Source organism: Streptomyces sp. NPDC001406 (assembly GCF_042895285.1).
In the GTDB taxonomy this organism is placed as follows: domain Bacteria; phylum Actinomycetota; class Actinomycetes; order Streptomycetales; family Streptomycetaceae; genus Streptomyces.
This window is the reverse complement of record NZ_JBIAWG010000011.1, coordinates 56,049-286,211: the sequence shown is the minus strand read 5'-3', so window position 1 is coordinate 286,211 and position 230,163 is coordinate 56,049. Positions and strand designations below refer to the sequence as shown.

General features: G+C 70.6%; 188 protein-coding genes, 1 tRNA gene and 4 pseudogenes (2 of these 193 running past the window's edge). 107 read left to right on the top strand and 86 right to left on the bottom strand.

The features are described 5' to 3' along the window. From ACFY1J_RS27195 to ACFY1J_RS27185, 3 genes are all read left to right on the top strand, one after another. Positions 1 to 423, top strand: the final stretch of a protein-coding gene (locus ACFY1J_RS27195) for a GNAT family N-acetyltransferase (protein ID WP_390709580.1). It extends 678 nt beyond the left edge of the window; the window shows 423 of its 1,101 coding nt (coding positions 679–1,101); its start codon lies beyond the left edge, outside the window; it ends in the stop codon at positions 421 to 423. A gap of 159 nt (positions 424 to 582) precedes the next feature. Then, on the top strand, positions 583 to 1,413 hold the full coding sequence (locus ACFY1J_RS27190; RefSeq protein WP_390709579.1) for a PP2C family protein-serine/threonine phosphatase: 831 nt from the start codon (positions 583 to 585) through the stop codon (positions 1,411 to 1,413). A 50-nt stretch (positions 1,414 to 1,463) separates the two neighbouring features. Then, complete coding sequence (locus ACFY1J_RS27185; RefSeq protein ID WP_390732140.1) at positions 1,464 to 2,513, top strand: MASE1 domain-containing protein; 1,050 nt, start codon at positions 1,464 to 1,466, stop codon at positions 2,511 to 2,513. A 45-nt stretch (positions 2,514 to 2,558) separates the two neighbouring features. On the opposite strand, the gene ACFY1J_RS27180 is transcribed toward ACFY1J_RS27185, so the two are convergent. Then, positions 2,559 to 4,046 carry a long-chain fatty acid--CoA ligase gene (locus tag ACFY1J_RS27180; protein WP_390709577.1) on the bottom strand — a complete coding sequence of 496 codons (1,488 nt, stop codon included), beginning with the start codon at positions 4,044 to 4,046 and terminating at the stop codon, positions 2,559 to 2,561. 150 nt (positions 4,047 to 4,196) lie between these two features. Between ACFY1J_RS27180 and ACFY1J_RS27175 the strand changes: the two genes are divergently transcribed. From ACFY1J_RS27175 to ACFY1J_RS27140, 8 genes are all read left to right on the top strand, one after another. Beyond that, positions 4,197 to 5,474, top strand: coding sequence for a PucR family transcriptional regulator (locus tag ACFY1J_RS27175; protein ID WP_390732139.1), 1,278 nt, complete (start codon positions 4,197 to 4,199; stop codon positions 5,472 to 5,474). A gap of 128 nt (positions 5,475 to 5,602) precedes the next feature. Further along, positions 5,603 to 7,243, top strand: a complete 1,641-nt coding sequence (gene pgm / locus ACFY1J_RS27170; RefSeq protein ID WP_390732138.1) for a phosphoglucomutase (alpha-D-glucose-1,6-bisphosphate-dependent) — start codon at positions 5,603 to 5,605, stop codon at positions 7,241 to 7,243. Between the two features lie 96 nt (positions 7,244 to 7,339). Beyond that, a complete protein-coding gene (locus ACFY1J_RS27165; protein ID WP_390732137.1) occupies positions 7,340 to 8,071 on the top strand; it encodes a ferritin-like domain-containing protein in 732 nt (243 codons plus the stop codon). A gap of 88 nt (positions 8,072 to 8,159) precedes the next feature. Further along, complete coding sequence (locus ACFY1J_RS27160) at positions 8,160 to 9,725, top strand: hypothetical protein (RefSeq protein ID WP_390732136.1); 1,566 nt, start codon at positions 8,160 to 8,162, stop codon at positions 9,723 to 9,725. A gap of 161 nt (positions 9,726 to 9,886) precedes the next feature. Then, the gene (locus ACFY1J_RS27155; protein ID WP_390732135.1) at positions 9,887 to 11,377 is read left to right on the top strand and encodes an APC family permease; all 1,491 of its coding nucleotides are present in this window, start codon (positions 9,887 to 9,889) and stop codon (positions 11,375 to 11,377) included. Between the two features lie 29 nt (positions 11,378 to 11,406). After that, positions 11,407 to 12,621: an arginine deiminase gene (locus tag ACFY1J_RS27150; RefSeq protein WP_390732134.1), complete on the top strand. Its 1,215-nt coding sequence runs from the start codon at positions 11,407 to 11,409 to the stop codon at positions 12,619 to 12,621. 30 nt (positions 12,622 to 12,651) lie between these two features. Further along, positions 12,652 to 13,653 (top strand): ornithine carbamoyltransferase, encoded by a 1,002-nt coding sequence (gene argF / locus ACFY1J_RS27145; RefSeq protein ID WP_390732133.1) that lies wholly within the window; start codon positions 12,652 to 12,654, stop codon positions 13,651 to 13,653. 4 nt (positions 13,654 to 13,657) lie between these two features. Further along, entirely contained in the window at positions 13,658 to 14,581 is a 924-nt protein-coding gene (locus tag ACFY1J_RS27140) for a carbamate kinase (RefSeq protein ID WP_390709569.1), read from the top strand. Positions 14,582 to 14,617: 36 nt separating this feature from the next. Here the strand turns inward: ACFY1J_RS27140 and ACFY1J_RS27135 are convergent, their stop codons facing one another. The 3 genes from ACFY1J_RS27135 to ACFY1J_RS27125 all read right to left on the bottom strand — a co-directional run bounded on the left by ACFY1J_RS27135 (position 14,618) and on the right by ACFY1J_RS27125 (position 17,391). After that, positions 14,618 to 15,277, bottom strand: coding sequence for a universal stress protein (locus ACFY1J_RS27135; protein WP_390732132.1), 660 nt, complete (start codon positions 15,275 to 15,277; stop codon positions 14,618 to 14,620). Positions 15,278 to 15,418: 141 nt separating this feature from the next. Beyond that, positions 15,419 to 16,720, bottom strand: coding sequence for a phosphoribosyltransferase family protein (locus ACFY1J_RS27130; protein WP_390732131.1), 1,302 nt, complete (start codon positions 16,718 to 16,720; stop codon positions 15,419 to 15,421). An 83-nt stretch (positions 16,721 to 16,803) separates the two neighbouring features. Further along, entirely contained in the window at positions 16,804 to 17,391 is a 588-nt protein-coding gene (locus ACFY1J_RS27125; RefSeq protein WP_390732130.1) for a hypothetical protein, read from the bottom strand. A gap of 229 nt (positions 17,392 to 17,620) precedes the next feature. Here ACFY1J_RS27125 and ACFY1J_RS27120 point away from each other — a divergent pair, with 229 nt between their 5' ends. The 4 genes from ACFY1J_RS27120 to ACFY1J_RS27105 all read left to right on the top strand — a co-directional run bounded on the left by ACFY1J_RS27120 (position 17,621) and on the right by ACFY1J_RS27105 (position 22,998). Then, positions 17,621 to 18,688, top strand: coding sequence for a zinc-dependent alcohol dehydrogenase family protein (locus tag ACFY1J_RS27120; RefSeq protein ID WP_390709565.1), 1,068 nt, complete (start codon positions 17,621 to 17,623; stop codon positions 18,686 to 18,688). Positions 18,689 to 18,718: 30 nt separating this feature from the next. After that, the gene (locus tag ACFY1J_RS27115) at positions 18,719 to 19,393 is read left to right on the top strand and encodes a helix-turn-helix domain-containing protein (RefSeq protein WP_390709564.1); all 675 of its coding nucleotides are present in this window, start codon (positions 18,719 to 18,721) and stop codon (positions 19,391 to 19,393) included. 208 nt (positions 19,394 to 19,601) lie between these two features. Next, entirely contained in the window at positions 19,602 to 22,013 is a 2,412-nt protein-coding gene (locus tag ACFY1J_RS27110) for a glycoside hydrolase family 65 protein (protein WP_390732129.1), read from the top strand. Positions 22,014 to 22,095: 82 nt separating this feature from the next. After that, positions 22,096 to 22,998 (top strand): universal stress protein, encoded by a 903-nt coding sequence (locus ACFY1J_RS27105; RefSeq protein WP_390732170.1) that lies wholly within the window; start codon positions 22,096 to 22,098, stop codon positions 22,996 to 22,998. Between the two features lie 91 nt (positions 22,999 to 23,089). Here ACFY1J_RS27105 and ACFY1J_RS27100 read toward each other — a convergent pair whose 3' ends face one another. Both ACFY1J_RS27100 and ACFY1J_RS27095 read right to left on the bottom strand, forming a co-directional pair. Next, positions 23,090 to 23,356, bottom strand: coding sequence for a DUF1876 domain-containing protein (locus ACFY1J_RS27100; RefSeq protein ID WP_390709562.1), 267 nt, complete (start codon positions 23,354 to 23,356; stop codon positions 23,090 to 23,092). A gap of 29 nt (positions 23,357 to 23,385) precedes the next feature. Further along, positions 23,386 to 24,540: a CapA family protein gene (locus ACFY1J_RS27095; RefSeq protein ID WP_390732128.1), complete on the bottom strand. Its 1,155-nt coding sequence runs from the start codon at positions 24,538 to 24,540 to the stop codon at positions 23,386 to 23,388. Between the two features lie 37 nt (positions 24,541 to 24,577). On the opposite strand from ACFY1J_RS27095, the gene polX reads away from it, so the two are divergent. Then, on the top strand, positions 24,578 to 26,377 hold the full coding sequence (gene polX / locus ACFY1J_RS27090) for a DNA polymerase/3'-5' exonuclease PolX (RefSeq protein WP_390732127.1): 1,800 nt from the start codon (positions 24,578 to 24,580) through the stop codon (positions 26,375 to 26,377). On the opposite strand, the gene ACFY1J_RS27085 is transcribed toward polX, so the two are convergent. The 3 genes from ACFY1J_RS27085 to ACFY1J_RS27075 form a co-directional block, all read right to left on the bottom strand. After that, complete coding sequence (locus tag ACFY1J_RS27085; protein ID WP_390732126.1) at positions 26,321 to 27,121, bottom strand: hypothetical protein; 801 nt, start codon at positions 27,119 to 27,121, stop codon at positions 26,321 to 26,323. The genes polX and ACFY1J_RS27085 overlap by 57 nt on opposite strands. 203 nt (positions 27,122 to 27,324) lie before the next feature. Further along, complete coding sequence (locus tag ACFY1J_RS27080; RefSeq protein ID WP_390732125.1) at positions 27,325 to 29,523, bottom strand: RICIN domain-containing protein; 2,199 nt, start codon at positions 29,521 to 29,523, stop codon at positions 27,325 to 27,327. Positions 29,524 to 29,568: 45 nt separating this feature from the next. After that, entirely contained in the window at positions 29,569 to 30,939 is a 1,371-nt protein-coding gene (locus tag ACFY1J_RS27075; protein WP_390732124.1) for a lectin, read from the bottom strand. 218 nt (positions 30,940 to 31,157) lie between these two features. On the opposite strand from ACFY1J_RS27075, the gene ACFY1J_RS27070 reads away from it, so the two are divergent. Next, positions 31,158 to 31,688, top strand: coding sequence for an MOSC domain-containing protein (locus tag ACFY1J_RS27070; RefSeq protein WP_390709691.1), 531 nt, complete (start codon positions 31,158 to 31,160; stop codon positions 31,686 to 31,688). 44 nt (positions 31,689 to 31,732) lie between these two features. Here ACFY1J_RS27070 and ACFY1J_RS27065 read toward each other — a convergent pair whose 3' ends face one another. Together ACFY1J_RS27065 and ACFY1J_RS27060 are read right to left on the bottom strand one after the other, a co-directional pair. Further along, the gene (locus ACFY1J_RS27065) at positions 31,733 to 32,080 is read right to left on the bottom strand and encodes a DUF1330 domain-containing protein (protein WP_390732123.1); all 348 of its coding nucleotides are present in this window, start codon (positions 32,078 to 32,080) and stop codon (positions 31,733 to 31,735) included. Between the two features lie 117 nt (positions 32,081 to 32,197). Next, the gene (locus ACFY1J_RS27060; RefSeq protein WP_390732169.1) at positions 32,198 to 32,965 is read right to left on the bottom strand and encodes a class I SAM-dependent methyltransferase; all 768 of its coding nucleotides are present in this window, start codon (positions 32,963 to 32,965) and stop codon (positions 32,198 to 32,200) included. 215 nt (positions 32,966 to 33,180) lie between these two features. Between ACFY1J_RS27060 and ACFY1J_RS27055 the strand changes: the two genes are divergently transcribed. The 5 genes from ACFY1J_RS27055 (at position 33,181) to ACFY1J_RS27035 (ending at position 37,839) form a co-directional block, all read left to right on the top strand. Beyond that, positions 33,181 to 34,266 (top strand): S-(hydroxymethyl)mycothiol dehydrogenase, encoded by a 1,086-nt coding sequence (locus ACFY1J_RS27055; RefSeq protein WP_390709555.1) that lies wholly within the window; start codon positions 33,181 to 33,183, stop codon positions 34,264 to 34,266. Continuing rightward, the gene (locus ACFY1J_RS27050; RefSeq protein WP_390709554.1) at positions 34,266 to 34,898 is read left to right on the top strand and encodes an MBL fold metallo-hydrolase; all 633 of its coding nucleotides are present in this window, start codon (positions 34,266 to 34,268) and stop codon (positions 34,896 to 34,898) included. Before ACFY1J_RS27055 ends, ACFY1J_RS27050 begins: the two co-directional genes overlap by 1 nt. A gap of 194 nt (positions 34,899 to 35,092) precedes the next feature. After that, complete coding sequence (locus ACFY1J_RS27045; protein WP_390709553.1) at positions 35,093 to 35,455, top strand: bifunctional 3-phenylpropionate/cinnamic acid dioxygenase ferredoxin subunit; 363 nt, start codon at positions 35,093 to 35,095, stop codon at positions 35,453 to 35,455. Further along, positions 35,452 to 36,615, top strand: coding sequence for an NAD(P)/FAD-dependent oxidoreductase (locus tag ACFY1J_RS27040; protein WP_390732122.1), 1,164 nt, complete (start codon positions 35,452 to 35,454; stop codon positions 36,613 to 36,615). Before ACFY1J_RS27045 ends, ACFY1J_RS27040 begins: the two co-directional genes overlap by 4 nt. Before the next feature lie 90 nt (positions 36,616 to 36,705). After that, positions 36,706 to 37,839: an aromatic ring-hydroxylating dioxygenase subunit alpha gene (locus tag ACFY1J_RS27035; protein WP_390709551.1), complete on the top strand. Its 1,134-nt coding sequence runs from the start codon at positions 36,706 to 36,708 to the stop codon at positions 37,837 to 37,839. A gap of 62 nt (positions 37,840 to 37,901) precedes the next feature. On the opposite strand, the gene ACFY1J_RS27030 is transcribed toward ACFY1J_RS27035, so the two are convergent. Beyond that, a complete protein-coding gene (locus ACFY1J_RS27030; protein WP_390709550.1) occupies positions 37,902 to 38,699 on the bottom strand; it encodes an IclR family transcriptional regulator in 798 nt (265 codons plus the stop codon). Positions 38,700 to 38,854: 155 nt separating this feature from the next. Between ACFY1J_RS27030 and betA the strand changes: the two genes are divergently transcribed. Both betA and ACFY1J_RS27020 read left to right on the top strand, forming a co-directional pair. Beyond that, positions 38,855 to 40,525 carry a choline dehydrogenase gene (gene betA, locus ACFY1J_RS27025; protein ID WP_390709549.1) on the top strand — a complete coding sequence of 557 codons (1,671 nt, stop codon included), beginning with the start codon at positions 38,855 to 38,857 and terminating at the stop codon, positions 40,523 to 40,525. 3 nt (positions 40,526 to 40,528) lie between these two features. Further along, complete coding sequence (locus ACFY1J_RS27020; RefSeq protein WP_390732121.1) at positions 40,529 to 41,362, top strand: 5,10-methylenetetrahydrofolate reductase; 834 nt, start codon at positions 40,529 to 40,531, stop codon at positions 41,360 to 41,362. A 79-nt stretch (positions 41,363 to 41,441) separates the two neighbouring features. Here the strand turns inward: ACFY1J_RS27020 and purU are convergent, their stop codons facing one another. Then, entirely contained in the window at positions 41,442 to 42,314 is an 873-nt protein-coding gene (gene purU, locus ACFY1J_RS27015; protein ID WP_390732120.1) for a formyltetrahydrofolate deformylase, read from the bottom strand. A 208-nt stretch (positions 42,315 to 42,522) separates the two neighbouring features. Here purU and ACFY1J_RS27010 point away from each other — a divergent pair, with 208 nt between their 5' ends. The 12 genes from ACFY1J_RS27010 (at position 42,523) to katG (ending at position 62,274) form a co-directional block, all read left to right on the top strand. Next, the gene (locus ACFY1J_RS27010; protein WP_390732119.1) at positions 42,523 to 43,992 is read left to right on the top strand and encodes an aldehyde dehydrogenase family protein; all 1,470 of its coding nucleotides are present in this window, start codon (positions 42,523 to 42,525) and stop codon (positions 43,990 to 43,992) included. Between the two features lie 20 nt (positions 43,993 to 44,012). Then, positions 44,013 to 45,104: a glycine betaine/L-proline ABC transporter ATP-binding protein gene (locus ACFY1J_RS27005; protein WP_390732118.1), complete on the top strand. Its 1,092-nt coding sequence runs from the start codon at positions 44,013 to 44,015 to the stop codon at positions 45,102 to 45,104. Then, positions 45,104 to 47,080 (top strand): ABC transporter permease, encoded by a 1,977-nt coding sequence (locus ACFY1J_RS27000; protein ID WP_390732117.1) that lies wholly within the window; start codon positions 45,104 to 45,106, stop codon positions 47,078 to 47,080. Before ACFY1J_RS27005 ends, ACFY1J_RS27000 begins: the two co-directional genes overlap by 1 nt. A 13-nt stretch (positions 47,081 to 47,093) precedes the next feature. Beyond that, positions 47,094 to 48,062 (top strand): ABC transporter substrate-binding protein, encoded by a 969-nt coding sequence (locus ACFY1J_RS26995; RefSeq protein WP_390709544.1) that lies wholly within the window; start codon positions 47,094 to 47,096, stop codon positions 48,060 to 48,062. Positions 48,063 to 49,533: 1,471 nt separating this feature from the next. Then, a complete protein-coding gene (locus ACFY1J_RS26990) occupies positions 49,534 to 51,972 on the top strand; it encodes an FAD-dependent oxidoreductase (protein ID WP_390709543.1) in 2,439 nt (812 codons plus the stop codon). Between the two features lie 251 nt (positions 51,973 to 52,223). Continuing rightward, positions 52,224 to 53,084, top strand: coding sequence for a bifunctional methylenetetrahydrofolate dehydrogenase/methenyltetrahydrofolate cyclohydrolase (locus ACFY1J_RS26985; protein WP_390709542.1), 861 nt, complete (start codon positions 52,224 to 52,226; stop codon positions 53,082 to 53,084). After that, complete coding sequence (gene glyA, locus ACFY1J_RS26980) at positions 53,081 to 54,364, top strand: serine hydroxymethyltransferase (RefSeq protein WP_390709541.1); 1,284 nt, start codon at positions 53,081 to 53,083, stop codon at positions 54,362 to 54,364. The genes ACFY1J_RS26985 and glyA overlap by 4 nt, the downstream gene beginning before the upstream one ends. Beyond that, positions 54,361 to 55,593 (top strand): sarcosine oxidase subunit beta family protein, encoded by a 1,233-nt coding sequence (locus tag ACFY1J_RS26975; protein ID WP_390732116.1) that lies wholly within the window; start codon positions 54,361 to 54,363, stop codon positions 55,591 to 55,593. The genes glyA and ACFY1J_RS26975 overlap by 4 nt, the downstream gene beginning before the upstream one ends. A gap of 24 nt (positions 55,594 to 55,617) precedes the next feature. Continuing rightward, on the top strand, positions 55,618 to 58,875 hold the full coding sequence (locus ACFY1J_RS26970; protein WP_390732115.1) for a sarcosine oxidase subunit alpha family protein: 3,258 nt from the start codon (positions 55,618 to 55,620) through the stop codon (positions 58,873 to 58,875). Further along, on the top strand, positions 58,868 to 59,470 hold the full coding sequence (locus ACFY1J_RS26965) for a sarcosine oxidase subunit gamma (protein WP_390732114.1): 603 nt from the start codon (positions 58,868 to 58,870) through the stop codon (positions 59,468 to 59,470). Before ACFY1J_RS26970 ends, ACFY1J_RS26965 begins: the two co-directional genes overlap by 8 nt. A 116-nt stretch (positions 59,471 to 59,586) precedes the next feature. Further along, positions 59,587 to 60,024 (top strand): Fur family transcriptional regulator, encoded by a 438-nt coding sequence (locus ACFY1J_RS26960; protein WP_390709537.1) that lies wholly within the window; start codon positions 59,587 to 59,589, stop codon positions 60,022 to 60,024. A 33-nt stretch (positions 60,025 to 60,057) separates the two neighbouring features. Beyond that, complete coding sequence (gene katG, locus ACFY1J_RS26955; protein WP_390732113.1) at positions 60,058 to 62,274, top strand: catalase/peroxidase HPI; 2,217 nt, start codon at positions 60,058 to 60,060, stop codon at positions 62,272 to 62,274. A gap of 50 nt (positions 62,275 to 62,324) precedes the next feature. Here katG and ACFY1J_RS26950 read toward each other — a convergent pair whose 3' ends face one another. Beyond that, the gene (locus ACFY1J_RS26950) at positions 62,325 to 64,514 is read right to left on the bottom strand and encodes a nitrate- and nitrite sensing domain-containing protein (protein ID WP_390732112.1); all 2,190 of its coding nucleotides are present in this window, start codon (positions 64,512 to 64,514) and stop codon (positions 62,325 to 62,327) included. Positions 64,515 to 64,957: 443 nt separating this feature from the next. Between ACFY1J_RS26950 and ACFY1J_RS26945 the strand changes: the two genes are divergently transcribed. From ACFY1J_RS26945 to ACFY1J_RS26935, 3 genes are all read left to right on the top strand, one after another. Beyond that, entirely contained in the window at positions 64,958 to 66,100 is a 1,143-nt protein-coding gene (locus tag ACFY1J_RS26945; protein ID WP_390732111.1) for an abortive phage infection protein, read from the top strand. A 110-nt stretch (positions 66,101 to 66,210) separates the two neighbouring features. Further along, positions 66,211 to 68,643 carry a SpoIIE family protein phosphatase gene (locus tag ACFY1J_RS26940; RefSeq protein WP_390732110.1) on the top strand — a complete coding sequence of 811 codons (2,433 nt, stop codon included), beginning with the start codon at positions 66,211 to 66,213 and terminating at the stop codon, positions 68,641 to 68,643. 90 nt (positions 68,644 to 68,733) lie between these two features. Beyond that, the gene (locus ACFY1J_RS26935) at positions 68,734 to 68,910 is read left to right on the top strand and encodes a hypothetical protein (RefSeq protein WP_390709532.1); all 177 of its coding nucleotides are present in this window, start codon (positions 68,734 to 68,736) and stop codon (positions 68,908 to 68,910) included. A 66-nt stretch (positions 68,911 to 68,976) separates the two neighbouring features. Here ACFY1J_RS26935 and ACFY1J_RS26930 read toward each other — a convergent pair whose 3' ends face one another. Next, entirely contained in the window at positions 68,977 to 69,666 is a 690-nt protein-coding gene (locus tag ACFY1J_RS26930) for a hypothetical protein (RefSeq protein WP_390732109.1), read from the bottom strand. Between the two features lie 185 nt (positions 69,667 to 69,851). On the opposite strand from ACFY1J_RS26930, the gene ACFY1J_RS26925 reads away from it, so the two are divergent. Beyond that, complete coding sequence (locus ACFY1J_RS26925; protein ID WP_390732108.1) at positions 69,852 to 70,343, top strand: DUF6174 domain-containing protein; 492 nt, start codon at positions 69,852 to 69,854, stop codon at positions 70,341 to 70,343. A 42-nt stretch (positions 70,344 to 70,385) separates the two neighbouring features. Here the strand turns inward: ACFY1J_RS26925 and ACFY1J_RS26920 are convergent, their stop codons facing one another. Together ACFY1J_RS26920 and ACFY1J_RS26915 are read right to left on the bottom strand one after the other, a co-directional pair. Then, the gene (locus tag ACFY1J_RS26920) at positions 70,386 to 71,591 is read right to left on the bottom strand and encodes an AI-2E family transporter (RefSeq protein WP_390732107.1); all 1,206 of its coding nucleotides are present in this window, start codon (positions 71,589 to 71,591) and stop codon (positions 70,386 to 70,388) included. A 151-nt stretch (positions 71,592 to 71,742) separates the two neighbouring features. Further along, on the bottom strand, positions 71,743 to 73,137 hold the full coding sequence (locus ACFY1J_RS26915; protein ID WP_390709528.1) for a Tat pathway signal sequence domain protein: 1,395 nt from the start codon (positions 73,135 to 73,137) through the stop codon (positions 71,743 to 71,745). A 392-nt stretch (positions 73,138 to 73,529) separates the two neighbouring features. Between ACFY1J_RS26915 and ACFY1J_RS26910 the strand changes: the two genes are divergently transcribed. Next, a complete protein-coding gene (locus ACFY1J_RS26910) occupies positions 73,530 to 75,800 on the top strand; it encodes a M4 family metallopeptidase (RefSeq protein WP_390732106.1) in 2,271 nt (756 codons plus the stop codon). A gap of 102 nt (positions 75,801 to 75,902) precedes the next feature. Here ACFY1J_RS26910 and ACFY1J_RS26905 read toward each other — a convergent pair whose 3' ends face one another. The 3 genes from ACFY1J_RS26905 to ACFY1J_RS26895 form a co-directional block, all read right to left on the bottom strand. Further along, positions 75,903 to 76,202, bottom strand: a complete 300-nt coding sequence (locus tag ACFY1J_RS26905; protein ID WP_390709526.1) for an SHOCT domain-containing protein — start codon at positions 76,200 to 76,202, stop codon at positions 75,903 to 75,905. 27 nt (positions 76,203 to 76,229) lie between these two features. Further along, positions 76,230 to 76,688: a DUF6325 family protein gene (locus ACFY1J_RS26900; protein WP_390709525.1), complete on the bottom strand. Its 459-nt coding sequence runs from the start codon at positions 76,686 to 76,688 to the stop codon at positions 76,230 to 76,232. Between the two features lie 138 nt (positions 76,689 to 76,826). Then, positions 76,827 to 77,528: a GAP family protein gene (locus tag ACFY1J_RS26895; RefSeq protein ID WP_390709524.1), complete on the bottom strand. Its 702-nt coding sequence runs from the start codon at positions 77,526 to 77,528 to the stop codon at positions 76,827 to 76,829. A 250-nt stretch (positions 77,529 to 77,778) separates the two neighbouring features. Between ACFY1J_RS26895 and ACFY1J_RS26890 the strand changes: the two genes are divergently transcribed. From ACFY1J_RS26890 to ACFY1J_RS26865, 6 genes are all read left to right on the top strand, one after another. Beyond that, positions 77,779 to 78,675: a serine hydrolase gene (locus ACFY1J_RS26890; RefSeq protein WP_390709523.1), complete on the top strand. Its 897-nt coding sequence runs from the start codon at positions 77,779 to 77,781 to the stop codon at positions 78,673 to 78,675. Between the two features lie 129 nt (positions 78,676 to 78,804). Next, a complete protein-coding gene (locus ACFY1J_RS26885; protein ID WP_390732105.1) occupies positions 78,805 to 79,236 on the top strand; it encodes a 4-oxalocrotonate tautomerase family protein in 432 nt (143 codons plus the stop codon). Continuing rightward, positions 79,229 to 80,239, top strand: a complete 1,011-nt coding sequence (locus ACFY1J_RS26880; RefSeq protein WP_390732104.1) for a zinc-binding dehydrogenase — start codon at positions 79,229 to 79,231, stop codon at positions 80,237 to 80,239. Before ACFY1J_RS26885 ends, ACFY1J_RS26880 begins: the two co-directional genes overlap by 8 nt. 46 nt (positions 80,240 to 80,285) lie before the next feature. Continuing rightward, entirely contained in the window at positions 80,286 to 80,660 is a 375-nt protein-coding gene (locus ACFY1J_RS26875; protein WP_390732103.1) for a hypothetical protein, read from the top strand. Beyond that, on the top strand, positions 80,642 to 80,923 hold the full coding sequence (locus tag ACFY1J_RS26870; RefSeq protein WP_390732102.1) for a PaaI family thioesterase: 282 nt from the start codon (positions 80,642 to 80,644) through the stop codon (positions 80,921 to 80,923). Before ACFY1J_RS26875 ends, ACFY1J_RS26870 begins: the two co-directional genes overlap by 19 nt. A gap of 29 nt (positions 80,924 to 80,952) precedes the next feature. Further along, a complete protein-coding gene (locus ACFY1J_RS26865; protein WP_390709518.1) occupies positions 80,953 to 81,645 on the top strand; it encodes a formylglycine-generating enzyme family protein in 693 nt (230 codons plus the stop codon). A 12-nt stretch (positions 81,646 to 81,657) separates the two neighbouring features. Here the strand turns inward: ACFY1J_RS26865 and ACFY1J_RS26860 are convergent, their stop codons facing one another. The 7 genes from ACFY1J_RS26860 to ACFY1J_RS26830 form a co-directional block, all read right to left on the bottom strand. Further along, complete coding sequence (locus tag ACFY1J_RS26860; protein WP_390732101.1) at positions 81,658 to 82,935, bottom strand: MFS transporter; 1,278 nt, start codon at positions 82,933 to 82,935, stop codon at positions 81,658 to 81,660. A 154-nt stretch (positions 82,936 to 83,089) separates the two neighbouring features. Next, on the bottom strand, positions 83,090 to 83,854 hold the full coding sequence (locus ACFY1J_RS26855) for a polysaccharide deacetylase family protein (RefSeq protein ID WP_390709516.1): 765 nt from the start codon (positions 83,852 to 83,854) through the stop codon (positions 83,090 to 83,092). Between the two features lie 170 nt (positions 83,855 to 84,024). Then, the gene (locus ACFY1J_RS26850; RefSeq protein WP_390709515.1) at positions 84,025 to 84,786 is read right to left on the bottom strand and encodes a TIGR03943 family putative permease subunit; all 762 of its coding nucleotides are present in this window, start codon (positions 84,784 to 84,786) and stop codon (positions 84,025 to 84,027) included. Then, on the bottom strand, positions 84,783 to 85,814 hold the full coding sequence (locus tag ACFY1J_RS26845) for a permease (protein WP_390709514.1): 1,032 nt from the start codon (positions 85,812 to 85,814) through the stop codon (positions 84,783 to 84,785). The genes ACFY1J_RS26850 and ACFY1J_RS26845 overlap by 4 nt, the downstream gene beginning before the upstream one ends. An 84-nt stretch (positions 85,815 to 85,898) precedes the next feature. Further along, the gene (locus ACFY1J_RS26840; protein WP_390709513.1) at positions 85,899 to 86,732 is read right to left on the bottom strand and encodes a CAP domain-containing protein; all 834 of its coding nucleotides are present in this window, start codon (positions 86,730 to 86,732) and stop codon (positions 85,899 to 85,901) included. Between the two features lie 449 nt (positions 86,733 to 87,181). Further along, on the bottom strand, positions 87,182 to 88,387 hold the full coding sequence (locus ACFY1J_RS26835; protein ID WP_390709512.1) for a glycosyltransferase family 39 protein: 1,206 nt from the start codon (positions 88,385 to 88,387) through the stop codon (positions 87,182 to 87,184). Positions 88,388 to 88,577: 190 nt separating this feature from the next. Further along, on the bottom strand, positions 88,578 to 89,240 hold the full coding sequence (locus tag ACFY1J_RS26830; protein WP_390732100.1) for a BlaI/MecI/CopY family transcriptional regulator: 663 nt from the start codon (positions 89,238 to 89,240) through the stop codon (positions 88,578 to 88,580). A 436-nt stretch (positions 89,241 to 89,676) separates the two neighbouring features. Between ACFY1J_RS26830 and ACFY1J_RS26825 the strand changes: the two genes are divergently transcribed. Beyond that, positions 89,677 to 90,684: an aminoglycoside phosphotransferase family protein gene (locus tag ACFY1J_RS26825; protein ID WP_390709510.1), complete on the top strand. Its 1,008-nt coding sequence runs from the start codon at positions 89,677 to 89,679 to the stop codon at positions 90,682 to 90,684. Here the strand turns inward: ACFY1J_RS26825 and ACFY1J_RS26820 are convergent, their stop codons facing one another. From ACFY1J_RS26820 to ACFY1J_RS26810, 3 genes are all read right to left on the bottom strand, one after another. Beyond that, complete coding sequence (locus ACFY1J_RS26820) at positions 90,685 to 92,238, bottom strand: N,N-dimethylformamidase beta subunit family domain-containing protein (protein WP_390732099.1); 1,554 nt, start codon at positions 92,236 to 92,238, stop codon at positions 90,685 to 90,687. A 118-nt stretch (positions 92,239 to 92,356) separates the two neighbouring features. Beyond that, entirely contained in the window at positions 92,357 to 93,583 is a 1,227-nt protein-coding gene (locus ACFY1J_RS26815; RefSeq protein WP_390732098.1) for an esterase/lipase family protein, read from the bottom strand. Between the two features lie 163 nt (positions 93,584 to 93,746). Then, positions 93,747 to 94,166, bottom strand: a complete 420-nt coding sequence (locus tag ACFY1J_RS26810; protein WP_390732097.1) for a hydrolase — start codon at positions 94,164 to 94,166, stop codon at positions 93,747 to 93,749. Positions 94,167 to 94,211: 45 nt separating this feature from the next. On the opposite strand from ACFY1J_RS26810, the gene ACFY1J_RS26805 reads away from it, so the two are divergent. Beyond that, a complete protein-coding gene (locus ACFY1J_RS26805) occupies positions 94,212 to 94,784 on the top strand; it encodes a hypothetical protein (RefSeq protein WP_390709506.1) in 573 nt (190 codons plus the stop codon). Positions 94,785 to 94,853: 69 nt separating this feature from the next. Here ACFY1J_RS26805 and ACFY1J_RS26800 read toward each other — a convergent pair whose 3' ends face one another. Next, positions 94,854 to 95,345, bottom strand: a complete 492-nt coding sequence (locus ACFY1J_RS26800; protein ID WP_363295702.1) for a peptidylprolyl isomerase — start codon at positions 95,343 to 95,345, stop codon at positions 94,854 to 94,856. 162 nt (positions 95,346 to 95,507) lie between these two features. Between ACFY1J_RS26800 and ACFY1J_RS26795 the strand changes: the two genes are divergently transcribed. Beyond that, positions 95,508 to 96,641, top strand: a complete 1,134-nt coding sequence (locus ACFY1J_RS26795) for an acyltransferase family protein (protein WP_390709504.1) — start codon at positions 95,508 to 95,510, stop codon at positions 96,639 to 96,641. Between the two features lie 10 nt (positions 96,642 to 96,651). Here the strand turns inward: ACFY1J_RS26795 and ACFY1J_RS26790 are convergent, their stop codons facing one another. Further along, complete coding sequence (locus tag ACFY1J_RS26790; RefSeq protein WP_390732096.1) at positions 96,652 to 97,584, bottom strand: sulfite exporter TauE/SafE family protein; 933 nt, start codon at positions 97,582 to 97,584, stop codon at positions 96,652 to 96,654. 197 nt (positions 97,585 to 97,781) lie between these two features. On the opposite strand from ACFY1J_RS26790, the gene ACFY1J_RS26785 reads away from it, so the two are divergent. From ACFY1J_RS26785 to ACFY1J_RS26770, 4 genes are all read left to right on the top strand, one after another. Continuing rightward, entirely contained in the window at positions 97,782 to 98,696 is a 915-nt protein-coding gene (locus ACFY1J_RS26785) for a cyclase family protein (protein ID WP_390732095.1), read from the top strand. Between the two features lie 189 nt (positions 98,697 to 98,885). Then, positions 98,886 to 99,725, top strand: a complete 840-nt coding sequence (locus ACFY1J_RS26780; protein WP_390732094.1) for an SDR family oxidoreductase — start codon at positions 98,886 to 98,888, stop codon at positions 99,723 to 99,725. 48 nt (positions 99,726 to 99,773) lie between these two features. Further along, a complete protein-coding gene (locus tag ACFY1J_RS26775) occupies positions 99,774 to 101,237 on the top strand; it encodes a cytochrome ubiquinol oxidase subunit I (RefSeq protein ID WP_390732168.1) in 1,464 nt (487 codons plus the stop codon). Further along, entirely contained in the window at positions 101,234 to 102,277 is a 1,044-nt protein-coding gene (locus ACFY1J_RS26770) for a cytochrome d ubiquinol oxidase subunit II (RefSeq protein ID WP_390709500.1), read from the top strand. Before ACFY1J_RS26775 ends, ACFY1J_RS26770 begins: the two co-directional genes overlap by 4 nt. Before the next feature lie 26 nt (positions 102,278 to 102,303). Here ACFY1J_RS26770 and ACFY1J_RS26765 read toward each other — a convergent pair whose 3' ends face one another. From ACFY1J_RS26765 to ACFY1J_RS26755, 3 genes are all read right to left on the bottom strand, one after another. Further along, positions 102,304 to 104,139, bottom strand: a complete 1,836-nt coding sequence (locus tag ACFY1J_RS26765) for a glycoside hydrolase family 15 protein (RefSeq protein ID WP_390732093.1) — start codon at positions 104,137 to 104,139, stop codon at positions 102,304 to 102,306. A 111-nt stretch (positions 104,140 to 104,250) separates the two neighbouring features. Next, positions 104,251 to 105,219 (bottom strand): CorA family divalent cation transporter, encoded by a 969-nt coding sequence (locus tag ACFY1J_RS26760; RefSeq protein WP_390732092.1) that lies wholly within the window; start codon positions 105,217 to 105,219, stop codon positions 104,251 to 104,253. A 167-nt stretch (positions 105,220 to 105,386) separates the two neighbouring features. After that, positions 105,387 to 106,865 carry a glutamate--cysteine ligase gene (locus ACFY1J_RS26755; protein ID WP_390709497.1) on the bottom strand — a complete coding sequence of 493 codons (1,479 nt, stop codon included), beginning with the start codon at positions 106,863 to 106,865 and terminating at the stop codon, positions 105,387 to 105,389. Positions 106,866 to 107,078: 213 nt separating this feature from the next. On the opposite strand from ACFY1J_RS26755, the gene ACFY1J_RS26750 reads away from it, so the two are divergent. The 5 genes from ACFY1J_RS26750 to ACFY1J_RS26730 all read left to right on the top strand — a co-directional run bounded on the left by ACFY1J_RS26750 (position 107,079) and on the right by ACFY1J_RS26730 (position 112,460). Then, a complete protein-coding gene (locus ACFY1J_RS26750) occupies positions 107,079 to 107,891 on the top strand; it encodes a maleylpyruvate isomerase family mycothiol-dependent enzyme (protein WP_390732091.1) in 813 nt (270 codons plus the stop codon). An 85-nt stretch (positions 107,892 to 107,976) separates the two neighbouring features. Next, positions 107,977 to 108,810: a hypothetical protein gene (locus tag ACFY1J_RS26745; RefSeq protein ID WP_390709495.1), complete on the top strand. Its 834-nt coding sequence runs from the start codon at positions 107,977 to 107,979 to the stop codon at positions 108,808 to 108,810. Between the two features lie 102 nt (positions 108,811 to 108,912). Then, entirely contained in the window at positions 108,913 to 109,374 is a 462-nt protein-coding gene (locus tag ACFY1J_RS26740) for a hypothetical protein (RefSeq protein WP_390709494.1), read from the top strand. A 369-nt stretch (positions 109,375 to 109,743) separates the two neighbouring features. Then, positions 109,744 to 111,618 (top strand): ABC transporter ATP-binding protein, encoded by a 1,875-nt coding sequence (locus ACFY1J_RS26735; protein WP_390732090.1) that lies wholly within the window; start codon positions 109,744 to 109,746, stop codon positions 111,616 to 111,618. After that, entirely contained in the window at positions 111,615 to 112,460 is an 846-nt protein-coding gene (locus tag ACFY1J_RS26730; RefSeq protein WP_390709492.1) for a serine/threonine-protein kinase, read from the top strand. Before ACFY1J_RS26735 ends, ACFY1J_RS26730 begins: the two co-directional genes overlap by 4 nt. A gap of 64 nt (positions 112,461 to 112,524) precedes the next feature. On the opposite strand, the gene ACFY1J_RS26725 is transcribed toward ACFY1J_RS26730, so the two are convergent. Both ACFY1J_RS26725 and ACFY1J_RS26720 read right to left on the bottom strand, forming a co-directional pair. Further along, entirely contained in the window at positions 112,525 to 113,286 is a 762-nt protein-coding gene (locus tag ACFY1J_RS26725) for a hypothetical protein (protein ID WP_390709491.1), read from the bottom strand. Further along, on the bottom strand, positions 113,276 to 113,863 hold the full coding sequence (locus ACFY1J_RS26720) for an RNA polymerase sigma factor (protein ID WP_263205124.1): 588 nt from the start codon (positions 113,861 to 113,863) through the stop codon (positions 113,276 to 113,278). The genes ACFY1J_RS26725 and ACFY1J_RS26720 overlap by 11 nt, the downstream gene beginning before the upstream one ends. 158 nt (positions 113,864 to 114,021) lie before the next feature. Between ACFY1J_RS26720 and ACFY1J_RS26715 the strand changes: the two genes are divergently transcribed. Beyond that, positions 114,022 to 114,798, top strand: coding sequence for a cytochrome P450 (locus ACFY1J_RS26715; RefSeq protein WP_390709490.1), 777 nt, complete (start codon positions 114,022 to 114,024; stop codon positions 114,796 to 114,798). Positions 114,799 to 114,983: 185 nt separating this feature from the next. Beyond that, complete coding sequence (locus ACFY1J_RS26710) at positions 114,984 to 119,936, top strand: NACHT domain-containing protein (RefSeq protein ID WP_390732089.1); 4,953 nt, start codon at positions 114,984 to 114,986, stop codon at positions 119,934 to 119,936. Between the two features lie 19 nt (positions 119,937 to 119,955). Here ACFY1J_RS26710 and ACFY1J_RS26705 read toward each other — a convergent pair whose 3' ends face one another. Then, on the bottom strand, positions 119,956 to 122,622 hold the full coding sequence (locus ACFY1J_RS26705) for a hypothetical protein (RefSeq protein WP_390709488.1): 2,667 nt from the start codon (positions 122,620 to 122,622) through the stop codon (positions 119,956 to 119,958). Between the two features lie 290 nt (positions 122,623 to 122,912). Then, the gene (locus ACFY1J_RS26700) at positions 122,913 to 123,152 is read right to left on the bottom strand and encodes a chaplin (RefSeq protein ID WP_390709487.1); all 240 of its coding nucleotides are present in this window, start codon (positions 123,150 to 123,152) and stop codon (positions 122,913 to 122,915) included. Positions 123,153 to 123,377: 225 nt separating this feature from the next. On the opposite strand from ACFY1J_RS26700, the gene ACFY1J_RS26695 reads away from it, so the two are divergent. Next, the gene (locus ACFY1J_RS26695; RefSeq protein ID WP_390732088.1) at positions 123,378 to 123,950 is read left to right on the top strand and encodes a TetR/AcrR family transcriptional regulator; all 573 of its coding nucleotides are present in this window, start codon (positions 123,378 to 123,380) and stop codon (positions 123,948 to 123,950) included. A 72-nt stretch (positions 123,951 to 124,022) separates the two neighbouring features. Continuing rightward, entirely contained in the window at positions 124,023 to 124,694 is a 672-nt protein-coding gene (locus tag ACFY1J_RS26690; RefSeq protein ID WP_390709485.1) for an enoyl-CoA hydratase-related protein, read from the top strand. 21 nt (positions 124,695 to 124,715) lie between these two features. Here the strand turns inward: ACFY1J_RS26690 and ACFY1J_RS26685 are convergent, their stop codons facing one another. Then, a complete protein-coding gene (locus ACFY1J_RS26685) occupies positions 124,716 to 125,885 on the bottom strand; it encodes an MFS transporter (RefSeq protein WP_390732087.1) in 1,170 nt (389 codons plus the stop codon). Between the two features lie 38 nt (positions 125,886 to 125,923). On the opposite strand from ACFY1J_RS26685, the gene ACFY1J_RS26680 reads away from it, so the two are divergent. Beyond that, positions 125,924 to 126,523, top strand: coding sequence for a CGNR zinc finger domain-containing protein (locus tag ACFY1J_RS26680; protein ID WP_390732086.1), 600 nt, complete (start codon positions 125,924 to 125,926; stop codon positions 126,521 to 126,523). Between the two features lie 237 nt (positions 126,524 to 126,760). After that, positions 126,761 to 127,762 carry a DMT family transporter gene (locus ACFY1J_RS26675; protein ID WP_390732085.1) on the top strand — a complete coding sequence of 334 codons (1,002 nt, stop codon included), beginning with the start codon at positions 126,761 to 126,763 and terminating at the stop codon, positions 127,760 to 127,762. On the opposite strand, the gene ACFY1J_RS26670 is transcribed toward ACFY1J_RS26675, so the two are convergent. After that, positions 127,695 to 128,069, bottom strand: a complete 375-nt coding sequence (locus ACFY1J_RS26670) for a nucleic acid-binding protein (protein WP_390732084.1) — start codon at positions 128,067 to 128,069, stop codon at positions 127,695 to 127,697. The genes ACFY1J_RS26675 and ACFY1J_RS26670 overlap by 68 nt on opposite strands. A gap of 59 nt (positions 128,070 to 128,128) precedes the next feature. Then, positions 128,129 to 128,971 carry a tetratricopeptide repeat protein gene (locus ACFY1J_RS26665; RefSeq protein ID WP_390732083.1) on the bottom strand — a complete coding sequence of 281 codons (843 nt, stop codon included), beginning with the start codon at positions 128,969 to 128,971 and terminating at the stop codon, positions 128,129 to 128,131. Positions 128,972 to 129,122: 151 nt separating this feature from the next. On the opposite strand from ACFY1J_RS26665, the gene ACFY1J_RS26660 reads away from it, so the two are divergent. Next, on the top strand, positions 129,123 to 129,626 hold the full coding sequence (locus tag ACFY1J_RS26660) for a DinB family protein (RefSeq protein WP_390732082.1): 504 nt from the start codon (positions 129,123 to 129,125) through the stop codon (positions 129,624 to 129,626). A gap of 19 nt (positions 129,627 to 129,645) precedes the next feature. On the opposite strand, the gene ACFY1J_RS26655 is transcribed toward ACFY1J_RS26660, so the two are convergent. Further along, entirely contained in the window at positions 129,646 to 130,437 is a 792-nt protein-coding gene (locus tag ACFY1J_RS26655; RefSeq protein WP_390709479.1) for a maleylpyruvate isomerase N-terminal domain-containing protein, read from the bottom strand. Positions 130,438 to 130,778: 341 nt separating this feature from the next. On the opposite strand from ACFY1J_RS26655, the gene ACFY1J_RS26650 reads away from it, so the two are divergent. Together ACFY1J_RS26650 and ACFY1J_RS26645 are read left to right on the top strand one after the other, a co-directional pair. Continuing rightward, on the top strand, positions 130,779 to 131,336 hold the full coding sequence (locus ACFY1J_RS26650; RefSeq protein WP_390709478.1) for a hypothetical protein: 558 nt from the start codon (positions 130,779 to 130,781) through the stop codon (positions 131,334 to 131,336). A 138-nt stretch (positions 131,337 to 131,474) separates the two neighbouring features. Further along, a complete protein-coding gene (locus ACFY1J_RS26645; protein ID WP_390709477.1) occupies positions 131,475 to 132,233 on the top strand; it encodes a hypothetical protein in 759 nt (252 codons plus the stop codon). A gap of 41 nt (positions 132,234 to 132,274) precedes the next feature. Here ACFY1J_RS26645 and ACFY1J_RS26640 read toward each other — a convergent pair whose 3' ends face one another. The 4 genes from ACFY1J_RS26640 to ACFY1J_RS26625 all read right to left on the bottom strand — a co-directional run bounded on the left by ACFY1J_RS26640 (position 132,275) and on the right by ACFY1J_RS26625 (position 137,036). Continuing rightward, the gene (locus ACFY1J_RS26640) at positions 132,275 to 133,732 is read right to left on the bottom strand and encodes an FG-GAP-like repeat-containing protein (protein WP_390709476.1); all 1,458 of its coding nucleotides are present in this window, start codon (positions 133,730 to 133,732) and stop codon (positions 132,275 to 132,277) included. 138 nt (positions 133,733 to 133,870) lie between these two features. Beyond that, positions 133,871 to 135,112 (bottom strand): SpoIIE family protein phosphatase, encoded by a 1,242-nt coding sequence (locus ACFY1J_RS26635; RefSeq protein ID WP_390732081.1) that lies wholly within the window; start codon positions 135,110 to 135,112, stop codon positions 133,871 to 133,873. 156 nt (positions 135,113 to 135,268) lie between these two features. Further along, positions 135,269 to 136,531, bottom strand: a complete 1,263-nt coding sequence (locus ACFY1J_RS26630; protein WP_390709474.1) for an MFS transporter — start codon at positions 136,529 to 136,531, stop codon at positions 135,269 to 135,271. A 205-nt stretch (positions 136,532 to 136,736) separates the two neighbouring features. Further along, the gene (locus tag ACFY1J_RS26625; RefSeq protein WP_390709473.1) at positions 136,737 to 137,036 is read right to left on the bottom strand and encodes a putative quinol monooxygenase; all 300 of its coding nucleotides are present in this window, start codon (positions 137,034 to 137,036) and stop codon (positions 136,737 to 136,739) included. Positions 137,037 to 137,310: 274 nt separating this feature from the next. On the opposite strand from ACFY1J_RS26625, the pseudogene ACFY1J_RS26620 reads away from it, so the two are divergent. Further along, positions 137,311 to 137,836: pseudogene (locus ACFY1J_RS26620) on the top strand (glycoside hydrolase family 11 protein). On the opposite strand, the gene ACFY1J_RS26615 reads toward ACFY1J_RS26620, so the two are convergent. The 5 genes from ACFY1J_RS26615 to ACFY1J_RS26595 all read right to left on the bottom strand — a co-directional run bounded on the left by ACFY1J_RS26615 (position 137,814) and on the right by ACFY1J_RS26595 (position 139,801). Then, positions 137,814 to 138,233 (bottom strand): VOC family protein, encoded by a 420-nt coding sequence (locus ACFY1J_RS26615; protein ID WP_390709472.1) that lies wholly within the window; start codon positions 138,231 to 138,233, stop codon positions 137,814 to 137,816. The pseudogene ACFY1J_RS26620 and the gene ACFY1J_RS26615 sit on opposite strands and share 23 nt — an antisense overlap. After that, positions 138,230 to 138,421 carry a hypothetical protein gene (locus ACFY1J_RS26610; RefSeq protein WP_390709471.1) on the bottom strand — a complete coding sequence of 64 codons (192 nt, stop codon included), beginning with the start codon at positions 138,419 to 138,421 and terminating at the stop codon, positions 138,230 to 138,232. Before ACFY1J_RS26610 ends, ACFY1J_RS26615 begins: the two co-directional genes overlap by 4 nt. 13 nt (positions 138,422 to 138,434) lie before the next feature. After that, positions 138,435 to 138,641: a three-helix bundle dimerization domain-containing protein gene (locus ACFY1J_RS26605; RefSeq protein WP_390732080.1), complete on the bottom strand. Its 207-nt coding sequence runs from the start codon at positions 138,639 to 138,641 to the stop codon at positions 138,435 to 138,437. A 162-nt stretch (positions 138,642 to 138,803) separates the two neighbouring features. Beyond that, positions 138,804 to 139,088, bottom strand: a complete 285-nt coding sequence (locus ACFY1J_RS26600) for a hypothetical protein (protein WP_390709469.1) — start codon at positions 139,086 to 139,088, stop codon at positions 138,804 to 138,806. A gap of 86 nt (positions 139,089 to 139,174) precedes the next feature. Beyond that, positions 139,175 to 139,801, bottom strand: a complete 627-nt coding sequence (locus ACFY1J_RS26595) for a TetR/AcrR family transcriptional regulator (RefSeq protein ID WP_390709468.1) — start codon at positions 139,799 to 139,801, stop codon at positions 139,175 to 139,177. A gap of 128 nt (positions 139,802 to 139,929) precedes the next feature. Here ACFY1J_RS26595 and ACFY1J_RS26590 point away from each other — a divergent pair, with 128 nt between their 5' ends. The 6 genes and pseudogenes from ACFY1J_RS26590 (at position 139,930) to ACFY1J_RS26565 (ending at position 150,450) form a co-directional block, all read left to right on the top strand. After that, positions 139,930 to 140,388, top strand: a complete 459-nt coding sequence (locus ACFY1J_RS26590; RefSeq protein ID WP_390709467.1) for a cupin domain-containing protein — start codon at positions 139,930 to 139,932, stop codon at positions 140,386 to 140,388. A 68-nt stretch (positions 140,389 to 140,456) separates the two neighbouring features. Then, entirely contained in the window at positions 140,457 to 141,266 is an 810-nt protein-coding gene (locus tag ACFY1J_RS26585) for an alpha/beta fold hydrolase (protein ID WP_390732079.1), read from the top strand. A gap of 17 nt (positions 141,267 to 141,283) precedes the next feature. Next, positions 141,284 to 142,767: pseudogene (locus ACFY1J_RS26580) on the top strand (MFS transporter). A 233-nt stretch (positions 142,768 to 143,000) separates the two neighbouring features. Further along, positions 143,001 to 144,632 carry a hypothetical protein gene (locus ACFY1J_RS26575; protein ID WP_390709464.1) on the top strand — a complete coding sequence of 544 codons (1,632 nt, stop codon included), beginning with the start codon at positions 143,001 to 143,003 and terminating at the stop codon, positions 144,630 to 144,632. Further along, on the top strand, positions 144,629 to 149,635 hold the full coding sequence (locus ACFY1J_RS26570) for a hypothetical protein (protein WP_390732078.1): 5,007 nt from the start codon (positions 144,629 to 144,631) through the stop codon (positions 149,633 to 149,635). Before ACFY1J_RS26575 ends, ACFY1J_RS26570 begins: the two co-directional genes overlap by 4 nt. Before the next feature lie 740 nt (positions 149,636 to 150,375). After that, positions 150,376 to 150,450, top strand: a tRNA-Met gene (locus ACFY1J_RS26565). A 50-nt stretch (positions 150,451 to 150,500) separates the two neighbouring features. On the opposite strand, the pseudogene ACFY1J_RS26560 reads toward ACFY1J_RS26565, so the two are convergent. From ACFY1J_RS26560 to ACFY1J_RS26545, 4 genes and pseudogenes are all read right to left on the bottom strand, one after another. Beyond that, positions 150,501 to 150,852, bottom strand: a pseudogene (locus tag ACFY1J_RS26560) (DUF6924 domain-containing protein). Between the two features lie 45 nt (positions 150,853 to 150,897). Further along, positions 150,898 to 151,872, bottom strand: a complete 975-nt coding sequence (locus ACFY1J_RS26555) for an alpha/beta hydrolase (RefSeq protein WP_390709462.1) — start codon at positions 151,870 to 151,872, stop codon at positions 150,898 to 150,900. Positions 151,873 to 151,923: 51 nt separating this feature from the next. Continuing rightward, positions 151,924 to 153,321 carry a dihydrolipoyl dehydrogenase gene (gene lpdA / locus ACFY1J_RS26550; protein WP_390709461.1) on the bottom strand — a complete coding sequence of 466 codons (1,398 nt, stop codon included), beginning with the start codon at positions 153,319 to 153,321 and terminating at the stop codon, positions 151,924 to 151,926. 144 nt (positions 153,322 to 153,465) lie between these two features. Further along, positions 153,466 to 154,695 carry a hypothetical protein gene (locus ACFY1J_RS26545; protein ID WP_390732077.1) on the bottom strand — a complete coding sequence of 410 codons (1,230 nt, stop codon included), beginning with the start codon at positions 154,693 to 154,695 and terminating at the stop codon, positions 153,466 to 153,468. A gap of 383 nt (positions 154,696 to 155,078) precedes the next feature. Here ACFY1J_RS26545 and ACFY1J_RS26540 point away from each other — a divergent pair, with 383 nt between their 5' ends. Next, a complete protein-coding gene (locus tag ACFY1J_RS26540; protein ID WP_390709459.1) occupies positions 155,079 to 155,417 on the top strand; it encodes a hypothetical protein in 339 nt (112 codons plus the stop codon). A 13-nt stretch (positions 155,418 to 155,430) separates the two neighbouring features. On the opposite strand, the gene ACFY1J_RS26535 is transcribed toward ACFY1J_RS26540, so the two are convergent. The 3 genes from ACFY1J_RS26535 to ACFY1J_RS26525 form a co-directional block, all read right to left on the bottom strand. Beyond that, positions 155,431 to 156,849 (bottom strand): FAD-binding oxidoreductase, encoded by a 1,419-nt coding sequence (locus tag ACFY1J_RS26535; protein ID WP_390709458.1) that lies wholly within the window; start codon positions 156,847 to 156,849, stop codon positions 155,431 to 155,433. 95 nt (positions 156,850 to 156,944) lie between these two features. Next, positions 156,945 to 160,172 carry a tetratricopeptide repeat protein gene (locus ACFY1J_RS26530; RefSeq protein WP_390709457.1) on the bottom strand — a complete coding sequence of 1,076 codons (3,228 nt, stop codon included), beginning with the start codon at positions 160,170 to 160,172 and terminating at the stop codon, positions 156,945 to 156,947. 129 nt (positions 160,173 to 160,301) lie between these two features. Then, on the bottom strand, positions 160,302 to 161,063 hold the full coding sequence (locus ACFY1J_RS26525; protein WP_390709456.1) for an SDR family oxidoreductase: 762 nt from the start codon (positions 161,061 to 161,063) through the stop codon (positions 160,302 to 160,304). A 193-nt stretch (positions 161,064 to 161,256) separates the two neighbouring features. Here ACFY1J_RS26525 and ACFY1J_RS26520 point away from each other — a divergent pair, with 193 nt between their 5' ends. After that, positions 161,257 to 161,436 carry a hypothetical protein gene (locus ACFY1J_RS26520; RefSeq protein ID WP_390709455.1) on the top strand — a complete coding sequence of 60 codons (180 nt, stop codon included), beginning with the start codon at positions 161,257 to 161,259 and terminating at the stop codon, positions 161,434 to 161,436. 366 nt (positions 161,437 to 161,802) lie between these two features. Continuing rightward, positions 161,803 to 162,687, top strand: a complete 885-nt coding sequence (locus ACFY1J_RS26515) for an NAD(P)/FAD-dependent oxidoreductase (protein WP_390732076.1) — start codon at positions 161,803 to 161,805, stop codon at positions 162,685 to 162,687. Between the two features lie 45 nt (positions 162,688 to 162,732). Here the strand turns inward: ACFY1J_RS26515 and ACFY1J_RS26510 are convergent, their stop codons facing one another. Beyond that, entirely contained in the window at positions 162,733 to 163,689 is a 957-nt protein-coding gene (locus tag ACFY1J_RS26510) for a hypothetical protein (RefSeq protein WP_390709453.1), read from the bottom strand. Between the two features lie 295 nt (positions 163,690 to 163,984). On the opposite strand from ACFY1J_RS26510, the gene ACFY1J_RS26505 reads away from it, so the two are divergent. Genes ACFY1J_RS26505 through ACFY1J_RS26495 form a run of 3 tightly spaced genes read left to right on the top strand, consistent with a single transcriptional unit; the run spans position 163,985 to position 166,061 of the window. Next, positions 163,985 to 164,500: an SRPBCC family protein gene (locus tag ACFY1J_RS26505; RefSeq protein ID WP_390709452.1), complete on the top strand. Its 516-nt coding sequence runs from the start codon at positions 163,985 to 163,987 to the stop codon at positions 164,498 to 164,500. Beyond that, the gene (locus ACFY1J_RS26500) at positions 164,500 to 165,558 is read left to right on the top strand and encodes an LLM class flavin-dependent oxidoreductase (protein WP_390709451.1); all 1,059 of its coding nucleotides are present in this window, start codon (positions 164,500 to 164,502) and stop codon (positions 165,556 to 165,558) included. Before ACFY1J_RS26505 ends, ACFY1J_RS26500 begins: the two co-directional genes overlap by 1 nt. Continuing rightward, on the top strand, positions 165,555 to 166,061 hold the full coding sequence (locus tag ACFY1J_RS26495; RefSeq protein WP_390709450.1) for a winged helix-turn-helix transcriptional regulator: 507 nt from the start codon (positions 165,555 to 165,557) through the stop codon (positions 166,059 to 166,061). Before ACFY1J_RS26500 ends, ACFY1J_RS26495 begins: the two co-directional genes overlap by 4 nt. A 35-nt stretch (positions 166,062 to 166,096) precedes the next feature. On the opposite strand, the gene ACFY1J_RS26490 is transcribed toward ACFY1J_RS26495, so the two are convergent. The 5 genes from ACFY1J_RS26490 to ACFY1J_RS26470 form a co-directional block, all read right to left on the bottom strand. Next, positions 166,097 to 166,615: a hypothetical protein gene (locus tag ACFY1J_RS26490; protein WP_390732075.1), complete on the bottom strand. Its 519-nt coding sequence runs from the start codon at positions 166,613 to 166,615 to the stop codon at positions 166,097 to 166,099. A gap of 16 nt (positions 166,616 to 166,631) precedes the next feature. Next, positions 166,632 to 167,420 carry an ArsR/SmtB family transcription factor gene (locus ACFY1J_RS26485; RefSeq protein WP_390709688.1) on the bottom strand — a complete coding sequence of 263 codons (789 nt, stop codon included), beginning with the start codon at positions 167,418 to 167,420 and terminating at the stop codon, positions 166,632 to 166,634. A 106-nt stretch (positions 167,421 to 167,526) separates the two neighbouring features. Beyond that, positions 167,527 to 168,306: an SDR family NAD(P)-dependent oxidoreductase gene (locus tag ACFY1J_RS26480; RefSeq protein ID WP_390709448.1), complete on the bottom strand. Its 780-nt coding sequence runs from the start codon at positions 168,304 to 168,306 to the stop codon at positions 167,527 to 167,529. A 40-nt stretch (positions 168,307 to 168,346) separates the two neighbouring features. Beyond that, a complete protein-coding gene (locus ACFY1J_RS26475) occupies positions 168,347 to 169,699 on the bottom strand; it encodes a HEAT repeat domain-containing protein (RefSeq protein ID WP_390732074.1) in 1,353 nt (450 codons plus the stop codon). Positions 169,700 to 170,319: 620 nt separating this feature from the next. After that, entirely contained in the window at positions 170,320 to 171,498 is a 1,179-nt protein-coding gene (locus tag ACFY1J_RS26470) for a phytanoyl-CoA dioxygenase family protein (RefSeq protein WP_390732073.1), read from the bottom strand. Positions 171,499 to 171,606: 108 nt separating this feature from the next. Here ACFY1J_RS26470 and ACFY1J_RS26465 point away from each other — a divergent pair, with 108 nt between their 5' ends. Then, positions 171,607 to 172,665, top strand: coding sequence for a LacI family DNA-binding transcriptional regulator (locus tag ACFY1J_RS26465; RefSeq protein WP_390709445.1), 1,059 nt, complete (start codon positions 171,607 to 171,609; stop codon positions 172,663 to 172,665). On the opposite strand, the gene ACFY1J_RS26460 is transcribed toward ACFY1J_RS26465, so the two are convergent. Continuing rightward, entirely contained in the window at positions 172,610 to 173,551 is a 942-nt protein-coding gene (locus tag ACFY1J_RS26460) for a LysR family transcriptional regulator (RefSeq protein ID WP_390709444.1), read from the bottom strand. The two genes, ACFY1J_RS26465 and ACFY1J_RS26460, sit on opposite strands and share 56 nt — an antisense overlap. A 105-nt stretch (positions 173,552 to 173,656) precedes the next feature. On the opposite strand from ACFY1J_RS26460, the gene ACFY1J_RS26455 reads away from it, so the two are divergent. The 3 genes from ACFY1J_RS26455 (at position 173,657) to ACFY1J_RS26445 (ending at position 177,815) form a co-directional block, all read left to right on the top strand. After that, positions 173,657 to 174,280 (top strand): LysE family translocator, encoded by a 624-nt coding sequence (locus tag ACFY1J_RS26455; protein WP_390709443.1) that lies wholly within the window; start codon positions 173,657 to 173,659, stop codon positions 174,278 to 174,280. Positions 174,281 to 174,356: 76 nt separating this feature from the next. Continuing rightward, a complete protein-coding gene (locus ACFY1J_RS26450; RefSeq protein WP_390709442.1) occupies positions 174,357 to 174,530 on the top strand; it encodes a hypothetical protein in 174 nt (57 codons plus the stop codon). Between the two features lie 249 nt (positions 174,531 to 174,779). Next, positions 174,780 to 177,815, top strand: coding sequence for a SpoIIE family protein phosphatase (locus tag ACFY1J_RS26445; RefSeq protein ID WP_390709441.1), 3,036 nt, complete (start codon positions 174,780 to 174,782; stop codon positions 177,813 to 177,815). A 63-nt stretch (positions 177,816 to 177,878) separates the two neighbouring features. Here the strand turns inward: ACFY1J_RS26445 and ACFY1J_RS26440 are convergent, their stop codons facing one another. Both ACFY1J_RS26440 and ACFY1J_RS26435 read right to left on the bottom strand, forming a co-directional pair. Next, positions 177,879 to 179,594, bottom strand: coding sequence for an MOSC domain-containing protein (locus tag ACFY1J_RS26440; RefSeq protein ID WP_390709440.1), 1,716 nt, complete (start codon positions 179,592 to 179,594; stop codon positions 177,879 to 177,881). Positions 179,595 to 179,700: 106 nt separating this feature from the next. Next, positions 179,701 to 180,225: a CGNR zinc finger domain-containing protein gene (locus ACFY1J_RS26435; RefSeq protein WP_390709439.1), complete on the bottom strand. Its 525-nt coding sequence runs from the start codon at positions 180,223 to 180,225 to the stop codon at positions 179,701 to 179,703. 149 nt (positions 180,226 to 180,374) lie between these two features. Here ACFY1J_RS26435 and ACFY1J_RS26430 point away from each other — a divergent pair, with 149 nt between their 5' ends. Further along, entirely contained in the window at positions 180,375 to 181,244 is an 870-nt protein-coding gene (locus ACFY1J_RS26430; RefSeq protein WP_390709438.1) for an alpha/beta fold hydrolase, read from the top strand. Here ACFY1J_RS26430 and ACFY1J_RS26425 read toward each other — a convergent pair. Then, positions 181,164 to 183,572 carry a glycoside hydrolase family 95-like protein gene (locus ACFY1J_RS26425; RefSeq protein WP_390732072.1) on the bottom strand — a complete coding sequence of 803 codons (2,409 nt, stop codon included), beginning with the start codon at positions 183,570 to 183,572 and terminating at the stop codon, positions 181,164 to 181,166. The genes ACFY1J_RS26430 and ACFY1J_RS26425 overlap by 81 nt on opposite strands. A 219-nt stretch (positions 183,573 to 183,791) precedes the next feature. Here ACFY1J_RS26425 and ACFY1J_RS26420 point away from each other — a divergent pair, with 219 nt between their 5' ends. Further along, complete coding sequence (locus ACFY1J_RS26420; protein WP_390732071.1) at positions 183,792 to 184,277, top strand: cupredoxin domain-containing protein; 486 nt, start codon at positions 183,792 to 183,794, stop codon at positions 184,275 to 184,277. A gap of 25 nt (positions 184,278 to 184,302) precedes the next feature. On the opposite strand, the gene ACFY1J_RS26415 is transcribed toward ACFY1J_RS26420, so the two are convergent. After that, the gene (locus tag ACFY1J_RS26415) at positions 184,303 to 185,352 is read right to left on the bottom strand and encodes a PP2C family protein-serine/threonine phosphatase (RefSeq protein ID WP_390709435.1); all 1,050 of its coding nucleotides are present in this window, start codon (positions 185,350 to 185,352) and stop codon (positions 184,303 to 184,305) included. A gap of 400 nt (positions 185,353 to 185,752) precedes the next feature. Here ACFY1J_RS26415 and ACFY1J_RS26410 point away from each other — a divergent pair, with 400 nt between their 5' ends. Beyond that, complete coding sequence (locus tag ACFY1J_RS26410; RefSeq protein ID WP_390709434.1) at positions 185,753 to 188,137, top strand: ATP-binding cassette domain-containing protein; 2,385 nt, start codon at positions 185,753 to 185,755, stop codon at positions 188,135 to 188,137. A gap of 97 nt (positions 188,138 to 188,234) precedes the next feature. On the opposite strand, the gene ACFY1J_RS26405 is transcribed toward ACFY1J_RS26410, so the two are convergent. From ACFY1J_RS26405 to ACFY1J_RS26385, 5 genes are all read right to left on the bottom strand, one after another. After that, entirely contained in the window at positions 188,235 to 188,600 is a 366-nt protein-coding gene (locus ACFY1J_RS26405; protein WP_390709433.1) for a YciI family protein, read from the bottom strand. Continuing rightward, a complete protein-coding gene (locus ACFY1J_RS26400; protein WP_390732070.1) occupies positions 188,597 to 189,040 on the bottom strand; it encodes a hypothetical protein in 444 nt (147 codons plus the stop codon). Before ACFY1J_RS26400 ends, ACFY1J_RS26405 begins: the two co-directional genes overlap by 4 nt. 95 nt (positions 189,041 to 189,135) lie before the next feature. After that, positions 189,136 to 189,486: a cupin domain-containing protein gene (locus ACFY1J_RS26395; protein ID WP_390709431.1), complete on the bottom strand. Its 351-nt coding sequence runs from the start codon at positions 189,484 to 189,486 to the stop codon at positions 189,136 to 189,138. Positions 189,487 to 189,497: 11 nt separating this feature from the next. Further along, complete coding sequence (locus ACFY1J_RS26390; RefSeq protein WP_390709430.1) at positions 189,498 to 190,385, bottom strand: class I SAM-dependent methyltransferase; 888 nt, start codon at positions 190,383 to 190,385, stop codon at positions 189,498 to 189,500. Between the two features lie 75 nt (positions 190,386 to 190,460). Beyond that, positions 190,461 to 191,066: a vitamin K epoxide reductase family protein gene (locus ACFY1J_RS26385; protein ID WP_390709429.1), complete on the bottom strand. Its 606-nt coding sequence runs from the start codon at positions 191,064 to 191,066 to the stop codon at positions 190,461 to 190,463. Positions 191,067 to 191,779: 713 nt separating this feature from the next. Between ACFY1J_RS26385 and ACFY1J_RS26380 the strand changes: the two genes are divergently transcribed. After that, entirely contained in the window at positions 191,780 to 192,595 is an 816-nt protein-coding gene (locus ACFY1J_RS26380) for a DUF2249 domain-containing protein (RefSeq protein ID WP_390709428.1), read from the top strand. A 70-nt stretch (positions 192,596 to 192,665) separates the two neighbouring features. Here ACFY1J_RS26380 and ACFY1J_RS26375 read toward each other — a convergent pair whose 3' ends face one another. From ACFY1J_RS26375 to epsC, 3 genes are all read right to left on the bottom strand, one after another. After that, positions 192,666 to 193,157 (bottom strand): hypothetical protein, encoded by a 492-nt coding sequence (locus tag ACFY1J_RS26375; protein ID WP_390709427.1) that lies wholly within the window; start codon positions 193,155 to 193,157, stop codon positions 192,666 to 192,668. Between the two features lie 61 nt (positions 193,158 to 193,218). Beyond that, positions 193,219 to 194,145, bottom strand: a complete 927-nt coding sequence (gene cysK, locus ACFY1J_RS26370) for a cysteine synthase A (RefSeq protein WP_390709426.1) — start codon at positions 194,143 to 194,145, stop codon at positions 193,219 to 193,221. Then, on the bottom strand, positions 194,072 to 194,752 hold the full coding sequence (epsC, locus tag ACFY1J_RS26365) for a serine O-acetyltransferase EpsC (RefSeq protein ID WP_390732069.1): 681 nt from the start codon (positions 194,750 to 194,752) through the stop codon (positions 194,072 to 194,074). Before epsC ends, cysK begins: the two co-directional genes overlap by 74 nt. A 768-nt stretch (positions 194,753 to 195,520) precedes the next feature. On the opposite strand from epsC, the gene ACFY1J_RS26360 reads away from it, so the two are divergent. The 4 genes from ACFY1J_RS26360 to ACFY1J_RS26345 all read left to right on the top strand — a co-directional run bounded on the left by ACFY1J_RS26360 (position 195,521) and on the right by ACFY1J_RS26345 (position 199,348). Beyond that, positions 195,521 to 196,330, top strand: a complete 810-nt coding sequence (locus ACFY1J_RS26360; RefSeq protein ID WP_390709424.1) for a DUF2249 domain-containing protein — start codon at positions 195,521 to 195,523, stop codon at positions 196,328 to 196,330. A gap of 151 nt (positions 196,331 to 196,481) precedes the next feature. Beyond that, positions 196,482 to 196,790, top strand: a complete 309-nt coding sequence (locus ACFY1J_RS26355; protein WP_390709423.1) for a ferrous iron transport protein A — start codon at positions 196,482 to 196,484, stop codon at positions 196,788 to 196,790. After that, a complete protein-coding gene (locus ACFY1J_RS26350) occupies positions 196,787 to 198,736 on the top strand; it encodes a ferrous iron transporter B (protein WP_390709422.1) in 1,950 nt (649 codons plus the stop codon). The genes ACFY1J_RS26355 and ACFY1J_RS26350 overlap by 4 nt, the downstream gene beginning before the upstream one ends. Before the next feature lie 6 nt (positions 198,737 to 198,742). Then, the gene (locus ACFY1J_RS26345) at positions 198,743 to 199,348 is read left to right on the top strand and encodes a NifU family protein (RefSeq protein ID WP_390709421.1); all 606 of its coding nucleotides are present in this window, start codon (positions 198,743 to 198,745) and stop codon (positions 199,346 to 199,348) included. Between the two features lie 103 nt (positions 199,349 to 199,451). Here the strand turns inward: ACFY1J_RS26345 and ACFY1J_RS26340 are convergent, their stop codons facing one another. From ACFY1J_RS26340 to ACFY1J_RS26315, 6 genes and pseudogenes are all read right to left on the bottom strand, one after another. Further along, the gene (locus ACFY1J_RS26340) at positions 199,452 to 200,726 is read right to left on the bottom strand and encodes a molybdopterin molybdotransferase MoeA (RefSeq protein ID WP_390709420.1); all 1,275 of its coding nucleotides are present in this window, start codon (positions 200,724 to 200,726) and stop codon (positions 199,452 to 199,454) included. A gap of 5 nt (positions 200,727 to 200,731) precedes the next feature. After that, positions 200,732 to 201,025 (bottom strand): annotated as a pseudogene (locus tag ACFY1J_RS26335) (DUF6457 domain-containing protein); the annotation flags it as partial. Positions 201,026 to 201,041: 16 nt separating this feature from the next. After that, positions 201,042 to 201,800 carry a respiratory nitrate reductase subunit gamma gene (gene narI / locus ACFY1J_RS26330; protein ID WP_390709419.1) on the bottom strand — a complete coding sequence of 253 codons (759 nt, stop codon included), beginning with the start codon at positions 201,798 to 201,800 and terminating at the stop codon, positions 201,042 to 201,044. Further along, on the bottom strand, positions 201,797 to 202,573 hold the full coding sequence (gene narJ / locus ACFY1J_RS26325; protein WP_390732068.1) for a nitrate reductase molybdenum cofactor assembly chaperone: 777 nt from the start codon (positions 202,571 to 202,573) through the stop codon (positions 201,797 to 201,799). Before narJ (ACFY1J_RS26325) ends, narI (ACFY1J_RS26330) begins: the two co-directional genes overlap by 4 nt. Continuing rightward, the gene (narH, locus tag ACFY1J_RS26320; RefSeq protein WP_390709417.1) at positions 202,570 to 204,138 is read right to left on the bottom strand and encodes a nitrate reductase subunit beta; all 1,569 of its coding nucleotides are present in this window, start codon (positions 204,136 to 204,138) and stop codon (positions 202,570 to 202,572) included. The genes narJ (ACFY1J_RS26325) and narH (ACFY1J_RS26320) overlap by 4 nt, the downstream gene beginning before the upstream one ends. 1 nt (position 204,139) lies before the next feature. Continuing rightward, a complete protein-coding gene (locus ACFY1J_RS26315; RefSeq protein ID WP_390732067.1) occupies positions 204,140 to 207,835 on the bottom strand; it encodes a nitrate reductase subunit alpha in 3,696 nt (1,231 codons plus the stop codon). A 391-nt stretch (positions 207,836 to 208,226) separates the two neighbouring features. Here ACFY1J_RS26315 and ACFY1J_RS26310 point away from each other — a divergent pair, with 391 nt between their 5' ends. From ACFY1J_RS26310 to ACFY1J_RS26290, 5 genes are all read left to right on the top strand, one after another. After that, entirely contained in the window at positions 208,227 to 209,435 is a 1,209-nt protein-coding gene (locus ACFY1J_RS26310; protein WP_390709415.1) for a TIGR04053 family radical SAM/SPASM domain-containing protein, read from the top strand. Continuing rightward, positions 209,432 to 212,125 carry a multicopper oxidase domain-containing protein gene (locus ACFY1J_RS26305; RefSeq protein ID WP_390709414.1) on the top strand — a complete coding sequence of 898 codons (2,694 nt, stop codon included), beginning with the start codon at positions 209,432 to 209,434 and terminating at the stop codon, positions 212,123 to 212,125. Before ACFY1J_RS26310 ends, ACFY1J_RS26305 begins: the two co-directional genes overlap by 4 nt. Continuing rightward, on the top strand, positions 212,125 to 212,571 hold the full coding sequence (locus tag ACFY1J_RS26300) for a hypothetical protein (RefSeq protein WP_363295799.1): 447 nt from the start codon (positions 212,125 to 212,127) through the stop codon (positions 212,569 to 212,571). The genes ACFY1J_RS26305 and ACFY1J_RS26300 overlap by 1 nt, the downstream gene beginning before the upstream one ends. 309 nt (positions 212,572 to 212,880) lie before the next feature. Then, a complete protein-coding gene (locus ACFY1J_RS26295) occupies positions 212,881 to 214,119 on the top strand; it encodes an MFS transporter (protein WP_390709412.1) in 1,239 nt (412 codons plus the stop codon). A gap of 63 nt (positions 214,120 to 214,182) precedes the next feature. Continuing rightward, positions 214,183 to 214,656 carry a hemerythrin domain-containing protein gene (locus tag ACFY1J_RS26290; protein ID WP_390709411.1) on the top strand — a complete coding sequence of 158 codons (474 nt, stop codon included), beginning with the start codon at positions 214,183 to 214,185 and terminating at the stop codon, positions 214,654 to 214,656. Positions 214,657 to 214,762: 106 nt separating this feature from the next. Here the strand turns inward: ACFY1J_RS26290 and ACFY1J_RS26285 are convergent, their stop codons facing one another. After that, on the bottom strand, positions 214,763 to 215,209 hold the full coding sequence (locus ACFY1J_RS26285; protein ID WP_390709410.1) for a pyridoxamine 5'-phosphate oxidase family protein: 447 nt from the start codon (positions 215,207 to 215,209) through the stop codon (positions 214,763 to 214,765). 364 nt (positions 215,210 to 215,573) lie between these two features. On the opposite strand from ACFY1J_RS26285, the gene ACFY1J_RS26280 reads away from it, so the two are divergent. From ACFY1J_RS26280 to narI (ACFY1J_RS26240), 9 genes are all read left to right on the top strand, one after another. Beyond that, complete coding sequence (locus ACFY1J_RS26280) at positions 215,574 to 217,265, top strand: GAF domain-containing protein (RefSeq protein WP_390709687.1); 1,692 nt, start codon at positions 215,574 to 215,576, stop codon at positions 217,263 to 217,265. A 191-nt stretch (positions 217,266 to 217,456) separates the two neighbouring features. Further along, positions 217,457 to 218,440, top strand: a complete 984-nt coding sequence (locus tag ACFY1J_RS26275) for an Acg family FMN-binding oxidoreductase (RefSeq protein WP_390732066.1) — start codon at positions 217,457 to 217,459, stop codon at positions 218,438 to 218,440. 263 nt (positions 218,441 to 218,703) lie between these two features. Beyond that, the gene (locus ACFY1J_RS26270) at positions 218,704 to 219,909 is read left to right on the top strand and encodes a globin domain-containing protein (protein WP_390732065.1); all 1,206 of its coding nucleotides are present in this window, start codon (positions 218,704 to 218,706) and stop codon (positions 219,907 to 219,909) included. Positions 219,910 to 220,421: 512 nt separating this feature from the next. After that, positions 220,422 to 221,405 (top strand): Acg family FMN-binding oxidoreductase, encoded by a 984-nt coding sequence (locus ACFY1J_RS26265; RefSeq protein WP_390709407.1) that lies wholly within the window; start codon positions 220,422 to 220,424, stop codon positions 221,403 to 221,405. A gap of 71 nt (positions 221,406 to 221,476) precedes the next feature. Then, a complete protein-coding gene (locus ACFY1J_RS26260; RefSeq protein WP_390709406.1) occupies positions 221,477 to 222,721 on the top strand; it encodes an MFS transporter in 1,245 nt (414 codons plus the stop codon). 180 nt (positions 222,722 to 222,901) lie between these two features. Continuing rightward, positions 222,902 to 226,636 carry a nitrate reductase subunit alpha gene (locus ACFY1J_RS26255; protein WP_390732064.1) on the top strand — a complete coding sequence of 1,245 codons (3,735 nt, stop codon included), beginning with the start codon at positions 222,902 to 222,904 and terminating at the stop codon, positions 226,634 to 226,636. Continuing rightward, on the top strand, positions 226,636 to 228,369 hold the full coding sequence (gene narH / locus ACFY1J_RS26250; protein ID WP_390709404.1) for a nitrate reductase subunit beta: 1,734 nt from the start codon (positions 226,636 to 226,638) through the stop codon (positions 228,367 to 228,369). Before ACFY1J_RS26255 ends, narH (ACFY1J_RS26250) begins: the two co-directional genes overlap by 1 nt. Beyond that, complete coding sequence (narJ, locus tag ACFY1J_RS26245) at positions 228,366 to 229,025, top strand: nitrate reductase molybdenum cofactor assembly chaperone (protein WP_390709403.1); 660 nt, start codon at positions 228,366 to 228,368, stop codon at positions 229,023 to 229,025. The genes narH (ACFY1J_RS26250) and narJ (ACFY1J_RS26245) overlap by 4 nt, the downstream gene beginning before the upstream one ends. Next, positions 229,022 to 229,789 carry a respiratory nitrate reductase subunit gamma gene (narI, locus tag ACFY1J_RS26240; RefSeq protein WP_390709402.1) on the top strand — a complete coding sequence of 256 codons (768 nt, stop codon included), beginning with the start codon at positions 229,022 to 229,024 and terminating at the stop codon, positions 229,787 to 229,789. The genes narJ (ACFY1J_RS26245) and narI (ACFY1J_RS26240) overlap by 4 nt, the downstream gene beginning before the upstream one ends. 26 nt (positions 229,790 to 229,815) lie before the next feature. Here narI (ACFY1J_RS26240) and ACFY1J_RS26235 read toward each other — a convergent pair whose 3' ends face one another. After that, positions 229,816 to 230,163: the 3' end of an MBL fold metallo-hydrolase gene (locus ACFY1J_RS26235; protein ID WP_390709401.1), read on the bottom strand. Its footprint extends 522 nt past the window's final position; only the last 348 of its 870 coding nucleotides appear in the window; its start codon lies beyond the right edge, outside the window; its stop codon occupies positions 229,816 to 229,818.

The following is a 230,163-nucleotide window of genomic DNA, read 5'->3' as shown; positions in this document are numbered from 1 at the left end:
GTGCTGTCCGTGCTGTACGCGGGCGACCGGCCGGTCGCCGCGCACTTCGGGCCGCGTTCGAGCACGGTGCTCGCCGCCTGGTTCACCGCGTACGACCCCGAACTCCACTACTACTCGCCCGGCCTGATGATGCATCTGCGGACGGCGGAGGCGGCGGCCCGCAACGGGGTGACGCTCGTCGACCTGGGGCGCGGCGACAAGGAGTACAAGGACTGGCTCAAGACCCGTGAGCTGCGCGTGGGGGAGGGGTTCGCGGCCCGGCCCCACCCGGTTGCGGCGGGGTACCGACTGTGGCGCAGGCCCGTGCGCGGCCTGCGGAACACGGTGCTGGCCCATCCGCGGCTCCGGCAGCCGGCCGACCGGCTGCTGAAGACGGTCGGCACGCTGCGCACCTCGCACCGCACGGGCTCCGCGCGGACCTGAGCCGGCCAGGGGGCTCCCGGCACCGGGTGTCGATGCCGGGCGCCCCCGAGCTGTGTCGATTTGACCCTTATGTTCGACATGGCCGTATGAAGGTAAAATCTAGGGGTTTATCCGTACGGGACTGCTGTCTCGAGGGACTGGTGTCGCGCCGGAGTGATCATGCCCCGCAAGCGCTCAATGCCCGACGCGGACGAGCTGCTGGAAAGACTCCGGTGGCTCACCGCGCAGGCGCGCGAGCGCGCGGAGCTGCAGCGCTCACAGGTCGAGCTGGCCATCGCCCTGCAGCGCGGCATGCTGCCCAGGGACCTGCCCACCGACCCCCGCTTCCACCTGGCCGTTCAGTACGCCCCCGCCTGCTACGGCCTGAACGTGGGCGGCGACTGGTACGACGCCTTCGCGCTGCCCGACGGCCGCATCGGCCTGTCCATCGGCGACGTCCAGGGCCACAACATCGAGGCGGCCGCCTTCATGGGCCAGGTCCGGGTCGGGCTGCGGGCGCTCGCCTCCGTCACCAGCGAGCCGGGCGAGCTGCTCAGCCGCACCAACGACCTGCTCCTGTCCCTGGGCAGCGACCTCTTCGCCACCTGCACCTTTGTGCGGCTCGACCCGTCCACCGGGCTGCTGGAGAGCGCGCGGGCCGGCCACATCCCCTTCGTGTGGGCCACGGCGGACGGCAGGTCCGGGATCGCCGAGGACGCCGGGGGACCGCCGCTCGGTATCGAGAAGGGCATGGAGTATCCGGTGGCCCGCTTCCGGCTCAGCACGGGCGGAGTCTTCATCCTCCTCACGGACGGCGTCGTGGAGGGACCCCGGCTGAGCGTCGACGAGGGGCTCGACCACGTGGTACGGCTCGCCGGCGACGCGGCCGTCGCGGGTCTGGACGCGGAGTCGCTGGCCGCCGCCGTGATCAAGGGCGCCGAGCTCGTCGGCCACGAGGACGACGCGGCCGTACTCGTCGTGGGCCACGAGGGGCCCGGCCTTCAGCCATAGGGCCCGTCGCCGCGTTTCTCGCCTCGCCGACGGCGCGGCATCGGTGTCTGATGGCAGCTGTGGTGGGTACCCAGGCGCTGCGCCGGACGGCCGTCTACGTCCTCGAGGTGCTGGCCGTCGCTGTCTGCTACTACGCGGCAGGGCGGCTCGGACTCCTGCGCCAGCTCGTCGTCGAAAGAGCCGTGGTCACCCCCATCTGGCCGCCGACCGGCCTCGCGGTGGCCAGTCTGCTGCTCCTCGGGGTGGGCATCTGGCCCGGTATCGCGCTCGGCGCCTTCCTCGTCATCGCCTCCATCAGCCCGCCGGGCCGCGACGCGGCCGGCATCGTCGCGGGAAACACCGCCGCACCCCTGTGCGCGTACCTCATGCTGCGCCACGTCGGCTTCCGGACCGAGCTCAACCGGTTACGGGACGGCCTCGCGCTGGTGTTCCTCGGCGCGCTGGCCGCCATGCTGATCAGCGCGACCGTCGGCGTCGGTCTCCTCGTCATCGTGGGCAAGCTCCCCCTGCATGACTCCGGACTCATCTGGCTGGCGTGGTGGGTGGGCGACGCGATGGGCGTCCTGATCGTCACTCCGATCCTGCTGATGCTGCACAGGATCACCTGGCCGCCGAGGATGTCGCGGTGGAAGGAGGCCCTGGTCGTCACGCTGGTCGCCTGCGGTCTCGTACCCCTGGCCACGCGCAGCTCCGTCAGCCTGTTGTTCCTGGTCTATCCGCTCCTCGTCTGGGCGGCGCTGCGCTTCCGGCTCGCGGGCAGCATCCTGTGCGCCCTCCTCACGTCCGTCCTGGCCACCATCGCGGCGACGGAGCACATCGGGCCGTTCGCGCGGCTGACCCCCGTCGAAGTGATGATGAAGCTCCAGGCCTTCAACGGGACCATGGCCCTGACCGCCCTGCTCCTGTCGGCCGTGATCACCGAGCAGCGCAACACCAGACTGTCCGTGGAACAGGCCTGCCAGGAACTCGTCGAGGTGCTCGAACACCTGACCGCGGGCGACACCCCGCCGAGCCGCGCGCCGACCGACGACGCCACAGGGGAGGCCGACCCGGGGGAGGCCGACGCGAAGCGCCCTGAACGCCGGGAACCCCCGCCCTGATGCTCGGGGCGGGGGTCCCTCCGTTCGGCGTGCGGGGACCGTCGCTCACCCGGCCGGCGCGGTGATCTCCCGCTTGAGGATCTTGCCGCTGGGGCCGGTCGGCAGCGCGTCCACGAGCCAGACCGATCGCGGGTACTTGTACGCCGCCACCCGGTCCTTGACGAACTCCCGCAGCTCGTCGGGCGTCACCTCGGCGCCCTTGCGCAGGACGACCGCGGCCGCGACCTCCTCGCCGAGGTGCTCGTGCGCCAGGCCCACCACGGCGGCCAGCGCGACGGCCGGGTGCTCGTGCAGGATCTCCTCTATCTCGCGCGGGTAGACGTTGTAGCCACCGCGGATGATCATGTCCTTCTTGCGGTCGACGATGTACAGATAGCCGTCCTCGTCCCGCCGGGCGAGATCGCCGCTGCGCAGCCAGCCGTCCGGGATCGCCGTCGCCGTCTCCTCGGGCAGGTTCCAGTAGCCCTTCATCACGTTCGGTCCGCGCACGGCCAGTTCGCCGACCTCGCCGGGGCCCACGTCCTGGCCCTTCTCGTCCAGCAGCCGGACCTCCACATCCAGGATCGGAGTGCCGACCGACCCCGGCTTGCGCGGCCGGTCGGGGTGGTTGAAGGAGACCACCGGGCTCGTCTCGGACATGCCGAAGCCCTCCAGCACCATGCAGCCGAAGCGCCGCTCGAAGCCGTGCAGCACCTCCACGGGCAGCGAGGCTCCGCCCGAGACGCACATCCGCAGCGTCGACACGTCCGCCTCCGACGGATGCTGCAGCAGCGCCGCGTACATCGTCGGCACGCCCTCGAACACCGTGGCCCGGTCGCGGGCGATCGCGTCCAGCACGGCCTGCGGGTCGAAGCGCGGGATCAGGGTGAGCGAGGCCCCGCCGCGGACGGCCACGCTCATCGTGCAGATCTGCCCGAAGATGTGGAACAGCGGCAGACAGCCGACGACCACGTCCTCGGATGTGATGCGCTGCACATGAACGGCGTTGACCTCGGTGTTGTGCCGCAGACTCCCATGGGTGAGCGCAGCGCCCTTGGGGCGTCCCGTGGTGCCGGAGGTGTACAGGAGAACGGCCACGTCGTCGTCGGCCGTCTCCGTCACCTCGGTCAGCGGCTCCTGACCGGCCAGCAGTCCGGCGAAGTGGGAGGGCTCGACCGCGATGTGCCGCACCCCGGCGGCGGCCGCCCCCTGGGTGCCCTCGCCGGGTGCCTGGTGCCACTCGAACAGCAGCGCCGCCCCGGAGTCGTTCAGGTGGTACTCGGTCTCCCGGGTCTTCAGCAGCGGGTTCATCGGCACGACGATCGCTCCGGCGCGCAGCGCGCCGTAGTACAGCACGACGAACTCGGGGACGTTCGGCAGCATCAGGGCCACCCGGTCACCCGGTCGTACGCCCTCGGCCCGCAGCAGCGCCGCGGCCCGGGCGCTGCGCTCGTCCAGTTCGGCGTAGGTGGTGACCTGCGTTCCCAGACGCAGCGCGTCCCGCTCCGGCTGCCGCTCCGCCGTCCGTACCAAGAACTCCGCCAGATTGGGCATGCCCCGCCTCCACGAATGTCACCGTCGAAATCCGCCGTTCACGTTGACGACATGGTGCTGCCGCCGAGGGCGACGACCTATGGGAGGGACGACAGCTTCCCCTTCACCGCGTTGTTCCTGGGAACAAAAACCGGGCGCTACACTGCACCGATGGACTTCTCGGGTGTCGCCGCGGCGATCCACGCACGGCTTCCGGAACTGGGCGAGCGGCTCGCGGAGCGCATACGCTCCGACATCGATGCATACGGGGACGAATCACTCATCCCCTTCGACTCGCTGCGCCGTTCGTGCACGGCCAACGCCGACCTGGTCCTCAGACACTTCCTCCGCGCGGGCGACCCCGACCCCGGCCCCGCCCGCGAGACCGGCCGCATCCGCGCCGAGCACGGCATGCCACTCGCCGACACCCTGCACGCCTACCGGGTCGGCTTCGAGTTCCTGTGGTCGGAGATCGTCAAGGAGGCCGGCACCCATCCGGAGGTCCCGGACGCCGAACTGGTGGCCCGCTCCGCCGAGATCTGGTCGCTGTTCGGCCTCTATGCCGAGGCCGTGGCCGAGGCCCACCGGGAGACCACCGCCGAACTGACCCTGCAACGCCAAGTCCGCCGCTCCGCACTGGTGGAAGCGCTTTTCACCGGTGTCATCGCCGACCGCACCACCCTGTGGGAGGCCGCCAGCGAACTGGGCCTGCCCGAGCGCGGACCCTACGCCGTGGTCGCCGCCGAGTCCACGGCGCCGGGCACGGAGCCGCTGGCCGGAATCGAGACCGCGCTGCGCCAGGCCCAGCTTCCGTCCGCCTGGCGGCTGTTGCCCGACCAGCAGATCGGTCTGGTCGCCCTGGCCACGCCGACGGCGGAGAGCACCGGTCTGCGCATCCTGCGCCGCACACACGCCCGCGTGGGCATCAGCCCCGGCTTCCACTCACTGCGCGACACCCCGCAGGCCCTGCGCTTCGCCCGGTTGGCCCTGGCCGGCCTCCCGGGCACCGGCCCCGGCGTCGCGCGCTTCGACGACAACCCCCTGGCCATGGTCGTCGCGGCCGCCCCGGTGGAAGCCGCTCACCTGGTGACGGTCACCCTCGGAGCGGTCCTCGACCTCCCGGCGCCGGAACGCGCCCGTCTGCTGGAGACCCTGGAGCACTGGTTCGCCGCGGCCGGCTCCGCCGCCGATGCGGCCCGGAGCCTGTTCGTCCATCCCAACACCGTCCGCTACCGGCTGCGCCGTATCGAGGAACTGACGGGCCGTTCCCTCTCGGACCCGCGAACGGCGGCGGACCTCGGCGCGGCGCTCCTCGCGGTCCGCGGTGCCACGCCGAACGGCGCGGGAGCGGAAGGCGTGCCGCGGCCGAGGCCGGCGGAGCCCGCCGCGTGCCCGGTGCGAGCCCGAGTCCAGACGCCGTCCGCCTCGGGCACGCCTGCTCCACGATGAGCAACGGCCGGACACGGTCGTGCCTGCACGCCGGAGCGAGCAGGTCGTGGCCCACTCGCGTTCCCCGGCCGTGAAGGGGAATGATGAGACGTCGAGCGACGGATCAACCGATGCGGAGGAGCGGACCCATGCCGCACGAGCGAGCGGGCAAGCCGGCCGGTCCCGAGGACCTTGTCGACGTGGCCCGGCTGGTCACGGCGTACTACGCACTGCACCCCGACCCGGCCGAGCCCGGACAGCGGGTGGCGTTCGGCACCTCCGGACACCGCGGATCGTCGCTGGCGACCGCGTTCAACGAGGACCACATCGCCGCCACCAGCCAGGCCATCTGCGAGTACCGCGACAGCCAGGGCGTCGACGGCCCCCTCTTCCTCGGAGCCGACACGCATGCGCTGTCGGAGCCCGCGAAGGTCACCGCCCTCGAGGTGTTCGCCGCCAACGACGTGACCGTGCTCATCGACAGCGAGGACGGCTACACCCCCACCCCGGCGGTCTCGCACGCCATCCTCACCCACAACCGGGGCCGTGGCACCGGCCTCGCGGACGGCGTCGTGGTCACCCCGTCGCACAACCCGCCCGCCGACGGCGGCTTCAAGTACAACCCGCCGAACGGCGGTCCGGCCGCCTCCGAGGCGACCTCCTGGATCCAGGACCGGGCCAACCAGATCATCGCCGGCGGTCTCAAGGACGTACGCCGCATCAGCTACCCGCGCGCGCTCGCCGCACCCACGACCGAGCGGTACGACTTCCTCGGCAGCTATGTCTCCGACCTGCCCGGCGTGCTGGACATCGACGCGATCCGCACGGCAGGTGTGCGGATCGGCGCCGACCCGCTGGGCGGGGCGTCCGTCGCCTACTGGGGCCGTATCGCCGAACAGCACGGCCTGGATCTGACGGTGGTCAACCCGCACACCGACCCCACATGGCGGTTCATGACGCTGGACTGGGACGGACAGATCCGCATGGACTGCTCGTCTCCGTACGCCATGGCCTCGCTCATCGAGCGGCGCGACCGCTTCCGCATCGCCACGGGCAACGACGCCGACGCCGACCGCCATGGCATCGTCACACCGGACGCGGGTCTCATGAACCCCAACCACTATCTCGCCGTTGCCATCGCCTATCTCTACAAGCACCGCGAGCGGTGGCCCGCCGGCACGGGGATCGGCAAGACGCTGGTGTCGTCCTCGATGATCGACCGCGTCGCCGCCGACCTCGGCCGTGAACTGGTCGAAGTCCCCGTGGGATTCAAGTGGTTCGTCGACGGGCTGCTCGACGGGTCGCTCGGCTTCGGCGGCGAGGAGTCGGCCGGGGCGTCCTTCCTGCGCCGGGACGGCTCGGTGTGGACGACGGACAAGGACGGCATCCTCCTCGCGCTCCTCGCGTCCGAGATCACGGCCGTCACCGACCGGACGCCGTCCGAGCACTACGCCGGACTCACCGCCCGCTTCGGCCGCCCCGCGTACGCGCGCATCGACGCGCCGGCCTCCCGGGAGGAGAAGGCCCTCCTCGCGAAGCTCTCGCCGGCCCAGGTCACCGCGCGGAGCCTGGCGGGAGAAGAGGTCACCGCCGTCCTCACCGAGGCTCCCGGCAACGGCGCTTCGATCGGCGGCATCAAGGTGACCACCGCCAACGCCTGGTTCGCGGCACGGCCTTCGGGCACCGAGGACGTCTACAAGATCTACGCCGAGTCGTTCCTCGGACCCGACCACCTCGCCCGGGTGCAGGAGGAGGCCAAGTCGGTGGTGCTGACGGCACTGGGCGGCTGACGCCCACCTCCGGTCCCGCGGGAACGGTTCCGTCGACGCATGCGTCCTCCTCGATCCGGGCACGGGAGCCGTGCTCCGGGGACGACGGGAGGCCGCGTGCGTACGGGCGGACATGCCGACTGGACAAGGCGATTCGAGGAGGAGCGCGAGCGCAGGCAGGCGCAGGGCGACCCGGACTGGGCGCGGGGAGCGACGCTGCACCGCGCGCTATGGGCGGGAATCCAGCGTTTCCAGGTCGGCGAGGACGGTGACGGCACCAATCTCATCGCCAAGGCCGAGGCGGCAGGGGACCCCGAATACGCCGACGCGGTACGGCTGTTCGTCGCCGAGGAACAGAACCACGCCCGGCTGCTGGCCGGCCTGCTGGCCGCCGGTGGCATGCCGACGCTCGCGGGCCACTGGAGCGACAAGGTCTTCGTACGGCTCCGGCGGCTGCTGGGGCTGCGCACGGAACTGCTGGTGCTGATGATCGCGGAGGTCGTGGCGCTGCGCTACTACCGGGCCCTGTGCGACGGCACGGACGACGCGCTCGCCTCCGACGTGGCGGGCCGCATCCTGGCCGACGAGGAGCGCCATGTGCCCTTCCACTGCGAGCGGTTGCACGTCTCCTTCCTGGAACTGCCCCGGCTGCTGCGGCACCCCGTGACGGCCCTGTGGCAGCTGCTGCTGCTCGCGGTGGTGCTCGTGGTGGCCGCCGACCACGGCGCCGGTCTCAGTCAACTCCGCGTCGGACGACTGCGTTTCGTGGCCGACGTCATGGCGTCGTCGAAGGGCGTCGTCTCCGCGGTGCTGACGGCCGTACCGCACCCCGCGCCCGTGCCGCGCTGAGGAACCCGGGAGCCCTGTCGAACCCACACCATTGGCCGTACACTGCCAACTCGCAGACATATGGGTCGTGTTGACGGGGGGAGCCCTCATGTCCGGTGATCCGTACGGCCCCAACCATGGCTTTGTCGTGCCGCCCATGCCGTCGAGCCCGCCGCCCGCACCGCCGGACGCCTGGCGGGCGGTGGCGGTCGCACTGCTCAATCTCAGCGGCCTCGGCCTCGGCTACGCCCTCGTGCGTCGCCGGGTCCTGATGGCCGTGTGCTGGGCGGCGACGGCCGTCCTGCTGCTCGTCGCCCTGCCCGCGGACGCGGACGGCGTCCCGGGACTCGCGCTCTCCGTCTACCTCGTGTTCCTCGCTCTGGCCGCCGTCCACGGCGCGTTCGCCGGACTGCGCACCACACTGGCCTGGCCCGGAAGACCGCCCCTCGCGCTGCTGCTGGGCGTGCTTCTCCTTGCCGCACCGGTCGGCGGCGCGGTGCTGTACGACGACGCCCGCGAGGAAGCGATCCAGCAACAGCTCCTCGACCGGCTCGACGAGGCCGACCAGCTGGTGGCAAAGAGCGGCCGGCGGTCCTTCGAGAGCGCGAGGTCCGACTACGGCACGGCCCTGGACGTGTACGAGGACCTCGCGGCCCACCATTCCGGCTCCCGCGCGGCCGACCGTGTCCCCGACAGCATGGAGACCTATTACGCGACGGTCGGTGCGGACTACGGCCGCAAGCGCTACTGCGAGGCGATCGCGCCGCTGAAGTATCTGCGTACGGTGCCGCGCACCATGCCGAAGGAGGAGCTCGGCGCGCTGACCCGGTGGCCCGACGACCGGCTGGCCACCTCGCTGTACGAGTGCGGATCGAGCAGCCTGTCCTCCGGCGAGGCGGACTGGGTCACCCACTTCGGTGAGCTGCTGAGCACATTCCCCCGGTCCGAGCAGACGACGAAGGTCGCGCCCGCCGTCGACCTGGCGGTGGCCGGCGCGGAGAAGAACGTACGCGGCTCCGACCCCTGTGCCGCCGTCGAGCGGTTGCGCGGTCTGAAGACCCGGATCAGCGACCTCTCGGGGAGCGCGGGTGACGCCGCAGCCGATCTGACGAAGAGTGCCGACCGGGCCGGCCGGAGCGCCGACTCGGGGGAGTACGCCTGCGGAGTCGACCAGTACAAGGACGGCGACTTCGAGGCGGCGCAGCAGACCATGGACGAGTTCGTCGCCGACCACAAGAACGACAAGAACCGGGCCCGCGCGAAGAAAATCTCCATCGCAGCCGAGGTCGCCCAGACGCTGCCGGCCGCCGGGAAGCGACTGCCCACCACCGCCTCCGGCGGCAGCATCTCCGTCACGGTCAAGAACGACAGTCCCGACCCCATCACGGTCTACTACACCGGCCCGGTCACCGGCAGCTTCTCGCTCAAGGCCTGCGGCAGCTGCAAGGCCTATTCCTTCGCCGCCTCGATCACGATCGGATTCAAGCCCTGCAGCGACGGCGGCAAGCACTACCCACAGCGCACGATCAGCCTGCCGCCCGGCACCACGTACTTCGTGCACAAGCCGCGGGGCATCAGCACGGCGACCCCCGCCTCCGACACCGCCAAGCTCCGCTCCGGCTACATCTACACGGAGTGCGCCTACACGACGCGGACCCTCGGCAGCAGCTACTGACACCCGGACGACCGCACGCTCACCTGGGCTGAGCGGGCCCGGTACAAGAGGACCATCGGACCCCCTCCGGGCCATCCGGCCGCTGTCCGCACCTCTGCGCGCCACAGAAGCATGGCTGACGGGCCGACCCCTCCGTAACGGACCGCACAAGGAGCACAGCCATGGCCAGTAACACACGCAGAGGAGACCGAGCGGCGCCCACGGCCGCCCTCGGTCTGCCGGCCGCGTCCGCGCTCGTGATCGGCAGCATCATCGGCACCGGAGTGTTCGCCCTCCCCTCCGCGCTCGCCCCCTACGGCCCCATCTCCCTCGTCGCCTTCGTCGTCGTGACCCTCGGCGCCCTCGCGCTGGCACACACCTTCGGCGCCCTGTCGAAGCGCGTCCCGGCGAGCGGCGGACCGTACGTCTATGCCCGCGAGGCCTTCGGTGAGTTCGCCGGGTTCCTCAACGCCTGGTCCTACTGGATCACGGCATGGGCCGGGAACGCGGCGATCGTGGTGGCCTGGGTCGGCTATGTCGAGGTCTTCGTCAACACCGGCCACAAAACCGGCATATCGGTACTCATCGCGCTGGTCGGGCTGTGGATACCGGCCGCGATCAACCTCACCGGTGTGCGCAACATCGGCGCCTTCCAGGTGATCACGACCGTGCTGAAGTTCGTCCCACTGGTCTTCATGGCGACCGTCGGGCTGCTCTTCATCGACGCCGGCAACTTCGGCGCCTTCAACGCCAGCGGCCAGTCGGCGCTCGGCGCGATCTCCGCGGCCGGGGCCATCGCCCTGTTCAGCTACCTCGGCCTGGAAGCGGCCTCGGTGGTCGCCGGGCGGGTCCGCGAGCCGGGACGCAACGTGCCGCGCGCCACCGTGTACGGCACGCTCGCCTGCGCCGTCATCTACATCCTCGGCACCCTCGCGGTGTTCGGCACCGTCTCGCACGCCGACCTGGGCTCCTCCACCGCGCCGTTCACCGACGCCGCGAACAACATCTTCGGCGGCACCTGGGCCGGCGACGCCGTCGCCGCGGCCGCCATCATCTCCGGCATCGGCGCCCTGAACGGCTGGACCATGCTGTGCGCGGAGATGCCGTACGCCGCCGCCCGCGACGGCCTCTTCCCCGGCGTCTTCGCCAAGCTGCGCGGTGAGAGCGGGGTCCCGGCCTTCGGCATCGTCGCCTCCACCGTGCTGGCCTCGCTGATCACGGTATTCAGCTACACACGCTTCGAGGACGTCTTCACGAAGATCGTGCTGCTGAGCGTGCTCACCGCGGTGATCCCCTACCTGTTCTCCGCCGCCGCCCAGCTGTACTGGCTGCTGGTCCGCGGCCGCGACAGCCTCAGCCCCCGCCGGCTGGCCCGCGACATCACCATCGCCTCGCTCGCCCTCGTCTTCTCGTACTGGTCGATCCAGGGCAGCGGCTACCAGACCGTCTACTACGGCCTGTTCGTCCTGCTGCTCGGCATCCCGGTCTACGTCTGGCTCAAGCGGGGCCAGGGCAGCTACGGCGAGCCGACGGCCCCCACGGCCGTGACGATCCCGGCCCAGGAGGACCGGGCACCCGAGACACCCCCGCCCACCCAGCGGATCTCCCGCGGGCTCCGGACCAACCGTATTGGCGGCACCCGCAAGCGCAACGGCCTCGGCCACCACGACTGACCGAACCACAGCACAAAGGAACTCCCACCATGAACACCTTCCACGTCGACTCCGAGGTCGGCCCCCTGCGCCAGGTGATCCTGCACCGCCCCGGCCTCGAACTCTCGCGCCTCACCCCGCGCAACGTCGACGCCCTGCTCTTCGACGACATCCTGTGGGCCAAGCGCGCCCGCGAGGAGCACGACGCCTTCGCCCAGGTCCTCAGGGACTACGGCGCACGCGTCCACTACTTCTCCGACCTGCTGGCCCAGACCCTCGACGTCCCCGAGGCCCGTGACTGGCTGCTCGACCGGGCCATCACTCCGGCCACCGTGGGCCCGGCCCTGATCGACCCGGTGCGCGCGCTCTGCGCCGACCTCGACGGGGAGACCCTGGCCGGCTATCTCATCGGCGGGCTCCTCATGAGCGACCTGCCGATCGCCGCACCGCACAGCCTGGTCTGGAACGCCCTCGACCGGGACGACTTCGCACTCACCCCGCTGCCCAACCATCTCTTCCCGCGCGACAACTCGTGCTGGATGTACGACCGTCTGTCGATCAACCCGATGGCCAAGAGCGCCCGCCGGCGCGAGAGCCTGCATGCCGAGGCCATCTACCGCTTCCACCCCAGGTTCGCCGGCCACATCACCGAACCGATCCTCGACGGCGTGGTGGGCACCCTGGAGGGCGGCGACGTCCACGTCCTCGGCAACGGAGCCGTGATGGTCGGCATGGGCGAGCGCACCACCGCCCAGGCGGTGGAGAACCTGGCGGCACGGCTGTTCGCCGGCGGCACGGCCAGACGACTGATCGCCGTCCAACTGCCGTCCGCACGCGCGTACATGCACCTCGACACGGTCCTCACCATGGTCGACCGCGACGCCTTCACCATCTATCCCGGCCTCGCCGACTCCCTGCGCTCGTGGACGCTCACACCCAGTGACACGCGCGAGGCCGGCTTCGACGTCGCGGCGAACTCCGACCTCGCGACCGCCCTCGCCGAGGCCCTCGACCTGGACAAGGTCCGCATGCTCTGCGCGCCCCAGGACATCCGCAACGCCGAGCGCGAGCAGTGGGACGACGGCAACAACTTCCTCGCGATCGCCCCCGGAGTGATCGTCGGCTACGAGCGCAACGTCACCACCAACACCTATCTGCGCAAGCAGGGCCTCGAGATCGTCACCATCGCCGGCGGTGAACTCGGCCGCGGCCGCGGCGGCCCGCGCTGCATGAGCTGCCCCATCGAACGCGACCCGGCCGTCTGATCGAGCACCGATCAAGCAAGGGGAACCACCATGACCGTCGACCTGCGAGGCCGCTCCTACCTGAGCGAACTCGACTTCACCTCCGCCGAGATCCACCACCTCCTCGACCTCGCGGCCGGCCTCAAGGCGGCCAGGCGCGCGGGCACCGAGCGGCCCCGGCTGACCGGCAAGCACCTCGCGCTGATCTTCGAGAAGACCTCCACCCGCACCCGCTGCGCCTTCGAGGTCGCCGCCGCCGACCAGGGAGCCGCCACCACCTACCTCGGCCCCGGCGACACCCACATCGGCGCCAAGGAGTCCATCGCCGACACCGCCCGCGTCCTCGGCTGCATGTTCGACGCCATCGAGTACCGGGGCTCCGCCCAGTCGATCGTCACCGAACTCGCCGCCCGCTCCGGCGTCCCCGTATACAACGGGCTGACCGACACGGCACACCCCACCCAGAGCCTGTGCGACGTGCTGACCATGCACGAGCACAGCCCCAAGCCGCTGCCGGACATCGCCTACTGCTACCTCGGCGACGCCCGCAACAACATGGGCAACTCCCTGCTGTCCATGGGCGCCCTGCTCGGCATGGACGTACGCATCGCCGCTCCCCGGCAGCTGTGGCCCGACCCGGAACTCGTCACCACCTGCCGCACCCTGGCCGACCGCAGCGGCGCCCGCATCACCCTCACCGAGGACGTCGAGACCGCCGTACGCGGTGCCGACTTCCTCCACACCGACGTCTGGGTCTCCATGGGCGAGCCCGCCGACACCTGGGGCGAGCGCATCGAGCTGCTGCTCCCGTACCAGGTCAGCGACAAGACGCTCGCCCTCACCGGGAACCCGGACGTAAAGTTCATGCACTGCCTCCCCTCGCTGCACGACCGCAGTACCCGCCTCGGCCGGGACCTGTTCGACACCCACGGACTGGACGGCCTGGAGGTCACCGACGAGGTCTTCTCCTCTCCGGCGTCGATCGTCTTCGACCAGGCGGAGAACCGGCTGCACACCATCAAGGCCGTGCTCGTCGCCACCCTGGAGGACTGAAGCCATGCGCATCGTCGTCGCCCTCGGCGGCAACGCCCTGCTCCACCGCGGCGAACGCCCCGACGCCGCGGTCCAGCAGGCCAACATCGACCGGGTCGCCACCGCGCTGGCCGCCCTCGCCCATGAGCACGAGCTGGTCATCACCCACGGCAACGGCCCCCAGATCGGCCTGCTCGCCATGGAGAGCGCCGCCGACCCGGACCTGAGCGCCCCGTACCCGCTGCATCTGCTCGGCGCCCAGACCCAGGGCATGATCGGGTCGCTGCTGGCCTGCACCCTGCACAACGCCCTGCCCGGCCACCGGATCGCCACCCTCGTCACCCACACCCTGGTGCGGGCCGAGGATCCGGCCTTCGACCGGCCCACCAAGTTCGTCGGCCAGGTCTACCCCCGTGAGCTGGCCCGGTCCCTCGCCCGCGAGCGGGGCTGGCACATCGCCGAGGACACGGGGGGCTGGCGGCGGGTCGTGCCCTCACCCGACCCCCGGCGGATCGTCGAGACCGAGACGATCCACGATCTGCTCGGCGGCGGCGCCCTGGTCATCTGCGCCGGCGGAGGAGGGATCCCCGTCACCGCCGACCCCGTCACGGGCGCGCTGACCGGCGTCGAAGCCGTCGTCGACAAGGACCTCTCCGCGGCCCTGCTCGCCGAGCACCTCAAGGCGGACTTCCTGCTCGTCCTCACCGACGTGCCGTACGTCTACGAGGGTTACGGCACCCCCGAGCAGCGGCCCCTCTCGGACGTGACCCCCCTCCAGCTGCGCCGCGGCGGCTTCCCCGAGGGCTCCATGGGGCCCAAGGCGGAGGCGGTCGCCCGGTTCGTCGAGAACACCGGCGCACTGGCGGCGATCGGAGCGCTGGACGCGGCGTACGAGATCGCCCACGGCAGGTCGGGGACCCTGGTCCGACCGGATCTCCTGACCGACTGAGCGAGCGGGCGCGCCGGCAGGCACGCCCGGCAGCGCCTAGGACGGTACGACGGCGACCGGGCACGTGCCGGCCCGCAGCAGGCTCCGCGTGGTGTCCCCCCACGCGGAGCCCCGCCTGTGTCCCACCACGACCAGGGCGGCGTGTGCGCAGTGATGGAGCAGAGCCTCGGACGGGGTGAACGAGACGACGTCCTGGAACACCGGTACGTCCGGGTACTTCGCGCGCCAGGGGCGCAGAGCGTCCGTCAGCAGCTGGACCTCGTGGTCCTCCCAGGTGGCGCGGTCCTCCTCCGGTACGGCGAAGGGCAACTCGGCGGCACTCGGCGGCAGCGCCCAGGCGTGCACGGCGTGCAGCCGCAGGCCACGCAGCCGGGCGCTCTCGAAGGCGAAGTCGATCGCGGCGTCGGCGGGACGGCGGGCGTCGATGCCGAGGGTGACCCCGCCGGTGTGGTTCGAGCGGGCTGGAGCGTCCGGGACCAGGATCAATGGGCAGGTCAGAGTCTCGGCGTCGGCCGCCATGTCCTCCGGGCCGAGGCCCAGACCCGTGACGGTCACCCCGGCCTCGCCCGGGTCCCGCGGCCAGGTGCGGACCACGCGCAGCGGCAGATCGCGCAGTATCGCCTCGTCCTCCGCCCAGTCGGCCGCGGCCCGGCCGCCCGCCGAGGGATCGACTCCGGCAAGGATCACTCGCTGCATGACCGTCCACCTCTCCGCCGCGAGGGAGCGTGTCCCCCCACGCGCCCTCCACCCTGACGCCTGCCGCTGTGCCGGTTCAGGGGCCGAACGGCCCCGAAACGTGGGCACTTGGGGCCAGGGGCCTACGCGAGCCCAGGCGCGTCAGCCGGTTTGGTCGGGGGGTGCCAGATGGGTGGTGAACCAGTCGCTGGCCAGTTTGGCGACGACGGGCAGGGTGCCCGGCTCGGCGAAGAGATGGCTCGCGCCGGGTACGACCGCCAGGCGGTGCTCGCATTGCAGCCGGTCGGCGGCGAGCCGGTTCAGGCTGAGCACCTGGGTGTCGAGACTGCCGACGATGAGCAGCGTCGGTGCCCGCACCCGGGCCAGCGAGGCGGCGGAGGCCAGGTCGGGGCGGCCGCCGCGGGAGACGACCGCGCAGATGCCGGAGTCGTCGGCGGCGGCCTCCAGCGCCGCGCCGGCACCCGTGCTGGCGCCGAAGTAGCCCACGGGCAGGTCGGTCTCCCGGCGCAGCCAGAGGGCCGCGGACTGCAGCCGCCGGGACAGCAGGTCGATGTCGAACACGTTTTGCCGGTCGCGTTCCTCGTCCTCGGTGAGCAGGTCGAGCAGCAGCGTGCCCAGACCGGCCCGGTTGAGCACGGCGGCCACGTACCGGTTGCGCGGGCTGTGCCGGCCGCTGCCGCTGCCGTGCGCGAACGCCACCACGGCCCCGGCCGGTTCCGGAAGCACGAAGCGGGCGGCCAGCCGTACCCGCCCGGCCGGCACCTCGACCTCGCGGTTCGGCGAGGGCGCGTCGGGAGGGGCGGGGGAGCCGGACGCGGGGCGCGCCAGGAGGTCGGTGACCTCGGCGTCGCCGGTCTGGTCGAAGACGCGGTACCAGGCGCCGACGGCGCCGAAGTAGGCCGGGCTGTGCAGACACACGACCTCGTCGGCCACCGCACGCAGCAGTGGGAGCGCCCGCCCCGCCCCGACCGGGACGGCGAGCACGATCCGGGCCGCGCCCCTGCCCCGTACGACACGGCACGCGGCCTGCGCGGTGGCACCGGTGGCCAGTCCGTCGTCCACGACCACGACGGTCCGCCCGGCGAGCGGTACGGGATCGCGGCCGGCCCGGTACTCGCGCACCCGCCGCTCCAGCTCGACCCGCTCGTCCGCCTCCACGGCCGCCAGCTCGGCCGGCTCCAGCCCGGTGTCGCGGATCACATCCTCGTTGAGCACCCGCACGTCCTGCTCGCCGATCGCGCCGAAGCCCAGCTCCGGCTGCCACGGCACACCCAGCTTGCGGACCACCAGCACGTCCAGCGGCGCGCCGAGCGCCCGCGCCACCTCGTACGCCACCGGGACCCCGCCCCGGGGCAGCCCGAGCACCACCACGTCCGCGCCGCGCAGATACTCCAGTCGCCGGGCCAGGCGGCGCCCGGCGTCCGTACGGTCGTCGAATCGCATACGGCACCTCCTCACGCCCGCCGCCGGCGGTGAACCGCCCCCTTCCATTGCAGCGCGATCGGGCCGACTCGGCAGAGGGAAGGTCAGCCCGTCTTGTGCCCCCACCGCGGGCCGACCAGAGCCCACTCCCGGCCCCACTCGTCGATACGCCGCCGGTCGAGCCGCCACCGTACGACGGCGCCGGCGCCGACGACGGCCCCGGTCAGGGCCAACGCGGCCCCGGCCCCGACGAAGCCGGCCTCGAGGGACGCCTCCGTACGACCGGTCGGCCGGTCGGTGAGCCCACCGTGTTGGTCCTGCCAGATCGTGACCGAGGCTCCGGCCGCCAGATCGGTGCCCACCAGGGTCCGGCCGGTACGGGTGGTGCCGTCCGGCGCGGTCCAGCGCACCGTGGCCCAGGCCCGGTCGCCCCTGCCCCAGGTCGCAAGCGTGCTGGCGGGGGTGTCGGCGAGGAGCACGGCCCGGACGGGATGCCGCTCGGCGCGCTGCCGTGCGAACACCTCGTCCGCGGCGTGGGCCGTCACCAGGCCGGCGACCGCGCCGCCCAGCACGACGAGCGTCCATACGCCCAGCACCAGCCAGGCCTCGACGATGTCGTCGTGCCGTCGCAACGGGTTGCTCCGCCAGCGCCACAGCCACCGCCGCCGCCGTGCGGACTTGCCTTCGCGCATCGCCGCGCACCCCCTCGTCGTCTTCGCTCCTGGTGACAGTTCCGAAGGTGACAGCAGGCACCGCGGTACGACATGGGCCGACCAGGGGCCGCAGGGGCCCCGTCCGGCGGGCCCCGGGGGCCGTACGGCCCAAGCGGAACCCGTCAGGGCAGGGCAAGCTGGATCTACGGGGCAAAGAGGCTTTTCCCTGCCCCTGCACCGCCCGACCGGAAAGGAGGGTGAGGGCGACATGAAAGGCTTCGTCTTCCACGGCCCGGGACAGTCCGCCTGGGAGGAGGTCCCCGACCCCGCCATCAAGGAGCCCACCGACGCGATCGTGCAGATCGGCGAGGTCACCATCTGCGGGACGGACCTCCACATCCTCAAGGGCGACGTACCCGAGGTGCAGCCCGGCACCGTGCTGGGGCACGAGGCCGTCGGTGAGATCGTCGAGGTCGGCAGCGACGTACGGACCGTACGGCCCGGAGACCGGGTCCTGGTGTCCTGCATCAGCGCCTGCGGCCGCTGCCGTTACTGCCGTGAGAGCTCGTACGGCCAGTGCCGGGGCGGCGGAGGCTGGATCCTCGGGCACCTGATCGACGGCACCCAGGCCGAGTACGTGCGCGTCCCCTACGCCGACCTGTCCGTGCACGCGCTGCCCGCCGGTGTGGCGAGCAGGGACGCGGTACTGCTCGCGGACATCTACCCGACCGCCTACGAGGTGGGCGTGCTCAACGGGCACGTACGCCCCGGGGACACCGTCGCCGTCGTCGGGGCCGGCCCGATCGGACTCGCGGCGATCACCACGGCGGGCCTGTTCGCGCCCGAACGGATCATTGCCGTGGACCTGGCACCGGCCCGGCTGGAGGCGGCCAGGCGGTTCGGCGCCGATGCCGTCGCGGACGTCCACGAGGCGCCCGGACAGCTGGTCGACGACCTCACCGACGGGCTCGGCGCGGACGTCGTCATCGAGGCGGTCGGCGTGCCGGAGAGCTTCGAGCTGTGCACCCGCATGGTGCGGCCGGGCGGGCACGTGGCCAACATCGGTGTGCACGGCAAGCCCGCGACCCTGCACCTCGAAGAACTGTGGATCAAGAACGTGACCATCACCACCGGGCTGGTCGACACGTTCTCCACCCCCACCCTGCTGCGGATGGCGGCCGCCGGACGGCTGCCGACCGAGCAGATGGTCACCCACATCTTCCCGCTCGACCGCATGGAGGAGGCCTACGAGGTCTTCGCCGGGGCCGCCGAGACCGGCGCGCTCAAGGTGGTCCTCGGCGGGGAGCAGCACGAAGTGGCCGTGCGCACGGACTGAGGCGGGCCCGACGAGAGGATGTGACGGCTGATGGCCGAACGCACGAAGGCGAACGGGCCGGAAGGAGCGCCGGTCGGCGACCTGGGCCGCCGGCTCGTCGCCCGGCGCACCCAACTCGGCCTGACCCGCGCCAAGACGGCCGAACGCGCGGGCGTCGCCCCCAGTTACCTCAGATACTTGGAGGAGCAACCCGGTGCCGCACCGGGCTCGGGCCTCCTGGTCCGGCTGGCCGAGGTGCTGGAGACCACGGTGTCCGAACTCACCGGCGGCGACACCGAGCTGCCTCCCGGTCCCGGACGCGCAGGGCGGGCACCCGAGTTCACCGAACTGGGACCGAGCGAGTGCGGGGAGCTGCTGTCGACGCACGGCGTGGGCCGGCTCGCGGTGTCCACGGAGTCGGGGCCCGTGATCGTGCCCGTCAACTACAGCATCGTCGACGGCGCGGTCGTCTTCAGGACCGGGGCCGGTACGACGCCGTCGCTGGCGGCGGGCCACCAGGTCGCCTTCGAAGTCGACCGTATCGACGACGCGTTCAGCCGCGGCTGGAGCGTCCTCGTGCGCGGACGGGCGCGCACGGTGACGGACCCCGACGAGCGGAGTCGGCTCGATGCGGAGGCCTACAGCACACCGTGGACGGGCGGCCACCGCGACCTGTGGGTGCGCATCGCACCCGACACGGTCACGGGCCGCAGGATCAGGGTCTGAGCCGGGGCTTGCTCCGCTTCGACGGGGCGCACGGGCGGAGCGACACCGCGGGGGATCGGTGCCGCTCCTGTCTCCACTGTCTCGTGGACCGCGGCCCCACGACAGGTGCCAACCGGACGCTTTGCGGGCGCGGAATTCCCGCCGCGCGCCGTAGCGCCGACACCGTCGTACCCGACCTCGCACGACAAGTCGAAGGGGGACCGCCGGCGTGACGGGCTGGACGTGGGAGTACGACGGCTACGAGCCCGCGGACGAGCGTCTCAGGGAGTCGCTGTGCGCACTGGGCAACGGCTATGTCGCCACACGCGGGGCCCTGCCCGAGTGCGCCGCGGACGGCGTGCACTATCCGGGCACCTATGTGGCCGGCTGCTACAACCGGCTCACCTCGGACGTGGCCGGACGCCGCGTCGAGAACGAGGACATGGTCAACCTCCCGGACTGGCTGCCGCTGCGTTTCCGCCCCACCGGGCCACAGCGGCCCACCGGAGCGGACTGGCTGACGCCGGACACCGCCGAGGTCCTCGACCACCGGATGGTCCTCCACCTGGACTCGGGCCTGCTGGAACGCCTGACCCGCTACGGGCTCGGCGACGGGCGGGCCCTGCGCGTGCGCCAGCTGCGCATCGTCCACATGGCCGACCCGCACCTGGCGGCCCTGCGCACCGAGTTCACCGCCGAGGGCCACACCGGCGAGCTGGAGGTCGAGGCCACGCTGGACGGCGGCGTCACCAACGCCGGTGTGGCGCGCTACCGGGACCTGGACGGCCGTCATCTCACCCATGTGGTCACGGGCACGGCCGCGCCCGACACGGTGTGGCTGCGCTGCCGTACCCGCACCTCGGACATCCGGATCGGTATGGCGGCCCGTCTCACCGCCTTCGCACCGGTGTCGGACCGGCACGAACCCCCGCGCGCCGTCCAGCGGCTGACCCTGCCGCTCACCGCGGGCCGCACCGTCACCGTCGACAAGACCGTCGCCCTCCACACCTCGCGCGACCCGGCGATCAGCGACCCGCTGCGCGCCGCCGTCGACCGGGTGGGCGCCGCGCCCGGATTCGACGAACTGCTCGAGTCCCATCTGAGGGCCTGGGACCAGCTGTGGCGCAGGGCCGAACTCGACGTCCCCGAAGAGGCCGGACGCATCCTGCGGCTGCACCTCTTCCATGTGCTCCAGACCCTCTCCCCGCACACGGCCGACCTGGATGTCGGGGTACCGGCCCGGGGGCTCAACGGCGAGGCCTACCGCGGCCATGTCTTCTGGGACGAGCTGTTCGTCCTGCCCTACCTCAACCTGCACTTCCCCGAGGTCTCCCGCGCCCTGCTCCGCTACCGCCACCGCCGCCTGGACCAGGCCTGCTCCGCGGCCCGCGCCCTGGGCCGGCGTGGCGCGCTGTACCCGTGGCAGAGCGGCAGCGACGGGCGCGAGGAGACACAGGCGCTGCATCTCAACCCCCGCTCGGGGCGGTGGCTGCCGGACCACTCGCGGCTCCAGCGGCACGTCGGCTCGGCGGTGGCGTACAACGTCTGGCAGTACTGCGAGGCCAGCGGCGACGCCGAGTTCCGGCACACCAAGGGCGCCGAGATGCTGCTGCAGATCGCCCGCTTCTGGGCCGACTCGGCGATCTACGACGACCGTCTGGGCCGGCACCGCATCCGGGGCGTGATGGGCCCCGACGAGTACCACGACGCCTACCCCGACCGGCCCGAGCCCGGACTCGACGACAACACGTACACCAACGTGACCGCCGCCTGGGTGCTCGCCCGCACCCTGGAACTGCTGCGCACCCTGCCCGAGCCGCGCCGCCTCGAACTCGTCGAGCGCACCGGCCTCGACCATGCCGAGCTCCAGCAGTGGGAGGACGTGTCCCGCACCCTTCACGTGCCCTTCCACGAAGGCGTCATCAGCCAGTTCGACGGCTACGGCGATCTCGCCGAACTCGACTGGGACGGGTACCGGAAGCACTATGGCGACATCCGGCGCCTGGACCGGATCCTGGAGGCGGAGGGCGACACGGTCAACCGCTACCGGGCATCCAAACAGGCCGACGTACTGATGCTCGGCTACCTCTTCTCACCAGCCGAACTCCGTTCCCTCTTCGACCGGTTGGGTTACCGGCTGAACGAGGAGACCTGGCAGCGCACCGTCGACCACTACCTCTGCCGCACCAGCCATGGCTCGACCCTCAGCGGTCTGGTGCACGGCTGGATCCTGGCGCGTGCCCGACGGGCCGAAGCCTGGGCGTACTGCCAGGAGGCCCTGCGCGGCGACATCGCCGATCTGCAGGGCGGCACCACCGGTGAGGGCATCCACCTGGGCGCCATGGCGGGCACCCTCGACCTGGTTCAGCGCGGGCTGACCGGCATGGAGACCCGCGACGGGGCGCTGTGGCTCGACCCCGTGCCGCTGCCCGAGCTGTCGTCGTACGGTTTCGTCCTGCGCTTCCACGGGCACTGGGGCGTACGCCTGCGGCTGGAGCGCGGCCAGCTGGAGGTCACCGTGCCGTCGTCCGACCGCGCCCCGATCGACCTCCGGCTGCCCGGCCGTTCGGTCCGGTTGCAGCCGGGGGAGACATGCTGGCTGCCAACAGAGCCCGGACGTGGGCCGGTTGGTCCCCGGTGAGGCCCTGACAGCCCCTCCCGGTCCGGCGCCGGACGCAGGACGCTGGCATCGGGAAGCAGGCCCAACACCTGGAGGTGGCATGATGCTTCCGCCCGTCGTCGTCGGAGTGGACGGATCCGCCGAGAGCCTTGCCGCCGCGGAATGGGCGGCCCGTGAGGCCGCACGCCGCGAGCGGCCACTGCGTCTGGTCCATGCCTGGAACCCGCCGCCGAGCGCGAAGGAGGACGGCACGGCCGCGGCCGGCCGCCGCTACCTCGCCCAGCGCACACTGCGTCAGGCGGAGGAAGGGGTGCGCGCCGCGTGTCCCGAGGTCCGGCTGCACGACGAGCTGGTCGAGGGCCCCGCGGTCGAGGTGCTGCGGGAGGCGGCCGAGGGGGCCGAACTGCTGGTGCTGGGATCGCGGGGGCTGAGCGGCTTCACCGGGTTCCTGGTGGGTTCGGTCGCCCTCGGCGTGGTGGCGCGGGCGACCGGGCCGGTGGTTCTGGTGCGGGCCGGTGAGGAGACCGCCGACGAGCATCTGCCCGCCCCCGACGGCAGCGCCTCGACCACGACCGGATACCGGGACGTGGTGCTGGGCGTCGACCTGAGCGAGCCGTGCGACGAGGTCATCGAGTTCGCCTTCGAGGCGGCGCGGCTGCGGCGGGCCCGGCTGCGGGCGGTGCACGCCTGGCAGCCGCCGGGGCCGCTGGGCCTGGGCGAGGGGGACATCGGCCTGATCGACGATCCCCGGCGGGCCGAGGAGTGGCTCGGCTTCCTCAAGGCGGTGCTCCAGGTGTGGCGCGACAAGTATCCCGAGGTGGAGGTCCTGGAGACGGTGGTCGAGGACAAGCCCGCCAACGCACTGCTGCGCGCGGCGACCGGGGCGAGCCTCCTGGTCGTGGGACACCACCTCACCCAGCGGCGGATCGGCCCGCGCACCGGGCCCACCACCCACTCCGCCATCCACCACATCTACTGCCCCGTGGCCGTCGTGCCCCACGCGTGACGGCCGCCGGGCCCTCATCCGCGGCGGCCGGTCGCGGATCCCGTACGGCCGACAGCGCCGGGCGGGACCCGCGACGGGACCGAGTGCCCGCTCATGCCTCGATGGGACCGGCCAGCTGGACGATGTCGTCGGCGGCCACGTCGTGCAGCCGGATGGCGAGGTCCTCCAGCGCGCGGCTGGCGGCCAGTTCGTCCCCTATCTCCGGCACCGGCCGGTCGACCGGATTCCGCCGCGCCACACCCCGGCCGGTGACGGTCGACGTGTCGCGAGTGGTCAGCACGGCACGCGCCTGGGTGTCGTCGCCTTCCTCGGTGATGTAGATCTGCACGGTCCACTGCTTCGCTTCCACCGTGATCACCTCCGTGCGCTGATCCCCCCGTCGTTGCCCTACTCTTCAGGCTGCGCCCCGCCGGGCCGCCGGTCCAGAGCGGACCGGCCCGGGAGTTCCAGCGTCAGCGCCCCGTCGGCCGCCACGGCGATGGACACATCCTTGCTGACCCGCTCCAGCGTCTCGCGCAGCCAGTCGCGATCCTCGGCGCAAGCGGGCTCCAGCCGCATCCGACGGGCCCGCAGCGGCACCATGCGCAGTCCGCTGAGGCGTCCGGTGGCCGCCTCGACCGAGACCAGGAACGCCAGCCGGAGGTCGTCGCGGTACGCCTCGTACCCCGTGATGCCTTCGTAGTCGTCGACGAAGTCGCCGCAGCCGTGCAGCACGAGCCGCTCGTGGTACACCTCGACGGGGCGCGGATGGTGCGAGGAGTGACCGTGGATCACGTCCACACCGCCGTCGACCAGGGCATGTGCGAAGCGGATCTGCCGCTCGGGGACGCGGTAGCCCCAGTTGGAGCCCCAGTGCACGGAGACGACGACGATGTCCCCCGGGCGTCTGACCCGGCGTACCCGCTCCACGACTCCGTCGGCCTCGGCCCGGGTGAGGGCGGGGACGAACGCGACGCCCGGCCGGTCGGGGCCCGCCGCCCAGTCGGACGGGATGCCGCTGCACGACGCACCCAGCGCGAACACCAGCACGCGCCCGCCACGGCCCACCGGGACCGCCACGGGAGCGCGCGCCTCCTGCGCGTCCCGCCCGGCGCCCGCCGTACGCAGCCCCGCGCGGGAGAGGGTGTCCAGGGTCTCGGTCAGCCCCGCCCGCCCGAAGTCCAGCACGTGGTTGTTGGCCAGGACACAGACATCGGGCCGGGCCACCAGCAGCGCGGGGATGTTCGCCGGGCTCATGCGGTAGTGGACCCCCTTGCCCGGAGCGAACGCGTCGCTGCGGGTGACGGACGTCTCCAGGTTCACGATCCGGACGTCAGGGGACTCCTCCTCCAGCACCCCGAGCGCCTCGCCCCACGGCCACGCGGGGATGACGGGGGCGGGGATCGGGCCGTTCACGGCCTCCGCGCTCCGGACATAGCCGAGGGCGTCGCCGACGTATCCCTCCTGCAGGGCCGGATCGCCCGGGTGCGGGAGGATCTGGTCCACTCCGCGCCCCAGCATCACGTCGCCGCACAGGAACAGCGTCACCGTGCTGCCGCTCATGTCTCCACGGTAGGACGACCGTGCCTACCCTGGAGGAGTGGCCCGGTCCAATGACGAGGTCGCCGCGCTGCTCCAGGAGTACGCCGACCTGATCTCGATCACCGGAGGAGACGCCTTCAAGGCACGCGTCTACGAGAAGGCTGCCCGCGCGATCGGCGGCCACCACGCCGACGTCCGTGACCTCGACGCCAAGGGCCTGCGGGAGATCCCCGGCGTCGGCAAGTCGATCGCCGAGAAGGTCGTCGAGTACTTCCGCACCGGCCGCATCTCCGCCGTGGACGAGCTACGGGCGCGGATCCCGGCCGGAGTACGGCAGTTGACCGCCATTCCCACCCTCGGACCGAGGAAGGCGCTCCTGCTCTACGAGGAGCTGGGCATCTCGTCGGTCGACGAGCTCACCGAGGCCATCCACGCCGAGCGGCTGCGCGATCTCAAGGGCTTCGGACCGCGAACGGAGGAGAACATCCTCCACGGCATAGAACTGCTGCACTCCACCGGGGACCGTGTCCTGCTCGACGTCGCCATGGACCTCGCCGAGGAGATCACCGGCGCGCTGTCCGAGGTGACCGGCTGCCGGCGCTGCGCCTACGCCGGCTCACTGCGTCGCGTCCGCGAGACCATCGGCGACATCGACATCCTCGCCACGGCCGAGGACTCGGCGCCGCTCATGCGGGCGTTCACCGAGCTGCCGTACGTCACCGAGGTCATCGCGCACGGCGGGACCAAGACGTCGATCCGCACCACCAAGGGCCTCTCCGTCGATCTGCGCGTCGTCCCGCCGGACTCCTGGGGAGCCGCGCTGCAGTACTTCACCGGCTCCAAGGCGCACAACATCCGTACCCGGGAACTGGCCGTGCACCAAGGCCTGAAGCTCTCCGAGTACGGGCTCTTCGACGCCGAGAGCGGAGAGAAGATCGTCTCCGAGACGGAGGAGGACGTCTACGCCCGGCTCGGCCTGCCCTGGATCCCGCCGACACTGCGCGAGGACCGCGGGGAGATCGAGGCCGGACTGCGCGGCGAACTGCCCGACCTGGTGAGCGAGGCGGACATCCGGGGCGACCTGCACACGCACACCGACCTCACCGACGGACTCGCCCCGCTGGAGGAGATGGTCGCGGCGGCCGCCGAGCGCGGCTATGCCTACTACGCGATCACCGATCATGGACCGAACCTGTACATGCAGCGCATGACCGACGAGCGGATGCTGGCGCAGCGCGAGCGCGTACGGGAGCTCGACGGCTACGGCACGCGGGGGCGACGGGGCGGGATGTGGCTGCTGCACGGTGTGGAGCTGAACATCGACCCCGACGGCGCGGTGGACTGGCCGGAGGAGTTCCTGGCCGGCTTCGATCTGTGCGTGGCCTCGGTGCACTCGCACTTCAACCAGGGCCGCGAGGCGATGACCCGCCGGATCGTACGGGCCTGTGAGAACCCGTACGTCAACATCATCGGCCACCCCACCACCCGTATCGTCGGCAAACGGCCGGGTGTCGACGCCGACCTCGACGAGATCTTCGCCGCCTGCGCGCGCACCGGCACCGCCCTGGAGATCAACGCCCACCCCCACCGGCTCGACCTGCGGGACGAGGACATCCTGCGGGCCCGGCGGTACGGGGTGAAGTTCGCCGTGGACAGCGACGCCCACGCCGCCCTCCACCTGGCGAACATGCGCTACGGGGTGGGCACGGCACAGCGCGGCTGGCTCACCAAGGACGACGTGATCAACACCTGGCCCAGGACACGGCTCAAGCGCTTCCTGAGCAAGAAGGAGGCGCCCTGTTCAGCCGAGGCACACCACGAGGAGGCACAGCTCGGACGGCGAGGTCGCCGCCGGTGAGGGGCTCGTCTGCGAGGTGCCCGAGCCGGTGCCGCCGGTCTGCGTGGGTGCCGGCGTGGACGGCTGCTGAGCCGTGGTGCCGGTGTCGCCGGTGGCCGCAGAGCCGGTGGCCGCAGAGGCGGCCCGCGCCTTCGGAGCCGATGTAGTCGCCGGCCGAGGCGTGGTGGCGGCGTCCGGACGCGTCATCGTCGGCGAGGTGGGGTCCGGTGCGGCGGCGGACTGCTGATGCGGGGCGTTGGCGGGGAGCGGCTGTGCGGGGGGCGTGGGGTGCGCGGACCGATGCCTGCCGGGCGGTGGCGTCGACGCCGGGCGGGTCTGCTCCACGGTCGGTTCCTGGGCGGAACCGGTCGGGTTGTTCTCCGGTGCCGTGGCCGCCTGTGCCCGGTCGGCGGAGTGACGGTCCAGGGAGGCGACGGTCAGGCCGCCGCCCACGATCGCGACGGCCGTGGCGACGGCGGCGCGGCGCTTGTTCTTCTTCCACCGGGCCAGCTGGCGGCGCCGCGCGGCCCGGCCCTGCGGCGCGGGGGGTGCCACCTCGGCCGCGATGTCTTGCGCAGGGGCCGCGACGGGTGCCGTGTCACCGGGGCCGAAGTCCGGCCGGCCGTGGGCGGTGGCCGGGTTCTCGCACGACGGCACGGCGGGACGCAGGGCCGAGGGCGGGGCTATGTCCGGCGCATAGGCGCCGCATCCGGGACACACCAGGGCGCCGTTGAGATGCCGACGACACGAGGAGCAGTAGTCCATCTGCGGTCTTCCTGGGTTGGCTGCGCCGTCGGCCCGCTCGGCCGCGACCTGGTCGTGTTCGCACGTGGGAATCGATCGATCAGGAACGCTAGCGAGGCTTTCGCGGGGCTGTGTGCAGTCTGTGTGACACTCCTGCGCAGATGTGACCCGGGGCGCGTGAGTGCCGTGTGGGGCCGGGGCATCCTGTCCCGGCCCCGTCCGGTCTACGGGTAGTTGGTCAGGTTGGCCACATTGGTCGTGGAGTTGGACGGACCTCCGGTGTTGTTCACGACGTGGGAGATGGTGCCCGTGCCGCCGAGTGAGACGGTGACCATGCTGGTGAAGCGGACGTTCGCGGTGTTCGGGGCCTCGATGGCGCGCGCGGCCGTCACACTCGGGTTGACGTTGAAGTAGCAATAGCTGCCCAGGCCGTAGGCCTGGTGGCTGGTGACGGAGTCGGCGACCTTGTAGGCGGCGTAGCCCTGGGTGGAGCCGTTCATCCAGGCCGACTGGCCGGGCGGGTCGTACGGCATCTCGTTCTGGTAGAAGTACGTGCGGCCGCCGTTGCCGTTCCACACGGTCTGGTACTTCTGGAAGTGCTCGACGAACAGGCCGTACATCGTCACGTTGTCGCCGTTGACCACCAGTCCCGTGTCGGCGGTGTTGCTGGTCCAGCCGACGCCGCTGCCGTGGTCGGCGCGCCAGATCCACATGTGGTCGCCGATGACGTTGTCGCTGTTGACGACGAGGCTCGTGGTCGCCTTGCCGACGGCCGCGCCGCCGACGCGGAAGTACACGTCGTGCAGCGAGGTCGGGTCGGCCGCGTGGGAGGCGGACGAGCCGGTCGGGCCGACCTCGACGAGGGTCGAGGAGTTGGTCGTGCCCGCGTCGAACAGCAGGCCCGCGATCTTCACACCGTCGACGTCGGCGACCGTCATCGCGGTGACCCCGTTGTCGGGGACGAAGGTGGCGAGACCGAGGCCCAGGACGACGGTGTCGGGGCGGGTCACCTTCAGGGTCTGGTCCAGGTGGTAGACGCCCGGGGTGACCAGGAGGTTCTGGCCCGCCGCCAGGGCCGCGTTGATCTGTGCGGCGGTCGCGCCGGGCTTGACCACATGGAACTGGCTCAGCGGCAGTGAGGTGCCGGAGGGGTTGCCGCCCGCCCAGCTGGTCGCCGTGGAGTTGGTGCGGACCGACGGCACGAACACCTGGTACGCGCCCGCGCCGTCCACGTACAGGAACGGCTTCTCACGGGTGACCGGGCTCTGGGCCACCGTCGTGTAGGGCGGCTTGGGGAAGCTGGTGGCCGGTACGCCCTGGCTGCCGACGAAGACCATGTTCCAGTTCGAGCCGGTCCAGCTGCCGAGCTGGGAGTTGCGCGTCAGCCACTGCTGCTGGGTGCCGGAGTCGACCTGGCCGTCGACCTTGCTGTCGGCGAGGTAGCCGCCGCTGGACCAGCCGCCGTCGTCGAGGGCGAGGTTGCCCCGCAGATGCATACGGCGGTAGGCCGCCGCCTGGGAGACGGCCCAGCGGTCGCCGCCGCCGGCCGGGTTGACGGACAGGTTCTCCGCACCACGCCAGAAGTTCTGGGTGGCATTGCCCTGGAACCAGTCGGCCTCGGCGTGCACCGCGCCGTTGACCGACACCGCGTCGGGCGTCAGACCGAGCCCCAGGACCTGGGTGTAGAAACCGACGTTGACGTCGGCGCTGTAGGTGCCCGGCTTGAACATCACGGCGTAGCGCTGGGAGCCGAACTGGTTGCTCTCCTGCTGGCGGAAGATGGAGTCGAGCCTGCTCTGGATCGTCGAGGACGACATCGACGGGTCGAAGACGACCACGTTCGGACCGAGGTCAGGGTCGCTCGGGGACTGGGTCACGGGGACCACCTGGAAGCGCTGCGCGGCGGTGCCGTTGCAGGTGTACTGCACCAGTTGCACACTGTCGGCGGTCGAGGCCGCGGGATCGTCGAGGCACTTGCCGCTGTTGCGGTTGACGAAGTGGTAGGCGCCGCCGCCCTCGTCCACGGGCAGCCACTGCTGGTTGGCTCCGCCGCCGTAACTCCACAGCTGGAGAGGCGCGTTGTCGGCGGTGGAGACGTCGGTGACGTCCACGACCTGACTGGTGCTGTTGTGGTTGTTGATCCGGACGTAGCCGTCGCTCGTGCCGGTGAAACTCCACTGCTGGGCGCCCGAGTTGTTGCAGGCGTACTGCTGGACGACGGTGCCGTTCGCGGTGGCGGCGGCCTTGGCGTCGAGGCACTTGCCGCTCGCCGCGTTGATGACGGTGGCGAAGCCGGTGGGCAGCGCGGCGGCCGCCGCGTGCGAGGGAGCCGCCGTCAGCAGTGCCGCGGCTGCCGTGGCGGCCAGAGCGGCCGCGAGGGATCTGCCCCGGTGCGGGGAAGCGGGGGGTGGGAGGCGGAACACGGGTTCTCCTAGCCTGAAGGGATGGCCGGTGGGGGAGTCGGAGGATCAGCCGGTGTAGGCGGCGAAGACCCGTGTGTAGTCCCAGGCGGACTGGCCCACCCCGGAGCAGCTGTCGGCGGGGCCGCCGGTGCAGGGGCGGTCGCGGTTGGCGGACCAGAAGGTGAGCCGCGCCAGGTGGTGCTGCTGGGCGTAGGCGAGGATGGTCCGGAAGTCGTTGACCGTGACCGTCTCGTTCTGGTCGGTGATGCCGTTCATCGACGAGATGCCCATGTCCCGGTAGGCCTGGTCGTCGCTGTAGCGGTACGCGTTCTTCAGCGCGTTCTTGAGGCCCTCGGCCGCCTGCGTGGTGAGGTTGCCCATGTTCTGGCCGGCCCCGCCGAAGTCGAACGGCATGATGGCCCAGGCGTCGACGGTCAGACCGGCGGACGCGGCGCGGTTGATCAGGCTGGTGTCGGGCCCGCTCTGCCCGGTGCCGATCGTGATGTACACCTTCAGGCCGGGGTTGTTGGCCTTCACGGTCTTGAGCGCGTCCACGGTGCGCTGCTGCACCGTCGGGTTGCTGTACGCGTCGGCCTCCAGGTCGATGTCGATCGCCTTGAGACCGTAGGCGTTGACGACCTTCTGGTAGGCGGCGGCGAGTTCGCCCGCGCTGGAGCAGGAGCTCTCCAGCTTGTTGCCGCTGTAGCCGCCGAAGGACGGGATGACGTCACCGCCGTTCGCCCGCACGGTGTTGACGGTCTGCTGGTCGACCCCGCCGGTCAGCGGGCGGCTGCCGTCCCACTGGGGGTTGCAGTAGCCGTTGCTGAGGACGAAGGCGAGCGTGAACCACTTCACGCCGGTGGCGTTGGTGATGGTGGTGGGGCTCGGCGGGCTGCCCCAGCCGTTGTAGAGGTACGGCGCCACGGCCATCGGCGCGGACGGATCGGTCCCTCCCGCGGCGGGCGCTGTCCACTTCTGGTTGGCGGCGCCCGTACAGCTCCATATCTGGGCCCGCGCACCGTTGGCCGAGGAGTTGTCGGTGACGTCCAGGCACTTGTCCGCCTGCGGGTTGACGATGTCGTGCGCCGCGGTGACCGTCCACTTCTGGTTCGGGCCGCCGGTGCAGGTCCACAGCTGGGCCTTGGCGCCGTTCGCGGTGGAATTGCCGGTGACGTCGAGGCACTTGCCGAGGGCGCGGATGGTTCCGTCGGTGCCGACGGTCCACTGCTGGGCGGCGGTGCCGTTGCAGTCGTAGAGCTGGACGGCCGTGCCGTCGGCGGAGTTGGCCCCGGCGACGTCGAGGCACTTGCCCGCGAGACCGGTGATCGTGCCGGTGGCGGCCTGTGCCGGGGAGGCGGTGAGGAGGCCGGTGGAGAGGGTGAGCGCGGCTACGGCTAGGGATGCGGAGACAGCGGGGAGGGGAAGAGGTCTGGCCATGGCGGGGGACGGCCTTTCGTGGGGGTGGAGGCGCCAGCGCATTCATCCTGTGAACGCAAGGCGCACTCGTGAGGCGGGGCTGACCGGTGAACCTAAAGGTCTGGACCACTTTCGTCAAGAGATGAAGTAAGAATTGAAAGAAGGGAGTTGGCTGCAGCAGCTGGTTAGGATCCCGAAGGTCTGTGCTTCGAAGAGGGGGTCCGGAGTTGAACGGAATCGTGGCAGCGGTCAGCAGCAACGGTCAGTACTCGTTCACGAAGCCGAACCGCGCGAGCATCACCTTGCTCGCCGGGCTCGGTGTGGAGGGAGATGTGCACGCCGGGGTGACCGTCAAGCACCGCTCGCGCGTCGCGGTCGATCCCACGCAGCCGAATCTGCGCCAGGTCCACCTCATTCACGAGGAACTCTTCGACGAGGTGGGTGAGGCGGGCTTCGAGGTGGCGCCCGGTCAGCTGGGCGAGAACGTCACCACCCGTGGCATCGACCTGCTGAGCCTGCCGGTGGGCACGCTGCTGTGCATCGGCGAGGAGGCAGTGATCGAGGTGACCGGCCTGCGCAACCCGTGCGTACAGATCGACAACTTCCGCCAGGGGCTGCTGAAACGGGTCGTCGGCCGCGACGACGCCGGCAACGTCGTACGCAAGGCCGGAATCATGAGCATCGTGAAGCGGGGCGGCGTGGTGCGCCCGGGCGACACGATCGAGGCAAAGCTGCCGGCCGAACCGCATCGGCCACTCGACCGCGTCTGACCCACGGGGGCGGGGGCCGGACCGGCCCCCGGATGATCGGTCGGCTACTCGGCGGTCATCGCCTCGCGCATCGCCTTGGCGGTGGTTGTCGGGTCGTAGTTCTCCGGGACGCCCGGGACGAGGATGATGTCGCCCTCGATGTGGCGTGAGCGCAGCGGTGCGATCTCCTGGTACGCGGGTGAGTCCCACCACGCCTGCGCCTCGGCCATGTCGGGGAAGGCGATCACCACCACGTGCCCGGGCCAGCTGCCCTCCTTCACCTCGTGCTGTGCGGCGTGCACGAGGAAGCGGCCGCCGTACGGCTCGAAGGTCGCGGGGATCCGCTCGATGTACTCGGCGATCTCCGGGTGCGGGGTGGCTTCCTGGAGGTGGGCTATCGCGTAGGCGGGCATGGTGTCCTTCCGGTCGGTCGGTCGGGCTCCGTACACCGAAGATCGTGTCATGGCGTGGCCGCGTGGGCGATTACCCGGCAGGTAACCGCCGTCGTCCCGGATCGACAGCGAGAGCGGTCATCGGATCGACCAACAGTCCGCGGCCGTGCGGGGTTGCGCGTCGCGGCGGAACAGTGCCGTCCAGAGGAAGGGCTCGCCGAAGCGGGGGGAGTCGGAGGGTTCGTCGCGCATGCGGCGCAGTTCGACGGCCGTCAGGTCGGAGAAGATCCAGCGCAGGGACTCCGGTGTGTAGGCGAGGCCGCCCTGGAGGCTGGAGCGGTGGTACAGCTCGGTGTCGGACAGTTCTGACCCCATGGCACCGGCCGCGAAGCAGGTGAGGGCGAACAGGCCGCCGGGTGCGAGGAGCCGGTCCAGGAGGGCGAGATAGCTGATGCGGCGGTGCGGCGGCAGGTGGTGGAAGCAGCCGGAGTCGTAGATCAGGTCGTACGGGCCGTCGAGCGCGGCCCCCGTCGAGGCGAAGGCGTCGCCGCAATGGAAGTGGACGTCGGCACCCGTCTCGTGGGCACGGTCACGGGCCCAGGCGATGGCCGCCGGGGAGAGGTCGACCGCGTCCACCGCGAAGCCCAGCGAGGCGAGATGCAGCGCGTTACGGCCCGGGCCGCACCCCAGGTCCAGGGCGCGACCTGGTCTGATCAGGCCGCGGTCCAGGTACGAGACCAGGTTCTCGTCCGGTTTCGTCGCGAAGAACGGCACCGGCTTGCTCCGGTCCGCGTAGAAGTCGTCCCACCAGGAGGCCGCCCGGGCGGTCCAGCGGTCGGCCCCCGACGCGAACAGGCCGTCCAGGAGCCTGAGTACGTCCTCCACGGTGCGGATGTCCCGGTCCATTCGATCCCGGTCCATTCGATCCCCGTCCATTCGATCCCCTTCCTGATACCGGGATCGTAGGCACGGGGCGTTCCGGGCCTTGCCCGGGCGTCCGTTTGCGAGAGGCGCATCCCGATCCTTGACCGGGGCACGGTGCTCCACGATGCTGTGTTGCGACACGTGAGATGTGTGCCGTAATGAGCAACATCCCGACCCGTACCAGCCGAGGAGTGGACATGACCCACCAGGTTCGTGCCGTTGTCGCGCGGGGCAAGGGCGCCCCTGTCAGCCTGGAGACGATCGTCGTGCCCGACCCCGGTCCCGGGGAGGCGCTGGTCAAGGTCGAGGCCTGCGGCGTCTGCCACACCGATCTGCACTACCGCGAGGGCGGCATCAACGACGACTTCCCCTTTCTTCTGGGGCACGAGGCGGCCGGCGTGGTGGAGTCCGTGGGCGAAGGGGTCACTGAGGTGGCGCCCGGGGACTTCGTGATCCTGAACTGGCGAGCGGTGTGCGGCCAGTGCCGGGCCTGTCTGCGCGGCCGGCCCTGGTACTGCTTCAACACGCACAACGCCGAGCAGAAGATGACGCTGACCGACGGCACGGAGCTCTCGCCCGCCCTGGGCATCGGGGCCTTCGCCGAGAAGACGCTGGTCGCGGCCGGGCAGTGCACCAAGGTGGACCGGGCGGCGTCCGCTGCCGTCGCCGGGCTCCTGGGGTGCGGGGTGATGGCGGGCATCGGCGCCGCGATCAACACCGGCAACGTCGGACGCGGTGACAGCGTGGCCGTCATCGGATGCGGCGGCGTCGGGGACGCCGCCATCGCCGGAGCGCGGCTCGCCGGGGCGGCGAGGATCATCGCCGTGGACCTCGACGACCGCAAGCTGGAGACCGCCAGGAAGCTGGGCGCGACCCACACGGTCAACTCCAAGGAGACCGATCCGGTCGAGGCGGTCCGTGAGCTGACCGGCGGCTTCGGCGCGGACGTGGTGATCGAGGCGGTGGGGCGGCCGGAGACGTACCGTCAGGCCTTCTACGCCCGCGATCTGGCCGGCACGGTCGTGCTCGTCGGCGTGCCCACCCCGGAGATGAAGCTGGAACTGCCGCTGCTGGACGTCTTCGGCCGGGGCGGGTCGCTGAAGTCGTCCTGGTACGGCGACTGCCTGCCCTCCCGCGACTTCCCGATGCTCATCGACCTCCATCTGCAGGGCCGCCTCGACCTCGACGCGTTCGTGACGGAGACCATCGCCCTGGACGAGGTCGAGAAGGCCTTCGAGCGCATGCACCACGGTGACGTCCTGCGCTCGGTGGTGGTCTTCTGATGGCCGCCGCGCGCATCGAACGCCTCGTCACCTCGGGGACGTTCGCCCTGGACGGCGGTACCTGGGACGTCGACAACAACGTGTGGATCGTGGGCGACGACAGCGAGGCGGTCGTCATCGACGCCGCCCATGACGCGGACGCCGTCGTCCAGGCACTCGGCGGACGCGCCCTGCGCGCGATCCTGTGCACCCACGCCCACAACGACCACATCGACGCCGCACCCGAGCTGGCCGCCCGCACCGGCGCACCGATCCTGCTGCACGCCGACGATCTGCCGCTGTGGAAGCAGACCCACCCCGAGCGGGCGCCGGACGGTGAACTGACCGACGGGCAGACCGTCACGGTCGCGGGGACGCTGCTGACCGTGCTGCACACCCCCGGTCACGCCCCGGGAGCCGTCTGTCTGTACGCGCCCGATCTCATGGCGCTCTTCAGCGGCGACACGCTCTTCGCGGGCGGACCGGGGGCGACGGGGCGGTCGTACAGCGACTTCCCCACCATCATCGACTCGATCAGGGGGCGCCTGCTCGCGCTGCCGCACGAGACCGTCGTCCATACGGGCCATGGGGACACCACGACCATCGGCGCCGAGGCGCCGCACCTCCAGGAGTGGGTCGACCGCGGCTTCTGACCGCCGTCGCACCCCCTGTGCGGCGCCCGTTCCGCCTGCTCGGCCTTGTTGTCCGGGGTGCTTCGGCATGCCCGGAAACAGGCCCTCGCAACCGCCTCGAACCGGCCCCTGGACACCTTGACAAGGGTTCAGCACGGCCCGCAGACTGGCGTTGCGCTAATCGCAATCCGTTTCGCTATACGCACCGAGGTGTCATGATGATTCCCGCGTGCCGACTCGCGGATCTGCCGCGAGGCGAGGCCCACCGGCTCGACATCGACCCGCCGGTCTCGGTGTTCCACACCGATGACGGCGAGCTCTTCGCCATCGACGACACCTGCACCCACCAGGACGCCTCGCTCGCCGACGGCTGGCTGGAGGGCTGCGAGGTGGAATGCCCGCTGCACGCCTCGAAGTTCGACCTGAGGACCGGTGCCGTCGACGCCCCGCCGGCCAAGCTCCCGGTCCGCACCCACGAGGTCGTCGTCGAGGACGGCATGATCTATGTGCGGGTGTCCACGGAGGCTCCCAACCTGCCGCCCTGTATCGCCTCCCGCCTGGCCGGAGGCCCCGCGTGAGGACCGTCGCCGTGGTGGGCGCCTCGCTGGCCGGTCTGTCGGCCGCGCGCTCGCTGCGGAAGCGGGGGTACGACGGACGGCTCGTCCTCATCGGCGACGAGCCGCACCGCCCGTACGACAGGCCGCCCCTGTCCAAGGAGTTCCTGACCGGCGCCATCGGCGAAGCGGATCTGGCGCTGGAGCGGGACGACGAGGACCTGGCGGCGGAGTGGGTGCTCGGCACCCGCGCCACCGGCCTCGACCGCACCGAGCGGGCGATCCGGCTCGCCGACGGAAGGCAGATCCGGGCGGACGGCGTGGTCCTCGCGACCGGCGCCGCCGCGCGTACGCTCCCCGGTTCCGAGGGCCTCGCGGGCGTGCACGTCCTGCGCACCCTGGACGACGCCCGCGCCCTGCGCGACGAACTGGCCCGGGGCGGGCGCCTGGTGGTGATCGGCGGCGGCTTCATCGGCGCCGAGGTCGCCTCCACCGCGTACGCGCTCGGACTCGACGTGACGGTCGTCGAGGCGGCGCCGACACCGCTGGCCGGGCCGCTCGGCGAGGTCATGGGCGGCATCGTCTCCGCCCTCCACGCCGACCACGGCGTACGGCTGCTGTGCGGTGTCGGGGTCAAGGGCCTGAGCGGAGAACGGCGCGTCGACGCCGTACTGCTGGAGGACGGCCGCAGCGTGCCCGCCGACACGGTCGTCGTCGGGGTGGGGGCGCGCCCCTGTGTCGAATGGCTGGCGGGATCCGGTGTCGAGCTCGACAACGGAGTGAAGTGCGGCGCCGACGGCCGCACCAGCCTGGCCGGTGTGGTCGCCGTGGGCGACTGCGCCAACTGGTACGACCCGTACACCGGCACCCACCGTCGCGTCGAGCACTGGACCGGCGCGCTGGAACGCCCCGATGCCGCCGTGGCCACGCTGCTCGCGTACGGCGCGACGGAACCGGGCGTGCCCCGGCCGCCGTACTTCTGGTCCGACCAGTACGGCGTGAAGATCCAGTTCGTCGGCCACGCCGCCGGGGCCGACAGCGTCACGGTCGAGGACGGCGCCACCGACGACCGCAGTTTCCTGGCCGTCTACCGGCGCGCCGGCCGGCCGGTCGCCGCACTCGGGATGAACCAGCCCCGGCTGTTCACCCGCTGGCGCAAGCAGCTCAGTGCCGCCGCGCCCTGACCACACCCGACGCCCGATACCCAACGCCGTCCGAAGTCGCTCTTCCCGGCGGGTGAATGACCGATCCACGACGTTCCCGAGGAGTGCAGCGTGACCTCGACAAACCTGCCGGACAGCCTGATCGCCACCCTCCCCGGCTCTTCCTACACCGATCCGGGCATCTTCGCCCAGGAGCAGGAGCGCATCTTCGAGACGATGTGGTTCTGCGTCGCCCGAGCCTCAGATCTGCCGAAGCCCGGCGCCTTCCGCACCGTCGACGTGGGCCGCGAGAGCATCCTCGTCACCCGGGCGCGCGACCACTCGATCCGCGCCTACTTCAATGTGTGCCGGCACCGCGGAGCCAAGCTCTGCACCGAGGAGACCGGCGAGGTCAGGCGCGCCTTCCAGTGCCCGTACCACGCCTGGACCTACGACCTCGACGGCAAGCTCGTCGCGGCGCCCAACCTCACCAAGATGCCCGACGTCGGCCGCACCGAGTACGGCCTGGTGGGCGTGGCGGTGCGCGAATGGCTCGGCTACGTCTGGGTCTGTCTGGCGGAGAACCCGCCCTCCTTCGAGGAGGACGTCCTCGGCGAGGTCATCACCCGCCTCGGGGACGTGGAGTCGATCGAGCACTACGACATCGACAACCTCGCGGTGGGCAAGCGGATCGTCTACGACGTCAAGGCGAACTGGAAGCTCATCATCGAGAACTTCATGGAGTGCTACCACTGCGCCACGATCCACCCCGAACTGACCGAGGTGCTCCCGGAGTTCGCCGACGGCTACGCCGCCCAGTACTACGTGGGCCACGGCGCCGAGTTCGGCGAGGAGGTCCAGGGCTTCACGGTCGACGGCTCCGAGGGCCTTGACCGCATCCCCGGCGTGTCCTCGGACCAGGACCGCCGCTACTACGCGATCACCGTCAAGCCGCAGGTCTTCATCAACCTCGTGCCCGACCATGTGATCTTCCACCGTATGTACCCGGTGGCCGTCGACCGCACGATCGTCGAGTGCGACTGGCTCTATCTGCCCGGGGTGGTGGAGAGCGGCAAGGACGTCAGCCGCTCGGTGGAGCTCTTCGACCGGGTCAACCGCCAGGACTTCGACGCCTGCGAGCGCACCCAGCCCGGCATGAGTTCACGGCTGTACGCCAAGGGCGGTGTCCTCGTGCCCAGCGAGCACCACATCGGCGCCTTCCACGACTGGGTGCACGAGCGCCTCGGCACGCACCGGCCAAACTGACGCAAGGGCGTGGGCCCGCGGCCTGCGCTCCGGCCCCCAGGTCCGGAGCAGGTGCGGGCCGCTCAGCCCAGGTAGCCCATTCGGTGGCTGATCTCCTCCGCGCCCTTGAGGAGCACCGGGGCGAGCTCGTGCATGCGCTGCTCGGTGAACCGGTACGCGGGCCCGGAGGCGCTGATCGCGGCGATCACCTCGCCGTCCCGGTCACGCACCGGTGCGGCCATGGCGTGCAGTCCGATCTCCAGTTCCTCCAGCGTGGCGGCGTAGCCCCGCTCCCGGGCCTCGGCGAGGTTCTTCTCCAGCTTCGTCCTGGCCGTCAGGGTGTGGGGGGTCATCTTCTTCAGGCCGGACTCCGACAGCAGCGCGGCGCGCTCCTGGGCCGGCAGATGGGCGAGCAGGATCTTGCCGCTGGACGTGGCGTGCAGCGGGGTCAGCTCGCCGACCCAGTTGTGCGCGGCGACGGCGGCCGGGCCGCGTACCTGGTAGAGGTTGATCGCGTAGTGCTCCTGCATCACGGCGATGTTCACCGTCTCGCCGATCTCCTCGGCGAGCCGCTCGCAGACGGGGCGGCCCTGCTGCGTGATGTCGAGGCGCCCCGTGACGGCACCGGCCAGGCGTACGATGCCGAAGCCGAGCCGGTACTTGCCGCGCTCGCCCGCCTGCTCCACCAGCCCGCGCGCCTCCAGGGCGCCGAGCAGCCGGAACGCGGTGGACTTGTGAACATCGATCTCGGCGGCCACTTCACTGACGCCCGCCTCGCCGCGCTGGGCCAGGATCTCCAGGACGCTGATGGCACGATCGACGGACTGCACCCCGCCGGCCGGCGCACCGTTTGTTTCGGTATCTGGACTGTAGTTGCTCATAGCGAAACTATACGCGCAGTAAACAACAGTCTTGCAAGTAACCGTGCGGAAACGCGGAGCCTGCAAGTTGCGTTGTTCGCAACCTGGTGCGTATAGCGACACCCGTATTAGCATGCCTCGCGTATTGACAGCGCGAGCGAGCGAGACGAGGCACCATGGCTCCCCTGCACTACGACTTCGTCATCGTCGGTGGTGGATCAGCCGGCAGCGCACTGGCCAACCGGCTCTCGGCCGACCCGGCGAACCGGGTGCTGGTCCTGGAGGCGGGGCGGCCGGACTACCCCTGGGACGTGTTCATCCACATGCCCGCGGCGCTGACCTATCCCATCGGCAGCCGTTTCTACGACTGGAAGTACGAGTCCGAGCCCGAACCCCACATGGGCGGCCGGCGTGTGTATCACGCCCGAGGCAAGGTGCTGGGCGGCTCCAGCAGCATCAACGGCATGATCTTCCAGCGCGGCAACCCCATGGACTACGAGCGCTGGGCCGCCGATCCCGGAATGGAGACCTGGGACTACGCCCACTGTCTTCCGTACTTCCGGCGCATGGAGAACTGTCTCGCGGCCGACCCCGACGACGAGTTCCGCGGCCACGACGGCCCTCTGGTCCTGGAGCGCGGCCCCGCCACCAGCCCCCTCTTCGGCGCGTTCCTCAAGGCCACGGAGGAGGCGGGCTACGCGCCCACGGACGACGTCAACGGCTATCGACAGGAAGGTTTTGCGAAGTTCGACCGGAATGTCCACCGCGGACGGCGTCTCTCGGCGTCCAAGGCGTACCTCAAGCCGGTCCGCAAGCGGCCCAACCTCACCGTCAAGACCCGCGCCTTCGTCAACCGGGTCCTCTTCGAGGGCAAGCGCGCCGTCGGCGTCGAGTACCGGCGTGGACGCGGCGGGCCGCAGCAGGTGCGGGCCCGTGAGGTCATCCTGTGCGGCGGCGCCATCAACTCCCCGCAGCTGCTCCAGCTCTCCGGCGTCGGCAACGCCGCCGAACTGTCCGCCCTCGGCATCGACGTCGTGCACGACCTGCCGGGCGTCGGCGAGAACCTGCAGGACCACCTGGAGGTGTACGTCCAGTACGGCTGCAAGAAGCCCGTCTCCATGCAGCCGTACATGGCGAAGTGGCGCGCCCCCTTCATCGGGCTCCAGTGGCTGTTCCGCAAGGGCCCGGCGGCCACCAACCACTTCGAGGCCGGCGGCTTCGCCCGCAGCAACGAGGACGTCGACTACCCCAACCTCATGTTCCACTTCCTGCCCGTCGCGGTCCGCTACGACGGCTCCTCGCCGGCCGGCGGCCATGGCTATCAGGTGCACGTCGGGCCCATGTACTCCGACGCCATCGGTTCCGTGAAGATCAAGAGCAAGGACCCGCGCGAGCACCCGGCGCTGCGCTTCAACTACCTCTCCACCGAGCAGGACCGCCGGGAGTGGGTCGAGGCGATCCGTGTGGCCCGCCGGATCCTCGACCAGCCCGCGCTCGCCCCGTACAACGACGGCGAGGTCTCGCCCGGTCCCTCCGTCGAGACGGACGAGGAGATCCTCGCCTGGGTCGCCAAGGAGGGCGAGACCGCCCTGCACCCCTCGTGCACCTGCAAGATGGGCACCGACGAGATGTCCGTGGTCGACCCGCTGAGCATGCGGGTGCACGGCCTCGACGGGCTGCGTGTCGTCGACGCCTCGGTCATGCCCTACGTCACCAACGGCAACATCTACGCGCCGGTGATGATGATCGCGGAGAAGGCGGCCGACCTGATCCTCGGCAAGGAGCCGGCGGCGCCCTCCAAGGCCGCCTACTACCGCCACCGCGACGCCCAGAAGCAGGCCGGGTAGGCCTTGGGCGCCAAGGCCCTGCGGACGCTGCTGGACCGCGTCCGCTACGAGGTGCTGCCGGCGAAGGCGACGGAGGAGAAGGTCCTCGCCCATGTCCCGCGCGACGTCGTCGTCACCGTCACGGCGTCGCCGGTCAAGGGCCTGGAGCCGACGCTCGGCCTCACCGAGCGGCTCACGGCGCACGGCTACCGGGTCGTCCCGCACGTGCCCGCGCGGCTGTTGCGGGACGACACGCACCTCAAGGACACGGTCGAGCGGCTGCTCGCGGCGGGTGTCGACGACGTCTTCGTCCCCGCGGGCGACGCCGACCCGCCTGCCGGGCCGTACGACGGGGCGCTGCCTGCGCTGCGCAGACTGAGCGAACTGGGCAGCCCCTTCGCACGGCTGGGGATCACCGGATATCCGGAGAGCCATCCGCTCATCCACGACGACATCACCATCCAGGCGATGTGGGACAAGCGCGCGCACGCCACGTACATCGTCAGCAATCTGTGCTTCGATCCGCGCGCGCTGGGTGACTGGATCGCCCGGATACGGCGCCGTGACGTCACGCTGCCCCTGTATGTGGGCGTCGCCGGGCCCGTGCAGCGCGCGAAGCTGCTGTCCATGGCGACGAAGATCGGGGTGGGGGAGTCCACACGCTTCCTGACCAGACACGCGCCGTGGTTCGTGCGGTTCGCGGCGCCCGGGGGTTATGCGCCCGAGCGACTCCTGGAGCGCAGCGCGGACGCGCTGGCCGCGCCCTCGGCGGACGTGGCGGGCCTTCACGTCTTCACGTTCAACCAGGTCGCGGAGACGGAGAGGTGGCGCCGGGCCCTGCTCGACCGGCTCGGCTGAGCGCCGGCACCTGTATACGGACGCCCCGGCGGGGCTGGAATCCGGTGATTCCAGCCCCGCCCGGTGTGCGCGCCGCCGCTCAGCGGAAGACCACCGTGCGGTTCCCGTCGACCATCACGCGGCTCTCCGTGTGCCACTTCACCGCGTGGGCCAGGACCTGTGCCTCCACGTCGCGGCCGACCGTGACCAGGTCGTCCGGGTCGAGGGAGTGGTCCACCCGGACCACGTCCTGCTCGATGATCTGGCCCTCGTCCAGCTCCGGCGTCACATAGTGCGCGGTCGCGCCGACCAGCTTCACCCCTCGCTCGTACGCCTGCTGGTAGGGCTTGGCGCCCTTGAAGCTCGGCAGGAAGGAGTGGTGGATGTTGATGGCGCGGCCCTCCAGCTCCTTGCACAGGTCGTCGGAGAGGACCTGCATGTAGCGGGCCAGCACCACGAGGTCGACGTTCAGCTCCCGCATCAACTCCAGCAGACGTGCCTCCGCCTCGGGCTTGGTCTCCCGGGTCACCGGGATGTGGTGGAAGGGGATGCCGTAGGTCTCTGCCAGGGACTCGAAGTCACGGTGGTTGGAGACGATCGCCGGGATCTCGATGTTGAGGGCGCCGGTGCGGCAGCGGAAGAGCAGGTCGTTCAGGCAGTGTCCGAACCGGGACACCATGATGAGCGTCCGCGTCGGCGTCGCGGCGTCCCGGAGGGTCCAGGAGATCCCGTAGGCCTCGGCGACGGGCCCGAATCGGTAACGCAACTGTTCCAGGCGGGTGTCCGGATCGGACACGTTGAAGTGGACCCTCATGAAGAAGCGGCCCTGGATCCGGTCGTCGAACTGCTGGCTCTCCAGGATGTTTCCCGAGTTCCTGACGAGGTAGCCGCTCACTGCGTGGACCAGTCCGGCCCGGTCGGGACAGGAGAGGGTGAGGACGTACTCACGGCCGGATTGCGGTCTAGGGGACATACGCAGGCCTCCGCTGATGCGTAATACACAACTGGGTGAGCGATACGCAACATAGTTCAGCCTGGGACTGTCGGCGGTCAAGAGAGGGACATTCGGCCCTTGTGAAAACGTCGGGACCCCTTGACGTATCTCTGTGCGTCGGTCAGGGTTCCCCCACAAGCAATTCGATGCACGATGCGCAACGAATTTCGGTCGAAGGGCTCCGCTCGTGGCAGACCTGTATGTGGACGGAGAATGGCGCGAAGCGGTGGCCGGAGGCCACCGGGAGATCCGCTGTCCGGCGGACGGCACGCTGGTGGCGACGGTGTCCGAAGCGACCCGCGCCGACACCGGGGCCGCGATCGCCGCGGCCCGCCGGGCCTTCGACGAGGGCCCCTGGCCGCACACCCCCGAACGTGAGCGCGGCGCACTGCTGTTGCGCACCGCCGACCTCATCGAGCGGGACGCCAAGGAGTTCGCCCGCGCCGAGTCGCTCGACACCGGCAAGCGTCTGGTGGAGAGCGAGTACGACATCGCCGATGTCGTCTCCTGCTTCCGCTACTACGGCGGCATAGCCGGCACCAGCGCCGGCCGGGTGGTCGACACCGGCCGCGACGACGCCCTCAGCCGGGTCACCTACGAGCCCGTCGGCGTCTGCGGACTGATCACCCCGTGGAACTACCCGCTGCTGCAGGCCTCCTGGAAGGTCGCCCCCGCCCTCCTCGCGGGCAACACGATCGTGCTCAAGCCCAGCGAGCTGACGCCCTCCACCTCGATCCTGCTGATGCGGGCCCTGCACGAGGCCGGACTCCCGGCCGGCGCCGCCAATCTGGTGCTGGGCGCCGGAGCCGAGGCGGGCGCGCCGCTGGCCGAGGACCGGGCCGTGGACATGGTGTCGTTCACCGGAGGCCTCCACACCGGACGGCACATCATGGCCACCGCCGCCGCGACGGTGAAGAAGGTCGCGCTGGAGCTCGGCGGCAAGAACCCGAACGTCGTCTTCGCCGACGCGGACTTCGAGACCGCCGTGGACTTCGCGCTCACCGCGGTCTTCCTGCACTCCGGGCAGGTCTGCTCGGCCGGCGCCCGGCTGATCGTCGAGGACTGCCTGCACGACGCCTTCGTCGACGAACTCGTACGCCGCGCCCGGCAGATCCGCCTCGGCGGGCCCTTCGACGCCGAGGCCGAGACGGGTGCGCTGATCTCCGCACAGCACCGGGACAAGGTCGAGGCGTATGTCGCGGCGGGCATCGCCGAGGGCGCCGTACTGCGCTGCGGCGGCGAGCGCCCCGACGACCCCGCGCTGGCGAACGGCTTCTACTACCCGCCCACCGTCCTCGACGAGTGCCGGCAGGACATGAGCGTGGTGCACGAGGAGTCCTTCGGTCCCGTGCTCACCGTCGAGCGGTTCTCCGACGAGGACGACGCCGTCCGGATCGCCAACGACACGGAGTACGGACTCGCCGGAGCCGTCTGGACGCAGGACGCGGGCAAGGCCCAGCGGGTCGCGCGCCGGCTGCGCCACGGCACGGTGTGGATCAACGACTACCACCCCTACGTGCCGCAGGCGGAATGGGGTGGGTTCGGGCACTCGGGCGTGGGCCGGGAGCTGGGACCGACCGGTCTGGACGAATACCGAGAGCCCAAGCACGTCTGGCAGAACATCCAACCCCGGCCGCAGCACTGGTTCCGCGGCTGAACGCCGAAGAGAGGTCGATCGTGACCCCAGCACAGACCGAGGTGTCGCAGCGGCGCGACACGTCCCAGGATCCCGAGGACCGCACCCCGGTCATCTCCGTGCGCCGGCTGTGGAAGGTGTTCGGGCCGAAGGCCGACCAGGTGCCGGACTCCGAGGAACTGTGCGGCCTCACCCGCCGCGAGCTCATGGACCGCACCGGATGCACCGCCGCCGTGCGCGATGTGAACTTCGAGGTGTCGCCCGGTGAGGTCTTCGTCGTCATGGGTCTGTCCGGCTCCGGCAAGTCCACCCTGGTGCGCTGCCTGACCCGGCTGATCGAACCCACCGCGGGCGAGATCGTCTTCGAGGGCGAGGACATCCGCGGCGCCGATCCCAGGCGGCTGCGCGAACTGCGGCGCAACAAGTTCTCCATGGTCTTCCAGCACTTCGGTCTGCTGCCCCACCGCAGGGTCGTCGACAACGTGGCCTTCGGCCTGGAGATCCGCGGGATGGGCAGGGCGGAGCGCACCAAGCGGGCCATGGAGGTCGTCGAACTGGTCGGCCTGGCCGGATACGAGAACTCCTATCCCGACCAGCTCTCCGGCGGTATGCAGCAGCGCGTCGGCCTCGCCCGCGCCCTCGCCGGCGACCCGGACGTCCTCTTCTTCGACGAGCCGTTCTCCGCGCTCGACCCGCTGATCCGCCGCGACATGCAGAACGAGGTCATCCGGCTGCACCACGAGGTCGGCAAGACCATGGTGTTCATCACCCACGACCTCTCCGAGGCCCTCAAGCTCGGCGACCGCATCCTCATCATGCGCGACGGCAAGATGGTCCAGTGCGGCACCGGCGACGAACTCGTCGGGGCCCCCGCCGACGACTACGTACGGGACTTCGTCCAGGACGTGCCACGGGGCGACGTCCTCACCCTGCGCTGGATCATGCGCCCCGCCGAACCCGACGACGCCCTCGACGGACCCGAACTGGGCCCGGACGTCGTGGTGCGCGAGGCCACCCGCGCGGTGCTGGCCGCCGAGAAGCCGGTCAAGGTCGTCGAGAACGGCAAACTGCTCGGCATCGTCGGCGACGAGGAGATCCTCGCCGTCGTCGCCGGACAGCAGGGCGGTGTGTGATGGCCGTCGCCGCCGACGCGACCGCGCCGGTCGCGCCCCTGCGCAGGAAGGTCAGCCGGCCCATGGTGCTGGCGGCGATCCTGATCGTCTGGCTGGTGCTGTTCGCCGCGCTGCGCGGCCGGCAGACACTGACCCTCGCCGCCGCCGACCTCACGGGTCTGCACCGCTGGCTGAACGACGTCAACGACACGATCGGCGCCAACCGCGACTCCAACCCGCTCTTCCTCTACTTCTTCAATGAGATCCGCCTGGTCATCGACAACCTGGTGACCTTCATCCAGTCGCTGATCTCCCAGCCCACCGACGGCCGTCCGGTCCCCCAGATCGGCTGGCTCGGCGTCGTTGGACTCACCGGCTACGTCTCCTGGGCCGTGGGCAACTGGCGGGTCGCCCTGCTGGCCGTGGCCGGCTTCACCTTCCTCGGGTTGCAGGGCCTGTGGCAGGAGAGCATGGACACACTGTCGCTGACCCTGTCGGCGGTCTTCGTGGCCCTGCTCATCGGCATCCCGCTCGGTGTGTGGGCGGGCCTCTCCGACCGGTTCAACCGGATCATGACGCCCTTCCTGGACTTCATGCAGACGATGCCGACCTTCGTCTACCTCGCCCCGCTGACCCTGTTCTTCCTCATCGGCGGCGCCTCCGCCACCATCACCACGGTGATCTACGCGGCACCGCCCGCCATCCGCATCACCGCGCACGCCATCCGCTCCGTACCGGAGACCACCGCGGAGGCCGCCGACTCGCTGGGCACCACGCGCTCGCAGCAACTGGTCAAGGTCCTGCTGCCGTTGTCCAAGCGCACCGTGGTCATGGGCATCAACCAGACCATCATGGCCGCCCTGGCCATGGTGACCATCGCCGCGCTGATCGACGCTCCCGGACTCGGCAAGACCGTCGTGCAGGCACTGCAGTCGCTCGATGTCGGTACGGCCTTCAACGCCGGTCTCGCCATCGTCGTCATGGCCATCGTCCTGGACCGGGTCACCACGGCGGCGGCCGCACGCGACGAGGCGGCCCGGCGCTCGGGCGACCGCTTCCTGAAGTGGCGCCGGCCGCTGCTGGCGGCGGGCGGAGTCGCGGCGGCCGTCCTGGTCTATCTCTCGCACACCTACATCTGGGCGGCCGAGTTCCCCGGCGAGGGCAGCATCGGAAGCAACATCGCGAGCGCGGCCGACACGGCCACCACCTGGATGCAGGACCATCTGTCGGGCATCACCAACGCCTTCCGGGACGCCATCACCAACGGTCTGCTCAACCCGTTCCAGACCCTGCTCACCGACTCCCCGTGGTGGCTGGTCGCGGCGGCCCTGGTCGGGCTCGGCGTGGTGCTCGGCGGCTGGCGCGCCGGGGTGACCGCGGCCGTGTGCGTGGGCCTGCTGGTCGGCACGGGCCTGTGGTCGGACAGCATGACGACGCTGGCCTCGACCGTCGTGGCGACCGTACTGGTGATGCTGCTCGGCGTCGCCTTCGGCGTATGGATGGGCCGCAGCGCGCTGGTCGACCGGGTCATCCGGCCCACGCTGGACGCGGCGCAGGTCATGCCGCCGTTCGTCTATCTCGTGCCGTTCCTCGCGCTCTTCGGCGCCACCCGCTTCACCGCCATCGTCGCGGCCGTCGTCTACGCGGCGCCCGTCGCGATCAAGATCATCGCCGACGGGGTGCGGAACGTACCGGAGACCACCGTGGAGGCGGCCTCCTCCGCCGGGTGCAACACCTGGCAGATCATCACCAAGGTCCAACTGCCGATGGCACGCAGCGCCCTGACTCTCGCGACCAACCAGGGTCTGATCTACGTGCTGTCGATGGTTGTTGTGGGCGGCCTGGTAGGGGCCGGCGCCCTCGGCTACGACGTCGTGGCCGGATTCTCGCAGGGAGAGCTGTACGGGAAGGGATTGGCGGCGGGACTCGCCATCGTACTGCTCGGAGTCATGTTCGACCGGATCACTCAGGCTGCGGCGCGACGCACCAGGGCATAAGGAGCAGGACACCATGGCAAGACACTGGCGAGCCGGCGCGGCCGGCCTGGCCGTCCTCGGCCTCACCCTCACGGCCTGCGGAGGGGCGAAGGTCGGCGACAGTTCGTCCGCGGGCGGATCGAAGAGCTCGGGCGGCAAGTGCGGCACGTTCAATCTCGCGGTCAACCCGTGGGTGGGCTACGAGGCGGACGCGGCGGTCGTCGCGTACGTCGCGCAGCACGACCTCGGCTGTACGGTCAACAAGAAGGACCTGAAGGAAGAGATCGCCTGGCAGGGCTTCGGGACCGGGGAGGTGGACGCCGTCCTGGAGAACTGGGGCCACGACGATCTGAAGAAGAAGTACATCACCCAGCAGAAGACCGCAGTGGACGCCGGGCAGACCGGCAACAAGGGCATCATCGGCTGGTACGTGCCGCCGTGGCTGGCCAAGGCCCACCCGGACATCACCGACTACAAGAACCTCAACAAGTACGCGTCCAAGTTCAAGACGTCCGAGTCGGGCGGCAAGGGCCAGTTGCTCGACGGCGACCCGTCGTACGTCACCAACGACGCGGCACTCGTGAAGAACCTGAAGCTGGACTACAAGGTGGTGTACGCGGGCAGCGAGACCGCGCTCATCCAGGCCTTCCGCACGGCCGAGAAGAACAAGCAGTGGGTGATCGGCTACTTCTACGAGCCGCAGTGGTTCCTGTCCGAGGTCCCGCTGGTGAAGGTCAACCTGCCCGCGTACAAGACGGGCTGCGACGCGGATGCGGCCAAGGTCGCGTGCGACTATCCCGTCTACAACCTGGACAAGATCGTCAGCACGAAGTTCGCCAAGTCCGGCAGTCCGGCGTACGACCTGGTGAAGAAGTTCAACTGGACGAACGACGACCAGAACACGGTGGCCAAGTACATCGCGGTGGACAAGCTGTCCGACGAGGCGGCAGCGAAGAAGTGGGTGGAGGCGAACCGCGACAAGGTGGATGCCTGGCTGAAGTAGAGCCGGTTGCCTCCGGCGGGTGGATGTAGGGGCAGGGGGCGGCGCGGTTCTTCCGCCCCCGCCGCCCCTACCCGTCCCATCCCCAGGGGCTCCACCCCTCACCCCCGGCGGGGACTGCGTCCCTTGCACCCCTGCCGGGGCTTCGCCTGCGTGCCCTGCTGCGGTTCGGCCTGCGGCCGCTGGCGGGGGCTGGGTCGCCTGTACCTCTCGCGGGGTCCCGCCGGCGGCTCCCGGTGGGGATGGTGTCCCGTGCGTTCTTCGTGGTTGGCCTCCGTACATCTGCTGGGGTTCGGCCTGCGGTCCTGGCGGGGTTGGGGCCCCTACCCTTGGTGGGGCTCGGCTCGCGGTTCGCGGCGGGGGCTGTGCCCGCTACACCCCTGACGGTGCGTCGCCTGCGTGCCTTGCCGGGGTTTGGCTTGTGGTCCCTGGTGGGGCTGGGGTGCCTGTATCCCTGGAGGGGTTTTGCCCACGTGCCCTGCCGGGTCTCCGCCCGCGGATTCCGGCGGGGGCTGCGTCCCCTACATCCGGCGCGGGGTTCGCCCCCCGTGCCCGGCCGGGGCTTGGCCCGAGGTTCCCGGCGGGGGCTGCGTCCCCTGCACCCTTGCCGGGGCTTCGCCTGCGACTCCCGGCGGGGCTGGCGTCTCGTGCGCTCTTTCGTGCGGGGCCTCCGTACCCTGCTGGGGTTCGGCCTGCGGTCCCTGGCGGGGCTGGGTCCCCCACCCTTGGCGGGGTTTCGCCTCCGTGCCCTGCCGGGGCTTGGCCCGAGGTTTCGGCGGGGCTGTGTCCCCTGGACACGTCGCGGGGCATTGCCTCCGTGCCCTGGTGGGGCTCGGCTTGCGGTCCCTGGCGGGGGCCGCGTCGACTTTGTTCGTGGACGAGCTTCGCCTGCGTGCTTTGCCGGGCTTCTGCCGACGGGGGTGTCCCGTGTGCTTTTCGCGGGGCTTGGCCCTCGCGCCTTGTCGGGGTTCGGCCGACGGCGCCTGGCGGGCGCTGTGTTCCCTGTACCGCCGACGGGGGTGCGCCATGTGCTCTTCGCGGGCTTGGCCACATGCGTCCGCTGCAGCACCCTTCCAGAGGGGCTGCGTTCCCCTGTAACACCCTTCGCGGGGCGTGCCCCGCGACCCTGTCATGCCCCGCTTGTCAGACCCGGGACGCGCTGATTCCTTCAGCCTGTCCGGCGTTTGAGGACGAGGCCGTTCGGGCCGAAGCGGGGGGCTGGGGGCGGCAGCCCCCAGGGATGGGACGGGTAGGGGCGGCGGGGGCGAAGACCTTCCCGAAGCCCGGCACGCTGCAGTGACCGCCCGCCGGGCCCCGTCGCGTCCGGCCTCGCTCCCGCCCCCGTTTCCGGGCTGTTCACCGACGTACTGCACCCCCTTGACACCCCTCCTCGGAGCCAGGCACATTGAGTTGCGCAACCTGAATCACGTTGCGCAGACAGCAACTGGACTGCATCAAGTTCGGAGGTTGGGCGATGGCGGGACCCCGAGTGGTCATCATCGGAGCGGGCGTCGTGGGAGCGGCCCTCGCCGACGAGATCTCCGCACGAGGCTGGACCGAAGTGACCGTGGTCGACCAGGGCCCCCTTCCGGCAACCGGGGGTTCCACCTCGCATGCCCCGGGCCTGGTCTTCCAGACGAACCCCTCCAAGACCATGACGGAGCTGGCTCGCTACACCGTCGAGAAGTTCTGCTCCCTCGACGTCGACGGCAAGCCCTGCTTCCTGCAGGTCGGCGGCCTGGAGGTGGCGACCACCCCAGCGCGCCTCGCCGAACTGCACCGCCGCCACGGCTGGATCACCGCCTGGGGCATCGAGGCCCGCCTGCTCACCCCCGAGGAGTGCGTGGAGCAGCACCCGCTCGTCAACCGCGACCGGGTCCTCGGCGGCCTCCTCGTCCCCACCGACGGCCTCGCCAAGGCCGTCCTCGCCGTAGAGGCCCAGATCCGCCGGGCCACCGAACGCGGCGTCCGCTTCCTGGCCCGCCACGAGGTCCTCGACGTACGGCAGAGCGAAGGCCGCGTCACCGGCGTCATGACCGACCAGGGCGAGATCCCCGCCGACATCGTCGTGTGCTGCGCCGGCATCTGGGGTCCGAAGATCGCCCGCATGGTCGGGATGAACCTCCCGCTCACCCCGCTCGCCCACCAACTCGCCTGGACCGGCCCGGTTCCGGCCCTCGCCGGCCAGACCGAGGAGGCGGTGCGCCCGATCCTGCGCCACCAGGACGCCGACCTCTACTACCGCGACCGCTTCGACGGCATCGGCATCGGCTACTACGGCCACCGCCCCATGCCCGTCTCCGCCGACGACATCCTCTCCGTGGACGAGGCCGACCAGATGCCCTCGGTCCTGAAGTTCACCGAGGAGGACTTCGAGGAAGCCTGGACCGAGACCCAGTCCCTCCTGCCCTCGACCAAGGAGGCCAAGGTGGAGGAGGGCATCAACGGCCTGTTCTCCTTCACCACCGACGGCTACCCGCTCCTCGGCGAGTCACCGGAGGTCAAGGGCTTCTGGGTCGCGGAGGCCGTCTGGGTCACCCACTCCGCCGGCGTCGGACGTGCCGTCGCCGAATGGCTGGTCGACGGCTACTGCTCGTCCTTCGACCTGCACGAGTGCGACGTCAACCGCTTCGAGCCGCACCAGCTCTCCCCGGAGTACGTACTGGCCCGCGACTGCCAGAACTTCGTCGAGGTCTACGACATCCTGCACCCGCTCCAGCCCTCCGGAAAGCCGCGCCCCATCCGCACCAGCCCCTTCCACGCCCGCCAGCAGGAACACGGCGCGTTCTTCCTGGAGGCGAACGGCTGGGAGCGCCCGCAGTGGTACGAGGCCAACGCGGGCCTGGTCGAAGGCCGCTCCATCCCCACCCCCAACGACTGGGCCGCACAGTACTGGTCGCCCATCGTCGGTGCGGAGGCCCAGGCCACCCGTGAGACCGTGGCGATGTACGACATGACGGCCCTCAAGCGCCTCGAAGTCGCCGGCCCCGGTGCCGCCGCCTTCCTGGAGCGGCTGGCCACCGGCAAGGTCGACAAGTCCGTCGGTTCCGTGACGTACACCCTGCTCCTGGACCACGACGGCGGCATCCGCAGCGACATCACCGTCGCCCGCCTCGCCCGCGACCTCTTCCAGGTCGGCGCCAACGGCAACCTCGACCTCGACTGGTTCACCCGCCATCTCCCCGCCGACGGATCCGTCGCCGTCCGCGACATCACCCCCGGCACCTGCTGCATCGGCCTGTGGGGACCACTCGCCCGCAAGGTCCTGCAGCCGCTCGCCGACTCCGACTTCTCCAACGACGGCCTGAAGTACTTCCGCGCCAAGCGCGCCCACATCGGCAGCGTCCCCGTCACCGCGATGCGGCTGTCGTACGTCGGTGAGCTCGGCTGGGAGCTGTACACCACCGCCGACCTGGGCCAGAAGCTCTGGGACACCCTCTGGGCCGCGGCCGAGCCGCTCGGCGGCGTCATCGCGGGCCGCGGCGCCTTCAACAGCCTCCGCCTGGAGAAGGGTTACCGCTCCTTCGGCACCGACATGACCTACGAGCACGACCCCTACGAGGCCGGTGTCGGCTTCGCCGTCAAGGCCGACAAGGACGACTTCATCGGCAAGGCCGCACTCGAACGCCGCAAGGCCGACGTCCGTCGCAGGCTGACCTGCCTCACCATCGACGACCCCCGATCCGTCGTCATGGGCAAGGAGCCGGTGTACGACGGCGACCGCGCCGTCGGCTACGTCACCAGCGCCGCCTACGGCTACACGATCGGCAAGGGCATCGCCTACGCCTGGCTCCCGGCCGAACTCACCACACCCGGCACCACCGTGCACATCGGCTACTTCGACCGGCGCATCGAGGCGGTCGTCGCCGAGGAACCCCTGTTCGACCCGACCATGTCCCGTCTGCGCGGCTAGGGGGTGTCGTTTGGATCGTCCCGGCGTCGCGGGGGCTGGCACGCACTTCCCCAAGCTCTTCGAGCAGGGGGGACCCCCAGCCGCGTTGTCGTCACTCGCCGACTCCCCCAAGTTCTCGACTGCGCTCGAACAGGGGGGACCCCCATGACCCCGCTCGGGGTCGGCCAGTTCGCACCGTTCGTGACGTCCGACCTGATCCAAACAACACCCCCCAGCACCCCGCGAGAGCTTCGAGGGAAGGAACACCGCCGGTGACCGCACAGAAGCTCGACGGCAAGGCCACCGCCGCCGAGATCCGCCGTGAACTCGCCGAGCGCGTCGCCAAGCTGACCGCCACCGACGGACGGCCGCCGGGCCTCGGCACCGTCCTGGTCGGCGACGACCCCGGCAGCCGTGCCTACGTCGCCGGAAAGCACCGCGACTGCGCGCAGGTCGGCATCGCCTCCATCCGCCGCGAACTGCCCGCCGACGCGACGCAGCGACAGGTCGAGGACGTCATCGACGAACTCAACGCCGATCCGGCCTGCACCGGCTACATCGTCCAACTGCCGCTTCCGCGCCACCTGGACGCGAACGCCGTCCTGGAACGCATGGACCCCGCCAAGGACGCCGACGGACTGCACCCCGTCAGCCTCGGCCGGCTCACCCTGGGCACACAGGCCCCGCTGCCGTGCACCCCGCGCGGCATCGTGGAACTCCTGCACCGCCACGAGGTACCGATCGCCGGGGCCCGGGTGTGCGTGATAGGCCGCGGCATCACGGTCGGCCGTCCCCTCGGGCTCCTGCTGACCCGCCGCTCCGAGAACGCCACCGTCACCCTCTGCCACACCGGAACCAAGGGCCTGGCCTGGCACGTCCGCGAGGCGGACATCGTCGTCGCGGCCGCCGGCTCGCCCGGACTGATCACCAAGGACATGCTGCGCCCCGGCGCGGCGGTCCTGGACGTCGGCATCACCCGCACCGACCAGGGGCTGGTCGGCGATGTGCACCCGGACGCCGCCCAGGTCGCCGGATGGCTCGCGCCGATGCCCGGGGGCGTGGGCCCCATGACCCGGGCGATGCTGCTCGCCAACGTCGTCGAGGCCGCCGAGAGGAACGCGAACCCCGTATGAACGCGCTGAACACCCCGCTGGCCGAGCTGGACCCCGAGGTCCACGCCGCACTCCGCGCCGAACTGCACCGCCAGCAGTCCACGCTCGAAATGATCGCCTCCGAGAACTTCGCGCCCTCCGCCGTGCTGGAGGCCCAGGGCTCGGTCCTGACCAACAAGTACGCCGAGGGCTACCCCGGCCGTCGCTACTACGGCGGCTGCGAACACGTCGACGTCACCGAGCGCCTGGCCATCCAGCGCATCAAGGACCTGTTCGGCGCGGGATACGCCAATGTGCAGCCGCACTCGGGCGCCCAGGCCAACACCGCCGTCTTCTTCGCGCTCCTCAACCCCGGCGACACGATCCTCGGCCTCGACCTCGCCCACGGCGGACATCTCACCCACGGCATGCGCATCAACTACAGCGGCAGGATGTTCAACGTCGTGCCGTACCACGTCACGGAGACCGACCATCTGGTCGACCTGGACGAGGTGGAACGCCTCGCCAAGGAACACCGACCCAAGATGATCATCGCCGGCTGGTCGGCGTATCCGAGGCAGCTCGACTTCGCGGCCTTCCGGCGGATCGCCGACGAGGTCGGCGCCCTCCTCATGGTCGACATGGCGCACTTCGCGGGTCTGGTCGCCGCCGGACTGCACCCCAGCCCGGTCCCGCACGCGCACGTGGTCACCACCACCACGCACAAGACCCTCGGCGGCCCGCGCGGCGGGGTCGTCCTCACCAATGACGCCGACCTCGCCAAGAAGATCAACTCGGCGGTGTTCCCCGGCATGCAGGGCGGCCCGCTGGAGCACGTCATCGCCGCGAAGGCGGTCTCCTTCAAGGTGGCCGCGTCGCCCGAGTTCGCCGAACGCCAGGCCCGTACGCTCGCCGGCGCCCGTATCCTCGCCGACCGCCTCACCCGCCCGGACACCGCCGCCGCCGGAGTGCGGGTGCTCACCGGCGGTACGGACGTCCATCTGGTCCTGGTCGACCTGCGCCACTCCGAACTCGACGGCCGGCAGGCGGAGGACCTGCTCCACGAGATCGGCATCACCGTCAACCGCAACGCCGTCCCGTTCGACCCGCGCCCGCCCATGGTCACCTCGGGCCTGCGCATCGGCACCCCCGCCCTGGCCACCCGCGGCTTCACCGAGGAGGACTTCGCCGAGGTCGCCGACGTCATCGCCCTTGCCCTCCAGCCCGAACCCGACGTGCCCGCGCTGCGCGCCCGCACCGAGGCACTGGCGGCCAAGCACCCGCTCTACCCGCACCTTTCGGAAGACGGAGACGTCCGATGAGCCCCAGCACCCCCGGCGCCGACCTCCCCGACCACCCGGACTGGCTCTGGCGCACACCCGAGCCGAAGCGGTCGTACGACGTGGTGATCGTGGGCGGCGGCGGACACGGCCTCGCCACCGCCCACTACCTGGCCAAGAACCACGGCATCACCAATGTCGCCGTGCTGGAGAAGGGCTGGCTCGCGGGCGGCAACACGGCCCGCAACACCACCATCATCCGCTCCAACTACCTGTGGGACGAGAGCGCCGGCATCTACGAGCACGCCCTGAAACTCTGGGAGGGACTGGAGGAGGAGCTCGACTACCCGATCCTCTTCTCCCAGCGCGGTGTGCTGAACCTCGCCCACAGCCTCCAGGACGTCCGCGACAGCGTGCGCCGCGTCGAGGCCAACCGGCTCAACGGCGTGGACGCAGAATGGCTCGACGCCGAGCAGGTCGAAGAGGTCTGCCCGATCGTCAACATCTCGCCCGACGTGCGCTACCCAGTCCTCGGCGGCACCTACCAGCCACGCGCCGGCATCGCCAAGCACGACTACGTGGCCTGGGGCTTCGCCCGCTCCGCCGACGCCGCCGGGATCGACATCATCCAGAACTGCGAGGTCACCGGCCTGGACGTGGTCGACGGCCGGGTGGTCGGCATACGGACCACGCTCGGCCCGATCGCGGCGGGCAAGGTGGCCCTGTGCTCGGCCGGCCACACCTCGGTCCTCGCCGCCATGGCGGGCATCGAACTCCCGCTCCAGAGCCACCCCTTGCAGGCACTGGTCTCCGAACTCCTGGAGCCGGTGCACCCGACGGTCGTCATGTCCAACGCGGTCCACGTCTACGTCAGCCAGGCCCACAAGGGCGAACTGGTCATGGGCGCGGGCATCGACGCGTACAACTCCTACACCCAGCGCGGCGCGTTCCACATCATCGAACACCAGATGTCCGCCGCACTCGAACTCTTCCCGGTCTTCGCCCGCGCCCATGTGCTGCGCACCTGGGGCGGCATCGTAGACGTCAGCCCCGACGCCTCGCCCATCGTCGGCCTCACCCCGGTCGACAACCTCTATCTCAACTGCGGCTGGGGAACGGGCGGTTTCAAGGCCACCCCGGGCGTCGGCTGGGTCTACGCCCACACCATCGCCCACGACACCCCGCACGCCCTCAACGCCCCCTTCTCGCTCGACCGTTTCACCACCGGCGCGCTCGTCGACGAGCACGGCGCGGCCGCGGTGGCCCACTAGGGATCCTCAAGGGAGCCGAACGACATGCTGCTCATCCCCTGCCCGTGGTGCGGGCCCCGCGACGAGGTCGAGTTCCACTACGGCGGCCAGGCACATGTGCCCTATCCCGAGGACCCCTCGGCCCTCACCGACGAGGAGTGGGCGCGGTACCTCTTCTTCCGCGACAATCCGAAGGGCCCGTTCGCCGAGCGGTGGAGCCACGCGGCGGGCTGCCGCCGCTGGTTCAACGCGGTACGGGACACGGCGACGAACGAGATCCTGGCCGTGTATCGGGCCGGGGAGCCGCGTCCTTCCGAGGTTGAACCGGCGTCGGTCACTTCTCGGCCACGGCCGGCACCACCAGCCCGTCCGGCGATTGAGGACCAGGCCGTTCAGGCCGAAGGGGGGTCTGCGGGCGCAGCCCCCAGCGGGGTCGAAGGGGCGGAGCCCCCTCAGGACGGGACGGGTAGGGGCGGCGAGGGCGAGACCCGTACGTTCCGCACCCCCACCGGCGGCCGCATAGACCGCGACACCGCCCTCACCTTCACCTTCGACGGCATCGAGTACCAGGGCCACCGAGGCGACACCCTCGCCTCCGCCCTCCTCGCCAACGGCGTCATCACGGCGGCGACCAGCATCAAACTCGGCCGACCCCGCGGCATCTTCTCGGCAGGCGTCGAGGAACCCAACGCGGTCGTCCAGATCGAGGAGCCCTTCCCCGAGCCGATGCTCCCGGCCACGACCGTCGAACTCCACGACGGCCTCGTCGCGACCAGCCTCCCCGGCCAGGGCCGACTCGCCACGACCCCCGACCCCGCCCGCTACGACGCCGTGCACGCCCACTGCGACCTCCTGATCGTCGGCGCAGGCCCGGCCGGTCTCGCCGCCGCGGCGGCAGCCGCCCGCTCCGGCGCGCGCGTCATCCTCGCCGACGACCAGCCGGAGCCCGGCGGCAGCCTGCTCGGCACGGGCGAACACCTCGACTGGGTGACGGCGACCGCGGCCCGCCTGGACGCCGCCCCCGAGGTGCGCGTACTGCGTCGTACCACCGTGTTCGGCTACTACGACGACAACCACCTCCTCGCCGTCGAGCGGCGCACCAACCACCTGGGCGCCGAGGCGCCGGACAACGTCTCCCGCGAGCGTGTCTGGCGTATCCGCGCCCGCCGCGTGGTCCTCGCGACCGGCGCCCACGAGCGCTCGCTGGCCTTCGCGGACAACGACCGCCCCGGAGTGATGCTGGCCGCCTCGGCCCGCACCTACGTCAACCGGTACGGAGTCCTGCCCGGACGCCGCGCGGTCGTCCTCACCACCAACGACAGCGCGTACGCCGCCGCGCTGGACGTGGCCGCGGCAGGCATCGAGGTCGCCGCCGTCGTCGACACCCGGTCCGAGCCGGGGGAGTGGGCCGACCGCGCCCGCGAGGCCGGGATCGAGGTGCTGGCCGGCCACGCCGTGACCGGTACGGACGGCGGGGCGCGACTCACCGCCGTGCGGGTCGCCCCGTACGGTGAGTCCGCCGGACGGCGGGAGTTCGCTGTCGACCTCCTCCTGGTCTCGGGCGGCTGGAACCCCGTGGCGCACCTGTTCAGCCAGGCGGGCGGCAGGCTCCGCCACGACGAGGCGCTCGGCGCCTTCGTCCCCGACACCTGCCGCCAGGCGGTCGAGGTCGCGGGCAGCGCGAACGGTGAGCCGGCCCTGGCGGCGGTGCTCGCCCAGGGCGCGGCCGCGGGCGCCCGCGCGATCGAGGCCGAGGGCTACAGCGCCGAGGCGCCCGCCCTGCCCGCCGTGGCCGAGCGACCGCACACCCCGGCCATGCAGGTGTTCACCCTCCCCGCCCCCGCCGGCGCCCCCCGTTTCGTCGACCTCCAGCGCGATGTGACCGTGGCCGACCTGGCCCGCGCGACCGGAGCCGGGCTGCGCTCGGTGGAGCACACCAAGCGCTACACCACGGCCGGCACCGCGGGCGACCAGGGCAAGACCGCGGGCGTCCTCGCCAGCGGAGTCGTCGCGGAACTCCTCGGCGTGGACATCTCCGCGCTGGGCCTGCCGACGTTCCGCCCGCCCTACACCCCCGTCTCCTTCGCCACCCTGGCGGGCCGCGACCGGGGCGCGCTGCTCGACCCGGTCCGGGTGACCGCCCTGCACGAGTGGCATGCCGCGCACGGCGCGCTGTTCGAGAACGTCGGCCAGTGGAAGCGCCCCTGGTACTACCCGCACGACGGCGAGGACATGGAGGCCGCGGTGCTGCGCGAATGCCGCGCCGCCCGGGAGGGCGTCGCGTTCATGGACGCCTCCACCCTCGGCAAGATCGACGTACAGGGCCCGGACGCCGCGGCCTTCCTCGACCTGCTCTACACCAATATGATGAGCACCCTGAAGGTCGGCATGATCCGCTACGGCGTGATGTGCCGCCCGGACGGCATGGTCTTCGACGACGGCACCGTCATCCGCCTCGCCCAGGACCGCTTCCTGGTCACCACCACGACCGGCAACGCGGCCGCCGTCCTGGACTGGATGGAGGAGTGGCTGCAGACCGAGTGGCCCGGGCTGCGCGTCCACTGCACCTCCGTCACCGAGCAGTGGGCCACCGTCGCCCTGGTCGGCCCCCGCTCCCGCGAGGTCCTCGGCGCACTGGCGCCGCAACTGGCCGTGTCCAACGAGGACTTCCCGTTCATGGCGTGGCGGGAGACGACCGTGGCGGGCATCGGGGCCAGGGTGTGCCGGATCAGCTTCTCCGGCGAACTCGCCTACGAAATCAATGTGTCGCCGTGGCACGCCCTCGCCCTGTGGGAGGCGCTGTACGAGGCCGGTGCCCCGTACGGCATCACCCCGTACGGCACCGAGACCATGCACGTCCTGCGCGCCGAGAAGGGCTACCCGATCATCGGCCAGGACACCGACGGCACGGTCACCCCGCAGGACCTGGGCATGAGCTGGGCGGTGTCGAAGAAGAAGCCCGACTTCATCGGCAAGCGCTCCTACGCCCGTGCCGACACCGTCCGCCCCGACCGCAAGCACCTGGTCGGCCTGCTCCCCGAGGACCCGGCCGCCTTCCTGCCCGAGGGCACGCAGCTGGTCGCCGACAGCGAACTGCCCGCCCCGCCCGTCCCGATGCTCGGCCACGTCACCTCCAGCTACCGCAGCGCGGTACTGGGCCGGACCTTCGCCCTCGCCCTGATCAAGGGCGGCCGGGAGCGCATCGGCGAACGTCTCTACGCACCCGTGGGCGACCGGCTGCTCCCGGTGACCGTCGCCAGCCCCGTCCTCTACGACCCCGAGGGAGCCCGCCGCGATGGCTGACACCGCTCCGACCGCGCAGCAGCGCAGCCCCCTGGCCTCCACCGCCCACCGGCTGGCGGCCGTCACCCGGTCCTCCGGGGGCACGATCCGGCTGGCCGAACTCCCCTTCCTGGCACAGGCGAACGTCCGCCTCGACGCCAAGGGACCGGCCGCGGACGCGGTGGGACTCGCCCTGGGGCTGCAACTGCCCCTGGAACCCGACACCGTCGTACGCACCGGGGAGCTGACCGTACTGTGGCTCGGCCCCGACGAGTGGCTGGTGGTGGGCCGGCCCGGCACGCAGCGGGACCTGGAGAGCCGGATCCGTTCGGCGGCCGGGGACGAACCCGTGTCCGTCTGTGACGTCTCCGCCCAGCGCACCACGCTTCTCGTCACGGGCCCCCGCGCCCGCGACCTGCTCTCCCACGGCTGCGCGCTGGACCTCCACCCGCGCGCCTTCGGCCCCGGCCGCTGCGCCCAGACGACACTGGCACGCAGCCAGGTCGTTCTGGTCGCACGCGACGAGCCCAGGGCCGGGTTCTGGGTGCTGGTGCGTTCGTCCTTCGCCGGCTACCTCACGGACTGGCTGCTGGACGCGGCGACGGAATACGCCTGACACAGTGGGTCGGTATGTCCCTACATAATGTGACAAACCCTGCCTGACCTGGGCTCCCAGACTTGGCTTGCTCGTTTTCTTGAATCCTTCGTGTTTGTGCGGGTAGGTTGGCGGCCATGACCGCATCCCAGACCCCGACCACCGCCGAGGAGCTCCGCGGTGCCGGCCTGCGGGTGACGGCCGCCCGCGTCGCGCTGCTCGAGACCGTCCGGGACGGTGATCACCTCGGTGTCGAGGCGATCGCCTCCGGGGTACGGGATCGCGTAGGCCACATTTCCCTGCAAGCCGTGTATGAAGCCCTCCACGCGCTCACCGCCGCGGGTCTCATACGCCGTATCGAACCGGCCGGCAGTCCGGCGCGGTTCGAGGGACGAGTCGGGGACAACCACCACCATGTCGTGTGCCGGTCGTGCGGCGTCGTCGCTGACGTCGACTGCGCGGTCGGTGAGGCCCCTTGCCTGACGGCCTCCGACGACCACGGCTTCTCGGTCGTCGAGGCGGAGGTCATCTACTGGGGCCTGTGCGCCGACTGTTCCACCGCCCGCAGTTCCTGAGCAATGTGATCCGCCCAGTTCGGAAGGATTCCCATGTCTGAGAACCATGATGCAATCGTCGTAGACGCGAAGACGGAGGGCGCGGGTGGCTGCCCCGTCGCGCACGGGCGCGCCCCGCACCCGACTCAGGGCGGCGGAAACCGCCAGTGGTGGCCGGAGCGGCTCAATCTGAAGATCCTTGCGAAGAACCCGGCCGTGGCGAACCCCCTCGGTGAGGAGTTCGACTACGCCGCGGCGTTCCAGAGCCTCGACCTCCCGGCCGTGAAACGGGACATCGCCGAGGTGCTGACGGATTCCAAGGACTGGTGGCCGGCCGACTTCGGCAACTACGGCCCCCTCATGATCCGTATGGCCTGGCACAGCGCGGGCACCTACCGCATCAGCGACGGCCGCGGCGGCGCCGGCGCCGGTCAGCAGCGCTTCGCCCCGCTCAACAGCTGGCCCGACAACGGCAACCTCGACAAGGCCCGCCGTCTGCTGTGGCCGGTGAAGAAGAAGTACGGCAAGAGCCTGTCGTGGGCCGACCTCATGATCCTTGCCGGCAATGTCGCCCTGGAGTCGATGGGCTTCAAGACCTTCGGCTTCGGCGGTGGCCGTGAGGACGTCTGGGAGTCGGAGGAGGACGTCTACTGGGGTCCCGAGACAACCTGGCTCGACGACCAGCGCTACACCGGCGACCGTGAGCTGGAGAACCCGCTCGGCGCGGTGCAGATGGGCCTCATCTACGTCAACCCGGAAGGCCCGAACGGCAACCCGGACCCGATCGCCGCGGCCCGCGACATCCGCGAGACCTTCCGTCGCATGGCGATGAACGACGAGGAGACGGTCGCCCTGATCGCGGGCGGTCACACCTTCGGCAAGACCCACGGCGCGGGCCCGGCCGAGAACGTCGGCGCGGACCCCGAGGCCGCCCCGATCGAGCAGCAGGGCCTCGGCTGGAAGAGCACCTACGGCACCGGCAAGGGCGGCGACGCGATCACCAGTGGCCTGGAGGTCACCTGGACCAGCACGCCGACCCGGTGGAGCAACGGGTTCTTCCAGAACCTCTTCGAGTACGAGTACGAGCTCACGCAGAGCCCGGCCGGCGCCAACCAGTGGGTCGCGAAGGACGCCGAGGCGACCGTCCCCGACGCGCACGACCCGTCGAAGAAGCAGCTCCCGACGATGCTCACCACCGACCTGTCGCTGCGCTTCGACCCGGTCTACGGGCCCATCTCGCGGCGCTTCTACGAGAACCCCGAGGAGTTCGCGGACGCCTTCGCCCGCGCCTGGTACAAGCTGACCCACCGAGACATGGGCCCGAAGTCGCTGTACCTCGGCCCGGAGGTCCCGGAGGAGACCCTGCTCTGGCAGGACCCGCTGCCGGAGGCCGAGGGCGAGGCCCTCGACGCCGCCGACGTCGCGGCCCTCAAGGCCAAGCTGCTCGACTCGGGCCTGAGCGTCGCGCAACTGGTGTCCACCGCGTGGGCCTCGGCCGCCACGTTCCGCACCAGCGACAAGCGCGGCGGTGCCAACGGCGCCCGCATCCGTCTGCAGCCGCAGGCCGGCTGGGAGGTCAACGAGCCCGACGAGCTGGCGCAGGTGCTGCGTGTCCTGGAGGGCATCCAGTCGGAGTTCAACTCCGGCGCCAAGAAGGTCTCCCTCGCCGACCTGATCGTCCTCGGCGGCGCCGCCGGCGTGGAGAAGGCCGCCAAGGACGCCGGGTACGACGTCGAGGTGCCCTTCGCGCCGGGCCGCGTGGACGCCACGGACGAGCAGACCGACGCGGAGTCCTTCGCCGCGCTGGAGCCCACCGCCGACGGCTTCCGCAACTACCAGGGCAAGGGCAACCGGCTGCCGGCCGAGTACCTGCTGCTCGACAGGGCGAACCTGCTGGGTCTGAGCGCGCCCGAGATGACGGCCCTGGTCGGCGGTCTGCGCGTGCTGGGCGCCAACCACCAGCAGACGTCGCTCGGTGTCCTCACCGAGACCCCGGGCAAGCTGACGAACGACTTCTTCGTCAACCTGCTCGACCTGGGCACGACGTGGTCGGCGACCTCCGAGGACCAGAACACCTTCGAGGGCCGCGACGACGCCACCGGCGAGGTCAAGTGGACCGGCACCCGTGCCGACCTCGTCTTCGGCTCGAACTCCGAGCTGCGGGCCCTCGCGGAGGTCTACGCGAGCGACGACGCGAAGGAGAAGTTCGTGAACGACTTCGTCGCGGCGTGGGTCAAGGTCTCGAACCTCGACCGGTTCGACCTCGTCTGACCCCGACGTCCGGGCCGGCCCGCACGGGCCGGCCCGGACGCCGTTCGGCGCTATTTCTCCCGTCGCCTGCCGTCCGCCGCGGGTGCGCGGCCCCGTCCCTTCCCCCGCGGCCCATCGCTCTCGCCCGGGGCCCCGGCAGCCGTCGGCTCATCCGTCCACGCCTCGTACGAGCTGAAGCGGTCCTCGGCAGCCGCGGCCGCCAGCGCGGACAACGCGGCCTCGCGACGCGACGCGGGAATCGTGCCGACCGCGGCCAGGGTGAGGGTGTCGACGTCGGGCTCGGACCCTGCCGCCCGGAACGTGATCGTGCCGGGCAGCATGACGAGCGAGGCCGTACCGGACTGCTCACCGGACGGCCGCAGTTGGACGTGGACGCCGTGCCGGTCGGCCAGTCTGCCGACCACGAAGAGCCCCATGTGCTGGTACACATCGGTGTCCGCGGTCGGCGGGTTGGCCAGCTTGTGGTTGATCACCGCGAAGTCCTCGGGCATCAGCCCGATTCCCTCGTCGTGGATCTCGATCATGATCCGGGTGTCGGGGAGCCGGGTCGCCGTCACCCGGACCGTCGAGTGCGGGGACGAGAACGCGGTGGCGTTCTCCAGGAGTTCGGCGAGCAGATGCACGAGGTCGGTCACGGCTCGGCCCTGGATCTCGGCCTCCGGGATACCGGCGAACTCGATGCGCTCGTACTGCTCCACCTCGGAGGAGGCCGCACGGATGACATCGACCAGCGGCAGCGAGCGGTCCCACTGCTGGGCCGGCTTCTCACCGCCGAGCACCAGAAGGTTCTCACCGTTGCGGCGCACCCGGGTGGCGAGATGGTCCAGCCTGAACAGGTTCTCCAACTGGTCGGGGTCGGTCTCGTGGTCCTCCAGGTCGGTGATCAGGGCCAGTTGACGCTCGATCAGTGACTGGTTGCGACGCGACAGGTTGGTGAAGATCGTGTTGATGTTGCCGCGCAGCACGGCCTGCTCGGCGGCGAGCCGTACGGCCTCGCGGTGCACATGGTCGAAGGCGCGGGCGACCTCACCGATCTCGTCCGTGGTGGTGATGGGGATGGCGGCGACCCGGGTGTCGACCTGTCCGGGCACGGCCTGGGACAACTGGGTGATGACGGCCGGCAGCCGTTGCTCGGCGATCTCGATGGCGGAGCCGCTCAGCCGGCGCATGCCGCGGCTCATCGAACGGGCCACCCACGCGGCGAGCAGGAACGCGGTGAGCACGGCCGCAAGGACCAGCGCGGCATTGGTGATCGCGTCACGGCGCGCGATGTCCGCGATGCCGTGGGCGTCCGTGAGCGCGCTGTCGGTGAGGTGCACCTGGATGCCGCGGTAGGCGCCGAAGCCGAGTGTGGACGCGGCGAAGAACGATTCAGGCGTGATGCCCTCCGCGGCCAGTTCGGCGGTCGTCTTCCCCGAGGCGATCTCGCTGATCATCTTGACGGTGCCGGGCGGGGCGACGAAGGTCCGGCCGGCCGCCTTGGCCCGTCGGGCGGCCTCGGTGGTCTGCCGCCGGCCCTTCTGCTCCGCGGCGGCCAGCGCCTTGCGCAGCCTCGCCATGTCCGCGGCGGTGCCGGCGCCCGCGTACTCCTGGAGCGCGACCTGTTCGAGGTAGGCGTACGAACGGAACGAGGCCAGCTGGGTCTCCAGTTCGCCCGGAGCGAGGGTGCCGCGGTCCTCCACCAGCAGATGCGTGCCGATGGACCGGATCAGGGACTCGGCGGCCTGCGTCAGGGAGATGGCGTAGAGCGTCCGGCCGAAGCTGGCCTGATTGCTGCTGCCGAAGCCCAGTTCGTTCGAGAGCTCCATCAGCGGATGCTGGACGAGGTGGTAGCTCTCCTCGGTCTGCACACCCGACAGCTTTGCGCTGAACGCGTTGGCCCGGACCGTCGCAAGCTGCTTCTCGCCGTTGCGGACCAGCTCGATCCGCCTGAGGAGGCCGGTGGTGTCCGGTATGCGGCCGACCGCTCGGTCGAACGCCTTCGCGTCCTCGTCGGTGATCCGGCGGGCCTGTACGACCGGGCCGGCGTTCCTCTTTCCTTCCAGCAGCGGGATGACCGAGACGTCGCGCTCGTTGATCGCGTCGCTTGCGTACTTGTTCGCCGCCTGGACCAACTCGGCCACCCGCACCGCTTCGTCGGCTGCCTGCAAGGTGTCCACGGACCGTTTCACCCGCACGCCTCCGAAGGCGAGTGCGACGAGCACCGGGATCAGCAGGACGGCCCGGAGCTTTCTGCCCACGCGCCAGTTGCGGGTCAGGGATCTTCGTCGGCCGCTCGTCGGCAGGGCGGGGGAAGCGCTTTCCGCACGGGCCTGACGACGTGTGGGGGGTGAGGTGTTCGGCAAGGTCGTCCCATCGTTTCCGGACCGCCTCGTGCGCGGCGCTCGCCGGGCACTCTCTCGACGGGGGCGGTCTGCGGTGTGGTTCAGGTGAGACAGGCGGGTCACGATGTGCGCCTGCGTGGTCACTTTCTAGCACCGTGGGATCGTCCGTGATGGCCAATTCGCCAATGTGGTACAAGCTTCATCTAAGCCGTCCAAGGGGGAGCCGAGCCCCGCAGACACTGAAGTCGCCCCGGGCCGACGGTACTTCCGGCTTTCGACGCCGGATCCCATCCCTTCGTCGCGCTGCCGTAGACCGTCGACGGACAGCGGAGCGAACGCCCCCTCGGCACAGTGAGCGCATGAGTGAGCGCAGGGAGAAGACGAAGGGGATCAACAGGGCACAGTTCCTCGCCGGGACGGCGTCCGCCGGGCTCGCGGCGGCGCTGCTGCCCGCAGGGCCGGCGCGGGCAACGGAGCCTCGGCGCGGGCTGTGTCACCGAGGCGTCGTCTACACCGTGGGCGACGGCGACACACCTGGTACGGCCTTCAACGCCGCCCGGATGTGCAAGGACATCCGGGTCATCCGCGACGAGCTGCACGCAGACACCGTGGAGGTGACCGGCGACGGCGTGGAACGTCTCACGGCCACCGCCGCCGAGGCCGCGGAACGCGGCCTGCACATCTGGCTCCAGCCGACCCTCGGCGACGTCCCGGAACGGGACATCCTGGAGCACCTGGCCGAGACCGGCCGGTTCGCCGAGCGGCTGCGCCGGCAGGGCGCGAGCGTCGACTTCAGCGTGGGCTGCGAGTTCTGGCTGTTCGTGCCGGGGATCGTCCCGGGGGCGACCGTCCTGGAACGCGTACGGAACCTGCTGGAGGGACGTGTCGACCATGCCAGGATGCAGCGCCGACTGGACCGCTTCACCAGGAAGGCGGCCGCGGTCGGCCGCTCCGTCTTCCGGGGCCGTCTGAGCTACGCCGCCGCCCAGGACGACCAGGTCGACTGGAGCCTCTTCGACATCGTGGGCATCGACTACTACTCGTACTTCCGTCACCGCGCCGACCACACCGCGGAGCTGCGCCGGTATCTGCGCTGGGGCAAACCCCTGGCGATCACCGAGTTCGGCACCTGCGCGTACGTCGGCGCCCCCGAGGCGGGCGGTATGGCCTGGGACGTCGTCGACTACGACAAGCACCCCGAGGAGATCAAGGGCCACCTGGTGCGCAGCGAACGCACACAGGCCGCCCATGTGGTGGACATGGTGGACGTCTTCTCGTCGATGAACCTGTACGCGGCGATGGCGTTCGAGTTCGTCACCCCGGACGCCCCGCACCGCCCCGACGACCCGCGCCACGACCTGGACATGGCGAGCTACTCCCTCACCAAGACCGTCAAGGACCACCACGACGACCCCAGCTCCGACTGGCACTGGGAACCCAAGAAGGCTTTCCACGCACTGGCCCACCGGTACGCGAGGGAGCGCCGGACGAGTTCTGCCTAGAGGCGCGGCCCGCCGCCGGCCCGGTTTCGTGACAACGGTGGAGCGGCGGTGGGTGACTCTCGGTGCAACAATGGGCTCCGTGGGGCCCGGCCCCGGGATGGTGCGAAGGTATGGGCGTCATCGGTGCGCTCGGCAGTGCAGATCCGGCCGATCCGTTCGACATCGGGTCCGCGGCCGTGGTGATCACCGATGCCAGGAAGCAGATCGCCTACTGGAGCCCGGGCGCCGAGAGCCTGCTCGGCCACGCGTCCCGTGACGCGGTGGGGCACCCCGTGGAATCCGTCCTGGCGGACCGGAACCTGATCACCGCCGTGTCCCGGCTGCGCCGGACGGGCCACGGCTGGAACGGCGTGCTCGCCGCCCGGCACCGCGCCGGTCACCTCGTCGAAGTCGCGGTCCGGGTGTGCCCCCTCGTTGCCGTCGGCGGTCACCATGCCTGGCTCGTCGTCGCCTGTGACGCGCGGGAACAGGCGGAGTACGAGTTCCACGACGCGGTCGCGCGCTCCCTGCTGGAGCGGTCGCCCATCGGCATCGCCGTACTGGACACGCAACTGCACCGCAAATGGGCGAACCGCGCGCTGGCCGACATGGAGGCGTACGGCGCGGCCGAGGACGACGAGTGCGGAGCCGCAGCGGACACCGCTGAGTCGTCGTCCCTGGTGAGCCGGTACGCCAAGCGGGCGCTCGTCACCGGACGTCCGCAGGTGACCCTGGAGCACTCGCCGCCGCACCACCACATGCCCCACAGCCGGACCCGGAGGCGTGTCGAGCTGCGTACCTTCTTTCCCGTGCGCAACCCCGCGGGCGAAACGCTGGGCATCTGCCTCGTCGCCGTCCACGCCACCGGCCAGGACTCGGCGCGTGATCGGCTCGCCCTGCTGAACGAGGCCAGCGAACACATCGGCACCACGCTGGATCTCGGCCGCACGGTGGGCGAACTGGCGGAGGTCATGGTGCCGCGGGTCGCCGACTTCGTCGCGATCGACCTCCTGGACGCGGTACGGGCGACCGCGGACCCGTCCTTTGACTCGGCGCACGGTGGTGAGGAGACGCTGCGCCGCGCCGCCCATCTGTCGATCCAGGAGGACCACCCCGAGGTGGTCATCGAGATCGGTGTCCCCACGCACTATCCGCCCCGTTCCCCTCAGGAACGGAGCCTGGCCACGGGCAAGCCGATCTGCGAAGTCGTCGACCCGGCGACCTCGTGGGTCCTCGACGACCCCGTGCGCTGGAACAGGCTCATCCGCCTGGGTGTGCACACGCACCTGGTGGTTCCGCTGCGGGCACGCGACATCACCATGGGCATGGTGACCCTGCTGCGTTGGAAGAATCCCGACCCGTTCGACGAGGACGATCTGCTCCTCGTCGAGGAGTTGGTGGCGCGCGCCGCGGTGTGCGTCGACAACGCCAGGCGTTTCGCCCGGGAGCGCCAGGCGGCGCTGACCCTGCAGACGAGCCTGCTGCCGCCCGACCTGCCCGAGCTCAACGCGGTCGAGGTCGCCTACCGCTATCTGCCGGCCGACATCGAGTCCGGGGTGGGCGGTGACTGGTTCGACGTCATCCCGCTCTCGGGCGCCAGGGTCGCGCTCGTCGTGGGTGACGTGGTGGGCCATGGGCTCCACGCCGCGGCGAGCATGGGGCGTCTGCGGGCCGCCGTCCAGACGCTGGCCGATCTGGATCTTCCCCCGGACGAGCTGCTGACCCACGTCGACGACCTGGTCGTACGCCTGTCGGAAGAGGCCGAGGCGGCCACGGAGGGGCCCACGGTGGTCGGGGCGACCTGTGTGTACGCGATCTACGACCCGGTCGCCCGCACCATCGTCGTGGCCCGCGCGGGGCACCCCAGCCCCGCGATCGCCCATCTGACCGAGCCGGTCGAGTTCCCCGACATCCCCGCCGGACCGCCGCTGGGTCTGGGTGGCCTGCCCTTCGAGTCGGCCGAGATCGCGGTGGAGGAGGGGAGCATCATCGCCCTCTACACCGACGGGTTGATCGAAGCGTCGGACCGGGACGTCGACGTCGGCATGGAACGGCTGTGCTTCACCCTGGCCCACCCGGACCGGCCGCTGGAGGAGATCTGCGACATCATGGTCCGCACCCTGCTGCCGGACCGCCCCCGGGACGACGTCGCCTTCCTGATCGCGCGGACGCACACGCTGAGTCCCGACCGGGTGGTGTCCTGGGACGTGCCCGCGGACCCGTCGGCCGTGCATGTGGTGCGCAACGACGTCGACCGGCAGCTGTCCCTGTGGGGTCTGGACGACCTGGCCTTCACCACGGAGCTGATCGTGAGCGAGCTCGTCACCAACGCGATCAGGCACGCGTACGGTCCGATCAGTCTGCGGCTCATTCACGAGCGGGCGCTGATCTGCGAGGTCTCGGACGCCAGCAACACCTCCCCGCACCTCAGGCGGGCCGCGAGCACGGACGAGGGAGGACGAGGCCTCTTCCTGGTCGCGCAGCTCGCGCAGCGCTGGGGCACCCGCCGCGGTGCCGCAGGCAAGACGATCTGGACGGAGCAGCAGCTTCCGGACGGTGCGTGACGGCGCGAAGGCCTCCGCACCCTATTGCATATATATGCGGCCTGTGTCATATTTTTCCCACGCGAGTCCCCTACCCACGGAGCCCGCAGCATGATCCACGGAGCCCACCCCCATGCTCCCGCCCATCTCGTCGACATCACCCTCGCCCGTGACTGCGACACCTGTCGCGGCTGGGGAAGCGTTGTCCACGACGGCCGTTTCGAGCTCTGCCCGGACTGCCAGGGCCCGGCCGGCCCGCAGCGGGACACCAGCGACCTCGGCGGCTGAGTCGCGTAGACCCGGTAGGCGGCCGGGCTGCCCCAGCCCGGCCGGCAGGCAGGCAGGCCGTCCGACTCAGGGGGTGAAGACCTCTTCGAGGCTGTCGATGGCCCCGTTGTCACCGCGGTGGTACTTGAAGACCAGGCCGCTGTTCGGGTGCGCCTCGATCCAGTCCAGGAACTCCTGGACGCCGATGCGCTGGTTCTCCGTGCTCTCCACGATGGGGTTGGTGGCGGTGACGTAGGCGGCCTGGTCCATGGGCAGGTACGTCTCCTTGCCGACGGTCACGAAGGGCGCGCCGTCGGAATCCGCCGTGGGGCAGCCCCAGTTGCCGTACTTGACGATCAGGCTGAGCGAGCCGCCTTCGGGGGTGTAGCGATAGACCGCGATCTCGTCGGGGGAGATGGGCATCTTGTGGTCGCAGCCGTCGTCCTTGCCGCCGGAGCCCGCGGCGATGGGCGTCCCCGTGGCCGAGGAACCGGAGCCGGAGGCGGAGGGAGTGGCGGCCGGTGCGGTCCCGGTGGCCGTGCCCTTGCCGCCCGTACCGGCCGAGGACTTGGCGGCGGGCTTGGCGCCGGCCGCGGTGGCACCGCCGCCCGCGTCTGCCGCGGTGTTCGAGGCCGCCGCGCTCGGAGTCGCGCTTGCGCCGTCGTGACCGGCGCAACCGCTGAGCGCCAGCGCCAGTGCGGCCGCGGCGCACACGCTTGCCGCGGCCGGGCGGAGCGCGCGGGGTCTGCGACGGCCGGTCTTCGTGGTCGGTGCCATGGTGGGTCCCCCCTCGGGTGGTGACCGCCCTTGTGCGGGCGATGCGATTCGGGAGGAGGGACGATCTATGGCCAGCTGCAGTTTCACCAGTTCTCCATCGTTGCGGCCCCGTGACATGCGGGCCCGCCGCGAACGTTCGGAGCGCCGTAGGCGTCCAGGGACAAAGAGCTCACGAAAGGCCCCACATGACAGCCGTACGTGTCACTCCTCGTTCCTCGCTGCCGCGCGTCGCCCTGATCGGAGGTCTCCTCTGGGCGACCGCCGCCTGTGCGGGAGCGGGCACGTCCACCGAGGCGGCGGAGGCGAAGTCGTCCACGCACAGCGGTACGGCCTGGGAGGAACCGGCCGCGTACACGTACACGCTGAACTCGACCGAGGGAGAGCGGGCCCTCATCGGCACCTTCCGGGTGACCGTGCGCGACGGGAAGGTGGCGAAGGCGGTCGGCCTCGACGAGGAGAGCCGCCGGGTGGTCCGTCGCTCGCCCGGCGTCGTCCCCACCATCGGTGGACTGCTGAAGGAACTCGCGCAGGCGCGGCGCGACGACGCGGACACGGCGGAGGCGGAGTACGCGGCCGACGGACATCCGCTGCGCGTCACGCTGGACTGGGACGAGAACGCCGTCGACGACGAAGCCCGGTACGTCATCAGCGCATATGAGCCCGCCACGTCCTCGTGACGGCGTGGCCGAAACCCGCTCAGGCAGTCACGGCACGGCCGGCTAGGTCGGTGCGGTCCGCAGCGCGCGCAGCACCGACCAGATGACCGAGATGAACGGGACGGCGACGACGGCGCCGACCACGCCCGCGACGATGCTGCCCCCGATGACGGACACCGCGACGACGAGCGGGTGCAGACTGACCGCCCAGCTCATCACCAGCGGGTGCAGCACATGTCCCTCCAGCTGGCCGATGACCACGATGAGCACGAGCACGGCGGCCGCCGTGAGCGGTCCGCGCCCGGCGAGGGCGACCACCGTGGCCACACCGAGCGCGATCGGCGAGCCCACCAGCGGCACGAACGTGGCGAAGAACTCCAGGATGGTCAGCGGCAGCGCGAGCGGTACCCGCAGGATGAACAGCGCGACTCCGACGAGTACGGCGTTGGTGGCGGCCACGATGATGATGCCGCGTGTGTACCCGGCGAAGGTCCGCCAGGCCGCCCGCCCGGCCCGGTCCCACACCGGACGGGCGCCACTGGGCAGCAGCTGGTCGCGCATCCAGCCCCACAGGCGCTCGCCCGAGTGGATGAAGAAGACGGAGGCGAAGAGGGCCAGCACCGCTCCGGTGATCAGCTCGACGATCCTGCCGAGACCGCTGACGGCGCTGCTGAGCAGATTCGCCCGGTGCGTGTTGAGGTAGTTCACCACCTGGCGCTGCAGATCCTCCAGCTTGCCGGGACTGAGCCGGAACGGCGGTTGCTGGAGCCACAGTTCGATCCGGTGGATGCCGCCGCGGAACTCGCCCACCAGCTTCGCGGACTCGCCCGCCACCGCGTTGCCCACGAGAGCGAGCAGGGTCATCAGGAGCAGCAGGCTGCCGACCACGGCGACGGCAACGCTCAGCGACCTCGGGAACATGCGGTTCAGCAGGTCGGCCAGGGGGCGCAGCACCGAGGTGATGACAAAGGCGAGGAACAGGGCCACGGCGATGAGCTGGAAGCGGCCGAGGACGGTGAAGACGCCGTAGACGACGATGCCGACGACCAGGACGCGCCAGGCGTAGGCGGCGGCGACGCGCAGCCACGGTACGGTCCGCTCGGCCACCGAACCGATCGGGGGCGCGGCCTCCCGTGGGCCGTAGCGCGTGCGCGGCGGGAGCCGTAGGGAGTGCGCCGGACGGCTGCCCAGCACGACGTCACCCGCCCGGCGCCCGCGCCCCCGCCCGGCCGATCGACCGCCCGTACCGGCCACCACGTCCCACGCCACCTCGCTGTTTCTGACTGTCGGTCATGTCTAGAGCAAGGTAAGCGCGCCGGGCGGGGGACGCGGTGCAACGCGCCCGGGCCGGTCCGTCGCCGAGGGGAACGGGTGCCCGTCCGGCGCACGGGTGTCGAGGTGCCTCGGCGACCGGGCGGTATCAGGCCCGCAAGGGGTTGGTGCGGCTCGCTGCCAGGAGGTACCAGGCGGTGGCTCCGGTGTGCCGGTACGGGTAGTAGCCGAAGCCGAAACCCGTGTCGAGCGGGCTGCTCGCCGATACGACGCCACAGCGCGCGGTGAGTGCCCTGCCGCCGACGGTCTGGTCCTGGCCGAGCAGGTCCTGGGCCCTTTCGAGGGAGGCGAGCAGTCGTCGGGCGCGCGCCTCGTCGCCCGGTGCGTGCCGAGAGCGTAGGGCGAGCGCGAGGTGGGCCGTCCCCTCGAACCACACACCGTGTCGATCGGGCTTGGGCCGGCTCGGCGCGATCGGTGCGTCCTCGTCGGCCAGCAGACTGGTGGAGCTGAAGGTGACTCCTTCGTAGGACTGGCCCGCGGGCACCGTGCTGTTGCGGCGGTCGGCGGTGTCCAGGACGGCCAGTTCGGATGTTGCCCAGTCCAGGGAGCGGGCGTGGGCGGGGGAGGCGAGGGCGAGGTGGGTCCAGGTCTGGGTGTCCTCGGGAATCGGTGACCTGTTGATCGTGACGCCGTCGTTCGTACCGGTGTAGAAGAAGCCCCCGGAGGGCTCCCACATCCTCCCGACGAAGGCCTTGGCACGTGCGCGCCGCTCCAGCCACACCGGGTCCCCGGTGAGCCGGGCGAGGCGTCCGAAGAGGCCGATGAGGTCGGTGTTGTGTTCGGTCGAGGTGTAGGGCAGTACCTTGTTGGCCCCGTCGACCCCGAACTTGTAGCCGCCGAGGGGCTCTTGGGTGCGGCCGTTGCGCTCGATCCAGGTTCCGATTCGCAGCGCGCCGGCGAGGAAGCGGCGGGCGCCGGTGCGCTCGGCGAGTGCGCTCAGGGCGATACCGGCCCAGGCCATGTCGCCGACGGCCGTGCCGGTGAAGCCGAACTGGGTGCCGACGTTGGCCGTGCCGTCCGCCCGTACGAACCCGTCGGGCTGCGGCGAGCCGTCGTAGAAGGTGTACGGCCCGACGTTGTAGGCCTGCCGCAGCCTGCCGTCGTCGTACCCGGGGTCATGGGCCTGCGCGAAGAGCAGGGCGTCTCCGAGCGCCATGGCCCGGGCCCGGCCGTCCTTGGTGCGGACCGCCAGAAGAGCCAGGATCGCGAGGGCGTTGTCATAGATGAACGCGGTGCTGAACAGGCCCGCCTGGTCGGTGTAGCTCTGGGCCAGCCGGATCGCGCCGTGCTCGGGGTAGGCGTCCTGGGCGGCGGCGAGGAAGGAGTACGCACGACGCTCGCCGGAGTTGCCGACGGCACCCTTGGCGACTGCCGCGCGGGCCGTGCCGGAGCCGGCGGCCGTGGTGAAGGCCGCGGCACCGATACCGAGGCCGGTACCGATGAGCGTGCGGCGGCTGAGCGCCTGGCGTCGACTGCCGGTCATGGGTCTCCTCGGGAGGTGCGGGGCGTGGGTCCAGCGGGATCTGAGAGCGCTCTCAAGAGTGCGCGCTCATTCTGCTGTTGTGGGTCGTGCGGGTCAACGCCCCTGTCATGTATGCCGGTTGACCGCGCGTGTGCCTGATGCGGCCTCGCGGCCGAAATCTGCCGCCGGGGCGGCTGAACCGCGGCCAGACAACCGCCAATTTGAGCCGTTGCGTTGTTGCAGTCATGACAATTCAACGAGCGGAGTGCCACGCTGCTGTCCGTACATTCACCGCATGCCCACAGGTCCCTCACATCTCCCGCGCGCACTCGCACGCCGCCGGAGGGCCGCACCGGCCCGACCCGCTCTCCCGGACCCCATCGGGTCCGATCACCCCACAGAAGGAGAACGCCTTGTTCCGGCAGGACCGCTACCCCCATCGACCCCGCTGCACCGGAGCCCTGGTCCTCACCGCGGTGAGCGCACTGCTCGCGGCCGGTGTCCAGGCCGGCACCGCCGCCGCGGCCCCCGACGTCCACGGTCACGCGAAGATCCAGGCCACTCCCCGGCCCGGCGCGGCCCCCGTACGGCTCTCGCCGGCGAAGCGCACCGAGTTGGTCAGGAGAGCCGCCGTGGCCACCGCGAGCACGGCGAAGAGCCTTCACCTCGGCACCAAGGAGAAGCTCGTCGTCAAGGACGTCGCCCAGGACGCCGACGGCACCACCCACACACGGTACGAACGGACCTACGCCGGACTGCCGGTCCTCGGCGGCGATCTGGTCGTCCACGCCCGGGGCGGCCGTCTCACCGCGTCGAGGGCCACGAAGGCCACGCTCACCCTGCCCACCACCACGCCGAAGGTCTCCCCGGCCGCGGTGAAGGCCAAAGCCCTCGCAGTCGCGGTGAAGGCCGGCGGCAAGCAGGCCGAGGCGGACCGCGCTCCGCGTCTGGTCGTCTGGGCCGCCGCCACCAAGCCCGTCCTGGCCTGGGAGACGGTGGTCGGGGGCTTCCAGGACGACGGAACACCCAGCGAGCTCCATGTGATCACCGACGCCGCCTCGGGCAAGTCCCTCTTCCGGTTCCAGGGCATCGAGACGGGTACCGGCACCGGGCAGTTCAGCGGAACGGTGCCGCTCGGCACCACGCTCTCCGGCTCGACGTACCAGCTCATCGACGGCGACCGCGCCGGACACCACACCTACGACCTGAACCAGGGCACCTCCGGCACGGGCACGCTGTTCACGGACGACAACGATGTCTGGGGCGACGGCACCCAGAGCAACCGTCAGACCGCGGGCGTGGACGTCGCCTTCGGTGCCGCGGCGACCTGGGACTACTACAAGGACGTCTTCGGCCGCAACGGCATACGCAACGACGGAGTGGCCGCCTACAGCAGGGCCCACTACGGCAACAACTACGTCAACGCCTTCTGGTCCGACACCTGCTTCTGCATGACCTACGGCGACGGGTCGGGCAACACGCACCCCCTGACCGCGCTCGACGTGGCGGCACACGAGATGAGCCACGGCGTCACCAGCGCGACCGCCGGTCTCGACTACTCAGGCGAGTCGGGCGGCCTCAACGAGGCGACCTCCGACATCTTCGCCGCCGCGGTGGAGTTCCACGCCGACCTGCCCGCCGACGTCCCCGACTACCTGGTCGGCGAGAAGATCGACATCAACGGCGACGGCACACCGCTGCGCTACATGGACAAGCCCTCGAAGGACGGCGCCTCCCGCGACTACTGGAGTTCGTCCCTGGGCGGCATCGACGTCCACTACTCCTCGGGCCCGGCGAACCACTTCTTCTACCTTCTGTCCGAGGGCAGCGGGGCGAAGACCGTCAACGGCGTCTCCTACGACAGCCCCACCTACGACGGCCAGTCCGTGACCGGCATCGGCATCGGGAACGCCCAGCGCATCTGGTACCGGGCGCTCACCACCTACATGACCTCGACCACCAACTACGCGGACGCCCGCACCGCGACGCTCCAGGCCGCGGCCGACCTCTTCGGCGCCTACAGCCCCACCTACCTCGCCGTGGCCGACGCCTGGGCGGCGATCAACGTGGGGAACCGGATCGCGCTGGGCGTCAACGTGGCCCCGATCGCCGACCGGACCAGCGGGGTCGGGCAGGCGGTGTCCCTGCAGACGGACGCGTACACCACCAACTCCGGCGCGGGTCTGACGTATGCGGCGACGGGCCTGCCGGACGGTCTGACGATCAGCTCCAGCGGCCTGATCTCCGGCACCACGACCACGGTCGGGACCAGTGACGTCACGGTGACGGTCACCGACGACACGGGCGCGTCGGCCAGTGTGCGCTTCACCTGGCGGGTGGCGAACATCTACGCCAACGCCACCCGCGTCGACATCCCCGACGCCGGCGCCGCGGTGGAGTCCCCGATCACCGTCACCGGCCGGACCGGCAACGCCTCGGCCACCACCCAGGTCTATGTCAAGATCGTCCACACCTACCGGGGTGATCTGACCGTCGATCTCGTCGGCCCGGACGGCACCGTCTACTCACTGCTGAACCGCAGCGGCGGCTCCGCCGACAACGTCGACCAGACCTTCACCGTCGACGCCTCCGCCCAGCCCGTCTCCGGGACCTGGGTCCTGCGCGTCCAGGACCGCGCCGGGCTCGACGTCGGCTACATCGAGCAGTGGCAGCTGACTCCCTGAGCCGTCCGCTCCACCGAGGCTGTCGCCCCGGGGCGCTTCCGGCGCCCCGGGGCGACAGCCACCTTCGGTCGGCGCGCTCGCCGAGGTGCGCGTCGAGCGGCGTCAGCTGAGGAGCTGCTGCTTCTGCGCCTCGAACTCCGCGTCCGTCAGCACTCCCTGGGCCTTCAGCTCACCCAGCTGCTTGAGCTGGTCGATCTTGCGGGTCATGTCGTCCTCGGTGGACGGCGGTGCCGGCGGCGGCGGAGGCGGTGCGACCGCCTGCTGCGGGGCCGCTTGCTGTTGCTGTTCGTAGTCCTGCTGTGCCCAGCGCCCTGTCTGCCGCCGGGACACCCGGTTGGACACCGCGGTGGCGGTTCCGGCGACGACTGCGGTGCGCGCGACACCCCTGATGAGTCCGGGCATGGTCTCTCATCTCCCCTGCTGTGTGCGTCAGGCTGCTGCCGATCCACCGGGCGGTGTCGTGCCCTCGACCGCGTCCAGCGAGGCCAGCAGGGCCTGGACGGGGATACGGCCGCCGGCCACGAGCTGAGCGCCGCTGCGCCTGAGCGCACCGGCCAGGGGCGCGGCCCACACGTTCTCGTACACCAGGACCGCCGCGGAGTTGCCGGGCTCCAGCGCGTTGCCGGCCTCCTCGATGTCACCTTGGTCCAGCAGCCCGGAGGAGGCGCCCGCGAAGACGGACAGATCGACCTCGTCACCGAGATCCTGCAGTTCCAGCCCGGTGACCGAACCGTCGCTGTCCTTGCGGACGAAGGTCAGGTCGAGGATCCGTACGATGCCTCTCTCGACGAGATCGACCAACAGCGCAAAGGCCTCGCCCGTCATGCGGTTCCCGGGGAACTCGATGACCAAGTAGTCGACGGGGCCCATTTCTTCGACATCGTTCATGGCCACTCCTCGGGAGCGGAATGGGAGTCGGGACCGGTCGCCCGACCGCCCGCGGTCGTCAGCCTCCAGCGCCCATTCCACCACGCGCTCAAGGGCCCCGCATGTCCGGGAGCCGCGGTATCGGCACAGGGTGCGCCGTCAGCCGGTGAGCTCGTAGATGCTTCTTCCCATCAGCCAGAAACCCAGGACCAGGCACAGGGTCACGATGGCCTGCTCCTGGTGATCCTGCATCCATGAGCGCAGTCTCAGCAGCCGGGCCTTCGCCGCGGTCGGGGCGAACACCACATACAGCTCGGTGGCCAGCAGGCTCGCCGTGGCGAGCACGCAGAAGGCGGACAGCGCGAGCCAGGACGAGAAGTGGGACAGGTCCGCTTCCACCACCGTCGTCGCTGCGGCGGCGACCATGCCCCAGGGCTGCATGAGCACGGCGAGTCCGGCGGCGGCCCACGCCGTGGTGCGGTCCATCCGGGAGGTCAGCTCCGATCCCGGTGTGCCGTTCGGCCCGTGGTCCGGCTCCGGCTTCGCCGAGGCCCCATCGGCTCGTGTCCGGGCGGCTACGAGCCGTCGGCGCCGGTGTTCGCCGTAGAGGACGAGCGACACACCGATGGCCAGCTTGGCCGCGAGTACGGCCGTCGAGGACGGGGACCGGGGCGGCGGGGGCTGCCCGCCGGTCAGTGCCAGGACGATCCCGACCACGACGACCAGACATGCCAGCCAGCTCAGGATGAAGGCCAGGCCCTTCCACGCGCCCCGCTGCGATGCCACGACCAGGACGAAGGCCATGAGGGGCAGCGGGTCGAGCGTGATGGCCAGGGCGATGAGTAGCAGATCGAGAACCATGGCGACCCCACGGTGTCGGAGACCACGAGGGTAGGCAGGGACCGCCGGGATCACATCTCGTGGTGCTTCGGCGATCAGCAGCGAAGCACGCTGTGCCTGTGTGACCCCAGCCACTCGGGCGGCTGTGACTCTTCGCACAAATCTGCAGGAATCGGTACCTGTCGTGGCGGCGGTCACGTCGCGATAAGGGCGTTTTGTTTAGCTTCGCAGTTCTGTGTCCCTCCCATATGAACTGCCGAGGCCCCTCACCATGCAGCATCGACAGTCCCTCCTGACGCACGCCCGGAGCCCCCGCGGCAGGCGCGGCGCGGTCAGCGTCGGCGTTCTCGCGGCCTGTGTGGCGACGCTCCTCTCGGCCGGCGCGCTCCACTCGACGCCCGCGGCCGCGGCCACGGCGGCGACGCGGCCCGACGCCGCGACGGCCGACTTTCTCGCACGGGTGAAGCCCCAGGGGAAGGAGCGTGTGAGCGCGGCGGTGCTCGACCTGGACGGGACCGGCCGCGAGGCCACGGTGTACGGCGACGGAACCTCGTACGACACCGCGAGCATCGTGAAGGTCGACATCCTCGCCACGGCACTGCTCCAGGGGCAGGACGCCAAGCGCGGCCTGACCGACAAGGAGCGCTCGGACGCCGAGGTGATGATCGAGCGCAGTGACAACGACGCGGCGAACCACCTGTGGCGGACCATCGGCCGGGCCGAGGGACTGGACGCGGCGAACAAGCGACTGGGTCTGACCGAGACGAAGGGCGGCCCGGACGCCAAGTGGGGGCTCACCCGGACCACGGTCAGGGACCAGATACGGCTGCTGCGCGCGGTGTACGACACCGGCACGGCCGCACACGCGGCCGCCACCCCGCTCGACGAGGCGTCCCGGATGTACATCCGCACCCTGATGGGCGGTGTCATCGACGAGCAGTCCTGGGGCGTCTCGGCGGCCGCCGGCTCCGAATCCGCGTTGAAGAACGGCTGGCTGCAGCGCAACACGACCGAGCTGTGGGACGTCAACAGCATCGGACGGATCACGGCGGGCGGACACCACTACCTCGTCGCCGTCCTGTCGGACGGCAGCAAGTCGATGAAGGACGGGGTCGCACTCGTGGAGCGCGCGGCCCGGGCGGCCGTCGCCTCGACGGCCGCCCGCTGAGGGGCACGGGTGACGCCCGTACCCCCATCCCCACCCGCTGGCTATAACGATCGTCATAGTCTACCGTGGCACTCGTCTATAACGACCGTCATAAGCCGCGTCGGTCGTCACCCGAAGCGAGGTATTGCCATGCCCATGATCCGGCTCACCAGCCCGGTCGGTTCCCTGACCGAACAAGGCCGCCGCAGTGTCCAGCGGGACCTCGCCGCCGTGCTGCTCCGCTGGGAGGGCGCGCCCGACACGGCCTTCTTCCGGTCCCAGGCGTGGAGCTACCTCGTTGAGCTGCCCGAGGGCGCGCAGGTCACGGCGGAGGACGACGCGCCGCGGTTCCTCGTGGACGTCACGGTGCCGGAAGGGGCGCTGTCCGAGCGGCGCAGGGCGGGCCTGGTCGAGGAGGTGACCCACACCGTCCTGAACGCCGCCGGCCTCGGCCCGGACGAGGCACTGCGCGTGTGGGTGCTGGTGCACGAGCAGGCCGACGGCACCTGGGGCGCGGGTGGCTCCGTCATCCGCCACACGGACCTGGTCGCCCTCGCGAAGGGCCGGCGCAACGATGCGTGAACTGACCTATGTCGGACGGCACAGTGTCGAGTGGCGCGAGGCGCCCGACCCCGAGCTCCAGTCCGACCAGGAGGCGATCGTCGCCCCGGTCGCCGCGACCCCCTGCGACGTGGACTCGGCCATCCTGGCCGGACACGGCTTCATCGACCCGCCCTTCGCCCTCGGCCACGAGTGCGTGGCGAAGGTCGTGGAGACCGGCGCCGCGGTCACCGGCGTGACCCCCGGTGACCTGGTCGTCGTGCCCTGGTCCATCAACTGCGGCACCTGCGACGCCTGCCGTGCCGGACTGACCGCGCACTGCACCTCGGTGCCGCACATGGCCATGTACGGCGCACCCATCGGCGGCAGTTGGGGCGGACTCTTCTCCGACCTCGTCCGCGTCCCCTGGGCGGACGCCATGCTGGTGCCGCTGCCGAGCGGCCTCGACCCGGTCGCCATGGCCTCCGCCAGCGACAACTGGTCCCTGTCCTGGCGGCTGACCGCCCCGCACCTGAAGGCCCGCCCCGGAGCGCGCGTCCTGGTCGTCGCCCGTGGGAGCATCGGCCTGTACGTGTGCGACATCGCCCGCGCGCTGGGCGCCTCCGACGTCCTGTACGTCGACCCCGACCCGCACCACCGTGAGATCGCCGAGAGCTACGGCGCCCGTACCGCCGAGGCCGTCGAACCCGTCCACCAGGGCTTCGACCTCGCCGTCGAGGCCACCGGCCGCGTCGACCAGCTCGCCTTCGCCCTCAAGTCCCTGACACCGGAAGGCTTCTGCGAGTCCGCAGGCAACCACTTCCGCCCCGGCGAACTGCCCCTGCTCGACATGTACCTCACCGGCGTCACCCTGCGCATCGCCCGCGACAACGTACGCGCACACATCCCCGACGCCCTCGAACTCGCCGGCTCCGGCACGGTCGACCCCGCCCGGGTCGTCTCCCATGTCATCGACTGGGAACAACTCCCCGACGCCCTCCCGGAGAAGCACCTCAAGCCCGTCTTCGTGCGCACCGAAGGCTGACCGGCCGCGCCCGGTCTCCGCCCGCCGAGCCCCGACGAGAAAGCCGATGAGCACCCCCGTGACCGACCCGATCACGACGAACGCCCCACACGCACGACCGGAGGAAGAGGACCTCGCACTCCAGCGGGCGGCGATCGCCGCACTCGGCCATGAACTGCGGGCGCTGGTCGACCTCACCGCGCGTACCGCCGCACCGGCGCAGACCCTGTACCGAGTCGCGGACGAAGTCCGGCGCCTCAAGGGGCAGTTGACCGGGGATCGGCGCACACGCGCGGAGATTCCGGCCGTGGACGAGTTCCCCGGCGGAGTACGCATGTACAGCCCCGTCACCGGGGCAAGGCAGCCCGCTTGCCCCGCCCATGCGGGTGACACCGGCCGGCGACGGCATGCGGTATGTGTGTCATGCTGCTCGACGAACTGATGGGCTGGGCCCGCGCCGCTGCCGGCATGCCTGCCATGACCATCTCCCTCGACGTGAACCACCACCGGCCCGTACCGGTGTTGACACCCCTGCGCGTCGTGGCCCGCGTCGCGCGGACCGACGGCCGAGAGATCTTCGTGGACGGCTCGATCACCACGGAGACGGATCCCCCCACCACCGCGGTCACCGCGAGCGGCGTCTTCGTAAAACCCGACCCCGACCGCGCAGGCACCCTCTTCCCGAGCCTGCGCGAAGGATCGTGAGAACACCCCACCGGTAAGATCGTCTCTCCATGAACGCGACAGCCGAGCACAAGATGGTCGCCGTTCCGTCGGGGCAGGTCACGCTGTCGGACCGGCGGACGCAGCGCAGTTGGGCGGTCGGCGTCCCGGCGTACGAGATCGGGGCCCACCCCGTCACTCAGGAGTTGTACGCGCGGATCACCGATCTTCGGCCGAGCACCTCCACGGGGGACCGGTTGCCCGTCGAGGGCGTCTCCTGGTGGGACGCGGTGCGGTTCTGCAACGCGCTGTCCCAACGGGAAGGGCTCACGCCGGCGTACCGCTTGCCGCCCCACGGCGAGGACATCGAGTGGGACGCGTCCTCCGACGGGTACCGGCTGCCGACCGAGGCGGAGTGGGAGCACGCCTGCCGGGCCGGTACGGCGGGACCGCGTTATGGACCCCTCGACGACATCGCCTGGTACCGCGGCAACTCGCACGAGCGGATCCACGAGGTGGGCCGCAAGGGCCCCAATCCATGGGGCCTTTACGACATGCTCGGTGACGTGTGGGAGTGGTGCTGGGACATCTACGACGCCCAGGTCTACGGCAGTTACCGGGTACTGCGCGGCGGTGGCTGGTTCGATGAGCACTGGAGCTGCCGAGCCTCCGTGAGGCGCCGCAGCCACCCCACGTTCCGCGTCGACGACGTCGGGTTCCGCGTGGCACGTTCCAGGCTGCCGGAGGGTGACGCACGGTCCTGACGCGGGCACCGCTCAGTGGGTCGCGTCCGTGGTTTCGATCGCGAGAGTGGCCTCGTGCGGCGCGGTCGTGCCTGCCGGTGGTGCCTGGCGTACGGCCCTGTTGGAGGTGGTGAGGACCGCCAGGACGAGCAGCCATGCCCCGCACAGCCACACCAGGGTCTTGGCGCCCACGGCGGTGATCAGCGCACCGCCGGCGAGCGTACCGATCGACAGGGCGCCCGTGGTGAGCGTCGAGACCGCACTCGTGGTCCGGCCGCGCAACTCATCAGGGGTGATGGCGAGTTGGTGAGTCGTCATGGCCACCATGTACACGGGAGCGACCAATGACTCGGCCGCCGCGACCGCCGCCAGTGTCAGCGGATCGGGTGCGAGCGCGTACAGCGGGAACATGAGTGCCTCCAGCCAGAGCATCACCACCGCGATCAGTCCGAGCGGGAACCGCCTTGTGGCCCGGTCCGAGACCAGTGCCCCCGCCATCGCGCCGAGTGCCGCGCCGCTGAAGACGACGCCGATCCACAGGGGTGAGGCGCCGAGTTGCCGGGCGAGGGTGATGATCAGCAGATACCCGGCGCCGTAGCGCACCTTGTCGGCCGCCGACACCAGAGTCAGGAAGCGGATGACGGGCCGGCGCCACAGCCAACCGAGCCCCTCACGGATCTCGGTGGTGACCCGGACCTTCGTCCGCGCCGCCTGCCGGTCCACCTGGAACCGGGCACGCATCAGACGCAGCGACGCCGCGGACACCGCGAAGGACACGGCGTTGACGGCGTACGGCACGGTTCGCCCGAGGGCGTAGAGCACACCGGCGAGCGGGGCCCCGAAGATGCCCACCGCACCGGCGGCGGACTGTGAGCGGCCGAGCGCGGCGGACAACTGCCGAGGGCCGACCACATTGGGCAGTGCGGCGGTGTTCGCCACCTGGAAGAGCGTGGTCAGGATTCCGCCGAGCACGGCCGTCGCGTACAGCTGGGCCATCGTCAGCGTGTCTGACCACAGCGCCGCGGCGACGCCGGCGGTGAGAACGGTCCGGCCCAACTCGCACCAGATCATGGTGGTCTTGCGGTCCCACCGGTCGACGAGGGCGCCGGCGACGAGCCCGAACACCAGGTAGGAAATCGTGCCGAGGCCCAGGACGAGCCCGGCTCGGCCGGCCGACCCGGTGAGGGCCAGCACGGTCAGCGGCAGGGCCATGGACTGGGCCTGGTCGCCGATGGAGGAGATCAGCTGGCCGCTCAGCAGCAGCGAGAAGTCCCGGTTCCGGAACAGGCCGGAACCGCGCCGAGTTTTCATGGGAGTTACGCTCCGTAACAGCTCTAGGACACAAGGGTGGCGTTGAAGCTGGTGTCCGAGCTAAGAGACACGGGGCGTGGTGAACATGTGCGGACCGTACCGGGGGCAGGGTCCGCACGGCAATCGGTTATGCGCTCAACAACCGGTCATGCGCTCAACGGACCGGGAAACCGAAGGAGTAGCCCTGCTGCTTCAGCCACGGCAGTACCTCGCGCAGGGCCGCCACGGTCTGGGAGCGGTCCCCGCCCGCGTCGTGGAAGAGGACGGTCGGGCCGTTGGATATCTCGCTCTTGACGGTGGAGACGAGGGCGGCCGTGCCGGGGCGCTCGAAGTCCTTGGAGTCCACGTTCCAGCCGAGCGGGCGCATGCCGTGGGAGGCTGCGAGTTTCCGGCTGTACGGGGTGAAGGCGCCGCCCGGGGCACGGTAGTAGAGCGGCCGTACACCACCGGACGCCTTGGTGATCATGCGCTCGGCGTCCATGATCTGCTGCGACTGGTAGGCGTCCGACTTCTTGTCCATGGTGGTGTCGTGGGACACCGTGTGGTCGCACAGCCGGTGCCCGGCCGCCACCACGGCCTTGACCAGGTCCGGGTGGGCCTGGGCCTGGGTGCCCACCATGCAGAACGTGGCCTTCACGCCGTTGTCCTTCAGCACTTGCAGCACCTGAGGCGTCCAGACCGGGTCCGGACCGTCGTCGATGGTGATGTTGACACCCTGGGCACCGCGGTCCGAGGCATGGGCGATCTCCACCGACACCGGTGCCGCCGCGCGGCCCTGCGAGGAGGGTTTCGCTCCCGAGTGCCCGCCGACGGAACCGGCCTGCGCGGTCCATACCGAGGTGGCTGCGGCCAGCGCAGTCACTCCGACCGCTGCCCCGAGCACCCGGCCGTACCATCCCCGCCCGCCATGCCGCGCCATGTCCGCCTCGTTCCTTGCCGTGTCGTTGGGATCCCGATCACCTGTCAGGACGGAGTAAGCCGACCAGGGGATCCCGCTGTTACAGATCACGGACAATTCCGCGGACGTTCCGCGACAGACCCCCGGAACTCGCCTGGCCGGCAAGGCGAATGACCGACTCCCGCCGCCCGTCAGGGAGCGGGGAAGGGAAGATTGTCCGTGTAGCCGTTGGACGGCCGGGTGATCTTCTTGACGGTACGGGCGTCGAGGGCGACCGGTGCGGACTTCGTGCCCAGCGTCCCGCCCGGGTGCCATGTTCCGGTGACGCTCACCCATGTGTTGGGGGGCAGGGCCGGGCGCCCGTGGATCCGTATCTTGATGGACTGCGCGTCCGCCGCACAGCAGGTGAGGATGATCCGGGTCAGATACCAGCTGCCCGCCTGCTTGTCGGGGGTGACGAAGCCGGTCATCTGGATGCTGCGCCCCTTGATGGCCTGCTTGCGGTCCTGCTGCACGCGGGTGGTGAAGTCCGTGAGGGTCATCGGGAGGGGCGAGGCCGTGGGCAGCGGGTCGAAGTGCGCCTGTTCCGGTACGGCCTTGGGGGCCTGGCGGGCGGCGGTGTAGGCGCCGAGAGCCGGTGGGGCGTAGAAGAGCAGGCTCAGCGCGGGCAGCAGCAACAGCCAGGCGACGCGGGGCACGGCGGAGTGGTCGTGTCCGTGACCGGTGTCGTCGTGGGTGTGGTCGTGGTGGGGTGTGCCTTCGTTGCTTCGGCCCGGCCGGAGCTGGTTCCACGCCTCCGCGACGCCGAGTATCAGCAGCACCGCGCCCGATGCGACCAGCATCGGTCGCATGCCTTCCTTGACGTACCTCAGGCACAGGTCGGTGAAGAGCGAGATGTGCAGCAGGCCGAGGCCGCTGAGGACGAGCAGGATCGCCTGGATGGGCCGCTTCACAGCAGGATGCCTCCGATCAGCGCGCTGCACAGGATGGCGACGGCGGTCGTCGCCGCGGAGAAGCGGAACGCGAAGGCGCGGCCGAAGGTGCCCGCCTGCAGGGCGATCAGCTTCAGGTCGACCATCGGGCCCACCACCATGAACGTCAGCCGGGCGAGCGGCGAGAAGCCGGTGAGGGAGGACGCGACGAACGCGTCGGCCTCGGAGCACACCGCGAGCAGGATGGCGAGCGCGGCCAGGAACAGCACCGACAGCCAGGGCGACGAGGAGAACGTGTCGAGCACGGAGGGCGGCACGGCCACGTTGAAGGTGGCCGCCGCCATGGCCCCGACGACCAGGAAGCCGCCCGCATGCAGGAAGTCGTGCTGGAAGGCGCGCCGGAACTCGCTCCAGCGGCTGTGCCCGGGGTGGTGCCCGGTGTGCCGTACGGTCGGCTTGAGCCACTCGGCGCGGCCGAGCCAGAGCCACAGCCAGCCCATCACGGTGGCGGTGGCGAGCGAGGCCAGCAGCCGGGCCAGCACCATGGCGGGACGGCCGGGGAAGGCGATGGCCGTGGCGGTCAGCACGACCGGGTTGATCGCGGGCGCAGAGAGCAGGAACGCGAAGGCGGCGGCCGGGGTGACACCCCGGCCGATCAGACTGTTGGCGACAGGCACCGACGCGCATTCGCAGCCGGGCAGGACGACCCCCGCGGCCCCGGCGACGGGGACGGCGAACACGGGCCGCTTGGGCAGGATGCGGTGGAACACCCTCGCCGGGACGAAGGCGTTGATGGCTCCGGACAGAGCCGTCCCGAGGAGCAGGAACGGCAGTGCCTGGACGGTGACGGACAGACAGACGGTCTGCCATGCCTGGAGGGCCGGTTTGCTGATCGACTGGCCGAGGAGGACGAGCGCCGCGCCGGGAAGGACGGCCGCCGCCACCAACAGGAGTGGCCAAAATCGGGGCAATTCACCCGAAGGTGCTTCCTCGACCTCGGAGCGGCCTGCGGCGGCCGCCTCCTCCGCCAGTTCGTCTGTGGTCTGCACACCGGCTCCGTACGTCTGATGTTCAGACCGAACATAGTGGAAGCCGGGTGCACTCAGGAATTCGGCCGGGGCCGGGGACGGTGCCTATCGCGCCGTTCCGAAGTCCTGGGTCCAGAAGCTGTTGGGCTGCGCGAGACCGACACCGATCTCCTTGAACGAGCAGTTGAGGATGTTGGCCTTGTGGCCGGGGCTGGCCATCCAGCCGGCCATGACCTGCTCCGGAGTCGAGTAGCCGTACGCGACGTTCTCGCCGTAGGCGCTCCACGTGTAGCCGGCGCGGGTGATCCGGTCGCCGGGGGAGGAGCCGTCGGACCCGGTGTGCGACATGTTCTGGTGGGCGGCCATGTCGTCGCTGTGTGCCTGCGCAGCCTTGCTGAGGGTCGCGTTGAGCGTCAGCGCCGAGCAGCCCACCTTGGCACGCTCGGCGTTCACGAGCTGCACGATGCGGGCGACGACCCCGGACGCGGTGGCCGTGGTCTTCGGGGTGCTCGGCGTGGCGGGGGTCGCGGGCGCGGTGGTGGTGGCCTTGGGGGCGCTGGGAGCGGTGGTGACCTTGGCCCTGGGGGCGGTGGTCCGCACCGTGCGGGAGGGCACGGTGGCCTTCGCCGTGTGCCTGGAGGCGACGGCCTTCGGCTTCGGCGGTGTGGTCTGCGTGGGGCTCGCGGAGGCGCTCGGCGCCTTGGCGGGTGCCGGGGTGGCCTGGCCGGTCCGGTCCGGGTAGCCGTTCCAGGGGCGACCCCAGTCGGCGTTCTTCCACCAACCCTTGGCCTCGGTCTCCCGATGGCTGGGGCGGTGGGATCTCCCGCCGTCGTTCCAGTCGGTGCAGGCCATGGCGACGGACGGTACGCCCACGGCGCCCATGGCAACGGCAGCGATGACTATTCGCCGGTATTGAGTGCTTTTGCGATGCTTACCCATGTGTGACCTCACCCGGTAATCGCCGAGCGCTCCTTGTGCGGCTGGCTCTGTACAGACCCGCCACTGAACTGCGGCGATGCCCTGCGGATCGTCATTCTTAGGAGCCGTTTACACAGAGCGCAAAGGGCTCCGGTACTAGGTCGCCTCGTAGCTTCGGCAATCCTTGTCATGGGGGTGGGGGCGTGCTGGATCGGACCCTGCGGTCGTCGCGATTCCATGACGCTTCGTCAGAAACCCTCTGTATCCACAGAACGGGCGAAAGTGCCGTGGGGACGGAATGCCGCGAATCCAGACATGATGTTCGCCCATGTCAAGACGGACAAATCCCATATGTCGCCGGAGCGCCGTCTACTATCCGACCCGGCTAGTTCCCGGACAACCTGTGATGGATGTCACGGAACCACAGGAAATGGCGCGATGAACCGACGTGCGGCCCGTGGCGTCCCCGCTCAGAGCGGAGAGTGCGCGACGGTCGTCAGGTAAGCCCCGTACAGCAGGGACACCGCGGTCAGCGTGCCCCCCACCAGCAGGGCCTGCGCAGGTCGTGCACGCCATGCCCGGACCAGCGCACGTGCGCAGGGAATGAGCAACGGGAACGCCGGAACCAGGAAGCGCGGCTTCGACGAGAACGAACCCGAGGCACCCAGGACGAGCAGGACGAGGACGCCGGCGAAGACCACCAGCGGCAGCGGCGCACGGTCCAGGCACAGCAGACCGAACAGCAGAACGCCGATGACGACGATCACCAGGGCCGTGGGGTAGACGAAGCGCCCGCCGTGGAGGAACAGCGCCCTGAGGAAGCGAAGGGATTCGACCCCGAAGTCGAAGCGCGAGGTCCACGCGTCCTGCACATTGAAGTAACCCCGCAGGAGATCGCCCGTCTGCTCGCCCACCCACAGGACATAGCCGATCCAGCCCAGCGGACCCAGGACCACGGCGACCCACACACCGGGACGGACGCGGCCGCGCCGTCTGATCGCTTCATGGACCCCCGCGGCGGCCACGGCCACGGCGACCGCGAAGCCACTGGGGCGGGACAGTCCCGCGAGGGCGGCGAGCGCCCCGGCCCACAGCCAGCGGCCCTTCAGGGCGCAGTACAGCGACCAGGCGGCGAGGGCGGAGAAGACGGACTCGGTGTACGCGATGCCCAGCACGACCGAGTGCGGCACTACGGCCCACAGCGCGACGAGCGCGGTGGCGACCCCGCGTCCGTAGAGATCGTGGCCGATCGTGTAGATGCCCCATGCGGCCACGACCGCGGCGGTCCAGGCGACCAGCAGCGCGGCCTCTCCCGGTGTGAGCGGCAGAACTGTCATCACGGCCCTGATGAGTCCGGGGTAGAGCGGAAAGAAGGCCCAGTCGGTCTGCACTGCGCCCGACGGCATGATCCAGATGCGGGTCCCGTAGCCGTGCGCGGCGATGTGCAGGTACCAGTCCGAGTCCCAGGAGTGAGCCAGGCTCTTCACCAGTGGGCGATGAGTCAGGTGGTTCATCGCGACCATCACCGCGGCCCCGGCGAGGCGGACTGCCATGAACAGCACCAGGGCCCGGAGCAGGCCGTGGGGTGCGTCGTGCCATGGCCGCCGGGCCGTGGCGCGGCGGCCGGGCTTGTCCTGGGCGGCGCGACCGGACCGGGGAACGGAAGACGTGCTCACCCTCCGACCTTGGGCATACGCCGCCAAAGGTGCAATCGGGAATCGCGCTTCTTTCCCTACTCATACCGGAATGCAGGGATGCGCGGATCGGACAACTTGTGCGCGGCTGGGGGAGGGGCGAGCGTACGACCGTACGCCTGCCCTCTCCCCCCACTGCGTCCGGCCCTGTATCGGCCGCCCTGTCGTCGGCTCAGCTGTCGACGGCCTCGGAAGGCTTCTCGGCCTCCGCAGCCGGGCTCTTCTCCGATGCCTCGCTCGCCGTGTAGAAGACCGACGTGCCCTGCTTGGTGCGCTGGGCGTGGTTCTTGGCCACGAGACCCTCCAGCGTCGTCCGCACGACGGTGGTCTTGATGCTCCGCTCGGGATGCGCCTGATCCAGTGCGGTGGTGACTTCCGCGGCGGAGCGGGGCTCGCTCTGCTCGCAGAGGTGGCGGCGGACGAGTTCGACCAGGGTCGGCTGGGTCGACGGGGCGGGCGAGGCTGCCCCGGCGGCCGGCTTCTTCTTGGCGGCCTGCTTCCGGGGTGATGTGCGGCCCGCTGAGGCGGCGGACTTACGCGTCCGCGCCGGCTTGCTCGGTGCGGACTCGGCGGCGGACTTCTGCCGGGGAGAAGGCACAGCGGCATTGTCGGGCGCCGTGTCGGTCACCGCCGGAGCACCGGCCTCGACACCGAGTGCCTGGTGCATGTTCGCCAGCACCGTGTGGTCGTGCTGCAGAACTGCCAACTGCTCCTGGAGCGCGGCGACTTCCGTGCCGATGCGCTCCTGCTCCTTCATGTTGCGCTCAAGGTCACCGGTGACCTGGGCAATGTACTGCGACGCCAGCTCGGTGACGGGGACCGTACTCTCGGACATGCTGTTCACCCTTCCTCGGTTCCCGGTTGTGTACCAGGACCTACCGCGGCGGCCGCCGGACGTGAAGGCACTGCCTCGGCTGGTGCTCCCGGGTGCCGGGCCGCATCTGTGGTCAGACACCCTGCCTTGAGACATGGTACGGAGCAAGTTGTTGCTCCCGTGATCCTTCCTGGCTCAACTGGGGGCACAGCACTGAACATGCCATCGCCGCATGCGTTGCCTCTGCGACCATGTTGCCAACTCAACTTATTTGAAAGGCAGTTGTCGGCGCATCGCACAAAAAGCCCCCCTCGGGCTCCTGGATCGGCCAATTCAGGCGACACACATCCTGAACGAATCAGTGGGAACACTTGCTGCTCGGTCGAAGAGTTGCTCCAACGACTCCGTGGGGAGAAAAGCGGTGGTCACCTGGTGCGGGTGATGCTGAGATGGCGCGATGCGACATGAGTCATCAGTGGTCGTGGACCGGGGTCAGTATCAGGGCGCGGTAACACCCTGGGAAGAGGAGTCCTGGCGGTACGCGGCCCTCGGCTGGGTGGAGGGTGAGCTGGCCGCACACGGCCTGCGCGTGACCGGTGACTTGAGGGTACGGCTGCGGCCCTGGTCCGTCCTGGTGCGGGTGTCCGTCCAGAGGCGTGATGCCGTCTGGTTCAAGGCGAACCCACCGGCCAGCGCCTTCGAGGGCCCGCTCACCGCGGCGTTGGCGCGATGGGTGCCGGAACATGTACTGGAGCCGCTCGCCGTCGACGCCGATCGTGGTTGGTCGCTGCTGCCCGACGGAGGCGAACTCTTCAGGAGCGTCCTCGAAAGAGAGCCGGTCGAGCCCAGCACGTGGGAAGCATTCCTCGGCCAGTACGCGGACATGCAGCACGCCCTGACCCCCTACACACAGGAGATCGAACAGCTGGGTGTCCCCGGCGAACGCACCACCTCCCTGCCCGACGTCTTCGACAGACTGGTCGCGGAGAACTCAACACTGCAGCCGGACGACCGCAGAAGACTCGATGACCTCAGGCCACGCCTGGTGGACTGGTGCGCGGAGCTGGCGGCCCTCGGCATCGAGGACACCCTCGACCACTCGGACCTGCACGACGGCCAGCTGTTCCACCCACAACCGGGCCGCTTCACCTTCTTCGACTGGGGCGACGCCGCCGTCTCCCATCCCTTCTGCAGCCTGCTGGTCCCTGCTCGCACGGCCTGCGAGCGATACGGGCACGGCGTACTGCCGCGCCTGCGAGACGCCTATCTGGAACCGTGGAAGGGCACCGGCCGGACAACCGCGGACCTACGACGTGCGGTGAGTCTTGCCTGGCGACTCGGTGCACTCGGCCGTGCCTGCTCCTGGGGCCGCCTGTTTCCCGCCGCGTCGGCGGCCGCCGACGCCCTCGGTGCCACGGAAGGCGTCCGCTGGCTGCTGGAGCTCTCCAACGACCCACCGATCTAGTCAAATCGGGTACAGATCAAGGGCGTTGGGACTGGGGGGCGGACGGTGTCGGGCGGTAGGGCCCTCGGCGAAGGCACGTAGGAGGTTCTCCGTCGTGCGGGTGACGAAGGCGCGAGTGCGGGCGTCCATGCCGTGGTCGCGGCCGAGTTCGCCGGTGCCCGCCACCAGCGCCTCCACCCAGCGCATGGTGCCGGATGCGAACACACCCGCTCCGCTGGGGACGGTGTAGTACGCCGAGTCGCTGTGGCTCGGGCGGCCCGCGCACACGAGCGGCGAGTGCGCGGTGATCTCCAGGAGCCGCGGAGTGCCGGCGCCGGGCATGACCCGGTCGTACTCGACGCCCACCAGGTGCGGAAAGGCGTCACCGGCGCGCACTCCGGTGCCCTCGTGGAGCCAGTGGCCGGCGGAGTGGACGACGTAGGGCGCGTCCACCGGGTAGCCCTCGTAGAGCACTCCGGTGAGGGATGACTCGGGATCCGGGGCCGGCGCGGTACGGAAGTCCGTGGTGACGAGGGCCGGTTGCCCGGGATAGCAGGGGTCGGCGCGGTAGGCGGACTTGTAGCAGACCACGGTGCGGTCGTCCGCGCCCCGGCCGGGCTCGAGCCGGATCCTCCGGAAACATGTGTTGGCACCGAGGAACGCGACATTGGTGCCCGCGTCACGGGCCTGTGTGACATGTGCGCGCTGCTGGGGTGTCCAGTATTCGTCGTGCCCGAGACATACGACGGCGGCGGCGCCGTCCAGCACCGTCGGGTCGGCATGGACGTCGAGGCCGGTGCTGTAGGCGAGCGGTATGCCCAGTCGCTCCGCCAGCACGACCGCGGCCCACTCGTACACGCGGAACTTCGCGGCCCCGTCCATGTCATAGGGCCGGTCGAAGCTCACCGCCAGGGACCGGGTCTCGTACGACCCTGTCGCACCGGCGTACAGGCTCGACCCGCCCCACCGGTTGTAGGCCTGCCAGGTGGCCGGGGCGTGAAGCAGTACCGTGCGCCCCGTTCCCCGCACCGAGCGCACGATCAGAGGCACATAGCGCTGGTGTCCGGTGGCCGCGTCCAGCCGGAGCAAGTACGCGCCCTCCGGCCAACTCGCGGTGTCGAGGGCCAGGGTGCGCCGCCAGTTCGTGTGGACGGTGCAGGTCTCGGGCGCGATCTGCGGGGCCTGCTGGACGCGGCCGCGTATCGGGGGCGAGGTCCACATACGCCGGGCCAGCGCACCGCCGTACCAGCCCACGCGGAACGCCGACACCCGGAAGGAGGCTGCCGTCGTCGACACGAACAGCCCGAACTCCTGTCCCGGTGTCACACTCACCCGATCGGCGTACCCCGCTATCGCGTCGGGTGGGCCCAGGGAAACGATCCGCCAATCGGGGGTACCCGCGGCATCGCGTTCCGCTTCCGGCAGGTGACTGCCGTCGTCGGCGCCGGGCGGGCGAGGGCCGGGCACATGCTCGCAGGCGGCCGCGCCGAGGCCCACGCCCGCGCACAGACACAGGAGCCGTCGGCGCGATATGCCGGGCTCGGCGCCGTGTGCCGGGTTCCGTGCTGGAGCCACACCGCCTCCTCACCCCCGGACTGCCGCTCCCAGCGTTGCGACAGCTGTGCACCCCCGCAACCGGGGACGAAGGAGGCGGTGCTTGTGTGAGACGGCCCGCTTCGGGAGGCCCGGTGCTTCAGTCGGGCAGCCGGTCCAGCAGCCACCCGCACAGTTCCTCGGTGATGGCGGTGTGCGCCGTCGTCGTCGAGGAGCAGATGAAGTCGTCGACCTCGCTCTCCGACGGGTCGAGGCTGTCGATGTCCGCGTACAGGTCCTTCTGCTGGTCGATGTCGCGGATGGCGACCGCGCTGACGGAGGGCACGAAGCAGACCTCCTCGTGGCGCAGGTCGACCTGGGCGCCGAACTTCTTCAGCATGTCGGCGAGGATGCCGTAGGAGCGGAGGGTGCCGCCGGGGGCGCCGTCCAGCTCGGGGAAGCCGCTCGTCTTCACCGTCTTCTCGGCTGCGGGGAACCGCCGCTTCAGCTCGGCTACGACGACCTCCTTGCCCTGCGCGTGGCTGTAGAAGGTGGTGCCGGGGTAGATCCTCTCGACCTTGAGCGCCGTCTCGCCCGGCGGGATCGCGAGGCCCGTGCCGTCGCCGCGGCCGTTGGCGAGCGCGAGGATGCGGGGGATGCGCGGCCAGCCACCGAGCTCCTCCATCATCCTGAGGAACTCCTTGCGCTCCGGCGCGATCCCGATCTGGCCGGTCATCGGGTCGTAGTGCCGCCAGAGCATCTGCCGGGCGGCCGGGCTGTTCATCTGCCGGGCGAAGTCGTTCGGGACCGGGATGAAGTGCGAGAACGCCTGGAGGCCGATCGGTACGACGCCGCCGCGGTGCGGGCTGTCGTACGAGAAGTACAACCGGGTGCGGTGGTCCATGCGCTGCGTTTCCAGCTTGGCGAGCGCGAAGCGGGTGATCATGCCGCCCATGCTGAAGCCGCCCACCGTCAGCGACGCGCCGCCCATTTGCTCGGCCTGGGTCCGCAGGATGGCGGCGATCGCGGTCTCGGCGTTGGTCATGATCGAGGCGGTGCGCTCGTCGAAGCCCACCAGGATGACGTCACGGCCGCGGCGGCGCAGTTCGCTCAGGAAGGGATAGTCACGGTCGAGGCCGGCGTACAGCCACTTCAGGTCGCTCCTGCCGAGGTTGAACCCGTCGGCCATGATCACCGGTCGTGTGATGCCGCGGTTGCGCTCGCCGTAGAAGACATGCGCGAAGCCGTGCGGCAACTGCCACTCCTCGTCCGGCTCCGGGACCGGATACGGCAGCGGGACCGGCGGCGCGGAGCTCAGCGGATCGGCGAGCGTGAACGCTCCGACGCTCTGCTCCGCCTTCTCGTCCTGTTGGTCGGACACAGCCATCTCCTTCCGAATTCGCGCGGGGCACAGCAGCCCGTCGGAATGGGCTGGATGACTGCGGAAGGCGCGAAGACCGAACATCATCAGCACATCGGCCACAGGCCCGGCCATGCGCCGCTCGGATCTTCATTCGAATGGAGGCAACGGGGAGGCAGGCGCTCGTCTCCTACGCCCTCACCCGCTTGATGCCGATCAGCACCTGGTAGCGCGGCCGCGCGGCGAACTCCGTCATCTCCCAGACTGCCGGGCGGCCTGCCTCCGCGCACAGGTGCAACACCCGTCCCTCGTCCACCCAGAGCCCTACGTGGGCGCCGTAGGCGTCGTCGCCGGCGTTGAACAGCAGCAGATCGAGTGGCTGAGCAACCGCCACACGAACCGTGGCTTCCGTATCGGCCCACAGCTCACTCGATCGCAGGGCCGGGGGAGCGAAGCCGAAGTGCCGCAGAACCTCGTACGCGAACAGTTGGCAGTTGGCGCCCATCGCCAACCCGGGACGAGCGACCACAGAAGGCGAACCCGGAAACCGGGAGCCGCGGTAGGGCACGGTCCAGAAGGCAGAGGGGAGTTGGTCGAGCAGTGGGTCCATCAACCCATCATGCTGTCCAGGCAGACCTGCTGGGATGCTGGCCCTGTGAGAGACAAGTCGGGCGGGTTCGACGGCCGGGCGGTTCGCGCAGGTAAGTACGCGCGGGTCGAGAGGGAGCGACGGTTTCTGCTGGCCGGTCCGCCGGACGCGGCGGCGGTGACGGTTACTTGCGTGATCAGCGACCGGTACCTGGACGGTACGCGCTTGAGGTTGCGGCGCGCGGAATTCGCCGACGGCCGCCGCGAGATCAAACTCACTCAGAAGGTCCCGGTCTCCGGGCCGGGCGCGGTCCAGGGCCTGATCACCAATACGTATCTGACGCCGGCCGAGTGCGACGTGCTCTCCACCCTGCCCGCCCGGGTCCTGTCCAAGACCCGTCTCAGCGTGCCCCCGTTGGGCATCGACGTCTTCGACGGCGAGCTCCGGGGCTTGGTGCTCGCCGAGGCCGAGTTCGGCAGTGACGAGGACGCACTGTCCTTCGTGCCGCCGGCCGCGTGCCGGGTGGAGGTGACCGACGACGACCGCTTCACCGGCGGACGCCTCGTGCGGACCTCGCGCCAGGAGCTGCTCGGATGGCTTGCGGAGTACGGGCTTCACCCCGGAGACGTCCAACCGTAAAGGCGTGCAGGGCCTCCTTCGCGACGGGCGGCGCCGGGAGTGGCGCCGCCCTTCACTGGGGGCGGGCGGTCAGACCGTGCCGCTGGCCGCGATCTTGACCGAAGCCTTGGGGCGGCCGCTCTGGCTGCCGAGCTTCTCGATCTGGTCGACGATGTCCTTGCCCTCGACGACCTCGCCGAAGACCACGTGCTTGCCGTCCAGCCAACTCGTCACGATCGTGGTGATGAAGAACTGCGAGCCGTTGGTGTTCGGGCCCGCGTTCGCCATGCTCAGCAGGTACGGACGGTCGTGCTTGAGGGTGAAGTTCTCGTCCGCGAACTTCTCACCGTAGATGCTCTTGCCACCGGTGCCGTTGCCCGCGGTGAAGTCGCCGCCCTGCAGCATGAACTCGGGGATGACCCGGTGGAAACCGGAACCGGCGTAGCCGAAGCCGTGCTGACCCGTGGCCAGCTCCCGGAAGTTCTTGGTGGTCCGGGGCACCACGTCGTCGAAGAGGTTGAACACGATCCGGCCGGCCGGCTGGTCGTCGATGGTGATGTCGAAGTACACGTTGTCGCTCATGGAGATCAACATATCGCCAAGCCGCGAGCCCGTCCGCACAGGCTCGGCGTGTGGCCCGGGTCACGGTCGTGGCGGCCGATGTTTACGCAGCGTCCTGCGGGTGAGTCGCGCCTGAAGAACTTCGCCACCGCGAGCTTCGCCACCGCCGCCGGCAACTGCGTAATGAGGTGTTCTGGTCTGTCCGGGTACCGCCAGGAAGGAATCGTGAACGACGCGCTGCCGTCGCGCAGTGCCGAGGAGGCACGGGTCCCGTCGCCCGGACCCACGCGCGACGCGTTCTTCGACAATGCGAAATACCTCGCGATCGTGCTGGTGGCGATGGGCCACGCCTGGGAACCGCTGCGCGACGGCAGCCGGACCGTCAGCGCGCTCTACATGTTCGTCTACGCCTTCCACATGCCGGCGTTCATCGTCATCTCCGGTTACTTCTCGCGCGGTTTCGACGCGAGCCCCGCGCGGATCAGGCGGCTGATCACGGGCGTTGCCGTCCCGTACGTCGTCTTCGAGACGGCGTACACCTACTTCACACGGTGGACCGACGGCGTCCCGGACCGCGAGATCAGCCTGCTGGACCCCCTGTATCTGACCTGGTTCCTGGCCGCGCTGTTCATCTGGCGGCTGACCACACCGATCTGGAAGCTCGTGCGCCGGCCGCTGCCGCTCGCGCTCGTCCTCGCCATGCTGGGCACCCTCGCGCCGTCCATCGGCAACGACCTCGACCTGCAGCGGGTCCTGCAGTTCCTGCCGTACTTCGTCCTGGGCCTGTGTCTGAAGCCCGAGCACTTCCGGCTCGTGCGCCGCCGGCCGGTGCGCATCGTGGCCGTACCCGTCTTCGCCGGCGCGCTCGCCGTGTCGTACTGGCTGGTGCCGCGGATGACCCAGGCCTGGTTCTACCACCGGGACAGCGCGGCGGAACTCGGGGCGCCGGACTGGTACGGGCCCGTCATGACGCTGGCCTCCTTCGGTTGTTCGGTGGTCCTGGTGGCCTGCTTCCTGGCATGGGTGCCGGGGCGCCGGATGTGGTTCACCGTGCTGGGCGCGGGAACGCTCTACGGCTATCTGCTGCACGGGTTCCTCGCCCAGGGATCGAAGTTCTGGGGCTGGTACGACCCGGCGTGGGTGCACCGTCCGCTGGGTGTGGCCACGGTCACCGTCGTGGCCGCTGCGGTGGTGACCGTCCTGTGCACGCCGCCCGTGCGGCGCGTGTTCAGGTTCACGATGGAGCCGGAGATGGAGCCCGCGTTCAGGGGCGAGGCCACGGGAGCGGCCCGAGCCCCCGGTGTGGCGGTCCGCTGACGGTTCTTGTTCACACGGAGGCTTGCTCGGTCTGCGACTTTTCGGCCCGCGGTTCCTCGGTTGTGCTCGTCGTGCTCGTCGTGCGTGCCGGCGTCCGGCCGCGCGCCGTGGCGAACGCGCCGAGGGCCGCCATGGCGAGGCAGGCGAACATGGCGACCGTGGACGACGCCCTCAGCATCGCCAGTCCGGATCCGGTCAGCAGCACCACCAGGGCCCAGCGCACCGCCGGGCCGGCGACCCGGCTGGATACGAGGGCGCCCAGGACGACCCCGGGAATCGCACCGATCAGGAGGGTCGCCGCGAGCCCGGGGTCCGCGTCCCCGACGAGGAGGTGTCCGAGGGCCGCGGCGGACACCATGGGGATGGCCTGCACCAGGTCCGTGCCCACGAGGTGGTTGGCCTTGAGGCGGGGGTGGGCCAGCATCAGCATCACGATGATCAGGGAGCCCGAGCCGACCGAGGTCATCCCCACGACGAGGCCGCCCACGACGCCGATCAGGAGGGTTGCCACGGGTCGTACGGGAACATGCGCGTCCTCGACGTCCGTGGCGGCGCGGCGGCGGTCCAGCCAGAGGCGGACGAGCATGCCGGCGACGGCGACCATGAGCGCCGTACCGACGAGGTACTCGACGCGTTGCTGGAGTACGTCGCCGTCGCCCAGCACCCGCAGCAGGAAGACGCCGCCGAACGCGGCCGGTACGGCGCCGGGCAACAGCCGACGGACGATGTCCCGGCGGACCGTGCCGGCCCGCTGGTGCACCAGGGCGCCGAACGGCTTCATGAACACCGACGCGGCCAGGTCGCTGCCGATGGCCGCGGTGGGGTTCACCCCGAACACCATGACCATGATCGGTGTCATGAGGGCGCCGCCGCCCATGCCGGTGAGTCCCACCGCGAAGCCCACCAGGGCACCCGCGAGGACGATCGGGCCGTTGAGATCCATGCCGTGAACCGTACGCAGTTTTCCTATGGGAAAGGTATGGAATGAGGTCCGGGCTGCGATCGCGCACGCCGCGTGCTGCAATGGGCCGGGGTGCCGTGGGCGGACCGGCCGCCACCCGACCGCGACAGCCGCCATCCGACAGCGAGGAGGGCAGCATGCCTCCCTGTGCCGCCTCCGGGTCCCCGTCCGCTCCGCACATGAGTGAAGCGGCGTTCCGGGCGCTGTACGAGCGGCTGAGCGCCGACACACGGCCCGTCAGCGGCCCGCCGGGCGGGTCCCTGCGTCATCTGACGCCCGAGCGCGTGAGGGCGGCCGCGGCCGAGGTCCGTTCGGGGCGCACGCTGTCGCTCGCCGCCCCCATCGAGACACACCGGGGACCGGACAGCCCCGAGCCCGCCGACCACCGCATGACCGGGCCGGCCGCCGGCGACCTCGACGCGCCCGGCCTGCACTTCGCCCGCGACCGGCTCGCGATGAACGTCCACCAAGACGCGGACAGCCATCTGGACGCACTGTGCCATGTGATCGTCGACGGTGAACTCTTCGGCGGGGTCTCGGCCCACACCCTGACTCCGGACGGGGCCGGCGCGCTGTCCGTGGACCTCGTTCGCAACGGCATCGTCGGGCGGGGTGTGCTCCTGGACGTGCCCAGGCTGCGCGGAGTGCCCTGGCTGGAACCCGGCGACCATGTGACCCGGGAGGATCTGACCGCCGCCGAGGAGGCACAGGGCGTCCGGGTCGGGCCGGGAGACCTGCTGTTCGTCCGGGTCGGTCACCGGCTCAGGCGGCTGGAGCTGGGGGCGTGGAACGTGGCCGAGGCGCGCGCGGGACTCCATCCGACGGCCGTACGGTTCCTGGCCGACCGCGAGGTCGCGGTGCTGGGCGGGGACGGGAACAACGACACCGCCCCCAGCGCCGTCGACGGGATCGGTTTCCCCGTACATGTGCTGGCGATCCACGCGCTGGGGATCTATCTGCTGGACTACCTCCAGTTCGAGGAACTGGCCCCGGCCTGCGAAAGCGCCGGCCGCTGGTCCTTCCTCTGCGCGATCGCCCCCCTGCGGCTGCCCGGGGCCACGGGTTCCCCGGTGAATCCGATCGCCGTCCTGTGACCCCGGCCGGCGCGCGGCCGGGCGCCGACGCGCGGCGGGCGTCCGGGTGGGCGAAGATGATCAGCCGGGCGGCGTAAGACCAAGGCGTCACGCGCGGCGCTCGGCCGCCGCGGTGATTCCGTGTCCTTCGACCTGCGCGGGCGGTGGTACGGCCGGCCCGGGGTCCCGCAGCGGAGGAGGCTGTCGATCGTGAGTTCCACCGAAGGCACGTCGCGGAGCGTGATCCCCGCCAATCTGCTCAAGGGACAGAAGGCGCTGGTCACAGGAGCCAACTCGGGCATCGGCAAGGCGACCGCCATCGGACTGGGCCGGGCCGGGTGCGATGTCGTCGTCAATTACGTGGCCGGCCGCGAGGATGCCGAGCAGGTCGTCGACAAGATCAAGGCGATGGGCGTGAGGGCGGCGGCCTACGAGGCGGACGTGTCCCAGGAGGACCAGGTCGTCGCCATGACGGACCGGATGGTCGAGGAGTTCGGGACGATCGACATCCTCGTCGCCAACGCCGGGCTGCAACGGGACGCCCCGATCACGGAGATGACCCTCGCTCAGTGGCGGAAGGTGCTGGACGTCAATCTCACCGGGCAGTTCCTGTGCGCCCGCGAGGCGACCAAGGAGTTCCTGCGCCGCGGCGTGGTCCCCGAGGTGTCACGTTCGGCGGGCAAGATCATCTGCATGAGCTCGGTGCACCAGATCATTCCGTGGGCCGGGCACGTCAACTACGCCAGCTCCAAGGGCGGCGTGCTGATGATGATGCAGACCCTGGCCCAGGAACTCGCGCCGAAGAAGATCCGCGTCAACGCGCTCGCGCCCGGGGCCATCAAGACACCGATCAACCGTCAGGCCTGGGAGACTCCGGAAGCCGAACGCGACCTGCTGCAGCTCATCCCCTACAACCGTGTCGGAGAGCCCGAGGACATCGCCCACGCCGCCGTCGGCCTCGCCTCCGACCTCATGGACTACGTCGTGGGAGCCACTCTCTACGTGGACGGCGGCATGACCCTCTTCCCGGGCTTCGCCACCGGCGGCTGACCGACCCTCACATCCCTGTCGGCCCCCGGGGGGACACCTGTGCACACCATGATCCACCTGCTGGCGGACCCACCACCCCAGATGCTGCCGGCCCGATCGCAGATGGCGTTCACGCTCGCCGCGCACATCATCCTGGTGCCCCTGGGCGTGGCGCTGCCGCTCATCACCCTCATCATGCACGGCTACGGCCTGCGCCGTGACGACCCCACCGCGCTGCTGCTGGCCCGGCGCTGGTCGGCGGTCATGGCGGTGCAGTTCGCCATCGGCATCGTCACCGGGACCGTGCTGTCCTTCGAGTTCGGACTGCTGTGGCCGGGCATGATGGGCCGGTGGGGCGATGTCTTCGGCCTCGGGTTCGGCGTCGAGGCCTGGGCCTTCTTCCTGGAGGCCGTCCTCATCGCCATCTACCTCTACGGCTGGCGCAGGCTGCCCACCCGTACTCACTTCCTGCTCGGACTGCCCCTGCCGGCCGCCGCCCTGCTCGGCGCCTTCGGCATCCTGGCGGCCAACGCCTGGATGAACACGCCGCGGGGCTTCGTCCTCGACTCCGCGGGCAACCCCACCGGCGTGGACATCCGCAAGGCCGTCTTCACACCCATCTTCGGACCGGAGTACTGGCACTTCGTGGTCGCCATGCTGATGACCGCGGGCTATGTCGTGGCGGGCGTCTACGCCATGGGGTGGCTGCGCGGGCGCCGCGACCGGTACCACCGGCTCGGATTCACCGTCCCCTTCACCCTCGCCGCGGTGTGCACACCGGTCCAGTTCATGCTGGGCGACTCCATCGCCCGGCAGGTCTTCCACAAGCAGCCGGTGAAGTTCGCCGCGATGGAGATCGTCTGGAAGACCGACACCCATGTGCCGGAGTACCTGTACGGCCGACTGCACCCCGACGGCTCCATCTCCGGCGGCATCAAGGTCCCCCAACTCGACTCCATCCTCGCCGGCTTCCGCCCGGACACCCAGGTGACCGGCCTGACCTCGGTGCCGGCCGATGCCCGGCCCACCGCCACCCAGGCCACCATCACGCACTTCGCCTTCGACACCATGGTCGGCATCGGCTCCCTGCTGCTCCTGCTCGCGCTCTGGTACGGCCTGGTGTGGCTGCGCCGCCGCCGAGCGCCCGCCTCCGTCTGGTTCTACCGGGGCGCGGCATGCGCGGGCGTGGCCTCCGTGCTCGCGGTGGAGTGCGGCTGGATCACCACCGAGGTGGGCCGCCAGCCGTGGATCGTCTACCAGTACATGCGGGTCGCCGATGCGGTCACCGCGACGCGTGCTCCCGCTCTGTGGACCATGTTCGCCCTGGTCGTCCTCGTCTATGTGTTCGTGTTCGGCTCCTTCCTCGTCGTCCTGCTGAAGATGCGCACCCGCTGGCGGCTCGCCGACGCTTCGGACACGGCGGGGCGGGGTGCACCGGAGACGGACAATCCCTACGGCCCCCGCTCCGCCCTCGTGGGCAGCGGCCCCGCCCCGGGGCCGGGAGCCTCCGCCGGCGGGGAGGACCGCTCATGACCGCCGCCGGTGTCGTCGCCCTGGTCCTGCTGCTCGCGATCGCCGCCTACGCCTGCGCCGGCGGCACCGACTACGGGGCCGGCTTCTGGGATCTGACCGCGGGCGGAGCCGAGCGAGGCAAACGTCCCCGGTGGCTGATCGACCACGCCATGGCGCCCGTGTGGGAGGTCAACAACGTCTGGCTGATCTTCGTCCTGGTCATCATGTGGACCGGGTTCCCGGTCTTCTTCCGTACCGTGTTCGTCGCGATGTGGTTGCCCCTGGCGCTCGCCGTCGTGGGCATCGTGCTGCGCGGCGCGGGCTTCGCCCTGCGCAAGCCGGCCCGCCGGCTGGCCGGGCGACGCCTGTACGGCGCCGTGTTCGCGATCGCCTCGCTCCTCACGCCGTTCTTCCTGGGCACGGCCGTGGGCGGGATCGCCTCCGGCCGGGTCTCCCCGGGCACCGCGGCTTCGGTGGCCAACTGGGCCAACCCCACCTCCCTCCTGTTCGGGCTGCTCGCCATCGCCATGACCGCGTTCCTCGGCGCGGTGTTCCTGGCCGGGGACGCCCGCCGCTTCGGCGCACCGGACCTCGACGGCCATTTCCGGCGGCGTGCGCTCTTCGCCCTCGCCGCCGTCGCCGTACTGACAGTGGTCATGCTGTTCGTCACCCACGGCGACGCGCCCCATGTGTGGCACGGCCTCACGCACGGAGTCGGGCTCGCCCTGGTCGTCCTGGCGGTCGTGGCCGCACTCGTCACGGGCTGGTTGCTCCTGGGTACGGCCGAGGCCCGGTGGTCCCGCAGTTCGGCCGTCGTCGCGGTGGCCGCGGGGGTCTTCGCCTGGGGCCTGGCGCAGCGGCCGTATCTCATCCCGGTCTCGCTGACCGTCGCCGACGGCGCGGGAGCCACGACCACACTGCGCTGGCTGATGCTGGTCACCGTCGTGGCCGTGGTGCTGGTCTTCCCCGCCGTCGCCTACCTGTACTGGCTGGACACCCATGGCGCTCTCGAACCCCTCACCGACGCCGATCTGCGCGGCCGTGCGGATGACGACGCCTGACGCAGGGGGCCGGAGCCCCGCAGCGCCTAACTCCGGGCGTTGAGGGCGCTGTCGAGGGTGATGGCCGCGTCGATGAGCGCCAAGTGCGTGAAGGCCTGGGGGAAGTTGCCCAGTTGGCGGCCGGTCGGATCGATCTCCTCGGAGTACAGGCCCAGATGGTTGGCGTACCCGAGCATCTTCTCCAGGACCAGCCGGGCGTGGTCCAGGCGGCCCGCTCGCGCCAGCGCGTCGACGTACAGGAACGTGCACAGCGAGAAGGTGCCCTCGGAGCCCCGCAGTCCGTCGGGCGAGGCCTCCGGGTTGTACCGGTAGACCAGGCTGTCGCTGACCAGTTCCTGTTGCATCGCGTCCATGGTCGTGGCCCACGCCGGGTCCCCGGGCGTGAGGAAGCCGACGGTCGGCATGCGCAGCAGCGAGGAGTCCAGGACTTCGCTTCCGTAGTGCTGGACGAAGGCCGCGCGCTCGTCGTTCCAGCCCTTCGTCCAGACCTGGTCGTAGATCTGGTCCCGGGCGGTGCTCCAGCGGTCGGTCGCCGCCGGTCTGCCGTTCTCCTGCGCGAGCCGCAGGGCGCGGTCGAACGCGACCCAGGACATCACCCGCCCGTAGGTGAAGTTCTGGCGGCCGCCGCGCGTCTCCCACACGCCCTCTTCGGCCTGGTTCCAGTTGTCGGCGAGCCAGTCGAGGACGGTGAGCATGGAGTTCCAGCCCCGGTGCCCGAGGTGGAAGCCGTGCCGGTGCGCGAAGGAGATGCTGTCCATCGCCTCCCCGTAGATGTCCAGTTGCAACTGTGTCGCCGCGCCGTTGCCGATGCGCACCGGACCGGACCCCTCGTAGCCCTCCCAGTGATCCAGGATCTCCTCGTCGAGGTCGGCCGAGCCGTCGACCCGGTACATGATGTTCAGCGGTCCGGTGCCGCTGTCGCAGCCCGCCTTGTCCTGGGCCCGGTCGGCCAGCCAGTCGATGAATGCCCTCGCCTCGTCGACGAACCCCATGCCCAGCAGGGCGTACACGGAGAAGGCGGCGTCGCGGATCCAGGTGAACCGGTAGTCCCAGTTGCGTTCGCCGCCCAACTGCTCCGGCAGGGCGGCGGTGGGCGCGGCCACCAGTCCGCCGCTGGGCGCGTAGGTCATCAGTTTCAGCGTCACCGCTGAGCGTTCCAGCATCTCCCGCCACCGGCCGGTGTACCGCGATTGGCTGAGCCACGTCCGCCAGAACCGGATGGTGTCCTCGAAGAGCTGCTGGAACTCCGCCACCCGGATCTGCCGGGGCGGGCCGTCGGCGGCCGACTCGATGACGAAGCCGCGCTGCTGGCCCGCCTGCAGCGTCACGGACAGGTGCAGGTCGTTCTCCCCACTGACCGTCGTGGGCACTCGCGCGTCGTCCGGTTCGTGGACCGTGTGGACGGTCAGCTCCAGCCCGTCCGACGCGAAGACCGCCCCGTAGTCGGTGAGCTCGACCTTGTGGGGCCGGCGGCCGTAGTCGAACCGTGGGGCGATGTCGACCTCGAAGGTCATGGTGCCGCGCACACAACGCACCATGCGGACCAGGCGATGGCGGGGTGTGACCGTCGTTCCGGTCACCGGCATGAAGTCCACGACCTCGCCCGCGCCCGCCTCGGTCATGAACCGGGTCACCAGCACGGCGGTGTCGGGCAGGTACAGCTGCTTGGTGGCGTGTGTTTCGTGCGCGGGACGTACCGTGCAGTGCCCGCCCCTGCGCTTGTCCAGCAGAGCACCGAACACACTGGGTGAGTCGATGCGCGGGCAGCAGAACCAGTCGACCGTTCCGTCGGTGGTCACGAGAGCCGCGGTCTGCAGATCCCCGATCAGGCCATGGTTCTCGATCATCGGGTAGTCATCCATACGGCGTCCCTTCCGGCAGGCGACGGTGCCCGGATGCCTGACCCCCCACCCGTTCAGGCTAAGCCGGGCGGGCGCTTCGGGCCCGTCGGAGCAGGCGCGCACCGGCCCGGCTCACCGGTCCTCCACCCCCTCGTCGTCCCGGAGCCGTCGCCAGATTCTGGTGCGGTGCAGGACGTAGAGGGCCACGAACACGACGGCGACCTGCAAACCGACAGCCAGCAGCCAGAACACGACGGAGCTTTCCAACTCGTCGGTCATGTAGGTGAAGTTCATGCCGAAGTACCCGGTCAGGAACGACAGGGGCAGAAAGATCGTCGAGACGATGGCCAGGCGGTTGATCACTCCGTTCTGCTCGCCCGAGACCAGGGAGGAGTAGCTGGCGAAGGCGCGACGGCTGGCGTCCTGGAGGGACTCGATGTCCGCGAGAGCCAGCCTGCCCGCGTGCTGAAACTGACGGGCGAGGCGCTGACGCTCCGCCGGGAAGATGCCGCTCAGCATCCGCCGGGTGAGGATCTCGTCCGTCACCTGAAGGTAGGGGAGAAGTGAGTGATGCAGCAGGGCAGAGTGCCGGCGCAGTCGTGACAGACGGTAGACCTGGTCGGGACGCCGTCGCTCGAACATCTCGTCCTCCAGCTCCTCCACCAGCAGCAGGTCCGACACCGCGGCCCGGCGAAAGGTCTCCAAGGCGTCCTGGAGCAGCAGGAACAGCATGGCCACGGCATCGGAGGGCCTCTCGAACCGCAGCTGCACGGCGAGGTTGTCCAGGGGGCCGGGCGACCCCTGGTGAACCGTGATCAGATGCCGGTCGGTCACCAGGGCATGGAAATGACTGACCTGTACGCCTGCGACGACGGGCACGACGAGGCCTGCCATGTCCCCGAGGAAGTCGGCCCGCGCATGTTCGCCGGCCCGGCCGAACCAGTGGATGTTCTCGGCCTCCAGGCCGAGCTGGTGGGCGACGGGCTGTTCGTCGGTCACCTCCCCGTCCGGCAGTTCGATGTCGACGAGCAGGAAGTCGGACATGGCGAGTCGCTCACGTGCCTCCGACACGTCGGTGCGAGTGACGATCCCTTCCGGCATCGAAACCACCGATACGATCATCGCCCCTCACTGTTGTCACAGGACCCGTCGGTATCAGCCTGCGCACGCTTCGCCGCCCGCGCATGCCGACGCGGGCAGACGCCCCGACCGGTGCCCCGGACGAGTGAGGGCGGAGCCCGTCCGAGGATCGGTGGAGCGGCCATGGCTCAGTCGACCGGCCAAGTGTGAGCCGGGGCGTTGAGGTGCATGTAGTCGATGTACAGCTGCGTCATCCGGCGCAGGGCCTCATGGCGGCCGCCGCGCGTGGACTCGTCGATGCGGTGGAACATCTCCTTCTGCCACACGGCCCCGTTGCGGGCGGTGACACATCGCTGTTCGATGACACCGAGGAGCGGTTCCCGCCAGGCCGCGTCCATGCCGGAGTGCTCCAGCCCCCGGTGCGCCAGCGGAAGCAGGCGTCGCAGGACGAGTTCGGGCACCGGCACCTCGCCCATACCGGGCCAGTACAGCAGTGCCTCGATGCCGTTGCGCGCCGCCGTGTGCAGGTTGTCCTCGGCGGCGGAGAAGGACATCCGCGACCACACGGGCCGGTCCTCCTCCACCAGGGCGCGGGTGAGCCCGTAGTAGAAGGCGCCGTTGGCGAGGGTGTCGGCGACGGTCGGGCCGGCGGGCAGCACCCGGTTCTCCACCCTGACATGCGGTTTGTCGTGGGAGACGGCGTAGACCGGGCGGTTCCAGCGGTAGATCGTGCCGTTGTGCAGGGTCAGTTCGGCCAGTTCCGGGATGTCACCGCGGTCCAGCGTCTGCGCCGGGTCCTGCTCGTCGCACAGGGGCAGCAGTGCCGGGAAGTAGCGCAGGTTCTCCTCGAAGAGGTCGAAGACGCTGTTGATCCACCGCTCTCCGAACCACACCCGGGGCCGTACCCCCTGCACCTTGATCTCCTGCGGGCGTGTGTCGGTGGCCTGCTCGAACAGCGGGATACGGGTTTCGTGCCACAGTTCCTTGCCGAACAGGAACGGGGCGTTGGCCGCCAGCGCGACCTGGACTCCGGCGATGGCCTGCGCCGCGTTCCAGTAGTCCGCGAACTCGTCCGGGGACACCTGGAGGTGGAACTGGGTGCTGGTACACGCGGCCTCCGGGCTGATCGTGTCCGCGTAGGTCCGCAGCCGGTCGACACCGTCCACTTCGAGGAGCAGATCCTCGCCCCGGGCCGCGAAGACCTGGTCGTTGATCAGGCGATAGCGCGGGTTCTCCGACAGCGCGGCCTCGCCGATGTCCTCCTCCCGCAGGGTGGGAAGGATGCCGACCATGATCAGATGTGCGTCGACCGACATGGCGCGCTGCTCCGCGTGATTCAGCGCGTCGCGGATCTCCGACTCCCAGGCGTCGGGACCGCCCGCCGTCAGACGGCGTGGCGGAACGTTGATCTCCAGATTGAACCGGCCCAGCTCCGTGGACCAGGCGGGGTCCGCGATCGCCTGGAGCACATCGCTGTTGCGCATCGCCGGCTCCGCCCGGTCGTCGACCAGGTTGAGTTCGATCTCCAGCCCCACCTGGGGCCGCTCGGACTCGAACCGCTCCTCGCGCAGCATCTGCGCGAACGCGTCGAGGCAGTCGTGCATCTTGATCCGGTACCGGCGCCGGTCCTCGCGGGTGAAGACCATCGCCGGGACGTCGCGTCCCATCGGCCCTCCCGGGTTCCCCTCCTCGGACACCTCTCATCCCCCAGCGTCGCACCAGCGGGCGCCGCTGACCACGTGGGACGGGTGCGGGACGGGTGCGGCACGGGAACCGCGTGCGGGCACTGCGGGCCCGCCCCCGGATTTGCCTTCGAGTGCACTCCAGCACCCACACTGATCGCGACGGTATCCGCGCTGGGGAAGAAATGGCGGCAGCAGATGGAGACGACGACCGGGGCGGGGCATCCTCTGCCGTACGACACCTACCGCGAGGCGATCGAGCGCGAGACGCTGCACTTCGCCGACATCGCCAGAGGCATGGCCCCCGAGACCGCCGTGCCCTCCTGCCCCGACTGGACGCTGGCCGACCTCACCCGGCACGTGGGCGCGCTCCAGCGCTGGTTCAGCACGCTGCTGACCCGGCTGGTGCAGGAGCCGCCACGCACCCGTGAGCTGGAGCTGGGGCTGCCGGAAGCCGCGCGGGAGTATCCCGACTGGGTGGCGGCCGGCGTGCCCGCCGTGGCGGTGGTGCTGCGCGACACGGACCCCCGGGCGCCGATGTGGGCCTGGGGCGAGGACCAGCACGCACGGTTCTGGGCCCGGCGGATGCTCTTCGAAACGCTGGTGCACCGGGTCGACGCGGAGCGTGCGGTGGGCCGGGACTCCGACATCGACCCCGTACTCGCGGCGGACGGAGTCGACGAGTTCCTGGTCAACCTCCCCTACGCCGGTCTCTTCGCCCCGGCCGTGACGAAGCTGCACGGCAGCGGCGAGACGATCGCCTTCCAGTGCTCGGACCACACACGTGGAACCGGTGAGGAGTGGCGCGTACGCCTGGACCCCGACGGCTTGCGCCTGCTGCCGCGGCCGGCCACCGACGCCGCACCTTGCGAGGCACAGTCGGTGGTGCGCGGGCGGGCAGCGGACCTGCTGTTGCTGCTGTACGGGCGGCGTACGTACCAAGACGATGCCTTCGAGGTGTCGGGAGATACCGCGCTGCTCGACAATTGGTTCGCCCACACGGCCTTTTGACCCACGTCCCGTTCGGCTGCCTGCCGCGGCCTGGATGTCGTTGTCGGGGTGTCATGATCGGGTGTGTCAGGGATAGCCTGACGCAATGGCCGACATCGCAGGCACCCCCTCCGCTCCGGATGCGGACGAGCTCCGCCGGCTCTCACCCCGTGACGAATCCCGAGTCGCCCTCGCACTGACACTTCGTCAACTCGCCGACGCCGTCCTGGATGCCGTGCCGGTCGAGCCGGATCCCGCGCCGGGGGACCTACTGCGTACGGCACTTCGGCTGCAGCGCAGGGTGGAGGACGTGATACGCGAGGCCGTGGTCGCCGAGCGGGAGCGGGGCACCACGTGGTACCAGATCGGCGAAGCCGCGGGCATGACACGGCAGTCCGCGCATGAGAAGTGGTACGGCGACGTCCACGCGTGGGCGGCAACCGGACGCAGCGCGCTGCCGCCGGAGTTGAGGACGCTCGAAGTGGCGGCGGAGGCGGACGCCCGCTATGCCAGGCTGCGGCCGGACCGGCCGCACGCGGTCACCTCGGGCCTGGACGCGGTCCGTTTCCCCGGCTCCCATGCGTACGAGGCCAGTCTGCGCACCCGCGGCTCCGCCCTGCACAGCCGTCGTACCGAACTGGACGCGCGGGCAACGCGGTTGAACGACGAGTACGGCACACTGCACGCGCAGGGCCCCGCGGCGGCGCCCGTCGGCGGGGACCCGCTGGTGATCGCGGCCTACCGGGGACACGCCGACGCGGTGCGCGCCAACCGGCTTGCCATCGCGGCGGTGCACCAGGAGATCGCCGACGTGTACGACCAACTCGTCACGGCCGAGCCCTCCTTGGCGGAGGAACACCGCATGCAGGCCGACTGGCACCGCAATGCCTCCCAGCAGGCCCGCACCTATGCCGATCTGCTGCAGGGCACGGACGGCTGACCTGCGGAAGGGGTTTGTAGCAGGTGTCGGAAGGTGCAATCCAACTGGGGCTCTTTCCCGTATGGGTTCACAGGGGGAAACCTCTGAACACCTGGAGTCGCGATGTACTCCACCAACGGTGCCGAAGTCACTCTGAGGGGAGTGGGGGTGTGCTGCGCCGCTGGCAACACGGTGCTGCACACGCTCCTTGTCCCCGATCATCTTGAGGAGATGTTCTACATCGGCGTCCTGTTCGCCGCGGGCAGCGGGATCATGCTCGCCGTGGCGCTGGCGCTGGTCGTCGTGAAACGTCCCCTGATCGCTTGGCTGACCGGGACGCTGGTCAGCCTCGGCATGATCGTCGGCTTTGCGCTGTCGCGCACCGTCGGCCTGCCGTCCGGCTATTACGAACCCGGTTGGGAGGCCCCGTACGGCCCCTTGTCCCTGCTGGTCGAAGGGCTCTTCGTCGTCGCCTTCCTTGCCTGGTACGGCGACAGGGCCGCACACGGTGTCGCGCCCAGGCTGCCCTCCAGGGCGGAGCGTGAGCCGGTCTCGGCGGGGCCCGGCGCATCGAAGCGCTGGTGACACCGATACCCGGTGTGTCCATGGGGTCTACCGAGGGAGAAAGTTGAGTCTTTTGTCCCGCTACTGCCATCCAATTCCCGTCCTACACCGTATGTGATACGAGGGATTTTTCGACAGGAGGAACAGCATGGCGATCTTCAGCAAGCTCTTCCCGGCCAGTCACCGCGACCACGGTGACAGCAGCGGACATGGTGACCACGGAAGGGACTCGGAATCGGGGCACGGGCACGGCGAGAGGAACCGTGACCACGAGGGTCGTGGAGACCACAAGGGTGACCACTCCGATCACCGCAGGTGAAAGCAGGCTGAGCGGGCCGGTGACCGGGGGAGCCGGTCCGTTCCGCCGTCGGTCTGCGACGGAGTCGTGCCATGGTGGCTGTCCCCCGGCGTTTCCTGCAGCGCCTGCTGGCGGTGGGCGGTGATGCCGATGCCGCGAACGCCGTTGTCGCGGCCGCGCCGCCGTTGCCGCCGCGTGAGGTGTTCCGGCGCTTCTGGCCCTACACCCGCGGCCGTCGGCGCTGGCTGGTGCCCCTGGTTCTCTTCAGCCTGATAGGGCCCCTCGCCGACGCCGCCGAACTCTGGCTGTTCAAGATCGTGGTGGACGATGTGCTCGTACCACGCGATCTGCGGCCCTTCATCTGGATCGCGCCCACCTATCTGGGGCTCGTCGTCGCCTCCGGCGCTCTCAGGTTCGCCGACGACGTGACCTCCACCTGGGTGGGCGAGCGGTTTCTGCTGGCCGTGCGCGCCGACGTCTTCCGGCACGTCCAGGGGTTGTCGCTCGGATTCTTCGAACGACGGCGGCTCGGGGACCTGCTCTCGCGTGTCACCGGTGATGTGGACGCCGTCGAGACATTCCTGCTCTCGGGTGTGGTGGACGGCCTGTACTACTTGGTCCGGCTGGGTGTCTTCGTCGGCCTGCTCTTCTACCTGCGCTGGGACCTGACGCTCCTCGCGCTCTTCATCGTGCCGCTGTTCTGGCGCGCCGCCCGGCACTTCTCCCGGCTGATCAAGGAGGCGTCCCGGGAGCGCAGACGCCGCAGCGGTTCGCTGAGCGCGGTCGCCGAGGAGTCGCTGGGCAATGTGACCCTGGTGCAGGCCTACAACCGGCAGGACTGGGAGGAGCGCCGCTTCGAGCGGGAGAGCCTCGGCAGGTTCCACGCGACGATGGCCTCGGCGCGGATCCACGCCGTCTACGGTTCGCTCGTCGAGGTCATCGAGGTGGCCGGTGGACTCGCCGTCATGGGCCTCGGCACCTGGAAGCTGGCCCAGGGCCAGCTCACCCTCGGCGGGCTGCTGGTCTTCCTCGCCCTGATCGGGAAGCTGTACAGCCCGATCCGCGGCCTGTCCCGGCTGGGCAACACCTTCTACGCCGCGTCGGCCTCCGCTGAACGGATCATCGAGCTGCTGGACCAGCGGCCCCAGGTCGTCGAGGCCGCCGACGCGCGGCGGATCGGCCGGGCGCGCGGCGACATCGAGCTCGACGGCGTGTCCTTCCGCTACCCCGGGATCGCACGCCCGGCCCTGTCGGAGGTGTCCCTGCACGTCGCTCCGGGAGAGGTGCTGGCGCTGGTCGGGGCCAGCGGGGCCGGCAAGTCCACGGTCGCCAAACTGCTGCTGCGGTTCTACGACCCCGACCGGGGCGCAGTCCGTCTCGACGGGCAGGATCTGCGCACCCTGCTCCTGTCCGACGTACGGGAGAGCGTCGCGGTGGTCCTGCAGGAGACGTTCGTCTTCCACGGCACGGTGCGGGACAACATCGCCTACGGCCGTCCCGGGGCGAGCGAGGCCGAGATCGTCTCGGCGGCGCGTGCCGCGGACGCCCATGAGTTCATCGAGCTGCTCCCGGACGGCTATGACACCGTGGTCGGCCAGCGCGGCCGGACCCTGTCGGGCGGGCAGCGCCAGCGGCTGGCGATCGCGCGCGCGATGATCAGGGATGCGCCCGTTCTGCTCCTGGACGAGCCGACCACCGCCCTCGACGCACGGTCCGGCCTGAGGATCATGGGCCCGCTGCGCCGCCTCATGGCCGGGCGTACGACCGTGGTCATCTCCCACGACCTGCTCACCGTCCGGGACGCCACCCGGATCGTGGTGCTCGACGGCGGACGGGTCGTCGAGTCGGGGACCCACGACGAGCTGCTCGCCCGGGACGGCACCTATGCCCGGCTGCACCGGATGAGCCCCGCGGCCGGACGCCTCGCCCAGCCGGAGTCCGCCCCGTCCGGGACGGTGCTGTCATGAACGGCGCGGAGGCGGAACCCGCCCCGCCGATGGCGCCCGGCACCCGTCCGGTTCCCGGATACCAGGTCCTGGGCCATCTGACGCGTACGAGCTGGCTGGACGTGTACGACTCCTGGAGCGAGGAGCGGGCCTGCCGCTGCGTGCTCAAGACACTGCGGCCGGACCGGCGCGGCGAGACGGGCTTGCACGACCGCCTGCTGCGCGAGGGCCGGTGGCTGCGGGATTTCAGCCATCCGCACCTGGTCCGGGCCTATGAGACCTTCACCCTGCCGGAGCCGCTCGTCGTCCTGGAGACGCTGACCGGGGAGACGCTGGCACACATCGTCCACCGCTTGCGGCGCCGGCCGTCCGCCGCGGACGTGGCGCTCCTCGGCGTGCAGCTGTGTTCCGCGATTCACTATCTGCACGCCCAGGGCCTGCTGCATCTGGACCTCAAGCCGTCCAACGTCGTGGTGGAACGCGGGCACGCCAAGGTGTTCGACCTCAGCGTGGCCCGGCCGCCCGGCCGCGCTCCCGCCGGACTGGGCACGCGCTGGTATCGCGCACCGGAACAGGAACACGTCGGGGAGCTGTCGACACCGGCCGACGTATGGGGCATCGGCATCACGCTCTACGAGGTGGCCGCGGGTGATGTCACGCTCGTGCGTGCAGGAGCCGGTGAGTCCGAGGCGATGTGCGAGGTGCCGCCCATCGCGTCACGGCGGCGTCTGCCCCGCGCTCTCGCCGCGGCGATCGACGGGTGTCTGCGGGCGGACCCGGCGGCCCGGCTCACGATCCCCGAGCTGGCCGGGGCCCTCGGCGCCACACCCCCCGGCGAGGGTCCCCGCGCCGCCCGAGCCTGAAGGCATGCCAGGGCGCTCCGAGAGGGGGCTGTCCTCCGCGCAGCCCCGCCGGGCCACCGACCCCCTACTCGTTCGGATTGGCCTGGCCCAGGGGCGCCCTCGCGAGCATGGTGCCGTCGAGCGTGGTCACCCGGGCGCCGGAGAGCGTCGAGGGATCGACGGGGGCGGGGGCACCCCAGGAGCCGCTGCCGTCGCGAATGGAGAAGGCGCCGACGGGAACCGTGGTGCCGTCCTTGCGCTCCAGGAAGCAGACGACCTTGCCGTTGTAGCTGGTGCCGGCGTGGGGGAGGTTCAGAGTCATATAGACCCAGCCCTTGGGATCGGCATGGGCATAGACCTCGCCGACCGGCTTCCCGTTGGCGCCGACAGAGGTCAGATCGCCGGACAGCAGGTCCGCGACCGGCACGGCGGAGGTGGAGGGGCCGGCCACGACGTTCTCGATGGCCGAACCGACCGCCCAGCCGCTGAACCCGACCGCGACGACGGCCGCGGCCGTTGCGGAGGCGATGCGCAGCCGTGGCCGTCCACGGCGGCTCTTGCGCGGGACGGTGGCCTCCCGTGTGTGTCCCTCATGCCCCTCATGCGCCGGCGTCACCTGCGTCAGGGACTGCGCCACCCGCGTCTCGAACCCGACCGGCGGTTCGCTTCCCGGCAGCAGCCCGATGAGTCCGTCACCCACGAGGGTCAGCTGCTCGATGTACTCCCGGCAGTCCGCGCACGCATCCAGATGGGCGACGGCCCCGGCCCGCTCACGGCCGGGCAGCACGCCCAGTGCCAGCTCGGGACCGACTTCCCGAAGCTTCTCGCAGGTCACATCACTTGACATGGTCGCCTCGTTTCGGAGACGCGAGCGTGGAGCGCAGTTTGCCCATCGCCGTCCTGATGCGTGTCTTGGCGGTGCCCAGCGGGATCTTCTCCGAGTCGGCGATCTGCTGGGCGGTCATGCCGTAGATGCCCGCCATCACCAGGGCACGGCCCTGTTCGGGCGGCAGCTCCGCCACGGCTTCCCGCAGCCGTGAGGACGCCTCGTCGGCCAGCGCGTGCTGCTCCGGCGTGTCGCTGACAACGCCGAGGATCGACTCGAGATCCTCGGGCGCCACCGGCTCCGGCTGCCGCGAGCGGACGGCGTCGATGGCGAGGTTGTGGGCGATGGCCGTGAGCCAGGTCCGTACCGAGCCGCGCCGTGCGTCGTATATCTGTGCGTGGCGCCAGGCGCGCTCGAACGTCTGCTGGGCGATGTCCTCGGCGAGCTGCGGATCCCCGGTGACGGCGATGGCCACACCGAAGACCGTGTGCTGGAACCTACGGACGAAGGTGACGGCGAGCTCCGGATCTCCGGTGGCCAGCCCGGACAGCAGAGCCTCATCCGGGAGGCGGCCCACGGGGAACCGAAATCTCGACATACCTGTATATACGGTTCGCCCCCGCCAGGAGATTGCTGCGCCGTTGCGGAAACGGAAGGCCATATTCCAATTCTCTCTCCGTTTTCTCTGTGTCAGGGCCGGTAGCCCGAAGTGACAGAGGGGGCGTCTGGTGCAACTGGGGCCTGATGGGCGATGCCATGCGCGGTGAGATCGACCAGATCACCAAGGAACTGATGGAGTCCGTGCAGGCGGGCCGGCAGCTCGACATCGTCGACGATTTCGCCTACCCGCTGCCCGGTGAGGACCCCACCGAGCGCCACCAGGCGGGCAGCCAGGCACAGCTCGAAATGGGCGGGTACCTGCTGGACCTCGCCGAGCGGCGCCGGGGCCACCCGACCGACGACATGCTCTCCGCCTTCGTCGACGAACCGGATCCGGCCCTGCGGCACACCCGCGACGAACTCGCGCAGACCGCGGTACCGCTGCTCATCGCGGGACACGAGACGACGGTCAACCTCATCACCAACGGGGTGCTCACCCTGATGCGCCATCCCGAGCAGCTGGACCTGCTCCGTCACGACCCCGGCCTGCTGCCGCAAGCGGTGGAGGAACTGCTGCGCTACGAACCCCCGGTCCAGATGCGCGAGAGGATCCCCCTCGCCGACGTCGACGTCGCCGGCACCACGATCCCCGCGGGCACGTCCGTCGTGCTGGTCCTGGCCTCGGGCAACCGCGACCCCAAGCGGTTCCACGAGCCCGACCGTTTCGACCCCACCCGGCCCGACATCGAACACTTCGGCTTCGGCAGCGGCATCCACCTGTGCTACGGCGCACCCCTCGCCCGCATCGAGGCCGAGGCGGCGCTCGGCGCGCTGATCCCCCACCTGAGCACGGCACGTCTGGTCCAGGACCCGCCGCCCTATCGGCAGAACGCCATGCTTCGGGGCCCCCGCCACCTGCCGGTCCAATTCTGATTCCGACCACGGAGGGCCCTGGTAGAGGCCGGCCGCAACGGACTTGAGTATCCGCTCACGATGCCTCGGCGGTGCAGGTCTGACAGACTGATGTGCCGTCAGCACCGGCTCGCGTCGGCGCGCGGCCCAGGCCCCCTTCCGGCCAGGGCTGAGCGCGGAAGCGGGCGTGGACGGGGGAAGGCGCGGTGGAGAGCGAGAGCCTCGGGGATCTTTTCGACGACGAGTCGGCCTCACGCGCGCTGGAGGCGTGGGCCCGATACGGAGGGCACGGCGGCAAAGTCCGGCCCCTCACACCCCGTTGGCGGCCGTCCGGGAAGAGCGCCAGCGGAGCCCTGCTGGCCGCGGTACTGGTCACCCCCGGTCCGGGCGCCGTGGTGGTCAAGGTGTCCGCGCCCGGCCGACGGGACGAGGGGCAGACCCACACCCTGGCCGAGCGGACCGCGGGCGGACGCCTGGCCCCGCAGGTGTTCGCGCCGTGGCCGGTGGGAGACGACCGGCTGCTGACGTTCCAGTCCCCGGCGGGCAAGAGCCTGCGCGACGTGGACACGATGGGCCGCCTCGACGCGGACGAACTGCCGGACGCCTGCGCCCATGTGACGCGGTGGCTGCTGACGGAATGGAACGACGGCCTGGGCGGCAACGAGGCCGTCACGCTTGCCGCCGCCGACCTGTTGCGCGACGAACTCGGCGAACTCGTCGCCCGCGGCGGCTCGGCCCTCGCCTACGGCTCGCGGATCGACGGCCTGGAGGCGAACACCCCCTGGATCCGCGTCGACGACCTCGACCTGCCCAATCCCCTCGCGATGGCCACCGGTGCCGCCGGGCTCCCCAACCCGGCGTTCGACGTCGTACGTGGCCGGGCACACGGCGATCTGCACCTGCAGAACATCATGCTGCCGTACCGGGAAGGGCGAGCCCAGTACGAGAAGTTCGAGCTCATCGACCCGGCGACGTTCTCGCAGAACGCCCTCCTGTCCCGGGACGTGGCGACGCTGCTCCTGTCCGCCCTGGTCCCACAGGTCCGCGAGCCGCAGTCGCCCGAGCACGGCCACGCCCTGCTGCGCCACCTGGTGTGCCCAAGCACGAGCCACCTGGACCGGATCGTGCCCGGGACGAGCCGCCTGGTGCACGCCGTGCGGCAGGCCTGCGCCGACGCCGTCACCGACGGCTGGTACGACGTCTGGGCCGACCAGTTCCTGCTCTCCCTGCTGGCCACGGCCCTGCGCTTCAGCACCTACGACGACGTGGGAGACATCGGCCGGTGGTGGTTCTTCCGGCTCGCCGCGCACGCCGGCGGGGAACTGCTGAAGCGGCATGAGGACCGGCCGCGCCCCACCGGACGGCCGGTCACCGCGCCGACGAGCGCAGGAGCCGACCCGCAGGACGCTCGGCGCGCGCCTGCCACCCGGGCCGGCGGCCGCTGCGGCTCCGACCGCTTCGTCACCCAACGGCCCGAGGAACTGCGCCGGCTCGAGGCCTACAGCCGTACGGCCTTCGTCGCCGCGGGGCACCAGGGCGGTTCGGGCGCCGATGCCCAGCCGTTGAACCTGGCCGCGCTCGCCGTCCCCAGAGACCTCGAATGGTCGCTCCTCGGGGTGCTGGACAAGGGAGGCTCGGCGTGCGTCACCGGCGCGCCCGGCACGGGCAAGACAACGCTGCTGTGGCGGCTCCATCGTGAGCTCGCCTCGGTCCCCGAAGGCCCGCGGCCCTACTTCCTGAGGGCCGGCGACCTCTGGAACACGGCGCCCGGCGCCGGACTCACCCTGGAGACGGTGCGTGCCGCGTGCCGTGTCCTGCCCGGCCCGGCCGTCTTCCTCTTCGACACCGCCGACCTGCTGGTCTCCGACACGTCGGGCCGGATCCTGGTGCAGGAACTGCTCACGATCGCCGCCGAGCACTCCGTACGGGTCCTGATGACCTGCCGGGAAAGGGAGGCGCGCACCCTTCGGCCGTACGTGAGCGACTTCGCTCTGGAGTGGAAGCAACTCGGCCCGTACAGCCCGCGCGAGCAGGACGCGGCCATCCGTTCGCACGCCCGGTACTTCTACGCGGGACAGCCCGAGGTCTCCGAGGCCGAGGTCTGCCGCACCGTCGCCAACGCCGCGGTGCGGGGCCTGCCGATGCGTGAGGTGTGCCGCGCTCCCCTCACCCTGCGCATGCTGTTCGAGACCTTCGAGTCACAGCAGCCGACGCTCAAGGAGATCGACGCCACGACGCTGTACGACCTGTACTGGACCCACCGCCTGGGCCGGGACCAGCGGGCGGGCGACGCGCCGCTGCCCGGTACGGCGCGCCCGTCCGACCTCTCCGAGTCCGGAGAGGCGCTGGCCCAGCTGATGCTCCAGGAGGGCCGGCTGGACCTGACGGCCGCGGAGGTCGGCGCCGGTCTGCGTACGCCGTCCCGGACCGCGGACGCCGTCGCCGAACTGGTCGACGACGTCCAAGGGCTCGTATCGCGCGGTGTCGTCGAACGGCAGGGCGCCGGGGCCGCGGAGCGCTACTCGTACTTCCACCAGACCCTGTTCGAGTACGCGGCCGGACGCCGGCTCGCCCACACCGCGACGCCGGACCGCCCGTCCCACCTGAGTCTGCTGCTCGACTGGCTGAAGGAACACCCCGACGACCAGTTCCGGCTCGCCGTCGCCGAGCAGGCACTCGTCCAGGCCGGACGGGCGCTCGGCCGATCCGCCGAAGCGTGCACGGCACTGCTGACAGGGCTGCTCGCCGAGACCCGGGACGGCCGGCCCGAGCTGCACGGGCTGCGGGCCATGCAGATGCGCGTCTACGCCCGGCTGCCCGCCCCCGACGCCGAACTGCGACGGCACTTCACACCGGCGGTCGCCGCCCTGCCTCCCGTACTGGGCAGGATCTATCTGGAAGCACTGCCCACCACCTGCCACCAGGACGGTGCGCGGATCGTCGACGAGCTGCTGGGAATCTGGCGCGGCGGGCACGACGAGCTGAAGATGCCGCTGCTCACCGCCCTGAGCTGGCTCGCCGAGAGCCTGCCCGACAGCGTGATCCAGGTCATCGACCGGACCTGTCCGTACGCTGCTGGGGGCCGCGACACCTGCCGTGGCACGCGCTGCGCTCCGCGGGAATGTCTGTGGGCCTGGCTGCTGACCCTCGAACAGTCGGAGGTCTACAAGTTCCTGGCCGCTCTCGAGGGACTCGCGCCGAAGCGCCCCGACTGGGTGTGGCCCCGGCTGCGCGCGCTGATGACGGATCCGCGCCGGGACCTGCTGCCGATCGCACGCTGTCTGCGGCTGGCGGCCCGACGGCAGGACTGGCCGGAGCGGCCCTATTCCGTCGTACGGCCCATCGTTCGCCATCGCTGGGGCCGTGCCCGCCCGGGCAACAAGAACGGCCGCGAACTCCAGGCGGCCCTGGGACGGTTGATGGCGAGCGGATGGCCGACCAACGGTCGGCCACCCTCGCTGGACGCCGTCCTGACCGCCGCGGCCCGGCGCCCCGAGGAAACCATGTCGTACCCGCAAGTGCGGGCCGTGGGCGAACTGGCGCTCCAGGCGCCGCCCGAGGAGGTCCGGCATCTGCTCGACGTGGTGGAGGAGGTCGCACGTCCGGCATCGATGCCGCTGCTCACCGACGCTCTGCTGCTGCCCCTGCTCACCGCCGAGCAGGGTGCCGTGGACACGATCGGCGGCGACACACCGCCGAGCCGTACGGCAGGGGCGGAGCCCGTCGCCACAGCGGTGGTCCGGAGCTGGCTGGCCCGGAATCTGCGTGCCCTCGACCGCCCCGGTCCGGTCGACTTCGCCCACCGCCTTGCGGTGCACACCTGGGGCCGTGACCTGGATGTGGTCACCACGGCCCGGCTGGTCGCCGAAGCCTGGCCCACGAGCGGCGCGGAGGGGCCGGACAGCGGCCGTGACGAGCCGGGCACGCAGGACGGACTGCGCCGGAACTGGCTGTCCGACCAGGGCGCGGCCAAGCTGCTGATCGCCGCCGCGGCAGCCGGGCACCCCCACGCACTTCAGGCCCTGCGGCTGTGGCGGGCCGACCGGGCCGAGAAGGGGGACGTCAAAGGACTCTCCCGCGGCACGGGCGTGGCCGACGCGGACGCCGACATCTCGGGCACCTTGCAACGACTGCTCCCCGAACACCCGGAACTGCTGGACCAGTTGTTCGCCGGGGGAACCATCGACCCCCGGCTGGATCCGGGCTGGCTGAACGAGGCGCTGCGGCGGCCCGGAGCCGACGTCGACCGTCGGCTGACCGCCGCGCTGCACCGGCACGCGGACACGCTGGAGCGGCTGTGCGACGTCACCTGGACCCGTGACTACGGTTCCGCGGTCGCCCAGCAGTCCTTCCATCTGCGCGGCAAGCTCATCGCCCGGGGTGTCCTCGGCCCCCCGACCGCCGGCCGGATCGGTGAAATCCTTGCCCTGCTCGGCCATCCGAACGACCTCAGGGCCGCGCTGCTGATGGTCGAGACCGTCATCAACCACAGCCCGAACGGCTCCCTGGACACGCAGGAGTGGCACCAACTGGAAGCCACCCTGCGCGACTTCACCCGCGCCGAAGACACGGCGGGGCGGACCGGGCCCGGCAGGCGACGGCACGAAGGCGTCGCGGCGGTGGCCGGCCGATGCCTGATGGGCCTGGTGTGCCGGCACCACGCGCTGGACACGCCGCAACGCGTCGCCCGGGCACGGGCGAGCGCGCTGCGCTATCTGGCGAAGGCCACCCAGGTGGACGAGGTGACCGTGCTGGGGCGGTTCGTCGAGCGCCTCACCGAAACCGCGCCACAGGACGCCGTCGAGCTGGTCAACGCGGCCGCCGGGACCCTGCGCGCACTACCCAGGGGCAAGGTGATGTCACTGACCCAGCGCTGGTACCGCCCGGTCTCCCGCCTCGTCGAACGGGCAACCGCCGAGCAGTGGAAGCAGCTCGTCGAGGGGTCCTGGGAGGGTCCCGAGGAGCTCCTGCGGCTGCTGATCAGGGCCGGCATCCGCAAGCGCACCGACGAACCGGCCGCGTATCTGCTGGCGATCGCCGACAGCAGCCGCTGGCCCGACATGATCCGGGAGACGGTACGCGTCGGCACCCTCCTGCGCACCGAGGGCAGCCGCAGGCGCTGGCTCCCGCCCCTCGGCGCCGGCCCGGGAGCGCCCTGAGCTGAGGAGCGAGGCGGGGTCAGTCGTGGTCCCGGAGGCAGGGGAAGGTCCGGCCTTCGGAGCCCCACCGGGCGGGATTCTGCCGGTTGGGCAGGAGTCCGCAGCTGAGCAGCGTGTCGGTGATGCCGTCGGGCTGCCGGATCTCGCGGATGAACACCGCCTTGTCGGGGGGATATTTGTTCCGGCCGTCCAGCTGGAGAACTCCGGAGGCGCCCGGGTACTGGGACACACCGTGGGCGGTCAGCCAGAGATAGATGTCATTGGGTTTGATGTCCAAGTCGGGGGACGTGGGCAGCACGTTCTCGATGACCTGGGTGACGATTCCCACGGTGTCGTAGCCGCCCGCGGCATCGGCGTCGGCTCCTCGGTCACCGAAGACCTTGGCGAAGTTCCGGGCGAACTGGGCGTAGGGGTCACGGGAATCCCGCGTGGGCGCGTTCGCCGTCTCGTAGAAGATCGTCATGTACGGGTACGCCTGCGCCGTCTTTTGCGGTTCGATCTGGAAGTCGATCGGGGCGCTCTCCGCGATCAGCGGAATCGTGGTGCCCTGCGGGGGCTGGCACTGGCCGCCCGCACTCTGCATGGCGTTGAGAAGGCTCGGCAGTACTCCGGAACGGCCGAGGTAGACGACGATGCCCTGGGTCGCCGTGACCTTGTTGCACACATCGGTCGCGATGGTGGCCGGTGTGGTGGCGCCGGGCTTCTCGCTGTAGGTGACTTCGTCGACCGTGCCGTATGCCCGGTAGGCATCGACGAACAGGTTCTTCAGGTCCGTGCTGAAGTACGCGTCGGTCGGGTCGTACACGACCACGGCGTGCGGTGTGCCGGCGGTGAAGGACCGGACCGCGGGGGAATGACGGACGAAGTCGGCCAGGACCGGCGCGACCCGTGTGTTGGGCGCGGAGATCTGGAAGTAGCGCTGGGGAGAGTCGGGTCCGACCATGGCGCTGCCGGTCACTCCGTTGGCGATGACCGGGATGCCCGCCTGGTCGAGCTCGCGAGCCGCGTCCAGGGACTCGGGCCGGCTCTGGGTGAGCCCGACGACGGCGGCGATGTGGTCCCGCTCCTGACGCTCGACGATCATCCGGCTGACGTCCGGGGCGTTCGGCGCAGACGTGTTGTGCGATCCGTAGCGGAAGTACTGGCCGGTGTTGGCGATCAGCAGGCGGATCGGCATCTTGTTCTGCCGGTCCTCGCTGTTCAGCTTGCGCTGCTGGGCGATCGCCCCGCGCAGGACCTGCAGCCCGATGGGCGGGTCGTCGTAGACCCCGTCCTGGAGGCTCAGCGGTGCCAGGAAGACCAGGGTGCGATACCGCCCGTCCGCGATCTGCGCGTTCTGTTCGGCGACCTGCCGCTCCAGCTCCCTGAGCTCCTTTCCGCGCTCTCCCCGAACCGCCAGGTCGCACTCGCTCCCGTCGGTGATGCCGACGCGCTCACCGGTCGCGACCGTCATGCACGAGGGGGGCGCGGACGGTGACGGTGACGGCGGCGGCCAGATGTAGCCAGGGGCGACGACGAAGAGGGCGATCAGCCCGGCCAGGAACGGCACCGCGCTCGGTCGGAGCCAGTCGAGGCCGCTGTCCGTGCGGGCGTTGACACTGGGATGGGTCTTCAGCCCGTTCTCCGCCGAGCGTTCCGCGTCGTCGTCCTCGGCCGGCAGCGTGACGAGGCGTACCGGCTCGGCGCTGCCCTCGTTCAGGCAGGTGAAGATCTTGTCCGCGATACCGTTCGGCCGGGTCGGGTCGGCACCCAGGGGGACGGCGTAGTCCGGTGGCGTCCCTGCGCTCGCGGCCAGAATGAACAGCGGCGAGGACGCCTCGTCGCGAGCGAGTTCTTCGAACGTGCCGAGAAACGCGCGCCCTGGTCCGTTCACGTCGTCGATCTCGGGAATCAGGACCACGAAGGCCCACCGACGGCGGGCCCAGCGGTGACTCAGGGGAGTCCGGCGCCGGGTGGCCCTGCGCAGATCGCTGAGCAGGGCGCGCAGCAGGATCCGGCGCACGCGCGGGTCCTCCCGGTCCAGCTCGCTCTCCCGGCAGAATGTGAGGGCGGCGTCCAGAAAGCAGGAGGCGTGGAGTTCGTCGGCGACCCAGCGCAGGCCCCAGTGCCGTAGCCGGAACCGGTAGAAGGCCTTGGGAATGCCGACGATCAGTGCCGCCACCAGTCCTTGGATCCAGCCGGTCAGGAAATGCTGTCCGAAGAATCCCGCGATCTTCGCGCCGAGACCCAGCACCCGGCGCCGCTCGAGCAGTGCGGTATGCAGCCCGTCGAGAATGGGCTTCTGCCGGGCCCGTACATCTCCCGCGCCACGCTCCAGGTCGAGTACGGCCCGGCAGGTATGGAAAGCCGACAACTTCAGGCTCCCCGAGGGCATGGTCAGTTCCAACCGCAGTGCCACCTGATCCAACGCCTCGATGAACCCGCCGCTCAGCTCGGCGTCGTCCACCACGGCGTGCGGCACCTGGAAAAGGGAGTTGCCCCGGCCTCGCGTCAGCCGGTGCTCATACTCCCGGACCAGATGGGCCGGTGCCCGGACGTCGCCGCCGTCCTGTCTGACCAGCACCAGAGCCGGTGCTTTCGCCGCCCTGGACCTTCGGGCCACGAAGGTGTCGATCTGCCGTATCAGGCGGTCCGACCATTTGGGATGGACGGGCGTCGTCCCGGAGCCGGGCACAACATTGCGCACGCGTGGCCTCCATGGGGAGAAGAAAGGAAGGCCAACATGCCATGGAGGGCGGGCGCAAAATCACGCTATTTCCTTCAATGAATTCCAATGAACGCTTCGGATCGCTCCAGGATCGGACGACGGCGACGCCGTGACTCAGGAAGCCGCTTGCCCGTGGCCGAAAATGCCGGCGGCCCGGCCCGGCCACTCCGGCGGACGAACGAGGCCCCGAGCCCGTCGTGGGCCCGGGGCTTCGTCTGCCGACCTGCGGCCTCCCGAGCCGGGTCCGGCGGGAGGTCTGTTCGGCCGCGCTAGCTGTTGGTGCAGGTGTTGCCGGAAGTCGGGTTCATGAACGCGAGGATGTCGAGGGTGTTGCCGCACAGGTTGACCGGGATGTCGATGGGAATCTGGATCACGTTCCCGGAAAGTACGCCCGGGCTGTTGCTGGCGACGCCGACGGGATCGGGGTCGGCGGCGAAGGCGGCCGTGGTCCCCGTGAGAGCGAGGGCGCCGGTGAGGACGGCGGTCACGGCAGCGGTGCGGATGCGCATGTGGTCTCCCTTGTCGAAGGTGGGGTGCATCCATCACATGCGGTGGGCCGCCAGGCGCGCACGTGCTGTTAGGCCGGACGGAGGGTACGGCCTTAGCTGTCGGGTCTTGCATGTTCTATGCCATACACCATAAGTTACTGGCAGGTAATCGCTCGAAGGGCTGAAGGACTTCAGAAGGGCGGTGTCTGCGAGGTGAGTCGGCGAAAGAGCGACAGCCGGGAGCGGATGGTTCTCAGTGCCGCTGTCCTGTTGCGCGAATACGGCGCCGGCGCGACCAGCATCGACCGGGTCCTCGCGCACAGCGGTGCCCCCCGTGGCTCGGTGTATCACCACTTCCCGGGCGGGCGCGCGCAGTTGATCGACGAGGCCGTGGCGCTCGCCGGTGACTTCATCACGGGTGCCATCGACGCCGCCACGCGGGCCGAGGACCCGCTGAAGGCGATCGACGCCTTCTTGGCGCTGTGGCGCCACCGGCTCGTGGAGAGCGACTTCAGGGTCGGCTGCCCGATCGTGGCGGTGGCCGTGGAGACCAACGACGAGGCCCCGCAACTCGCCCGCGCCGCCGCTGAGGTGTTCGCCCGCTGGCAGGAAGCGCTGGCCGCCCTGTTCGTCCGCCACGGCCTGCGCGAGGAGCGCGGCAGGCGGCTGGCGGTGTTCGTCATCGCCGCGGTCGAAGGCGCGGTGATCATGTGCCGGGCCGAGCGGAGCACCGCTCCGCTGGACGCGGCCGCCGCCGAGATCGACGACCTGCTGGTCCACGCCCTGCGGGACCGGCCCGACGCGGACCCCGGTCCGTGACCGTGACCCGCCGTCCCGACTCACTGACCCACTGACCCGCTGACCCGACCCCGCCCGACCCGAGGAGCCACCATGCCCGCACTCGACCGACAGGACAGCGTCTACATCCTCGACCTGGGAGACGGCGAGAACCGTTTCCACCCCGACTGGATCGCCTCCGTCAACGACGCCCTGGACGAGGTGGAGAAGGCGGAGGGGCCGCGCGCCCTGGTGACCGCCGCCACGGGCAAGTTCTTCTCCAACGGCCTGGACCTGGAGTGGCTGTTCGCCCACAGCGACGAGTACCAGGACTACGTCGTGTCCGTGCACGAACTCTTCGCCCGGTTCCTGTCGCTGCCGGTGATCACCGTGGCCGCGCTGCAGGGACACACCTTCGCCGCAGGGGCGATGCTCTCCCTGGCCAACGACTTCCGTGTGATGCGTGGCGACCGCGGATTCTGGTGTCTGCCCGAGGTCGACATCAGCATCCCCTTCACTCCGGGCATGTCCGCGCTCATCCAGGCCCGTCTGGCCCCGCAGACCGCCCATGAGGCCATGGTCACGGGCCGCCGCTACGGTGGCCAGGATGCGGCGGCCGCCGGGATCGTCGACCGTGCCGTCGCCGAGGATGCCGTCCTGAGTGCCGCCGTCGAGTTGGCTCAGGCCCAGTCGGGCAAGGCGGGCGACACCCTCGGCACCATCAAGGCCCGCATGTACGCCCCCGTACTCGCCGTCCTGCGCGATACGAGCAACCCCCTCGGCTGACGCCCGCGTCGGCCGCCTGCATCAGGCGGCCGACGGGAATGCGAAGAAGGCCAGTGCCGCAAGGACCGCCACGCAGGCTGCCACCGCCAATGCGCCCGGAAGGGACCAGGTTGCGATGGGCCCGGCAACCGCCGCTCCCACCGCGAACCCGGTGATCTTCAAGCTCGCGCCCGTGGTGAAGATCTGTCCGCGCAGCTGCTCGGGAGCCTCCCGGTGGCGCACCGCGAACAGGGCGGTGAGCTGCGGCCCTTCACCGATCCCGGCGATGAGCAGGGCCACGACGAGCACGGCCGGCCGGCCCGAGGCGGCCAATGCGAATGCGGCTGCCTGGACCAGGGCGCCGGCCCAGATGATCGTGTCGGGGGTCGAGGACCGTGGAAACCGCACCAGTACGGCATTGGCCATCAGCGCGGAGACCGCCGCGCAGGAGAGCAGCACGGCACCCCGGCCGGACCCGCCGAGGACACGCTCGCCCAGAAGCGGAACGCAGGCCGTCACCATGCCCTGAGCGGCACAGGAGACGGCCGAGGAGAGCGTCGCTCGTGCCAAGCGGGGTCTCCTGACGATGACGCGTATTCCGGCAGCGAGGACGCCGATCACCGAGGTCGGCTGCGCGACCCGGTCCCGGCGGGGTTGCGCGGGCAGCAGCCACGCCGCCGGGATCGCCGAGCCGATGAGCAGTGCGGAGACCAGCACGGCCGTCGGCGCCCCGAGGACCTCTGCCACGCCACCGGCGAGAACCGGACCGGCCAGGCCTGCCGCGCTGAAGGTCATCGCATCGAGCGCGTTCGCCCGCGGCAGACGCTCGCCCGGCACCGTCCGGGGCAGTTGAGCCGTCCAGCCGCCCGACAACGCCGGCCCCATCAGTCCCGTGAGCACCGCGATCACCACTGTGACGGCCAACGGAAGACGGCCGAGCGTCACGAGAATCACCCCCAGGCCCACCGCGTACAGGACGAGGGCTCCGGCGAGCAGGCGTCCGGGCCGCTCATGTCTGTCGAGGAGCGCCCCCAGCACCGGCCCCCCTGCCACGGCGGAGACCGTGATGCCCGCGAGCAGCGCCGACGCTTCGGCGGTCGATCCGGCGAGGGCGAATCCCGCCAGCATCAGCGCCGGTCCCGACATCTCGTCCCCGGTGCGGGCTGCCACCGCTCCGGCGAGAAAGGAACCCGTCGAGTAACGCTCTTTCACCCACAGGACGTTACGGAGGTAACTCAAAACCATGCAATATGCGTTACATTCGGAGGGTGTCCACCAACGACGACTGGTCGACCCGGCACTCCGTACTGACCATGGCCCGGCGCACCGCCGCCCTCGTCAACGCCCTCGCCGATGACCACACCGAGCCCGGCGATGTCGCCGAGGTGCTGCGCGCATACGGCGAGACAGGTCCCGTCGACCTCACCCGCCGTGAACTCGCCCGGATGCGCGAAGCCGCGGCTCTGCTGAGGGACGTCTTCGCCGCCGAGCACGTCGACCGAGCGGCCGCCGCGCTGAACGGTTTGTTGCGGGAACACACCGGACCGCTCCGCCTGACCTCGCACGGCGGCAGCACTCCCTGGCACCCCCACCTCGACCATGACGACGACGCCCCCTGGGGCGAGTGGTTCCTGGCCTCGTCGTGCATGGCGCTGACCGTCCTCGTCTGGGACCGTCAACGCCCGCCCGGGAGGATCTGCGCGTCACCCAGCTGCGACAACGTCTTCATCAGCCAGGGCAGCGGCCCGGAACGCCGCTACTGCTCCCGCCGCTGCGCAACCCGCGAACGGGTCGCCGCCCACCGGCGTTCCCACTCCCTCGACCTCGACCGGCCGAGCAGGACCAGCTAGCGCCTCGACGTCCCCGGGGTGCGTCACCGACAGGTACGATCGCCGGGTGAACACCTACTGGCACGTCGTTCTGCCGCCGCTCTGCGCCTGACCGGGCGCAGACGCTGACAGTTTGATCTCCGGCCCCGACCGACCCCGCAGGGCGGTCAGGGGCTCGTGTCGTGCGCCCGTTTCGGATCGAGTCCCAGACGCATTCGACTACGGAAGATCACGACTGTGCCGAACCGCACTTCCCCCTTGACTCCCGCGCGCCCGGCCACCGCCGCCCCGCGCCCCTCTCGCACCGGTTTCCTCGGCGGCCCCGCGCCCATCCTCGCCTCGGCCGTGCTCTGGGGCACGACCGGGACCGCCAGTTCCCTGGCACCGTCCGGCGCGGCTCCGGCGGCCATCGGCTGCGCCGGTCTCAGCCTCGGCGGCATCCTGCTGTTCCTCACCTCGCGGGGCGCCCGCTCCCTGCCCGCCGCCTGCACACGTGCCGAACGATGGCTGATCGTCCTGGGCGCGCTCGCGGTGGCCGGCTATCCGGTGACCTTCTACCCGGCCGTGGCACGCACCGGCGTGGCCGTGGCCACCGTGATCGCGTTGGGCAGCGCGCCGGTCTTCGCCGGGCTGCTGTCCTGGATCACCGGGCAGGCCCGGCCGACCGCACGCTGGACCGGCGCCACCGGGGCCGCCGTGGTGGGCTGCACACTCCTCGTCCTCGGCCCCGAACTGGCCGGGGAAGGTACGCCGGTTGACCTGACGGGAGTCCTGCTCGCGATGTGCGCCGGGCTGTCGTACGCCGTCTACTCGCTGATCGGCGGCAGGCTCATCGCGCGCCTGCACGCGTCCGATGCGGTGATGGGCGTCCTGTTCGGCGCGGCAGGCCTGCTCGTCCTCCCCGTCGTCGTGTTCACCGACGTGCGCCGGCTCGCCACCCCGCGCGGCGCGGCGGTGGCCGTGTACCTGGCCCTGTTCACCGTCTGGCTCGCCTACCGGCTCTTCGGACACGGACTGCGTCACACTCCCGCATCAGTGGCCACGTCGCTGACCCTGGCCGAGCCCGCGGTCGCAGCGGTCCTGGGCGTCACCGTGCTGGGTGAGCGTCTTCCGGCCGTCTCCTGGTCCGGGCTGGCCGTCCTCGCGCTGGGCCTGGTCCTCCTGGCCGCCAAGCCGGCTGGTCCTGCCGACCCTAGGCGTCCTGGGCGTCCTGGGCGTCCTGGGCGTCCTGGGCGTCCTGGGCGTCCTGGGCGTGCTTGAGCGCGTCGCGGGCGGCCGGGCGTTCGGCGGGCTCCAGCGTGCCCCAGTAGGTGTGGGTGACGATCGTGACGGCGAGTTCCTGCTCCCGCTCTCGCAGCGCGGCGACCTTCGACTGCTCCTCGGGGGTCCAGCCGGGGGAGTCGGGATAGGCGGGGGAGCCGTCGCGCCAGTAGCCCTCCGGGCGCTCCCAGGCCTCGATGGGCTCCACGGAATACGGCAGCCGCGCGATCAGGCAGGCGAGATCGCCACGCACCTGTTCGAGATCGCTCTGTGCTTTGCGTAGATCGTCAGGAAAGTCGTATTTCACACACCAACACTAGTTCGGCTTTCCGGTTGTAGCGCCCTGCGGCGCGTGCCGCAAAGCGCTCAGTGGCCCGGTCGGGCGCCGTCGACGCGGTCGAGCAGCGCCAGGGCCTCGGTGGTGCGGCGATGGTCCGGGCCGAAGGCGGCCAGGCAGGCGTCGTGGGCGGCCGCGGCCCGGGTGCGGGCCTCGGTGCCACGGCCCAGCCCGAGCAGGGCCGTGGCCAGGGCCAGCTCGACGGCGCCGGTCTCCGCACCGTGCTGCTCCTGGGGCCGACTGCTGCGCAGCTCGTCGGCGCGCTCCGCCTCGGCGAGAGCCTCCTCGTGGCGGCCCTGACCGTTGAGGCTTCGCACCAGGCCGAGCCGCAGGACCAGGCTGAACCGATCCGGGGTGCCGTGGGCGGCGAGGGCCTCACGGGCGAGCGCCTCGGCCTCCTCGTGGCGGCCCAGCGCGTTGAGGGCGTAGATCTGTCCGTTGCGGGCGGCTGCCGCTATGAACGGCATCTCCGGCCCCGTGCCGCGGGCCGCGACACGGGCGACGGCCGCGCACTCCGCCTCGCATTCGGCGTGCCGGGCGAGCGCGGTCAGCGTCTGGGCGCGGTCCGAGCGCAGTTTCAGGGTCTGCGGGTGTTCGGCGCCGAAGATCCGGCCGAAGACGGGCAGCAGGGCGTCGTGTGCGGCGCAGGCCTCGGCGTGGCGGCCCTGCGCGTTCGTCGCGATCGCGGCGAGGTTCAGCGCCAGCGGTGCGTACATGTCGTCGCGCAGCCGGGAGCGGGCCTCGGCCACGGCGCGGGCCGCGGCCTCCGCCTCGGCGTAGCGCCCGGCCTGGTACAGGGCCATGGCCTGGGTCAAAGGGGAGCTCGTCGTCTGCCCGGGGTTGTTGCGACCGCGCGACCGGAAGAATTTCATGCGCGGAGCATACGGATCCTGCGCACGCCTGTTCGGGTTGGGGGGAGTTGGCCGTGACAGGCGCTACGGCTGCTCAGCAATCCACCGGCAAGATCGACAAGTTGGGAAATCTTCTCGACACGGTGCTGCGTGGCGGGAGATGCTGCGGGCGATGACACGCACCGATACGCCTCCCGCCTGGGACGAGCGCACTCAGCTGACCACCTTCCTCGACTACGTTCGCGCCACCGCGCGTGCCAAGTGCGAGGAACTCTTCGACGAGGACGCCCGCAAGGCACTCCTCCCCGGCTCGCCGCTGATGACCCTGAGCGGCCTGATCAACCATCTGCGTTGGGTCGAGTACTACTGGTTCCAGGTCGTCTTTCTCGGCGAAGAGGACAACGGCCCCTGGACCGACGAGGACCCCGACCGTGAGATGCGCATAGCCGTCGACTTCCCGCTGTCGCAACTGCTCGACGAGTACGCCGAACAGTCCGCGCGCTACAACGAGTTGGTCGCCGCGCACGATCTGGACACCAAGGCCCGGACGAAGCGGCGCGACGGCAGCGCCGTGGACCTGCGCTGGATCCTGCTGCATCTGGTGGAGGAGACGGCCCGCCACAACGGCCACCTCGACATCCTGCGCGAGATGACCGACGGGCGGACGGGCGACTAGTTCCGGTTCACCGCGTGGATCAGTAGCCGGGGAAGACCCGGCGCAGCAGATCCAGATCCGCGGCGCCCGTCGTGACCACGCCGTCGGGTGTGTACCGGGCGGAGAGCCGGCCGGCGACCAGTCGCAGCCATGCTTCGGCGGGCAGAACCAGTGTGCCGTCGGGTCGCTCGGGCAGGTCGAAGTCCACGCTGATCGGCGTCCGCAGCCGCAGGACGAAGTCGGAGGCGGGCTCGGTCGTCGTGACGTGGAGGGCCGCATGCCGGCCTTCGAGCACTTCGGCCTTGCCGGTCCAGGCGAGCAGGTCCGGTTCTCCGTGCAGGAGCGCCGCGGCGGCGTCGGCGGGCAGTGCCGCCCGCTCGTCGAAGACGACGCGGATGTCCCAGGAGTGCAGCGTGAACTCGCTGAGACGAAGCCGCGCCGCCGTCGCCACGTCGACGGGGGCGGGCAGGAAGCCCAAGTCGATCCGGAGTTTCGCGCGAGTGCCGGCGTCCAGGGATTCGTACAGCTCGATCAGTGCGTGATTCGCCTGGAGGAAGCCGTCGGCGCGCTCCCGCCGCGTCATGGCGTTCCACTTGTCCCAGACGGAGTGGTTGAAGTCGGGGCCCGGGTTCGCCGCGCCATCGAGGGCGGCTTCGACTCCGGCCCGCGCGATCTCGGCACCGCTGCCGAGATGGCTGAGCACCTGCGAGAGGTCCCACTCGGCCGCGCCCGACGGCCGGGCCAGGTCGTCGCCGCTGAAACCGGGCACCGAGCCGGCGAGAGCGTCGTGTCCCTTGCGCAGCACGGCGATGACCGTGTCGGCGTTGCCCATTCCTGCTCCACGAATGATCGATCCGGATGGGGATTGGATAGCGTCATCACGCTACGGCCACCGAGGCCTGCCGCGCCGAGGTTATGCGTACTTCGTGTGGTCGGCCGCGCGGGCGCCCGCAAGCGCTCGGCCTCGTCGGCCAGGCCTATCCCGGCGCCGTCATGGGCAGGGATGTTCACGCCCGGCCGGTTGGACCGGCCGGGGGGTGGGGGCAGGGAATGGGCATCTTCGGGCGCAGACGGAGACCGGACCCGCGGCGGGATTCGTGGCCGCCGGCGACGCTGCCGGAAGGACTGCGGAACCTGCCTCTGCCGAGCCACAGCGACAACGGGGATCGCTGGATGTACGAGATCGACGCAGAGTACGCCTCGGAAACCTGGGCACCGCCGGAGTCCGTACGACGCTGGTGGCTGGTGGACAGGGAAGGCAATGTGGTGGGGGAATCCGTGGAGAACCCCGATTACGGCCCTCCGCGGGACGATCTGAGCCACGCCACCGACCCCGACGGCCCGCTGAACTGGCTCCCCGATCCGGAGGCGTCGGTGCGGGGATGGCTGGCGGCCGCGCTCGACCGCGTCGCGCAGGGCATCGAGGTGCACTGGCTCAAGGTCAAGGACACCCCACTGGTCCTCGCCGGGTACGGCGCCTGCGACTTCACGCCGCCCGATGTGGACAGCCCGCCCCCACCACGCATCGGCGCCGCCGTACCCGTCGGGCTGGGCGCTCGACTGGCCGGTCACTCACCCACCGTGCTCTGGGGGCTGCTGCTGTGGGTGATGGTCGCGGACGACCCGGCCGCCGCCCCCAGGCAGAACGTCTGGTTCTGCCCCGAGCTCGACACCGACCATGCCGACGACAGACTGCGCGTGGTCCTCCGGGACCCGGACATTCGGTTCTGACACCACCGAGCCGACGGAGGGCGGAGCAGGAACACCCTTCTGAGGGTATGCCCCTGACGCGACGTCAGGGTTGCTTCAGGGTAGGGACGGGGATGTCACCAATGGTGACGCCGGGGAGTGAGCGGCAGGCTGTTGCTCATGTCGCACACCACCGCCGATCGACGTCGCCCCGCTCTCACCCGCCGCGCCGCCGTTGCCCTCGCCGGCGCCGCTGCCCTGGCAGCCGTCACAGGGGCCTACTCGCCCGGTCCTGCGTACGCCGAGCCGACCTCCGCAGACCAGCCCCTGACCGACTTCAGCGACTGCCCGGCCCTCCCGGCAGGAGTGGACCCGGCCCGCTGGCGGTGTGAAGTTCACACCGCCGCACCGCAGTTGACGATGGGCAAGGTGACCGTGACGCTCGCTCCGATCACCATGACCCATGCCGAGGGGCCGCTGCCCGACGGCACCAACGGGCAGGTGTGGGGAGCCATGCACAGCACACCGACCGCCGTACCGGCCGGCTTCCCCGCTGCCGCCGTGGGCGAGCACGCGCGGCTTCGGGGACTGGCGATACAACCGGAGTACGGCGGCCGATCCGACTTCTTCACCGGACAGTTCAGCCTGCGCTTCCGCCTGCTGAGCCCACTGCTGGCGCCGAACTGCACCATCGGGGCCAACGCGCCGGTCGACTTCCAGCTGAAGCGGTCGGGTCCCTCGCAGTGGGTCTCGCAGGACCCGCCGCTGATCAAGTTCTCGGCGTACGACGACACTTTCGCCGCACCCGCCGCCGAGCACTGCGGGCCGCTGACAAAACTGCTCAACCAGCGGCTCGGCCTCCCGGCCGCGAGCGGAAACCTGATGACGTACGACGCGGCCTACACCTTCAGAACCTATGACCGACTGCCCACGCGCTGATGGGCCGCACGTGCACCGCCGGAGCTGAACTGTCCGGTGAACTAGCCCGCCAAGTCGGACCCGAAACCGGTGTACTTGTGGGGCGGCAGGCCCACCTTGGTCGGACCGAAGGTTGTCGACGCCGTTGTCGAATAGAGCGTGGACGATGCGCCCGGCAGGAACCAGGCCGCGCCCTCGGGGTCGTTCTCCTGAGCGGCGACGGCCGTGAGGTCGGCGTGGCCGTCGTGGTTCACGTCGGAGGCGAGGAGCGTCTGGCCGAAGTTGTCGATTCCCTCCACCGAGCCCGGCACGCCGGGGCTGTCCTGGGTCAGGAACACCGGGCGGGACGTGGTCACACCGGAGGCCGAGCCCCTCAGCAGGGTGATCGCCCCGGCGGAGGGGAAGTAGTGGGTGTCGTCCCCGAAGGACTCACCCGGCGCGCCGACCGCGAGGTCCCCATAGCCGTCCTTGTCGAAGTCGCCGATCGCCAGCGCCTGGCCGAAGCCGTCGCCGTTCTCCGAGGTGTCCGGGACGCCCGTGGTGTTCTGTGTGTACGTGACGCGGCGCGTGCCGCTCGGGCCGGACGAGGTGCCGTAGATGACGTGGATCTTGCCGCCGGCGGAGGCCGAGGGCTCGTCGGCCGGATCCTCGGGGTTGCCGAGGACGATGTCGCCGTAGCCGTCCTTGTTCAGGTCGCCGATCGCGGCCGTCTCGGCGGCGCGCAGGGTCGTCGTCCTGCTGATGCCGTCGGAGGTGCCCTTGTAGTAGGCGGCGGTTGCCAGCTGGTCGCGGTTCGGCTTCTGGCCCGTGACCACGAGGTCGGCCTTGGTGTCGCCGCTGACCCGGCCGGCGGTGAGGACCGGCTTGTCGATGCCCGGGGAGTACGAGGACACCCTGCCGGTCGTGCCCGACTTGCTGAACGGGCCCCGGATCAGCCGGATCCGCCAGGTGGGGCTGCCCGAGTCGCTCTGCGCGCAGATCGCGAGGTCGGGCTTGCCGTCGCCGGTGAAGTCCGCCGCCGCGATGCTCAGGCCGAAGTAACTGCCGTACAAGGGCTGCGGGTTCTTCACCGTCGTACCGCCGGACAGGCCGCTGCGGGAGCCCCAGACGATGACGACCGTGCCGGCGTCCTCGGCGCTGCCGGTCTTCTCGTGCGGGGCGCCGACGACGAGGTCGCTGTAGCCGTCGCGGTTGAGGTCGGCGACAGCGAGCTGCTCGCCGAACTCGTCGTCCTTCTCGGCGCTGTCGGGTATGCCCGCGGTGTTCTGGCTGATCAGCTGGTGCTTGGCGGGATTCAGCCCGCTCGCCGTGCCGTAGGCCACGGCCACCTGCCCGGCCCACGACTTCCCGCTCACCGTGGCGGCGGGGACCGCGATGGCCACGTCCCGGTAGCCGTCGCCGTTGAAGTCGCCCGCGAGCCCGGAGGGGGCGGCGGAGGCGGGAGCAGACAGGACCAAGGGGGTGAGGCCCGCGACGAGCAGGGCGGCGAGGGCCGTGGTTCCGGGCAGGGGGTGCTTCACGTAAGTGTCTCCAGATGGGGCGGGCTCCCGATGTCCGGGTGCTGCGATCAGAAGACGTTCGGCAAACGGCAAGGGTTGTACGTGAGTTCGGTGAATTCTTGAGGCTGCTGTGACGACTCCGACCAGCTACCAGCCCTGCTACAGGCGGGTGACGATCAGGGCGATGTCGTCGGTACCGCCGTTGCTCACACCGAGACGGGCGAGCAGGGTGTCCGCGAGATGGTCGGGGGTGAGGCGGGCGTTGTCGCAGAGGATGTCGGTCATGCGCCGCAGGCCGGTGTCGATGTCCTCGTCGCGGCGTTCGATGAGGCCGTCGGTGTAGAGCACGAGCGTGTCACCGGGCTTGTAGGGGACGGCGGCCTGCGGGCCGGGGACATGGAGGGGGCGGGCTGCCAGCGGAGGGTCGGTGGCCTGGTCGAGGAGGACGAACGTGCCGTCGGCGTGCACGAGGACGGGTGGGAGATGCCCCGCGCTGCTGTAGGTGATGTGCTGACGACGGGTGTTGATGACGGCTTTGACGGCGGTCGTGGCCAGCGCTCCCTCCACCGAGCGGGCATACAGGCCCAGCACCTCCATCGCCCGGGCGGGCTCGCTCAGTGCGCGGACGGCGGCGGACAGCGCGCTGCGCAGCATGCCCATCGTGGCCGCCGCCTCCAGGCCGTGGCCGACCACGTCCCCGACCGCCACGGCAAACGCGTCGTCGGACATGTCCACCACGTCGTACCAGTCGCCGCACACGTTCAGCCCCTCGGCGGCGGGCAGGTAACGCACGACGACGTTGGGGTGCCGGGCCAGATCGGGGGAGTGCAGCATCGCTTCCTGGAGCGTGACGGCGACCTGGCGTTCCCGGGCGTGGGCCTGGCGCAGTTCTTCGTTCACCCGCTGGAGCTCCTGCGCCCGCGCGTACAGTTCGGCCTCCATGGCTTCCCGCTCGCTGAGCGTCTGGCCCGACCGCGCAGGGAGCGGGTGGGCCAGCACGAACTCGGTGACGTCCTCGACCCGGTGGATGATCCATGCCACCTGTCTGTCCGGCCCGAGCACAGGAGCGTTGATCGGCGACCACCAGCGCTCTTCGAACACTCCTGGCTGGTCGGCCACGGGGATGTCGTACTTCTGTACGGCCATCGTGTCCACCTCGTGTGAGTGCAGTACACGGTGGAGCGAGGCGTTGAGGTTGCGCATCCCGTCGGCATCGCGGTCTTCGGGATTGTCCGGGAAGGCGTCGAAGAGGTATTGCCCGACAAGGTCTTCCGGGGTGCGCCCGGTCACGCGGCAGTAGGCCTCGTTGACGTCGACGATCACCAGGCCGGGGTCCAGCACGAGGTGCGGGCTGGGTGTGGCCGCGAACAGCGCCCGGTAGTCGATCGGCGGCGTCGTCACCCGCACACTCCGTTTCGGTTCTGGTGGATCCTCTCCTCCAGGTGCCAACTATGCGCGCTGCCAGTCGCCACGTCCTGCCTGGCCAGGCGTCGGAGTGTCAGAGGAGTTGCGGGTCGTCGTCGGGAGGTGCCTTCCTGCTCCGGTCGGAGTGCCACGTCAGGGCACGCGGCCGCGCAGTGTCGGGTCGTTGCGCAGGCGGGTGAACGTGACGAGCAGGGCCAGGGCCTGTAGTACGCCGCTCGCCGCGATGACGTCGGTCAGGTGGTTCGGCGGGGTGAGGGCGATGACGACTCCTGCCGCGGGGAAGGGCAGCAGCAGGAGCAGGATCGTCAGGGAAAGGGTCGTGGCGAAGGCCGCGGGCGGAATGACCAGCGAGCGCACGGTGCGCAGGACGACGGTGAGTCCTCCGTCTGCGGCCATGAAGAGGGACAGGAGGACCGTGTAGGTGCCGTAGGAGGGGGCGTAAGGGAGGGCGAGGCAGGCCGCGGCGGCAACGGTCGAGCTGATGACACCGACTCCCCACAGCCCCAGCCGGTCGAGGGCGAACCGGCAGCAGGCGAGGGCGAGGAGGGTAGCCGCGGCGGCGACCGACCAGAGGGTGCCCACGGCTGCCGGAGACCGGCCGAGGTCGTCCACCACGATGACGGGGCTGGCCGACTGCAGCAGCCCGAGCACCAGGTTGGAGCAGGCCAGTCCGGCGACGAGCCGGCTCAGGGAGGGCAGTGAACGAAGCGTCCGCCACCCTTCCGCAGGCCTGCCGGCCGGGCCCTGCGCGCCCCGCTGGGCGGCGCGCAGGGGTGTGGGCGGGGTCTGCAGGGCGAGACCGGCCGACACGAAGGACAGCAGGCTCAGGCAAACAAGCATGCGAGTCGGCCCGCTCAGCAGAAGGACACCGCCGAGTGCCGGGCCGACGAGGGTGGCCGTCTGGTCGATGCCGATGAGCGTGGCCTGCACCTTGTGGGAGTGCTCTTCCGTCCGGCGGCTGACGACGGCACCGACGGCTTCGTTGGCGACGAAACTGAACTGCGTGAGCGTGCCGGTCACCGCGGCCAGCGTCATGACGGTGGCCGTCTCGGCCGTTCCCGTCGGCAGCGCAACCAGTACGACAGCGGCAGCCGACACCAGCACGGCCCGGGCGAGGGAGGCGAGGAAGCACACGATCGCCGCGCCGGAGCGGTCCACGAGGGCACCGGCCAGGCTGAACGCCGCCACCCGGGGAGTCCACTCCAGGGCGAAGGCCAAGCCGGTCAGGGACGCCGAGCCGGTGACCGCGAGGACGAGGAGCGGCATGGCATACGTGGACATGGAGAAGGCGAGGGCATCGCAGGCGCGCGGGGCGTAGACGCGCCGGAACAGGCTGCCGGAGGGCACGGCCGCGTGCCTGCCGGCCGGCTGGCCTTCGTAGAGGGAGACGGTCACGGAGTGGGGGGCTTTCGGTGAGCGGTACCTCGGCGGACGGAGGGCCATGGCCTCCGGCGTGGGGGCGTAGCGAGCATATTGACGTGCACATGACAGTCAGGGATGAGCAACTGGCGTGCAGACAGGCGTTGTTGAGGTCTGAACTACGTTGCGGCAACAAGATAGCGGAAAAAGCCTTTCCCCTGCCGCACCGGTGCGGGGCCGCTCAGGGGAGCTTGTCGGCCAGAATCTCGACGGGCTTGATGTCGGGCGCCTCGGCGAGCATCTCCGGGGCGGCCTCCATCAGCGCGGCGGCGATCCTGCCCTGCAGATGGCTCTGGCGCCCCTGCTCGTCGTCGAAGGCGTCGAAGATGCCGAAGGTGGTGGGGCCCTGGCGGAACGCGAACCACGTGACGGTGTCCGACTCCTGCTGTGCCAGTCGCTCCGCCTCGCGCAGCAGGCTTTCGACCTGGTCCGCGTAGTCCGGCTTGGCCTCGATGCGTGCCAGCAGACCGAGTTGCGTCATGATGCACTCCCGTTGGTGGCTTTCGGCATGCTTCACACAGCCTCTCGGGGTGGCGGGCCGTCGGCAACCGGAGGCTGTCGACGGCAACGGGTGGCGTCGGCGCGGAGGCGCTGATGAGTGGTTCGAAAGTCTCGACCACTCCTGAATGCGCTCAAGATGCGCCCCTGAAGGCTTCGAATGTTTCGAACTCACAACCGAAACTTTTGACGGTTGACGTGCTCAAACCAACACTGTTCGCCACCCGCATGGGCCTTCACGAGGAGGAAACACGTACATGAACGCACCCGCACGTCCGAGGAGCCGCGGACGCGGCCACTTACTCATGCTGCTGGTCGCCGTAGTCGCGCTGCTCCTGCCTGGGACCGCCGCTGCCGACACGGTGATCACGACGAACCGAACCGGCACGAACAGGCAATGCGTACCTGTCACTGTACGGGTGGACAACCAGTCCGCTGGTCGAGTACTACGTCGTCGACAACTGGGGCACATACCGGCCCACGGGCACGTACAAGGGCACCGCCACCAGCGACGGCGGCACCTACTCGCCACGGAGGGGCTACCAGAGCAGCGGCAATTCCAACATCACCGTGAGCAACTCCGGCTCTGGCGGCGGCGGTAGTGGTTGTACGGCGACTCTGTCCGCGGGGCAGCAGTGGAGTGACCGGTACAACTTGAATGTCTCGGTGAGTGGTGCCGGCAGTTGGACGGTGACGATGAATGTTCCGTCGCCCGACGGCACCTGGACCTGGCCCACGGTCACCTGCAGCCCGGTTGATCTCAGTTGCGTTCGGATGGGCTGATCGCGACGAGTTCGACCTCGAAGCCGTCGTCGTTCTCCAGGTAGGCGGCGTAGTGCTGCCCACCGCCGGCGTATGGATGCCGCTCGGGGAACATCAGCTGCCAGCCGTGCTGAGCGGCGTCGGCAGCCAGCTTCTCGACAGCGGTGGCGTCCTCGACATGGAAGGCCAGATGGTTCAGTCCCGGACGGCAGCGATCGTGCCGCCCGGCAGTGAGGGCCGGCGACTGCTCGATGACCAGATAGGTCGGCCCGAGCCGCCAACTGCGGCCGTCGTCCCAGCTCTGGTGGACGGCGTAACCCAGTGCCTCAAGCAGCCAGCCGAACGAGGCGAGTGCGCGCTGGAGGTCCGGCACCCACAACTCGACGTGATGCAGTGTGCCGTGTGTGGGCCGACTCATGCGGTCGCCTGGGCGGACTCGGCAGACTCAGTGGCATGTGTGGTGCGCAGATGGATGCAGCGCACCCCCCACGCACCAGCAGGCGTGAGCGGACCGGCCAGTTCGCAGAAGTGGCCGTCATCCGTCTCAATCGTGTCGATCAGCGCCAGCCGGGGAACCGGGATGACTCCGTCGGTGATCAGACGCACGGCAGGATCGCCTTCAGCCGGAGGACTCGTGGAGCCTGGCCCTCGCCTTGCGTTCAACCAGCACAGGGACGAACTCGCGAACGGGTCGTCCGATGAATGACGCGTGTGCCTCGGCTACCGCCGCCTCGATCTCGTCCTGGCTGTGCGTCGCGCTGAAGGCACCCTTCAGACGTTCCACGACGCCGCTGATGGCGTCTTCTTCACGCGTTGTGTCAGCCACAGTGCCACCTGCCTGGAAGGGGGTCTCTCGACCCCCACTGGGACTCGCGCGCGGGAGTGCCGCGCTATCGGTGATCATTGCATTCCGCTTCGGGCGTGATGATGGGAACCGGCCATGCCACCGGCAGGCAACCGGTGCGACCTGGATGTGCCTCCCCTTGTGCTATGCGAAGGCCACGACGTGGCCCGACATGACCTGGGGAGGGTTGGGGAGCAGCGGTGCGAGGTGGTCCCGTACGAAGACCGCCGCCTTCCTGATGGATTCATGCGCCCCGTCCTCGTCTTCGAAGACGCTGGTCGAGATCATCACTCCGTTCCCGGCGTCGACCCAGTAGTAGGCCAGGAGGCCGGGGATCTGACGGATGAGCGGCACGAAGCCCTCGCTCACCCGACGCCCCGCTTCGGCCGGATCGGTCACTCCCTCGTATCGTCTGACGGCTGCGTACACGGCTGATCTCCTCACGATTCCGGGGCTCTCACGGCGGAGACGCTGTACCTCCGCGACGCACGATCCATGCGCGCGTCGTCCGTCAGTCACTGGAAGGGGCCAGCCGACGGCCCGCGCGAGCGGACCGCGGCCTCCGTGAGCGTCGTCGCCGTCCGTACGGCGCTGTTGATCGCCTCGTCGGGGTCGAGCCCGCACAGGTCGGTGAGGATGAAGAGTGCCTCGGCGCTCACGGTCACCGCGAGGTCTCGTTTGAGCTGGGCAAAGGCTTCCAAGTCCGTCGCGCCGAGGGTGCCTTCGAGCGGGAGGAGCGCGTGGTCGATCAGTCCGAAGCGGATTTTGGGGCGGGCGGTTGCGGCATCGGGGCGGGTGATGGTGGCCGAGATCATCGCCCGTACCGCTCCCTCGCGGGCGATGATGCCGCGGAGCAGGAACTCGCAGGCGAAGGCGACCCGCTCGACGGGGTCGGTGGAGTCGCCGACCGGCGCGAGCGCCTCGGCGGGGGGCGGCCAGGCGCCGGCCAGGGCCTCGCTGATCAGTGAGGAGAGGTCGGGGAAGTACCGGTAGGCGGTGGCCTCGGAGACCAGCGCCGCGCGGGCGATCAGAGGCATGGTCACCTCGGCGCCCGTGCCGATGAGTTCGCGGGCGGCCGCCACGATCGCCGTGCGGGTGCGCTGCTTCTGGTTGGTGCGGCCGGTGCCCGCCTGCGCCGTCATCGTGGGACCTCTCCTTCTGTGCGTTCACCCTCATCCTAGCATTCAGCTCTCGTCGTGAGAGTTGACTTGCATAACGAGACTCGGCTTCTCTACTCTCATGAGAGTCAGCTCTCACGAAGGAGACAGCGATGAGTACGGTTTCCGTGGTCGGCCCGGACGACGGCGAGACGATCCAGCTGGGCCCGACACAGATGCGCATCCTGGAGGACGGCAGTACCACCGGGCACCGCCTCGGGATCGGCGAGATCACCCTCGCCCCGCACACCCAGGGGCCGCCGCAGCACCGCCACGCCCAGCACGACGAGGGCTTCTACGTCGTCTCCGGAACCGTGCACTTCACCGTCGGGGAGACGACCCACGTGGCCCCGGCCGGCACGCTCGCGATGATCCCGCCCGGCGCTCCGCACACCTTCGCCAACCTCGGCGACGAGCCTGCCGTGATGCTCAACACCTTCACGCCCGACCTGTATGTGCAGTACTTCCGGGACCTGCGGGACATGATCGCCGGCGGTCAGGAGCTGACCCCGGAGTCGACCGTCGCGGTGATGAGCCGTTACGCCACCGTTCCCGCAACCGACTACGCCTGACGGCCGCTGTCCCGCCGGCCCTTTCCCTCGCAGCGGCCCGTCGCGGCCGCCCACTCCAGGAGCCTCACATGACCAGCAGCACCCACACCCTCACCGTCGACCAGGGCACCCTCGACGTCACCGTCGACCTCCAGGGCCGGCAGGGGCACCCCTTCCTGCTCCTGCACGGAGGCGGCGGTCCGCAGACCGTCACGCCGTTCGCCGGACTCCTCGCCGAGCAGCGTCCGGCCAGGGTGTTCACCCCCGTCCACCCCGGCTTCGACGGCACCGACCGTCCCGACTGGCTGACCGACGTCACGACCCTGGCCCAGGTCTACGCACGGCTGCTCGACGCACTCGACCTGCGGGACGTCACCGTCGTCGGCAACTCCGTCGGCGGCTGGATCGCCGCCGAACTGGCAGCGCTGGGCAGCGACCGGATCAGCAGCGTCACCCTCGTCAACGCCGTCGGCATCGACGTCCCCGGCCACCCGATCGCGGACGCCTTCTCCCTGACTCCCGTCGAACTGTCCCGTCTCTCCTTCCACGACCCCTCGAAGTTCCGCTTCGACCCCAGCACACTCTCCGAGGCGCAGCGCGCGGTCGTGGCCGCCAACCGTGCCACGCTGCGCGTCTATTCGGGCACGAACGCCATGGCCGACCCCACCCTGCCCGACCGACTGGCCAAGATCACCCACCCGACCCTCGTCGCGTGGGGCGCAAGCGACCAGGTCGTGGACGCCGACTACGGACGCGCGTACGCGCAGGCCATCCCCGACGCGGAGTTCCGGCTGCTGCAGGGCACCGGCCACATGCCCCAGACCGAGACGCCCGAGCAATTCCTCCCCGTGGTCTGGGACTTCGCCGACACCCACGCCACCGACCGGCCGCGGCCCTGACCCCGGAAGGGCCGCCCGTGCCCGAACCCGACCGCGGCAGACCGCCATTGGTCCTGGCCGTCTGCTGTCTCAGCGTCCTGCTGGTCAGCCTCGACACCACCATCCTCAATGTCGCCCTGCCCTCGATACAGCAAGACCTGCACTGCTCCGTGGCGGGCCTGCAGTGGACCCTCGACGCGTACACCATCGTGCTGGCCTCGCTGCTGATATGCGCCGGCTCCACGGCCGACCGGGTCGGCCGACGGCGCGTCTTCCAACTCGGGCTCGTGCTGTTCACCGTCGGATCGGCACTGTGCAGCCTGGCACCGGCGCTGAACTGGCTGATCGTCTTCCGTATGGCGCAGGCCCTGGGCGGCTGCATGCTCACCCCGGTCGCCATGGCCGTCATCGCCAACGCGTTCCCGCGGCCGTCGGAGCGGGCCAGGGCCATCGGCGTGTGGGGCGGCGTGGTCGGCATCAGCATGGCGGCCGGACCGATCCTCGGCGGCGTGCTGGTGCAGATCGCCGGATGGCGGTCGGTGTTCTGGCTGAACGTGCCGATCGGGCTGGCCGCGCTGGTCCTCGCCGCCCTGTACGTACCGGAGTCCCGTGCGCCACGGCCCCGCCGGGTGGACCCGGTGGGCCAACTCCTGGTGATCGCGGCGCTCGGCACGCTGACGTACGCCGTCATCGAGGCGCCGGGCCGGGGCTGGACCTCACCCGTCATCGTGGGCTGCCTGATCGCCGCGGCGGGTGCGCTGGCCGGGCTCGTGCCGTACGAGAGGAGACGTGACGAACCGCTGATCGACCCGCGTCTGTTCCGCAGCGCATCCTTCAGCGGGGCCACGGTGATGGCGGTCTGCGCCTTCATCGCGCTCGGCGGCTTCCTGTTCGCCAACGCTCTCCATCTGCAAGGTGACTTGGGGCTCAGTCCGCTGGATGCCGGGGTGCGCCTGCTGCCGATGGCCGTGCTGTGCCTGCTGTGCCCGCCCCTGTCCGGGCGGATGGTGGGGGCAGCCGCGGGCCGCGCGTCCCGCTGCTGATCGCCGGCGCCGGTATCACCGCCGGCGGCGCGCTGGCGGTGCCCGCCACTCGCTCCGGGGACGGCACGGGCATCCTGCTCTACGCGGCGTACGCGCTGTTCGGACTGGGCTTCGGATTCGTCAACGCACCCATCACCGACACGGCGGTCTCGGGTCTGCCGCGGGCCCAGGCGGGGGTGGCCGCCGCGATCGCCGCGACCAGCCGTCAGGTCGGCGCCGCGCTCGGCATCGCGATGAGCGGCGCCGTGATCGCCGCCGGGACGCGCCCCGCCGTCTGGTGGATCATCGTCGGCTGCGGTCTGGCCATCCTCGCCCTGGGCATCCTGACCTCAGGCCCCTGGGCTGCTCACATGGCCGGCGACGGCGGCAACGCAGACGGCGGGCAACCCCCCGGCCGGGCCGAGCCCCTTCACGAGATGCGGAACGAGAGGCCAGGGTCGAACGGCTCGAAGGTGCCCTCGGTGAAGGACAGCAGATAGTGACCCGGTTCCCGGTTCCCGGATCAGCGCGGTCCGGCGGTCCACCACCAGCAGCTGGCGGACGATCGTCAACTCCGCCTCCAGCACGGTCGGCGGCACCCATGACGGCGTCCTCTGAGTACAACTCGTGGCGACCGGCCGGTCCTCGCGTGCCCTGCGGACCGTCGCTCCTCCGGCCAACTCCCTTCCCCGCGGCCCGCCGTGGCCGGTGACCGGCAGCCTAGTGCGAACGTATGCACACCGCCGCGACCGCGATGTCCCGCCGCGCCCGATCTGACACACTGATCTGCCTGGACACCGGCGCATGCGGAGGTGGCGTGGAGACGCGGGCGGCCGACGGCGAAACGGACCGGCAACTCGCCGACTTAGTGGGGGAGGACGCCGCCCAGGGCCTGGCCCGGTGGCGCCGCACCTCCGGCTGGACGGTGTCCCTGCCCGCCGCCCCATGGACCTCGCGGGGCTACACCGACGCCTTCGTCGCCTCCCTCGTACTGCCACCCCCGGGCGGCGACGACCTGAACCTCGTGGCCAAGGTCGTACCACAGGACAACCGGCATGAACCGGACGCCCACCGGCGGGCGTTCGACGACGCGGCCGCCCAGGCGCCCCCGGACGCCGCTTCGGTGACCGACGCGGAGTTCGCGCAGCAGATGATCGTGCACGCCGACCAGCGCTGGGCCGCCGGCCGGCGCGGCCCGGGGCACGGCCCCGTCCTGCCGCCGGGCACGGACCGGCGCCGGCGGATTCTGCGCATGATGGGGGCCCTCGCGGTACCGCAGGGTCTGCGCGAGCCGGCCGAGGAGGCGCTTGAGGACGTCCTGGCGAGCGTGTATCTCCCACCCCCCGAGGACGGTGCCGAGCTGATCCGCGATCTGCCGCCGGGCTGTCACGCTCTCCGACTCGTCGTGGATCCCGACGCACCGGACCGGGTCCACTGGCTGTGGCACACCGCCGACGGGCGCCCGGTCCTCGGCAGCGCTCCGCTCTCCGAGCCCTGCCGGCGGCTGCTGGCCGTGCTGCAGGAGGACAGCGCCGAACGCAGTGCCCTGCTCCCGGGGCAGTTGGCAGCATTGGCCGATCTCGTCCCCGAACAACTGCGGGACCAGCTGGCCCAGCCCGGGAAGCACAGGCTTCTGCTCCTGCCGGTAGGCGAGTTGTGGCTCGTACCGTGGGGTGCCGTACCGCTGCGCGACGGGCTGGTCCTCGGACAGGCCGCCCGCTTCGCCGTGCGCCCTTCCCTCTTCCTGCAGCGCGTGCTGCGCCGGCGCGGCCCGGCCGGCCCGTCCGAGGCGCCGGCCGTCTTCTGGCGCAGCCCGTACATCACCCATCACGAACCGCTTGCGGTCCCCGGGCGCGAGCTGGAGCGGCCCATCGACGCAGGCTCGGTCAAGGAACGCCTGGGCGCCGGCTGTCACACGGTGATCGTCGTCTGCCACGGACGCCCGGGCCCGGGCACCGGCCACTACCTGGAACTGGACGGCGAGAACTGGCTGCTCCCCGCCGACGTCCTGCGCGGTCTCCCGCCGCGGCGGCTGTACCCGGTCACCTGCTGGGGAATCCCCGGGCGCGCGATGACCGACCCGGTCAGCATCGCCGTCCTCGCCCTCGCCAGAGGGACGGTCGAACTGCTCGCCACGGTGGGGGAGTTCAACGACACCCCGGTGGCCGAGGCGTTCGTACGGCAGGTGCTCGACGCGCCGCACGGCGCGCACGGCACCGTGGACGACGCGGTCCACCACGCGATCACGGCGGCCTTCGACTTCCCGGCGATGTGGGACTGCCCCGTCCGGGAATGGGGCGCGCTGCTCCCCATCGGCACCTTCCTCGACCCGACCGCCCCCGACGACCTGGAGGCGACCCGATGACCCCTACGCCCACCGGCTCCGCCGACGGCGCACCGGGCCCCGAGCCGTCGGCACCACCGGCCGAGGGACCGGACGACGTCGACACGGCCGCGCAACTCGCGGACCTGCTCGACGACGCGGCGGCGGGACGCGCCCTGGTCGACTGGGCCCGGCACGGCGGGCACGGCGGTACGGTCCTCCCGGTCGAGCCCCGCTGGCGCCCCTCCGGCGAGAGCGCCACCGGCGCCCTGCTCACCGCCGTGACGGTCACCCCCGGCGTGGGGGACGTGGTGGTCAAGGTGTGCGCCGCCGACCAGCGGTCCGAACCGGACGCGCACACCCGCGCGGAGCGAGTCGGCGGCGACCGGGTGGCGCGGCAGGCGTTCCGGCCGTGGCCGGTGGGCGACGGACGCCTGCTGACCTTCCAGGCCCCCGCTGCCGGCAGTCTGCGTGACGTGGACACACTGGCGGGGCTCGCGGGACAGCATCTCGATGAGGCGTGCGCGTACCTCACCCGGTGGCTGCTGACCGGCTGGAACCAGGGGATCCAGGGTGGCACCGCCGTGCCGACCACCGCCGCCGACGTACTCACGGGCGAACTCGGCGCGCTGCTCTCCGAAGCCGGATCGGCACGGGCCTACGGCGCCCGCATCGCGGCCCTGGCCCCCACCCCGCCCTGGATCGAGGTCGACGGGCATGTCCTGCCCAACCCGCTGGCCATGGCCGCCGGGTCGGAGGGGATCCCCGTGGTGAAGGTCAGTGTCGTACGAGGCCGGGCGCACGGCGACCTGCATCTGCAGAACGTCATGGTGCCGTACCGGCACGGACGCGTCCGGTACGACGGCTTCCGGCTCATCGACCTGGCGACCTTCGCCGAGGACGCCCCGCTGTCCCGGGACATAGCCACCCTGCTGCTGTCGGCGCTGGCACCGAAGGTGCGCGAGAAACTCCCCGACGAGCAGGAACTCGCCCTGCTGCGCCACCTGGTGGACCCGTCGGACCAAGACCTGGGACGGATCGTGCCGGAGTCGGCACAGCTGGTCGCGGCGGTGCGCCGAGCGTGCGCGGAATCGGTCCCGGACACCTGGCGCGACCACTGGACGGACCACTTCCTCCTCAGCCTCCAGGCCACCGCCCTGCGATTCACCACCTACGACAACCTCCTGCCCGCCGGGCGCTGGTGGTTCTTCCGGCTCGCGGCGCACGCCGGTGGAGCGCTGCTGGAGCAGCACCGGCTGCGCGCGCCCGACACGGGGACGCCCCTCGCTCCGCCCGGACCCGTCACCCCGGCCCGGTCCGCTGAGCGGCCGGAGGAGGCGGAGGCCGCGCTGCTGGCGGTCGACCGGCGGACCGTCCGCACCCTGGAGGCGGTGCTCCCGAGCACCGAGTCCCCGGACGTCGCGGCGGTACGGCTGTCGGACCTGTACGTCACCCGCGACGAACAAGAGGGACTACTGGACCAGTTGCGAGCCCAGTGGGCCGGCCAAGACCGGCGGGCCGTCGCCGTGCTGGGGGACCCCGGAAGCGGCAAGAGCTGTGTGCTGTGGGGACTGCGCCGCGCCCTCCTGGAGGAGGGACGAGCCGTGGTCACCATCTCCGCGGCCGCCCTGCTCGGCGGCCCGGACCAGCCCGCCGACCTCGGCGTGCCCGCGCTGCTCGGGGGGTTGGAGGCGTACCGGGAGCGGCTGGAGCGGGAGCAGCCGGGGCGGCCGCCGGCCCTGCTGCTGGACACCGCCGACCTGCTGATGCACAACTCCGTGGACGCCGACCGGCTGGTGACGGTGGCCAAGGACGTCCGGGCGAGCGGTGTGGCCGTCGTCCTGGCCTGCCGGTCGGCGGAGGCGCGGATGCTGGAGGAGCGGTACGCCGACGGGACCGAGCATCGCATCGCCGAGCTGCTGTGCAAACGGCATCTGGGCAGCTACGAGGACGGCCGGACCGAGGCGGATGCGGGCATCCGCGACGGATGGGCCCCCGACTCGGAACTCGGCCGGGCGGTCGACACACACCTGCGCGTCTTCTGCCGGGCGCCCGGCGACCCGGCGCCACGCCAGGGGGTCGGCACGGCGGCGGCCCGCCCGCTCGATCCGGCCCGCGCCGGACAGATGCGCCGGATTCTCGCCGGGGCCGTCGCTTGCGGCCTGCCCCTGGGACAACTGGTCCGGCATCCGCTGTCCCTGCGCATGATCTTCGACCTGTACGCTCCGACCGGCCCTGGCGACGAGAACCTGGACGCGACCGGCCTGTTCGACCACTACTGGGAGAACCGGGTCGTCGCCGATACCAGGCACACGGTCGGCGACACCGGTCCGACGGGACCCGAGGCGGGACGTGACCTGTCCGCGGCCACTCGCCTCCTGGGGCTGGCCATGCTCCGCGCGGGCAAACCCGAGCTGCCGCGCACCGGCGCACGCGACGTCCTGGCCAAGCGGCTGCGCATCCCACCGGGTGACGGCGACAAGATCCTGTCCATTCTGCTGCGCCGCGGTGTGCTGCGTGCACTCGAGCGCGATCACCTCGCATTCCACCACCAGGCGTTCGCCGAATACGCGGCCGGACGGGCCCTCAGCCACTCAGGATCCGGCGCGCTGGCACTGGCCGCCGCACGCGTGGCCAAGCGCCCGGAGGACCTGCTCCTGGCCGAGGCCGTCCGGCACGCCTTCCACACCGCGGACCGGGACGGCTCCTACGACTGGTATCCGCCGCTGGGCGCGCTGCTCGACGCCGACGAGGCGGTGTCCCGGCTGACCGCCCTGCGCATCCACGCCGGTCTGCGCCGGCCGCCCGAGGAGGCCGTCGAGCAGGGCGCCCGCGTCCTGACCACGGCAGATCCCGTGGAGACGGTGACCTATCTGACGGTTCTCAACGGCACCAGCGAGCCCGCCTGGTACGCCTGGCCCGTGCTCCTGCGCACCCTGTGGGACCGGGGCGAGGAGGAGACCCGCCGCCGCGTGCTGACCGCCCTCATCCACCTCGCCCGGCAACAGCCCCGCGTCGCGGCCGGATTCGTCGCGGAGATCCGGCTGCTGCGGTTTCCCGATGCGCAGTCCCTGAAATGCCTGCCGCCCGGAGGGGCCCTGGTCCAGCTGCTGCTGGCACTGGACGCGGCCGATCCGGAGGCGACCGCGCGGGGCTGCGACCGGCTGATCGAGGCGGCCGCCCGCTTCCGCGACCGTACGGTCTACCAACGCGCCCTGTACGCCCTGGCCCGGCTCACCGAGGAGCAGCCCGCCACCTATGCGGCCAGCGCCGCGAGACGGCCCGCGGAGCTGGCCCTGCTGCCGCAGGAGAAACCGTGGGCGGGCGCCTTCGACGACCTGATCGTCGCCGCGGCCGTCGCCTGGGCGGCCGCCCGCCGCGCAGAGGTCGTGCCGCTGGACATCGCGGTCGCCTGTGCCGAGGCGCTGGCGAGCGGCACCACCACGGTGACCGACCGCGCCCTGCTGCGCGGCGTCGCCGAACTGCTGGGCACCGAAGGCGAACAGACGGTTCACCAGGTCCTCGACACCGTTGCCGCGGCCGTCGGCTCCCCGGTGGCCGCGGCCGACGGCGCCAAGTACCTGGTCGCGCCGCTGCTGGCCGTACCCGGCGACCTCCCGGGCCCGCGCGCGGCGCGCGCCTGGTGCCGAGCACGCCTGCGTGCCGCGCCCGGAACCGACCGGGAAACGGGCGTCACCGGCCTGATCGCCAAGGCGCTCGACACGGACAAGGTGCCGCTCCCCAGCACCACCGTCGCCGACTGCATCCACCCGGGGACCGAGGAGCCCGTCGAGCCCCGGCCGGGCGAACTCGCGCACTGGCTGGCCCCCTCCTGGTCCCCGGCGCTGACCGCGGCCGCGGCCGGAGGCGGTCACCCGCACGCCCGACTCGCCCTGGAGCTCACGCTCGTCGCCACCGACGGCGCCCGGAATCCGGCCACGGCCCGGCTGCGGGAGGCGGTCGCCCGCAGGGCCGCCGACGGCTCCGGTCATCTCCTCGGCTGGCTGCGCGCCGAGGCCGCCGTCTCCGGGCGCCGCGAGGGTCTGCGGCGGCTGGCCGAACTGGACCGGGACCTGCTCAGAAACGGGCTGGACGACCCGGCCCACCTGGACGAACTGCATGCCATCGCGCGACACCTGCAGAGCGTCCCGGGCCCCGACTGGCTGGCCGGCATGCGGCTGCGCCTCCTGCTGGTCTCCTGGGGCCTGCTGGTGCCGGCGACCGCCGAGGACACGGCGGACCAACTGCGTACCACCCGGCAAGCCGCCTACCGCCGCCAGATCATGGACCTCACCATGGCGCACCTGCCCAGGGCCAACGGCCTGTGGCGCGCAGAGGACCCGCTGCGCGTCCTCACCCCCGTCATCGAAGAGATCGTCGCCCTCGGCAGCGAGCAACTGCGCCACTACGACCCGGCCGACCACCACGCCCGCCAGATCGTCCTCGCCGGCCACGAGGCACATCTCTTCCTGGTGGCCCTGCACGCCCATTTCGCCGACCTGTCCACGCCCGCCCTGCACACCTCCCTCGCACGCGTCGACGAACTCGCCTTCGCCCCACTCGGCCTCCATCTGCCGCCCGACGACAAGGAGGCCCGCCCCCACTGCTGGCGCCGTCGGCTGCGCCACCTGCCCGCCCTGGCCGTGCGGCTGTCCGGCGCCGGACACCCGACCCGGGCTCAGGACCTGCTGGACACGGCGATCCGCACCATGAACGAGGCCGACCCCCGGCCCCAGCAGAAGTGGCGCAACCCCGCCGCCAATACCTGGCGCCCCTATCTGCGCATCCTCAGCCGGGTGGAACGGGCCGTGCTCAAGGAAGTGATCCTCGACTACGCCGAGCGGGACGTGTGGATGGCCCGCCATCTCGTCGAGGTCGCCGCTCAGACGCTCGGCGACATCTCCCCGGAGCTGTACGCCCTCATGCGCCACCCGAACACCCCGACCCCCCTCCTGGAACCCCTCCGCCGCACCGCGTCCTGGGCCGGCCGCGGCGACTTCGGAACGCCGTGGCCGGACATCTTCACCCGCCTGAACGGGGTTTGAGGCCCCCGGGTGGGACATGTCGTAGGTGAGCTGCCAGTCGGTCTCGGTGGTGGCGAAGTGGTCCTGTCCCATGTCGCCGTGCTCCGACCGCCATGTGCCGCGGTCCGTGGTGGGAGCCAGTGCCTCGCGCAGCCGTCGCAAGCGCTCGGAGTGGGCGAACGGGCCTTCGGACAGACGCAGACACCGATGGGTGCGGGGACGGAAGGCGTTGAACCACGGCGCCAGATCCGGCTCCATGTCTCCCAGCAAGCGGGAGCTGACCTGCCCGCGGGCCCAGCCCTCGATGAACTCGGCGGCTCCCATGAGATGGGTCTCGCACCAGCCCTCGCCGCTCTGCACCACGACGGGCCACTGCTCCGGGGCTCCGTCGGTGGCCCAGCACAGTCGGTCGGCGTCGATGGTGGTGCCCCAGATCAGGAGTGCGCCCGCAGTGGGGTGCCACGCGATGCCGTTGTGATGGTTCGCTCCGAATGGGGTCTGCAGGTAGAGACAGTCGCAGAACTCCCCCCCAGCCGTAGGTGTTGACCAGCCATTTGTAGTCGTCGGGGAGTCGGACGCCGAGTTCGCGTTCGACGGCGGTCCAGTCACCGCGGGCGTCGACGGGTGCGGTCGGTGGTGCGATGAGCCGCACCATGCTTTCGTTCCGCGACATGCGAACAGGGTAGGCGGCAGCCCAGGAGGCACTGCATCGGGAAAATCCCTGCGGGCCATATGGGTGTGGCGTACTGTGGAGTCACCGACGCGGGGTGGAGCAGCTCGGTAGCTCGCTGGGCTCATAACCCAGAGGTCGCGTGGTTCAAATCCCGCCCCCGCTACGAGACGAAGGGTCCGGCATCAGCCGGACCCTTCCTCGTTCGGCGGATCGTCAGTCCCGCAGTACACCGTCCTTGTCGACGATCGCAGCGAACTCCTCGAAGTACATGTTCGAGATCGAGAGGTTCGCGCAGGTCAACGACGAGGAGCGGCAGCTCTGGTGAGCTCAGGGTTGTCGTGTCCGCCAGGACGAGTAGTGGGTGCTGGTAGTCGGACGGCAGGAGCGTCAACGCCTGCTCACACGTCAACCCGGTGAACCGGGGGTCGTCGACGAAATCGACGTGGGCCAGGAATCCGTCCTCGGTCGGAGTGGCCAGGACTGCCTGCAACCGTTCCCATGAGGGTGGGACGGAGAAGTCGGTACGTACCAGCAACGCGTTTGTACTGCCGGGCAGTTCAATCACTCGATGACCGTACTACCACGTGACAGGCGTCAGCGCCGGCGTCATTCACTTGCCGTGCAGAGCGTTTCTCAGCGCGCCTACGGCGATTCGGCGGGCCACATTCGTGGCGTAGCAGTCGCGGAGGCTGTCGAGCATCAGGAAGTCGTGGACCATTCCGAGGACGCGGACGGCGGTGACCGGGACGCCGGCCTCACGCAGACGTGCCGCGTAGGCCTCGCCCTCGTCGCGCAGTACATCGGCCTCGTCGGTGATGACCACGGCGGGTGGAAGGTCCTTCAGGTCGTCGAGTGAGGCGTGCAGTGGTGCCGCATAGCGTTCTTTGCGCTGGGAGTTGTCGGTCGTGTACTGGTCCCAGAACCACATCATCCCGTCCCGGGTGAGGTAGTAGCCGTCGGCGAACTGCAGGTACGACGGCGTGTCGAAGTTCGCGTCGGTCACCGGGTAGAGCAGCACCTGGGCGGCGAGGCGGACGTCGCCGCGGTCCTTGGCCATCTGGGCGAGGACCGCGGACATGTTGCCGCCGACGGAGTCGCCGCACACGGCCAGGCGCGAGGCGTCGAGGCCATGGTCGGCTCCGTGGGCCACGACCCATTGGGCGACGGCGTAGTTCTGTTCGTTCTGGGTCGGGTACTTGGCCTCAGGGGCGCGGTCGTAGACGGGGAAGACCGCCGCGGCGTCGGCGCCCACGGCGAGTTCCCGTACGAGGCGGTCGTGGGTGTTCTCGTCGCCGAAGACCCATCCGGCGCCGTGGATGTAGAGGATCACGGGCAGGGGGCCGTCGGCGCCCTTGGGCTTGACGATGCGGGCCCGGACGGTGCCCCAATGCCCGGCATCGACGCTGACCGAGTCCTCGTCGATGGGGGGCTTCTCCACGCCCTCCCCGGTCTGCAGGCCTGCGAGGAGGTCTCGCCCCTGGTCGGGCGGGATCTCGTAAATGCGGGGGTGGGGTGCGGTGGCGTCGGCGAGTTCCTTCGCCGCGGGCTCCAGCTGAGGAGTGGGCGGCGGGGGCAGGTGCTGCATGACGAACCTCCCAGAACGACAGTGTGATGTCCTTGCCTCACTGCTGGTTGGTCAAAGGTTGATCATGTGTCCGGCGAGGCCGTGCAGGGCGTCCTGTACGGCCTCGCTCAGCGTCGGATGCGCATGGACGTTCCTGATCAGCTCGGTCACCGTCAGATCCCACTGCTGAGCCAGAGTCAGCTCCGGCAGGAGCTCGGTCACGTCCGGGCCGATCAGATGGGCGCCGAGCAGTTCGCCGTAGCGGGCGTCAGCAATCAGCTTCACGAATCCGACCGTGTCGCCGAATCCGTGTGCCTTGGCGTTGGCGGTGAACGGGAACTTCGCCACGCGCACGTCGAAGCCTTCGGCGCGGGCCTCGCTCTCGGTCCAGCCGAAGCTGGCGATCTGGGGCTGGCAGAACGTGGCGCGCGGGATCATGCGGTAGTCGAGCTCCATGGTCTCGGCGCCGGCGATGCTCTCGGCGGCGACGATGCCCATCGCCTCGGCGGTGTGCGCCAGCATCAGCTTCGCCGTGACATCGCCGATCGCGTAGATGTGCGGCCGGCTGGTACGGCAGTGTCCGTCGACGTCGATGGCGCCCCGCTCGGTGAGCCGCACCCCCGTGCTGGACAGGCCGTAGCCGGCGGTGCGCGGTTGGAAGCCGGTGGCCTGCAGTACTTTCTCCGCCTCCAGGACCTGGGGGCTGCCGCCCCGCTCGACCACCACGCGGACGCGGTCCTCGGCCTCCTCGATGGACCGGACGCGCGCAGAGGTCAGCACGTTGATCCCGAGTCGCTTGAAGCGCTTGGTGAGCTCCGCCGAGACCTCCTCGTCCTCCAAGGGCGCGATGCGGTCCAGGAACTCGACCAAGGTCACCTCGACGCCGTAGCACCGCAACAGATAGGCGAACTCGACTCCGATGGCACCCGCGCCCGCGATGATCAGGCTTGCGGGGAGGTGGTCGGCGAGGATCTGTTCCTCGAAGGTGACGACCCGCCTGCCGAGCCTCGTGCCGGGAAGCAGCTTCACGGTCGCGCCGGTCGCGATGATGCAGGAGCGGAAGGACAGTGTTTCCTCGCCGTCGCTCATCCGCACCTGCAAGGTGTGGGGGTCGAGGAAGGTGCCCTGGCCCTCGAACTGCGTGATCTTGTTCTTGCGCATCAGATAGGAGACGCCCTTCGCGCGCCCCTCGGCAACCACACGGCTTCGCTCATACGCGGTGCGGTAGTCCAGGGTGACGTCCCCGCTCGTCTTCACCCCGAACTTCTCGGCGTCATGCAGGAACAACTGCGCGACCTCGGCATTGCGCAACAGGGCCTTGGCCGGGATGCATCCGATGTTGAGACAGACACCGCCCCAGAACCGGCCCTCCACGACGGCCGTACGAAGTCCCAACTGGGCGCAGCGGATGGCCGCCACATATCCGCCCGGGCCGGCGCCCAGGACCACGACATCGACGTCCGTGCTCATCGCTCCACCTCACCGAGGCTGGTGCTGTTCGCGGCCACGTGACAGCCCGGACACCCAGGTAGTTTACCTCCGGCTCGTGCCGCGTGGCTTGTTGTCGATCTCGCCGTGCAGCGGCTGCTTCCGGAGCGGGAGTTCGAGGAGGCCTCACCGTGCGTGCCGAGGGAGGCAGTCATGGGTGACCGCCGCCGGGGTCGTCGGTGGATCCTGTGACCGTCTGCCGCGGCGCTTGCCCCGGGGTGTGCGCTGGGGCCACCACAGGACGTACGCGGCGGAGCCCACCGCGAAGGCGAGGCGGATGAGGCCTCGCGTGGAGGCGGAGGGGATCAGCAGGGCGCTGCCGTACAGGGAGATGAGGGCGATCCAGCTGACCCAGGGGACCAGCCGGCGTTGGCCGATCGAGTCCCAGATCAGGGTGCCCAGGAGGACCGAGGCGTTGTAGTACGTGTACACGCTGGGGTCCAGGACGATACGGGCGTCGGCGGCGAGCAGGACGACCGCCGGCCAGCGGTTTTGGCGTACGGCCAGCGTCCCCAGGGCGATGCCGAGGGCCATTTGGGCGGGACGGTCCCACCAAGGGGTGGCGGTGTCGTACACACCGAACCAGCGGAGGGACGACGCGGGCTGGTTGGGGATGGTGAAGCGGGCCGCGGCCAGGGTTTCCATGTGGCTGAGGTAGAAGGGGAGCCAGGCCACGGCGACCAGGCCGAAGACCCATGCGGCGGCGCGCAGACGCGCGGGGCGCGGCAGTGCCAGGAGGAGGGGCAGGAAGCCGACCGCCCACGGCTTGGAGTCGACGGCCAGCGCAAGGAACACGCCCACGGCGGTGGCCTTGCCGCGGACCAGCGCGCGCACGGCGAGCGCGGTGAAGAACAGCGCCAGGACGTCGTCGAGGTGCGCGAATCGCACCGAGACCTCCACCCACATGGGGATGAAGGCCGCACCGGCGACCAGCACGCGCTGCTGGAGGCGCTTGTGGTTGAGCCCGGTGCCGCGGTAGTGGTCGGCGGCGGCCCGCCCGACCATGACCAGCAAGTACAGGCCCAGGCCCGACATGAACGCGTCGGCGAGTTTCTCGCCCACGTCGGCGGGGAACGGTGCGAACAGCCCGGCGACCAGGAAGCTGACCGGCCCTATCTGCAGTTCGGGGTGGTTGGCGTAGAGCGCGAGACCGCCGCCGGGCACCTGGTTGAACAGCAGTTGCTGGCCGGTTCTCAGATAGTGCCAGGACACGCCTCCATGGCGTTCGGCCACGACGAACCACACGGCCGTCCACAAGGTCAGCAGCACGTTGTGCCACCGCACCGGATAGCGGCCGATCCGGCCGATCCGCGCCCCGTCCCTGGGCACGGCCGCCGCCGTCTCCCGGTTCCGCACGATCCGTCCTTCCCGTCCGCCCGCCTTCGGCGTCGGGACGGCCGAGGACGCGGGCGCTGCGCAGCGTCATCTCTGCAGAGGGACTCCGCACGCCGCGGGTTCCTGAAGACACCGTTTCTTTAGGCGCTCGTGGGCAGTTGAGGGCCCGGCCCCTGCTGATCCGCGAGATGCTGGGCGACATGCCGGACGATACGATGGGAGTCGTATCAGACCTCACAAATGCCTCGTGAAGCGAACGGCATGCATCGTCCATGTGGGGTGATACGCGCACGGCGTGATGGAGCGAGGATTCCGGCCTCGGTGTTCTGTGCGACCGCTGCCGCGGGTGACGGAGCCGTCACGCCCCACCGGTCGCATCGACAGCACCCAAAGCAGGTTGAATCATGAACCGGACTCGTCTCGCAGCACTTGCCTTCCTCGTCACCCCCGCGCTCGCGGTGGGCCCCGCCGCTGCCGTCCACGCCTCCACCGGCGTCGCGCCCGGCGCCACGTCCCGCGCGGCATGTCATGTGGAGAAGGAGTCGAACGGCAAGTATCACGTCTGGGGCGTGGGCTTCCCCGGCGGCACCAAGGTGACCTACTCGGGATCCTCCTCGGGCACCGTCTCCACGAGCAAGATGGGGCGGTTCGACCTCGGCGGTCTCAGTGGGAGCAAGTGGGTCGTCAAGACTCCCAACGGGAAGACCACGGTCACCTGCACCATGATGATGATGCAGCGCTGACGGGGCGTGCCATTCACCCCCGACTGCCCCCTGAGGGGCGGATGTTCTGGTTCAGTCGGAACAGGTTCGTGGGATCGTAGGTGTCCTTGACCCGCACGAGCCGTTCGTGGACCGCGTCCGGATACGAGGCGCGCACCTTGTCCTCGGCGCCGTCGCCGGTGAAGTTGACATACATCGTCCCGCGTCCGTGGCGTGCGATGTCCTCGCGGGCGGTGCGGGCCCATGCGACATGCGAGTCGAAGTCCGTCGCGTCGGCGGAACGCGCGACCACGTTGCACAGCACGCTCGCGTCCCGCTGGCTGAACGCCGTGGACCCGGCGGGCACCCGGGCGAAGGCACCGCCCAGTTGGTGCAGATGTACTTCGCTTGCGGGCGTGGGCGACGTCAGATGGTGCCGCAGTACGGCGTCGAGCGCGGCGTCGGACGGCTCGATGAACGCCGACGTGAAGTAGTTGTGGGCACCGGCAGTCCACAGCGGATCGAGCAGTGTCTGCATGGCCGTGTACGGCATGGGTCCCATGACGTCGGCGATGGGTGTCCCCAGCGTCCGCAGCGGAGCGACGGCCGCCTCACCGGCCGCGGGGTCGCCCGCGTACATGCCGGCCAGCACCACGATGCGGCTGCCGTGGACCTCCGGGGGCAGGAAGGGCAGCGGAGGGGCGGTGGTCAGGTTGATCAGCGTCGTCAGATCGTCGGGCATGCTTGCGGTCAGCTCGCGCCAACCCGTGACGACCTGCCGGGCCTGATCGACGGGATAGAAGATCAAGCCTGCCAGGACCTGGGGCCCGACCGGGTGCAGTCGGTACTCGAGCGAGGTCACGACGCCGAAGTTGCCGCCGCCGCCCCGCAGGGCCCAGAAGAGCTCGGGGTGCTCCTGCTCGTCCGCGCGCACCACGCGGCCGTCCGCGGTGACGACCTCGGCCGCCGTCAGATTGTCGGAGGTCAGGCCATGGCGGCGCAGGAGCCAGCCCACGCCGCCGCCGAGCGTGAAGCCGGAGATACCGGTAGTGGAGATCAGACCGCCGGTGACGGCCAGGCCGAAGGCCTGCGTTTCATGGTCGAGGTCACCCCAGGTCAGGCCGGCCTGGGCGAGCACCCGGCGGCGTACGGGATCGACGATGGCGCCTTTCATGGGCGACACGTCGATGACGATGCCGTCCTCGCAGGTCGAGAAGCCGGCGATGCTGTGGGAGCCGCCGCGCACGGCGACGAGCAGGTCCTGGCTGCGGGCGAATTCGACGGCGCGCATCACGTCCGCGGTCCCCGCGCAGCGCACGATCAGTGCCGGGTGCTTGTCATGGGCCGCGTTCCAGACGGCGCGGGCCTCGTCGTAGTCGTCGTCGCCGGGGCGGACGACGCTGCCGCGCAGGCATGCTTCCAGTTCGGCGACGGTGGCGTCCCCCAGGATGCCCTTTGCCGTGTCGATCGACATGGTCGGCTCCTTGGTACGAGTGAGAGTGCGGGTGGGTGTGAAGGTGGTGCTTGAACCAGTACTCAGGACCGTAGGCAGCGGCTCTTAGCATCCACTCAGCAGCCGCTTTGCCCGGTGGGCGCCGGTGGCAGTGTGCGTCGCAGGACGGCCGGGCCACGGGCGTCGCCGAGGCGGTTGAACAGGCCGGCGGCCCGGGCGGCGGCCGTCTCGGCGGCGTCGCGGTCGCCCGTCTGCCGCAGGAGCTGCGCCAGCATGAGGTGGACCCAGGCGGTGGCGGAGGTCGAACCGGCGACGTGTTCCAGGTCCTGGGCCTGGGTCAGCAGGGTGCGGGCTCGTGTCGTGTCACCGGCGCTCCGGGCCACGTGCGCGAGGTGGAGCAGGCTGTTGGTGGTGCCGGGGATGTCGTCGGTCTCCTCGAAGCCCGCGAGGACGTGGGCCAAGGTCGCCTGTGCGCCTTCGGTGTCGCCGTCGGCGAGCCGGAGCAGGCCGAGGCAGCCGAGGGTGATGCCTTCCTCCCGGCGGTCGCCGAGCCGGCGCCTGATCGCCAGTGCCGCGTCGAGGTGCTTCCTTGCCGCGTCGTGGTCGCCCCGGCTTCGGTGGATGTTGCCGAGAGCGTTGAGGGCCAGGGATTCGCCGTGCGGGTCGGCGAGCGTACGGAAGCAGTCGACACTGCGCTCGGCGGCAGAGATGGACGCGCCGGTGTCGCCCTCCAGCCGGGTCGCCCAGGCGAGATTCGCCAGGAGGTAGCCGCGTGCCCGGGAAGGGCCGACCGCACGACCGGCCAGGACCGTTTCCTCGAAGAGCACCGTGACCTGTCCCGCCTCGTCGTCCGTGACCGCGTATCCGGGTGTCATGACCGGGAAGAACCGACCGGTCCCTGCCTCGACGGCGTCCAGCAGCCGCAGGCCTTCTCCGCAGGCCTCGCGGGCCACCGTGCCCTCACCACGGCAGACGGCCCAGACGCTTTCGAGGTGCGCGGCGACGGCGAGGACGGAGGGGGCGTCCGCCTCGCGGGCGAGCGTGCCGGCCCGGTCGAGGGCGGTGCGGGCACGGTCCCACGCGCCGCACATCCAGAGCAGGATCGCCTGCTGGCAGTGGGCGCGGGCGAGCGCCGCCGGGTCCGGCCACCGCTGGTGGATCGCAACGATCTGCTCGGCGTTGTCCTCCAGGCAGGAGGCGTCCCCCAGGCGGATCGCCAGCACGGCCCGCCCCATCAAGGCCCGGGCCCGCTGCGGGGTGGGCTCCGGTGCGGCGGCCAGGGTGTCCTCCAGCCAGCGGCGGCCCTCGGCGAGGCGCCCGCGTTCGGGCCAGAACAGTCGCAGCGCGACGGCCATGCGCAGCGCACTGTCCGGTTCGTGGCGGAGGAAGGAGCGCAGGGCGGCACGGAGATTGTCGTAGTCGGCCTCCAGCTCCAGCGATGTGGCCCCTGTGACTCCGGTGGGCGGCTCGCGGTCCTGCGCCTCGGCCAGTGCCAGATAGAAGCGGCGGTGCCGGGCCTCGGTCGTCATCAGTTCCCCGGCGGCCCGCAGCCGCTCCGTGGCGTACTGCCGGATCGTCTCCAGCAGCCGGTAGCGGACCTCGTCCTGCCGGGGCTCCACCCACACCAGGGATTTGTCGGCCAGCCTGCCGAGGAGGTCCAGCACCGGCATGTCGCCGGCACCGTCCGCGCACACCTCCTCCGCCGCGGCCAGGGAGAACCCGCCCGCGAAGACCGCCAGCCGGCGGAACAGGCGCCGTTCCTCGTCGTCGAGCAGCCGGTGGCTCCAGTCCAGGGTGGCCAGCAGCGTCTCCTGCCGGGTCGCGCCGCGCCGGCTGCCCCGTCCGAGCAGGGCCAGGGCGTCGTCGAGCCGTTCCGCGATCTGGCGTGGGGCCAGCACATGCACCCGAGCCGCCGCGAGCTCCAGGGCCAGGGGCATCCCGTCGAGCCGGAAACAGATCTGCGCGACGGCCTCCGCGTTGTGCGGGGTCAGCCGGAATCCGGGGACCGCGTCGGCAGCCCGCTCCACGAACAGCCGTACCGAGGCGAAACGGCCCAGTTCCGCCACCGGCGGCACCTGGTGCGGATCCGGCAGACCCAGCGAGGGCACCCTGAAGGTGCGCTCGCCGTAGCTGCGCAGCGGCTCGCGACTGGTCGCGAGTACGAGGACGCCCGGGCAGTGGGCCATGATCTCCGAGGCCAGGGCCGCGCACGCGTCGATCAGGTGCTCGCAGTTGTCCAGCACCAGCAGCAGCTCCCGGCCGCCCAGCTGTGCGATCAGCGCGTCGCGGCCCACGCCGGACGGTGGGAGCTGCACGCCCAGGGCCGCGGCGACCGCCTCCGGGACGAGGTGCGTCTCCGTCAGCCCGGCGAGGTCGACGAACCAGGCCCCGTCCCGGAAGTCGGCGCCCCTTCGGGCCGCCACGGCGAGCGCCAGCCGGGTCTTGCCGCAGCCGCCGGCCCCGGTGAGGGTCAGCAGCCGGCTCCGTCCGAGCAGCTGCTGCTCCACCTCGGCCATCTCGCGCTCCCGTCCGATGAGGGCGGTCGCCGGTGCCGGCAGATGGAGCTGTGGGGGTTCCGGCCGTTGCTCCCGGGCCTCGACGGAGTCGGCCAGCAGCCCACGGAAGAGGCTGCGCGTCTGCGGGTCGGGGTCGGCGCCCGTGTCACGCCGGAGCGCGTCCCGCAGACACTCGTAGTCGGCCAGCGCCTCCCGGCGGCGCCCGGCGTCCGCCAGGACCCGCATCAGCGCCCGGTGGCCCGGCTCGTGCAGGGGTTCCTCGGCGACCAGGGCCCGCAGCACGTCGATCGCCTCGGCCGTGCGGTGATCGCGCTCAAGCGCCTCGCCCAGTCCCAGTCTGAGGGCCGTACGCCGCGCCTTCAGAGCCTCGGCCGCCTCGCCCGCCCAGGGCTCGTAACGGTCCTCGGGCAGCAGCCCCGGTTCGGCCAGGGTGAGCGCGGCACGGTAGTCCGCGGCGCCGCCGCCGGACGAGGCCCGCCGGGCCGCGTCGTCCCATTCGTCGAGGTCGATCCGCACACCGCCGTCGGGGCCCAGCAGCACCATGTCGTCGTGCAGCACGACGATGTCTCCGGACGCCCCGGCGGAGGCCAGTGCGCGCCGCACGGCGTACAGCACCTGGTGCAGATTGTTCGACGCGGCCGTCCCGTCGAGATCCGGCCACAGAAGGTCGTAGAGCCGCTCCCGGTGCATCCGGTGGCCCGGTGACAGACACAGCAGCTTCAGCAGGCTCCGGGCCTTGCGCAGCCGCCACGCCCCGGCGGCGACCGGGCGGCCCTCGACCGCCACAGCGAAGCCGCCGAGGAGCCGGATACGTACCTCTTCGGCCATGGCTGCCCTCCCCAGAAGGCTACCGCCGGACCGGATCCGGGACTCGTGAAAAGCTGGGGGAACGGGCTCTCCGGTGTTGTTACCGGAGCATCGACACTGGCGTCCGTCGCCCTGCGCACCGAGGGAACCTCACTGAGGGAGCAGCTGCTGTCCGCCGTCGATGTCGTACGTTGCGCCGGTGAGCGCGCCGTTGCACATGATGTGTACGCCCAGAGCGGCGACGTCCGCCGGTCCGACGACCCGTCGGATGGGCAACGTGGCACGCAACTTCGCGCGCCGGGCCTCGAGTTCTTCGCCCAGGAGGGAGGCCGACAGGGGCGTGTCGACGAAGCCGGCGGCGATGAGGTTGACCCGGGTCGGTGCCAGCTCCAGCGCCAGGTTGGCGATGAGGGCGGGCAGAGCGGCGGTGGCGGCGGACACGACGGCCTTGCCGACACCGGGGCGTCGGCCCCCGGTGCCGCCGATGAACAGCAGCGTGCCACCGGCCCGGACCTTGCCACGGCTGTAGAGGGCGGTCCCCAGCGTGATGGTCAGGCGCTCGTCGAAGGCGCGTCGGGCGGCTGCGAGATCCATCTCCGCCAAAGGCATGTAGAAGGGGCCGCCGGCGGTGACCATCACATGGTCGACAGGGCCGGACAGCTCCTGGAAGAAGCTCCGCAGGCGGTCGGCGTCGGTGGCGTCGAACACCGCGGTGCCGAGCGGGTGCACCTCGTCCGCGGCCCGTTGCAGTCGTTCGGGATTGCGCCCGACCAGGATCACCCGGCCACCGCCCGCGCGGACCTGGCGTGCGGTTTCGAGTCCGATCCCCGCGCCGCCACCGATCACCACCACCGTCTGGTCGGCGAGATCAGGTCGGCCCTGGGTATGGGGAACGGCCGGTTCGGCAGGCATGGCGCATCACCTCCGCGACAGCCTTCACTGCCATTGTCGCCCGCCGAACCGCTGATCGCTCCTTGCCGACCCGGCTGTCCGGTCCGCTCATGGCGACCGGCAACCGGCAACGTCCGCGCCGGGAGCGGGTTCGACGGTCGCCCGAGCGGGCTGAGAGGATTGCGGGGACCGAAGCGCAGTGAGGGGGAACGACATGATTCTGCTCGTCCTGGTGGGCGTTCTTGTGCTGGCCGTTGGAGGCTGTGTCTGCGTGGTGTGGGCGGCACGAGGCGGGCCCCGCTGGTCGCGAGCCGTGGCCACCGCGACGTTGACGGCGGGTGAGCTGGTGCGCCGCGCAGGGCGGAAGGACCGTGACGCGAACCCGAGCGAGTAGTACCCATCCGGCAAGCACGACTGCTCAGCCCGACGACCCGGACGAGGGACATGACGCCCGGTGCGGGCCGCTGTGCTGCTCCAGTACGACGAGTGCGGCGTCGTCGGCCGGTCGGCCCTCGGTATGCCGCAACAGGTCTCCACGCAGGCCCCGCACCACTCAAGCACCTGGCCCATGTCCTGCGCTCGCTCGGACGCCCGGGCTCGCCGCTGTATGTACGGCCGCTCGCCGACCCGGACTTCCCGCGCTGGCTGTGGCGGTTCTGGCGCAGCAGCACACCGTCCGCGTTCCGGCGCGGCTACGCGGCGATCGCCGCGCTGAACCACGACACCTTCGACCTCTTCGACGGGCTGTTGCGAGGCCGGGGTGGCGACCACACTGACCCGGCCCGGCATGGTGCACGCGTTCCTGTCACCGGCCGAGGCCCGTCATCACCTCGCGATCCAGCGGGAGATGGCGGACGGCCACTATCCGGTGCCCGACGACATCACCACGGGCGCCGAGGCACATCTGTTGGACGAGGCACTCTCGCCGCGGATCCGGGCGGCCTACCTCGTCGAGGGCGAGGGCGTGGTCGATCCGGGGGCGTTCGCGCATGCGCTCGGCGAGGCACTCGCGGCCGCGGGGGTGAAGGTCCACGAGAACGCCGAAGTGACGGGCTTGCGCACCACGGGAGGACGGGTCACCGCGTTGCGCACCACCCAGGACGAGCTTCCCTGCTCGGCGGCCGTCATCGCGGCGGGCATGCGCTCGCCCCGCCTGCTGGCGGCCCTGGGGCACCGGCTGCCCCTGCAGGCGGGCAAGGGCTACAGCTTCTCGGTGGAACTGGACCCCGCGCCCCGGCACACGCTGTACTTCGGCGAGCGCCGGGCCGTCGCCTCACCGATCGGCGGCACCACACGGATCGCCGGCACGATGGAACCGAGCGGCAACAACAACCGTCTCGACTGGCGCCGGGTGGTCGCCGTGGCGATGGCGAGCCGGCACTGTCTGGGCCGCTGGTTCGACGACCCCGACGACTTGGTGAGCCTGATTCGCGATCCCTGGGTCGGCGGCCGGCCGTTCCTCCCCGACGGCCTCCCGCTGATCGACCGCCTCCCGGGCCACGACAACGCCTTCGCGGCCACCGGCCACGGCATGCTCGGCGTCACCCTGGGACCCGCCACCGGGCATCGCCTCGCCGAACACATCAGCACGGGCCGACGCCCCGAAATCCTCACACCGTTCGGCTTCGACCGGCTGAGGCGCTGATGACGATGCCGGCCTTCTCGACCGCCGGGGCCGGCGTGCAGAGGCTCACATGCCGGCCATGGCCCTGTTCCGCGCCCTCTCGAACTCGGAGACGGGATCGCCGCCGACACGCCAGGGCCAGGCGGCGACGGCGCCGTTGATCGCCTCGAAGACCGGACGGGCCAGGATGCGCCGCTCCGCGGCCAGCAGCGCGTACGCAAGCAGGTTCAGGTCGGCAACGGCGGCGGCGTGCTGGAAGAACCCCGGCTGGGCCCACGTCCGGGCCGCGCGGTCGAGGGCCTCGGCGGCCGGTGCGTGGTCCCAGTGCTTGCGCGCCATCAGCGCCTCCACCCCGCCCAGGGTGAGGACGGACTGGTACTGCATGACCTGGGCGGTGAGTTCCGTCGCGGCGCAGGGCGCGTTCTCGGGGGTGCGGGCGCGGACGGCGTCGACGAAGTCCAGTACCTGGATGCGCGACCCCATTTCCTCCGGACCCAGATAGGCCAGCATGTTCAGGTACGCCTCGCGATTCCAGCGGTCACGCGTCAGCACCTCGTTCCACAGGCCGAACACCTCCGACTGATTGAGGCGCTGCAGCCGTGCCAGACCCAGGAGGACCACCCAGGGGGTGGGATCCGCCGGGGCGAGTTCCGCAGCACGCAAACAGCCGTCGGCGACAGCGGCGGCGTCCTCCAGGTGCCCCTGCGAGCGTCCGCGTACGAGCTGCGCCCATGCGTGCAGCACCAGCGCGCTCACATTGCGCGGCTCACGCGTGGCCCAGGCCCGGGGCACATGTGATTCCGACAGGCGGTACGCCAGGACGGACATCTGGTGCGTGCGGCGGTCCCAGTCCTCCGTGTCTGCGTCCAGGAGGCGGGAGATCTGGGCTGTGCAGAGATCCGTCGTCGCGATCGTGCCCGTGCTCATCGTCGCCTGGAGGGACTTGAGCAGCTTGCTGAGGGCAGCGTCATCGAGCTCGGGGGCGAGGCGTGCCCTTCTGCGACGACTTGAGAGGAATGCCATGCACGGAGGCTAGATGGGAGGAGCGGTTCCGCAAGGTGCGCACCGAGATCGTTATCCGTTTCACGTGTCAGCGCGTATTACTTGCTCGTACGGCGAGACGGGCGTCCGCGCCATGCATCAACCTGCGGCTGATCTGTCCGCTCCGGCCGGCGATCTGCGGTGGGTGAGTTGTCCAGGACTGGGTGCATATGTGGTGTGAGGTGCCGGCGCACCATCGAGCCCAGCTATTGACCAGGAAAGTCTCATTACGAAACTCTGTCTCTCCGAACCCTTGAAGGTGAGGAGGCGGCTCACGGTGGAGTGGACTGGCGCGCGGTACGCGGACAAGCCGAACGTCGAGGTGAGGACCTGGATCGACGCCGCCCCGGCGCGGGTGTGGGAGCTGGTGTCGGACGTGACCTTGATGCCGGGCATGAGCAAGGAACTGCAGTCGGTGGAGTGGCTCGACGGACTCGACGGAGTCGGCCGGCCGGCGGTCGGCACCCGGTTCGTGGGCCGCAGCAGGCATGAGTCGTTCGGTGAGTGGGAGACCACCTCCACCGTGATCGAGTGCGAACGCCCGAAGGTGTTCGCATGGGCGGTGCAGGATCCGGACGAGCCCAGCGCGGTCTGGCGATTTTGGCTCGAACCGGAGAGCGGCGGGACGTCGCTGACGCAGTGGATGCAGATGGGCCCGGGGCGTTCAGGCCTGTCGTTCGCGATCGACGCGATGCCGGACAAGGAGCAGAAGATCGTGTTCGTCCGTATGCGCGAGTTCGAGCGGAACATCGGCGTGACCCTGGAACACATCAAGAAGCTGGCGGAGGCCTGATGCGGACCGCGACGACGGTCGAGGCGTCGGGCTTCGACTCCTGGAGCCGGCAGGCGGACTTCGTGGTCGAGGCCGAGAAGCTGGGCATGGACGTGTGCTGGGTGGCCGAGGCGTGGGGCTCGGACGCACCGTCGGCCCTCGGTTTCTACGCGGCCCGCACCGAACGGATGCTGCTCGGCTCCGCCGTGATGCAGGTCGGCACACGTACCCCGGTGGCGCTCGCGCAGGCGGCGATCACCCTCTCCAATCTCTCCGGCGGACGTTTCCTGCTGGGCCTCGGCCCCTCCGGTCCCCAGGTGATGGAGGGCCTGCACGGCGTGCCCTTCGCCCGCCCCCTGGTGCGGGTCCGTGAGACCGTGGAGATCGTCCGGCAGGTGGTGGCAGGCGGCAGGATCTCCTACTCGGGCGAGGAGTTCCGGATTCCGTTGCCCGGCGGGGAAGCCAAGCCGATGCGGCTGTCCCTGCGGGCCGAACATCCGGTCCCCGTCTACCTCGCCGCCCTGTCACCCGCCATGCTCCGGCTCACCGGCACGGTCGCGGACGGCTGGCTCGGCACCAGCTTCGTACCGGAAGGCGCCGGCGACGCCTACTTCGCCCCGCTGGACGAGGGGTTGGCCCGCAGCAATCGCACCCGTGCCGACTTCGACGTGTGTCAGGGCGCCGAGGTCGCCTTCGCGCCGGACGAGGAGGCGCTCAGCGCCATGGTCGCCGGCCGCAAGAAGGAACTGGCCTTCAGCCTCGGCGGAATGGGATCGGCGTCGACGAACTACTACAACCGGGCCTACAGCCGCCAGGGCTGGTCAGGGGTGGCCGCGGAGGTGCGCGAACGCTGGCAGGCGGGCGACCGGGAGGGCGCGGCCGGCCTGGTCACCGATGACATGGTGCTTGCCACCACGCTCATCGGCACCGAGGGTATGGTGCGGCAGCGGTTGCGTGTGTGGCGCGACGCGGGTGTGGACACCGTACGCCTCTATCCGGCCGGGGAGACCATGGAAGCCAAACTCGACACTCTGGGACGGGCGATCGAGCTGGTCCGCGAAGTGAGCGAAGAGTCATGAGTCCGGCGCGCCCCTCGTTCGCGAACTGGCCGTGCTCCATCGCCCGCACGGTCGATGTGATCGGTGACGCCTGGACCGCCCTCGTCCTGCGTGAGGCGTTCTACGGCATCCGTCGCTTCGACGAGTTCCAGCAGGAGCTGGGCATCGCCCGCAACACCCTGGCGGACCGGCTGCGGCGCCTCGTCGACGAGGGCCTGCTGGAGAAGCGGCTCTACGAGAGCGAGCCGCCCCGTCATGAGTATGTGCTGACGGAGAAGGGGCGGGACTTCTTCCCTGTCCTGGCCGCGATGACACGGTGGGGCGACAGGTGGCTCGCGGGGGCGGAGGGCGTGCCCGTCACCCTCCACCATGAGGTGTGCGGCCACGACGCCCACGCCGAGACGGTCTGTTCGGCGTGCGGTGAGCCGATGCGCTCCGAGGACACCTCCCCGCGGATGGGGCCCGGTTACCCGGAGCGGCTGCGGACGCGGCCTGACATCCAGCGCCGTTTCGCCCGGTCGTAGCGACCTGTGCGTGTCCCGGTAGCGGACCGGGAATGTCACGCCGTGGCTGCGGCACCGGCGGCCCCGGCGCCGTCCGGCAGAAGGGACAGGAGCTGCTTGGTGTGGCCGGGCAGCTCCACTTCCGCGAGGCCCGCGATGAGGTCCCTCAGCGGCATCGGCTGATCGACCATGAGGGTGTCGTCGGACAGCAGCAGGGTGGGTACGAGTGTGTCGAGTTCGGCCTCGCTCAGCATCGGTCCGCCGAGCATGCAAAGGGCGTCTCCTTGCGCGCGGATGCGGTCCCGGAGCCCCGCGTTGCCGCCGGCGCGCGCGATGACGCGTGCGATGGTCCAGGTGTCGAGCGCGATGCGGTTGTCGTACGTCGTGTTCGCTCCCGAGGCCACAGCGGAGACGGTGGCGATGGTGGCGGCATTGATGACGGAGACGTGCGCCAGAATCTGGTCTGCGTTCCACTCGCCGGCCGGCGGGACGGGGCTCGGGTCGCCGGAGCCGGCCACGGTGGTGGCGGCGTCCAGCAGCGCGCGGTAGGCGTCCCGGAGGGGGGTGGTGTCCATCATGACTCCTTCTGTCTCACGTGTGTGCGCGATGCATTTCCCAAGGCGCCTGCGGGAGGACGTCGCCGGTTTCGAGCAGCGACTTGAGGTTCGCCAACACGGCCGGCCATCCCTGCGAAATACCCTTGTACATGTCCAAGTTGGCGAGGTTCTCGTGGGTCACGGTGAGGCGGACGATGTCCTGGTGCGGTTCGACGAGGAAGGTGACGACCGATGGTTCCCTCGGCTGTTCGGCGTCGGGGGAGTCCTCGAAGGTGATGACCAGGCGCGTCGGAGGCTCAACCTCCAGTACCCGGCCGACGACGTCGACGGCGCCTGATCCGTCCACGCGTCGGTGCTCCCAGGGCGAGCCCGGCTGCCAGTCCGACACATTGGCGTGTCCCCAGTAGCGTGCGGTCAGGTCCGCGTCGGTCAGGGCCTGCCACACCTGCTGCGCGCCGGCGCGGATGTAGGTGACGTAGACATACGTCGGCACGGACGTGGGTTCGTTGGTCATGGCGTACTCCTCTGCCTGGTGCTTGATGGCACTGAGTGCTTGTAGGCGGGGCCTGTCGAACCCCGATATCCAGCGCTCCTCGATCTCGTGGATGGGTGTCGGGTTCAGGTAGTGCAGCCGCTCCCGCCCGCGCCGTACGACAGTCACGAGGTTGGCCCGCTCAAGAATGTCGAGATGCTGTGTCGCCGACTGGCGCGCCATGTCCAGGCGCTCGCACAGCTCGCGCAGCGTCTGGCCGTTGTGCTCACGCAGACGGTCGAGCAGCAGTCGTCGGGTGGGATCGGCCAGCGCCTTGAAGACCGAGTCCATCGCCGTCGCTTCGTGGCTCACATTCTCATTATGCAGGTAACTGCCTGCATAATGTCAACGGCGAGATCCAGGGGTGCTCATCCGAGCGCCCGATCGCTGAATGGGCTCAGTGAACGGAGAACCCGCCGTCGACGAAGATCGCCTGCCCGGTGACATAGGACGAGGCACGGCTCGCCAGGAACACCGCTGCGCCGGCGAAGTCCTCGGCCAGGCCGTTGCGCCCGATCATCGTGCGTGCGGCGAGCGCCGCCACCCTCTCGGGGTCGGACGACAGTCGTGTGTTGAGCGGCGTCATGACGAAGCCCGGTACGAGCGTGTTGCAGGTGACGCCGTACGGCGACCACGCCTCGGCCTGCGAGCGGGCCAGCGACTCCAGCGCGCCTTTGGAGACGCCGTAGGCACCGCTCTGGACGAACGCCCGATGGGCCTGCTGGGAGGTGATGTGAATGATGCGTCCGAAGCCGCGCTCGGCCATGCCGGGTCCGAACCGCTGTCCCAGCAGGTACGGCGCCTCCAGGTTCACCGCCATGGTGGTGTCCCACACCTCTTCGCCCAGTTCTCCCATGGGAGGGCGCAGGTTGACCCCGGCGGAATTGACGAGGATGTCGGGCTCCCCGAACGCCTCGGCTGCCTCCTCGGCCGCCGCGCGCACACCGTCCCGAGTGCTCAGGTCGGCGCTCACCCAGGCCGCTCGGCAGCCATGGGCCGCCAACTCGCCCACCGTTGCCGCCAGTTCCTCCTCCTTGCGCGCCACGACCACGACGCTCGCACCCGCGCGCGCGAGGGCCACCGCGATGGCCCGGCCGATGCCGGAGCTGCCGCCGGTCACCACGGCGACGCGGTCGTCCAGCGAGAAGAGTTCGGAGAGGTACGCCTGCGAGGTCATGCCCGCACCCTACGATCCTCCGGGCCCGGCGGTGTTCCAGTCACCCCTTGGCCGCACCGGCGAGGTCCAGCAGGCGGTGCATCACAGCAGGAGGCAGGGTGGGGTTTGCTGTGGCAGCCGACGCGCTGTCGGGATCGGTGAGCCGTCGCATGAGTTCGTCGGCGGGCAGTCGTGGGTCGCGTACCGCCCAGACGCCGACCACGGGGTCGTCGGCCAGCCGCAGGACCAGCTCCGGTCCGCCCTCCGGGTCCTCGAGCGCGGCGCGCCGCAGCCGGGGGTTGGGATGGTCGGCGAAGCGGGCGAGGCCCGGCTCGGCGAAGTTCGGGTGTGAGCGAAGGAAGCTCCATTTGAGACCGTGCCAGTAGGCGTACATCTCGACCACGAGCTCATGAGGGGCATCGGCGCAGGATTGGCAGAGCGTGAGTTTGACGAAGAAGTCCTCGTCGTCGGCCAGCCGGTTCACCACATCGGACGGGAGATGCTTGTGCATGGCGATGCTGCGCCGCAGCAGGACATGACCGGACGCGGCCGCCCGGCGGGCGACCTCCGGTTCGTGACCGCGTTCCACCACCCAGCATGGGGGCGTGTGATAGCCGCCCGGTACGACGTAGGGGATCGCGGAGCGCTGCTCCTCGGTGAGGTCCTCACGCATGGACAGGGCGAGCCGGACGTCGTCGTCGGGATCGTCCGCCAGCCGCAGTGCCACCTCGGTCGGCACGAGAGGGTCTTCGGCCGCAGCGCGGCGTACCCGGGGATCGGGATCCTGGACGCGGAGACGGGGATCGGATTCAGGCTCGGTCTCGGGGGCGAGCAGCTTGGCCACGGCCTGCCGGACTTCCGGCTCCGGGTCGGCCAGTAGGGCTTCGCGCACGTCGGCCGGGAGTACGGGCCACAGCTCCCGGCTGAGGGCGACTGCCCTCACGGAGGCGTCGTCGTCCTCGGACAGCCGTGCCCGAGTGGCCACCGGCAGCTCCTGCTGAGTAGCCACCATCCGCCGGACTCGCGGATGACTGTCCGTGGCCAGAGTCTCCAGGACCCCGTCCGGGATGCGCCGGCCGAAGTCACCGACGAGTCCGGCGTAGACGCGGCGCACCCGGGGTTCGGCGTCATGAACGAGCCGCGCCAGTATCTCGACGTCGGCCTTCGGGTTCGCCAGAGCATCCATCCGACGTTCGACCTCCGGGGCGTTCACCAATATGGCAGTGGTCTCGGCATCGAGAGGGCGCCAGGCGAGCCACGACGAATTGTGACCCGGCAACTGCTCGACAGTGAGCAGCCGTGCCAGCGCCGTGCCAGGCAGTGCGGGGTTCATCATCAGTCCACTGAGCCACTCGTCGGCCAACTGGTCGACGGCGCTGCCAAGTATGTCCCGGTTTCCGCCCATGTCAGTCATGGGCCCATCCTCCCCTCTCGCGTGTGTCAGCGCGTCCGGATTTCGCGGCCATCCGGCCGGGTGGTACTTGGCCGATCCGTTCCCCGTGGTACAGCGCCCGCAATACCCTTGCAAGGAGGGGGAGTCATGGGGGGAAGACATAACTTACGCACACAACCCGCGTTTTGGATGGCCGTTGCTCTGTGTCTTCTGGTCCTGAGCGGAGTTCTGGCGGCCCGCAGCGTGGACGCGGATGTCACGGGGTCGCCCGAGCCGCTGACGTCGACCAGTTGGTACACGCAGACGCCAACTCGGAGCGCCGACCCCGCGGGCCAGGCCACTGTCGGCACACCGGACCGTCCCAGCGGTCAACCGACGGATCAGGCCGTGCCCGTAGTCACGCAGACGGTCCTTGTCGTCGGAACAGGCACCGACGGGGGATCCGGGGCAGCGACGATTTCGGCGATCGGAAGTCTGCTTGCCGGGCTCGCGGCATTGACCACGTTCGGGCGCACACTCGTCCTGAGCCGTGACCAGCGCCGCAGTTCGTCGGGGAGCAACTCGGCCCCCACGGTGAGCCCCGAGCCCGACCCCCGCCCGGACACGCCCACCTGATATTTACGCGTGAACGCTGTGTCCTTTCAGCTCCGACGCCGCTTGGCACCCTCCTGAAGTTCCTTGCGCAACCGCTCAGGGCTCCAGTCCCCGACGACGGCCTGCCAGACCGTGTCCGCCTGGGAGGGAGGTGCGAGGCCGTCGACCGGTGGGTCGAGGTCCAGGTTGGTGGGAAAGGGGTAGCCCTCGGCGGTGGCGGCGACCACGCGGCGCAGCCAGTCCTCCGAGGCACCCTCTGCCTTGCGGCGCAGCAACACCGGGAAGAGCGCGTTCGTCATCGCCTCCCGGTCCACCGACTCCATGGCCCGCCCGAAGCCGGACGAGATCTGCAGCAGGTTCGCCATGCGACGGATGCCGGTGGAGCGGTTGTGCCCGGCGGCGTGGAAGAGCGCGGGGTTGAAGAAGGCGGCATCGCCCTTGTCCAGGGGGAGTTGGACGTGGTGGGACTCGAAGTACTCGACGAACTGCGGGAGTCGCCATGCGAGGTAGCCGGGGCCGTACTTCTGCGAGTGCGGGAGGTACAGCGTCGGGCCCGACTCGACGGGCATGTCGCAGTGGGCCGCCGCGCCCTGCAGGGTCAGTACGGGCGACAGGCGGTGGACGTGCGCCGGATGGGCGGCGGCGCGCTCCTGGGTGAGGAAACCGAGGTGGTAGTCGCGGTGCACGCGCTGGGCGGCCCCGCCCGGATTGACGACATTGACCTGTGAGGTGACCTGGTAGGCGGGGCCCAGCCAGGCCTCGGCGATCAGGCTCAGCATGTCGTTGGCGTAGTAGTCGGCGAACACCTCCGGTGCGCGCACGGCGAGCTTTTCCAGGGCGTTCCAGACCCGGTCGTTGGTGCCCGGCGCGGCGAAGTGGTCACCACGGGCGCCACCAGTCGCGCGCTCCTCCTCGATCAGTGCGTTGAAGGCTTCGGATGTCCGGTCCACGACGGTCGTGTCGGCGAACGCGCCTTTGAGGACCACGATGCCGGGACCGTCGAGCAGCGCCCGGACCAGTTCACTCTGGACGTTGCGACGGCCCTCGGTGGTGCTCGTGAGGCCGCGGAGCCGGTCGCTGTCGTAGAGCAGCACGCCCTGTTCCGCCCGCTCGGCAAAGGGGTGGCCATGGGCGTCGGTCTCCCGCTCGACGAGCGAGCGGAACGCGTCGAGATTGCAGTCGGCCTCGGTGAACCAGGTCGGCTCTCCCGCAGTCGTGGAGGACATTCGGGTCCTTTCGCAGTGCCTGCCTTTCTGCCAGTCTTGGGAACCCGAACCCATCATTCAACCCTCAGCAATACATCAAAAGTCCATCACCGTCTCCGGGGATCACTCATGCGCCACCCCTATCCGATCAGGGAAATCGCCCGCCAGGCCGGACTGAGCACGGCCACGGTCGACCGCGTTCTCCACAACAGGGGCAACGTGCGGGAGGGCACGGTCAGGGAGGTGTACGAAGCCATCAAGGACCTGGACCGGCAGCAGAGCCAGGTCCGTATCGGGGGCCGTACCTTCATGATCGACATCGTGATGCAGGCACCGGAGCGGTTCTCCACCGCCGTCCGCGAGGCGCTGGAGGCCGAACTGCCCTCCCTGCAGCCCGCGGTGGTGCGCTCGCGCTTCCACTTCCGTGAGACCTGTCCTCCCGACGAACTGATCGGAATCCTGGACAAGATCGCCAAGCGTGGGGCACAGGGCGTGATCCTCAAGGCCCCGGACCTGCCGGAGATCGGAGCCGCCGTGGGGCGGCTGGTCGCGGCCGGCATCCCCGTCGTCACTCTGGTCACCGACCTGCCCCACAGCGCACGCCTGGCGTACGTCGGCATCGACAACCGCGCGGCGGGCGCCACCGCCGCCTACCTCCTTCAGCAGTGGCTCGGCGAGCGGCCCGGCAATGTGCTCACCACCATCAGCCGTGGCTCCTTCCGCGGTGAGGAGGAGCGCGAGATGGGCTTGCGCAGCGCGATGCGCCTCGCGGACCCCAAGCGCTCCCTGGTGGAGGTGACGGACAGCGACGGCCTCGATGCCACCCAGCGCGAGTTGGTTCTCGAAGCGCTCAAGCGCGACGAGGACATCGTCGCGGTCTACTCGATGGGCGGAGGCAACCTCGCCACCCTGGACGCGTTCGACGCCCTGGGGAGGTCATGTGCCGTGTTCGTCGCACACGACCTCGACCAGGACAACACGCGGCTGCTGAGGGAGCGCCGCCTTTCCGCAGTGCTTCACCACGACCTGCGCCAGGATGTGCGCCGCGCCTGCCAGACCATCATGCGAGCCAAGAAGGCACTGCCGGACGACGCGCCGACCCTCCCTTCGGCGATCCAGGTGGTCACGCCGTTCAATCTGCCGCCGGATGTGTCCATGTCGCGGTCAGGTCCTCGGCAACGTCCCTGAGGAGAGTCAGAAAGACGTCCACCAAGGGGGTGAGGGCGGTCTCGGTCGCGGTGACCGCGTGGAGCAGGCGGTGAAGCCGGGGTCGGGCAAGCTCACGGTGGGTGGTCCCGGGGACCCCGGTCAGGGCCAGACGGGAGACCAGTGCGACGCCGATGCCCGTGCCGACCAGGGCCTGGGCGACGTCGTACGAGGCGGTCTGGAACCTGATCCTGGGCGTGAAGCCGGCGCCGGCCGCGGCCTGGTCGAACTGCTCCCGTGCGGCGTGGCCGGCCAGGATGGTCACCCATGACTCGTCGCGGAGATCTTCGAGGCGCAGCGGGGCGTCGCGGGGTGTTTGTGCGGCGAGGGGGTGGTCGTCGGGGAGGACGACGACCATGGGGTCCAGCAACAGCGGGTGCAGGGTGACGTGCGCCGGCGCCTCGGGGAACGCGCCCCAGGAGGCGATGACCGCAAGGTCGAGCCCGCCCGCGGCGATCTCCTCGATCCCGTGCTCGGACAGTACGTCCTGGACCGACACGTCGGCGTCGGGATGGCGGTGGCGCAGAGCGGTCAGGGCCGGCGGGAGCACGTGGAGCGCGGCGGCCTGGAAGGCGCCGACTTTCAGGCGCAGCGCGAGATGCCCGAGCAGGGCGGACAACTGTGCGGCGGCGTCGTCCATGTGCTGGTCGATGACGCGTCCATGCTGGGCGAGCAGGGCACCGGCGGCGGTGAGGGCCGCTCCGCGCGGCCCGCGCAGGACGAGGGGGGCTTCCCAGTCCCGTTCCGCGCGGGCGACTTGCTGGGTCACCGCCGCGGGGCTGAGGCCGAGGACGTGGGCGGCCGCGGTGAGGGAGCCGTGGCGTTCGATCAACGCGAGCAGCCGGAGCTGTCCAGGGTCTGATGGCATTCAATTATCTTAATGCTGATGGGCTGATCCCCGACTTCTCTGAATTCCTCGAACAGGCCAGCCTGGGTGGGGCAAGGCAACCAACTCCAGAGAGGTCTGATCGACGTGCCCACCCACCTGCCCGTGTTCGTGATCACCACATGGCTGCTGGCGATGCTTCCGGGCGCGGGACAGGCGCTCATGGTCCGGCAGACCCTGGAGGGCGGCTCCCGCCTGGCCCGGGCGACCATCGCCGGCAACGCGACGGGACTGGTGATCTGGTCCACCGCCGCCGCGGCCGGGCTGTCGGCCGTCCTGCTGGCCAATCCCGGTGCCTACGCGGTCGTACGCATCGCGGGTGGGATCGTCCTGATCGCCCTCGGCATCAGCACGCTGCGGGCGGCCCGACCGACGTCCACCGCGCCCGCGGAGTTCGCGACGACACGGCAACCGAGCTGGTGGAGCGCCTACTCCGCGGGACTCGGTACGAACCTCGGCAACCCCAAGGCAGGCGTGTTCGCGGTCTCTGTGCTGCCCCAATTCGTCACGGCCGACGGACCGGTCATGCTGTCGAGCATCGCCCTGGGGGTGATGTGGGCCCTGGTCAACGTCTGCTGGTACGTCCTGTTCACCTGGGCCGTCGGCAGGGGCCGCGCGCTGGTGTCCAGGCCGGGGGTTGGTCGATGGCTGAGCATCGTCACCGGCGTCGTACTGCTGATTCTCGGTACGGCGGTGGCCGGCGGCGTCTGACGGGCACCCGGGCCGACCTGGCGCTGCCGCCATCCGCGGAGGACCATGGAACATGAGCGACCGAGGGAGGCCCGCCATGAAAACCGGAGCCTCGGACTACGACGCCTGGCTGTACTCTCACACCCCCTCCCAGGCCGAAGGGGAGCGCGAGGAGCCGACCGAGCGGGCGGCCATGGAGCAACACCCGGACGTCCCCAGGACCGAGCCCTCCCAGGCAGAGGGCGAGCGGACGGACGACATGCCCACGTGACCGCCGCTGGACCGTGTCACTTCAGTCCCCCCACCACGACTACGTCGACGACGCCGCGCCGCCCGGCGACGAGGAGTGAGCCGACGCTACATACGGTTGATCGGGTGCGAACGGTACCGTATGTAAATGAAATCACCTAGGTTGTTCCGATTACGATGGATTGAACGGATGTAGATCGCTGCTGGTCCACATCCGATCGCATGCGTCCCAGTGGGATACCCAAGCGGTGAGCGGAGGCGAGGGTCGGCAGTGGTGAATACCAGAGGCGGCGACGCGGACCACGGCGGCCCGTCCATATCCCACGTCCCCCATGTGCTGCACCAGCCGCAGGGCATGGGGACCATACAGACCGATCGGCCCTCGGAGCGACACCGCATGCGGATGCTGCTGCTGGACGCCGTGGACGAGGACCGGCGCGACGTCGAAGTGCTGCTGACCGCGCTCCAGCAGGCGGTGGCCGAGGTGCACGGCCTGGGCGGCATGGTGCATCTGCCTGGCGGCGGCATGAGCGGCATCCTCTACCTGGTCGCCGACAGTGGCCTGCCGGAGACGATGACCCGGCCCTGGGTGATCATCCCGGTACGGGGCACGGCGCCGCCCAGCAGGGCCGCCCGCAACGACACCACCAGCTGGCAGCCCGACCTGGCCCCGCCCGACCCGGTGCCGGGCCGGGACCCCGCCGCCCTGTGGCCTTCCGGACTCCCCGCCGGCATCGGACACCTGGCCGTCCCCATTCCGAGCGGTGGCTGGCGGCGCGGCGCGCTCTCCGTCCTCTTCGCCCCGGGCGCCGAGCCCGGCGCGGCGGAGTGTGAGTTTCTGACCGAGGTGGCGGCGTGGATGTCCGGGAGGCTCAGGGCGTCCGGAATCCTCAATCCGTCGCCCACCCTGCTGCGCGCGCTGGAGAGCGGGCCAGGACCACGGGAGGCCGCCGCCCCGTGGGACGCGGAACGGATGCCCTCCATCACGTACACCTGGGACCTGCGTACCGGCGCGCTGACCGCAGACCTGCCCGTCGAGGAGGTGCTGGCCGGCATCGATCCGGAGGTGATGAACGGCGGCATCGAGGCGTGGGCGGAGCTGATCCACCCGGACGACCTGCCAGGGGCGGTGGCCGGCTTCGACACGGGCATCCAGATGCGCGGCGGCTTCCAGAACGAGTACCGGATCCGCCGCCAGGACGGTACCTACCTCTGGATCGAGGCCTGTGCCCGGACGATCACGGATGAGGAGGGGACGCCGGTCAAGGTGATCGGCACCCTCCGGGACAGCAGCGAAACGCATGCCGCCGCCGAGTCGGTGGGGCGGGCGCTGCGACACATGAGCGACGGCTTCGTCTCCCTGGACACGGACTGGCGCATCGGATTTCTCAACCAGGCCGCCGAGCAACTCCTCGGCGCCGCGGGAGACGTGGCCGGATCCCTGCTCTGGGACATTCCCGTCGTACGTGCCGTGCCGGGGCTGGAACAACGGTGCCGGGCCACGGTGGCCGAGGGCCAGCCGGCCGGATTCGACGTACCGGGGTCGGACGGTAGGTCCTGGTACCACCTGCGGCTGGTGCCGGTGCCGGAAGGCCTCACCCTCTACATCACCGACACCACCGAGCGGCATCTGCGGGAGGCCGAGCGGGCCGCCGCGGAGCGGGCTGCCGCGGAGCGCGCGGCCCTGGTGCAGCGGATCACGCGGGAGCTGGCCGAGGCTGTCACGGCCCAGGACGTGATGGCGGCGGTGGCCGACGGCGTGATGACACCCCTCGGGGCGACCGGACTCATCATGGTCGGCGTGGTCGGCGACCGGCTGAAGGTGGTCGGCTCCCGGGGACATTCGGAGCGCTTCACCCGACTGCTGGACGGGCAGTGGGCAGTGCGGGACACCACTAACCCGGTGGGGGACGCCCTGCGTACCCGCACCCCCCTCTACATCTCGTCCCCCGAGGAGTTCCTGAGGCGTTACCCGGAGACCGACATCCTGATCAGGGAGGGCGGCACGCAGGCGTGGGCCTTTCTGCCGCTGGCGGTGTCGGGGCGCGGGATCGGCGCGGCGGTGATCTGCTTCGGCCGACCGCGGGTGCTGGACGATGACGAACGAACGCTGCTGACCGCGCTCAGCGGACTGATCGCGCAGGCCTTGGAGCGGGCCGGGCTCTACGACGAGGCGACGACCCGGGCCCGTACCCTCCAGCGCAGCCTGCTGCCGCAGGAACTGCCCGAGCTGCCCGAGGTGACGGCGGCGGCACGCTACCAGCCGGCCAAGCACGGAGCCGACGTCGGCGGCGACTGGTACGACGTGATCCCGCTCTCCGCGGCCCGGGTCGCGTTCGTGATCGGCGACGTCATGGGCCACGGCATGGCCGAGGCCGCCACCATGGGCGGACTGCGCACAGCCGTCCGCACCCTCTCGGAACTGGAACTGCCACCCGACGAAATCCTCGGCCACCTCAACGACATCGTCGGCGAGCAGGGCACCGATGCCTTCGTGACCTGCCTGTACGGCATCTACGACCCGGTGACCCGGCTTCTGTCGTACGCCAGCGCCGGTCAGCCGCCCCCGGCGGTGGCCCATCCCGACGGCACCGTCACCTTCCTGCCCATGACCCCGGACCCGCCACTGGGGGTGGCCGCCCCGCCCTTCGAAACCCACGAGACCCTGCTGCCCGCCGACAGCCTGCTCGCCCTCTACAGCGACGGCCTGGTCGAGAGCAAGGACCGGGATGTCACCACCGGCATGAACCGCCTGGCCGAGCTTCTCTTCGAGTCCGTGAATGCCATGCCTGCCTTGCCGGTGGACGCGTCCGACCTGGACACCCTCTGCGCCACCCTCACCTCCGCTCTCCTGCCCGCCCACGGCGAGCTGATAGACGACGCCGCCCTGCTGCTGGTCCGCACCCACCCGCTGGACGCGGAGAACGTCGCCGAATGGCCGTTGCCGGAGGACCCGGTGGCGGCGGGCCAAGCCCGCGACCTGGCCCGCGCACAGCTCAACGACTGGGACCTGACCGACGAGGACCTGGTCATGACCACCGAACTCCTGGTCAGCGAGCTGGTCGCGAACGTCGTCCGGCACGCCTGCGGCCCCATCCGGCTGCGCATGCTCCGCAGCCGCGCACTCATCTGCGAGGTCTCCGACGCGAGCCTGACCACACCGCACATCCGCCACACCTCCGCCACCGACGAGGGCGGCCGCGGCCTGCAGCTCGTCTCCGCGCTCTGCCAGCGCTGGGGCACCCGCCACACCCGCACCGGCAAATCCATCTGGACCGAACAGCCCCTCCCCGCCACGTCGGTCTGATCCGACGGGTCGGTGGCCGATGTCGCGGTCGTACGGGGCATCCGGCCTTCCGCCGACGGCCCGCTAGAGGTCGAGGACGACTTCGGTGGTCGGCTCGCTGCAGCAGACGAGGACCGTACCGGCCTCGGGGAGTTCGAGGGGTGGGGTGGTGTAGATGACGTCGCCCGACAGGAGGTGGGTGACACAGGTGTGGCAGACACCGGTGCGGCAGGACCAGCGGGTGGGGATGTCGCAGGCTTCGGCCAGGTCGAGGAGTGAGGCGTGAGCCGGTGACCACGGGGTCGTGATGCCGCTGCGGGCGAAGGTGATGACGGGTCCGGTGCCCGGTGGACCGGGGGGTTGGTGCGGCCGTACCGCGGTGGTGGACGTTACGCCGGGATTGATGGCGGACAGGGCGCTGAACTGTTCCGTATGGATGCGTTCGGGGCGCAGGCCATGATCGCGCAGAAAGCCTCCCAGGTCGTCCATGAAGGCGGGCGGTCCGCACAGGTAGGCGTCGGCGTCGGTGGGAATGTCCATGGCCGCGAGTGACCGGGCGGTCGGACGCCCCTGGGTGATGTGGGGCTCGTCGCGACCGGGGACGGCTCCGGTGCTGTAGTAGATGTGCTCGTGGGCGTGCGGGAGTTGGGCCAGCAGCGCGTGGGTCTCGTCAGCGAAGGCGTGGTGGGCGCGGTCGTGCGCGGTGTGGATCCACCAGACGGGGCGTGGGTCTTGGGTGTCTGCGAGTCGGTGGAGCATGGCCAGTACGGGAGTGGCACCGATCCCCGCGGAGATGAGGACGACCGGCCGGGCGCCGTCTTCCAGCACGAACGTTCCCCGGGGGCTGGCGATGTCCACGAGGTCCCCGAGGCGGAGCGCGGCATGTAGGTAGGCGCTGACTTGCCCGTGCGGCTCGTGCTTGACGCTGATGCGATAGCTGTCGGCCGTGGGCGCCGACGACAGGGAGTAACTGCGCACGGTGGGAGCGGCATCGCCGATGGTGAGGCGGACGGAGAGGTACTGGCCCGGGCGGGCCTCGGGCAGCGGTGTGCCGTCGGCGGCGTCGAGGTAGATCGACGAGACGGTCGGGGTCTCGGGGACGATGCGGGCGACACGCATGGGCTTGAAGCCCGGCCATCCCCCTTCCTGCCTCGGCGGCTGCGCGTCGGCGAGTTCACGGAAGGACTGCTGCCAACCGGGGCTGAGGGCCGGGATGTTCAGTGCTTTGCGGAGCTTGGCGGGGTCACGGTCGGGGAGGTAGAGCAACGCGTCGGTGTCGGCGACGCTGAGTTGTTCCGGGCCCTTTCGGGTCAGGGTGATCTCGTCGCCGGCCTGGACGCGTCCCTCGGTCAGGACGCGCAGATAGAAGCCGGGGCGGTGGTGGGCGACCAGCAGGGAGGCCATGGTGGGTTCGCCCAGGCGCAGGCCGACGCGGTAGCAGGTCACGCGCGGCTGGGTGACCTCGAACTCGGCTTCGCCGATGCGGTACCGGTCGCCGATGCACACCTCGTCGTCGGGCAGGCCGTCGACGGTGAAGTTCTCCCCGAACATCCCGAAGGTCAGGTCGTCGCGGCCGAGTTGCTTCTGCCAGTACTGGTAGGACTGCAACTGGTAGACGAGCACGGCACGGATCTCGCCGCCGTGTCCGGCCAGATCTCCCTGACCGTCTCCGTCGATGTTCAGCCGCCGTGCCGTCCGCGGGCCGTCCACGGGGGACTTCCAGGCTCCGGTGCGGACGGTCCTTCCCTGCCAGGAGACGTCCTTGGGCGTTCCTGTGTTGACGGACAGCAGCGTCGCCATTGCGGACCTCCTGCGCGGTGTCCGGCCGGGGCAGCCCCCATGGCGCAGTGAACCGTGCGCTCGGGCTGATCCTAGTTCGTGTGCCGGTGGTGCCGCGATTCCGTGATCATGAGTGGTCGGCGGCCGCGGCGTCGCGGGTGCGCCGGTAGTGGCGTCGGGCCTTCATCCTGTTGCCGCAGACGGCCATGGAGCACCAGCGGGCCTTGTTGGGCTTGCTGCGGTCGAGGAGGAACCGTCGGCACTCCGCGTTGGCGCACGGCCGCAGCCGGCCGGGCATCGTCTCCTGCAGCGCGCTCCAGGCCATGACGGCCTCCACCGCCAACCGGCGCTCCGCAGGGGCGTCCAGCTCCCAGGCCACCCCATCGGGGCCGACGCGAGGGCGGGAGACGACGTCGCCGAGCAGCGGAGCCAGCGACGTGGCCGGCCGACTGCCGCGCACCACACCCTGAAGGGCATCGCGCGCATGCAGGAGGTGCCGACGCTCCTCCGCGCTGCCGTCGCCGCCGTGGGTCCGCTGCCAGCTCCTTGCCGCTTCAGGATCTGCGAGCTGGTCCAGGACCGCCCCGTCGACGACCGGCGTGCTGTTGAGGAGCTCCAGCAGCGCGTCCTGCGGCTCTCGACCGGCCGACATGGCCGCCTCCTCCCCGGATCCGGATTGCCTTGCTCGATCGGTTGAACGAGTCTGACTGAAGTCTAACTGATGAAAGAGGCTTGACAGGTTAGATCGAGCGTGCTCGACTGGAGACATAACCGGTAAAGCTTAGAAGAGAGGTTAGAGAGATGGTCTCCGCAGTCCACCACCGCACCGCCACCGTCAACGGTCTCGAGGTCTTCTACCGGGAGGCCGGTGATCCGAACGCCCCCGCCGTGGTCCTGCTCCACGGCTTCCCGACCAGCTCGCACATGTTCCGCCAGCTGATCCCGGCGCTCGCCGACCGCTACCACGTGATCGCTCCCGATCACATCGGGTTCGGCCAGTCCGCCATGCCCGCCCTGCGGGACTTCCCGTACACCTTCGACGCCCTCACCGAGGTCACTTCCGGCCTGCTCAAGCACCTGGGCATCGACCGGTTCGCGATGTACGTGCAGGACTACGGCGCCCCCATCGGCTGGCGGCTCGCGCTCCAGGCCCCCGACCGCGTCACCGCGATCATCACGCAGAACGGCAACGCCTACGAAGAGGGCTTCGTCAAGCCCTTCTGGGACGAGGTCTTCGCCTACACCGCGTCTCCGGGACCGGGCACCGAAGCGCCCATGCGCGGCGCCCTGACCCTTGAGGTCACCCGCTGGCAGTATCTGAACGGAGTGGCCGATCCGAGCCTGGTCAGCCCCGACAACTGGGTCCACGACCAGGCGCTGCTGGACCGGCCCGGCAACGACGAGATCCAGCTCAAGCTCTTCCGCGACTACCCCACCAACGTGGACCTCTACCCCCAGGTCCACCAGTACTTCCGTGACTCCCGGGTTCCGTTGCTGGCGGTCTGGGGAGCCAACGACGCGATCTTCGGCCCCGACGGCGCAAGGGCGTTCGGCCAGGACCTGCCCGATGCCGAGATCCACCTGATCGACTCAGGACACTTCGCCCTGGAGAGCCACCTTGCCGTCATCACCGAGCACATCCGCAACTTCCTCGCCCGCGTCCTCGCCTGACAGAGGCAGCCCCCAGCGGGGCGCGTCCCCGTTCGGACGTACGGGCATGACGGACAGGTCGGGCCGGTCGCCCTCGGCCGTGATCAGCGCCGACTCGCCCTTGTGCAGGGTGACTTGAAGGGTGGCGGCGTCGATGTCGGTGTACCGCAGGAGGCGGCCGCGCCCGTCCCGTACGTCGACGGGTCCCGTGATCCCGTGCCGTACGACGCAGGGCGCGCCGGCCTCGCTGAACAGCCGTACCCAGCGGGTGGTGCCGTCCTGTCGGGCCGCGCTCAGCAGGAAGGCGCCCTGTGTGCGGAAGTCGTGCACGGCCAGGTCCGCCCAAGCCGCGGGAAGCGCGGGGAACACTCTGATGACTCCGCCCCAGGACTGGCAGACCATGTCGTGCAGTGACTGGGCCGCCGACAGGGGTGTCTCGATGACCGGTCCCGACTCCTTGTACATGGTGTTGGGCTGGATGAAACGGGTCATCAGCTCACCGAGGTACTTCAGTGCGTCCTCGCCCTTGCCGAGCAGTGCCGACATCGAGGCCGCGCCCGTGAAGGTGTAGCCCTGGAGGGCACCTTCGAAGCCCACCCAGTGCGCCAGTGACTTCTGGATCAGGGCGAGTTCGTCGGGGGTGCGGCCGGTCACCTCGTACAGCGGGTAGACCGCCAGCAGGTGCGAGTAGTGGCGATGTGACTTCGCGAAGGGGATGTCCGCGCCGATCATGAAGCCGTTCGTGTCCGTCGGATACGGCGCCCGTTTCGCCAGCACTTCGCGCCAGCGGGGTGCCAACGCGTCGTCGATGCCGAGGAGTTCAGCGGATTCGAGGAGGGTGCGACAGCCCCAGGTCAGCAGCATCAGGTCGTAGTTGCAGTCGCGTGAGTTGCCGCCGTACTCCGGGGAGAAGGTGGCGGGCAGGTGCAGTTTGCCGTCCGTGCCGGGCTCCAGGAAATGGAGGTAGTAGTTGATCGCCTTGCGCAGCAGGGGGAAGAGGACGTCCCGCAGGATCGACTCGTTCATGGTGTGGCGGTAGCTGAGCCAGACGTTGTGCAGTGCCCAGGTCAGATCACCGACCTCGGGGGTCGGCGGGTCCTGGCCCGGGACGCCGACTCCATAGCCGGTGAGGGTGCCGGCCGCGCCGTTGACCAGGTGGGGGTCCGTGGTGCGGGGGATGCCGAGTGAGTCGGTGCGGTACGGCGGTGCAACCTCCTTGGCGAGGTTGTCCCGGAACTCGCTCAACGCCCTTGTGATCGCGTCGAGTTCAAGGTGGTTGGAGCCATGGATGAGCCAGTACTCCAGCTGCGCGTTGAGGTTCCACCAGGTGTTGGGCCATGGCGTGGGCTCCAGCCAGGGGCCGCTCGTCGCCATCACGGGGGCGTCGCGGCGGGCGGCGGAGGCGGCCTTGTACAGCTGGATCCAGTAGAAGCGCTGGATGCGGGCGTCGGGCAGGGACAGGAAGCTCTTGCGGTAGCAGGCGTGCCACCAGGCGCGGTGGTCCACCGCCAGGGCGGAATAGGGGAGGCGGTCTGCGGCGCGGACCGACCTCAGAGCCCGGTCCAGGGCCGTGGTGTGCGGGTAGGAGTGCGCGACGTGCACGTACAGGGTTCGCGTCCGGCCCCTGGTCCGCTCCCGCCACACGGTGACGTGCTGTCCGCCCGCCAGCAGCGGCTGCACGGCGGCGGTCACGCCGTCGTGGTCGGTGACCTCGGCGGGCGGGTTGCCCCGGTAGCCGTCCGGGAGCGGCTTGAAGGCGGCTCGCGGACTGATCGCGTCGGCGGGGTGGAACACCCAGCGGAAGCCCCGCTCGCCCGCGCTCGGCGTCACCTCGACGGCAAGGACCGAGCGGTCGTTGTGGACCATGGCGCGCATGGCCAGGGTGCCTGTGTCGGTGGTGATCGTGCCGGACAGTTCGGCGTCGTGCAGCACCAGCCGCCAGTCGAGGCCGGTGATCGCGCCCACCGGCTCCAGGGTGAAGTAGCCGATCGGCAGCCGGGCCAGACCGAAGAGGGAGCCGAACTCGGGCCGGTGGTCCTGCACCTCGGAATGCTGAATGTTGAACCGCACCGCCTTCGCTGCGGCGCCCGGCTCGGCGTAGATCCCGGAGCCGAGGAAGCCGTTGCCGAGGAACGGGCCCTCGTACCAGGCCGTCGGCATCCGCTGCCAGACCAGGTCGGCGTCGTCGAGAACGGTGCGCCAGGGGTCGGAGGGGTTCGCCGCGGGCTCGGCGCGGTCCGCTGCCGTCGCCTGCGTGGGCAGGCCCGTGGTCAGCAGGGTGCCGCCCAGGGCGGATCCGGTGGCGAGGACGGTTCGTCTGGACGGGCGGGGCACGGCGGAGCTGGGCACGTTGCCTCCAGGCGGCTCGGTGATTCATCGGAGCTATCCCGTGTCGCACCGTAGAGAAGGGTCTCATCCTCGTCAACATGACGAGATAGGTCCGATGTGTCAGCACCGAGGTGACCACGTGCTGCAAACGGAATCCCTGTGCCCCGTCACCCCGCAATCCATCACGGGCCCTGTCCCGTATCTGTCCATGAGGGATGGAACACGGGAGGAGGACCGACCGTGGCTGGAAGGTTGAAGTCGAACTGGAGCGGAGCGGCGGCAGGGGCGTGCGCGGTGGCGCTGGCCGCCGCGCTGTCCGCGTGTGGGAACTCGGGCTCGGGTGGGGGAGCGGGGGCCACGTCCAGCCCGCCGCAGAACGCCAAGGCGGGGTCCACGACGGTGACGGTGCAGTTGACCGAGTACCACCTGGCCCTGTCGTCGAAGACGTTCAAGGCCGGTGACTACACGTTTGTCGCCAAGAACGCCGGGCACATCGTGCACTCCCTGGAGATCGAGGGCCAGGGCACCGAGATGCGACTGCCGCACGGCCTTCAGCCGGGCCAGTCGGCCCAGCTCAAGGTCATGCTGAAGAAGGGCTCCTATGAGCTGTACTGCCCGGTGGGCGGGCACAAGGACATGGGCATGAAGGCGGAGATCACGGTCGGCGGCGGCAGTGGCGGCAGCAGCGGTGGCGGTGGGAGTTCCACCCCGGGCAGCGGCTACTAGCGCCACCACGGCTTGATCCGCTCCGCTACACCTGCGGCGGGTGGTGGTGAGCGCGAGGGCAGCCGGAGCGTACGGCGAGGGCCGCGATGTCGTCCTCCAGCCTTCCGCCGCTGTAGTGGACCAGGTCCTCGTGCAGCCGGCGCAGCAGCTCACGGGGCGGCGCCGGGCCGAGTCGGCGCATCCAGTCCGCCAGCGGGAAAAACCGCCCGGCGCGGTCGCGGGCCTCCGACACGCCGTCGGTGTAGAGCAGCATCTGGTCGCCCGAGGCGAAGGCGACGGTGTCGACGCTGTAGTGGTCGCCGAGCAGATTGGCCAGGTTGAGCGGCGGTGAGGGGGTGGTGGGCTCGATGACGCGGATCTCCCCGCGCTGCACCAGCAGTGGCGGTGGGTGCCCGCAGTTGAGAATTCTGACCTGCCCGCCGTCGTAAGGGATCTCGGCGAGCAGAGCGGTGGCGAAGTGCTCCGACTGATCCGCGGAGCGGGTCGCCACGCTGTAGCGGATGATGCTGGTTTCCAGGCGATGGATGATGGCCTTCAGATCGGGCTGGTCGTACGCGTTCTCCCTGAAGCAGTTGATCACCGCCGAGGCCGCCCCCACCGCCTGGAGTCCCTTGCCGCGCACGTCACCGATGAGCAGCCGGACCCCGTACATGGTGTCGGCCGCCTCGTAGAAGTCGCCGCCGATCCGGGCGTGCTCCGCGGCCGCCAGGTACAGCGACTCGATTTCGACGTCCTGGATGCGGGACGGCAGGGGGCGCAGCAGCACTTTCTGGGCGGCGTCGGCGACGAGGCGCACCTGGAAGAGCATCTCCTCCCGCTGGAGACGGAGATGGCTCGCATACGCGGCCGCCAGGGTCACGGCAATGATCGCGGCAGCCGTGTACGGCGTTCCGAGGTCGGAGTAGACCATGCTGAGCCCGATCATGACCAGCAGGCAGAACACTCCCAGGAGGACCGTGGGCAGCACGGTCCACAACGCGGCGGCGAGGGCGGGTGCCGCCGGCAGCAGGCGGCTGAACGCGATCTCCCTCGGGGTGGCGAAGGCCAGGCCGGTGATGAGGGCGGTGAGCAGCAACGGTGACAGCAGTACCGTTTCGCGTCGGCCACCGTAGGGAGGGCGGCGGTGCCGCGGCCGTCCTGACCTGATCACAAAAAGTATCTTATATGTGCGAACTGGACATCGCGCCGCGATGGGGTGCGGCGCGGCCGGTTCCGGCGCGCCTACGGTGAGTCGCCGTACGACTACTTGATTCCGTGCGTGGCCGAACAGGTGACCGGACCGATCAGGAATGAAGAAGCGCGAGCCATGGCGCCGCGGCTAGCCTGACCGTCGTTCGGGGGAACGGCGTAGCGTTGCCGCGACCACGCCGACACAGGGGAACAGCACCCACCGCTCGTGGCTGGTCGGATCGAGCCAGGCGACGCCGACGGGGACGGTGAACGCGGCCCGTGAAACGTATGGAGAGACGATAAGCATGGACAAGACGACGGAGACGCGGTCGCCTGCGCCGCACGTTGCCGACAGCCACGATCTGATCCGCGTGCACGGCGCGCGCGAGAACAACCTCAAGGACGTCAGCATCGAGATCCCGAAGCGCAGACTGACCGTGTTCACCGGCGTCTCCGGCTCGGGCAAGAGCTCGCTGGTGTTCGACACGATCGCCGCGGAGTCGCAGCGGCTGATCAACGAGACGTACAGCGCCTTCGTCCAGGGTTTCATGCCCACGCTGGCCCGGCCCGAGGTGGACGTCCTCGACGGGCTGACGACCGCGATCATCGTCGACCAGCAGCGGATGGGCACGGACCCCCGGTCCACCGTCGGCACCGCCACCGACGCCAACGCCATGCTGCGCATCCTCTTCAGCCGGCTCGGCAAGCCGCACATCGGCTCGCCCAAGGCGTACTCCTTCAATGTCGCCTCGATCAGCGGCGCGGGGGCCGTCACGGTCGAACGCGGCGGGAAGACCGTGAAGGAGCGGCGCAGCTTCAGCATCACCGGCGGCATGTGTCCGCGCTGCGAGGGCCGGGGCACGGTCACCGACATCGATTTGACCCAGCTGTACGACGACAGCAAGTCGCTCAGCGAGGGCGCGCTCACGGTCCCCGGCTACAGCATGGACGGCTGGTACGGCCGCATCTTCAAGGGCTGCGGCTTCTTCGACCCGGACAAGCCGATCCGCAAGTACACCAAGAAGGAGCTGCACGACCTCCTCCACAAGGAGCCGACCAAGATCAAGGTCGAGGGCATCAATCTGACGTACGAGGGTCTGATCCCGAAGATCCAGAAGTCGATGCTGTCGAAGGACGTCGACGCGCTGCAGCCGCACATCCGCGCGTTCGTCGAGCGGGCGATGACGTTCACCGTCTGCCCGGACTGCGACGGCACCCGGCTCAGTGAGGCGGCCCGGTCCTCGAAGGTCAACGGCATAAGCATCGCCGATGCGTGCGCGATGCAGATCAGCGACCTTGCCGAATGGGTCCGCGGGCTCGACGAACCGTCGGTCGGGCCGTTGCTGTCGGCGCTGGGGGAGACCCTCGACTCGTTCGTGGAGATCGGTCTCGGCTACCTCTCGCTGGACCGGCCCTCGGGCACGCTGTCCGGCGGCGAGGCACAGCGCACCAAGATGATCCGCCACCTCGGCTCCTCGCTCACCGACACCACCTATGTCTTCGACGAGCCCACGATCGGCCTGCACCCGCATGACATCCAGCGGATGAACAACCTGCTGCTGCGGCTGCGCGACAAGGGCAACACGGTGCTCGTGGTGGAGCACAAGCCGGAGATGATCGCGATCGCCGACCACGTCGTCGACCTCGGCCCCGGCGCCGGTACGGCGGGCGGCACTGTCTGCTTCGAGGGCACGATCGAGGGGCTGCGTGCCGCCGGCACCATCACCGGCCGCCATCTCGACGACCGGGCCGCCGTCAAGGAGACGGTGCGCAAGCCCACCGGCATGCTGGAGATCCGCGGCGCGGCGACGAACAATCTGCGCGACGTCGACGTGGACGTGCCGCTCGGCGTGCTGACCGTCATCACCGGCGTCGCCGGCTCCGGCAAGAGCTCGCTGGTGCACGGCTCGATCCCCGCCGACGAGGGTGTGGTGTCGGTCGACCAGGGCGCCATCCGCGGCTCCAGGCGCAGCAATCCGGCGACCTACACGGGGCTGCTCGATCCGATCCGCAAGGCGTTCGCCAAGGCCAACGGGGTGAAGCCGGCGCTGTTCAGCGCCAACTCCGAGGGCGCCTGCCCCACCTGCAACGGCACCGGCGTCATCTACACCGACCTGGCGATGATGGCCGGCGTCGCCACCACCTGCGAGGAGTGCGAGGGGAAGCGGTTCGAGGCGTCGGTACTGGAGTACCACCTCGGCGGCCGCGACATCAGCGAGGTGCTTGCGATGCCGGTGAGCGAGGCCGAGGAGTTCTTCGGCGCCGGTGAGGCACGTACGCCGGCCGCGCACAAGATCCTCGAACGGCTCGCCGACGTCGGCCTGGGCTATCTCACCCTCGGCCAGCCGCTCACCACGCTGTCCGGCGGCGAGCGGCAGCGGCTCAAGCTGGCCACCCACATGGCCGACAAGGGGGGCGTCTACATCCTCGACGAGCCGACCACCGGCCTCCATCTCGCCGACGTCGAGCAGTTGCTCGGTCTGCTCGACCGGCTCGTCGACGCCGGCAAGTCGGTCATCGTCATCGAGCACCACCAGGCCGTCATGGCGCACGCCGACTGGATCATCGACCTCGGCCCGGGCGCCGGCCACGACGGCGGCAAGATCGTCTTCGAGGGCACCCCCGCCGACCTCATCGCCGCCCGCTCCACCCTCACGGGCGAGCACCTCGCGGCCTACGTCGGCAGCTGAGCGAGGCCCTCGCGGCGGACCGAGGCCCTCGCGGACACCGTGGGACGAGACGCCTGAAGCGGGATCGAGCCCTTGCCGATGACCGGCAGACCCGCCTTCAGGCGTCGCCCATGCCGAACGCGTCGTGGACCGGCCGGACTTCGACCGCTACGACGTGAAAATCAAGGACACGTTCGGCAATCGCACGTGCCCGTTCCGGACCGGCGCAGTCGATCACGTAGTAGGCGGTCAGCTGCTCGGTCGCCTCGCGGAACGGGCCATCCGCCGCGTCCGATCCGTCCTTGTGCCGTCGGAGGGTCGTCGTGTCCTTCGGGTAGGCCAGCCCGGCCCCGTTCAGCATCTCGCCGGTGCCCTCCAAGTCCCGGTGGAGTGCTTCGTGTCTGCGGAACACATCGGCCCGCTCTTCCTCGGACATCGCCTCGGTCGCCGCGGGATCGGCGTACATCAGCACCATGTACTTCATGGCGCCATGGTTCCACCGAACCTCTCCCGGCCGACCATCACGAACCACCCGACGGCCATGAGGGTGCCTGTCGTGCCCGCCACCACCAACAGGCCCTCGGCGGGAATCAAGTTGTCGCCGCCCGGATACTTCTGGCCGCACAGCCGCACCGTTTCCGGGCGCTCGGCCGAGGCTTCGAGGCACACCGCGGTGCCCACCTCGGGATCTGCCGGCTCCGCCCCCTGTCCCACCGGCAGATCTCCGGTGGCGAACCGCCGACCGCCGACCCGGTACGACACCCGGTACTCGGTCCCGCCCTTGACCGGCACCGCCCGGTCGACGACACCCTGGACCTGCACCGGTGACGCATCGATCCGCCGCGCGTCAGAGATCTCGCCCGCCAGCGACCAGCCGCCCGCAAGCGCCGCCCCCAGGGGCACCGCCGCCACCGCAAGCGGCACCCATCTCCCTTGACGGAATCTGTCCCACCCCATGGCGTCAGTGTCACACGCCCCCAGGGTGGTCCGGACCGTGGAGTTCTGCCGTCGGCGACGGGTCAGGCTGCGGTGGAATCGTCGGCTTTCGTGGGTTCCGGAGCAGGGAGCATGGTCAGCAGCATGACGGAGGCCTCGGTGGCTCGTACCGTGTGCGGCAGCCGGGCGGGCAGGTGGATCCAACTGCCGGGCGTGGCCACCGTCTTCTCGTCACCGAGGATCAGTTCGAGCCTCCCTCGGACGACCTGGATGACGACGGGCAGGGCCGAGGTGTGCTCCGTGAGTTCCTGGCCGGCGGAGAACGCGAAGCCGACCACTCGCAACCGGTCGTCGCGGTACAGAACGCGGCTGAGGGTGCCGTCCTCGGGCACGGCCAACTCGTCGACGAGGTCGGTGATCACCGTGGCGGGCATGGGGGGCCTCCCTATTCAGTGGGCGTGGTGGGCTGGGCGATCAGGCTGATGGCGCCCAGATGGGCCTGGTGGCGGCGGAACACGCGGCGCATCTCGTGGACTCGGCGACGGGCCGCGGGGTCCCGCAGAGCGCGGCGGGCGATGGCCAGGGCGGGGACCAGTCCTTCGTCGGCGACCATTCGGCGGGGTTCGAGCAGCGCCATGGGCGTTGTCTTCCGCGCGGTGACCGTGAAGCCTTCGTCGGTGAGGAGTTCCTGCCAGGCGGCCGCGGTCAGCGGGCGGGCGCCGACGTGGATGGTGTCGGCGAGGTCCCTGGCGATCCGGTCGGCGAGGGCCGGGTCGATACCGTCCGGCAGCAGGCACATTTCGTGGATGGCACAGCGGCCGCCCACGTCGGTGAGCAGCCGGCGTGCCTCCCGTACGATGCGCCGCTTGGCGGGCTGGGGCTGCATCGTCAGCATCGCCTCGGCGTACACGACGGTCGCCGAGCCGTCCGGCAGACCCGTGTCGGAGGCGTCCGCCCGCACGGCGCGGACATGGGTCCGGCCGGGGACGGTGAGGGCGCTCAGCGCGGCCACCGCGGCGGGATCGCGGTCGACGGCCGTGTAGCCGGCCGGCGAGCGCCGCAGCGTCAGTGCCGCTGTGGCGCCCAGACCGCCCGCGAGTTCCACTACCCGGTCGTCGGGTCCGATGTCCAGGGTGTCGAGCATCCACCGGGTGAGCTCCACGCCGCCCGGGCGCAGGACCCGCTTGCCGAGCCGGGTCAGCAGCCAGTGGCCCGGCATGCGGGAGGTGTCCAGTCCCGCACCGGGTGCGGGGAGATCCTTCTGGAGCGGCTGGTCATGGTCCGTGGTCGCCATCCGTGCCTCGCTCTCTACCTGCACTTCTTCGAGAGTCAATAAGGCGACGCTAACTCCGGGCGGCGGGATGCGTGTGGGTCGAATGTCCCGAATCGGGCGGACCGAACGGCCCAGTCACAGCAGGCTGCTCCAGTACGACCAGAAGCGGGTGAGAACGAGCATGACGATCACGCCGTACCAGGCCGCCAACAGCAGCCAGTGGCTCTCCAGCACCAGATTCAGCAGGCGGCGGCCGCGGGCCGGCACCGGGATGATGCCGTGCTTGAGGTTGTGCAGCGTGACGTACCAGAACAGCGCGATGGTGATGACCCAGACGACGCCGCAGTAGGGGCACAGCCGGTTCAGCTCGTACAGCGACTGGAAGATCAGCCAGTGAGCGAATCCGACGCCGACGAGCGCTCCCGCGTCGAGGGCGAGCCACAGCACCCTGTGCAGGCGCGCTCCGGCGAGCACCGCGATGCCGAGCGCGGCGACGGCGGCGAACGCGCCCAGGCCGAGCAGCATGTTGGGGAAGCCGAAGAGATTGCCCTGCCAGCTCGCCATGGTGTTGCTGCAGCCGACGACCGGGCTGATGTTGCAGGTCGGCTGGTAGCTGGGGTCCTTGAGAACGAGCCAGTCGTCGATGGCCAGGCGCAGGGAGGCGAGCCAGCCGATGACCCCGGTCAGCGCCATCAGCCAGCCGATGCGCCGGTCGGCCCCGGCGGTGTGCGGCGGCGTCATGCGGCGCGGGTGCGCGGCAGGGGCGCAGGGGTCGCGGGTCGACACACCGGGCGGCCCCTGTCGCGGGTCCCTTCCTGGGCGCGGGCCTTCGAGCGGGTGAGCAGTGTGAGGGCGGCCGGCGCCGGTCGGCCCTCGGTCACGCGCGACTGTCCCCGTCGAGCGTTGTGATCGTTCTCCATGGTCGGGAACGTTAGGCGCTGCCCCCGACCCGGGGCTGGGGCCGAACGTCCCGGGTCGGGCGGCCCTTCCGGCCCGATTGTCACGGGCGCCCGGGGGACTGCGCATGATGCGGCGAGGTCGCCTTCGCCGCTTGGGCCGGACGGCCCTTTGCGTGGGGCCGTTCGGCCCTGTCCGGCGTCGGGATTGTGGACCGGTGGGCGGTGTGGACGGGGTCGCACGGCCCATGCCGTGAAGCCTGCGGCGCGAAAGGCTGGTCGGCGACCGGTCGGGAGGCGACACGGACCGTCGCGTTTCGGCTGCTCGGCCCCGTCTTCTCGTGTGCAGGGCCGCAGCAGGCGCGTGGTGCCCCCGGACCGGTCACCGTCCGGCCACCGTTCTGCAGCCGTCGGACGGTGTTCCGCCACGGCCCCGGTGACGGCGCTCACCATGCCCAGGCCGCCCGGTGCGCCGACCGCTCCGGGGACGTGGCGGAACGTGCAGTCCGGACCAGAAGCGGCCGTATCTTCCGGCCTTGAACCGCTGGAGACACCTGAATGAGTGCCCTCACCTTCGCATCGGCCCCGGAGGATGCCGAGGCTCTCTACAGCGCCGAGGCGGACTACGCCCGTATGGCAGGGGAACTGGCCGGACGCGTGACGCTGTTGCTCACCGCCGCCGGCCGTGACGAGCGTGCCGCCGAACGCTTCCGCGCGGGCCTCGTGGCCTTCTGCGACCGTGAACTCCTGCCGCACACGGCTGCCGAGGAGGCCACGTTGTATCCCGTGGCCCGCAGGCTGCCCGACACGCGCTTGCTCGTCGAGGGTCTCATCGGTGAACACCGCTGCCTGGCCTCGCTGGTGGACGCCCTGCGCACCGCGCCCACGACGGCCGGTGCCGCGGCGGACGCCCGCGCTCTTCAGGTGGTCTTCGAGGAACATGTGGCGAAGCAGAACGGCCTTGTGCTGCCCCTGCTCGCCGCGGCACCCGGGGTCCGCCTGGCCCGGCTGCTGGAGAGACTGCACCACCGGATCGCTCATACCCCGTCGAACGGTGGCGCCTCTGCCGCGGACGATGCAGAGAAGGCAGGAGGGATGAAGACCGAGGAGAGCGGTGGCTGCGGATGTGCCTGTGGCGGCGAGGAGGCCACCGAACCCGTACTCGACGTCCGCGACATCCCGCACGCACTGCGCCACGCCACCGTGTTCGGCGCTCTTGAGGCCGTCCCGGCAGGCCAGGCCATGGTCCTGGTCGCGCCGCACGACCCGATTCCCCTGCTGGCACAGATCGAGCAGCGCAACCCCGGGCTCTTCGCGGTGGAGTATCTCCGGCGCGGCCCCGAGGCCTGGCGGTTGCGGCTCAGCCACCGCTGACGAGTGGTGACTGACTTGCCGGGTGCGGCTGGCCGCACCCGGCTGTTTGTTTTTCAGCACTGTTTGTTTTTCAGCGGGCCGTACGGGAGCCTGCCCGAGGCGAGACGACGAGGGCCGCGCCCACCCCGGTCAGCAGTGCGCCGAGACCGGTGACCAGCGACGTCAGTTGCCAGGCCTGGTAGGCGGACATCAGCGAGGCGCGCAACGTCTCGCCCATGAACGCGGTCTGCCGAAGCTTGGCCAGCTTCTCGTCGTCCCCGGTGGCGTGCAGCTCCGCGGTGATCTCGGAGTAGGTGCGGCCGTTCGTCGCCTGGGCCAGGTGGCCCTTGATCATGTCGGCGAAGGCCCGCGCCTCGGGTCCGGTCTCGACGGGCCGGCCGGCGAACGCCGCCAGGTGCGCGGGCAGCCCGCGCTCCGGGAAAGTGATCCTCTGGGCCGTGAGTTCGGTGCGTATCTCGTTCCTGCCGCTGCGGCTGCGCCACAGCATCACGGGCCCCGCGGCCAGCATGGCCGCGCCCATCGCCTTGAGCAGAGCGTCGGCTCCGCGGTTCGTGTATGTCATCGGTGTTCTTCCTTGCATGCGAGGGGGGTCCGGCGGGGCGCCGGCTGTGTCGTGGAGTCCGCTACTGGTCCTCGAAGAGCGGAGTGCTCAGATAGCGCTCGCCCGTGTCGGGCAGGACGACGACGATCAAGGCGTCCTTGTGCTGCGGGAGGCGCGCCAGGGTCGAGGCGGCGTGCAGCGCGGCACCTCCGGAGACGCCCGCGAGGATGCCCTCGGTGCGGGCGAGCCGGCGTGCCTGCGCACGGGCCTCGGACACGGAGACCCTGCACACCGTGTCGTAGACGGAGGTGTCGAGTACCTCGGGAACGAAGCCCGCGCCGAGGCCCTGGATGCCGTGGGGGCCGGGCGAGCCGCCGGAGAGTACGGGCGACTCCGCCGGTTCCACGGCCACGACGGTGACGGCCGGGTTCTTCGCCTTCAGCACCTGACCGACTCCGGTGACGGTGCCGCCGGTGCCGACCCCGGCGACCAGCAGGTCGATCCGTCCGTCGGTGTCCTGCCAGATCTCCTCGGCGGTGGTGCGCCGGTGCACATCCGGATTGGCCGGATTGGTGAACTGCTGGGGCATGAACCAGCCGTTGGCCTCGGCGAGTTCGGCGGCGCGGGCGACGGCTCCGGTCATGCCCTCGGAAGCCGGGGTGAGGACGAGGTCGGCACCGTATGCGAGCAGCAGGGCCCGGCGTTCGACACTCATGCTCTCGGGCATGGTGAAGGTGACGGGGTGGCCCTTGGCGGCGGCCACCATGGCCAGACCGATGCCGGTGTTGCCGCTCGTGGGTTCCACGATGCCCTGTCCGGGCCGCAGGGCGCCGGTGGTTTCGGCGTCCTCGATCATCGCCAGGGCGATGCGGTCCTTGACGCTGCCGCCCGGGTTGGCGGACTCCAGTTTGGCGACCAGGCGTGCCGGGAGGTCCTCACCGTACCGGGACAGCTCCACCAGGGGTGTCCGGCCGATGAGCGCCGTGATCGAAGGGTGTATCGCTGCCATGGCTGTCCTCTTGGGGTCTTTCGGTCGATGCGGGGGGAGGGAGAGGGGAAGCGGCCGGGGTCTGGCCGAACGGGTCCGTGACGGGAACGGTGCGGGTGGTGACGTCCGCGTGACCGGCGCGCACGCTGGAGTGGGCGGGGACGTCGCTCAGGACGAGGGCATGGGCACCGACCACCGTGTCGTCGCCGACGTGGACGGGGCCGAGCACGGTCGCGCCCACGCCGAGGACCACCCGGTCACCGACGGTGGGGTGTCGCTTGGTGGCCTTCCGGTCGCGCCACCAGCCGGTGCCGCCGAGGGTCACGCGGTGGTAGAGCATTACGTCGTCTCCCACCACCGCCGTCTCGCCGATCACCACGCCCATGCCGTGGTCGATGAAGCAGCGCCGGCCGATGACGGCCCCCGGGTGGATCTCTATCCCGGTCATGGCGCGGGAGAACTGGGACAGTGCCCGGGGCAGCAGCGGCAGCCCCATGCGGTGCAGCCGGTGTGCCAGCCGGTGGAACCAGATGGCCCAGAGCCCCGGATACAGCAGGACCTCGACCACGTTGATGCCGTGCAGCGCAGGGTCCTTGCGGCAGGCCGTGCGGAGATCTTCGACGATCATGCGATGTCTCTCTGTGGGCTCCGGAGACGCCGGTTCCGCCGGCACCGCTGTCCGGGGACGGCTGGTGCCGGCGGCCGAGGAGGCGGGCCGGAGCGAGCGATGGGGATGCTTTTCACCCACCGGCTCAGGCGGACGGTGATCTGCGGCGCCGGCAGACGCACAGGCGGCGGACGCAGCATGCCGACGGTCGGCTCGGGACGGGGTGGTACGGGCGGGAGGACACCTTCCTCGGGCGGGTCGGCCGACATCGTGCGGCGTCTCGTCCCGTGGCGAGCCGAAGGGGCCGCCGACAGCGGGCGTTCGAGGGCTGCGCGTTGTTGCCGTTCTCCATGGGATCGAACGGTAGAGCAGCCCGGGCTGGCGCAACCCGGCCGAATTGCCCATGTCGTGCGGCCGACCGGCCCATGTCGGACAGGGTCTTCGGGGACCACTGGTCCAGGGTGCTGGACCCGCCCGGCCCAGGCACCGTGGGCGGTCGGCCAGGAATGCTCATCAGGGACCGGAGGGGAAGGCGCCACGGAATACCGCGCCGGACGGCGGCCAGGCTTTCGCGCGCAGGCCGCGGTCGGGGGCGGTGTCCTTCCCCGTTCGGTCGACGTCCGGCCGCCTGCCAGGCCACCCAGGCGGCCGGACGCATGTGCCGTGCCCGTCCGGCAGCCCCCGTGCTCACACGGACCCCGACGACAGCGTCCAGGGCGCGTGCCCGCACAGCGCTGTCACCGGCCCCGGTCGCATCCGACCGGTCAAGTCCCGCTGGAGATACCGAAGATGAACACCGTCACCCTCGCGTCGACCCCCGAGGAAGCCGCCGCCGCGACCGCGGCCGAGGCCTACCACACCCGATTGGCCGGTGAACTCGCCGGACGCGTCGCGATGCTTCTCGGGGCCGCCGAACGTGATCCCGGTGCCGCCGAGCACATCCGCACCGGTCTGGTCGACTACTGCGAACGCGTGCTCCTGCCGTACTTCGCCGCCGAGGAGACGGTTCTCTACCCCGCCGCCCACCAGGTTGCCGAGGCCCGGCTGCTCATCGAGAGCCTGATCTCCGAACGCCGGGGCGTCATGGCGCTCGTCGACGCTCTGCGCACGGCACCCACGGCGGAAGTCGCCGCTGCCGAGGCACGCGCGCTGGAGGTGCTCTGCGGCGAACACTTCGCCAAGGACAACGACCTCGTGCTGCCCCTGCTCGCCGGCCGGCCGGGCACCTCCCTGGCCGTCCTGGTCAAGGCCCTGCACGAGCTCTACGGGCCCGAACCGGACGCCGGCGACGACGAGTTCACGCAGAAGGAGGCCGAGGAGCGGACCGGCGGCTGCGGCGGGGCCTGCGGCTGCGGTGGTGGCGGGGAGGAGCCGGACGTTCCCGAACTGGACGTCCGGGCCGTACCGCACGCGCTGCGGCACGCCACGGTCTTCGGCGCGCTCGACGCCGTCCGGGCCGGCGGAGGGATCGTCCTGGTCGCACACCATGACCCGCTGCCGCTGCTGGCGCAGATCGAACAGCGCTCGCCCGGCAGGTTCGCCGTGGAGTACACGGAACGGGGTCCGGAGATCTGGCGGCTGGTCTTCACGCGCCGCTGAGGGGGCCGACCCGGCTCGCCCAATGGGGCCGAACGGCCCAGCCGGTACGGGAGGAAAGGCCCCGTAGAACCAGCCGTCAGTGAGGTTAGCCTCGCCTTACTGAATACGGCACTTGGCGGGCTCGTCCCGGCATGGCGTGGTGGAGGCATGAATGCGCAGCGCTGGCATGGACTTCGAAGGGGAGGCCGGCCTTTCGCCGGCGGTGCTCCCCGACGGCCGGATACTCCCCCTGGCCGATCTGCCGCCCGGTGCCAGGGCAACCGTGGTCGACGTGCTCGTGGTCCGGTCGGCCGCCGTGGCCCGGCGGCTCGGCGACCTCGGATTCACCCCCGGAGCGGTGGTGGAGGTCGTGCGCCGGGCCCCGCTGCGTGATCCGGTCGTCTACCGGGTCAAGGACTACGAGGTGTGCCTGCGCCGCACCGAGGCCGCGTGCGTGCGGACGGTCGGAGCGGACCGGTGACCGCGGGATGTCACGGCGTCGGTGAGACGGACGGAACCCTGACCACGGAGCCGCGGATCGCCCTGGTCGGCAGCCCCAACTCGGGCAAGACCAGTATCTTCAACGGCCTGACCGGCCTGAACGCCAAGACCGGCAACTACCCCGGAGTGACCGTCTCCCGGTTCGTCGGCACCTGCCGCACCGGAGGACGCAGTTGTGTGGTCGAGGACCTGCCCGGCACCTACAGCCTGGACCCGGTCAGCCCGGACGAGCAGATCACGGTCGACGTCCTCGACGGACGCCAGGACCGGGCGGCCCGCCCGGACGCACTGCTCGTCATGGTGGACGCCACCACTGTGCGCCGGTCCCTGGGACTGGTCGCACAGATTCTGGCGCGCGGCCTGCCCGCCTGTGTGGTGGTCACGTTCATGGACGAGCTGACCAGCCGCCAGGGGCACCTGGACATCGACGCGTTCGCCCAGGCCCTCGGTGTCCCGGTGGTGGCGGTGATCGGCCACCGCGGGCACGGCATGGGGCAGCTGCGCGAGCAGCTCGCCTCCTGGCAGACCTGGACGTCCCCGCCGCTCGCCCCGCCCACCGAGCCGGCGGAACGGGACGCCTGGGCCGAGTCGGTGCTCGCCTTCGCCGGCTACCGGGCCCCCGAACTGCACCGGCTCACCCGGCGCATCGACGCGGTGCTGCTGCATCCGCTCTGGGGCACCGTCGTGTTCTTCGCGGTGATGATGCTGTTCTTCCAGACCGTCTTCACCTTTGCGGCCCCCCTCCAGGGCTACGTCGAGTCCCTGTTCGGATGGCTGTCCGGCCTGGTCGCCGAGCACGTCGGCAACCGCTGGCTGTCCGGGCTGCTCGGCGACGCCCTCATCGGCGGCGTCGGCGGCGTGCTGGTCTTCGTCCCCCAGATCCTGCTGCTGTTCCTGCTCCTCGCCCTGCTGGAGGGCGTCGGCTACATGTCGCGGGCCGCCTTCCTCATGGACCGGGTGATGGCCCGCGTCGGGCTGGAAGGCCGCGCCTTCGTGGCGCTGCTGTCGTCGTTCGCCTGCGCGATCCCCGGCATCATGGCCACCCGCACCCTGCCCTCGGCCAAGGACCGCCTGGCGACCATGATGGCCGCTCCGCTGATCACCTGCTCGGCGCGGCTGCCCGTCTACATCCTGCTCATCAGCCTGCTCGTCGACCCGTCGGACCACATCGGCCCGTTCGGCGCGCAGGGCCTGACCATGTTCGGCCTGTATCTGCTCGGTGCCGTCTCGGCGATGCTGGCCGCCTGGGCGTTCAAGAAGATCGGGGACCTCCGCGGCCCGCTCGTGCCGTTCTACATGGAGATGCCGCCCTACCGGCTGCCCGCGCCGCGCTCGGTGCTCATCGCGATGGGCACCTCCGCGCAGGCCTTCCTGCGCAAGTGCTCGACCATCATCGTGGCCACCAGCATCGGGCTGTGGCTGCTGCTGAACCTGCCGCTGCACTCGGTGGCGCAGATGCGCGCCGACGGCATCGACACCGCCAAGCCGACCGCCGTCGCCGCGTACACCGTCGACCACAGCTACGCCGCCGATCTCGGCCGTCTGGTCGCCCCCGTCTACGACCCACTCGGCTTCGACTGGCGCATCAACGTCGGTGTGATGTCGGCACAGGCGGCCCGCGAGACCTTTGTCGCCACCCTCGGACAGGTCGCCGCCGCCGAGGACCCCGAACACCCGAAGGCGGCGCTGCGGGACATGACCTACCCCGACGGGCCGCGCGCCGGGCAACGTGTGTTCAGCGCGCCGACGATCGCCGCGCTGCTGGTCTACTTCGTCTACGCGTTGCAGTGCATGGCCACCGTCGCGGTCATACGACGGGAGACCGGCACCTGGAAATGGCCGGCCATCGCCTTCACCTACCTGACAGGGCTGGCCTGGCTGATGGCGTACCTGGCGGCCACGGTCACCGGCGCGCTGGGCGGGTGAGGCACGATGATCCCGCTTCACCCCCAGCATGTCCCGGGCCGCCCCGACCAGTTGCGCTGGATGGTGCCCGCAGGGACGCTGCCCTGCACCGGCCCGCCGGCCGCGCTTCCCGCCCCGTTGGCCACGCTCGTCGAGGACGGCACCCTCGCTTCCGTCACGGCGGAGCCCGCGGCCCTCGTCACCGCCCTCGGCCCCGGCCGATCCTGGTCCCGAGAGGGCGCCCGGGTCCGCACCGCGATCCACTCCGCCCTCGACGACCGCGCCGGCTGGATCGCGGCAGGCGCAGCCGACGGCACAGATGCAGGCGAGGCGGCGGCCGACGACGCGCTGCTGTACCGCGCGGCACGCGACCTCCTCGGCGGGGCGGTCGGGCAGTTCGCCCGCTCCCACGGCGGTGCCATCGAACTGGTCGGCGTCCAGGACGGCGTCGTCACCGTGCGCCTCGCCGGCGCCTGCCACGGCTGCCCGGCCTCCTGGATCACCCTGCACCAGCGCCTGGAACAGCAACTGCGCAACCGCTGCCCGAGCCTCGTGGCCGTCAGGAACGCGAGCTCCTCGAAGTCCGTGGCCGGCCTGACGAAACGGCTCCCGGCCGTACGACGCGCGGGATGAACTCCGCGCGGGATGAACTCCGCGCATGGGAAAAGGACCGCTCGGCATGTGAGCCGAGCGGTCCTTCGCTCGTTCCGGCGTCTTGTTCCGGCAGTCCGTGTTCCTATGCTCCGGGCGCTCCCCAGTCCAGGGGCAGCACGGTGATCTGCGTACCGGTGTGGCCCCCTCCCGGCGGGACGACCGCCATGGCGGAGGCACCGGCCAGCCCGCGCAGCATGGCCGGGCCGTGGAAGCGCAGCGGCACGGCCCGTGCTCTGCCGTCCAGGGTCACGGGCACCAGACGGGTGTCGGTGGGATGGCCGGGCACATCGGAGGCCAGCGCGGCCGTCACCGACGCCTGAGCGACTCGGCCGCCCAGCGTGCGCAGCAGGGGTTCCACGAGAGTCAGCACGCCGGAGACGGCCGCCAGGGGATTGCCCGGCAACCCCACCAGATGCCCGCCGGACGGCAGTTCGGCCAGCAGCATGGGATGACCGGGCCGCACCGCGACGCCGTCGACCAGCAACTCGGCGCCGATCCTGCGGAGAACGGGATGGACGAAGTCGGCGGGACCGGCGGCCGTCCCTCCCGTGGTGACGACGAGGTCCGCGCTGGTCCCGGTGACCGCCTCCAGCAGGGCGTCCGCGTCGTCCACGATGCGCCGTACGACGCTCACCTCCGCCCCCAGCATGCTCAGCCACGGCGGCAGCAGCGGACCCAGCGCGTCCCGGACCCGGCCGTCGGAGGGCAGACCGCTCTCCAGCAACTCGTCGCCGAGCACGAGGAGTTCCACACGGGGACGCCGGGTGACGGACAACTCGTCGTAACCGGCGGCGGCCGCCAGCCCGAGCACCGCAGGGGTGACCGGCACCCAGGCACCGAGCAGGGCCTCGCCCGCCCGGCACTCCTGGGCCCGCGGCCGGATGTCCCGGCCGGGTTCGGGCCCTGTGTGCAGGGCGTGCAGGAGGGAGCCGTCGATGCGTCCGTGCTCACGGCGCAGGACGGCGGTTGCTCCGGGCGGCAGGGCGGCGCCGGTCGCGATCTGTACGGCCAGGCCGTCCGCGAGCCGGCCGCCGGGTGACTGTCCGGCGAGCAGGAGACCGGACAGCCGCCAGGGCCCGGGACCGGCCACGGCCCAGCCGTCCATGGCCGAGGTGTCGAAGGACGGCAGGTCGGTCAGCGCGGACACCGGCTCGGCCAGCACATGCCCCAGCGCCTCGGAGAGGGACAGGCGCACGGCGGGCAGCGCGACTGCCGCGCTGCCCGCCGTGTCATGTGCTTCGAACCAGTCCGTACGCCCGTGACCATGTGTGGACGCGAGGCCGGGGGAGTGGGGAACGCGAGGGCGTTCCTCCTGCCGCAACCCGCCGTCGAGAGTGAGGGATACGAGACCGTTCATGGTGTTCAGCCGCCGGCGCTTGTTCCGTGGTGGGTCTCGGCGGTCCATCGTGCGGCGAGCTGAGCCGCACGACGGGCGGCCTCGGCCACGGCCTGGGGGCCGCCGCCCTCCAGGCCTGCCGCGTAACCCACCAGGAAGGTGGTCAGCGGCGCGGCGGGCCGGGCGACGCCGTGCGCGGTGTCCCGTGCGAGATCGAGGAGGACGGTTCTGTCGACCTCCAGGTCGATGCCCAGCTCGTCCTTCACCGCGTCGATCCATCGGTCCATCGAGTGTGGCTCCGTTCTCAGTACTGCCCGTGCGCCCCGTGGGCCGGGCTCAGGCCGCTCGCCGGGTGCTCTGCCGTGTCCTGGGCGTCGCCACGGGGGTGCTCGTCCGGCGGCGGTAGACCAGGTACGGGCGGGCCAGATAGCCGATCGGCACGCTCCACACATGGACGAGGCGGGTGAACGGCCAGGCCGCGAAGAGCAGGCAGGCGGTCAGGGCGTGCAGCTGGAACAGCAGCGGTGCGCCGGTGATCGCCTCGGGCTGGGGCTGCAGGGTGAAGATGCCGCGGAACCAGACGGAGATGGTCTCCCGGTAGTCGTAGCCCGGGCCGAAGACGTTGTGCGCGGCGGTGGCCGTGATGCCGAGCAGCACCGTGGCGGACAGCAGCGGGAAGAGGAACTTGTCGCTGCGGTCGGTGCCGAGGCGGATCCGGCGGGTCAGCAGCCGTCGGGCGCACAGCATGCCGAGTCCGGTGACCATGGCGACGCCCGCCACCGAGCCACCCCATATGGCCGTGGTGTGGTACTGGTGCTCGCTGATGCCCGCGGCCTCGGTCCAGGAGGCGGGGATCACCAGGCCCATCACATGGCCGCCGATGACCATGAACGCGCCCAGGTGGAACAGCGGGCTGCCCCAGCGCAGCCAGCGGCGTTCGAGGAGCTGGCTGGTGCGGGAGGTCCAGCCGAACTGGTCCTGCCGGTAGCGCCAGATGTGCCCGACGACGAACACGGCCAGGCAGATGTAGGGGAACGCGACCCACAGCAGCAGGTCGGCGCCGCTGGTGGTGGTGAGGGAGGCGGCGGTGCTCATCGGTGGCCTTCCGGGGAGGACAGGGGCGGCATGAGGGTCGGCGGGGCCTGCTCGGGCGGGACGAAGGTGCCGGGCGGGGCGAACTCCCCGCTGCCGTACGGGTCGAGGCCCACGTCCTCGTTGGGCGGTCCCTGGGCGGCCAGCTCGGCCACGGCCTTCAGGTCGGCTTCGGTCGCCGGCGGCAGGAGGCTGAGCAGGGCGGCCAGGACATGCCGGTAGGGGGAGTCCATGTCGGTCAGCGCCCGGTGGATCAGCTCCAGGCCGCGCCGGTGCTGGCGCAGCGGGGCCTCGCCGGGGCCCGGCCCGCAGAGCGCGGCGAACTCCAGGGCGACCGGGAGGTGGTCGGGCAGTTCCCCGCCGTCGGTGTCCCAGCCGGCGGCGCGATAGCGCTGGGCCATGGCGAGCAGGGCCATGCCACGCCGACGGGTGTCGCCGTGCAGGTAGTAGGTGAGGTAGAGGCCGCTCTTGCGGCGCAGGTCGAACGTCTCGACGTAGTGGCGTTCCAGCGCGTCGGGTTCCTGCGCGGTGAACCAGGCCGTGAAGGCGGCCAGTTCGGTGGCGGCCGGTGAGGGCTCCAGGGCGTCCACGGTGGCGGCGACGACCTGCCGGGCGGCGACGAGCTCGGCGTCCGGGTACTGCAGCAGCAGGGACATCAGCCGCAGCAACAGGGCCCGGTCCTCCGCCTCACGCGGGGTGAGCGGGGCCCGGCGGCGGGTGGCCGCGCGGATACGGGTGCGTACGATCGCGGGGACGGAGGTGGGCAGCGGGCTCACGGGTGGCCTCCGGCGGGGGCGTCGGGGTTGCGGCGGCGCAGGGTGGGGATGCCGAGCATGACGCGGCGGCCGTCCGTGGGCTGGGGATCGCCGGAGGACTCCACCGGGCAGCGGTTCTCCATCGCGGACAGTGCCGCGGCGTCCTCCTTGTGCGCGGCGGGGATGACGTACCGGTCCTTGTACTTGGCGACCGCGAGCAGCCGGTGCATGTCCTCCGCCTCGCGGACCGTGAGGCCCACGGCCTTCAGCGCGCTCTCGTCGCCGGCCTCGCCGAGGATGCGTTCGCGCATGTACGACCGCAGCGCGGTGAGCTTCATCAGCACACCCGCGACGACGTCGGTGTCCCCGGCGGAGAACAGCTCCGCCAGGTACTCCAGCGGGATGCGCAGCCGGGTGACGGCGGCGAAGACATGGTCGGGGTCGTCCTGGTTGCCGCCCGCCGCGTCCACGGCGTCCAGCACCGGCGACAGCGGAGGCACGTACCAGACCATCGGCAGCGTGCGGTACTCCGGGTGCAGCGGCAGTGCCACCTTGTACGTCGAGATCAGCGCGTACACCGGGGAGCGGCGGGCGGCGTCCAGCCAGTCCTCGGGTATGCCGGACTTGCGTGCCGCGGCGATCACTTCGGGGTCGGACGGGTCGAGGAAGACATTGCGCTGGGCGTCCAGCAGGTCCTTCTCGTCCGGGGTGGCCGCGGCCTCACCGACGCGGTCGGCGTCGTACAGCACCAGTCCGAGGTAGCGCAGTCGTCCCACACAGGTCTCGGAGCAGACGGTGGGCTGCCCGGCCTCGATGCGCGGGAAGCAGAAGGTGCACTTCTCGGCCTTGCCGGTGGCGTGGTTGACGTACACCTTCTTGTACGGGCACGCCGTCACGCACATGCGCCAGCCGCGGCAGCGGTCCTGGTCGACGAGGACGATGCCGTCCTCCACCCGCTTGTACATCGCGCCCGAGGGGCAGGCGGAGACACAGGCCGGGTTGAGACAGTGCTCGCACAGCCGGGGCAGGTGGAAGAGGAAGGTCTGCTCGAACTCGAACTTGACCTTCTCCGCCCATTCCCCGGTGAGGTTGGGGTCGGCGCCGGCGTGCTCGGGCGCGCCGCCCAGGCTGTCCTCCCAGTTGGCGCCCCAGGTGATGTCGGTGGGCTTGCCTGTGAGGACGGAGCGGGGGCGGGCGACGGGCATGTCGTCGCCCGCGGGGGCGGTGACGAGGTTGTCGTAGTCGTAGGTGACCGGCTCGTAGTAGTCCTCGATGGACGGCAGGTCGGGGTTGGAGAACAGCGACAGCAGACGCTTGACCCGGCCGCCGGAGCGCAGCACCAGCCGGCCGCGCTTGTCGAGCATCCAGCCGCCCTTCCACTGCTCCTGGTCCTCGTAGCGGCGGGGGTAGCCGACACCGGGCTTGGTCTCGACGTTGTTGAACCAGGCGTACTCGACGCCGGTCCGGTTGGTCCAGGTCTGCTTGCAGGTGACCGAGCAGGTGTGGCAGCCGATGCACTTGTCGAGGTTCATCACCATCGCCACCTGGGCCATCACCCGTCCGATAGTGACTCCGTCACGGGGCATGTCAGTACTCCACATCCTGCGAGCGACGGCGGATGACCGTGACCTCGTCGCGCTGGTTTCCGGTCGGGCCGTAGTAGTTGAAGGCGTAGGTGAACTGCGCGTAGCCGCCCGCGAGATGGGTGGGCTTGAGCAGCAGCCTGGTCAGGGAGTTGTGGATACCGCCGCGCTTCTTGCTGACCTCGGTCTTCGGCACGTTCACGTTGCGGTCCTGGGCGTGGTACATGTACACCGTGCCCTCGGGCATGCGGTGGGTGACCACGGCACGGCAGGCGACCACACCATTGCGGTTGTACGCCTCGATCCATTCGTTGTCCTTGACGCCGATCTTCTCGGCGTCCCCCGTGGACATCCAGATCACCGGGCCACCGCGGGACAGGGCCAGCATGTGGGCGTTGTCCTGGTAGTTCGAGTGGATGGACCACTTGGAGTGCGGGGTCAGATAGCGGACCGTGACCTCGGCCCGGCCGTCGCGCAGATGCTCGTCGCCGTAGTGCCGGGGCGTGTTCAACGGCGGTCGGTAGACCGGCAGTTGCTCGCCGAGCTCGGACATCCAGTCGTGCTGGACGAAGAAGTGCTGGCGTCCGGTGAGGGTGTGCCAGGGCTTCTTGTGCTCGACGTTGATGACGAACGGGGAGTAGCGGCGTCCGCCGGTCTCCGAGCCCGACCACTCGTACGACGTGATCACGGAGCGCGGCTGGGTGCGGGTGTCGGCGAAGGTGATCCGCTCCGCCTCACGCTCGGCGGCGAGCTCCACCAGGCCCTCGCTGCCGGTCTGCCGCTCCAGCGCCCGGAAGCCTTCCGTGGCGAGCCGTCCGTTGGTCGTGCCGGACAGGGCGAGGATCGCCTCGCACATGTCGGAGGCGGTGGCCAGGGAGGGGCGTCCGGCGGCGACACCGTCGCGGACGGTGCCGTTGCGGTGGCGCAGGTCCTCGATCTCCTGGTCCGGGTGGACGGTGACGCCCTTGGTGGTCGTGCCCAGGGTGTCCAGGAGCGGGCCGACGGCACGCATCTTCTGGGCGATGGCCGTGTAGTCCCGCTCGATGACGGCCAGCTTCGGCATGGTGCGTCCGGGAACCGGATCGCACTCGCCCGTCTTCCAGTCCCGTACGACGCCGCCGGGCTGGGCGAGTTCGTCGGGTGTGTCGTGCTGCAGCGGCACGGCGAGGACGTCGGTGCGGGTGCCGAGGTGGTCGGCGGCCAGCTCGCTGAACCTGTCGGCGATGGTGAGGAACGTGTCGTAGTCGGTGCGGGCCTGCCAGGGCGGGGCGATGGCCGGCGTGAAGGCGTGCACGAAGGGGTGCATGTCCGTGCTGGACAGGTCGTCCTTCTCGTACCAGGTGGCGGCCGGGAGCACGACGTCGGAGAGCAGGCTGGTCGAGGTCATCCGGAAGTCCATGGTGACCAACAGGTCGAGCTTGCCCTCGGGGGCCTCCTCGTGCCACACCACCTCCTTCGGGCGGGCCTCGGGCGGAGTCTCCTCGGAGCGGACCGCCGCGTCCGTGCCCAGCAGGTGGCGCAGGAAGTACTCGTTGCCCTTGCCGGACGAGCCGAGCAGGTTCGCCCGCCACACGGTCATGACCCGGGGGAAGTTGGCCGGGTCGTCCGGGTCCTCGGCGGCGAACCGCAGCCGCCCGGACTTCAGTTCCTCGACGATGTGCTCGCCGACCTCGCGCCCCTGCGCCGCCGCCTCGTCCGTCAGATCCAGCGGGTTGCGGTTGAAGCCGGGGTGACCGGGCGTCCAGCCCATGCGCATCGCCTGCGCGAGACAGTCGGCGAAGCCCTTGTCCTTGAACCGGCCCTCACCGAGCGGCGAGGCGAGCTCGTCCGGCCCGAAGGCCTCGTAGCGCCACTGGTCGGTGTTCAGGTAGAAGTACGAGGTGCCCGCCATGTGCCGGGTGGGCCGCTGCCAGTCGAAGGCGAACGACAGGTGCTGCTGTCCGGTGACCGGGCGGACCTTCTCCTGGCCGACGTAGTGCGCCCAGCCGCCGCCGTTGACACCCTGGCAGCCGGTCATCGTCGTCAGGGCCAGGAAGGCCCGGTAGATCGTGTCGGAGTGGAACCAGTGGTTGGTTCCCGCACCGAGAGCGATCATGGAACGGCCGTTGGTGCGTTCGGCGTTGCGGGCGAACTCCCGGGCGATCCGGGCCGCCTGCTCGGCCGGCACCGAGGTGATCGTCTCCTGCCAGGCCGGGGTGTAGGGCTGGCTCACGTCGTCGTACGAGGACGGCCAGGTGCCCGGCAGGCCGGGCCGCTCGACCCCGTACTGGGCGAGCATCAGGTCGAACACCGTGGTGACGAGGCGGCCGCCGATCCGGCGGGCCGGCACCCCGCGGACCATGAAGGAGCCGCCCTCGGTGGCGCCCTCGTCGAAGCGGGGCAGGGCCACCGGGACCGATTCGTCGGCCCGCTCCAGCAGGCTCAGCTCGGGCACGGTGTCGCCCAGGTCGAGGTTCCAGCGGCCCTTGCCCTCCTCGCCCCAGCGGAAGCCGAGGGAGCCGTTCGGGACGACCGGCTCGCCGGTCGCGCTGTCCACCAGGACGGTCTTCGACTCCGCGTGCTCGCTCGTCTCCCCGAGGTCGGTGGCCGTGAGGAACCCGTCCGGGACGAAGCCGCCGTCGCGCTCGCGCAGCGTGACCAGGAAGGGGGCGTCGGTGAACTTCCTCAAGTAGTCCTGGAAGTAGGGCACCTGGCGGTCGATGAGGAACTCACGCAGGATGACGTGGCCCATGGCCATCGCCAGCGCCCCGTCCGTGCCCGGGTGCGGGGCCAGCCACTCGTCGGCGAACTTCACGTTGTCCGCGTAGTCGGGGCTGACCGCCACCACCTTCGTGCCGTTGTAGCGGGTCTCGGTCAGGAAGTGCGCGTCGGGCGTGCGGGTCACCGGGATGTTCGAACCCCACATGATCAGATAGCCCGCGTTCCACCAGTCCGCGGACTCCGGCACGTCGGTCTGGTCACCGAAGACCTGCGGGGAGGCGACGGGAAGGTCGGCGTACCAGTCGTAGAACGACAGCAGCGTGCCGCCGATCAGCGACATGAAGCGGGCGCCGGACGCGAAGGACGCCATCGACATCGCCGGGATCGGCGAGAAGCCGGCGACACGGTCGGGGCCGTACTTCTTGACGGTGTGCACATGGGCGGCGGCGACCAGCTCGGACACCTCGTCCCAGTCGGCGCGCACCAGGCCGCCCTTGCCGCGGGCCCGCTTGTACGCGCGCGCCTTCGCCGGGTCGCCGGTGATCTCCGCCCAGGCGGCCACCGGGTCGCCGAGCCGGCGCCGGGCCTCCCGCCACATCTTCAGCAGCGTGCCGCGCACATACGGGTAGCGGACCCTGCTGGGGGAGTACGTGTACCAGGAGAACGACGCCCCGCGCGGGCAGCCGCGCGGCTCGTACTCAGGGCAGTCGGTGCCGATCGACGGGTAGTCGGTGGCCTGGTGCTCCCACGTGATGATGCCGTCCTTGACGTACACCATCCACGAACACGAACCGGTGCAGTTCACGCCGTGCGTGGAGCGCACCACCTTGTCGTGCGCCCAGCGGTCCCGGTAGAAGCTCTCCCACCGCGGGTCGCCCTCTCCGAGCACCGCGCGACCGTCCGCCGACACCTCACGGCGCGTAAGCAGCCGCCGCGCCGCCAGCGGCCATTTTTCTCCGGCACGCTGCTTGGCGGGGCGGTTGATCTCGTCGTTCTCCATGATTGCGAACGCTAGGCGGCGGGGGGTGGCCGGCACGTGGGCCGAACGGCCCTGCCCCAGGGACTGACGGACCCGAGAAACCCGCTCTGGCCAGGGACCGAAGGCCCGCGCGGCAGGGACCGCCGGCCCAGGCGCCGGCAGGGGGCGTACGGACATGCTTGCGTCGACCGAACCGGAGGTTTGACGTGTACGACCGCATCGGGCGCCTGCCCGGACAGTCCCCCCAGGCAGTTCCACGGCAGGCGGGGCGTACCCAACGGTCCGGTCACCGGCCGGCCGCCCACCGCGACTGCCACCGCGGCCGGGCGGCCGGAACCGGCACTTGTACGAGCGGCCGCCCCGGGCCGGGGCGACCCGGCCGTCGGGCGAACGCACACCCGGGGGCGGCACGATGAGTGCCCCACGCGTGCTGCGCCATCAGCACCAGGACGCGGCGGCCCGGCCGTTCATCGTGATCTGGGAGACCACCCGGGCCTGTCCGCTGGCCTGCCTGCACTGCCGTGCCGAGGCCGTACCCAACCGGGACCCGCTGGAGCTGGACACCGAGGCCGCCCAGGACCTGATGCGGCAGGTGGCCGCCTTCGGGCATCCCGCGCCGCTGTTCGTGATCACCGGTGGAGACCCCTTCCAGCGACCCGACCTGCTGGAGCTGATCCGCTACGGACGGCAGATCGGTCTGCCGGTCGCCGTCTCGCCCTCCGGCACACCGACCCTCACCGCGGACCGGCTGCGGGCCGTCCACGAGGCGGGCGCGAAGGGGCTCTCCTTGAGCCTGGACGGCTCCACGGCCGAACTGCACGACGGCTTCCGCGGCGTGGACGGCGTCTACGGCTGGACACTGAGCGCCTGGGACACCGCCCGCGCCCTCGGTATGAAGGTGCAGATCAACACCACGGTCACCCGGCACAACCTGCACGACCTGCCCGACATCGTCCGGCTGGTCCACCAGCACGGAGCGATGCTGTGGAGCGCCTTCTTCCTGGTGCCCACCGGCCGGGGCAAGTCGCTGGGCGCGCTCACCGCCGCCGAGACCGAGGACGTCCTCAATTTCGTGTACGACGTCGGGCTGACCGTGCCCGCCAAGACCACCGAGGCCCACCACTTCCGCCGGGTCGCCCTGCAGCGCCGGATCATCGAGGACGCCGGGGACGACCATGTGGCCGTCCTCGGGCTCGGGGAGCTCTACGGCCGGCTCCGCAAGCGGGTCGCCGAACTCGGGCTCGACGCCGGCGAGCGGCGCACCCGAAGGCCGCCACTGGACGTCAACGCCGGCCGCGGATTCGTCTTCGTGTCGCACCACGGCACCGTTCATCCCAGCGGCTTCCTGCCCAAGAGCGCGGGCAGCGTGCGGGAGACCCCGCTGACCGAGATCTACCGCAACTCCGAGCTCTTCACCGGTCTGCGGGACCCCGACCGGCTCGGCGGCCGGTGCGGCAGCTGCGAGTTCCGCCGGGTGTGCGGCGGATCTCGCTCCCGTGCCTTCGCGGTCACCGGCGACCCCTACGCCGAGGAGCCCTGGTGCGACTACCGCCCCGGTTCCTTCCCCTACCAGCGGGAGCTGGCCGAACTCCTGCCCGACACCCCCGACGGAACGGAATGATCACCATCGGGCGCGGCCCCACGCAGACCGGCGGCGCGAGCGGGCCCGCCAAGTACCCGAGCAGATTCCGGGAGTCCGGCCTGCGCGTCCGCCATCTGCGCGCCCACGTGCTCGTCGTCGCCTGGTTCGCACTGGCCCTGCTGGCGGCCGCCGCCCAGCAGTCGCTTCCGGTGGCCCGCTGGCTGGCGGTGCACCTGTTCCTGCTGGGCGGCGCGACCACCGCCATCCTCATATGGAGCGAACACTTCGCCGTCGCGCTGCTGCACGCCCGGATCCCCGACGAGCGGTGGAGCGACGCCCGCCTGGCCGGAGCCAACGTGGCCGTCACCGGGATCGTCGTGGGCGTATGGGCGGACCTGCCGGTACTGACCGGCATCGCCGGTCTGCTGCTGGTCGCCGTCGCCACCGCACACCTGGTGGTGCTGATACGCATGGGCCGGGGCGCCCTCGGCGGCCGGCTCAAGGCGGTCGTCGGCTACTACCGCATCGCGACCGCGGCCCTGATCGCCGGGGCCGTGCTGGGCGGTCTGCTGGCCACCGGTCACGCGGGCGCCGCCCATTACGCCGGGCTCCGCCTGGCCCACATCCATGTCACGCTGCTCGGCTGGATCGGACTCCCCATCCTGGGAACCCTGTTCATGCTGTGGCCCACCGTGCTGGGCGTACGGATGAAGGAGCTCACCACCCGGGTGTCTCGGTGGGTGCTGTGGCTCACCGGCAGCGGACTGGCGGTGGCCGCCGTCGGGCTGGCCCTGCAGTGGCGCTGGCCGGCCGCGGCCGGACTGGCCGCATACGCGGCCGGGACCGCCGTGGCCGCGGGGCTGCTCGCCCGCACCGTACGAGGCAATCGGCCCGTCTCCGCGGCGGCGGCCTGGATGCTGGCGGCCGCCACCGGCTGGCTGCTGATCTCCGTGACGGTCGATCTGGTGATGCTGGCCGCCCGGTCGGTCACGGCGGTACAGACGGTGCTGGAGGACCTGGTGCCGGTGCTGCTCGCCGGCTTCGTCGCACAGGTCCTGATCGGCGCCCTGACCTATCTGCTGCCCGTGGTGCTCAGCCGCGGCCACGAGGACCGCGCGGCCGTGCGGGCGGTGCTGGAACGGGGATGGCTGCCGCGGCTCGTGGCGCTGAACGCCGGCGTGGCGCTGGTGGCGCTTCCGCTGCCCGGACCCTGCGACTTCGTGGGCATGGGCCTGGCCGGTGCGTCGGCCGCCGCGTTCCTGGTCCTGGTCGTGCTCGTGCTGGCTCACAGCCGTCGCACCGGTCAGGACCCGGCGCCGGCCGGTTCCGGACCGGAGCGGACGACACCGACCGCCACCCGGCGGCCCGCGCTGCTGGGCACCGCCGCCGGGGTCGTGATCACCGTACTGGCGGTGCTGGTCGCCAACGGCGGCCGGGACACCGGCAGTTCGACCGACACGGCCGCCGCCGCAGCCGGCTCGGCCGGCGGGTCCCGCACCGTCAACGTCTCGATCAGGGGCATGACTCTGAGCCCGAACCGGATCGAGGTCGCCAAGGGAACCTCCCTGCGACTGAAGGTCACCAACAACGACGCCCAGCGCCACGACCTCAAGGCCGAGAACGGCCGGGCGATCCCGCTGCTGTCCCACGGCCAGAGCCGTACCCTCGACCTGGGGAAGGTCACCGACGACCTGCAGCTGTGGTGCACCGTGCCCGGCCACCGCGCCGCCGGAATGCAGATGGACATCGTCGTGAAGTCCGGCACGGGCGCGGCCACCGACCAGAGCACCGCGTCGTCCGGTTCCGCCATGGAGATGGACCACAGCGGGCACTCCATGGACTCCTCCGGCAGTGGCGGACTCGACCTGGCCAAGGACTTCTCGACGGGCTGGAAATCCCGCTCGGCCGACCTGCCGTCCGCCGGCAGCGCGACCGTCCACAAGGTCGAACTGCACGCCGCCCACCGCACCGTCGAGGTCGCGCCCGGCGTCAAGCAGCAGATGTGGACCTTCGGCGGCACCGCCCCCGGCCCCACCCTGCACGGCAGGATCGGCGACATCTTCGAGATCACGCTCGTCAACGACGACACCGGCATGGGCCACGGCATCGACTTCCACGCCGGAGCCCTCGCCCCCGACAAGCCCATGCGGACCATCGACCCGGGGGAGCGGCTGGTCTACCGGTTCCGCGCCGAACGGGCCGGCGCCTGGCTGTACCACTGCAGCACCATGCCCATGCTCCAGCACATGGGCAACGGCATGTACGGCGCCGTGATCATCGACCCGCCCGGACTGCCCAAGGTCGACCACGAGTACGCCCTGGTCTCCTCCGAGATCTACCTCGGCACGCCCGGCAGCACGGCCCAGGTCGACAAGATGCGCAACGACACTCCGGACGCCTGGGTGTTCAACGGCATCGCCGCCCAGTACGACAAGGCGACTCTGAAGATGAAGGCCGGGGAGCGGGCCCGCTTCTGGGTGGTGGCCGCCGGACCCAGCGACGGGATCGCCTTCCACATCGTCGGGGCCGTCTTCGACACCGTCTACAAGGAGGGCGCGTACCTGCTGACGCCGAAACAGCCCGGCGGATCCCAGGTGCTCGATCTGTCCGCGGCCCAGGGCGGCTTCGTGGAGACCACGTTCGCCGAAGCCGGTCACTACTCCTTCGTCGACCACGACATGCGCCACGCCGAAGCCGGTGCGCACGGGACGATCGAGGTGACCCGGTGATGGGATCCGTCAACCTGTGGAGCCTGGTGCGTTTCACCCACGTCATCGGCGCGGTGGTGTGGGTGGGCGGACAGCTGGCCCTGTCCCTGGTGGTGCTGCCGCTGGGCCGCCGACTGCTCGACACGGAGGCATTCGCCCGGTTCTCCGCGGCGGCCGGCCGCCGCTTCGGAATGCTCACCGGAGCGCTGTTCCTGCCGCTGCAACTGGGCACGGGCTGGGCCATCGCCTGGCACAAGGGCGTCACCTGGGCCTCTCTCGGCGAGCCCGGCTACGGGCGCACCCTCGCGGCCAAACTGGGCCTGTTCGTCGTGGTCATGATCGCGGCGGCCGCCCACGGCTGGGCCCATGCCAAGGGCCGCGCCGAACTGGCCAAGGCCCTCGCCGTCGTCTCCCTCGTCGGCTCGCTCGGTGTCGTACTGCTGGCCACCGCACTGCCCGCCACCTGACCGGACGCGACAAGCCGGGGTACGCCCACCGTGGCGTACCCCGGCTTCTGGCGTCCCCGGCCTCTCGCATCACCATGGTGAGAGGGCGCCGGCGGCGGCCCTGTCCCGAGGTGCCGGCCGGAGGTCCCAACGGGCCCCAGAACGGCCCTGATGCCGTGGTCCTCTCGGCGGGCCGGTAGGGACTGATGGCCCACCCCGCAACGGGGCTCCGTCACCGAATCTGATGGCGGGCGGTCGCGCGGAACGCGGCCACCCGATCCGGACCGGATGAACCGGTCCGGACCCTGTGAGCAAGAGGAGCAGGCACAAATGCTGCAGGCATCGCAGAACAAGGACAGCGGGACGGTATCCGTTCCGCGCCAGGCGTGGCTGATGCTGGCGTTGGCCACGGTCGGTTTCGCCGTGAACTTCTGGGCGTGGGCACTGCTGAGCCCGCTCGGCCCGCGGTTCAAGGACTCCCTCGGCCTCTCCTCGTTCCAGCAGTCGCTGTTGGTCGCGGTGCCGGTCGTGGTCGGATCGCTGGGCCGGATCCCGGTGGGCGCGCTCACCGACCGGTTCGGCGGCCGGGTGATGTTCCCGCTCGTGTCGGCCGCCACCATCGTGCCGGTGCTGTACCTCGGTCTCGCCGGCCATGACTCGCTGACGACGCTGCTGATCGGCGGCTTCTTCCTCGGCATAGGCGGCACCGCCTTCGCCGTGGGTGTGCCCCTGGTCAGCGCCTGGTTCCCACCCGAGCGGCGGGGCGCGGCGATCGGCATCTTCGGCGCGGGCATGGGCGGTACCGCGATCAGCGCCCTGACGACCGTGAAGCTGGTGGACGCGCACGGCATGGCCAACCCGTTCCTGATCACCGCGGGCGTGCTGGCGCTCTACGCGGTGGTCTCCGCGCTCCTGCTGCGGGACGCACCCGGGCGCACGGTGCCGACCGAGCCGCTGGCCAGCCGTCTGGCGGCGACCTTCAAGCTGAGCATCACCTGGCAGGCCTCGGCCCTGTACGCGGTGGCCTTCGGCGGCTACGTGGCCTTCTCCGTCTACCTGCCGACCTACCTGAAGACCGGCTATGGACTGGCCCAGGCCGACGCCGCCAACCGGATGGCCGGGTTCGTGCTGCTGGCGGTCGCGATGCGGCCGGTGGGCGGCTGGCTGTCGGACCGTATCGGCGCGGTGCGGGTGCTGACGGGGGCGCTGGGCCTGGTGCTCGTCGGTGCCTTCGTGCAGGCGATGACGCCGTCGCTGGCCCCGGTGGGCACGGTCGCCTTCCTGACGCTGGCCGCCGCGCTCGGTGCCGGCAGCGGCGCGGTGTTCGCGCTGGTGGGGCTCCTGGCTCCGTCGAACATGGTCGGCTCGGTCACCGGCGTCGTGGGTGCCGCGGGCGGACTGGGCGGCTTCCTGCCGCCGCTGGTGATGGGTTCGCTCTACGGCGCCTACGGCTCGTACGGCATCGGCCTGAGCCTCCTCGGAATCGTCGCCACCGCCGCCCTGGCCTTCACCGCGACGGGCGTGCGCCAGGCCGTCTCGCGCCGCCCGGCCACCGCGCAGTCGCACTGACCCCGGCCCCGTAGAACCCCGTAGAACCCCGTAGAACAAGGTCGAACACGAAGGAACCACACGATGTGCGAGTACTGCGGATGCCAGTCACTGGCAGCCATCGACGAACTGACCCGCGAGCACGAGACCGTCGTGAACCTGATCGGCGAAGTGCACGACGCCCGGCGTGACGGTGACCTGACGCGCATGGTGGAGCGGGCCCGGGACATCGCCGCAGTGCTCGCCCCGCACACGGCGGTCGAGGAAGGCGCGCTCTTCCCCGCGATGGCCGAGGAGTTTCCCGGCCAGATCGCCGTTCTGGAAGCCGAGCACCGCCGTATCGAGGCGGTGCTGGAGGAGGCGGAGGAAGAGGTGCCGGCCGATCCCGGCTGGCCGGACCGGCTGACGGAGGTGCTCGCCCTGCTGCGCGAGCACATCCTCAAGGAGCAGGACGGCGTCTTCCCCGCCGCACTGTCCGTCCTGGACACCGAGCAGTGGGAGATGGTGGACGCGGTACGGCTCCGCGTCGGCGGTCTCACGCGGGCACCGAAACGCTGACACACATGAATGACGCCCGGGCCACGGCGGATGCCGCGGCCCGGGCGTCATTCATGTGTGCTCGTCATGTGTGCTCGTGTGGAAGCCGGTCGGTCGAGAGGGTCACTCATGCCTCGGTGACCCGGATGCCGGACACCAGATCGGGCCGTATGCGCACCGCCTGGTCCAAGGTCTGCCTCACCCACGGGCGAAGCATCTCCCGGTAGCGCGCCAGGTCCCGTTCGTCGGTGACCAGCTCGGCGAAACCGGTGACGACCACGCTCCAGCCCAGGTGGGTGTCCGGGTCGATCACGTCGGCCTCGTAGGCGACGACGACGCCCGGGCTGCCGTCCTGGCGGGTGTGCGAGGTCAGGGCCGCGCCCTCGTGGGTGCGGATGACTATCTGACCGTCGTCGATGATGTGATTGACCGGGCGGATGGTCGGCAGCGCGCTCCGGGTGAAGACGATCCTGCCCATGGGCACGCTGCCCAGCAGCCGTAGGGCCTCGGCACTGTCGAGTTCTGCGCTCCGGCGCGGTTCCACAAGGGCCGGCTCGGCGTTCTTGATAGGCATGGCGTGTGTCCGTAAGGAGGGGTTCGGCACGTAATCATGTGCGTCCGGTGTCCGCCGTTGCGTCCGGTGTCCGCCGAGCGTCATGTCCGCCGTGCGTCCGGTGTCCGCGTTCAGGGACCTCGATCAGACCAGTGAAATGGCCCACGCGCCGGTCGTGCCAGGGCCGTTCGGCCCTGCGCGGACCGCGTCCGGCCCTGCTTCGCGGGCCCCTCCCCCGGGCGCGCGGACGCGTAAGCGGATCCTCCGTGCCGCCCCCCGTCCCCGGCCCGATACCGTGGCAGATGTTCAGAAGGATCGGTGCCGGCACCGTGACCAGGGACGGAGGACAACGGTGGGAAGCTCCGACGACGCTCGCGAGGCGCGCATGCGGCTGCCGCAGCTGCGGCTGGACGAGCTCCTGGAGGAGTTGCAGGCCCGCCTGGACGCCGCCCGCGGCACCCGGGACCGGGTGCACAGCCTGCTGGAGGCGGTCCTCTCGGTCGGCCGGGAGCTGGACCTGGAGCAGGCGCTGCGCAGCATCGTCGAGGCCGCGGCGGTCCTGGTCGACGCGGAGTACGCGGCGCTGGGCGTGATCGGACCGGACGGAAAGCTGCTCTCGGACTTCCTCACGGTCGGCGTCAGCGACGAGCAGATCGCCCGCATCGGTCCCTTCCCGCAGGGCCACGGCATTCTGGGCGAGCTGATCCGGCACCCCGAACCGCTGCGGCTGGCCAGTCTCGCCGAGCACCCGGCGTCGTACGGCTTCCCGCCCCACCACCCGCCGATGAACACCTTCCTCGGCGTCCCCATCCGGGTACGCGGCCAGGTCTTCGGCAACCTGTACCTCACCGAGAAGCGGGGCGGCGCGCAGTTCGACGAGGAGGACGAGTCGGTCCTGTCCACGCTGGCCGTGGCGGCCGGCGTGGCGATCGACAACGCCCGTCTGTACGAGGAGTCACGGCTGCGCGAGCGCTGGCTGCGCGCGAGCACCGAGATCACTCACGGGCTGATGTCCGGCATCGAGAGAGGCGAGGTCCTCAGACTGATCGCCGAGCGGGCCGGGGAGATCACCTCGGCGTCCCTCGCCGTGGTCGCCGTACCGATGGCGGACACCGACGCGCTCACCGTGGAACTGGCGATCGGGGAGGAGGCGGAGGCCCATCGCGGTCTGGTGCTGCCCGTGGACGACAGCCTGATCGGGCGGGCCTTCTCCAGCGGCGCCCCGATCACCAGCGCCGACGTCTGCCGTGACGAACGCGTCTCGTCGGGCCCCCCGCGGTTCTACGGACTCGGCCCCGCGGTGGCCGTCCCCATCGGCTCCGGCGAGGGTGTACGAGGCGTCGTCCTGCTCGTCCGTGCCGCGGGCAGGCCCCCGTTCTCCGAGGAGGAGACGGAGCCGCTGCAGGGCTTCGCGGCGCAGGCCGCCGTGGCCATGGAGCTGGCCGAGCGGCGCAAGGACTCCGAGCAGATCGCGGTGCTGGAGGAACGTGACCGGATCGCCCGGGACCTGCACGATCTGGCGATCCAGCGGCTGTTCGCCACCGGAATGACGCTGCAGAGCGCGGGGCGGTTCATCGAGCACGCGGAGGCCTCCGGCCGGGTGCTGCGGGCGGTGGACGACCTGGACGAGACGATCAAGATCATCAGGTCGACGATCTTCGGCCTGCGGGCGCAGGACACCGCCACCGGTCCCGCCCTGCGGGCGCGGACGGTACGCGCGGTGGGCGAGGCCGCCCCACTGCTCGGTTTCGCCCCGAGCCTGCGGATGGAGGGCCTGCTGGACACCGACGTGGCCCGGGAGACCGCCGAACAGGTGATGGCGGTGCTCTCCGAGGCGCTGACCAATGTCGCGCGCCATGCGCACGCCTCCAAGACCGAGGTGGCGCTGGAGACCGACGGCAGGCAGATTCGGCTGACGGTCTCCGACAACGGCGTGGGCATCCCCGCCCACGGCCGCCGCAGCGGCTTGCGCAACATGAAGGAACGGGCCCAGCAACTCGGCGGGGACATGGAACTGACCGACCGGCCCGGCGGTGGTACGACACTGGTCTGGCACGCGCCGGTGGGGGAGGCCTAGCCGGGATCGCCGGCCGCTGCTCGTGGGGACGGGCCGAGGCCTTTCGGCGGATACTGGGACCGGCTGCCCCGGCGCGTGAGAACCTGGCCGGGGACCGGAACGAGGACCGTGCCCGACCCCGAACGCGCCCGTCCCGGGTGCCCGCCGAACCGGACCGCCGAGGGGCGGCGGGTGAGGAGGCTGCAAGGGCCATGCGACCGCTCGACGTGCAGACGGTGTCCACACTGGTCGAGGAGGCCACGGCCGCCCCGTCCATGCACAACGCTCAGCCGTGGAGCTTCCGCTTCGTGGCCGCCGAGGGTCTCCTCCTGTTGTTTGCCGATCTCGATCGGGCCATGCACCGGTCCGACCCGGGCAACCGGGCCCTGCACATCGGATGCGGGGCGGCGCTGTTCAATCTGCGGGTCGCCGCCGCACACGCCGGGCTCGCCCCGCAGGTCGTCCTGCTGCCCGACCCCGCGGATCCCCTGCTGCTGGCCGCCGTGCAGCTGACCGAACCCGGCGCGCCGGCCGCGGACGACCTTCGACCGCTGTATCCGGCGATCGGGCAGCGGCACACCAGCCGCCACCCCTTCGACGAGAAGGGCATCCCCGACGATGTACAGGCCGGGCTGCGGGCGGCGGCCGCCCGGGAGGGCGCCGAACTGCTCTTCCCCGGGCCCTGGCACATCGACACCCTGCTGGAACTCGTCCGCGACGCCGAGAGCCGCGACATCCTGGATCCCGGAGGCCGCGCGGACCTCGATCACTGGACCCGGATCGGCCCGGAAGCGGAAACCGCCACCGACGGAGTGCCCGAGTATGCGTTCGGGCCGCGACCGTCGGGCGGCCGGGCTCCGCTGCGCGATTTCGCCGGACGCCGGGCGGTGGCCGAGCACGACAGCGCACCCTTTGAACAGAACCCCCATCTGGCGCTGCTGAGCACCCACACCGACACGCCTGCCGACTGGCTGCTGGCCGGGCAGGCGCTGGAATGTGTCCTCCTGCGAGCCACCCTGGCCGGTCTGGCCACCGCCCTGACCTCGCACGCCCTGGAGAGCCGCGAGCTGCGCCTCCTGGCCCGCGATCCGGTGTCGGGCACGGGCCACGTCCAGATGGTGCTGCGGCTCGGCTACGGCCCGCCCGGCCCCGCCACACCCCGCCGCCCCGTGCGGGACGTCCTCGACATCGCCTAGGCAGTGACTTCCCGGGCAGCGGGAGCCTTGCTTGCCGGGGACATGTGGCGCGCCGGGATCGCAACCAGGAGCGGTGGGCAACACGCTAGGGCCATCCGGCCTCCATTGGGCCGCACAACCGGGGCCAAGCGTACCGACTTACCGAGCCGTTCGGCCTCGTTCGGCTTTTCCGGCCCATGATCGGCCCCGGACCGCGGCTTAATGGATTGCAGCTGTGATGCGTGAGCGCCCGCCCGCGCACGTTTGTAATTCCGAGGAGAGCCATGCTTTCGCCCGAGTCCGCCGCTGTCGTCCGCGCCACTCTGCCCGCTGTGGGCGGGGCCCTCGACGAGATAACGACGCGGTTCTACGGCACGATGTTCGGCGACCAACCCGAGCTGCTGGACGGGATGTTCAACCGGGGCAACCAGGCCAACGGTGAACAGCGCCAGGCTCTGGCCGGGTCCATCGCCGCCTTCGCCCAGGCGCTCCTCGCCGACCCCGACGCCCGCCCGGACGCACTGCTGTCCCGGATCGCGCACAAGCACGCCGCGCTCGGTGTGACCGAGGACCAGTACACGATCGTCCACAAATACCTGTTCGGCGCCATCGCCGACGTCCTCGGCGAGGCGGTCACCCCCGAGGTCGCCGGAGCCTGGGACGAGGTGTACTGGCTGATGGCCGGTGCGCTCATAGCCCGGGAGGCCCGCCTCTACCAGGAGGCCGACGTCGACCCGCGGCACCCCTGGCGGCAGTGGACCGTCGTCGAGCGCCGCGAGGAGACCCCGGACGTCGTCTCCTTCCTGCTGCGCCCGGCCGACGGATCGCCCGTACCGACCTCGCGCGCGGGCCAGTACGTAAGCGTGCGCGTCGAAATGGCCGACGGCATCCACCAGTTGCGCCAGTACAGCCTCTCCGGAGCGCCCGACGGCGAGCTGCGCCGCATCACCGTCAAGCGCGTCGAGAGTGTGGCCGAGGCCCCCGAGGGCGAGGTCTCCAACCAACTGCACCGCACCGTGAAGACCGGCGACGAGCTCACCCTGTCGGAGCCGTTCGGCGACGTGGTCCTCGACGACGCGGACTCCCCCCTGCTGCTGGTCTCCGCCGGCATCGGCTGCACCCCGATGGTCGGCATGCTCGAACACCTCGCCGCCACCGACTCGTCCCGGCCGGTCTGGGTACTGCACGCCGACCGCGCCCCGAAGGACCACGCCCTGCGCGCCGACACCCGCCGTCTGGTGGAGCAACTGCCCAACGCGCGCGCGGAGTTCTGGTACGAGGAGGAAGCGGACAGCGAGGCCGGTGCCCGCACCGGACTGATGATCCTCGACGAGCTCCAGCTGCCCGCCGGCGCCGACGTGTACCTGTGCGGCTCGCTTCCCTTCATGCGCGCCGTCCGCAGCCAGCTGCTCCAGGCCGGCATCCCCGCGCGCCACATCCGCTACGAGGTGTTCGGCCCCGACCTGTGGCTGGCGCACGCCGAGGACTGACAGCCGCGCGGTGAGCGGCGCCGCCCCTGCCTCCCGCTGATGAACGCGGTCGGCGCCGCCTGCTGCTGGACGACACCGGTCTGCCCGATGCGGCAGGCCGGTGTCGTCGTGCGCCCGGACGGCAATGGGGCCGAGGCCCGTCGCAGGAGGGCGCCGTCACCGCCGTAAGCCTTGTCCGCCTGGGCCGAAAGTCCCGGACCGGGAGACCGGCGGGCCCCGAAATCCGGCCGTATCGGAGCCCGGTGGCCCTTGAACGGGGCCCGTCCGGCCGTGGGCGGCGCGCCGGACGGTCGGCCAAGCTGGGGGCGACCGAACCGGAGGATCACGTGTACGGATCCAACGGGCGCTCACCCGTTCGGCTTCTCCGTCCTGAGTCGGCGCGGCGCTCGTACCGGTTCGGTCGCCGTCCGGCCGCCCGCCTTGTCTGCCCTGACTTCCGGGCGGCCGGACCAGGGGCTCGGCACGGGGCGTACCCAACCGGCCCCCATTCCGGCGGTCGTCAGGAGAAGCGCATGCACGCATCAGGCATATCGGAGATCGATGCCACCGCTCTGGAGACGCTGTTGGCGGCCGCGACGGCGGCGCCGTCGATCCACAACACCCAGCCGTGGCGGTTCCGACTGGAGCCTGCCACCGGGGTGTTGCAGGTCCGCGCCGCACCGCGGAAGTCGCTCTCGCTGACCGATCCGGAGTTCCGGGCCCAGTATCTGTCGGTCGGCGCGGCGCTGTTCAACCTCCGCGTCGCCGTGGATCACCTGGGTCTGCAGGCGATGGTGCGGCTGCTGCCGGACCCGTCCGACCCCGGGCTGCTGGCCGTCGTATGGCCGTGCGGCCGCTCCGACTTCCTCCAGCCCGACCAGTGGCGGGAGCTCGATCTGTACGGGGCCGTCGCGCGGCGGCACACGAGCCGCATGCCGTTCACCGGGCGTCCGGTGCCCGAATCCGTCGTGGCGCAGATGACCGAGGCCGCCCGGCTCGAAGGGGCGAGGCTGCGGGTACCGGACTTCGCCGGGACCCGGCGGCTGCTGCACCTGACCGCGGCCGGAGAGGCACGCAACCACGCCGACGCGGGACGTGCGGCCGAGAGCCGAGCGTGGATCACTGCGCCGGGTGAAGGCCCGTACGGCATTCCGGTGACGGCGCTGGGGCCGCAGGACTCGGCCGGACGGATGCCCGTGCGGGACTTCGTCGGCACCCAGCGCTCCCGGGGCCTGCCCGGGCTCCGCTTCGAGCGGCACGCCCAGGTGGCCCTGCTGTGCACCACCCGGGACCGGCGCGTGGACTGGCTACGGGCGGGTCAGGCGCTGCAGCGTGTGCTGCTGGTGGCCACCGCGCACGGAGTGCGCACGTCGATGCTGCACCAGGCGCTGGAGTGGCCGGATCTGCGGTGGGCGATGCGCAATGGACCTGAGCGGCGCTGCAGTCCGCAACTGCTGATCCGCTTCGGATACGGCCCGGAGGGCGGCCGGACCCCGCGTGCACCCGCACAGCCCTGAGACCACGGCCGATACGGTTCACCGGCCCGGGTGAGCCGTATCGGACCGGTGAGAACGAAGGAGCAGACAGGATGGCGCAGGTACCGACTCAGCAGGAGGCAGGGCCGGCACCGGTCCCCGACCGGGCGTGGCTGATGCTGGCCCTGGCCACGATCGGCTTCGCCGTCAACTTCTGGGCGTGGGCGCTGCTCAGCCCGCTCGGCCCCCGGTTCAAGGAATCCCTGGACCTGTCCTCCTTCGAGCAGTCGCTGTTGGTGGCGGTGCCGGTCGTGGTGGGCTCGCTGGGCCGCATCCCGGTCGGAGCGCTTACGGACCGGTTCGGCGGACGGGTGATGTTCCCGCTGGTCTCCGCGGCCACCATCGTCCCCGTCCTCTATCTCGGGCTCGCGGGCCACTCCTCCCTGACGGCCCTGCTGGTCGGCGGGTTCTTCCTCGGTATCGGCGGCACCGCCTTCGCTGTCGGGGTGCCCCACGTCAGCGCCTGGTTCCCGCCCGAGCGACGAGGGTTCGCCATCGGGATCTTCGGCATGGGCATGGGCGGCACCGCGATCAGCGCGCTGACCACGGTGAAGCTCGTCGATGCCCATGGCATGGCCACCCCCTTCCTGATCACCGCCGCCGTTTTGGCGGTGTACGCGGTCGTGTCGGCGCTGGTGCTGCGCGACGCCCCCGGCCGCGTGGTGCCGACGGAGCCGCTCTTCCGTCGTCTGGCCGCCACGCTCAAGCTCGGTGTCACCTGGCAGGCCTCCGCCCTGTACGCGGTGGCCTTCGGCGGATATGTCGCCTTCTCGGTCTATCTGCCGACGTATCTGAGGACCGCCTACGGGCTGACCCAGGCCGACGCGGCGAACCGGATGGCCGGATTCGTACTGCTCGCGGTGGCGATGCGGCCCGTCGGCGGCTGGCTGTCGGACCGCGTGGGAGCGGTGCGCGTCCTCGTCGGGGCGCTGGCCGTGGTGGTCGTCGGCGCGCTCCTGCAGTCCCCGACCCCCTCCCTGGCGCCGGTCGGCACGATCGCCTTCCTCGCCATGGCCGCCGCGCTCGGGGCGGCCAGCGGAGCGGTCTTCGCCCTGGTGGCCCTGCTGGCCCCCGCGAACCGGGTCGGCTCGGTCACCGGAGTCGTCGGCGCGGCCGGCGGACTGGGCGGATTCCTGCCGCCCCTGGTCATGGGCTCGCTGTACGGCGCCTACGGCTCCTACACGCTGGGCCTGGTCCTACTGGCCCTGGTCGCCGCCGCCGCGCTGGTGTTCACCGCCACCGGCGTCCGCCACGCCGTCGCCCGGCGCACTCGGGTCGCCCAGCCGCAGGAGCAGTAACCGCGTTCCAGGCGGATTTGATCCTTCCCGTGGCGCCGCTGCCAGGTGAAGGCAAGAATGCGAACAGGCCGGCGCACTTTGGTGCGGATGTTCCGCATGAGGGAACGCGTGTGGCTTGCTCGGCCCCGCGCCGGCTGACAGAGAACACCGTCGGGCACATGCCCGGAAAGAGGTGAGACGGTGGCCGATCGCACCGGTTCCCGCACCCAACAGACGAGCCCTGGCCACCCGGCGGGGCTGGACGGTGAGCTGACGGAGGCGTTGGTGCGCTCTCGCCGGTACTTCACCCGGGCGGAGGTGTCCGGCGATCTGCGCACCCTGCGCAGAGCGGGCGGCCGTCAGGCGGACGACTTCTACCGGGACCGCTGGTCGCACGACAAGGTGGTGCGCTCCACCCACGGAGTGAACTGCACCGGATCCTGCTCGTGGAAGGTGTACGTCAAGGACGGCATCATCACCTGGGAGGCCCAGCAGACCGACTATCCCTCCGTCGGCCCGGACCGCCCCGAGTACGAGCCCCGCGGCTGCCCGCGCGGCGCGGCCTTCTCCTGGTACACCTACTCGCCGACCCGGGTGCGCTACCCGTATGTGCGCGGTGTGCTGCTCCAGATGTACCGCGAGGCGAAGGCCCGGCTCGGCGACCCGGTCGCGGCTTGGGCGGACATCGTCTCCGACCCCGAGCGCGCCCGGCGCTACAAGTCGGTGCGCGGCAAGGGCGGCCTGGTGCGGGCGAGCTGGGACGAGGCGCTGGAGATGATCGCCGCCGCCCATGTGCACACCATCAAGGAGTACGGTCCCGACCGGCTGGCCGGGTTCTCGCCGATCCCGGCGATGTCGATGGTCTCGCACGCCTCCGGCGCCCGCTTCTACTCGCTGCTCGGCGGGGTGATGCTGTCGTTCTACGACTGGTACGCCGATCTGCCGGTCGCCTCCCCGCAGGTCTTCGGCGACCAGACCGACGTACCGGAGTCGGGGGACTGGTGGGACGCCGGCTATCTGATCATGTGGGGCTCGAACCTGCCCGTGACCCGGACCCCGGACGCGCACTGGATGGCCGAGGCCCGCTATCGGGGCCAGAAGGTGGTCGCGGTCTCCCCGGACTACGCGGACAACGTGAAGTTCGCCGACGAGTGGCTGCCCGCCCACCCGGGCACCGACGGGGCGCTGGCCATGGCCATGGGGCACGTGGTCCTCAAGGAGTTCTTCGTCGACCGTCGGACCCCGTACTTCGAGGACTACGTCAAGCGGTACACCGATCTGCCGTTCCTGGTCGCGCTCGACGAGCGGGAGCCGGGCACCTATGCGCCGGGGAAGTTCCTGACCGCCGCGGACCTCGGCGATGAGCATGCCTCCTCCGAGAACGCCGAGTTCCGCACCGTCCTGCTGGACGCCGCCACCGGCCGTCCGACGGTGCCGAACGGGACGCTCGGCCACCGGTTCGGAGAGTCCGGCGCCGGAAAGTGGAATCTGGACCTCGGCGACGTCGATCCGCTGCTGTCGGCCGACCGCGGGGGCGAGGAACCGGTGGAGGTGGAACTGCCGTGCTTCGACGCCCCCGACGGCGGCGCACGGCGACTGCGGCGCGGAGTCCCGGTGCGGCGCGTGGCCGGGCGGCTGGTCACCACCGTGTACGACCTGCTGCTGGCCCAGTACGGGGTGGCTCGCGCCGGCCTGCCGGGCCGGTGGCCCTCCGGCTACGACGACACGACCGAGCCGTACACCCCCGCATGGCAGGCCGGGATCACCGGCGTGGATGCGGACCGGGCGGCCCGGATCGCGCGCGAGTTCGCCGCCAACGCCGAGGAGTCCCACGGCCGTTCGATGATCATCATGGGGGCGGGCACCAACCACTGGTTCCACTCCGACACCATCTACCGGGCGTTCCTCACCCTGACGACGCTGACGGGCTGCCAGGGAGTCAACGGCGGCGGCTGGGCGCACTACGTCGGACAGGAGAAGGTCCGCCCCATCACCGGCTATTCGGCGATCGCGACCGCGGCCGACTGGAACCGTCCGGCGCGACAGATGATCCAGACGGCGTACTGGTATCTGCACGCCGACCAGTTCCGCTACGACCCGTTCTCCGCCGACACCCTCGCCGCGGCCGGTTCCGGCGGCCCGTTCGCGGGCATGGCCACCGCCGATGTCATCGCCGCCTCGGCGCGCATGGGCTGGATGCCCTCCTATCCCACCTTCGACCGCAACCCGCTCGACCTGGCCGACGAGGCCGAGGCCGCCGGCCGGGGCGTCGGCGAGCACGTGGTGGAGGAACTGAAGGCCGGGCGGCTGCGGTTCGCGGGCGAGGACCCCGACGCACCGGAGAACTTCCCCCGCGTACTGACCATCTGGCGGGCCAACCTGCTCGGCTCCTCGGCCAAGGGCAACGAGTACTTCCTCAAGCACCTCCTCGGCGCCGACTCCTCGGTGAACGCGACGGAGGCACCGCCGCAGGACCGGCCCCGGGACGTGGTGTGGCGGGAGGAGGCACCGGTGGGCAAGCTCGACCTCCTGCTCACCCTGGACTTCCGGATGACCAGCACCACCGTGTTCTCCGACGTGGTGCTGCCGGCCGCCACCTGGTACGAGAAGCACGACCTGTCGAGCACCGACATGCACCCCTATGTGCACGCGTTCAACCCGGCGATCGCCCCACCGTGGCAGACCCGCACCGACTGGGACGCCTTCAACAGCATCGCCAAGGAGTTCAGCCGGCTCGCCGCGGACCACCTGGGCGTGCGCAAGGACGTGGTGGCCGCCCCCCTGCTGCACGACACACCGGACGAACTGGCCAACCCGCACGGCCGCGTGCGGGACTGGAAGGCCGGCGAGTGCGAGCCCGTGCCCGGCAGCACCATGCCCAAACTGCTCACCATCGAGCGCGACTACGGCGCCGTCGCCGAGAAGATGACCGCACTCGGCCCCCTGCTCGACACCCTCGGCGCCACCACCAAGGGCATCACCTTCAAGGTCGACCGGGAACTGGAGTACCTGCGGCGCAAGAACGGCACCGCGCGCGGGGGAGTGGCCGACGGCCGCCCGGTGATCGCCCGTGACGTGCACGCCTGTGAGGCGATCCTCGCCCTGTCCGGCACCACCAACGGACACCTCGCCACACAGGGCTTCCACACCCTCGAATCCCGCACGGGCACCCCGCTCGCGGACCTGGCCGCCGAGCACGAGGGCAAGCAGATCACCTTCGCCGACACCCAGGCGGCCCCGGTGCCGGTCATCACCAGCCCCGAGTGGTCCGGCTCGGAGACGGGCGGGCGCCGCTACTCGCCGTTCACCGTCAACGTCGAACGCAGCAAACCCTGGCACACCCTCACCGGCCGCCAGCACTTCTACCTCGACCACGACTGGATGACCGCCCTCGGCGAACAACTACCGGTCTACCGGCCCCCGTTGAACATGCACGCCCTGTTCGGCGAGCCACGGATCGGGGACACCGGCGAACTCGGCGTGACCGTGCGCTATCTGACCCCGCACAACAAGTGGTCCATCCACTCCGAGTACCAGGACAACCTGTTCATGCTGTCGCTGTCCCGGGGCGGCCCGACGATCTGGATGTCCACCGCCGACGCGGCGAAGATCGGCGTCCACGACAACGACTGGATCGAGGCGGTCAACCGCAACGGCGTCGTCGCCGCCCGCGCCATCGTCTCCCACCGCATGCCCGAGGGCACCGTCTACATGCACCACGCCCAGGACCGGCTCATCGACGTGCCCCGCACCGAGACCACCGGACGGCGCGGCGGCATCCACAACTCCCTCACCCGCCTGCTGATCAAACCGAGCCATCTGATCGGCGGCTACGCCCAGCTGTCCTACGCCTTCAACTACCTCGGCCCGACCGGCAACCAGCGCGACGAGGTCACGGTCATCCGCCGCCGCAGCGACCAGGAGGTGACGTACTGATGACCCGCGGCGACAGCGCCATCGGGCGCGTCATGGCCCAGATGGCGATGGTCATGAACCTCGACAAGTGCATCGGCTGCCACACGTGCTCGGTCACCTGCAAACAGGCCTGGACCAACCGCACCGGCGTCGAATACGTGTGGTTCAACAACGTCGAGACCCGCCCCGGCCAGGGCTACCCCCGGCGTTACGAGGACCAGGACACCTGGCAGGGCGGCTGGACCCTCAACAACCGCGGCCGCCTCACCCTCAAGGCCGGCGGGCGCTTCAAGAAGCTCGCCAGCATCTTCTCCAACCCCAAACTGCCCACGCTCGACGACTACTACGAGCCCTGGACCTACGACTACGCGACGCTGACCAACGCCCCGCTGCAGGAGCACACCCCCGTCGCCCGCCCCAAGTCGCTCATCACCGGCAAGGACATGAAGATCTCCTGGTCGGCCAACTGGGACGACAGCCTCGGCGGCTCGTCCGACCACGGCCGCAAGGACGTGCTGCTGAACGAGGTCGCGGAAAAGGTCAAGTTCGAGTTCGAGCAGACGTTCATGTTCTATCTGCCGCGCATCTGCGAGCACTGCCTCAACCCGTCGTGCGCGGCCTCCTGCCCCTCCGGTGCGATCTACAAGCGCACCGAGGACGGCATCGTCCTCGTCGACCAGGACCGCTGCCGGGGCTGGCGGATGTGCGTGACCGGATGCCCTTACAAGAAGGTCTACTTCAACCACCGCACCGGCAAGGCCGAGAAGTGCACCTTCTGCTTCCCGCGCGTCGAGGTCGGCCTGCCCACCGTCTGCTCCGAGACCTGCGTCGGCCGGCTGCGCTACATCGGACTCGTCCTCTACGACGTCGAACGCGTCCTGGACGCCGCCTGCACCCCCGACGACACCGACCTGTACGAGGCGCAGCGCGGCGTCTTCCTCGACCCTGACGACCCCGAGGTCATCGCCGCCGCCGAGCGCGACGGCATCCCCCGCGACTGGGTCGAGGCCGCCCAGCGGTCACCCATCCATGCGCTGATCAACACCTACAAGGTGGCGCTGCCGCTGCACCCGGAGTACCGCACCATGCCCATGGTCTGGTACATCCCGCCGCTCTCCCCGGTCGTCGACGCCGTCCGCGGGACCGGCCACGACGCCGAGAACCACCGCAACCTGTTCGCGGCCGTCGACGCCCTGCGCATCCCCGTCGACTACCTTGCCCAGCTTTTCACCGCGGGCGACCCCGCACCCGTCGACGCCGTGCTGAGACGCCTGGCCGCCATGCGCTCCTACATGCGCGACATCAACCTCGGCCGGGAGCCCGATGCCGCCATCCCCGAACAGGTCGGCATGAGCGAGCAGCAGATGTACGACATGTACCGGCTGCTGGCCCTGGCCAAGTACGACGAGCGGTACGTCATCCCGCCCGCCCACGCCGAACAGGCCCACGACTTGGAGGAACTCGCCACCGAGTGCAGCCTGGACTACGAGGGCGGGCCCGGCATGGGAGGCTCCGGCCCCTTCGGCGAGACCTCCGGCGGCGCCGCTCCGATCGCGGTGGAGACCTACCGGGCCCTGCGCGACCGTCAGTCCGCCGACACTCCCGCCACCCCCACCGACAAGGCCACCCGCGTCAACCTCCTCAACTGGGACGGCAAGGGCACCCCGCCGGGCCTGTTCCCACCCTCCGGCGGCGGGACCGCGTCCGGCGGCGAGGAGACCGATGCGGGCGGGGAGGTCGAACCGAAGCCGTGAGAAGGAAGACCAAAGCCACATCGCGCACCGAGCCCTGGCAGCCGCACGCCTGGCAGGCCCAGTCCCTGCTGCTCGCCTACCCTGACGACCAGTTCGCCGCCCGGCTCGAACTGGCCCGCCAGGTCGCCACCCACCTCCCGCGGCCCGTCGCCGAACCCCTCCTGGAGTTCGTGGCGCACGCCGACCGGACCGCCCCCGCCGACCTGGCCACCGCCTACGTCGCCACCTTCGACCACCGCAAACGCTGCTGCCCCTACCTCACCTACTACGCCCATGGCGACACCCGGAAACGCGGCCTCGCACTGCTCCGCCTGAAGCAGACGTACGCCGCCGCCGGCTGGCGCCTGGCCGACGACGAACTGCCGGACCACCTCGCCGTCGTCCTCGAGTTCGCCGCCACCGACCCCACCACCGGACTCGGCCTGCTCACCGACCACCGCGCGGGACTGGAACTGCTGCGCCTGGCCCTGCAGGACGAGGGCTCAGCCTGGGCCGGCGTCCTGCGGTCCGTCTCCGCCACCCTTCCCCAGCTCGCGGGCGACGACCGAGAGGCAGTCGCCCGCCTCGCCGCCGAAGGCCCACCCGAAGAACAGGTCGGCCTCGACCCGTACACACCCGCGCAGTACCTGCCCGACCCCGCGGGAGGCCCGCGATGACCGCACCCTCACACGGCCTGACCATGGCGGCCGAGACCAGTACCGGCGCGATCCTGCTGTGGGTCGTCCTGCCGTATCTGTCCCTCGCCGTCTTCGTCCTGGGCCATATCTGGCGCTACCGCTACGACAAGTTCGGCTGGACCACCCGCTCCTCCCAGCTGTACGAGAACCGGCTGCTGCGCATCGGCAGCCCGCTGTTCCACTTCGGCATCCTCCTGGTGCTCCTCGGCCACGTCGGCGGGCTGCTCATCCCCAAGAGCTGGACCGAGGCGGCCGGCATCAGCGAGCACACCTACCACGTCACGGCCGTCACGCTCGGTACCGTGGCGGGCGTGTGCACCCTGGGCGGAATCGCCATCCTCATCTACCGGCGCCGCACCGTCGGCCCGGTCTTCTCCGCCACCACCCGCAACGACAAGGCCATGTACGTCTCGCTCACCGCGACCATCGTGCTCGGCCTGGCGGCCACCGTCGCCGCCAACATCGTCGGCGGCGGCTACGACTACCGCGAGACCATCTCCCCCTGGTTCCGCTCCATCTTCTACGTTCAGCCCGACCCGGCCCTGATGGCCGGAGCGCCGATCCTCTTCCAGCTCCATGCGATCAGCGCCCTGCTGCTCTTCGCCGCCTGGCCCTTCACCCGCCTGGTCCATATGCTCACCGCGCCCTTGGGCTACCTCACCCGCCCCTACATCGTCTACCGCAGCCGCGACGTCGGCCTCGGCGCCAGGGCGCCGCGCCGTGGCTGGGAGCGCGTCGGATAGCCGGCCCTGCCGGACGGGTCCGACCGTCAGCCCTTGGGCCAGAGGACGAAGTCGGCGAACGCCCGGCGAGCGGGCTCGGGCCCGACCTCGTCCAGGGCCGCGCGTACGGCGTGGAGGTGGTCGGGGGTCATCTCCAGCGGGGGTTCGTCCGGCTGATGTGTGGTCCCGATCGGATAGTCGACGCCGGGCCGGCGCGTCATCTCGATGTGGCAGCCCAGCACATGCGTGACCGGACGGCGGCCGGCGAATGCGATCAGCCGGTCGATCGTCCGTGAGAACGCCGACCAGTCCTCGATGTACAACCGGCCCCGGTAGACGGTGTCTCCAGTCAGCAGGAACCCGGTCCACGGATCGTAGTAGGTGACCGCCGCGGC

What these genes read in the sequence shown, in the direction of transcription:
- ACFY1J_RS27190 (WP_390709579.1), top strand. Translation starts at nt 583, where the DNA reads ATGCCCCGCAAGCGCTCAATGCCCGACGCGGACGAGCTGCTGGAAAGA.
- ACFY1J_RS27185 (WP_390732140.1), top strand. Translation starts at nt 1,464, where the DNA reads ATGGCAGCTGTGGTGGGTACCCAGGCGCTGCGCCGGACGGCCGTCTAC.
- ACFY1J_RS27180 (WP_390709577.1), bottom strand. Translation starts at nt 4,046, where the DNA reads ATGCCCAATCTGGCGGAGTTCTTGGTACGGACGGCGGAGCGGCAGCCG.
- ACFY1J_RS27175 (WP_390732139.1), top strand. Translation starts at nt 4,197, where the DNA reads ATGGACTTCTCGGGTGTCGCCGCGGCGATCCACGCACGGCTTCCGGAA.
- pgm (WP_390732138.1), top strand. Translation starts at nt 5,603, where the DNA reads ATGCCGCACGAGCGAGCGGGCAAGCCGGCCGGTCCCGAGGACCTTGTC.
- ACFY1J_RS27160 (WP_390732136.1), top strand. Translation starts at nt 8,160, where the DNA reads ATGTCCGGTGATCCGTACGGCCCCAACCATGGCTTTGTCGTGCCGCCC.
- ACFY1J_RS27155 (WP_390732135.1), top strand. Translation starts at nt 9,887, where the DNA reads ATGGCCAGTAACACACGCAGAGGAGACCGAGCGGCGCCCACGGCCGCC.
- ACFY1J_RS27150 (WP_390732134.1), top strand. Translation starts at nt 11,407, where the DNA reads ATGAACACCTTCCACGTCGACTCCGAGGTCGGCCCCCTGCGCCAGGTG.
- argF (WP_390732133.1), top strand. Translation starts at nt 12,652, where the DNA reads ATGACCGTCGACCTGCGAGGCCGCTCCTACCTGAGCGAACTCGACTTC.
- ACFY1J_RS27140 (WP_390709569.1), top strand. Translation starts at nt 13,658, where the DNA reads ATGCGCATCGTCGTCGCCCTCGGCGGCAACGCCCTGCTCCACCGCGGC.
- ACFY1J_RS27135 (WP_390732132.1), bottom strand. Translation starts at nt 15,277, where the DNA reads ATGCAGCGAGTGATCCTTGCCGGAGTCGATCCCTCGGCGGGCGGCCGG.
- ACFY1J_RS27130 (WP_390732131.1), bottom strand. Translation starts at nt 16,720, where the DNA reads ATGCGATTCGACGACCGTACGGACGCCGGGCGCCGCCTGGCCCGGCGA.
- ACFY1J_RS27125 (WP_390732130.1), bottom strand. Translation starts at nt 17,391, where the DNA reads ATGCGCGAAGGCAAGTCCGCACGGCGGCGGCGGTGGCTGTGGCGCTGG.
- ACFY1J_RS27120 (WP_390709565.1), top strand. Translation starts at nt 17,621, where the DNA reads ATGAAAGGCTTCGTCTTCCACGGCCCGGGACAGTCCGCCTGGGAGGAG.
- ACFY1J_RS27115 (WP_390709564.1), top strand. Translation starts at nt 18,719, where the DNA reads ATGGCCGAACGCACGAAGGCGAACGGGCCGGAAGGAGCGCCGGTCGGC.
- ACFY1J_RS27105 (WP_390732170.1), top strand. Translation starts at nt 22,096, where the DNA reads ATGCTTCCGCCCGTCGTCGTCGGAGTGGACGGATCCGCCGAGAGCCTT.
- ACFY1J_RS27095 (WP_390732128.1), bottom strand. Translation starts at nt 24,540, where the DNA reads ATGAGCGGCAGCACGGTGACGCTGTTCCTGTGCGGCGACGTGATGCTG.
- ACFY1J_RS27085 (WP_390732126.1), bottom strand. Translation starts at nt 27,121, where the DNA reads ATGGACTACTGCTCCTCGTGTCGTCGGCATCTCAACGGCGCCCTGGTG.
- ACFY1J_RS27075 (WP_390732124.1), bottom strand. Translation starts at nt 30,939, where the DNA reads ATGGCCAGACCTCTTCCCCTCCCCGCTGTCTCCGCATCCCTAGCCGTA.
- ACFY1J_RS27065 (WP_390732123.1), bottom strand. Translation starts at nt 32,080, where the DNA reads ATGCCCGCCTACGCGATAGCCCACCTCCAGGAAGCCACCCCGCACCCG.
- ACFY1J_RS27060 (WP_390732169.1), bottom strand. Translation starts at nt 32,965, where the DNA reads ATGGACCGGGACATCCGCACCGTGGAGGACGTACTCAGGCTCCTGGAC.
- ACFY1J_RS27055 (WP_390709555.1), top strand. Translation starts at nt 33,181, where the DNA reads ATGACCCACCAGGTTCGTGCCGTTGTCGCGCGGGGCAAGGGCGCCCCT.
- ACFY1J_RS27050 (WP_390709554.1), top strand. Translation starts at nt 34,266, where the DNA reads ATGGCCGCCGCGCGCATCGAACGCCTCGTCACCTCGGGGACGTTCGCC.
- ACFY1J_RS27045 (WP_390709553.1), top strand. Translation starts at nt 35,093, where the DNA reads ATGATGATTCCCGCGTGCCGACTCGCGGATCTGCCGCGAGGCGAGGCC.
- ACFY1J_RS27030 (WP_390709550.1), bottom strand. Translation starts at nt 38,699, where the DNA reads ATGAGCAACTACAGTCCAGATACCGAAACAAACGGTGCGCCGGCCGGC.
- betA (WP_390709549.1), top strand. Translation starts at nt 38,855, where the DNA reads ATGGCTCCCCTGCACTACGACTTCGTCATCGTCGGTGGTGGATCAGCC.
- purU (WP_390732120.1), bottom strand. Translation starts at nt 42,314, where the DNA reads ATGTCCCCTAGACCGCAATCCGGCCGTGAGTACGTCCTCACCCTCTCC.
- ACFY1J_RS27000 (WP_390732117.1), top strand. Translation starts at nt 45,104, where the DNA reads ATGGCCGTCGCCGCCGACGCGACCGCGCCGGTCGCGCCCCTGCGCAGG.
- ACFY1J_RS26995 (WP_390709544.1), top strand. Translation starts at nt 47,094, where the DNA reads ATGGCAAGACACTGGCGAGCCGGCGCGGCCGGCCTGGCCGTCCTCGGC.
- ACFY1J_RS26990 (WP_390709543.1), top strand. Translation starts at nt 49,534, where the DNA reads ATGGCGGGACCCCGAGTGGTCATCATCGGAGCGGGCGTCGTGGGAGCG.
- glyA (WP_390709541.1), top strand. Translation starts at nt 53,081, where the DNA reads ATGAACGCGCTGAACACCCCGCTGGCCGAGCTGGACCCCGAGGTCCAC.
- ACFY1J_RS26975 (WP_390732116.1), top strand. Translation starts at nt 54,361, where the DNA reads ATGAGCCCCAGCACCCCCGGCGCCGACCTCCCCGACCACCCGGACTGG.
- ACFY1J_RS26970 (WP_390732115.1), top strand. Translation starts at nt 55,618, where the DNA reads ATGCTGCTCATCCCCTGCCCGTGGTGCGGGCCCCGCGACGAGGTCGAG.
- ACFY1J_RS26965 (WP_390732114.1), top strand. Translation starts at nt 58,868, where the DNA reads ATGGCTGACACCGCTCCGACCGCGCAGCAGCGCAGCCCCCTGGCCTCC.
- ACFY1J_RS26960 (WP_390709537.1), top strand. Translation starts at nt 59,587, where the DNA reads ATGACCGCATCCCAGACCCCGACCACCGCCGAGGAGCTCCGCGGTGCC.
- katG (WP_390732113.1), top strand. Translation starts at nt 60,058, where the DNA reads ATGTCTGAGAACCATGATGCAATCGTCGTAGACGCGAAGACGGAGGGC.
- ACFY1J_RS26945 (WP_390732111.1), top strand. Translation starts at nt 64,958, where the DNA reads ATGAGTGAGCGCAGGGAGAAGACGAAGGGGATCAACAGGGCACAGTTC.
- ACFY1J_RS26940 (WP_390732110.1), top strand. Translation starts at nt 66,211, where the DNA reads ATGGGCGTCATCGGTGCGCTCGGCAGTGCAGATCCGGCCGATCCGTTC.
- ACFY1J_RS26935 (WP_390709532.1), top strand. Translation starts at nt 68,734, where the DNA reads ATGATCCACGGAGCCCACCCCCATGCTCCCGCCCATCTCGTCGACATC.
- ACFY1J_RS26930 (WP_390732109.1), bottom strand. Translation starts at nt 69,666, where the DNA reads ATGGCACCGACCACGAAGACCGGCCGTCGCAGACCCCGCGCGCTCCGC.
- ACFY1J_RS26925 (WP_390732108.1), top strand. Translation starts at nt 69,852, where the DNA reads ATGACAGCCGTACGTGTCACTCCTCGTTCCTCGCTGCCGCGCGTCGCC.
- ACFY1J_RS26915 (WP_390709528.1), bottom strand. Translation starts at nt 73,137, where the DNA reads ATGACCGGCAGTCGACGCCAGGCGCTCAGCCGCCGCACGCTCATCGGT.
- ACFY1J_RS26905 (WP_390709526.1), bottom strand. Translation starts at nt 76,202, where the DNA reads ATGCCCGGACTCATCAGGGGTGTCGCGCGCACCGCAGTCGTCGCCGGA.
- ACFY1J_RS26900 (WP_390709525.1), bottom strand. Translation starts at nt 76,688, where the DNA reads ATGAACGATGTCGAAGAAATGGGCCCCGTCGACTACTTGGTCATCGAG.
- ACFY1J_RS26895 (WP_390709524.1), bottom strand. Translation starts at nt 77,528, where the DNA reads ATGGTTCTCGATCTGCTACTCATCGCCCTGGCCATCACGCTCGACCCG.
- ACFY1J_RS26890 (WP_390709523.1), top strand. Translation starts at nt 77,779, where the DNA reads ATGCAGCATCGACAGTCCCTCCTGACGCACGCCCGGAGCCCCCGCGGC.
- ACFY1J_RS26885 (WP_390732105.1), top strand. Translation starts at nt 78,805, where the DNA reads ATGCCCATGATCCGGCTCACCAGCCCGGTCGGTTCCCTGACCGAACAA.
- ACFY1J_RS26880 (WP_390732104.1), top strand. Translation starts at nt 79,229, where the DNA reads ATGCGTGAACTGACCTATGTCGGACGGCACAGTGTCGAGTGGCGCGAG.
- ACFY1J_RS26875 (WP_390732103.1), top strand. Translation starts at nt 80,286, where the DNA reads ATGAGCACCCCCGTGACCGACCCGATCACGACGAACGCCCCACACGCA.
- ACFY1J_RS26870 (WP_390732102.1), top strand. Translation starts at nt 80,642, where the DNA reads ATGCTGCTCGACGAACTGATGGGCTGGGCCCGCGCCGCTGCCGGCATG.
- ACFY1J_RS26865 (WP_390709518.1), top strand. Translation starts at nt 80,953, where the DNA reads ATGAACGCGACAGCCGAGCACAAGATGGTCGCCGTTCCGTCGGGGCAG.
- ACFY1J_RS26860 (WP_390732101.1), bottom strand. Translation starts at nt 82,935, where the DNA reads ATGAAAACTCGGCGCGGTTCCGGCCTGTTCCGGAACCGGGACTTCTCG.
- ACFY1J_RS26855 (WP_390709516.1), bottom strand. Translation starts at nt 83,854, where the DNA reads ATGGCGCGGCATGGCGGGCGGGGATGGTACGGCCGGGTGCTCGGGGCA.
- ACFY1J_RS26840 (WP_390709513.1), bottom strand. Translation starts at nt 86,732, where the DNA reads ATGGGTAAGCATCGCAAAAGCACTCAATACCGGCGAATAGTCATCGCT.
- ACFY1J_RS26830 (WP_390732100.1), bottom strand. Translation starts at nt 89,240, where the DNA reads ATGTCCGAGAGTACGGTCCCCGTCACCGAGCTGGCGTCGCAGTACATT.
- ACFY1J_RS26825 (WP_390709510.1), top strand. Translation starts at nt 89,677, where the DNA reads ATGCGACATGAGTCATCAGTGGTCGTGGACCGGGGTCAGTATCAGGGC.
- ACFY1J_RS26815 (WP_390732098.1), bottom strand. Translation starts at nt 93,583, where the DNA reads ATGGCTGTGTCCGACCAACAGGACGAGAAGGCGGAGCAGAGCGTCGGA.
- ACFY1J_RS26810 (WP_390732097.1), bottom strand. Translation starts at nt 94,166, where the DNA reads ATGGACCCACTGCTCGACCAACTCCCCTCTGCCTTCTGGACCGTGCCC.
- ACFY1J_RS26800 (WP_363295702.1), bottom strand. Translation starts at nt 95,345, where the DNA reads ATGAGCGACAACGTGTACTTCGACATCACCATCGACGACCAGCCGGCC.
- ACFY1J_RS26795 (WP_390709504.1), top strand. Translation starts at nt 95,508, where the DNA reads ATGAGGTGTTCTGGTCTGTCCGGGTACCGCCAGGAAGGAATCGTGAAC.
- ACFY1J_RS26790 (WP_390732096.1), bottom strand. Translation starts at nt 97,584, where the DNA reads ATGGATCTCAACGGCCCGATCGTCCTCGCGGGTGCCCTGGTGGGCTTC.
- ACFY1J_RS26785 (WP_390732095.1), top strand. Translation starts at nt 97,782, where the DNA reads ATGAGTGAAGCGGCGTTCCGGGCGCTGTACGAGCGGCTGAGCGCCGAC.
- ACFY1J_RS26775 (WP_390732168.1), top strand. Translation starts at nt 99,774, where the DNA reads ATGATCCACCTGCTGGCGGACCCACCACCCCAGATGCTGCCGGCCCGA.
- ACFY1J_RS26770 (WP_390709500.1), top strand. Translation starts at nt 101,234, where the DNA reads ATGACCGCCGCCGGTGTCGTCGCCCTGGTCCTGCTGCTCGCGATCGCC.
- ACFY1J_RS26765 (WP_390732093.1), bottom strand. Translation starts at nt 104,139, where the DNA reads ATGGATGACTACCCGATGATCGAGAACCATGGCCTGATCGGGGATCTG.
- ACFY1J_RS26760 (WP_390732092.1), bottom strand. Translation starts at nt 105,219, where the DNA reads ATGCCGGAAGGGATCGTCACTCGCACCGACGTGTCGGAGGCACGTGAG.
- ACFY1J_RS26755 (WP_390709497.1), bottom strand. Translation starts at nt 106,865, where the DNA reads ATGGGACGCGACGTCCCGGCGATGGTCTTCACCCGCGAGGACCGGCGC.
- ACFY1J_RS26750 (WP_390732091.1), top strand. Translation starts at nt 107,079, where the DNA reads ATGGAGACGACGACCGGGGCGGGGCATCCTCTGCCGTACGACACCTAC.
- ACFY1J_RS26745 (WP_390709495.1), top strand. Translation starts at nt 107,977, where the DNA reads ATGGCCGACATCGCAGGCACCCCCTCCGCTCCGGATGCGGACGAGCTC.
- ACFY1J_RS26740 (WP_390709494.1), top strand. Translation starts at nt 108,913, where the DNA reads ATGTACTCCACCAACGGTGCCGAAGTCACTCTGAGGGGAGTGGGGGTG.
- ACFY1J_RS26735 (WP_390732090.1), top strand. Translation starts at nt 109,744, where the DNA reads ATGGTGGCTGTCCCCCGGCGTTTCCTGCAGCGCCTGCTGGCGGTGGGC.
- ACFY1J_RS26730 (WP_390709492.1), top strand. Translation starts at nt 111,615, where the DNA reads ATGAACGGCGCGGAGGCGGAACCCGCCCCGCCGATGGCGCCCGGCACC.
- ACFY1J_RS26725 (WP_390709491.1), bottom strand. Translation starts at nt 113,286, where the DNA reads ATGTCAAGTGATGTGACCTGCGAGAAGCTTCGGGAAGTCGGTCCCGAG.
- ACFY1J_RS26720 (WP_263205124.1), bottom strand. Translation starts at nt 113,863, where the DNA reads ATGTCGAGATTTCGGTTCCCCGTGGGCCGCCTCCCGGATGAGGCTCTG.
- ACFY1J_RS26715 (WP_390709490.1), top strand. Translation starts at nt 114,022, where the DNA reads ATGCGCGGTGAGATCGACCAGATCACCAAGGAACTGATGGAGTCCGTG.
- ACFY1J_RS26700 (WP_390709487.1), bottom strand. Translation starts at nt 123,152, where the DNA reads ATGCGCATCCGCACCGCTGCCGTGACCGCCGTCCTCACCGGCGCCCTC.
- ACFY1J_RS26695 (WP_390732088.1), top strand. Translation starts at nt 123,378, where the DNA reads ATGGTTCTCAGTGCCGCTGTCCTGTTGCGCGAATACGGCGCCGGCGCG.
- ACFY1J_RS26690 (WP_390709485.1), top strand. Translation starts at nt 124,023, where the DNA reads ATGCCCGCACTCGACCGACAGGACAGCGTCTACATCCTCGACCTGGGA.
- ACFY1J_RS26680 (WP_390732086.1), top strand. Translation starts at nt 125,924, where the DNA reads ATGCGTTACATTCGGAGGGTGTCCACCAACGACGACTGGTCGACCCGG.
- ACFY1J_RS26665 (WP_390732083.1), bottom strand. Translation starts at nt 128,971, where the DNA reads ATGAAATTCTTCCGGTCGCGCGGTCGCAACAACCCCGGGCAGACGACG.
- ACFY1J_RS26660 (WP_390732082.1), top strand. Translation starts at nt 129,123, where the DNA reads ATGACACGCACCGATACGCCTCCCGCCTGGGACGAGCGCACTCAGCTG.
- ACFY1J_RS26655 (WP_390709479.1), bottom strand. Translation starts at nt 130,437, where the DNA reads ATGGGCAACGCCGACACGGTCATCGCCGTGCTGCGCAAGGGACACGAC.
- ACFY1J_RS26650 (WP_390709478.1), top strand. Translation starts at nt 130,779, where the DNA reads ATGTACGAGATCGACGCAGAGTACGCCTCGGAAACCTGGGCACCGCCG.
- ACFY1J_RS26645 (WP_390709477.1), top strand. Translation starts at nt 131,475, where the DNA reads ATGTCGCACACCACCGCCGATCGACGTCGCCCCGCTCTCACCCGCCGC.
- ACFY1J_RS26625 (WP_390709473.1), bottom strand. Translation starts at nt 137,036, where the DNA reads ATGACGCAACTCGGTCTGCTGGCACGCATCGAGGCCAAGCCGGACTAC.
- ACFY1J_RS26615 (WP_390709472.1), bottom strand. Translation starts at nt 138,233, where the DNA reads ATGAGTCGGCCCACACACGGCACACTGCATCACGTCGAGTTGTGGGTG.
- ACFY1J_RS26595 (WP_390709468.1), bottom strand. Translation starts at nt 139,801, where the DNA reads ATGACGGCGCAGGCGGGCACCGGCCGCACCAACCAGAAGCAGCGCACC.
- ACFY1J_RS26590 (WP_390709467.1), top strand. Translation starts at nt 139,930, where the DNA reads ATGAGTACGGTTTCCGTGGTCGGCCCGGACGACGGCGAGACGATCCAG.
- ACFY1J_RS26585 (WP_390732079.1), top strand. Translation starts at nt 140,457, where the DNA reads ATGACCAGCAGCACCCACACCCTCACCGTCGACCAGGGCACCCTCGAC.
- ACFY1J_RS26575 (WP_390709464.1), top strand. Translation starts at nt 143,001, where the DNA reads ATGCACACCGCCGCGACCGCGATGTCCCGCCGCGCCCGATCTGACACA.
- ACFY1J_RS26570 (WP_390732078.1), top strand. Translation starts at nt 144,629, where the DNA reads ATGACCCCTACGCCCACCGGCTCCGCCGACGGCGCACCGGGCCCCGAG.
- ACFY1J_RS26555 (WP_390709462.1), bottom strand. Translation starts at nt 151,872, where the DNA reads ATGCAGCACCTGCCCCCGCCGCCCACTCCTCAGCTGGAGCCCGCGGCG.
- lpdA (WP_390709461.1), bottom strand. Translation starts at nt 153,321, where the DNA reads ATGAGCACGGACGTCGATGTCGTGGTCCTGGGCGCCGGCCCGGGCGGA.
- ACFY1J_RS26540 (WP_390709459.1), top strand. Translation starts at nt 155,079, where the DNA reads ATGAACCGGACTCGTCTCGCAGCACTTGCCTTCCTCGTCACCCCCGCG.
- ACFY1J_RS26535 (WP_390709458.1), bottom strand. Translation starts at nt 156,849, where the DNA reads ATGTCGATCGACACGGCAAAGGGCATCCTGGGGGACGCCACCGTCGCC.
- ACFY1J_RS26530 (WP_390709457.1), bottom strand. Translation starts at nt 160,172, where the DNA reads ATGGCCGAAGAGGTACGTATCCGGCTCCTCGGCGGCTTCGCTGTGGCG.
- ACFY1J_RS26525 (WP_390709456.1), bottom strand. Translation starts at nt 161,063, where the DNA reads ATGCCTGCCGAACCGGCCGTTCCCCATACCCAGGGCCGACCTGATCTC.
- ACFY1J_RS26520 (WP_390709455.1), top strand. Translation starts at nt 161,257, where the DNA reads ATGATTCTGCTCGTCCTGGTGGGCGTTCTTGTGCTGGCCGTTGGAGGC.
- ACFY1J_RS26510 (WP_390709453.1), bottom strand. Translation starts at nt 163,689, where the DNA reads ATGGCATTCCTCTCAAGTCGTCGCAGAAGGGCACGCCTCGCCCCCGAG.
- ACFY1J_RS26500 (WP_390709451.1), top strand. Translation starts at nt 164,500, where the DNA reads ATGCGGACCGCGACGACGGTCGAGGCGTCGGGCTTCGACTCCTGGAGC.
- ACFY1J_RS26495 (WP_390709450.1), top strand. Translation starts at nt 165,555, where the DNA reads ATGAGTCCGGCGCGCCCCTCGTTCGCGAACTGGCCGTGCTCCATCGCC.
- ACFY1J_RS26490 (WP_390732075.1), bottom strand. Translation starts at nt 166,615, where the DNA reads ATGGACACCACCCCCCTCCGGGACGCCTACCGCGCGCTGCTGGACGCC.
- ACFY1J_RS26485 (WP_390709688.1), bottom strand. Translation starts at nt 167,420, where the DNA reads ATGGACTCGGTCTTCAAGGCGCTGGCCGATCCCACCCGACGACTGCTG.
- ACFY1J_RS26480 (WP_390709448.1), bottom strand. Translation starts at nt 168,306, where the DNA reads ATGACCTCGCAGGCGTACCTCTCCGAACTCTTCTCGCTGGACGACCGC.
- ACFY1J_RS26475 (WP_390732074.1), bottom strand. Translation starts at nt 169,699, where the DNA reads ATGACTGACATGGGCGGAAACCGGGACATACTTGGCAGCGCCGTCGAC.
- ACFY1J_RS26470 (WP_390732073.1), bottom strand. Translation starts at nt 171,498, where the DNA reads ATGTCCTCCACGACTGCGGGAGAGCCGACCTGGTTCACCGAGGCCGAC.
- ACFY1J_RS26465 (WP_390709445.1), top strand. Translation starts at nt 171,607, where the DNA reads ATGCGCCACCCCTATCCGATCAGGGAAATCGCCCGCCAGGCCGGACTG.
- ACFY1J_RS26460 (WP_390709444.1), bottom strand. Translation starts at nt 173,551, where the DNA reads ATGCCATCAGACCCTGGACAGCTCCGGCTGCTCGCGTTGATCGAACGC.
- ACFY1J_RS26450 (WP_390709442.1), top strand. Translation starts at nt 174,357, where the DNA reads ATGAAAACCGGAGCCTCGGACTACGACGCCTGGCTGTACTCTCACACC.
- ACFY1J_RS26440 (WP_390709440.1), bottom strand. Translation starts at nt 179,594, where the DNA reads ATGGCGACGCTGCTGTCCGTCAACACAGGAACGCCCAAGGACGTCTCC.
- ACFY1J_RS26435 (WP_390709439.1), bottom strand. Translation starts at nt 180,225, where the DNA reads ATGTCGGCCGGTCGAGAGCCGCAGGACGCGCTGCTGGAGCTCCTCAAC.
- ACFY1J_RS26430 (WP_390709438.1), top strand. Translation starts at nt 180,375, where the DNA reads ATGGTCTCCGCAGTCCACCACCGCACCGCCACCGTCAACGGTCTCGAG.
- ACFY1J_RS26410 (WP_390709434.1), top strand. Translation starts at nt 185,753, where the DNA reads ATGGACAAGACGACGGAGACGCGGTCGCCTGCGCCGCACGTTGCCGAC.
- ACFY1J_RS26405 (WP_390709433.1), bottom strand. Translation starts at nt 188,600, where the DNA reads ATGAAGTACATGGTGCTGATGTACGCCGATCCCGCGGCGACCGAGGCG.
- ACFY1J_RS26395 (WP_390709431.1), bottom strand. Translation starts at nt 189,486, where the DNA reads ATGCCCGCCACGGTGATCACCGACCTCGTCGACGAGTTGGCCGTGCCC.
- ACFY1J_RS26385 (WP_390709429.1), bottom strand. Translation starts at nt 191,066, where the DNA reads ATGACGCCGCCGCACACCGCCGGGGCCGACCGGCGCATCGGCTGGCTG.
- ACFY1J_RS26380 (WP_390709428.1), top strand. Translation starts at nt 191,780, where the DNA reads ATGAGTGCCCTCACCTTCGCATCGGCCCCGGAGGATGCCGAGGCTCTC.
- ACFY1J_RS26375 (WP_390709427.1), bottom strand. Translation starts at nt 193,157, where the DNA reads ATGACATACACGAACCGCGGAGCCGACGCTCTGCTCAAGGCGATGGGC.
- cysK (WP_390709426.1), bottom strand. Translation starts at nt 194,145, where the DNA reads ATGGCAGCGATACACCCTTCGATCACGGCGCTCATCGGCCGGACACCC.
- epsC (WP_390732069.1), bottom strand. Translation starts at nt 194,752, where the DNA reads ATGATCGTCGAAGATCTCCGCACGGCCTGCCGCAAGGACCCTGCGCTG.
- ACFY1J_RS26360 (WP_390709424.1), top strand. Translation starts at nt 195,521, where the DNA reads ATGAACACCGTCACCCTCGCGTCGACCCCCGAGGAAGCCGCCGCCGCG.
- ACFY1J_RS26355 (WP_390709423.1), top strand. Translation starts at nt 196,482, where the DNA reads ATGCGCAGCGCTGGCATGGACTTCGAAGGGGAGGCCGGCCTTTCGCCG.
- ACFY1J_RS26345 (WP_390709421.1), top strand. Translation starts at nt 198,743, where the DNA reads ATGATCCCGCTTCACCCCCAGCATGTCCCGGGCCGCCCCGACCAGTTG.
- ACFY1J_RS26340 (WP_390709420.1), bottom strand. Translation starts at nt 200,726, where the DNA reads ATGAACGGTCTCGTATCCCTCACTCTCGACGGCGGGTTGCGGCAGGAG.
- narI (WP_390709419.1), bottom strand. Translation starts at nt 201,800, where the DNA reads ATGAGCACCGCCGCCTCCCTCACCACCACCAGCGGCGCCGACCTGCTG.
- narH (WP_390709417.1), bottom strand. Translation starts at nt 204,138, where the DNA reads ATGCCCCGTGACGGAGTCACTATCGGACGGGTGATGGCCCAGGTGGCG.
- ACFY1J_RS26315 (WP_390732067.1), bottom strand. Translation starts at nt 207,835, where the DNA reads ATGGAGAACGACGAGATCAACCGCCCCGCCAAGCAGCGTGCCGGAGAA.
- ACFY1J_RS26310 (WP_390709415.1), top strand. Translation starts at nt 208,227, where the DNA reads ATGAGTGCCCCACGCGTGCTGCGCCATCAGCACCAGGACGCGGCGGCC.
- ACFY1J_RS26305 (WP_390709414.1), top strand. Translation starts at nt 209,432, where the DNA reads ATGATCACCATCGGGCGCGGCCCCACGCAGACCGGCGGCGCGAGCGGG.
- ACFY1J_RS26300 (WP_363295799.1), top strand. Translation starts at nt 212,125, where the DNA reads ATGGGATCCGTCAACCTGTGGAGCCTGGTGCGTTTCACCCACGTCATC.
- ACFY1J_RS26295 (WP_390709412.1), top strand. Translation starts at nt 212,881, where the DNA reads ATGCTGCAGGCATCGCAGAACAAGGACAGCGGGACGGTATCCGTTCCG.
- ACFY1J_RS26290 (WP_390709411.1), top strand. Translation starts at nt 214,183, where the DNA reads ATGTGCGAGTACTGCGGATGCCAGTCACTGGCAGCCATCGACGAACTG.
- ACFY1J_RS26285 (WP_390709410.1), bottom strand. Translation starts at nt 215,209, where the DNA reads ATGCCTATCAAGAACGCCGAGCCGGCCCTTGTGGAACCGCGCCGGAGC.
- ACFY1J_RS26280 (WP_390709687.1), top strand. Translation starts at nt 215,574, where the DNA reads ATGCGGCTGCCGCAGCTGCGGCTGGACGAGCTCCTGGAGGAGTTGCAG.
- ACFY1J_RS26275 (WP_390732066.1), top strand. Translation starts at nt 217,457, where the DNA reads ATGCGACCGCTCGACGTGCAGACGGTGTCCACACTGGTCGAGGAGGCC.
- ACFY1J_RS26270 (WP_390732065.1), top strand. Translation starts at nt 218,704, where the DNA reads ATGCTTTCGCCCGAGTCCGCCGCTGTCGTCCGCGCCACTCTGCCCGCT.
- ACFY1J_RS26265 (WP_390709407.1), top strand. Translation starts at nt 220,422, where the DNA reads ATGCACGCATCAGGCATATCGGAGATCGATGCCACCGCTCTGGAGACG.
- ACFY1J_RS26260 (WP_390709406.1), top strand. Translation starts at nt 221,477, where the DNA reads ATGGCGCAGGTACCGACTCAGCAGGAGGCAGGGCCGGCACCGGTCCCC.
- narH (WP_390709404.1), top strand. Translation starts at nt 226,636, where the DNA reads ATGACCCGCGGCGACAGCGCCATCGGGCGCGTCATGGCCCAGATGGCG.
- narI (WP_390709402.1), top strand. Translation starts at nt 229,022, where the DNA reads ATGACCGCACCCTCACACGGCCTGACCATGGCGGCCGAGACCAGTACC.